We start from the raw sequence: 230,686 nt of genomic DNA, 5'->3' as shown, positions 1-230,686 counted from the left end.
TGCTCCGGGGTACATCCCGCCTGGCGCTGGAACATGGCGATAAACGCCGAGGCGGTGCTGTAGCCCAGGTCAAACGCCACATGTTGCACGCTGCGCTCGCTGTCGAGGGCCTCGATGGCGGCCAGGTAACGCAGGCGTTGGCGCCATTCGCCGAAGCTCATGCCCAGTTCCCGCACGAACTGACGCGCCAGGGTGCGCTCGCTCACGTGCACCTGCTCGGCCCAGTGCGCCAGGGGCCGGTTATCGCCAGGGTCGGCCTGCATGCCTTCCAGCACGCCGAGCAGCCCGGGGTGACGGGCGTAGGGCAGGAAGCACTCGTGGATCGGCGCCTGCTTGAGTTGGTCCACCAGCACCTGGGCCAGGCGGATGTCCGACTCGGTCTGCGGCATGTTCACATCGCGCTGGGCGAAGTCACTGAGGATGGCCTTGAGGATATCGCTGATGGCCAGGGTGCACGGCTGCCGGGGCAATTGCTCGCAGAGTTCCGGCGCCAGCCCCACCGAGTGGTAGACAATTGCCTCGGCATTGTAGGAGCTGTGTTCGGTATGCGGCGGCACCCACACGGCGTACTGCGGCGGAGACATGAAGCGGCTGCCGGCCACTTCCATGCGCATCACGCCACTGGCGGAGTAATCCAGCGAACCCCAGAAATGCTGGTGCGGCGTGCACTCGGTGTCGGGGGCGAAATCCGAATAGCGAAAATACACCGGGCTCGGCAGTTGGGGGAAATCCTGGAGGCGTACGTTGTGCTTGGCCATGTTGTCTGGATACAGCAGTGGGTTGTCTGGATCGCAGTATAGGCTTCGATCCAGACAATGGATAATCCTGCCTCATCTACACACCGGGTTCCTTTCGATGCAATACGCTTATCCCTTGCTGGCCATTTTTATCTGGGCCGGCAACACCGTCGTCAACAAACTGGCCGTGGGCTCGATCTTCCCGGCGGAGATTGGCTTCTATCGCTGGCTGCTGGCGGCACTGCTGTTTACGCCATTCATGCTCAAGCCGGTGATTGCCCACTGGGCGCAGATCCGCCCGAACCTGGGCAAAGTGTTCATCCTCGGCGTGCTGGGCATGGCGGTGTACCAGAGCCTGGCCTACTACGCCGCGTCGCTCACCACGGCGACCAACATGGGCATCATCCTGTCACTGATGCCATTGATGGCGCTGGCGGCGGCCATCATCAGCCTCGGCCAGCGCCTGACCTACGGCGCGCTGACCGGTGCGGTGCTGTCATTCGCCGGCGTGGTGGTGGTTGTGTCCGCCGGCAGCCTCGGCGCACTGCTGCAACACGGGGTCAACCTGGGTGACGGCATGATGCTGGTCGCCACCCTGGCCTATGCGGTCTACAGCACCCTGCTGAAGAAATGGCAACTGCGCCTGCCGCCGCTGGTGCTGCTGTATCTGCAGGTGCTGGTGGCGGTGGTGGTGCTGTTTCCGCTGTTCCTGTTCTCGGCGAAGGCCGGCCTGGGCTGGGCCAATATTCCGCTGGTGTTGTATGCGTGCCTGCTGGCGTCGATGCTGGCACCGCTGGCCTGGATGCATTCGGTGAAGACCCTGGGGCCGAGCCGCACCACGTTGTTTTTCAACTTGCTGCCGTTGATCACCGCGCTGATCGCCGCCGTGGTGTTGAAAGAAGAACTGGCGCCGTACCACCTGGTGGGCGGCCTGCTGACCTTGGGCGGGGTGATCTTGTCGGAGCGCTGGACCACGCCGGTGCGCTAAACACCGGCCGCCTTCAAGCGCCGTGCATGCTCGACAAACAGCCGGATCGGCTCCGCACCCTTGCCCACCAGGCCCAGGGACTGGTTGACGATATCGAAGTGATCCAGCGCGTAGTCATCGCCGATCACCAACCCCAGGTGTGAGCTGTAGCGCCCGACCATGCCATCACACTGGCCCTTCTCCCGTACGAAGCTGCGGGCGAACAAACGGCAACTGCGGTTCGTGCCGTCGAACAGGTTACGGCCACGGTCGGTGATGCCCGGCTGCAAGGTGCCGGACCATGAGTAATAGCGCACGCCGTTGACCTCTTCGGCGCCCTGCCCGCCCCAGGTCTGCGGCAATCCCTGCGGGTATTGCTGGTTGAACAACGCCACGCCGGCACTGGTCAGGGAGTGATGGGACGCCTGCAAGTCCGTCTTGAAGCGCGGTCCGCGATAGCCGGTTTCGAGCACGCCCATCACCCAGGCGGCCAGGTGAAACAGCGCGCTCATGATCCGGCCCTTCACGCCGTCAGCGGGGTAATGCAGGTGGATATGATCCGCCAGCTCCGAGCCATGATTGGGGCCTGCCACGGAGGTCACCGAGGCGACCCACTCGGGGCGCTTGGCCGCCGCATACCGCGCGGTGAGCGAGCCTTGGCTGTGGCCGATCAGGTTGACCTTGTCGGCACCGGTTTCGCGGCGAATGCGCTCGATCTGCACCAGCAGTTGCTCGCCACGCACCTCGCTGGAGTCCAGCGGCGCCACTTGCACGGGAAATACCTGCGCCCCGCCCGCCCGCAATGCCGGGACGATGCCGTACCAGTACGGGAACCAGCCCAAACGCACGAAGCCGAGCATGCCGGGTACCAACACCAGGGGGTAGCGCGTGGCCAACGACTGCGGCATGAACCGGGCATCCTCTCAATCCGATCCATCCAGCCTAGCCCAGCCTCAAGTCGGGCTTATGACGCTATCGGTAAATCCAATAAAACTTTTTGCTTTCTCCAGGACTCACAACTTGGAGCGATCACGCCGACAGAGCGTGGCGCAAAACCGGATTAGCCCCAGGAGATTGAGATGACCGAAGCAAATTTGACTGACGTTGCGACCCTGCGCAGCCGCGCCCGCCAGAACGTCGAAAACGGTGCCGTGACCGAGGGCTATGACGCCGACCGCGAAGAAATCATCCGCCTGCTCAACGCGTCGCTGGCCACCGAACTGGTCTGCGTGTTGCGCTACAAGCGTCATTACTTCATGGCCAGCGGCATCAAGGCCGCCGTCGCCGCGCAAGAGTTCCTCGAACACGCCACCCAGGAAGCTGAACACGCCGACAAACTCGCCGAACGCATCGTGCAGTTGGGCGGCGAGCCGGAGTTCAACCCGGACCTGCTGTCGAAGAACTCCCACGCGCAATACGTGGCCGGCAAGGACCTCAAGGAGATGGTCTACGAAGACCTGGTCGCCGAGCGGATCGCCGTGGACAGCTACCGCGAAATCATCCAGTACATCGGTGATAAAGACCCGACCACGCGCCGCCTGTTCGAAGAGATCCTGGCGCAGGAAGAAGAGCATGCGGACGACATGGCGGATATTCTAGAAAGCCTGTAACCCCATGTGGGAGGGGGCTTGCCCCCGATAGCGGTGGATCAGTCAATTGAGATGTCGACTGGTCTACCGCCATCGGGGGCAAGCCCCCTCCCACATTTGCAGTTAGCCTTTCACGGTTTTCGGCGCCTTGCCTTCCTTCATCTGCTGCAGCAACGGCGCGCACTCATTCGGTTCACCGCCACTCGGCGCGACCAATGCCAGCAACCCGGCAGCCGGTCCGGCGATCACCCCCAGCGCCACCATGCCTGCACCACGCAATGCCAGCGGAATGGCTTTCACCCCGGCATTGGGCTTGATGAACGGCCCGTTGACGTACAGCGGTGAACGCAGCGAGAACAGGCGGAAGCCTTTCGATTCCGGGGTGATGGTGAGATCAAGCTGCTCCGTGGCCATATTCGCCGTGCCATCGATATAGATGATCGCGTTCTCGGTATCGAACACAAACAGGCGAGTGGTCGCCAGGCCGGTCTTGATACCGAAGTTCGCCGCCGCACAGTTGATCTTCACTTCCTTATCGCCGAACAGGCGACCCACCACGTAGTTGCCCACGTTGAGCCCGGCGATTTCCATCAGGCCACGGCTGATCGCGCCGTCGTTGATGAGCATCTTCAGGTCACCGTTGGAGGTGCCCAGCAATGCCGCCACCGAGTTGCCGCGCCCGGAAATATCGGCATCGCCATTGAGTTCACCGAAGCTGGTCTTCATCGGTTCGAAAGTCGGGAACAGTTGCTTGAGCTTGAAGTTGCGCGCGGTGAGTTTGGCGCGGCCTTCCATCGGCGTGGTACGGCCATTCAGGCGAATCTGCGCATCCAGCTTGCCGCCGGCCACGCCGAAACGCAGGGGTTCGAGGCTCAGTTCGCCGTCATTGAGCACCAGGTGGGTGTAGAGGTCGGTGAACGGCAGATCGGCACTGTGCACGATGCGTTTGCCGGTGAATTCCACATCGGCATCCATCACGCGCCAGCGCTCGGTGCGGAACTCCTCCACCGGCAGCACCTTGGTCGCGGGCTGCTTGCTGTCACCGCCACGGGCTTTTTGCTGGGCGTTGGAGTCGGCGCCGATCAGGGGCGCGAGGTCGGTCATCAGCAGTTGGTTGGACACCAGCGTGCCACTGAGTTTGGGCCGTGGTTGGCTAGCGACGTAGGCGAGGCTGCCGTGGATGTCGCTGTTGCCGATCTTGCCGTTGAAATTTTCATAGCTGAACGAGGCGCCGGTTGGCTCGTGCAGCTTGGCGATCAGGTGGCCATCGGTGGAATAAGCCGGCGAATCCGGCAGGGTCACGCCGGTCAGCGGATACAGGTTGCCCAGGCTGGAGCCGGCGAGTTTCAGGCGCAGGTCGAGCGCGCCCAGATTCAGTGGGTCCGTGAGGGTGCCGGCCAGGGCGATGCTGGTGTCGGCAATCTTGACTTGGGCTTGCAGAGGGAACGGCTTGGCCGCGTCCTGCAAGGCCAGCAGGCCGCCGATCTTGCCGCTGCCGTCGAGTTTCTGGCCGTGGTACTGGCCTTTGACCTTGAGGCCGAACGCGTAATCCTGTGGCGCGGAGCCTTTTTCCAGCGCCTTCTTGGCATCGGCGTCGCCTACGATTTCGCCGAAGGGAATGGGTTTGCCCAGCGGATCGATGATCACATCCAGTTGCGTCTTGAGGGTCTGGTCGTCGAGGGTCACGTGGCCTTTGTCGAAGCCGATGGCACCGATGTCCACCACCCAGTTGGAGGGCTCGGCGTTGGGGTCCTTGGGGTCGAACGTGAAGGTCCAGTTGGCGCGACCGTCGGCCAGGCGCTGCAATTGCGCGCCGGGCTCGGTGAGGTCGATGCGCGGGATCACCACGCGCTGCACCAGCAGCGCCAGGGGTGAAATGCGCAGTTCCACCTTTTTGAGCGTGACCATCTGCGGGTTTTTCGACCAGTCGGGGTTGCCCAGGGTCAGGTCTTCGGCAATCACATGGGGCCACGGCACCCAGGCACGCCAGCCGCCTTCATCGGGCTCACGCGCCCACACCACCGCCAGGTTGCCATTGATGGCAAAGGGTCGATGCAACTCTTCGGAGACCTTGGCATTGAGGGGCGGTTTGATGCGGTTCCAGTCAAAGAACACCAGGACCAATACCACGATGGCGATTAACAGCACGAAGCTGGCGCAGCTCCAAGCGGCGATTTTACGCGTGCGCGTCATTGCACAGGACTCCTGAATACGACTGGCTGGGTGACAGCCTTTAAGGACAGCTTATAGGACTACGACTGGCAAACCGTCGCGGGGTTTAACCCAATCCTCGATTTGCCAGGAAAAACCTCATTTTCTGACCACTTCGACAGATTTACCCTACGGCACCGCACCATTGTTACCCACTCGCGTGTCGAAAATACCCACACCGGTGCAAAACCGCGTGCTTGAGAGGCCCGTTCTAGAGCCTCCGCCTAGAACAATCAATTCTGTTGATTATTACCATTGTGTTTATGAACTTTTATATCGACTTATCGAGAGTAGCATTAGCCCTGTACCCACTTTATCGCCCTCCCAAGGAGCAACCCATCATGAAACGCCAAGTACTCGCTACCGTCCTGTTATCCATCCTGGCCTCCAGTGCCTTTGCCCTGCCAGCTGCCGAACAGGCCACTCCACAAGTCAAAGCTGACGCTGCACATTTCAGCCAGACCGTCGCTCGCAGCGGTTCGCAAGAAGAAGAAAACCGTGACTACGCCAAAGGCGCTGTGGCTGAAAATGGTTCGGAACACGCCAACAAACGCGCTTACACCGAAGGCCTGACCGAAAACGGTCGCAACCGCCTGGAACAGAAAGGTCTGGTTGAAGGTGGCGCTGATCGCCTGCTGGAACGCAACGCTGTCGCCGAAGGTGGCCGTGATCGTCTGGAACAGAAAGGCCTGGTTGAAGGTGGCGCTGAACAAGCCAACGTGCGTGCCTACACCCAAGGTATTGCCGAAGGCGGCGCTGACCGTCTGCAAGAACTGCATCAAGCACAGAGCTAACCCCGTGGTGGCCCAGAAAAAAGCCCGATCAGCCGATCGGGCTTTTGACTTTTTGTAGAGACTGTCACGCAAGTACTACCCGCCAAGTTCGACGCCAGCGAAGCTGTTTTGCTAGAGTGCGTCGCTGTACTTGCCGACAAAGCCCGCCTGCCAATGCTGCCCCGCGCCGAACAGAAGCAACAGACCCGCCTCGCCTTGATGGACGCAGCCCGCCATCTGATGGAGTGTGGCCGTGGGTTTGGCAGCCTGAGCCTGAGGGAAGTGGCGAAGACAGCCGGCATCGTGCCTACCGGTTTCTACCGCCATTTTGCCGATATGGACCAGCTTGGGCTCGTCCTCGTCAGCGAAGTGGGCCAGACCTTCCGCGCCACGATCCGTCTGGTGCGCCACAACGAATTCGTGATGGGCGGCATTATCGATGCCTCCGTGCGGATCTTTCTGGATGTGGTCTCGGCCAACCGTTCGCAATTCCTGTTCCTGGCCCGTGAGCAATACGGTGGCTGCCTCGCGGTGCGCCAAGCGATCGGCGCCTTGCGCGAAGACATCACCCGCGACCTGGCGGCCGACCTGACCCTGATGCCCAAGCTGCAGCACCTGGATGCCGAAGGTTTGCACGTGATGGCTGACCTGATCGTTAAAAGTGTGTTCGCCACCCTGCCCGACATCATCGACCCGCCGGCCCAGGCCCTGCCTGACCACCTCACGCCTCAGGCGAAAATCACCCAGCAACTGCGCTTCATCTTTATCGGTTTGAAGCACTGGCAAGGCCTGGGCAGCACCGAGTAACGCCATCATCCCGCCGAGTGGAAGCGCTTGGCCGTGGTGTAGTTCTTGTTCCAGTAGCTGTTGCTCAACGAATCGATGCGGATGCTCTTGCCGGTACGCGGCGAATGAATAAATTTGCCCTCGCCGATGTAAAGACCCACATGGCTGACCTGGCCGCGCCCATTCCCCTTGAAAAACACCGCATCGCCGGGCTTGAGCGCGTTGCGTTTGATGGTCGGGGCCGTGGAGCGGTGCATCGCGACCGTCGTGCGGGGTATCTGGATATTGGCTTGGGTCTTGAACAGATACACCAGGAAACTGCTGCAATCGAAGCCCTGATCCGCCGAGGTGCCACCCCATTTGTAGGGCGTTCCCAGCAGTTGGTGGGCACGGTCGATCACATCATTGATGGATGCCTCTTTCAGTGAAACGGAGAAAGAGGCAGGGTGTTGCAAGTTGGCGGAGGCCGGAGAAAGCACAAACGTCAGGCTGACAATGAATAGATAACAAAGTGACTTGAACATGATGAACGTCGCTGTGGATAAAACACGACGCACAGGCTAAAGATCTCGCAGGTAACCTGATGAACGCCGATTCCTCAGACCATGTAGGGAAAATCCGAAAACGCCCACCCCGCGTGCAACAGGCAATCTCTTGCACCAACTTGGCGCATACACGCAATGTCTTCACGCCCTATTTAGTGGCGCCACCCCGCATACCTACAGGCATTTCCTACGCCTCGACGAGGTTGGCAAGCCCCTTGCTCTAGCTGTTTCATCGCTCATAGCTGGAAGCTGCCTGATGCTGGTGATCCACCGCCGAATCGCCCCCCAAGCCCTCTGGGCCGCCGAGTTGCTGCTGAATTTCGAAGCCCGCAGCAAAAGCCGCCTGCGCTGTTTCAGTGCCGACGGTGAAGACGTCGGCCTTTTCCTGGAGCGCGGCCAGCCACCGCTGCACGATGGTGAATTTCTGCAGGCTGAAGACGGACGCGTCGTACGCGTGTGCGCCCGGCCTGAACAACTCTTACACGTGACCTGCAGCAGTGCATTCGAACTGACCCGTGCGGCCTATCACCTGGGCAATCGCCACGTGGCGTTGCAAGTAGGTGACGGCTGGTTGCGCCTGCTCGACGACTACGTGCTCAAGGCCATGCTCGAACAGTTGGGTGCACAGACGGAAACCATCGAAGCGCCGTTTCAGCCGGAGCATGGTGCCTATGGCGGCGGCCATCATCATTCGCGCCATGGTGATGAAGACTTCAACTACCCACCCAAGCTGCACCAGTTCGGCGTGCGTCTATGAACCCAGCCTGGGCGCTGCTGCGTCTGGCCAGTCCGCAATTGCCGATTGGCGGCTACAGCTATTCACAAGGCCTGGAAATGGCCGTCGAGAACGGCCGCGTCAACGATGCGGCCACTGCGCGCCGCTGGATCAGCGACCAGTTGCTGCTCAACCTCGCGCGTTTCGAGGCACCGTTGCTGCTCGCCCATTGCCAGGCCGCCCTGGAGGCAGATTGGTCGCGACTGGCGCAGTTGGGTGAAGAACACCGCGCCAGCCGTGAAACCCGCGAGCTGTATCAGGAAAGCCGGCAGATGGGCTACTCCCTGCAACAACTGCTCAATGGCCTGCCCGAGTTGGACGACGCGGCCCGCACCTTTCTTCAACAGTGCACCGAACCTCACCTCGCCCTGGGCTGGGCCCTGGCCGCCCGCGCCTGGAATATCAGCCCCGCCGACGCCCTCGCCGCGTGGCTGTGGAGCTGGCTGGAAAACCAATTGGCGGTGCTCATGAAAACCCTGCCGCTCGGCCAGCAAGCCGCCCAACGCCTGACCAGCGAACTGCTGCCGCTGTTGCAACACGCCCAGCAGGACGCCAGCCGCATCGACCCTGATCAACTCGGCAGCGCCGCCTTTGGCCTGTCCCTGGCGTGCATGGCCCACGAGCGCCAATACAGCCGCCTGTTCCGTTCCTAGGAGACAACACACATGAACGCACAACCTCTACGCGTCGGCATCGGCGGCCCGGTGGGCTCCGGCAAGACCGCCCTGACCCTGGCCTTGTGCCTGGCGCTGCGCGATCGCTACAACCTAGCGGTGGTCACCAACGACATCTACACCCGCGAAGACGCCGACTTCCTGGTGCGCAACCAGGCCCTGGCGCCGGAACGCATCATCGGCGTGGAAACCGGCGGCTGCCCGCATACGGCGATCCGCGAAGACGCCTCGATCAACCTGGAGGCCGTGGACCAGCTCAACCGCCGCTTCCCCGGCCTGGACCTGATCCTGGTGGAATCCGGCGGCGACAACCTGTCGGCGACCTTCAGCCCGGAACTGTCGGACCTGACCATCTACGTGATCGATGTGTCCGCCGGCGACAAGCTGCCGCGCAAGGGCGGCCCGGGCATCTGCAAGTCCGACCTGCTGGTGATCAACAAGATCGACCTGGCCCCACTGGTCGGCGCCTCGCTGGAGCTGATGAACAGCGACACCACCCGCATGCGCAACGGTAAACCCTTTGTGTTCAGCAACCAGAAAACCGGCGTCGGCCTGGATGACATCGTCGCCTTCATCGAACGCCAAGGCCTGCTGACCGCCGCCTGATCAACCCATAAGGAACCTGTCCATGAACCTCAAGAAACTGCTGACCGCCGCCGCCCTGCTGCTGGCCCCTGCCCTGGCCTTCGCCCACCCGGGCCACGGCGACAACGGCCTGGTGGCCGGCATCAGCCATCCCCTGAGCGGTATCGATCACTTGTTGGCCATGGTCGCCGTCGGCTTGTGGGCCGCCCAACAAAAAGGCGCCGCGCGCTGGGCACTGCCGTGCACCTTCGTGGGCACCATGCTGATCGGCGGCGTGCTGGGGTTTGAAGGCCTGGCGTTGCCGGCGCTGGAAAGCGGGATTGCCGCGTCGGTGCTGGCCCTGGGCCTGGCAGTCGCGCTGGCGGTGCGTCCGCCGTTGTTCGTGGCGGTCGGCGCGACAGCCTTGTTCGCACTGTTCCATGGCGTGGCCCATGGTTTGGAGCTGCCGGACATGTCCAGCCCGTGGGCGTACGCGGCAGGTTTTGTTGCTGCGACCGCAGTGCTGCATGCTGCCGGTTACGCGGTGGTGCGCTTCCTGCCGGCGGCGGCGGCGCCGTTGGTGCGGGTTGCGGGGGCGGCTTCGGCGGCGACCGGGGTCTGGTTGTTGGCAGGCTGATTTGCGGCGTATTTGACGGCCTCATCGGGGGCAAGCCCCCTCCCACCTTGTGGGAGGGGGCTTGCCCCCGATAGCGCTAGACCAGACACCACAGAACCCAAGCCTGCTACCATGCGCGCCTACACCCCTGCCGTGACGACGCCAGCCAATGCCCAGCGCTTCCCAACCCTCCTTGAACACCGTGCTCACGCACTTCCACAGCCTGATCGTGCCGCTCTGGCAAGGCCCCGGCTGGAATGCCGACCTGGCATTGCCCTACGAGGCGCTGGACGCCGACCACCGGCCATTACCCCCGCAACGCTACCGCGCCATGGCCTGCGCCCGGCAGTTGTACCTGTTCGCCAGCCTGATCGGCGGACCCGATGCGGCCTTTGCCGAAGAACGTGCGGCGGCGTTGTTCCGCTCGCTGCAACGGCACTTCCACGACGCCGAACATGGCGGCTGGTTCTACAGCATCGACCCCGCCGGCCGACCGCTGGACAAGCGCAAAGACCTGTACACCCACGCGTTCATCATCTTCGCCTGCGCCCATTACTGGGCCAAGGTGCGTGAGCCGCTGGTGGAATCGGTGCTCAATGCCGCCCTGGCAGTGGTCGCCGAACGGTTTTCCACAGGCGACGGCCTGTACGAAGCGGTGCTGGAACGCAACTGGTCATCCGTCAAGTCCGGCCCCCTGCAAAACCCGCTGATGCACCTCGCCGAAGGCTTCCTCGCCACGCTGGCCGTGCGCGAAGACGCCATCACGCAGGACGCCCTGCTGGACCTGGCCCACGCCATGCAGCAACGCTTCATCGACCGACAGCACGGCGTGATGATGGAAAAACCGCTGGGTGCTGTGGATAACTGGTTCGAGCCAGGGCACCAGTTCGAGTGGTTCTTCTTGCTGGAGTCGTCCGAAGTACTGCGCGGTACGCCGTTGCATGCCTCCCTGACACGGGCCTTCGCCTACGCCGAACTCAAGGGTGTGGATAACGAGAGTGGCGCCGTCAGCGGCATGTTGGCGCTGGATGGCACAGTGCGTGACAGCACCCAGCGCATCTGGGCCCAGGCCGAGTACCTGCGGGCACTGACCTTGCGGCCCGACAGCGAAGCGCGGTTACAGCGCCAGTTGCTGGCGCTGCAACAGCACTTTTTGCATGCCAAAGGCTGGCATGAATGCCTGGATGCCAAGGGCGCGGTGAGCCGACGGGATATGCCGTCGACCACGCCGTATCACTTGGCGACCTGTTACCAGGGCCTTATGCAATCCACTTGCGATCTCCGGTAAAGCTGATCGTCAACCAGCGCGCCGCATCCGGCGTGCCGAGCCCTGTGGATATCTCTTCGCGCAACCCATCCAGGGTCGCGACGTTGTCCACCGGGTAATCCGCCGGCAACACCACATGAATCTCGATAAACCGTGCGCGCCCGTGCTTTTGCACGTAGGACACGTAGTCGTCGAAACCATGTTTGGCCTGTGCCGCGTCCATGACCTCGCGCACCTTGTCGTCCAGGTGGTCCGGCGCAATCCCCAGCACCTCACGCAACGCCGGGCGCAAAATCTTGAACGCCGGCGCCAGCATGCTCAGGGCCAGCAGGATCAGGATCAACGGGTCGACATACACCGCCCATTCGCCATAGCCCTGGGACTTGAGCAGCAGGGCCGCCAGAAAGCTGATCAGCAGGCCCACCGAGAGCATCGCGTCCACCAGCCAACTGATGTTGTCGAACTGGATCAGCGATGATCTCAGCGTGCGATTGCGGTAGCGCACGTAGAAGAAATAGCCGAACTCGACGACGGTAAACACCGCCGCATAGATGATCACCAGCCCCAACTCGATCTCGCGCCCGCCATTGATAATGCCGAACACGCCGTTGAGGAACGCGTAGATGGCGATCAACAACAGGAAGCTGCCTTCGATCAGCAGCACCATGGGCTCCAGGTGCCAGTAGCCAAACTGGAAGCGCTCGTTGCTTTTCTTGGCGATCAGCTTGGCCGTGATCAGCATCAGCACCTTGATGGCGGTGGCGATCAGCGAGAAAAAGCCGTCGAACAGAATGGACTGGGCGCCGGATACCACACCCGTGACAATCCCGGCGATCGCCACGGCGAACATCAGGATGGTCGATTGTTTGAGCAGTGCCTGCTCACCTCGGTTACTCACATTTCCTCCCGTCAAAAACCTTGAATCCGCAGAGTGCGGAGGGGTTTTCAGGAGGTGAGTGTACCTTATGGCCTGTTTTGGCCGATCTGACGCCATCGGGGGCAAGCCCCCTCCCACATTCGACCGCATTCACATGCTGAACTCGGTCAAGTGTGGGAGGGGGCTTGCCCCCGATGGCAGCGAAGCGGTTTAAAGCCTTACTTGGCCCCACGCTCAATCGCAAACCCAGCCCAGGTCTGGCTCACGGGCATCAGCTCCAAGCGGTTGATGTTCACATGTGCCGGTGTGTTCATCACCCAGAAGATGGTATCTGCAATGTCCTGCGGCTGGATCGGCTCGGCCCCCGCATAAGTCGCGTCATACCGCGCCTGGTCACCGCCAAAACGCACCAGCGAGAACTCGCTCTCGCACAGGCCCGGCTCGATGTTGGTGACGCGCACGCCGGTGCCCTGCAGGTCGCAACGCAGGTTCAGCGAGAATTGCTTCACGAACGCCTTGGAGCCGCCGTACACATGGCTGCCCGGGTACGGGTAGCTGCCGGCGATGGAGCCGAGGTTGATGATGCCGGCGCCACGGCCATGGGCGATCAGGCGCGGCAGCAGCAGGCTGGTGGTGGTGAGCAGGCCCTTGATGTTGGTGTCGACCATAGTTTCCCAATCGTCGAGATTGCACTTGGGTGCAGGGTCGGTACCCACCGCCAGGCCGGCGTTGTTGATCAGCCCGCGCAATGTGGCGAACGAGGGCGGCAGGTTGGCGATGGCGTCTTCCATGCCCTTGCGGTCACGCACGTCTACGACCAGGCCATGCACTTCGGTCTGCTTGGAAAGCTCTTCGACCAATGCATTCAGGCGGTCGGCGCGACGACCGGTGAGCACCAGTTTCCAGCCGGCTTCGGCAAAACGACGGGCGCAGGCTTCGCCAAAACCTGAGGTTGCGCCAGTAATAAACAGCGTGTCGGACATGGTGTTCTCCTTGCGGGCATCGGGAAAAAAACAGCCAGCAGAATGCCCGTACGCCGCGATGTCGGCAACTACTGGGCACACAAGTTGACACATGCCTGATCACTTTTTAACCACTTAAAGCAAAGCCTTATAGACCGTGGCTTACAGCCATATGCGCGCAGGTTATCCACAACTGCGCCCACAGTCTTTGGGGGCAAGTGCAAAATGCCTCAGGCCTCTATACACAAGGGTTGCAGGCGGTTTTAGAAAGTTTTTGCTTGACCTTGGCCGGTGCGTATGTAGGCCCTTCTACGAACGGCAAACCAGAACGATGGCTCCAGGCCAGTCATTCCGGCCTCTGCGGCGGTCTTTCCAGAGTTTAGTCACAGACTTATCCACAGGCTGCCGGGACATATTCCAGTCATATACCTGTGTCTTTAAACAGGTTGACAACGGGCTCGGGCGGTACCCAAAAACCCGCTGATCAAAAAACAATCACCGCGCTACAGGCCGCGTGTTTGTTGGCTTTCAGCCAGCTACTCCCACGTTACCCACAGCCGGTTCCACAGCGGATGGGGACAAGTCAAAACTGTGACAAAACAGGGATTTGCGGCGGCTATATGTCGCGCTTTGGAGGGGGGCTGGATTTGTTTTCCACAATTTGGCGGCAACCCTATTCACACCACAAAAATACATGTGGATCGGCTTAATGTGGGAGGGGGCAAGCCTCCTCCCACAGGGGGACCGCGTCGTTATTTAGATCAGTGCCCGCCGAGGTAGGCGTTGCGCACTTCCTCGTTGACCAGCAGCTCCTTGCCAGTGCCGGTCAGGCGGATCTCGCCGTTGACCATCACGTATGCGCGGTCCGACAAGCGCAGCGCGTGGTTGGCGTTCTGCTCCACCAGAAAGATGGTCATCCCGGTGGCCGCCAGCTCGCGCAGGGTCGAGAAGATCTGCTTCACCACAATCGGCGCCAGGCCCAGGCTCGGCTCGTCCAGCAGCAACAACTTCGGACGACTCATCAGTGCCCGCGCAATGGCGAGCATCTGCTGCTCACCACCGGACATGGTCATGGCACGCTGCGTACGCCGTTCCTTGAGCCGTGGGAACAGCTCGAACATGCGCTGCATGTCCTCCTGAGCGTACTTGTCGCCAATCGGGATGGTGCCCATCAGCAGGTTTTCCTCGACGGTCATGTCAGGGAACACCCGCCGCCCTTCCGGCGACTGCGCAATGCCGTTGGAGGCGATGTAGTGGGACGACTTGTGGGTAATGTCGACGCCGTTGTAGAGGATCTGCCCCGACTCGGCCCGTGGCTGGCCGAAGATCGACATCAGCAGCGTGGACTTGCCCGCGCCGTTGGAGCCGATCAGGCTGACGGTTTCACCTTCGTTGATGTGCAGCGAGACTTTCTTCAGGGCCTGGATCGGGCCGTAATACACATCCAGGTCCTTCATTTCGAGGATAGGTGCGCTCATACCAGCTCCTCTTCGTCAGCGCCCAGGTAGGCGGCAATCACTTTCGGGTCGTTGCGAATCGCGTCCGGCCCGCCCTCGGCGATCACGTTGCCGTGGTCGAGCACCACGATGTGGTCGGAAATACTCATCACCATCCCCATGTCGTGTTCGATCAGCACCACCGTGAGGTCGTGTTCGTCGCGCAACAGGCGAATCATCGCGCTGAGGGCTTCGGTTTCCTGGGGGTTGAGGCCCGCAGCGGGTTCATCCAGGCAGATGATCTGCGGCCGGGTGCACATGGCGCGGGCGATTTCCAGGCGGCGCTGCTGGCCGTAGGAGAGTTCACCGGCCAGGCGGTTGGCGCAGTCCACCAGGTCCACCACTTCCAGCCAGTAGAAGGCGTGGTCGAGGGCGTCGCTTTCAGCCTTGCGGTAGCCCTTGGTGTTGAGGATGCCCGCCAGCATGTTGCGGTTGACCCACATGTGCTGGGCCACCAGCAGGTTTTCCAGTACCGACATTTCCTTGAACAGGCGGATGTTCTGGAACGTCCGGGCCAGACCGGCACGGTTGACCAGATGGGTGCCGCCGAACATCTTGTAGTACATACGGCTGAAGAAGCTTTTCGGTGACACGAAGTCGGTCGGCTGGAAGCGCTCGCCGAGCAACTGGATCACGTTGGTCTGCTTGCCGCGGATGTTCAGTTCGATCTTGCCGCCGCTGGCTTTGTAGAAGCCGGTGAGGCAGTTGAACACCGTGGTCTTGCCGGCGCCGTTGGGGCCGATCAGGGCGAAGATCGAGTTGCGTTCGACCTTGAGGCTCACATCGCTTAAGGCCTTGATGCCACCGAAGTGCATCATCAGGTGTTCCACGGAGAGGACGACTTCCTTGCTCATGGCGCTACCCCCTTGCGTGGTGTCACACCGGTACGGCTGATGCGGATCAGACCTCGCGGTCGCCAGATCATCATCACCACCATCAACACGCCAAACAGCAGCACGCGGTATTCGGAGAAGCTGCGCAGCAACTCAGGTGCGACGGTCAGCACAAACGCCGCAATAACCACGCCCACCGTCGAGCCCATGCCGCCCAACACCACGATGGCCAGGATCAGCGCCGACTCGAAGAAGGTGAACGACGAGGGGTTGACGAAGCCCTGGTAACTGGCAAAGAACACCCCGGCCAGACCGGCCGTCGATGCACCGATAGTGAACGCCGAGAGCTTGACCAGCACATGGTTCAGGCCCATGGAACGGCAGGCAATTTCATCTTCGCGCAGGGCTTCCCAGGCGCGGCCGACCGGCATGCGGGTCAGGCGATGCTTGATATACAGCACGGCCAGCACCACCAGGAACAGCACGATGTAGATGAACAGGAATTTGATGTTGGGGTTGTAGTCGATGCCGAAGAACTCATGGAACGGAACCCCGCCATCCTTCGCCCGTTTGCCGAACTCCAGGCCGAGGAAGGTCGGCGAAGGCACCGGCATGCCATTCGGCCCACCGGTAAACGACAGCCAGTTATTGAGCACCAACCGGATGATCTCACCAAAGCCCAGGGTCACGATGGCAAGGTAGTCACCGTGCATTCGCAACACCGGGAACCCGAGTATGCACCCCGCCAGCGCCGCCGCGATGGCCGCCAATGGCAGCACGGTCCAGAAGCCCAGGCCCAGGTATTGATAACCCAGTGCCAGGCCGTAGGCGCCGATGGCGTAGAACGCCACGTAACCCAGGTCGAGCAAGCCGGCCAGACCTACCACGATGTTGAGGCCCAGGCCGAGCAACACGTAGATCAGGCCGAGGATCACTACGGTGAGCAGGTACTTGTTGGCGAAGATCGGGAACACGATGGCGATCACGATCAGTGCCGGGATGATCCAGCGCAGCCGCGACTTGTAGTCCGGCGCCAGCACATGCACGCCGGAGCCGCTGCTCTCGAAGCCCTGCAAAATCTTCAGGCCCTTGGGGGTTTGCAGGAACAGGCTCATGGCAAAGCGGCCGACCATCACGATGGCCACCAGCAGGCCGACGCGGGCCGGTTCCAGGTTGAAGCTGTAGCCGTCGAGTACCACGCCGACGATCGGACCGAACACGATCAGCGAAATCAGCCCGGCAAGGATCGTATCGACCACACTTTTCTTGATATCGATTGATTTGGCAGCAGACATGTTTACACCTTCGCCACGAGTGGGCGACCAAGCAGGCCCTGGGGACGGAAAATCAGAATCACCACCAGCAGGGAGAAACTGAACACGTCTTTGTAGTCAGAGTTGATCAACCCCGAGAACAGCGACTCGGAGATACCGAGGATGATCCCGCCCAACATCGCCCCAGGCAGGGAGCCGATGCCGCCGAGTACCGCCGCGGTGAACGCCTTGATGCCGATGATGAAGCCGGCATAGAAGTCGAAGGTGCCGTAGTTGAGGGTGATGAGCACGCCGGCCAATGCCGCCATGGCGGCGCCGATGACGAACACATAGGAGATCACCCGGTCGGTGTTGATGCCGAGGATCGAGGCCATCTTGCGGTCTTGCTGGGTGGCGCGGCACATGCGGCCGAGCTTGGTGTACTTGATCACGTAGGTGAGCAACCCCATGCCGGCGAACGCCGCCACGAGGATGAAGACCTTGGTGTAGGTGAGCTGGACGAACCCTGTGCCGAAATCGACGCGCCAGGCGCCTGCCAGCAGGGTGGGAATGCCTTGTTGCTTCGCGCCCTGGGCGATCTGCGCGTAGTTCTGCAGGATCAGGGAGATACCGATGGCGCTGATCAGCGGTGCCAGTCGGGTGGAGTTGCGCAACGGTTTGTAGGCGACACGCTCGATGACCCAACCGTACACGCCGGTGACGACCACGGTGAAGATCAAGGTGCCGAGAATGAGCAGCGGGAAGGATTCGATGCCGAAGTAAGCCAGCAGTGCCAGACTGATCGCCGCGAGGTAAGCGGAAATCATATAAACCTCGCCGTGGGCGAAGTTGATCATGCCAATGATGCCATAGACCATTGTGTAGCCGATGGCGATCAGGCCATAGACCGACCCGAGGGTCAGGCCGTTGACCAGTTGCTGCAGGAAAATACCATCCATAACGCAATCTCACGCGGTGAGCACCTGCACACCGGGAGGTGTGCGGCGCTTCTGGAGGAAAAAACAGATTTCAATAACAACACCACTCCCCCTGTGGGAGGGGGCTTGCCCCCGATTGCGGTGCGTCAGTCATGCATGCGTTGGCTGACACTGCGCTATCGAGGGCAAGCCCCCTCCCACATTGGAACGGCGGCGCTCAGTCTTACTTCTGCTTTTCCAACTGATGGTATTTGCCGTCTTTATCCCACTGGTAAACCACGTAGTCGGAGATTTTCAGGTCGCCCTTGGAATCCCAGGCTTTCTCGCCCATGACGGTTTTCACCGGGTGAGCCTTGAGCCACTTGGCAGCGTCTTCGCCCTTGTTGGACTTGGCGCCGTTGAAGCCGGCGGCCAGGGCCTGGAGCGACGCGTAGGCGTACAGGGTATAGCCTTCAGGCTCGGTGCCGTTCTTGCGGAACTCTTCCACCACCGCCTTGCTGTCCGGCAGCAGGCGCGGGTCGGCGCCGAAGGTCATGTACACGCCGTCGACATATTGCTTACCGCCAGCGGTGGCAACCAGTTCGTCGGTGACCACGCCGTCATCGGACATGAACTTCACGTCTTTCAGACCCGCTTCACGGATCTGGCGAACCAGTGGGCCGGCTTCCGGGTGCAGGCCGCCGAAGTACACGACGTCGGCACCGGTGGAGCGGATCTTGGTGACCAGGGCGCTGAAGTCTTTCTCGCCACGGGTCAGGCCTTCTTCCAGCACCGGCTTGACGCCGCGCTTGGTCAACTGGGCAGCGGTGGCGTCGGCCAGGCCTTTGCCGTAGGTGTCCTTGTCGTTGATGACCGCGACTTTCTTGCCCTTGAGCACATCGACGATGTAGTCGCCGGCCACGATGCCTTGCTGGTCGTCACGCCCGCACATCCGGAACATGGCGCCCAGGCCGCGTTCGGTCACCTGTGGGTTGGTGGAGCCTGGGGTGATTGCGATGATGCCGGCTTCGTCATACACCTCGGACGCCGGGATGGTGTTGGAGGAGCAGAAGTGCCCCACCACGCCGATCACTTTGTCCTGGTCCGCCAGGCGGTTGGCCACGGCTACAGCCTGCTTGGGTTCGCAGGCGTCGTCGCCGGCCACCAGCACGATTTTCTCGCCGTTGATGCCACCGGCCTTGTTGATCACATCGGCTGCCGCCTGGGCACCTTTCATGTACTGCTCACCGAAAGCCGCGTTGGCACCCGTCATAGGGCCCGCCACGCCAATCTTCACATCAGCTTGAACAAACGTAGAAACACCCAGTGCCGCTGCAACGGCGAGGGCCAGAAAACCTTTCTTGTAAAACGTCTGGGACATGAGTGGTGCTCCGATATTTTTGATTTTTGGCACGACAACTTGCGTTCAAACTTTTCACTGAAAGCCCAGAGCAAAGCGCGTGCCATTAGGTTTTTATTCTTCAAAAAGACACGGTGTCATTGTTATTGCAGGCGTTTCGGCTCCGTTCGCCAGTACGTGCAACCCTCTAGCGTCCAGAGGTGCAACCAATGGATCGAAAAAGTACAACCTCGGCAGGTCGCACCTGCAACCAAACCTATAAACGACAGTTCCTACAGCTGTAACAGCCGGCGTAACGGAACTGCACATTTACAGTGCGCGACTGCTACGACTTGCACCAATACAGATTAGTAGCCTGCTAAGAAAATGCAGGCTTTTGAGCGGTATTTCGCTGATCAGATCACGATCCTCAGGCATTGGCCGGCGTGATACAGCGAGAAACCCGCCTCATAAAGACAGCTGCGTAACCCGACTGCCGACAACGGTTGCATCGGCGCAAAGGGAATCGGCAAGGCCTGGGGATTCTGGTGACACAAATAGTCGGCAAACGCCTTGCCGACCACACTGCCAGTGGTCACGCCACGGCCGTTATAGCCCGTTACGGCCACAATGCCCGGGGCGGGCTCGAACAGGCGCATCAAATGGTCCGGGGTAAAGGCGATGCAGCCGGTCCAGGTGTATTCCCACTGCACCGATTTGAGGTGCGGGAAGTAATGCTGCTGCACCCGATCGGCCCACGCTTTGAGGAACCAGGTGGGTTTCTGGTTGCCGTTGCCCAGGCTGCCGAGCAACAGGCGGCCGTCGGCGTCGCGGCGGATGCTGCTCAAGACCTGGCGTGTATCCCAGGAGCCCTGGCCGCCGGGCAAAATCTGTTCGGCGGCGGCGTCCGTCAGCGGGGCCGATGCGACCTGGTAGTAATAACCGGGGAAAAAATTGCGCCGCAGTTCAGTCCACTCACCTTCTGTGTAGGCGTTGGAGGCGATGACCACCTGTGCAGCCTGCACTGAGCCCTGGGCGGTCTGCACCGACCACTGCGCACCTTGGCGCTCAAGTTGAGTGACCGGCGAATGATCGAACAACTGCCCGCCCAGCCCGGCGGCAGCACTGGCCAGGCCACTGGTGTAGGCCATCGGGTTCAGAGTGCCGGCACGCCGGTCCAGCAAGGCGGCGGCGATTTTTTTAGTACCCGTGGCCTGCTCGCAGGCCTGGCCGGTGAGCAGTTCCACCGGTGCGCCACGGCGCTTCCACTGTTCTTCACGACTGCGCAGGTCCGCCTCGCCACGGGCGTTGTGCGCCATGTGCAAGGTGCCCTCACGGCGCAATTGGCAATCGATGTTGTATTTGTCGATCAGGCTGAACACCAGCGAGGGTGCCGCGCCCAGCATGCGGTTGAGCTGGCTGCCCACCGCCTCGCCGAAACCGGCTTCGATCTCGTCCGGCGGGATCCACAACCCGGCGTTGACCAGCCCCACGTTGCGCCCCGAACCGCCATGGCCAGTGCGATGCGCCTCCAGCACGGCCACGCTTTTACCCTGTTCCAGCAAATGAATGGCCGCCGACAGACCGGTGATCCCGGCGCCGATCACACACACGTCCACCTTGACCTCGCCGTTGAGCCCAGCGCGATCCGGACGGCTGGGGGTGAGGTGTTCCCATAAACATGTTTCGCGTAATGGCATTGCCAGACTCCGTGATGAAACCTAACAAACAGCTCGGTCAAATGTGGGCGGGGGCTTTCCCCCGATGGCGATGTGTCAGCCAACAGATGTACAGCTGATCCACCGCTATCGGGGGCAAGCCCCCTCCCACATTTTGATCTCATTCCAGCCAGCAGAATCAGTCGAATGTAATGCCTTGTGCCAATGGCAGCTCAAGCGAGTAATTGACAGTATTGGTCTGCCGACGCATGTACCCGCGCCACGCATCCGAACCCGACTCACGCCCGCCACCGGTCTCTTTCTCCCCACCGAACGCGCCGCCGATTTCCGCGCCGCTCGGGCCGATGTTGACGTTGGCGATACCGCAGTCGCTGCCCACCGCCGACATGAACTGCTCGGCTTCACGCACGTCGGTGGTGAAGATGCACGACGACAAACCTTGGGGCACGGCGTTGTTCAGGCGCAGGGCCTCGGCGAAGTCGGTGTAGCCGACCACGTAGAGAATCGGCGCGAAGGTCTCGGTGCACACCACATCGCTTTGCTCGGGCATTTCCACAATCGCCGGCGACACGTAGTAGGCATTCGGGAATGTGTCTTCCAGTTGGCGCTTGCCGCCGAACACCTTGCCGCCTTCGCTCAGGGCCTGCTCTAGCGCGTCCTGCATGTTGTCGAAGCCGTGCTTGTCGATCAGCGGGCCGATCAGGTTGCCTTCCAGCGGGTGGCCGATGCGCACCTTGGAATAGGCCGCCTTGAGGCGGGTGACGATTTCTTCCTTGACCGATTCATGGGCGATCAGCCGACGCAAGGTGGTGCAGCGCTGACCGGCAGTGCCAACGGCGCTGAACAGGATGGCGCGCACGGCCATGTCCAGGTCGGCGCTTGGGCCGAGGATCATCGCGTTGTTGCCGCCCAGCTCCAGGATGCTGCGGGCGAACCGTGCGGCGACTTTCGGCGCCACTTCGCGGCCCATGCGGGTGCTGCCGGTGGCGCTGATCAGGGCGACGCGCGGGTCGTCCACCAGCGCGGCACCGGCGTCGCGGCCGCCGATGATCACCTGGCTCAGGTACTCCGGGGCGCCGTCGAATTTTTTCAGTACACGCTCGAACAGCGCCTGGCACGCCAGGGCGGTGAGCGGGGTCTTTTCCGACGGTTTCCAGATCACCGCGTTGCCGCATACCAGCGCCAGGGCGGTGTTCCACGCCCACACCGCCACCGGGAAGTTGAAGGCACTGATCACGCCGACCACGCCCAGCGGGTGCCAGGTTTCACGCATATGGTGGCCCGGGCGCTCGGAGGCGATGGTCAAGCCGTACAATTGGCGCGACAGGCCGACGGCGAAGTCGCAGATGTCGATCATTTCCTGCACTTCGCCCAGGCCTTCCTGGGTGATCTTGCCGGCTTCCCAGGACACCAGCTCGCCCAGGTCGGTCTTGTATTCACGCAACACATCGCCAAATTGGCGCACCAGTTCGCCACGGCGCGGCGCGGGCACTTTGCGCCAGGCTTCGAATGCATGCTCGGCGCGACTGACCTGTTGCTCCACCTCGGCGGCGCCTTCCCAGTGCACACTGCCGATACGGCTGCCATCGATCGGCGAATGCACAGGTTGTTTACCCGACTGGTACAACGCCGGGTTTACCCCGAGACGATCAAGCAATGCGGCAACCATGGGTCACTCCTTCAATTTCAAACAGAAAATTCGCACCGTCACACACACGGCGATCCAGGCCTTATTTGTAGCTGGCCCAAGACTTGCCAACAAACGACGATTAGGCGAGATATCATTCCGTTTATTCATGCAAAGCATAAAAAGAGGCACGCCGTGCTGAACAAAAGACATTTGCCCTCGATCACCGCCTTACAGTGCTTCGAAGCCGCCACCCGCCACCTGAGCTTTACCCGCGCCGCCGAGGAGCTGAATCTCACCCAGAGCGCCGTGAGCAAACAGGTGGCGCAGTTGGAAGAATTGCTGCAACACCTGCTGTTTCGCCGGGTGCGCCGCCGTTTGCAGATGACTCCGGCAGGCGACCTGTACCTGGTGGAAGTGCGCAAGATCCTCACCCAGGTGGAGATGTCCACCCACTACCTGCGTTCCTACGGCGGCGAGACCGAAGTACTGCGCGTGTCCACGCCCTACACCTTCGGCGCGCGCTGGCTGGTGCCGCGCCTCAAGGGCTGGCGGCTGCGTCACCCGCAGATCCACCTGGACCTGTGCAACGAGCAGGAGCCGGACGAGCTGCTGCAAGGCAAGGCCGACATGGCCTTCTATTTCGGCCAGGGTTCACGCCCTGGCACCGAGAGCCTGAAGCTGTTCAGCGAAGAACTGGTGCCGGTGTGCGCACCGGAAAGCCTGCCGGCGCGGCCCTTCACCGACCCCACGCAACTCAGCGACCTGGTGCTGCTGCAAAACGCCTCGCGCCCCCAGGGCTGGCATGACTGGTTCGCCAGCCAGGGTTACCAGACCGAACACAGCTACCACGGGCCACGTTTCGATACCTTCTATATGTGCATTCGGGCGGCGCAGGTGGGCTGCGGCGTAGCCTTGCTGCCGCGCTTCCTGGTGGCAGAGGAACTGGCCGAGGGCAAACTGGTGATCCCCTGGCAACATGCGATGCCGAGCCAGGACGCCTATTACCTGGCCTACCCGGAGCATTCGGCGGAGGTGCCCAAAGTGCGTGATTTTGTGAAGTGGATGATGGAGCAGCTAGATGCCGACTGAAAAAACACTGGCAAACCGACCCACGTCTATGCGCCACTAGTCCCCTTTCTTAATTGTGCGTAAAGGTCGGCGCCCATCGCCGTCCCGTCTGGAGATTCCCGTTATGAGCGAGAGTGTGTTTGCCGATCGCATCGTGCAGAACTTGCTCGACACCGACTTCTACAAGCTGACCATGATGCAGGCGGTGCTGCACAACTACCCCAATGTGGAAGTTGAATGGGAGTTCCGTTGCCGTAACAGCGAAGACCTGCGCCCGTACCTGGCGGAGATCCGCTATCAGATCGAGCGCCTCGCCGAATTGAGCCTGAGCCCCGATCAACTGGGCTTCCTGGAGCGTATCAGCTTCATGAAGCCGGACTTTTTGCGTTTCCTTGGGCTGTTCCGCTTCAACCTGCGCTACGTGCAGACCGGCATCGAGAACGGCGAGCTGTTCATCCGCCTGCGCGGGCCGTGGCTGCATGTGATTCTGTTTGAAGTGCCGATGCTGGCCATCGTCAGCGAAGTGCGTAATCGCTATCGCTACCAGACGGTGATCCTCGAACAGGCCCGCGAACAGCTGTACCGCAAGTTCGACTGGCTGACCGCCAACGCCAGCAGCGACGAGCTGTCCGAGCTGCAAGTGGCCGACTTCGGCACGCGCCGGCGCTTCTCGTACCGCGTGCAGGAAGAAGTGGTCAGCGTGCTCAAGCATGACTTCCCCGGGCGCTTTGTCGGCACCAGCAACGTACACCTGGCCCGCGAGTTCGACATGAAGCCGCTGGGCACCATGGCCCACGAATGGATCATGGCCCACCAGCAACTCGGCCCACGCCTGATCGACAGCCAGATCGCCGCGCTGGACTGCTGGGTCCGCGAATACCGTGGCCTGCTGGGCATTGCGCTGACCGACTGCATCACCACCGACGCGTTCCTCGGCGACTTCGACTTGTACTTCGCCAAGCTGTTCGACGGCCTGCGCCATGACTCCGGTGACCCGGTGCAGTGGGCGGAAAAAGCCATCGCCCACTACCACAAGCTCGGCATCGAACCGATGAGCAAAACCCTGGTGTTCTCCGACAGCCTCTCGCTGCCCAAGGCCCTGGAAATATTCCGCGCGCTGCGTGGTCGGATCAATGTGAGCTTTGGCATCGGCACCAACCTGACCTGTGACATTCCGGGTGTCGAGCCGATGAGCATCGTACTTAAAATGACGGCCTGCAATGGCCAGCCCGTCGCAAAGATCTCCGATGAAGCGGGCAAGACCCACTGCACCGACCCGAATTTCGTCGCCTATTTGCGTCACGTTTTCAAAGTACCTGCCCTACCAAGCAAGGAGTGAATCATGCAAGCCGTACAGCGTGAGATTGCGCAGCAGCTCAAGGTCCAAGCGCCGTTCAACGACCAGGCCGCCCTTGAGGCCGAGGTTGCCCGCCGCGTGGCGTTTATCCAGGATTGCCTGCGCAAGTCCGGGCTCAAGGCGCTGGTGCTGGGCATCAGCGGTGGCGTCGACTCCCTGACCGCCGGCCTCTTGGCCCAACGTGCAATGAAGGAACTGCGTGAAAGCACGGGTGATGAGGCTTACCGCTTTATCGCCGTGCGCCTGCCTTACGAAACCCAGTTCGACGAAATCGACGCCACGGCCTCGGTGGACTTTATCGAGCCGGACGAGCGCCACACCGTGAACATTGGCCCGGCGGTCAAAGCCCTGGCCAGTGAGGTCGCGGCATTTGAAGGCAAGGCGGCGGTGTCCCGCGATTTCGTGCTGGGCAATACCAAGGCGCGCATGCGCATGGTGGCGCAGTACACCATCGCCGGCGCAGCCGGTGGCCTGGTGATCGGCACCGACCATGCGGCGGAAGCGGTGATGGGCTTTTTCACCAAGTTCGGTGACGGCGCGTGCGACCTGGCACCGTTGAGCGGGCTGGTGAAGAACCAGGTGCGTGCGATTGCGCGGCACTTTGGGGCGCCGGAGTCGCTGGTGGAAAAAGTGCCTACTGCGGACCTGGAAGACCTGTCGCCGGGCAAGCCGGACGAAGCGTCACATGGCGTGACCTACGCGGAGATCGATGCGTTCCTGCACGGCGAGCCGGTACGTGAGGAAGCGTTCAGGATTATCTGCGAGACGTATCGCAAGACGGAGCACAAGCGGGTCATGCCATTTGCGCCGTGAGGTAGGACGCCATCGGGGGCAAGCCCCCTCCCACACTTTGATTTGTGAACACATCCAAATGTGGGAGGGGCGGTGCGACGATTCGACTTGCCCCCGATGAACGATGATGCGGTGTTACTTGACGGTCACAGTGCCTTTCATCATCGAGATGTGGCCTGGGAACGAGCAGAAGAACGCGTAGTCAGTCCCGGCGGCCAGCTTCGACACGTCGAAGGTCACCGAGTCTTTCTCGCCGGCACCGATGATTTTGGTGTGGGCGATGATGCGGGTGTCGCCGTCTTTCAGGTAGTTCTTGTCGATACCGGCGGCCATGCCGTCAGTGGCAACCGGCTGCATGTCGGCGGCGCTGGTCAGCACCCAGTTATGGCCCATGACGTTTTTCGGCAGGTTGCCAGAGTGCGTCAGCTCGACGGTGAATGTCTTGCAGCTCTTGTCGATTTCGATGGCTTTGGTGTTGAAGGACATTTGGTCGGTGGAGTCGACAGTGACCTTGCACTCTGCAGCAAGCAACTGGCCGCTCGCCAGAGTCAGCAGGGAAACAGCAACGAGTTTGGCAAACATGTGAATCTCCAAGGCAGGGTTTAAAAAACGCGTAATGCGACAAGGGTGCCTGAAGCAGGCAGAAATTCTTATGACCTGAATCAACAGATTGTATACAACTTTAGGCTATCAGACTTATCGACACAATCAACCAGCCAAAGTGCCGCACGCTGATTATGATCGGCCCATCACCCACTGGAGTCCGAGCCATGCACCTCAATCAACTGTTCAACGGCCTGCTGGCCGCCTACGCCTGCGGTAAGTGAAGGCCAAGCGCGGTGCTAAGCTGCTACCATGGCAGCCCAAGGCAGCTGCGCGCCGCCACCCTCACCTTCGACCCTAGAGGATCGCCCATGGCCAAACCTAATTACTCCTTCGCCAAACGTCAGAGAGACTTGGCCAAGGAACAGAAGAAAGAGGAAAAACTGCAACGCAAGAAAGCCGCTGCAGACGAAGAGGCCGGCGCACTGAACCCGGATGCAGATGCTGAAGTAACGAGCGACGAGAGCGAAACACCAAAAGATCCGGCTGAATAATTTCCTTTGTGCTGAGCCGGCTGCTCCGGCTCGGCACAATCAACCATCATTCCAGCGGCATCACCGTCACCCGCACCTCCGGGTCATGGCTCCCTCCCCCCAGAATCACCCCCCGCAACGGCGACACATCGGAAAAGTCCCGGCCCCAGGCCAGGGTGATGTGCTCCAGTGCCGGCTGCACATTGTTCGTCGGATCAAAGTCCACCCAGCCTGAAACCGGGCAATACACCGAGACCCACGCATGGGACGCATCGGCGCCGATCAGCCGTGGCTGGCCGGGCGGTGGCTGGGTCAGCAGATAGCCGCTGATATAGCGCGCTGCCAGGCCGCGGGAGCGCAGGCAGGCGAGCATCAGGTGGGCGAAGTCCTGGCACACGCCGCGACGGCGCTCCAGCACTTCCACCAGCGGCGTGGCGACCTGGGTGGCTTCGGCATCGAAGGTGAATTCGCTGAAGATTTTTTCCATCAACGCCTGCACGCCCAGCAGCAAAGGCGCGCCAGGCGGGAAACAGCTTTCGGAGAACTGGACGAAGGTTTTCTTCAGGTGCACGTAGGGCGATTCGAAACGATAGCGGCAGGCTTCGATCAACTCGCCTGGCATCGGCTGGCTGCTGTAAGTCAGGCGGTCGCGGGTCTGGTCCCAGGCCGGCGATTGCTGGAAATCCAGCACCGGCCGCGCCAGCACTTCCACGGTCAGCCCGGCATTGACCAGCAGTTCGTCATGGGGCCGCTCGAATGCCAGGCGGGTGATCGGGTTGCCGAACACGTCCAGCTCATCGCGGCGCGACGACGGCTGCGGGCTGATATCCAGTTGCTGCGAGCTGCAGCGCTGCCAGGCGCACGGCCGTGGCCACAGGTGCGCCAGCTGCTGGGCCAGTGACACCGGGCTGTCGTAGTGGTAATGGGTATCGTGGAAAATCTGGTAGCGCGCACTCATCACACTGACACCGTTTGCTGGCTGACATCATCCACATGGGCAAAATGGCGCAAGGCCAGGCGATCCGACACTTGCCCACTCTCATCGGCCACCGCTTGCAGCAGGTCGGCCAGGCCGTCCAGCGCGGCACGCACGCTGGATTCGCCGAACAGCGGGTTCTCCAGGCAGCCCAGGTCGAAGCGCGCCAGGCGCTCCACCAACGGGCCAAGGCCGGTTTCACGCGGCACGCCAAAGTCATCGTTGAGACGGCGCAGGGTGCGGCTCACCAGTTTGAGCTGGAACAGCACCGCATGGGGGTTCTGTTCATCCAGCAGCAACAAATCAAGCACCGGGATCAACTGCGGCACCGCCAGGTAGCGCGAGCGATAGGTGATGCTGCTGTTGCCCAATTCCAACAACCACTCCAACCCGGCCTGATCGAACACGGCCACACCGCGCAGGAATGCCGCCAGGCTGCTGCTGAGGAATTGCAGGCGCTCGATGCGCCGGCCCATCATCAGGAAGCGCCAGCCTTCGTCGCGGGTCATGTCGTCCAGGGCGAACCCGGACAGCGCCGCCAGGGACATTACCAGGCGGTTGAGAAAGTCCAGCAACTCGCCAAAATCCGGTGACTCGCTTTCCAGCTCCAGGGCTTCACGTTGCAGCTCCACCAGGGCCTGCCAGTTCTCCCGGGACAGCTTGCCGCGCACCTGGGACGCCGCCCACTGCAAGCGTTGCAGGTTGGCGCGCAGGCTTGAGGGCCAGTCGTCACCGAGCAACGCCGCCAGCAGGCGTTCCGGCAACTCGCCCTCTTCCGGCAGCAAACGCAGGTTCTCGCCCAGCTCGACGGCAGCCTGCAAGGCCAGCGGATCGTCACCGTCCACATAACGCGCCAGCACGATGCGCAGCCAGCGCGCACTGTCATCACAGCGCTCGCAATAACGACCGAACCAGAACAGGTTTTCCACCACACGGGACGGCAGGTAAGGATCGCGGCGCACCAGGTCATGGGCGCCGATTGCGCGCTGTGCACGCCAATGTTCACCACCGGAAGCGCGCTCGCCGAGCACCCAGGTGTCTTTACTGGCACCACCGCGTTGCATCGACACCACTTCGGCATCGGCTTCGGCGGCCACTCGTGTCAGGCCGCCGGGCAACACGCGATAGCCCTCATCGCTGGCCACGGCGTACACCCGCATGCCGATGGCACGGTGTTGCAGGTGGTCATCGACGGTGTGCCACACCGGCGCCTGGGACAGCTGCGCCAGCTCCTGGGCGACGTACGCGTAGGGCCGCGCACGCATGCGCTCGGCCAGGGCCTGGCGCTGTGCGTCGTCCAGGTCGCGGCCAAATACCGGGGTGAAACTCTGCGACGGAAACGCAGGCTTGATCAGCAGCTCCGGCAGTTTCTCCAGCGCCTCGGCCAGTACCGGCGCTTCACCGCACCACCAGGTGGCGATGGACGGCAGGATCAGTGCTTCGCCAAACAGGAACTCGTTGATCTTCGGCAGGAAGCCCAGCAAGCCGGGGGATTCCAGCACACCGCTGCCCAGGGCATTGGCCACCAGCACGTTGCCTTGCCGTACCGCATCGAGCAGGCCGGGCACACCGAGGGCCGAGTCGGTGCGCAGTTCCAGCGGGTCGCAGAAGTCATCATCCAGGCGGCGCATGATCGCGTGCACCCGGCGCAGCCCACTGAGGGTTTTCAGGAACACCGTGCTGTCACGCACGGTGAGGTCGCCACCTTCCACCAGCGGGTAGCCGAGTTGGCGGGCGAGGTAGAGGTGCTCGAAATAGCTTTCGTTGAACCGGCCCGGGGTGAGCAGCACGATCAGCGGCGGCTGGTCGTCACCCGGCGCCTGGCGGGCCAGGGTTTCCTGCAAAGTGCGGAAGAAACCGGTGAGGTGCTGCACCTGCAAGTCGCGGTACAGATCCGGAAAGGCACGGGACACGATGGTGCGGTTTTCCAACGCGTAACCGGCGCCAGACGGCGCCTGGGTCCGGTCGGCGGTGACCCACCAGCGGCCATCTGGCGTGCGCGCAAGGTCCACGGCGTACAGGTGCAAAAAGGCACCGTCCGGCGGCTGGATACCCTGGCACGGCCACAGGAAATTGTTATGCCCGAACACCAACTCGGCCGGCAGCAAGCCTTCCTTGATCAGGCGTTGCGGACCGTACAGGTCGGCAAGCACGGCATTGAGCAAGCGTGCACGCTGGGCGATACCGGCGGACAGGTGCTGCCATTCATCGGCGGCCAGCACATGGGGCAGCAGGTCCAATTCCCAGGGGCGGTCGGCGCCCTTGGGGTCGGCGTAGACATTGTAGGTCACGCCGTTTTCCTGGATCTGCCGGGTCAGCAGCGCCTGGCGCTGGGCCAGTTGTGCGGGCGTGCTGCGTTGCAGGTGGTCGAGCAGGCGCTGCCAATGGGCACGCACTGCGCCGCTGTCGTCCAGCAGTTCGTGATAAGTGCCCGCGGTCAGCGGGTAACGGTCGAGCAAGTCGGACATGGAACGCTCGGCAGGGGCAAGGGGGCTCAGATTAACTCAAATTCACTGCAATCTACTGTGGGAGGGGGCTTGCCCCCGATGGCGGACTGTCAGGCAACAGATGGACAGCAGACACACCGCAATCGGGGGCAAGCCCCCTCCCACATTTAAACAGTGTTCAGTCATTTTTATTGGGGTGGCGCCGCATATCCAGGGTCATCGGTAATTCATCGTTGACGGTTACCGTCGGTACGGGAAGCTTGCCGGGGCTATGCCCAAGCCTGAAAAACCGCGCCATCCGCCGGCTCTCCGCCTCATTGGCATTTACCGGCAAGCTGTCGTAATTGCGTCCACCCGGATGGGCCACATGGTACTGGCAGCCGCCCAGCGAACGCTGCATCCAGGTATCCAGCAGATCGAACACCAACGGCGCATGCACCGGGATGGTTGGTTGCAGGCAGTTGGCCGGTTGCCAGGCGCGGTAACGCACACCGGCGACAAACTCACCAACGCGTCCGGTGGCTTGCAGCGGCACCGGGATGCCGTTGCAGGTCAGCAGGTAGCGTTGCGGTGGCAGCCCGGTCAGTTTGACTTGCAGGCGTTCCAGCGACGAATCCACATAGCGCACCGTACCGCCCACCGCGCCCTCCTCGCCCAGCACATGCCAGGGCTCCAGGGCCTGGCGCAGTTCCAGTTCGATACCGCTGACGGCGTAATCGCCCACCTTGGGAAAACGGAATTCCAGGTGCGCGGCAAACCACTCGGCGCGCAGCGGGTAGCCGGCGGCGTTGAGCTCGACGATCACGTCAGCGAAGTCCTGCTCGATGAAGTGCGGCAGCAGGAAACGGTCGTGCAACTCGGTGCCCCAGCGCGCCAGCTTCGGCGGTGCGTAGGGCTCGCGCCAAAAGCGCGCGACCAAGGCGCGCAACAGCAGTTGCTGGGTCAGGCTCATGCGTGCATGGGGCGGCATCTCGAATGCACGCAGTTCCAGCAGGCCCAGGCGGCCGGTAGCGCCGTCCGGTGAGTAGAGTTTGTCGATGCAGAATTCGGCGCGGTGGGTGTTGCCGGTCACGTCGATCAGCAGGTTGCGCAGCAGGCGGTCGACCATCCAGGGCGGGCATTCTTCGCCGGGAGCAGGCATTTGTGCGAAGGCGATTTCCAGCTCGTACAGTGCATCGTTGCGCGCCTCGTCGACCCGTGGCGCCTGGGAGGTCGGGCCGATGAACAAGCCGGAAAACAAGTAGGACAACGACGGGTGGTTGTGCCAGTAGCTGATCAGGCTGCGCAGTAGATCTGGGCGACGCAGGAACGGCGAGTCCTTGGGCGTGGCGCCACCGAGCACGAAATGGTTACCGCCACCGGTGCCGGTGTGGCGCCCGTCGATCATGAATTTCTCGGTGGTCAGGCGGGTTTGCCGCGCCTCTTCGTAGAGGAACTCGGTGCGCTCCACCAACTCGTCCCAGGAGGCGGATGGCTGCACGTTGACCTCGATCACACCCGGGTCCGGCGTGACGCGAAAGTTGCTCAGGCGCGAATCGGCCGGTGGCTCGTAGCCTTCGAGCAAGACCGGGCAGTGCAGTTCTTCGGCGGTGGCTTCGATGGCCGCCACCAGTTCCAGATAGTCCTCGACGCGCTCCAGCGGCGGCATGAACAGATAGAGCCGCCCTTCCCGCGCTTCGGCGCACAGTGCGGTGCGGGTCAGCCAGTCGGCGGACTCGTCCACCTTGGGCACGCGCTCATCACTCGGCGCAGGTTCGCCATGGCTTTGCAGTTGGGCGGTGGACGGCAGCTCGGGCTGATCCTGGTTAGGGTCCGTCGGGTGCACAAACGGATACTCGGCCGCCGTCACCCACGGCTGCGAGGCCAACGGCAGGCGATAGCCCAGGGGAGAATCTCCCGGCACCAAACGGCAGTGGTTATCGCGCAGGTACCAGCGGCCACTCTGCCAACGATCATTGGCAGGCGTACGCGCCAGCGGCAGTACTTGCCCGATGATTTTATCCAGGCCCTGGGCAAACACCTTGCGCAGGCGTTCGCGCTCCAGCTCATCGCCCAGGCGCGGGTCCTGGGCAGTGACGTTCTGCGGCAGCGCGCCTTCGCGCCACAGGTAGTAGAAATTGTCTTCGAAGGCCGGGAACACAAAGCGTGCCGGCAGCTTAAGGCGCTCGGCGACGCTGGCCAGGAAACGCCCGGCCATCACGCCGTCCGCACCGTAATCCTCTCGCTCATCGGCGATCAACGCGCTGTTGTGCCAGATCGGCACGCCGTCACGGCGCCAGTAGCAGTTGAGCGACCAGCGCGGCAGCTGTTCGCCGGGGTACCACTTGCCCTGGCCGAAGTGCACCAGCCCTTTGGGCGCGTAGTGCTTGCGCATGCGCTGGAACAGCTCGGCGGACAGGCGGCGTTTGTCCGGGCCGAGGGCGGCGGTGTTCCATTCGGCGCCGTCGGGATCGTCGATGGAGACAAAGGTCGGCTCGCCGCCCATGGTCAGGCGGACATCGTCCTTGAGCAGGTCGCCATCGATCTGCCGTCCCAGTGCCTGGATCGCCAGCCACTGTTCCTCGGTGTAGGGCTTGGTGACCCGTGGGGCCTCCCAAATCCTCTCTACAGACATTTCGTGGGTGAATTCACACTCGCAGGGTTCCACCAGCCCACTGATCGGCGCGGCAGACGAGGGATCGGGACTACAGGCCAACGGGATATGCCCTTCACCGGCGAACAACCCAGAGGTGGCATCCAGGCCGATCCAACCGGCACCGGGCAAATACACTTCGCACCAGGCGTGCAGGTCGGTGAAGTCCACTTCGGTGCCGGACGGGCCGTCGAGGGCTTTGACGTCGGCGGTCAACTGGATCAGATAGCCAGACACAAACCGCGCCGCCAAGCCCAGGTTGCGCAGTAATTGCACCAGCAGCCAGGCCGAATCACGGCAGGAGCCGGAGGCGTTTTCCAGGGTGAATTCCGGCGTCTGCACGCCCGGTTCCATACGGATCAGGTAGCCGATATCGGCCGCCAGGCGCTGGTTGAGGCCCACCAGGAAATCCACGGCCGGCAATGGAGTACGGTCGATGCCCGCAAGGTAGGCCGCAAACTTCGGCGTCAGCGGCAGGGTTTCCAGGTACGGCGCCAGCTCGCGCTGTTCATCGGCGGCATAGCTGAAGGGGATTTTTTCGGCGTAGGGCTCAAGGAAAAAGTCGAACGGGTTGAACACCGCCATCTCGGCGACCAGGTCGACCTCGATGCGCAGCTCATCGGTCTTCTCCGGGAACACCAACCGCGCCAGGTAATTGCCCTGGGGGTCTTGCTGCCAATTGATGAAGTGCTGCTCGGGCAGCACTTTCAGTGCGTAGGACAGAATCCGCGTGCGGCTATGGGCGGCCGGACGCAACCGTACGATCTGCGGGCCGAGTTCGACAGCGCGGTCGTAGCGGTAATGCGTAACGTGGTGCAACGCGACATGAATCGACACGGCGGCCTCCTGCGAGCCAGGGCATGGACACAAAGCGCGCAAGACTTATGCCAGAGCGGCGGTCATTGCGCTTTATCGTGGGACCCGGTGCAGTACAGCACCAAAACGGCGCCAACGGCGATGCTCTGGTGCAAGTGACGCACATATTTGTGGCGCGGGTGTGAAGGTGGGTGGGGAATCTACCCAATCAGCCGGTTTTGCGCTTGGCGATCACGGCTTGGCGCAGGTGGCGGATCTCAAGCAGCTTCTGACGCATCTCTCGTTGAACCTTGCTGTTAAGTGTCAATAATCCGAGCAATGGGAATAACAGCGCCAACCCATAAAGAATTTTGTGAGGCTGGAATTGAATCATCGGAACTACAAACAGTAGACAGGCGACGTAGATGCCGACCATCACCCACACCCAGGAGGGGCGGCCCCGCAAAATCATAAAGTTGCTATGGACCGTCAACAGAATGAGCAGCGCCCCGGCAGACATGATCTTGAGCCCCACTTGAGCAAGGGGCACATCACGAAAATAGGTGACAAAGGCCAGCGCCACAGCCAACGCCAACGAAAAGTAAGCAGCGAATACACCGCCAAGAAACGTCAGAAAGTAATGCCTGAAAAAGTCGCGTAGCGTCATTAACTCGTTCATTCGTTTATTTCCTCGTACAACCCTATCGCGATGGTATTGACGTTTCCGGAGTACGCACTCCCGCCAAATCCTATGGTTGCGCCGAGGACGTCTTTGATCTGGGTAGTGGTGCTGTGCTTGAGCTGCGTAGGGGTGAAACGCTTGGTGAGTTCGCCCGACGCCTGCCTCAACTTGAGCATCTTCGCGGTCAAGCTGGGATGGTTGATGCTGAGCAGCTCTTTCGTCAGCTTGGCTCTTTCCTGGCGATTCAAACCGCGAAGCACGTCACGCAGGCTCTTGCCCGTCGATGCTTTGGCAGCCCTGACCAGCTTGACCGTCGTCAGGGCCGAACCGCCTACGCCGGCCAGTGATACGGCGTCCAACACAACGGATGCATTCTGGTACCAGCCCTCACTGTCGAGCCAATCGTTTACCTCCGGTTTGGCGACCTCCAGCGCTGTTCGAGCAATGCCGTTGAAACACTGGAGCGAACTTGCACCGGCAGCCGCATATCCCACCACAACGATGACGGAACTGGCGCCGGCACTGAAAGGCACCAGAATGGTTCCACTGGCGATCGCAGCCCAGCTGATGACAGCCCCCAGGCAGGAGATTCCGGTATTGACGGCTTCGCCAATCAGTCGGGACTCTCGAGGATTGCTCACGACATGTTGAGCAAACTGCGTCGGCGCAATGTACTTCTGTGCTTCACGCAAAATGATGCGCTTAGGCTTGATGCTGCAGATGGGCTTGAATTCGCGCAGGGTGATGACGTTGAAATCGGCGTCGATGTATACGACGCCTGCGCCAACGATACCTGGATCGGAGTCAATGGCCGCGAACAGGCGTGGCAGGTTGATCTGGCTTTCGATGCGTTGGCGCGCCATGAACTGCGAGCGGTTGGAGTCCATGCCGATGGAGGCCAGGGGGTTAGCCATGAGTGTTCTTCCTTGAGAATGATGGTGACCAGGCGGGCCCCATCGCGGGCAAGCCCCCTCCCACATTTGGAATGCGGTCGAATGTGGGAGGGGGCTTGCCCGCGATAGCGATTTAATGGGCGCCACCTTAGCAAACAGGTTACCCAACAGCTAGAAAGCAAAACGCCAGCACGAGGCTGGCGTCTGGCATGTTCAGGCTGTGATCAACGTGGCACGACCGGCTTGCGCGCAGGCTTGCCGCCCTTGCCCTTGGCCGCATCGGCGCGTTCCTTGGCGGCCTGCTTGTTGCGCGCCTGGGCCGCGGCCTTGGCTTGTTCGCGCTTGTCCCACGGGTTGCTGCCGTCACTGCCACGCGGCGGCAGGCCGGTGTGCTGGGTGAGGATCCTGGTGGTGGTTTCCTTGGCGACCTTGTGGCTGCCGGCCGGCGTCGAGTTCTTGCGACGGGCGCTCTGGTAGCTGTCGGTGCTCGGCTGGTGCAGCGGGATCAGTTGGTCCTTGCCCGGCCCGATCAGGTCGGCGCGGCCCATGCGGGTCAGTGCCTCACGCAGCATCGGCCAGCCTTTCGGGTCGTGGTAGCGCAGGAACGCCTTGTGCAGGCGGCGCTGCTCTTCGCTCTTGACGATGGTCACCGCGTCGCTCTTGTAGGTCACCTTGCGCAGCGGGTTCTTGCCCGAGTGGTACATGGCCGTGGCGGTGGCCATCGGCGACGGGTAGAACGCCTGCACCTGGTCGGCGCGGAAGCCGTTGCCCTTGAGCCACAGCGCCAGGTTCATCATGTCTTCATCGGTGGTGCCGGGGTGGGCGGCGATGAAGTAAGGAATCAGGTACTGCTCCTTGCCCGCTTCCTTGGTGTACTTCTCGAACATGCGCTTGAACTTGTCATAGCTGCCAATGCCCGGCTTCATCATCTGGTTGAGCGGACCTTCCTCGGTGTGTTCCGGGGCGATCTTGAGGTAGCCGCCGACGTGGTGGGTGACCAGCTCTTTCACGTATTCCGGCGACTCGACGGCCAGGTCATAACGCAGGCCGGAGGCGATCAGGATCTTCTTCACACCCGGCAACGCACGGGCGCTGCGGTACAGCTGGATCAACGACGAGTGGTCAGTGTTCAGGTTCGGGCAGATACCGGGGAACACGCACGACGGCTTGCGGCACGCGGATTCGATCTCCGGGCTCTTGCAGGCGATGCGGTACATGTTGGCCGTTGGGCCGCCGAGGTCGGAGATCACGCCGGTAAAGCCGGGGACCTTGTCGCGGATCTCTTCGATCTCGCGAATGATCGACTCTTCGGAACGGTTCTGGATGATGCGGCCTTCGTGCTCGGTGATCGAGCAGAAGGTGCAGCCGCCGAAGCAGCCACGCATGATGTTCACCGAGAAGCGGATCATGTCGTAGGCCGGGATTTTTTCCTTGCCATACACCGGATGCGGAACACGGGCGTAAGGCATGCCGAACACGTAGTCCATTTCTTCGGTGGTCATGGGAATGGGTGGCGGGTTGAACCACACGTCCACTTCGCCATGCTTCTGCACCAGGGCGCGGGCGTTGCCTGGGTTGGTTTCCAGGTGCAACACGCGGTTGGCGTGGGCGTAGAGCACGGCGTCGCCACGGACTTTCTCCACCGATGGCAGGCGGATCACGGTCTTGTCGCGGGTCATTTTCGGGCTGGCCAGGATCTGCACGACCTTGGCTTCTTCCGGGTCTTCAACCGGGCCTTTTTCCTGCTCGATGGCACAGGCCTGGGTGTCCTGGGTGTTCACGTACGGGTTGATGATCTTGTCGATCTTGCCCGGACGGTCGATACGCGTGGAGTCCACTTCGTACCAGCCGGCCGGCGTGTCACGACGGATGAACGCGGTGCCGCGCACATCGGTGATGTCTTCGATCTTGTGGCCCCACGACAGGCGCTGGGCAACCTCGACGATGGCGCGTTCGGCGTTGCCGTACAGCAGGATATCGGCGGTGGCGTCGATCAGGATCGAGTTGCGCACCCGGTCCTGCCAGTAGTCGTAGTGGGCGATGCGACGCAGGGAGGCTTCGATGCCGCCGAGTACGATCGGCACGTTCTTGTAGGCTTCCTTGCAGCGCTGGCTGTACACCAGGCTGGCGCGGTCCGGGCGTTTGCCGGCCATGCCGCCTGGGGTGTAGGCGTCGTCGGAGCGGATTTTCTTGTCGGCGGTGTAGCGGTTGATCATGGAGTCCATGTTGCCGGCCGCGACGCCGAAGAACAGGTTCGGCTCGCCGAGCTTCATGAAGTCGTCTTTGGATTGCCAGTTCGGCTGCGCAATGATCCCGACGCGGAAGCCCTGGGACTCCAGCAGCCGGCCGATGATCGCCATGCCGAACGACGGATGGTCAACGTAGGCATCACCGGTGACGATGATGATGTCGCAGGAATCCCAGCCAAGCTGATCCATCTCCTCCCTGCTCATCGGCAGGAATGGCGCTGGACCGAAACATTCGGCCCAGTACTTGGGATAGTCAAATAACGGCTTGGCTGTTTGCATGACGGTGACCGGTGTTGAGATGGAAAATCGCGGGCGCGGAATATAGCACAAATTTTGACCAATTCCGACGGCAATGGTCGGCTTTTGCCGCACCGGCATTTCAACCCAAGCCGCTACAGGGTTTCGCCTATCGTCGCGCACTACCCCGTTAGCCATTGCGGGCAATCTTCGTGGGTAACCTGAGGCAAACCAACCCGCCCTAGGACATGCCATGAGCGCCCTGACGCCAAAACCTGTCACGCCCCCCGCACTCCCGGCCCACACTGAATTCATTCGGAAAAAGCTGCCCTCCTGGCTCACCCGGGCCAACAAGATGCGGCGCGATGACTTGCGCCGCAGCCTGATCGACAGCAACCAGGCCCGGCATGACCTCAAGGCGCTGCTCAGCCAGCTCAAAAGCCCTTCGGAGTACGCCCGGCCGTATTTCGAACTTGCGCTCCACAACACCTTCTTCGGCCTGCTCGACAGTGAGCGTGGGGTTGTGTTGCGCGAATGGAAAAACCATCACCTGCTGGGCCTGATCAAGACCCACGCCAGGACCACCCAACAACCCCTGTTGGAAGCCGCACTGCAGAACTTTGAAGCGGATGAAGCCGAGGATGGCGGGATGGAAGCCGGATCGGCCATTTACAACGTGTATGGCGCCGCGATAACCCGGCAGCCCATCTCACCGATCATGTTCGCCGGTTTCTGTCGCAGCCTCGACCTGGGGAAGCATTACCTCCAACACCTTGAGACGCTGCTTGCGCCCAAGGACACACCCCAGGCAGCCGTGCAGGTACGCCAGCTTTTTTCCCGAAGTGAACAGACTCGGTTCGAAACCGGCTCGCATATCGCTCATTTGAGGGGCTGGATTGATCAAAGACTGTACAGCACTCTACTGGCCCTGGCCCGCAATGGCGGCCATCCCGACCTGCAATGCAACCACCTGACCCTGGGCGGCGTGGTGCTGCCGAGCGTGCTGGTCATCCACGATACGCAAGTGGATCGACAGCAACTGCTCTATATACCCGACGATCCCGTCGGCTCGTTCGGCAAGCATGAGTCAATGGAGTCCCTGGAACACTCGCTGGTACAACGCCTGGCCCAGCCCGCCTACTTCGGTTTTTTCCAGCGACTGGTACCGCTTCGACACCAGGGCACGCTGCTCACGGTGCTGCCCGCCAGGACCGTCGCGCCACGCATCGACTCTCCCGCCAGGGTGATTGCGGCCCGCCTTGAAGCCAAAGTCAGCCGTACCCTGATCCAGGGCGACGCGTTCCAGGCGGTCGCCATACAACGTATCCAACAGATCCGCGACGACGCCCGCACCCTGGCGGTGCCAACGGCAGATGCCGACGCCCTGAGCCGGCAGAAACGCCTGCATTACTTTGCCGAGACCGGTAAGTCGCTACTGTTCTTCGCGGCGTCATTCATTCCCATCGTGGGCGAAGTGCTGCTGGTGGTAACAGCCGCACAGCTGGTCGACAGCCTTTACAACGGGTTTGCCGCCTGGAGCCGAGGGGACAGCGACCAGGCCCTGAATGACATGATGGACGTGGTGGACACCGTCGCCCAGGGCGTCGCTACCGCAGGCGCGGTGAAAGCCGGAGGGTTCGGCGCGCGGTTGATCGCGGTCAAGGTGCAGGAACAGGGCATGCGCCTGTGGAACCCGGACATGGTGCCGTACCGCCAACTCAAGACACTGCCAGCGCAGGTGCCGGTCGACGCCCAGGGGCTGCAGCACTACGAGGGGCAGCATTACGTGTCTCTCGATGACCACCTGCACGCCCTGGCCCGCGACCCGCGCACCTCGCAATGGCGCCTGCAACACCCCAGCGACCCGCGCGCCTATCAGCCGCAGATGCTCAGCAATGACGTCGGCGGGTGGCGCCAGGAACACGAAACCGCCCGCGATTGGGACGACTTCAAACTGATCAAGCGGCTGGGCCCCGATGCGTCGAACATCAAGACATCGGCGGTGGAGCCGATCCTGCGGGTCAGTGGTGCCGACGCCAGCCTGCTGCGCCAGGCGCATCAGGAAGTCGTACGCCCGCCGCCGGGCCTGCGCGACACAGTCAGGCGCTTCAACCTGGCGCAGGAAATCGAAGACTTCAACTTCGCCCGTGCCGAAGGCAGCGAAGTGAGTCGACACTCTCCACTTATCCAGTTTCACCTGCTGGTATCCTTGCCAAAATGGCCGACGAACCGCGTGCTGAAGGTGGTCGATGAACAGCAACGGGTCCTGTTCAGCCACGGCAACCAGGGGCTGGAAATCACAGTCCCTGAAGCACGCTTTCGCAAAGGCGAGTTGCTGGACTGCCTGGAAGAACAACTGACCCAAGCGCAGTTCAATGAACTGCCCGCCAGACGGGTCGGACGCTCCAGCAACGTCGAAAACCTCGCATTCACCCTGGCGGCCGAGGCCCATGAGCACGCAGACCGCGTGTTTACCTGGCTCAACGACCGCGCCGAACAACCCGCGTCTGCGCTGGAGCAGACGATCCGTGACATCCTGCCCGGCCTATCGAAATATCATCTGGAAGAGGCGACCTGCGGGCTGAGCTTCGCAGATCAGCAGCGATTACAGCTGGAACGCTCCCTCACCGCGCAACAGCATTGGGAATTCGGCCAATACCTGAACCAATCCAGCGTCCATCGTGCCTACGAAAGCCTCTACCTGAAGACAACCCGCAGCCCCGACTACCCTGTGCTGGTGCTGACAGCACTGGAGTCTTTGCCCGGCTGGCCAACATCCAGTCGACTGGAGATCCGCGAGCAAACGCTCACCGGCCCCTTGCTCTATAGCAACGGAGCCGGCGAAAACGACACCGGGCACTTGCTGGTGCATGAACGAGAGCAGTTCACTTGCCATACCGCTCAAGGCCAAGCGCTGGGCGCACCAGCCGACCTGCTCACGGCTATCGATCAAAGCCTTTCAGACCGCGAGCGCAGTCACGTGCTGCGCCAGTCGGGAGTTGCGGACCTGCCCAGCGCCTTGCGCAAGGCCAGCCTCGAACTGCTGGCCAAACCCGCGCCGCCCAGACGTGCGCCAACACCGTGGGCAGACTCCCCTGCTGTACCGGGGCTGCCTTTCGACCCGCTTTTCGCCAGCCCGACGCCCCCCGAAGGGCTGACCTTGCGCGCAGACGGCGTCTACCAAGCCCCGCCCCTGCCGGATGGCAGCTACCGCTATTACGTGCTGGAGTCCGGCAACTACTATCTGGTCAAAGCCGACGCGCTGGGGTGGCGTTTGCTTGACGCCCGCAGCCGCTTCAGGGCCTACCAACCGTATATCGGCAAGAACGCAGAGGGCGGCTGGCAGATTGATCCGCAGAAGGATGCACTACTGGGCGGGATGCCGACACCCCCCAGGAGGCGCTCCGGCTCCACGTCCAGCGAGCTGTTCGAATCGGCCGACTCGAACGTCGACTATGAGTCAGCGCTGGAAAGTCTACCGTCGCCCCTCCCCAACCCACCTCATCCATACGGGCCCAGCGAGCTGCGCAGTATGCGCTCCCACGCCTCGTACCAGTTCAGTCAGAATTACCGAGGCCTCTACGACCGCGCCAACAATGGCCGCTATCCCCTACGCGATGTGGACGGCCAACCGATGCGCATCAAAGCCATGCAAAGCCAGGGCAAATCCCCAACGAGCGGTGCGCTGTTCGACAAGCAGCCGGTACTGCCGTACATCCAGTGGGAAGGTTATGAAAAGGTTGCGCAGTTGTATGACGAAAAAATCGAAGTGGTGCCCTTTACTCAAGCCCAGTGCCGCTTCGCCGAAGAGTCGGTATTGATAGGACAGTCGTGCGTGGTGAGCACGAAAGACTTGACGAAGGGGGAAGTGCTGGGAGTATACGGCGGCGGTTTACTGCCCCATCACATCGCCGGGTTTCGCCGGGACCCGTACCTGATCGACGTGCGCCCCTATCAGATCCCACACGAGACGACCGCGAGCCCCATCAACCGCGAAGTCGTGCTCTCAGGCGATAACGTGCTGTCGCGCATGAACACTATCTTTGACTACGAAGCCGGTTACCCGGTGCGCCAGGCAAGCGGTGGCTACAACGTCGAAGCAGTGTATTTCAATGTGGAGACCCAGAAAGGCGAGCAACCTCGGGAATCACTGAGGCTAACAGCATTCTTTACCCGTGAGGATATTTGCGCCGGCACCGAGCTGCGCTGGAACTACCAGTACAACGAACCGACCATCCGCGCGTTGTTCGGCCCGCTCCCCGAGACGCGCCCTTGAGCCTGGGTTTTACTCGTCGTCGTCGAAGTTATAACTGCCCGGCGCGAGGTTCTCGAAGCGTGTGTACTTACCGATGAACGCCAGGCGGATAAAGCCGATCGGGCCGTTCCGCTGCTTGCCGATGATGATCTCGGCAATGCCCTTGTGCTCGGTCTCGGGGTGGTACACCTCGTCGCGATACACGAACATGATCACGTCGGCGTCCTGCTCGATCGCGCCGGATTCGCGCAAGTCGGAGTTCACCGGGCGCTTGTTGGGGCGTTGTTCCAGGGAACGGTTGAGCTGGGACAGCGCCACCACCGGGCAGTTGAATTCCTTGGCCAGAGCTTTCAAGGACCGGGAGATTTCGGAAATCTCGTTGGTCCGGCTGTCGCCGCTGGAACCGGGGATCTGCATCAACTGCAGGTAGTCGATCATGATCAGGGCGATGTCGCCGTGTTCACGCACCAGGCGGCGGGTACGGGCGCGCATCTCGGATGGGCTGATGCCCGCAGTGTCATCGATGAACAGCTTGCGGTCGTTGAGCAGGTTGACCGCCGAGGTCAGGCGCGGCCAATCGTCGTCTTCCAGTTGGCCGGAACGCACCTTGGTCTGGTCGATACGCCCGAGCGACGAGAGCATCCGCATGATCAGCGATTCGCCGGGCATCTCCAGGGAGTACACCAGCACGGTCTTGTCGCTGCGCAACACGGCGTTTTCCACCAGGTTCATCGCGAAGGTGGTCTTACCCATCGACGGACGACCGGCGACGATGATCAAGTCGGACGGCTGCAGGCCGCTGGTCTTCTCGTCGAGGTCGGCATAACCGGTGGAAATACCAGTGATGGCGGCGTCGGTGTTGAACAGGGTGTCGATGCGGTCGATGGCCTTGGTCAACAGCTCGTTGACGCCCACCGGGCCACCGGTTTTCGGGCGGGCCTCGGCGATCTGGAAGATCTGGCGCTCGGCTTCGTCGAGGATCTCTTCGGCGGTGCGCCCTTCGGGGTTGAAGGCGCTGTCGGCGATCTCGGTGCTGATGCCGATCAGTTGGCGCAACGTGGCGCGCTGGCGAACGATCTGGGCATAGGCCTTGATGTTGGCGACGGACGGCGTGTTTTTTGCCAGTTCGCCCAGGTAGCCCAGGCCGCCGACTTGTGAGGTCTGGCCTTCCTTGTCCAATTGCTCGGCCAGGGTCACCACGTCGATCGGCGAGTTCTGGTCGGCCAGCTTGGCAATGGCACGGAAGATCAGGCGGTGGTCATGGCGATAGAAATCACCGTCCGAGACTTGATCCAGCACGCGCTCCCAGGCGTTGTTGTCCAGCATCAAACCACCGAGCACGGCCTGTTCGGCCTCGATGGAATGCGGCGGCACCTTCAGGGCAGCGGTTTGCAGATCGTATTGCTCAGGAGCTGAAATATCGTTCATGGCCACTTGGAATTTGGGGGTGTGTAGAAAAACAAAAGGCACGACCTGTAAACAGGATCGTGCCCGATGTTAACCGCCTGGCACGCGAGGTGCCAGTCAGTTAGGTGCGGCTTAAGCTGCTACCACGACAACGCGTACGGTGGCTTCAACTTCGGCGTGCAGGTGCACGGCTACGTCGAATTCGCCTACGTTGCGGATGGTGCCGTTCGGCAGACGAACTTCGCTCTTCTGCACTTCAACGCCGGAGGCGGTCAGTGCATCAGCGATGTCGTGGGTGCCGATCGAACCGAACAGCTTGCCTTCGTCACCGGCGGTGGCAGTGATAGTCACTTCCAGCTCAGCCAGTTGGGCAGCGCGAGTTTCGGCCGAAGCTTTTTTGTCTGCTGCGGCTTTTTCCAGCTCGGCACGACGCTCTTCAAACGCAGCCAGGTTGGCAGCGGTTGCAGCGGTGGCTTTGCCGTATGGCAGCAGGTAGTTACGACCGTAGCCGGCCTTAACGTTCACTTTGTCGCCCAGGTTGCCCAGGTTGGCGACTTTTTCCAGAAGGATCAGTTGCATGTGAAAATCCTCTAACTTTTAACCTTCACCGTTCGCGTTATCGGCGTCTTTCGGCGCCAGACGACCGCGAAAATCAATCAGGCCGTCGACAATGGCCAAAACCACGAGTAACGGATAGATCAGCTGCATGAACAGCACCATTGTTACGTACATCCCCACCAGCCAGAACTTGGCCAGGCGCTTCTGCGCGACCAGCCCGTGAATCAGGGCCAGTCCGGCGAACACCAGCGGTACGCTGCAAAACAGCACCAGCAAGGTGGCTTGTGAACCGAAGTACGGTCCGACCACCATGAGTGCCAGCAGCAACATCGCCGGGCCCACGGGGATTCTGATACTGCGAAACTCGCGACCAAAACCACCCGGGTTGTACAACAACGCCTGCCAATAACGCCCAAGCATCAGGCTCAGCACGCTGACGATCTGCATCATTACCGCCATCAGGCCGATCAGGGCCGGTGCAATCAGTGTCGCAAGACGCGCTCGCTCATCTACCGAAAGCTGCTGGTAGAGTTCCCCGAGGGCCATCGGCAGGATCTTGACGATCTCTTGCGACAGCGCCTCGATCTGCGGGCGGAAAGCCGCGTCGATCAACACCGAAAACACCAACCCCACTGCCACGCTGACCAGCAGCGTGCGGGCCCAGGACTCACTTGCGCGCAAAACCAACGCAAGGCTCGACGACCCCAGCAGCACCAGAAGTACCTTGGGTTCGCCCAGTTGCAGCCACCAGATCAAGGCGGCCAGCACTCCCAGGGCCAGGACGCCAAGGGCATCCTGCAAACCGCGCCGCAGCAGCACAAGGCAACCTGCGGCAGCACCCAACCAATACAACAACGGCAATGCTGCACATCCAGCCACTACCAGAGTGGCCTGCACGCGACCGCGCATGATGAACTCAGCTAAGGCGCGCATGCATTCAATCCCTTACTACTTGTCGACTGCCCGGTCTCAGCGGCCGTGGCTGTCGGTGTAGGCCAGCAGGGCCAGGAAGCGGGCGCGCTTGATAGCGGTGGCCAGCTGACGCTGATAACGTGCTTTGGTACCGGTGATACGGCTTGGAACGATTTTGCCGGTCTCGGATACGTAGGCTTTCAGAGTGTTGAGATCTTTGTAATCGATCTCTTTCACGTCTTCAGCGGTGAAGCGGCAGAATTTACGACGACGGAAGAAACGTGCCATTTGATAGGCTCCTTAAAAGGTCCGTGGATTACTCGTCAGCGTTATCGCTGTTGTCGCTGTCATCACTATCAACGCTATCAGCGCCTTCGTGCTCAGGACGGTCGCGACGCTCACGGCGCTCACTGCGGTTTTCTTCAGCCTTGAGCATCTCGGATTGGCCGGTAACGGCTTCTTCGCGACGGATGACCAGGTTACGGATCACTGCATCGTTGTAGCGGAAGTTGTCTTCCAGCTCGGCCAGGGCCTTGCCAGTGCACTCAACGTTCAGCATCACGTAGTGAGCCTTGTGAACATTGTTGATTGCGTAGGCCAGTTGACGACGGCCCCAATCTTCCAGACGGTGGATTTTGCCGCCGTCTTCTTCGATCAGCTTGGTGTAACGCTCAACCATGCCGCCGACTTGCTCGCTTTGATCCGGGTGGACCAAAAAGATGATTTCGTAATGACGCATGAATGCTCCTTACGGGTTGTAGCCTGCCGCTCAAAAACGGTCAGACAAGGAGTGAATGACACTTATGGATCTTGCCGCAGGGAGGCACATCGGTGCCCGCCAGGAAGGCAAGGGGCGCAATTGTAGAGAAGGGGGAGGATGCGCGCAAGGTGATTGGTGATTATTTGAACAATCTTCCAAGCACCCCAAAACGACTGTGGGAGGGGGCTTGCCCCCGATTACGGAGGATCAGCCACATCATCTGCAACTGACACACCGCTATCGGGGGCAAGCCCCCTCCCACATTTTGATTACTTCTTCGGTTTGGCCTTGGCCTTCGCGCCACGCTGGCGCTGGGCTTCGAACAGGCAGACGCCGGTAGCCACCGACACGTTGAGGCTGCTGACGCTACCGGCCATCGGCAGGTGCACCAGGTAATCGCAATGCTCACGGGTCAGGCGACGCATGCCTTTACCTTCGGCGCCCATGATCAGGATGGTCGGGCCGGTGAGGTCCTGGTCATAAATGCTGACCTCGGCCTCCCCCGCCGTACCCACGACCCACAGGCCACGCTGCTGGAGTTTCTCCAGGGTGCGTGCCAGGTTGGTCACGGCCACCAGCGGAATCACTTCCGCCGCGCCACACGCGACTTTACGCACCACCGGCGTCAGGGTCGCCGACTTGTCTTTGGGCACAATCACCGCCAGCGCGCCGGCAGCATCCGCCGAACGCAGGCAGGCGCCGAGGTTGTGCGGGTCGGTCACGCCGTCGAGCACCAGCAGCAACGGTGCACCTTCGGTACGGTCGAGCAGCTCGTCGAGCATCGCCTCGCCCCAGACCTGGCTCGGGCTGACATCCGCCACCACGCCCTGGTGAACGCCCTCTACCCACACGTCCATTTCACGACGCTCGGCCTGGCCGATGGCAACCTTGTTTTGCGTGGCCAGTTCAACCAGCGCTTGTACGCGCGGCTCGCTGCGGCCTTCCGCCAGCCAGACTTGCTTGACGCGCTTGGGGTGGTGACGCAGCAGTGCTTCCACGGCGTGGACGCCGTAGATTTTTTCCAGACTCATGACTTGGCCTTAGGTTTGCGCGAGCCGCCGCTTTTCGCGGGAGCCGAACCCGCTTTTGGCGGGCCTTTACGGTGTTTACTGGGCTTGCTCGACGGCTTTTCCGCCCCGTGGGACTTTCCCCCAGACGCCGCTTTACCACCGCTTTTGGCTTCGTTGAGCAACTGCTGCTTCAACTCACGACTCTTGCGCAGTTCGGCGTTTTTCGCCGCTGCGTCGCTTGGGCGGTAGGCTTCGGGGGCCTTTTCCTTGGTCGATGAGCGGCGACCGGCCTTGGCAGGCGCTGGCTCTGCAGCCACCTTAGCTGGAGCACCCTTGCCTTTGCTGGCGGGAGCCGTGGTTTCACTGCCACGTTTTTTACGGCTGCCCGGCGCTTCTGCGGGCTTGTCGGGCATGCCGAAGTCGATCTTGCGCTCGTCGAGATCGACGCGCATGACCTGCACTTCCACGGTATCGCCCAGACGGAAGCTGCGACCGCTACGCTCGCCCGCCAGGCGGTGGTGCACAGGGTCAAAGTGGTAGTAGTCGCCCGGCAAGGCGGTGACGTGCACCAGGCCCTCGACGTAGATATCGGTCAGCTCCACAAACAGACCAAAGCCGGTCACGGCCGTGATCACACCCGGGAACGATTCGCCTACGCGATCCTTCATGAACTCGCACTTGAGCCAGTTCACTACGTCGCGGGTAGCTTCGTCGGCGCGGCGCTCGCTCATGGAGCACTGCTCGCCCAGCTGTTCCAGGGCCGCTTCGTCGTACGGATAGATCCGTGCCTTCGGAATAGTCATGGCACCGGCGCGCTTGACGTGCGGAGTGTTCTGTTTGGAGTGGATCACGCTGCGGATGGCGCGGTGCGTGAGCAGGTCCGGGTAACGACGGATCGGCGAGGTGAAGTGGGTGTACGCCTCGTAATTCAGGCCGAAGTGGCCCTGGTTGTCGGCGCTGTACACCGCCTGGCTCAGGGAGCGCAGCATCACGGTCTGGATCACGTGGTAATCCGGACGATCCTTGATGCTGGCCAGCAGAGCCTGATAATCCTTCGGCGTCGGGCCGTCCTTGCCTTTGTGCAGGGACAGGCCGAGTTCACCGAGGAACGCGCGCAGTTTTTCCAGGCGCTCCGGCGGCGGGCCGTCGTGCACGCGGTACAACGCAGGGATCTCGTGCTTCTTCAGGAATTCAGCGGTGGCCACGTTGGCCGCCAGCATGCATTCCTCGATCAGCTTGTGCGCATCGTTACGGGTGGTCGGGGTGATCGCGGCGATCTTGCGCTCGGAACCGAAGACAATCCGGGTTTCCTGGGTTTCAAAATCGATCGCGCCACGGGTATGACGTGCGCCCAGCAATACCTTGTACAGCGCATAGAGCTGCTTGAGGTGCGGCACGACATGGCCGTACTCGCCGCGCAAGGCTTTGGCTTCGCTGGTTTTCGGCTGCTCCAGGATGGTGCTGACCTTGTTGTAGGTCAGGCGCGCCTGGGAGTGGATCACCGCTTCATAGAACTGGTAGTCCGTCATTTCGCCGGTTTTCGAGATAGTCATCTCGCACACCATGGCCAAACGGTCGACTTTCGGGTTCAGCGAGCACAGGCCGTTGGACAACTCCTCGGGCAGCATCGGAATCACGCGTTCGGGGAAGTACACCGAGTTGCCACGCACCTGCGCCTCGGCATCCAGGGCCGAACCGATCTTCACATAGCTGGAGACGTCGGCAATCGCCACGTACAGCTTCCAGCCGCCGGAGAACAGGCGCAGCTTGCCTGGCTTGGCCTCGCAGTAGACCGCATCGTCGAAGTCGCGGGCGTCTTCGCCGTCGATAGTGACGAACGGCAGATCGCGCAGGTCGATGCGCTTCTCTTTGTCCTTCTCTTCGACTTCCGGCTTGAGCTTGCGCGCTTCTTTCACGACAGCTTCGGGCCAGACGTGAGGAATGTCATAGGTGCGCAGCGCGACATCGATTTCCATGCCCGGCGCCATGTAGTTGCCGACCACTTCAATCACGTCGCCCTGCGGCTGGAAGCGCGGCGTCGGCCAGTGGGTGATCTTCACCTCGACGAACTGGCCGATCTTGGCGTTGGCGTTGCGGCCCGGGGTGATCAGCACTTCCTGCTGCACCTTGGGGTTGTCCGGCACGACAAAACCGATGCCGCCTTCTTCGAAGTAGCGACCAACGATGGTCTCGTGACCACGGGACACCACTTCGACGATCACGCCTTCGCGGCGACCGCGACGGTCGAGACCGGAAACGCGCGCCAGGGCACGGTCGCCATCGAACACCAGGCGCATTTGCGCCGGGCTCATGAACAGATCGTCGCTGCCGTCGTCCGGGATCAGAAAGCCGAAGCCGTCACGGTGACCGGCGATGCGACCGAGGATCAGGTCGAGCTTGTCCACAGGCGCGTAAGTGCCACGGCGGGTGTAGATCAGTTGTGCGTCGCGCTCCATGGCGCGCAGGCGGCGGCGCAGGGCTTCGAGTTGGTCTTCGGTGGTCAGACCGAATTCTTCGACCAACTGCTCGCGGCTAGCAGGCGAACCCCGATCGGCGAGATGCGCCAGGATCAGTTCGCGGCTAGGAATAGGGTTTTCATATTTTTCCGCTTCACGAGCGGCCTCGGGATCGAGGGACTGCCAATCGGCCATTAGAGAGTTTTCACCTTGTCTATATACGGGTTAGTTTGGCATACGCGTATTGAAACGGGAAATTTCAGACGTCAACAAGCCTTTTAAAGCCCTTTGCAGCCCGCAACGGGCACCTTGCACGACCACTGGCGAAATTTTCCAGGCTTTTTTCGTGGCGGGGGTTTACAGCTTAAAATCCCCTCCGTATAGTGCGCGCCATCGACGACGGCAACGTTGTTTGATAATGCCCAGGTGGTGAAATTGGTAGACACGCCAGCTTCAGGTGCTGGTGACCTTACGGTCGTGGAAGTTCGAGTCTTCTCCTGGGCACCAAATTCAGATCAAACCCGCGAAAGCGGGTTTTTTCGTTTCAAGGCTTTGATTTTTAACGGAAAACTTGATTTATTTTTTTGAATCAGGGGTTTACAGATCAAAAAGCCCTCCGTATAGTTCGCTCCATCAACAGCGCAAGCGTTGTTGATAATGCCCAGGTGGTGAAATTGGTAGACACGCCAGCTTCAGGTGCTGGTGATCGCAAGGTCGTGGAAGTTCGAGTCTTCTCCTGGGCACCAAATTCAGATCAAACCCGCAAAAGCGGGTTTTTTCGTTTCCGGGGTTTGAAAACTTCCCTGTCGATTTCCACCTGCATCCGCACCTGAGAAACTTTATCGTTTATCCTTGCAATGATTTGTTGCACACAAGCGAGGAAAACTTCGGATGACCATCCGCGATACCCGTCTCAAGACATCCCTTCTGCGTGGCCTGACCCTCACTCTGCTCGGCCTGACCTTGCTCTCCCCCACCGCCTACTCCGCCGACAAGGTCTCCCTGACCCTGTACAACGGCCAGCACAAAGAAGTCGGCGACGAGCTCGCCAAGGCCTTCGAAGCCAAGACCGGCATCCACGTCAACGTGCGCAAAGGCAGCAGCAACCAGCTGGCCAGCCAGGTCGTCGAAGAAGGCGACCGCTCCCCTGCCGACGTGATCTACACCGAAGAATCGCCGCCGCTGAACAAACTCGGCGAGCAAGGCCTGCTGGCCAAGATCGACGCCAGCACCCTCGACGTATTGCCCAAGGATTATGTTGGCGCCCATGGCGACTGGATGGGCGTAACCGCACGCACCCGTGTCGTGGCGTTCAACCCGAAACTGATCGCCGAAAAAGACCTACCCAAATCGGTACTCGACTTTGCCGGCCCCGAGTGGCAAGGCAAGGTCGGCTTCGTGCCGACCAGCGGCGCGTTCCAGGAACAGGCTGTGGCGATCATCAAGCTGCACGGTCGTGAAGCCGCCGAAGAATGGCTGACCGGCCTGCGCGCCTTCGGCAAGGTGTACAGCAACAACATGGTTGCGCTGAAAGCCGTCGAAAACGGCGAAGTGGCCACCGTTCTGGTGAACAACTACTACTGGTTCGCCCTGAAGAAAGAAAAGACCAATCTGGATTCCCAACTGCACTACTTCACCAATGGCGACTCCGGTGGCCTGATCACCGTGTCTTCCGCCGCCGCGCTGAAATCCAGCAAGCACCCCAAGGAAGCCCAGCAATTGTTGGCATTCATGGCCAGTGAAGAAGGCCAGCGCGTGATCACCAATACCTCGGCCGAATACCCGCTGCGCAAGGGTATGGAATCCAATCGCGGTCTCAAGCCTTTCAGCGAACTGCAACCGCCGAAAGTCACCCCGGCCGACCTGGGCAACGCCGAAGAAGCCCTGGACCTGGAACGTGACGTTGGCTTGAACTGATGAACCCATCGCTACCCGCCCTGCGCACAGGGTTCAGCCCGCGGCGCAAGCGCCCGTCGATCTGGCTGTTGCTACCGGTGCTATTTCTGGTTGGCTTGAGCCTACTGCCGCTGGCGTACGTCGGCACCAAGGCCTGGCAAGCGGGCTGGGCGGAGGCGGTGCATCTGCTGTGGCGACCGTATGTGTTTGGGTTACTGCGCAACACCCTGGCGCTGATGGTCGGGGTAACGGTAGCGTGCGGCGTGATCGGCCTGTCCCTGGCTTGGTTGCTGGAGCGCAGCAACCTGCCGGGGCGGCGCATCTGGGGTGTGATCCTGTGCCTGCCGTTTGCGGTGCCGGCGTTTGTCAGCAGCTTTACCTGGGTGTCGTTGAGCGCCAGTTTCGAAGGGCTCGGCGGGGCGATCCTGGTGATGAGCCTGTCGAAGTACCCGCTGGTGTTCTTGCCGGTGGCGGCAACGCTGCGCAATCTTGATCCCGCACTGGAAGAGTCGGCCCGTACCCTGGGACTGAACCGCTGGGGCATCTTCTTTCGCGTGACTTTGCCGTTGTTGTGGCCCTCGCTGCTGGCTGGAGCATTGCTGATCGCGCTGCACATGCTGGTGGAGTTCGGTGCGCTGTCAATCATTGGGTTGCAGACCTTCACCACCGCGATCTACCAACAGTTCGAGCTGGAATTCAGCAATGCGAATGCCGCGATGCTCTCGGCGGTGCTGCTGGTGATGTGCCTGACGCTGCTATGGCTGGAGCTGCGCGTGCGCGGCAAGGGCCGGCACGTGCGCATTGGCCAGGGCGCAGCGCGACATGCGGAGCAGGTTCGATTGGGTAAGTGGGCGCCACTGAGCCAGGTGTATTGCCTGGCGCTGGCGATCATCGGCAGCGGCATTCCCCTGGGGATGCTCGGTTATTGGCTGGCAGTAGGTTCGTCGGCTGCATTTCCGCTGGCCGAGATCAGTGAGGCGTTGCTGTCCTCCCTGGCGCTGTCGCTCGGCGGCGCCGCGCTTTGCCTGGTGCTGGCGGTGCCGGTCGGACTGCTGGTGGTGCGCTACAAAGGCCAACTGGCGATCTGGGCCGAGCGCCTGCCTTACTTGCTGCACGCCTTGCCCGGCCTGGTGATCGCACTGAGTCTGGTGTATTTCGCCCTGCATTACGTGCCAGCGCTGTACCAGACCTCGGCGTTGTTGCTGATTGCTTATGCGCTTTTGTTTTTGCCGCTGGCCCAGGCACCGATTCGTACGGCGCTGAACAAGGCGGCGCCGCAATTGGAAGAGGCGGCACGGACTCTAGGCGCGTCGTCGTTCAGCGCGTTTTGCCGGGTGACCTTGCCGATTATCTTCCCGGCATTGGGTGCTGCGTTTGCGCTGGTATTCCTGGATGCGATGAAGGAATTGACGGCTACCTTGCTGCTGAGCCCGACCGGGTTGAATACCCTGGCCACAGCCGTTTGGGCGCATACCTCGAACGTGGAGTTCGCGGCGGCGGCGCCTTATGCGGCGCTGTTGATTCTGGTATCCGGGTTGCCGGTGTATTTGCTCACGACGCGGATGTATCTGAGCCGTTGAGACCGCCATCGGGGGCAAGCCCCCTCCCACAGTTGACCGAGTTCCAGCTATGGAATGCTGACAAATGTGGGAGGGGGCTTGCCCCCGATGAGGCCGGTACAGGCAAAACTACGCCCTGAACTGCCCCAGGCTCGCCTTCAACTGCGCCGCCAACCCATCCAGCACCTTGCCACTGGCGGTAGTCTCCACCACCGCCTGAGCAGCACGCTCGGCCTGGGCATGGATCACCTCGACCCGGCCGCGCACCGCATGGGCGCCCTGGGCCTGGTGCTCGGCTGCACGCGTCGCCAAACCAATCGCGGCATGCACCTGCTCCACCGAGGCCTGCACCGTCTGCTGCAAACGCACGCTGTCACGCAGCACCAACAAGCCTTCGTTGGCCTGGCGCCCAGCCTTGCCGATGGTTTCCACCGCCTCCCGCGCGCCTTGCTGCAACGCCACGATATGCGCCTGGATATCGCCGGTGGAGCTTTGGGTCTTGCTCGCCAGTGCGCGCACCTCATCCGCCACCACCGCGAAGCCGCGCCCGGTTTCACCCGCACGTGCCGCCTCAATCGCCGCGTTGAGTGCCAGCAGGTTGGTTTGCTCGGCAATACCGTGAATCACGGTCAGCACCACCTCGATCTGCTCGCTTTGCTGGGCCAGGCGCTCGATGACCGTGGAACCGGCCTGGACTTGCCCCGCCAGCGCCTCGATCAAACTGCCGACTTCAGCCGAGGTGCGCGAGTTCTCGTCCGTGGCCTGACGGATATCCACCACCTGCTGCAACGCCGCCTGCATCGCATGACTTTCGGCCTGCGCCTCATCGGCCATTTGCGACAGTGCGCGCAAGCTCTCGGCCACTTCATCGCGCTGCAAGCCGGCGGCCGCATCGGCACCTGCGTTGCGCAGGGTCATGGCACCAATTTCCACACCGGTACGCTGGGCCACATCCCCCGCCTCACGCACGATGGGCTGCAACTTATCCACAAAGCGATTGACCGCCGAAGCCATGTCGCCGATTTCATCTTTGCTGCTGATCTGCACGCGCTTGGTGAGATCACCCTCGCCCGCCGCCAAATCGTCCATGGCCGCGATCAGCAGCTTCAAGCGGTTGACCACACGGCGACCCAGCACCACAGCGATCAACAGCAATACGCCAAGACCGACCAGCGCGAGCCCCATGCCGATACGCCAGCGCAGGGTGCCAGCAGCGTCCTGAACGGCGCTCGTGGTATTGGCCGTCATCTGGGTGGCCGTGGCTTGCGCAGATTGCAAGCGGGCGCCCATGGCGGCAGCGCTGTCGGCCGCCGCGCCCTTGAGGCTATCGCCGACCAGTTGATCCCCGCTGGCGATCAGCGCCGCAAAACGTTTATCGAGCGCTTGCAGGTCAGCCTCAACCGCAGCCGTCGAAACCCCCATGCGCACCTTGCCGATCTCTACGCCATTGGGGCTGATGGACGCCTCCACGTAGAACACCGAAGGATCATCTTTGGCCGCATCCAACACTTTATCCAGGGCACGATCACCCTTGCCCTTGTCCAACAACGCCTGGTTGATCGGGTTTTCACGGTTCAGGTAGCGCGTCAGGTGCTCGCCCGCCGCGTCGTCATAGACCACGAACAGCACGTTGGGATTGCGCTGGGCGCGCCGGGCGAACTCCGACAGCGTCGGCACGTCGCTGTCCCACATGGCGCGGGGCGCCACCGAGGCCAGCAGTTGCGCCATGTCATTGGCAGAGTCTTTCAGGTCTTTTTCCAGGGTCGCACGCAGTTGCTTCTGCTCTTCCTGCAGGCGGGTCGAGAGCCCTGCGGTTAGACGCTGACGGGTGCTCGTAGACAAGCTATCGAGACTGGACGTGACTTCCTTGCCAGCCTGGGCCAATTCGCCGGACAGCTTCTGGCTGTCGACACCCAGGCGATTGCCCAGATCTGCCTCCAGTGCAGTGACCGTGCTTCGCGTCAGGGCGACCGCCACCAGCACTTGCACCAAAAGAGCGATACCTAGGGTAACGAACACTGGCCGCAACAGACGGCTTTGTAACAATGAGAGAACGGCAGACATCGGGAATCCCTCCACCACGGGTGCCATTAATTTGATAGCACCGCGAAAGAAAGAACCAAAGCAAGGGTCGTGCCGCCCAGGCGACAGAAACGACAAAGGGCTCCCGAAGGAGCCCTTTGCTTTTTACATCAACAGCTTATTAAGCGAACGGATGACGCAGAACAATGGTTTCGTTGCGGTCCGGACCTGTCGAAATAATGTCAATCGGCGCACCGATCAGCTCTTCGACACGTTTGATGTAGGCACGGGCGTTAACCGGCAGCTCTTCCAGGGTCTTGGCGCCCACGGTCGATTCGGTCCAGCCCGGCACTTCTTCGTACACAGGCTGCAGGCCCACGTAGCTGTCGGCGTCGGTCGGAGCAACGTCCTTGCCTTCGGCATCTTTATAGCCGATGCAGATGTTGATGGTTTCCAGACCGTCGAGGACGTCCAGCTTGGTCAGGCAGATGCCCGAGATGCTGTTCACATCGATAGCGCGACGCAGGATAACGGCGTCGAACCAGCCACAACGACGAGCACGGCCGGTGGTCGCGCCGAATTCGTGACCTTGCTTGGCCAGGTGAGCGCCGACGTCGTCGAACAGCTCAGTCGGGAACGGGCCCGAACCTACGCGAGTGGTGTAAGCCTTGGTGATGCCCAGGATGTAGTCCAGGAACATCGGGCCAACGCCGGAACCGGTCGCAACGCCACCTGCGGTGGTGTTGGAGCTGGTCACGTACGGGTAGGTACCGTGGTCGATGTCCAGCAGGGAGCCTTGGGCGCCTTCGAACATGATGTCTTTGCCAGCGCGACGCAGGTCGTGCAGCTCGGCGGTTACGTCGAGCATGAGTGGCTTGAGCAGCTCTGCGTATTCCTTGCACTCGGCCAGGGTTTTCTCGAACTCGATGGCTGGCTCTTTGTAGTAACCGACCAGCATGAAGTTGTGGTAATCCACCAGTTCACGCAGCTTGTCTTCAAAGCGCGGCATGTTGAGCAGGTCGCCCACACGCAGGCCACGACGTGCAACCTTGTCTTCGTACGCCGGGCCGATGCCGCGACCGGTAGTACCGATCTTCAGCTCGCCACGGGCCTTTTCACGGGCCTGGTCCAGCGCAACGTGGAAGGACAGGATCAGCGGGCAAGACGGGCTGATACGCAGGCGCTCGCGCACGGGTACGCCTTTTTCTTCCAGCTTGGTGATCTCACGCAGCAGGGCGTCCGGTGCAACCACTACGCCGTTGCCGATCAGGCACTGCACGCCTTCGCGCAGTACGCCCGACGGGATCAGGTGCAAAACGGTTTTTTCGCCATCGATGACCAGGGTGTGGCCAGCGTTGTGGCCACCTTGGTAGCGCACTACGGCGGCAGCATGTTCGGTCAGCAGATCAACGATCTTGCCTTTGCCCTCATCACCCCATTGGGTGCCCAGGACTACGACATTCTTACCCATAACACTTGTCCTCATTCGCGCAAACTTGGTGCCGGCGATGGCCGGCAGGAAAACTCAAGAAGCCAGTGGCGATACTTGCCAAAGCCCGTTCTGCAGAATCAATTGCCGGTCGCAGTCCGCTTCACGGGCGGCGGCCAATGGCTGGCCAGGCAGGGCCTGGACAACACGCTGACCCTCACTGCGCAACTGGCAAACCTGCTGCCAGAGTGCTGCGTCCGTACTGTCGGGCATCCAGATGCCACCAGACGGCAGCTCGACCTCAGCACGCCCCAGGGTCACCAGGGTTTTCAAATCGGTGGAAAAACCGGTGGCCGGACGCGCACGACCGAAGTCGGCGCCGATATCGTCATAACGACCGCCTTGGGCGATGGCCTGGCCAACACCCGGTACAAACACCGCGAACACCACGCCGGTGTGGTAGTGGTAACCGCGCAACTCACCCAGATCAAAGTACAGCGGCAGCTCCGGGAAGCGCGCCGACAACTGCTCGGCAATTGCCAGCACGTCATCCAGTGCCGCCAGTACCGGCGCCGGCGCATTGGCCAGGCGCTCACGGGCTGCCACCAGCACTTCACGGCCGCCGCACAGGTTGACCAGTGCACGCAGCATGTCAGCCAGATCGGCAGGCACGCCAGCCGTGAGGGCGATCACTTCATCAATGGCCTTGCGTTGCAGGGCATCGAACAGCTGTTGTTCCACTTCACCGGACAAACCAGCCGCACGGGCCAGGCCACGGTAAATACCGACATGACCCAGGTCCATGTGGACATCCGGCACGTCGGCCAGTTGCAGCATGGCCAGCATCAAGCTGATCACTTCAACGTCGCTGCTCGGGCTGGCATCGCCATACAGCTCGGCGCCCAACTGGATCGGGCTACGGGAAGACGACAAGGCACGCGGCTGTGCGTGCAGCACGCTGCCGGCGTAGCACAGGCGGCTCGGGCCTTCGCGGCGCAGGGTGTGCGCATCGATGCGCGCCACTTGCGGCGTGATATCGGCGCGGAAACCCATCTGACGGCCCGACTGCGGGTCGATGACCTTGAAGGTGCGCAGATCCAGGTCCTGGCCCGCGCCGGTCAGCAGGGATTCCAGGTACTCGATATGGGGGGTCACGACAAACTCGTAACCCCAGCTCTGGAACAGATCCAACACCTGGCGACGCGCTATTTCGATGCGCGCAGCTTCCGGTGGCAGTACTTCTTCGATGCCATCTGGCAGCAGCCAGCGGTCTACCGTTGCCATTACGCCATTCCCCTTTGATCCGGGCGGCCAGCCCTCGGCCGAGCCTTGAGTGAAGCAGAAAATGCGCGCCGCCTGCATAAACCACGCGCAAGAGCGACGTGACGAACGGCCTGCAATCGGCCTCGTCGGGCACTTTCCTCGAAAAACCTGTCACGCCTGCCGAATCAAACATGCAGACGCAAAAAAGCCGGGAATTTCCCGGCTGCCGCATCATACACCCGTTTTCTGAAAGGATCACCCCGCCAGGCGTTTTAGCCGCCCGACGGAGTGCTTCCTACACAGTGACGAGCTGATTACTTGGCTTTTTCCAGGTAGCGGAAGAAATCGCTACTTGGGTCCAGCACCATGACGTCGGTTTTGTTCGCAAAGCTTTCACGGTAGGCACGCAGGCTACGGTAGAACGCGTAGAACTCCTGGTCCTGGCCATAAGCCTTGGCGTAGATCGCCGCAGCTTGAGCGTCGCCATCACCACGGGCCTCTTCAGACTCGCGATAGGCTTCGGCCAACAGTACACGACGCTGACGGTCAGCATCCGCACGGATACCTTCAGCCAGTTCGTTACCCTTGGCGCGGTGCTCACGGGCTTCACGCTCACGCTCGGTGCTCATGCGCTCGAACACGCTGCGGTTCACTTCCTTCGGCAGGTCGATGGCCTTGACCCGAACATCGACCACTTCGATACCCAGCTCTTTTTCAGCCATCGTATTCAGCGAACGCGTGATGTCAGCCATCAGCGCGTCACGCTCACCGGAAACCACCTCGTGCAGGGTGCGCTTACCAAACTGGTCACGCAGGCCCGATTCCAGACGGCGCGACAAACGCTCATCGGCAATCTGCTTGAGGCCGGAGGTCGCGGTGTAGAAGCGCTCGGCATCCTTGACGCGCCACTTGGCGTAGGCGTCAACCATCACGGCTTTCTTTTCCAGGGTCAGGAAGCGCTGTGTCGGTGCATCCAGGGTCATCAGGCGGGCGTCGAACTTGCGCACCTGGTTGACGTAGGGGACTTTCACATGCAGGCCCGGCTGGACATCCGCCTGGACCACGCGACCGAATTGCAGCAGCACCGCACGCTCGGTCTGAGCCACGATGTAGAAGCAGTTCCAGGCAGCGATGACCACGACGACGCCCACAATCAGGGCGGTCAGCGATTTATTGCTCATCAACGACTCTCCCTGGTACGTGTTTGCTGTTGCAGCAAGTCAGCGGCCGCACGGGCGCTCGCTTCGTTGGCAGCGGCATTGGAACCGGTGGACGGTGCGCTGGTGCTGCTACGACCACCTTCGATCATCTTGTCCAGCGGCAGGTACAGCAGGTTGTTCTGCCCACCCTTGCTGCCGGTCACGAGAACCTTGCTGGTGTTGCTGAAGACTTCCTGCATGGTGTCCAGGTACAGACGCTCACGCGTGACTTCCGGCGCCTTGCGGTATTCGGCAACCAGCTTGGTAAAGCGATCCGCCTCACCCTTGGCGCGGGAGACCACTTCGTCGCGGTAACCGTTGGCATCCTCGAGGATGCGCTGGGCCTGACCACGGGCTTCCGGCACGACGCCGTTGGCGTAGGTTTCAGCCTGGTTGCGCGAACGCTGCTCGTCTTCACGGGCACGAATCACGTCATCGAAGGCTTCCTGTACTTCGCGCGGTGCGGCTGCGCTCTGTACGTTGACCTGGGTGACGGTAATACCGGTGCGATAGGTATCGAGGAACCGTTGCAGGCGTTCCTTGATCTCGCTGGCCATCAATTCACGACCTTCGGTCAGCACCTGGTCCATCGCGGTCGAACCGACGACGTGGCGCAGGGCACTTTCGGTGGCGTGTTGCAGGCTGATTTCCGGCTGATCGACGTTCAGCACGAAGTCCTGCAGGTTGCTGATCTTGTACTGCACGGTCAGCGGCACTTCGACGATGTTCTCGTCTTCGGTCAGCATCTGGCCCTGCTTGGTGTAGGCACGCTCACGCGTGACGTTCTCCATGTACTTCTTGTCGATCGGCGGGAAGTAGATGTTCAGGCCCGGGCCAACAGTTTCGTAGTACTTGCCGAAGCGCAGCACCACGGCCTGCTCCTGCTCGTCCACTACGTAAACGGCGCTGTACAGCCAAACGGCCGCCAGCACGACAAGACCCAGGCCCAGCAGGCCATAGCCACCGCCCTTGCTTGTGCGACCGCCGTCGTCACCACCACGTTTTTTCCCACCACCGAACAACCCATTCAGGCTTTCCTGCAGCTTTCGGAAGGCCTCGTCGAGATCTGGTGGCCCCTTGCGGTCGCCATTATTGCGGCGTTTACCACCCCAAGGATCCTGATTATTCGAGTTGCCACCCGGCTCATTCCAAGCCATAGCGCTCTCCATCTGATAAAGCAAAGACGCACCCACGGCGCGCCGACCAATGCTACAGAATGCCTGCCACTGCGGCACAACCGCTTTAGGAGGCTTTTATTGCAAAGTGTGTTGTTCGATGAACTCTGTCGGTACCACGCCTTCACGGCTGACCAGCCGATTCAGCTCCGAGCGCGGCAATCGAACGGCCAGCAAGCTGACACCCTCTTCGTCGTGTTCTTCTTTCTGTACCGCGCCCAACTCGAAAAACTGTGCACGCAGTCGAGCAAAACGCTGGGGCAAGCGCAAGGTGCCAACGAACAAATCGCTGCCGAGCAACTCGGCAATCGCTTGTTCAAGCAACTCGAGACCACTGCCATCACGCGCCGACAGCCAGACCCGCTGGGGCTTGCCGTTCTCATCGCGCTGGATTTGTGGCTCAACGCCTTCAAGCAAATCGAGTTTGTTATAGACCTCGAGGATCGGCAAGTCCTGGGCGCCAATCTCGCCCAGCACCAGCATCACCTGTTCAATCTGCAACATACGATCCGGTTCGGCCGCATCGATCACGTGCAGGAGCAAGTCGGAATTGCTCGACTCTTCGAGCGTAGACCGAAATGCCTCGACCAGCTTGTGCGGCAAGTGACGAATGAAACCCACGGTATCGGCCAGGACAATCGGCCCCAGGTCGTCAAGGTCCAGACGGCGCAGGGTCGGGTCGAGGGTGGCGAACAGTTGGTCGGCCGCGTACACGTCCGATTTCGTCACGTTGTTGAACAGTGTGGATTTGCCGGCGTTGGTATAACCCACCAGGGACACGGTTGGGATATCCGCGCGGGAACGACCCCGCCGCGATTGCTCGCGTTGACTGCGCACTTTCTCGAGGCGGCCCTTGATCTGGCGCAGGCGAACCCGCAGCAGGCGCCGGTCGGTTTCGAGCTGGGTTTCACCCGGGCCACGCATACCGATACCGCCACCCTGGCGCTCAAGGTGAGTCCAGCCGCGGACCAGCCGGGTGCTCATGTGGTCAAGCTGGGCCAGTTCGACCTGGAGCTTGCCTTCATGGGTACGTGCGCGCTGGGCGAAAATATCGAGAATCAGACCGGTACGGTCGATCACGCGACACTCGAAGACACGTTCGAGGTTACGTTCCTGACTGGGCGTGAGGATGTGATTGAAGATCACCAGATCGGCTTCTTCGGCGTGGACCAGGTCGCGCAGTTCCTCGACCTTGCCGCTGCCAATCAGGAATTTGGCGGTTGGCCGATGACGCGGCACGTTAAAAAACGCAACGGTCTCGGCGCCGGCCGAATTTGCCAACTCCTGAAACTCCTGCGGATCTTCGCGCGCCTCAGGGTCCTGTCCATCCAAGTGAACGAGGATCACTCGCTCACCACCACCGTGGCGCTCAAAGAACAAAGGAGACTCCTATCAGGCGTTACCTGCCTCAACGTCACCCTGTTCATCACCCGTTGCGCTAGGCAGACGGATTGGACGAACTGGAACGACTGTCGAGATAGCGTGCTTGTAGACCATCTGGCTGACGGTGTTTTTCAGCAGGATCACGAACTGGTCGAACGACTCGATCGTGCCTTGCAGCTTGATACCGTTGACCAGGTAGATGGAAACCCCCACTTTCTCTTTACGTAAAGTATTCAAGTAAGGGTCTTGTAGCGAATGCCCTTTTGACATGTGCCGCACTCCTTTAAGGATCAATAATAAAAAATCGGAAAATAGATAGCTTATGGCCGTCACACCCCCAAGGATAGACGGCAATTGCAAGGACTCAGCTCAATATGGAGACCGTTCCCAAGTATTTCAAGGCGCGTGACAGATTGTCGCTGTCCAGGCTGTCCAGCCAGTGCAAATCGCTCCAGCTGCGCAACCAGGTGAACTGGCGTTTCGCCAATTGGCGCGTGGCAATGATGCCGCGTTCCTGCATTTCGGCTGACGTCAGCTTGCCATCCAGATGATCCCAGACTTGGCGGTAGCCTACAGCACGTATCGAAGGTAACCCTGGATGCAGGTCACCTCTGGAACGCAGAGCTACGACCTCGTCCACAAACCCCTGTTCCAACATAATTGTGAATCTTTGTGCAATTCGTTCATGCAGCACCTGGCGATTTGCCGGAGCGATGGCCAGATTCGCCACAGTATAGGGCAATTGTGACTGTCCCGAAGCGCCTGCGTCAGCACTTTGCGCACTTTGTTTCAGGCGGTGTTCAGTCATGGTCTGCCCACTCACACGCCAGACTTCCAGGGCACGGGTGAGGCGCTGGGGGTCATTGGGGTGAATGCGTGCGGCGGATACCGGGTCGACCGCCGCCAACTGGTCGTGCAGGGCTTGCCAGCCAAGGCGTGCAGCCTCTTCCTCAAGCTCGGCGCGCACCTGGGCGTCGGCCGGCGGCATGTCCGCCAGGCCTTCCTGCAACGCCTTGTAGTAGAGCATCGTACCGCCCACCAGCAGCGGAATATTACCCCGCGCGGTGATGTCGGCCATGGCGGCGAGTGCATCGGTGCGGAAATCTGCAGCCGAATAGCTCTCGGACGGGTCGATGATGTCGATCAGCCGGTGTGGATGCTGGGCCAGCAGCTCTTTCGAAGGCTTGGCGGTGCCGATGTCCATGTCCCGGTAAACCAGGGCAGAGTCGACACTGATCAGCTCGCACGGCAGCACCTTGGTCAGTTCGATGGCCAGGTCGGTCTTGCCGGCGGCCGTGGGGCCCATCAGGAAGATCGCGGGGGGCAAGGCACTCATCAACGGCCGCGCAGGAACAGTTTGTCCAGATCGTCCAGGCCCATCTGGGTCCAGGTCGGTCGGCCATGGTTGCATTGCCCGCTGCGCTCGGTGTTTTCCATGTCGCGCAGCAAGCCGTTCATTTCCGGCAGGGCCAGGCGGCGGTTGGCACGGATGGCGCCGTGACAGGCCATGGTGCCGAGCAGCTCGTTGATGTGCGCCTGGATGCGGTCACTGGTGCCGTACTCCATCAGGTCTGCCAGCACGTCTGCCACCAGCCGGTTGGCCTCAGCCTGCTTGAGCAGCGCGGGAATCTGGCGGATGGCCAGGGTTTCCGGGCCCAGGCGTTGCAATTCAAAGCCCAGCTTCTGGAACACGCTGTGATGCTCTTCGGCGCAATCGGCCTCACGCTGGCTGACTGCCAGGGATTCCGGTACCAGCAGCGGCTGCCCGCTGAGGCCTTCGCTGGCCATCGCGATCTTGAGGCGCTCGTACATGATCCGCTCGTGGGCGGCGTGCATGTCCACCAGCACCAGGCCGTGGGCGTTCTCCGCCAGGATGTAGATACCCTTGAGCTGCGCCAACGCATAACCCAGCGGCGGAATATCACCACCGCCCTCCGGTAAGGCGACCGGTGCACCCGGCTCAGCCCCCGGCAGCGGCGCAAAAAACTCGCGATACGCGGCCTGGGCCTCGGCCACCGGCACCGCCGATTGCGGGCGCGGGGTGTATTGGTACTGATAACCCGAGCCGGAGCCGGCATTCGGCGCGGTATACGAAGGTTGCGACTGCGGCGATTGCAGCAGGTTCGCCGCCAGGCTCATTTCGCCCTGAGGGCCGAACTCACCGGCCTCCGGGCCACTCGGGCGGACCACTGCCGTCACAATGGGCGCGGACAACTGATCATCCGGGCGCACATCCCCCAGGGTGCGGTGCAAGGTGCCATAGAGGAAGTCATGCACCATGCGACCATCACGAAAGCGCACTTCGTGCTTGGTGGGGTGCACGTTGACGTCCACCACCGATGGGTCGACCTCAAAGAACAGCACGAACGTCGGGTGACGCCCGTTGAACAGCACGTCGCGGTAAGCCTGGCGCACCGCGTGGGCCACCAGCTTGTCGCGTACCGCACGGCCGTTCACGAAGAAATACTGCAAGTCCGCCTGGCTACGGGAGAACGTCGGCAACCCGACCCAGCCCCACAACCGCAAGCCATTGCGCTCGATTTCAATCGGCAGCGCCTGCTCCAGGAAGCCCGCACCACAAATCGCCGACACCCGGCGCGCACGCGCGGCGTCATCATTGGCTTCATGCAGGCTGAGGATGGTCTTGCCGTTATGGCGCAGGTGGAACGCTACATCGAAGCGGGCCAGGGCCAGGCGCTTGATGACTTCCTGCAGGTGATCGAATTCGGTTTTTTCGGCCTTGAGGAATTTGCGTCGCGCCGGGGTGTTGAAGAACAGGTCGCGCACTTCCACCGAGGTGCCGACCGGGTGTGCCGCCGGCTGGACCCGAGGCGCCATGTCACGACCTTCGGTTTCCACTTGCCAGGCTTGTTCGGCGCTGCGGGTGCGGGAGGTCAGGGTCAGACGGGCCACGGAACTGATGGAGGCCAGCGCCTCACCACGAAAGCCCAGGCTCATCACCCGCTCAAGGTCTTCCAGGTCGCGAATCTTGCTGGTGGCGTGACGCGCCAGGGCCAGCGGCAGGTCATCGGCGGAAATGCCGCTGCCATCGTCACGCACGCGCAACAACTTGACGCCGCCCTGCTCCACATCGACATCAATGCGCTTGGCGCCGGAGTCGATGCTGTTTTCCAGCAGCTCCTTGATCACCGACGCCGGGCGCTCGACCACCTCGCCGGCGGCAATCTGGTTGGCAAGGCGCGGGCTCAGCAGCTCAATGCGCGATCCGCTGTCGAGGAGTGATTCACTCATTATTGTGCCGCCAATTCAGTGCCGGGGATGGTCAACACCTGGCCGACTTTCAATTCATCGGTTTTCAGGTTGTTGGCGCTGCGCAAGGTCGCGGCCGACACCTGGAACCGCACCGCCAGCATGGCCAGGGTGTCGCCTGGCTGCACACGATGGTCACGCGGACCTTGGGCGATTTTCCCCGAGTCACGCAGCCAGGCGATGTAGGTGCCCGGCGGCGGGTTCTGCTGGAAGAACTGGCGGATACCGGCGCTGATCGAACGCGCCAGCGCCTGCTGGTGACTGGCGCTTGCCAGTTTCGAGGCCTCGTTGGAGTTGGAGATAAACCCGGTTTCCACCAGGATCGAGGGGATATCCGGCGATTTCAGCACCATGAACCCGGCCTGTTCCACACGCTGCTTGTGCAGCGAGGTGACCCGGCCGATGTTGCTCAGCACCTTCTGGCCCACGTTCAGGCTGGAGGTCAGCGACGCAGTCATCGACAGGTCGAGCAGCACGCCGGCGAGCATTTTGTCCTTGTCATCGAGGGACACGTTGCCGGCGCCGCCGATCAGGTCGGAACGGTTTTCGCTGTCGGCCAGCCAGCGCGCGGTCTCGGACGTAGCGCCGCGATCCGACAGGGCAAACACCGAAGCGCCAAAGGCAGCGGCCGAAGGCGCGGCGTCGGCGTGGATCGACACAAACAGGTCGGCGCCTTTCTTGCGGGCGATTTCGGTACGGCCGCGCAGCGGAATGAAGTAGTCGCCGGTACGGGTCAGCTCGGCACGGTAGCCTTTCATGCCATTGACCTGGCGCTGCAGCTCGCGGGCGATGGCAAGTACCACGTCTTTTTCATGCTGGCCGCGCGAGCCGGAAGCCCCCGGGTCTTCGCCGCCGTGACCGGCATCGATCACAACAATAATGTCGCGTTTGCCGGCCGGGGCCGGTGGCGGCGGTGGCAGCTTGACCTGCGGTTGCGACGGGTTGACCGGCACCGCCGGCACCGTTGCCACGCTCGGGGTGGGCGCAGGCGGCGGCGCGGCATCGGCGGCGTTGTCGAACAGGTCGACCACCAGCCGGTTGCCATACTGGGCGTTGGGCGCCAGGGAGAAGCTTTTCGGGGTCACGACCTTTTTCAGGTCGATGACCACGCGCAAATCGGTCGGCGTGCGTTGGGCCGAGCGCATGGCGGTAATCGGGGTATTGGTGGTGGAGACTTTCAACGGCGCGGCCAGGGTCGCGCCGTTGATATCGATCACCAGGCGATCAGGCGACGTCAGGGTAAAGACGCTGTGCTGGACCGGGCCAGACAGGTCGAACACCAGGCGCGTGTTATCCGGCGCTCGCCACAGGCGAACACTCTTCACCTGTGAAGCAGCCAGAGCATTGACAGTCATTGCCGCAAGCAACACCCCCACGACAGCAACCAACGCGCGAAAGCGCATACCTAACCCCACCAATTATTTGAATTCCAATGCCAAAGCCGCGCACCACGACTGGCCGCGCACGCTCTGGGGCAACAACTTCAACTGACGTCCATGCTCATGCGGCGTAATGGTAATGGTCAGGTCAGGCTTTGGCAAAAAGCCTGTGCCTTTATCTGGCCACTCGATCAGGCACAGCGCATCTTCGTCGAAGTAATCCCGGATCCCCATGTATTCCAGTTCTTCGGGATCGACCAGGCGATAGAGGTCGAAATGGAACGCTCGCACGTCGCCGATTTCGTAGGGTTCTACCAGGGTGAACGTCGGGCTTTTTACCGCCCCCGTGTGGCCCAGCCCGCGAATGATCCCCCGCGACAGCGTGGTCTTGCCCGCCCCCAGGTCGCCTTCGAGAAAGATCAGCCCCGCTCCCGCCGTGACCTGGGCGATGCGCTGACCGAAGGCAACCATGGCCTCTTCATCGGCCAGGAAAAGAATTACTTCAGACACGGTGACTGCTCCTCCAGCAATTGACGAATGGCAGGGATCAGGTCACTGGCGGCCAACCCGCGACCGAACGTCCCCTGGCGATCTCCCGCCGTCGCGTGCAGCCACACAGCCAGGCAGCTTGCCTCATAGGCGGGCATGCCTTGGGCCAGCAGTGCACCCACCAGGCCGGCCAACACGTCGCCCAGCCCTGCCGTGGCCATCGCCGGGTGGCCTTGGTCACAGCGTGAAACGCGCCCGTCCGGGCTGGCAATCAAACTGCCTGCGCCCTTGAGAATAGCCACTGCGTTGAATTTCTGGCTCAACGCGCGCGCTACCTTAAGACGATCGGCCTGAACCTCGGCTGTCGATATGCCCAACAAGCGCGCCGCCTCCCCCGGATGCGGGGTGATCACGCAATCAGCCGGCAGAGTGACACTGCCGGTGGCGAGCTGATTCAACGCGTCGGCATCCCACACCTGCGGCAGGGTGGCGTTGGCGGCGACGGAAAGCAGGCTTTTGCCCCAGGACGCATCACCGAGTCCAGGTCCGATCACGATGACTGAGATCTTTTCCAGCGGGCCCATCAATTGATTGGCCGAGCTCACCCCAACGGTCATGACTTCCGGCAGGCGCGCCAGGGCCGCGGGCACATGTTCCAGGCGCGTCGCCAGGGACACCATGCCCGCGCCGCTGCGCAGGGCGCTTTCGGCACTCAACAGCGCGGCGCCGCCAAAGCCGCGGTCACCGCCGATGACCAACAGGTGGCCGAACTGGCCTTTATGGGCGTCCGGGGAACGCGCAGCGAGTTGCGGCAAATGGCCGTGCAACAGCGGTTGTACGTCGGTTATTGCGTGTTTTGTCTGCGGCATGCGTCTTCAAGCTCCGATGTCTGGCAGAATTATACCTATCTAACCTGCGGTTTCCCTTGTCTCATGCCTGCCATCACCACCGATCTGCCTGCCCTCGCCCAATCGATCAAAGACTGGGGCCGCGAGCTGGGCTTTCAGCAAGTCGGCATAAGCGGCCTGGACCTGGCCGAGCATGAACAGCACCTGCAACGCTGGCTCGACGCGGGCTATCACGGCGAGATGGACTACATGGGCGCCCATGGCAGCAAACGCTCACATCCGGAGGAGTTGGTGCCCGGCACCTTGCGCGTGGTCTCGCTGCGCATGGACTACCTGCCCGGCGACACACAAATGGCGCAACTGCTGGCCAAGCCGGAAAAAGCCTATATCTCGCGTTACGCCCTGGGCCGCGACTACCACAAGCTGATCCGCAAGCGCGTGCAGCAACTGGCTGACCGTATCCAGGCGCAGATCGGCCCCTTCGGCTTCCGTGCCTTCGTCGACAGCGCACCGGTGCTGGAAAAAGCCATCGCCGAAAAAGCCGGGCTGGGCTGGATCGGCAAGAACACCCTGGTGCTCAATCGCAAGGCGGGCAGCTACTTCTTCCTGAGCGAGCTGTTTGTCGACCTGCCGCTGCCGGTGGACGAACCTCATAGCACCGAACATTGCGGGCGCTGCACCGCCTGCCTGGACATCTGCCCCACCAATGCCTTTGTAGGCCCCTATGTGCTGGATGCCCGGCGCTGCATTTCCTACCTGACCATCGAGCTCAAGAACGCGATCCCCGAAGACCTGCGCCCGTTGATCGGCAACCGCGTGTTCGGTTGCGATGACTGTCAGATCGTTTGCCCATGGAATCGTTTCGCCCGCGCCACCACCGAAAGCGATTTCAAGCCACGCCACAACCTGGATAACGCCGAACTGGCCGAGTTGTTTATGTGGGACGAGGATAAATTCCTCAGCAGCACCGAAGGTTCACCCCTGCGCCGCGCCGGCTATGAGCGTTGGTTGCGCAACCTGGCGGTAGGCCTGGGCAACGCGCCGTCGAGCATTCCCGTGCTGGAAGCCTTGAAGGCGCGGCGGGAGTATCCCTCGGAGCTGGTGCGCGAACATGTGGAATGGGCACTGAACCAGCACGCGACGCGCTAGTGCACGTCGTCGTTGTAGACGAACTTGGGCATTTCCCAGTGGAAACGGATCGCCAGCAAGCGCAGTAGAAAGCCGCTGAACAGCGTCAGCAGGATCGATTGCTCACTGGGCAGCTCAAGATAAAGGCACAGCATGTAGAACCAGGCGGCCAGGAACGACACGCTGGCGTACAGCTCACGGCGGAAGATCAGCGGGATGTCGTTGCAGAAGATATCCCGCAGGATGCCACCGAAAACGCCGGTGATTACGCCGCTGACCGACGCCACCAGCATGCCATGGCCCATTTCCAGGGCAGTCATGCTGCCGATCAGGGTGAAGGCCACCAGGCCCAGGGCGTCCAATGCCAGGAACAACGAACGCAGGCGGCGCATCAGCGGCGCGATAAAGATCGTCACCAGCGCGGCGACGGAGGTCAGCACCAGGTATTCCGGGTGCTTGACCCAGGTCAGCGGGTAATGCCCCAGCAGCACATCGCGCACCGACCCGCCACCCAGCGCCGTCACGCAGGCGATCAGCACCACACCAAACCAGTCCATACCTCGCCGCCCGGCGGACAGCGCGCCGGTCATGGCTTCGGCAGTGATGGCGATGAGGTAGAGCATCAGCAGCATGAGGGCGATCCTTGCAAAACTGTGGCGAGCCGGCTCACCATTGAGGGAGTTCAGGCCTTGATGAAATGCTTGCGGTAATGCTGCAGCTCGGCAATCGACTCGCGGATATCATCCAGCGCCAGGTGCGTGCTGCCTTTATGGAAGCTGTCCTTCACTTCCGGCGCCCAGCGGGCAGCCAGTTCTTTCAAGGTGGATACGTCGAGATTACGGTAATGGAAGTAGCTTTCCAGCGCTTTCATATGCGTATAGAGGAAGCGGCGATCCTGGCAGATGCTGTTGCCGCAGATCGGCGACTTGCCCTTGGGCACCCACTTTTCCAGGAAGGCGATGGTTTCGGCTTCGGCTTCGGCCATGCTGACGCGGCTGTCACGCACGCGCTGGGTCAGGCCGGAGTTGCCGTGGGTGCGGGTGTTCCACTCGTCCATGGTGCCGAGCACGGCGTCGCTGTGGTGGATGGCGATCACCGGACCTTCGGCCAAGGTGTTGAGGTTGCTGTCGGTGACAATGGTGGCCATCTCGATGATGACGTCGGTGTCAGGGTTCAGGCCGGTCATTTCCAGATCGATCCAAATCAGGTTCTGTGGGTTTTGCATGGTTTGATTCTCTTGGCACCTTGGCGTAGCTGCGCAGTTTAGCAGGCGGGGCCGTGCTAGACTCGCGACCGTTTTACCCAACCTTTGCATTATCGACACGGAACACCAATGGCCAAACGCCAGCTCAACCGTCGCCAAAACTGGCGCATCGAAAAGATTCAGGGTGAACGCGCCGCGCGCGCCGCCAAACGTGAATCCTCCGCCGTGGAAGCGCTCGAGGGCGGCGACCTCGGCCCTGAACAAACAGGCCTGGTGATCGCGCACTTCGGCGTGCAGGTCGAAGTCGAGGCGCTCGAAGGCGAACTCGCAGGCCAGGTGTTCCGCTGCCACTTGCGCGCCAACCTGCCGGCGCTGGTCACAGGCGACAAGGTTGTGTGGCGTGCCGGCAACCAGGGCATCGGCGTGATCGTCGCCCAACTGCCGCGCACCACCGAACTGCGCCGCCCGGATAGCCGGGGCCAGCTCAAGCCGGTAGCCGCCAACGTCGACATGATCGTGATCGTGTTTGCGCCACTGCCCGAGCCCCATGCCAACCTGATCGACCGCTACCTGGTGGCGGCCGAGCATGCCGGCATCCGCCCGCTGTTGCTGCTGAACAAATTCGACCTGATCGACGAGCAGAATGCCCCGGCGCTCAACGCGTTACTGGCGGTGTACCGCACCCTCGGCTACCCCGTGCTGGAGGTTTCGGCGCATCACGGTAATGGCATGGAACAGCTGCAACAGCAGTTGGACGGACGCATCAGCGTGTTCGTGGGCCAGTCCGGCGTAGGTAAATCTTCGCTGGTCAACAGCCTGCTGCCGGAAGTCGACACCCGCGTAGGCCCACTGTCGGAACTGTCCGGCCAGGGCACCCACACCACCACCACCGCACGGTTGTTCCACTTCCCCGGCGGCGGCGAGTTGATCGACTCCCCCGGCATCCGCGAATTCGGCCTCGGCCACGTCAGCCGCTGCGATGTCGAAGCGGGCTTTATCGAATTCAACGACCTGATCGGCACCTGCCGCTTCCGCGACTGCAAACACGACCGCGAACCGGGCTGTGCGTTGCTCAAGGCCCTGGAAGATGGGCGCGTGCAGCAACAGCGGATGAACAGCTATCGGTCGATTATTGCGAGCTTGCCCGAAAGCAGTTATTGAGCCGCACAGACAACATTGTGGCGAGCGGGCTTGTCCCGCGTTGGGCTGCGCAGCAGCCCCGAAGCCTGATGACGCGGTTTACCTGGAAGAAATGCGGCGTTTGGATCAGGGCCGCTTCGCAGCCCAACGCGGGACAAGCCCGCTCACCACAAAAAGACCTTAGTTGCTTAAGAACCCGTCTTAGGCACCGTAGGATCCTTCACCCCACCGTCATCAAACAGGTTCAGCTTCTGACGCAGCTCATGCGCCGGCAACGGCTCCTGTCCTGGCGGAATCGCGTTCGGATCGGCCGGTACTTCACCCGGCGCGCCGGCCCCCGGAGTAGGTTGCGCCGCTGGGGGCTGGTCACCTTCGATCGCACGTTGGGCCTTTTTGGTCAGCACCACGATATCGATACGGCGGTTGATGGGGTTGAACGGGTCCTTGGGGTCAAACAGCTGCGACGATGCAAACCCTACCACGCGCGCCACTTGCGGGTCCGGGTAGCTGCCAGCCACCAGCGCACGGCGTGCAGCGTTGGCGCGGTTGGCCGAAAGCTCCCAGTTACCGAAGTCACCCTGGCCTGCGTAAGGCTTGGCGTCGGTGTGGCCACTGATGCTGATCTTGTTCGGCACCGCCTTGATGGTGTCGGCCATGGCCAGCAGGATGTCTTCAAAGTACGGCTTCAAGCGCGCACTGCCGGAGTCGAACATCGGGCGGTTGGCTGCGTCGGTGATCTGGATGCGCAAGCCGTCCGGGGTGATCTCGAATGAAATCTGATCCTTGAACTTCAACAGTTGCGGGTTTTCCTCAACCTTGGTCTGCAGTTCTTGCAGCAACAGTTCAAGACGCTCCTGCTCGACCTGTTCGGCCATAGACTCGACAGTATCGCGCTCGATCGGGATTTTTTCCTGAGGCGCTTCGGTCTTGACCTCCGGGTTGATGGTGCGCTCAGGCGCCAACTGCGGCGAGCCGCCCAGGTCGATCACGAAGGGCGTGCCGCTTTCCGAGAAACCAATCGGGTCCTTGAAGTAGCCGGCAATGGCGATCTTCTGTTCCGGCGTGGCGGTGGACATCAGCCACAGCACCAGGAAGAACGCCATCATCGCCGTCGCAAAGTCGGCGAAGGCGATTTTCCAGGCGCCACCATGGTGCCCCGCAGCGAAGCGCTTGACGCGCTTGATGATTATCGGCTGGTTGTTTTCCATGGCTTAGCGACCGCGAACCGCTTGTTCCAGCTCGGCGAAGCTTGGGCGATGCTTGGGGTACAGCACTTTGCGGCCGAACTCCACCGCCAGCGACGGCGGCATGCCGGAAGCGGAAGCAACCAGGCTGGCCTTGATCGACTCGTACAGGTTCACTTCTTCCTTGGCGTCATGGGCCAGGGAAGTCGCCAGCGGGCCGAAGAAGCCATAGGCCGCCAGAATACCGAAGAAGGTACCGACCAGCGCCGCACCCACGTGCATGCCGATAGCGGCCTGGTCGCCCTCACCCAGGGATGCCATGGTCACCACGATACCGAGTACCGCCGCGACGATACCGAAACCCGGCATACCATCAGCGATGCCGGTCACCGCGTGGGAGGGGTGCTCCAGCTCTTCCTTGAGGCTGAACAACTCCATGTCGAACAGGCCTTCCAGCTCGTGGGGGGCCATGTTGCCGGAGGACATGATGCGCAGGTAGTCACAGATGTAGGCGGTCATGCGCTCATCTTTGAGCACGGCCGGGTACTTGGCGAAAATCGGGCTGGCGGCGGCGTCTTCGATGTCGGCCTCGATGGCCATCATGCCTTCGCGGCGGCTCTTGTTGAGGATCTCGTAGACCAGGCCCAACACCTCCAGGTAGAAGGTATGGGTGAAGCGCGAACCGAACATGCCCAGCGACTTCTTGATCACGTGCATGGTCATGTAGCCGGGGTTCGCCTGCAGGAATGCACCCAGTGCCGCACCGCCGATGATCATCACCTCGAAAGGCTGGATCAGCGCAGCGATTTTACCGTGGGACAGGACGTACCCGCCGAGCACGCTTGCGAAGACGACGATGATGCCGATAATTTTAGCCATAGGAGATGAGTACTTGCGCCGTCGGGTTCATGGACATATTGGGTGTAGCAGAAAACTCTTGTTCTACTTATCGGCAAAACTGCGCCAGACTATAGCCCGTTAAGGCGAAAAGCCAGTTCGGCCCGCTCCGGGCGTGTAGACCGCAAGTGATGATCGCGCCCCAATCATGGCTAATGAAACGACAGTCCCAACTGCAAAACCCAACTCTCTCGCCGCTTGGATCAAGCGCCTGGACGATGTGCTGCTGCCCGTTCCCCAGGCCAGCCACGACCGCGTGTGCAAAGGCATCCGTGATAACCGCAGTTCGTTGCGGGATATTGCCGAGCTGATGCAAAACAGCCCGGCCCTGGTGCTCAGCGTGATGCGCGAGGCCAACAGCCACACCCATGGCAGCCTGGCGGAACCGGCGGAAAACCTCGAGGTGGCGCTCAATCGCCTGGGCCTCAAGCGCGCCGAAGAATTGCTGGCGCGCCTGCCCTCGGTGCCCGCACACGAGATCCCCGTGGCATTGCGCCAACTGTTGCTGGTCAGCCAGCACGCGTCGCAGCAGGCCAACGGTTTGTTCGGCAGTCGCCTGGCGCGGCTGTGGCAGGACATCCACTGGGGCAGCCTGTTGTTCCTGTCGCCACTGTGGCCGATGGCGGTGGCCTACCCCAAGCTTCTGGAGGAGTGGGAGCTGCGGGTTATCCACAAGGGCCAGTCAGCCCGCGCGGTCGAGCAGGAACTGTTCGGCATACGCCTGCTCGACCTGTGCGTCGGCCTGACCGAAGCCTGGCACCTGCCGATCTGGGTGTCCCAGGGCTATAAGTTGCTGATGAGCGAGCAGCGCCTGCTGGTCAAGGCCCTGCATATCGCCCGTGAGGACGACCCACTGCGCCATCAGCAATTGCTCGACGCCGAACCCAACCTGCGGCGCTGGCTGAACCAGCCGGCCAATACCGTGTTGCTGGCCAACGGCCTGGCGATGTCGGCCCAGGAATCCTGGACCTGCCCGCACACCGAACGCTGGCAGTTGCTCACAGCGCTGTACCTGCAACAACCGTTGGGCGAGGTGCAGCAACTGGTCCACCAGCAAGCCGTCACCAGTGCCCGTACCACCCTGATGCCCGACCTCTGGCACCCGGCGCTGTCGCTGATCTGGCCGTGGCATGTGGCGAAGATTCATCGCGGCCTGCTGCCGGCGCCACCGCCCACCGCCGAGGCCCTGGCCGTGTGGCGCAAGCGCTGCACTGAACTCTTGGTGGAACCGAGCCGCTTTGCCAACGCGATGCACCTGACCACGTGCGCCAAAGAGGCCTTGGTCGCCAGTGGCATGCAGCGGGTCATGCTGCTGATGGCCGATCGCGCCTTGAGTACCTTGCGCGTGCACCAGGTCGATGGCCTGCCCAAGGACGCCGCCAACCTGAGCCTGGACGTGGTCAACAGCACCCTGCTGCAACGTCTGCTGGAAAAGTCCGCCCAGGTGCGTCTCAACCCCGAGAACCATGCCCAGTTCTCAGCCTTGCTGCCGCCGATCCTGCGCCGCCTGTTCACCGGCGAACATCTGCTGCTGCGCTCCCTGAGTTGCAATGGCAAGGTGGTGATGCTGATGGTGGCCGACCAGGGTGGCGGGCCGTTCTCGGAAACCACCGTGCAGGCCTTCGGCAAAACCGCCCAATGCATCGAAAAAGCCCTGCACTGCTTTACCAACCGCAGCGCCTGATGCTTGCGCTACAATCGCCGTCTTTTATCGCCAACATTTGTGCCCAGGAGACCTCACATGCCTGACTTCTCTGGCTTGCCGCTGGTGATCGAGTCCAGCGACCTGCAAGGCCGCCTCGGTGCCGAGCACCTGATTCTGGTGGACCTCACCAGCGCCGCCCGCTACGCCGAAGGGCATATCCCCGGCGCGCATTTCGTTGACCCCAAACGCACCCAACTGGGCCAGCCGCCGGCACCCGGCCTGCTGCCCACCAAGGCCGACCTGGAAAAACTGTTCGGCGAACTGGGCCATACCCCGGATGCGACCTACGTGGTCTACGACGACGAAGGCGGCGGCTGGGCCGGGCGCTTTATCTGGATGCTCGACGTGATCGGCCACCAGAAATACCACTACCTGGATGGCGGCCTGCTGGCCTGGCTGGAAGAACAACGCCCGGTCTCCACCGACGTGCCCGCACCTGTCGGTGGCCCGGTCAGTCTCACGCTGCATGATGGCCCCACCGCTACCCGTGAATACCTGCAAAGCCGCCTGGGTGCTGCCGACCTGGGCATCTGGGATGCACGTGGCCCGCTGGAGTACTCCGGCGAGAAGGTCCTCGCCGCCAAAGGCGGACACATTCCCGGCGCGGTGAACTTCGAATGGACGGCCGGCATGGACAAGGCGCGCAACCTGCGCATCCGCCGTGACATGCCACAGATCCTCGAAGACCTCGGGCTGACCCGCGACAAAGAAATCATCACCCACTGCCAGACTCACCACCGCTCTGGCTTCACCTACCTGGTGGCCAAGGCGCTCGGTTATCCGCGAGTCAAAGGTTATGCCGGTTCCTGGGGCGAATGGGGCAACCACCCCGACACCCCCGTCGAGATTTAAGGTTTAAGGACAGTTATGAAAAAGCAGTTGTTTATCCTCAGCCAGTACTTGCTGCCGCACCACTTGCTGTCGCGCCTGGCTGGCTGCATTGCCGAGTGCCGCGTGCGTTGGTTCAAGAACGCCTTCACCAGCTGGTTTGCCAAGCGCTATCAAGTGGACATGTCCCAGGCCCTGGTAGAAGACGTCACCGCTTACGAGCACTTCAACGCCTTCTTCACCCGTGCCCTGAAAGACGGCGCCCGCCCGCTGGATCAAACCGCAGGCGCGGTGCTGAGCCCAGCCGATGGTGCGGTCAGCCAGTTGGGTCCGATCGAACATGGCCGCGTGTTCCAGGCCAAAGGCCACAGCTTCAGCGTGCTGGAACTGCTGGGTGGCGATGCAGCCGTAGCGGCGCCGTTCATGGGCGGTGATTTCGCCACCATCTACCTCTCGCCGAAGGACTACCACCGCGTGCACATGCCGCTGGCCGGTACGCTGCGCGAGATGGTCTACATTCCTGGACGCATCTTTTCGGTCAACCAGACCACCGCTGAAAACGTACCCGAGTTGTTTGCACGTAACGAGCGCGCTGCCTGCATCTTCGACACCGAACGCGGCCCGATGGCCGTGGTATTGGTGGGCGCGATGATTGTGGCGTCGATTGAAACCGTGTGGGCCGGGCTGGTGACACCGCCGAAGCGTGAGCTGAAAACCTTCCGCTACGACGAAGCTGCACGTGCGCCGATCCACCTGGAAAAAGGTGCCGAGTTGGGTCGCTTCAAGCTGGGCTCGACGGCGATTGTGCTGTTCGGGCCGGATCAGGTGAAGTGGGCAGAAGAACTGGCGGCGGGTACGCCGGTGCAGATGGGCCAAGGCATCGCACTGCCGAAAGCCTGATTTGAATTCAGTGAAGGTCAAATGTGGGAGGGGGCTTGCCCCCGATAGCGGCAGTCCAGTCAGAGATTTGTTGACTGATCCACCGCAATCGGGGGCAAGCCCCCTCCCACATTTTTGAACTGCGTTTCTTCAGTTACAGCTGCCCATCGCGGTCGCGGAAACCCAACAGGTACAACACCCCGTCCAGCCCCAATGTCGAAATCGCCTGCTTGGCCGACTGCTTCACCAACGGTTTGGCCCGGAACGCCACGCCCAACCCCGCGATTGCCAACATCGGCAAGTCATTCGCACCGTCGCCGACCGCAATAGTCTGCTCCAGACGCAACCCTTCCTTGTGGGCCAATTCCTTCAGCAGATCGGCTTTGCGCTGGGCGTCGACAATCGGCTCCACCGCCACACCGGTCACCTTGCCATCCACCACTTCCAGCTCATTGGCGAACACATAGTCGATGCCTAATTTAGCCTGCAATTGCTTGGCGAAATAGGTGAAGCCGCCCGACAGGATGGCGGTCTTGTAACCGAGGCGCTTGAGCTCGGCGAACAGGGTCTCTGCACCTTCGGTCAGGCGCAGGGAAGCGCCGATGGCGTCCAGCACGCTCACGTCCAGGCCCTTGAGCAGCGCCAGGCGCTCCTTGAAGCTGGCGCGGAAGTCGAGTTCACCGGCCATGGCGCGCTCGGTGATTTCCGAGACCTGCTCGCCAACACCCGCAGCCTTGGCCAGCTCGTCGATGACCTCAGCCTCGATCAGCGTCGAGTCCATGTCGAACACTGCCAGGCGGCGGTTGCGGCGGAACAGTGAGTCTTCCTGGAAGGCGATATCGACGTTCAGCTCCTGGGCCACGCTGAGGAACTCGGCACGCAGGGCCTGCGGGTCGGCCGGTTCGCCGCGCACGGAGAACTCGATGCAGCCCTTGCCCTTGTCGGCCGGCGTGTCCAATGGCATACGACCCGACAAACGGTCGATATGGTCGATATTCAGGCCATATTGCGCGGTAATGGAGCTGACACGCTGCAGTTGCTCGGCGGTGACCTTGCGGGTCAGCAGCGTGACGATGTGGCGTTTTTTGCCCTGGCCGGCCACCCATTGCTGGTAATCGGCTTCGGACACCGGGGTGAAACGCACCTGTTGGTCCAGCTTGTACGCCGTAAACAGGATGTCCTTGAGCACCGAAGACGCCTGCTCGGTGCTCGGGATTTCGACCAGGATGCCGAACGACAAGGTGTCGTGGATCACCGCCTGGCCGATGTCGAGAATGTTCACACCACCCTGGGCCAGAACGCCGGTAATGGCTGCGGTCAGACCCGGGCGGTCTTCCCCAGTGATGTTAATCAGGACAATTTCGCGCAAGGCGCACCCCCAGGCTGGAAAAAAACCGCATTCTACCCACTTTCAGTGACCATCGGGCACAGCCAGCGCTTTGCCGGTCATGGGGCTGTCGCTATACTGCGCGTCAACTTCACGGACCAAGAGCCGAGCGCAAGTGAACCGGCCCACGCCAGTAAAAACCGATAACTTCTTCCTGCTGATCTTCCGGGCACTGCGCCACCGCCGTGTACCGATCGCATTACGCATCGCCAGCCATAACGTGATCCTGGTCGCCCTGGCCCTGGTGATCTATGCCTGCGTGATGGGATTGCAGTTCAAACAGGCCATGCACGAACAAGCCGACGCCCTGGGCGAGAGCCTGACCACACAGACCGCCACCTCGGCGACTGAGTTGCTGGTGTCCAACGACATCCTCAGCCTCAACGTGCTGCTCAACAACCTGACCAAGAACCCGCTGGTGGCCCACGCCGCCATCTACAGCGTGGACAACCGGATCATGGCCGAAGCCGGGCAACGCCCGAAAAACGGCCTGCTGGGTGAGGCCGAAGGCCTGTATTCGAGCAATATCACCTTTCAGGATGTGAAGGCCGGCCAACTGCGCATCAGCCTCGACATGCAGCAATTCCAGCAGCCGATGACCATCAGCCTGCAAAGCATGGGCATTCTCAGCGCGATCCTGCTGGCATTGGCCCTGGCCCTGAGCCTGCGCCTGGGACGGCATATCTCTACGCCCTTGATGCAACTGCGCATCTGGCTGCGGGACATCGACGAACATACCCCGGCCACTGATCGCCAGGACGAAATAGGCGACCTCGCTCGCCAACTTCACGCCAGCTTCGCCCCGGAACCGGTGGTGCGCGAGATTGAGCCAGAACCTGAGTTCGACGATGAGCCTGAGTTTGAAGTGGGAGACGCGCCGGTAGCGGGCCTAAAACCTGCCACCCGCCAGGCGTTCAAAGCTGAAGAAGACGAGCTGGACGACGAAGACCCGTTCGCCGACCTGCGCGACACCTCGGCCAGCGCGCCGGCCGTCGCCGCCAAACCGGCTCCGGTAAAGAGTGCGGAACCGCAGTACAGCGCCGTTCTGGCGGTGCAACTGGGTGCGCAGGATCAACTGCGTCGCCTGCCACGCGCACGCCTGACCGAATTGCTGGAACGCTACCGTGACTGCCTCGACCAGGCCGCCTCGTTGTACCAGAGCGAACTGCACACTCTGAACGATGGCAGCACGCTGATGCTGTTCCACAGCGAAGACAGTGGTGAAGACTACCTGACCAACGCCATTTGCTGCGGCGAACTGCTGCGCGCCCTGGGTCATGAACTGCAGATCGAAGTGGCAGACAGCGGCATTACCCTGCAACTGCAGCTTGGCCTGACAGTGGGCGACGATCTGTTCGGCATAAGCCAGATCGACCTGTTGCTCACCGAGATCGCCCAGGATGCCCTGGCCTTGTCCCAACACAGCCGCAACCTGCTGCTGGTGGAGCGCAAGATCAGTGAAGACACGCTGATCCGCCAACGCGCACGTATCCGCCCGATTGCCAGCCCTGAGGGTGCCAGTTGTGTGGAGCGGTTGATGGAGCCCTATCCGTCGATGCTGGAGCGGCAGTTGGCGCGGATGCATGAGACCCGCACCAAATAAAACGGTAGGCCCCCTCCCACATTGGGTCCGCAGCCTGGCTCAAATTGCGCACAAACAAAAAGGCCCGCTTACTCAGCGGGCCTTTTGTTTGTGCGCGATTCAGATCAGAACCTGAACACTTCCATATCCGTACGGATCGGCGTCGCCATTGGCATCTTCGGCTTTTCCGGAGCGGCCGGCTTGGCCTGCGCCGGGGCGCTCTGCTTGCGCGGCGCTTCGGCAATCGGCGGCTGGTTGGCCAATGGCTTGAGCGCCACCGACAACTGCTGCGCCAAATGCTGCAACAGCACGCCCTGGGCCTGGACCTGGGACGCAGTGGAGCCGGTGTGCTGTTCCTGCAAATGCACGATGCGGTTATCGCGCACCTGGCCACGACGGTCGATCAAACGCCATTGTGCGTCGAGGATTGCCGGTTGCGACGCACCGGAGTCGAGCCGGGTAATGGTCAGCAACACCTGCACATCCGGGGTAAAACCGGTGGGTGCAGGCGCGAGGACCACACGCTGGCTGTCCAACTGACCCGCCACCTGGCGCAACATCAACTGGTTGATATCAGAGGACAAACTCCCCGCCCAACGACCATCGGTGGAACCTTGCAGGCTTCCATCGTTCTGACGTTGCAGGAGGGTTTCGCGTTGCAGGTAGTCGGCTACGACCACCGGGCCGAGCAAAACGGCCATGCCGGCGGTCTGTGCAGGTTGAGCCGGACTTCCGCTGTCCAGCTGGTACAGCGACACCGGTTGATGGGTGCTGCAACCCGCCAACCCCAAAAGGCCAGCGAGCATGAAAATAAAAGGAAGGCGTGGAGCAGTCATCATCCCATCCAGGTGGCTGCCACAAGGCAAACCACAATGTAATACTAAAAATAACCTAAACACGCTCGGCCACGCCGGCGCTGGAAAGGCCATATCATCCGTGAATATGCGCCATGACTCCAGCGCCAAAGCGTCGATCTACGCGTTAAATCGTAGATCGAGAGCTCTAAAACGCGTTAAACCGGCGCTTCTACCAGCAGGGCATCCACTCGCTGGAAGCCTCGAGGCAGTTTGTTGCCACGCCGACCACGTTCTCCCTTGTAATGCTCCAGGTCATCAGGACGCAGCGACAAGGTGCGCTTGCCGGCTTGAAGCACCAGGGTCGCGCCTTCCGGGATCACCGCGATGTCGGTCACGTACTCTTCGCGACTGGCCACCCGCTCGCCGGGAATACCGATGATCTTGTTGCCCTTACCTTTGCCCAGCTGCGGCAGGTCGCTGATCTTGAACACCAGCAAGCGCCCTTCGGTGGTCACCGACGCCAGCCAGTTGCTTTCACGATCATCCACCGGCCGCGGCAGGATCACCTTGGCGTTGTTGGGCAAGCTCAGCAAAGCCTTGCCCGCCTTGTTCTTGGCCTGCAGGTCTTCACCCTTGACCACGAACCCATAACCCGCGTCGGACGCGATCACGTATAGCGCATCATCGTCCGGCAGCAGCACACATTCGAAATTCGCCCCAGGTGGCGGCGTCAGGCGCCCGGTCAACGGCTCGCCCTGCCCCCGTGCGGATGGCAAGGTGTGAGCCGGCACCGAATAACTGCGCCCGGTGGAGTCGATAAACACCGCAAACTGGTTGGAACGCCCGGCCGCAGCGGTCTTGAACCCGTCGCCGGCCTTGTACGACAAACCGGTGGCGTCAATATCATGCCCCTTGGCGGATCGAACCCAACCCTTTTCCGACAGAACGACCGTAATTTTCTCGTTTGGCAGCAGCTCGGTTTCTGTCAGGGCTTTCGCCTCGGCACGCTGCACAATTGGCGAACGACGGTCGTCGCCGTAGGTTTCGGCGTCTTTGATCAGCTCGCTGCGCACCAGCTTTTTCAGCTTGGCTTCGCTGCCCAGCAGAGCTTGCAGCTTGGCTTGCTCCTTGAGCAGCGCGTCCTGTTCGTCGCGCAGTTTCATTTCTTCCAGTCGCGCCAATTGACGCAAGCGGGTGTCGAGGATGTAGTCCGCCTGGATCTCGCTCAGCTCAAACCGCGCGATCAGCTCGGCTTTCGGGTGCTCGGCGGTACGGATGATGTGGATCACTTCATCCAGATTGAGGTAGGCGATCAGCAAGCCGTCCAACAGGTGCAGGCGGCGCTCGACCTTATCGAGGCGGAATTGCAGGCGGCGACGCACGGTCTGCACCCGGAACTCCAGCCACTCCACCAGCAGGTTGCGCAGGTTCTTCAACTGCGGCTTGCCGTCCAGGCCGATGATGTTGACGTTGACCCGATAGCTGGACTCCAGGTCCGTGCTGGCAAACAGATGCTGCATCAACACTTCGTGGTCGACCCGGCTGTTGGTCGGGATGATCACGATGCGGCAGGGGTTTTCGTGGTCGGATTCGTCACGCAGGTCGGCAACCTGCGGCAGTTTCGACGGTTTGGCCTGCATCAGCGCGGCGATCTGCTCCAGCACCTTGGCGCCGGACACCTGGTGCGGCAGCGCAGTGACGATAATGTCGCCATCCTCGATGTGGTACACGGCGCGCATGCGTACCGAGCCCTTGCCGGTTTCGTACATTTTCAGCAGGTCGGCGCGCGGTGTGATGATTTCCGCTTCGGTCGGATAGTCCGGGCCCTGGATATGCTCGCAGAGCTGCTCCACCGTGGCTTTGGGCTCATCCAGCAAACGTACGCAGGCCGTGGCGACCTCACGCAGGTTGTGCGGCGGTACGTCAGTGGCCATGCCCACCGCAATACCGGTGGTGCCATTGAGCAGGATATTCGGCAAACGTGCCGGCAACACCAGCGGTTCGTCGAGGGTTCCGTCGAAATTCGGCCCCCAGTCGGCGGTGCCCTGCCCCAGTTCGCTCAGCAAGACTTCAGAGTAACGCGAGAGGCGCGCTTCGGTGTATCGCATGGCTGCGAAGGACTTGGGATCATCTGGCGCACCCCAGTTACCCTGGCCGTCCACCAGTGTGTAGCGATAGCTGAACGGTTGGGCCATCAGCACCATGGCTTCGTAGCACGCCGAGTCGCCGTGGGGGTGGAACTTACCGAGTACGTCACCGACGGTACGCGCCGATTTCTTGTGCTTGGAATCGGCGTCCAGGCCCAACTCACTCATGGCATAGATGATGCGCCGTTGTACGGGCTTCAGGCCATCGCCGATATGCGGCAAGGCACGGTCCATGATCACGTACATGGAGTAGTTGAGGTAGGCATTTTCGGTGAAGTCAGCCAGCGACCGGCGTTCTACGCCGTCTAAGCTGTCTGCGAGGATGTCACTCATGCGGGCCTCATCATGCTTGGGTATGGCGCAGCGGAAATGCCACGGCGCCGGGTCAATTCAAAAAAATATCGGCTCATGGCTTGGCGCTCCAGCCACCGGCAGGGGCGGCAAAACGATAGACCATGGGGCGTTTTTCACCATCGGCACGCGGGCCGAAATTGTTGTCGATGCCCAGCCAGGCACCGTCGGCATCCACCACCAGAGCTTCCGCCAGGCCATAAGGCTGGGGGTAACGCCGCTCAGGCGTCAGGGTCTCGTCGGCAAACGACCAGCACAGCTCAACCTTGGCCGTAATCGCGTCACGCCGGCAAATCTGGAACGCATTGCGTTCCAGGGTAAACAGCTTGCCGTTGAACAGCGCCAGATCGGCAAAATCCTTGGACACCGCCTTGGCGTTCGGGAACTGGGCTGGTTGCACTTCCTGGCCGGCTTCGCTCAGCAAGACGCAGGGGCCGTCACAGTCCCACAGGCTTTGCGGACGCTTGATGGAAATCAGGCCACGCCGTTCACGCTCAGCCGCCAGCCAGATCTGGTTGCCTTCGGGGTTGATCGCCAGGCCTTCAAACAATGCATTGAAGTGCAGCAACATACCGCTGGCCCGCGCTTCACGCACCATGCTGGGTGCGATCTTCAACCACTCAGGCGCGCCCGTCACCGGCACTTGCAGCACCGCCGCATGGGCTTCGCTGACAATGTAGCGGTTACCGGCGGCATCGCAGGTGATCCCTTCAAAATCCAGGTCGCCACCGCGAATGAAAGACGCGGCCTTGGTACGTGAACGCAACCCCCACGGCAAGCCGGACTCGGGCACCGGTGGCACGTCGATCTTTACCGTTTCAGCCTTCCAGGTCGGTGCGCTGATGTCCAGGCGGTAGATCTGGTCGTCATCACGGTCGGAAACCGTCCACAACTCGTTGCCGCACAACGCCAGGCCCGACAGGTTGCCGCCACGCATGCCATCCACCGGGTGTTCAGACACCAGTTTGAGCTCGACCGCAGGCGCGGCAGCCACCTGGGTGGCCGCCAAACTGCTCAATATCAGGATCGCCAGGGCGAAACCTGTGCGCATCAGCCCAGAACCTCGGCCAGGTTGCCTTTGGATTCCAGCCAGGACTTGCGGTCCGGCGCGCGTTTCTTCGCCAGCAGCATGTCCATCATTTCCGAGGTGGCTGCGAAGTCGTCCAAGGTCAGCTGCACCAGGCGCCGGGTGTTCGGGTCCATGGTGGTTTCGCGCAGTTGCGGCGGGTTCATTTCACCCAGGCCTTTGAATCGCGTGACCTGCGGTTTGCCGCGTTTTTTCTCGGCTACCAGGCGGTCGAGAATGCCATCGCGCTCGGCTTCGTCCAGGGCGTAGAAAATCTCCTTGCCCAGGTCGATCCGGTACAGCGGCGGCATGGCGACGTAGACGTGGCCAGCATCCACCAGCGGGCGGAAGTGCTGCACGAACAACGCGCAGAGCAGCGTGGCAATGTGCAAACCATCGGAGTCGGCGTCGGCGAGGATGCAGATCTTGCCGTAGCGCAACTGGCTCATGTCCGCTGCGCCCGGGTCTACACCAATGGCCACGGCGATGTTGTGCACTTCCTGGCTGGCAAGGACTTCGCTGCCATCGACTTCCCAGGTGTTGAGGATCTTGCCGCGCAACGGCAGGATCGCCTGGAATTCCTTGTCCCGCGCTTGCTTGGCGGAACCGCCGGCGGAGTCACCTTCCACCAGGAACAGCTCGGAGCGCATCGGGTCCTGTCCGGCGCAATCGGCCAGTTTGCCAGGCAACGCCGGGCCTTGGGTGATGCGCTTGCGCTCGACTTTCTTGCTGGCCTTCAAGCGACGGCCGGCGTTGTTGATTGCCAGTTCGGCCAGGGCCAGGCCCAGTTCAGGGTGCTCGTTGAGCCACAGGCTGAATGCATCCTTGACCACACCGGAGACAAACGCCGCCGCTTCACGGGAGGACAGGCGCTCTTTGGTCTGGCCGGAGAATTGCGGCTCTTGCATCTTCATCGACAGCACGAACGCAATGCGCTCCCACACGTCTTCCGGCGCCAGCTTAACGCCGCGTGGCAGCAGGCTGCGGTATTCGCAGAATTCGCGCATGGCATCGAGCAGGCCCTGACGCAAACCGTTGACGTGGGTGCCGCCCTGAGCCGTGGGGATCAGGTTGACGTAGCTTTCCTGCACGCTGTCGCCACCCTCAGGCAACCACAGCAGCGCCCAGTCCACGGCTTCTTTATTACCGGCCAGGCTGCCGCAGAACGGCTCGTTGGGTAGGCGTTCGAAGTCGCTGACGGAGTCTTCCAGGTACGAACGCAGGCCGTCTTCGTAATGCCACTCGACCTTCTCGCCGGTGCCTTTGTCTTCAAAAGTCACCAGCAGGCCAGGGCACAGTACGGCCTTGGCCTTGAGCACATGCTTGAGGCGGCTGATGGAGAATTTCGGCGAATCGAAGTATTTCGGGTCCGGCGCGAAGTACACGCTGGTGCCGGTGTTGCGCTTGCCAACGGTGCCGATCACTTCCAGGTCGGTGGCTTTGTAGCCATCGGCGAAGGTCATCTGGTACTCGTTGCCGTCACGCTTGACCTTGACCCGCACCAGCGTGGACAAGGCGTTGACCACGGAAATACCCACACCGTGCAGACCACCGGAGAACTGGTAGTTCTTGTTGGAGAACTTGCCACCCGCATGGAGCTTGGTGAGGATCAGCTCGACGCCCGACACGCCCTCTTCCGGGTGGATGTCCACCGGCATGCCGCGACCATCGTCGGACACTTCCAGGGAGTGGTCAGCGTGAAGAATGACGTGCACCGACTTGGCGTGCCCGGCCAAGGCTTCGTCGACGCTGTTGTCGATGACTTCCTGGGCAAGGTGGTTCGGCCGACTGGTGTCGGTGTACATGCCGGGGCGTTTGCGCACCGGGTCGAGGCCCGAGAGGACTTCGATGGCGTCGGCGTTATAAGAGCTAGCGCTGGGAGTGGCCATGGGGTCTCGTCGTGAGTCGTTCGATTAAAAAATGACCTGCGACTTTACAGTGCAGCAAAGTCGAAGGATTGATACTGATCTGCGCCAATGCCGGCAAAGCTCAACATTGCCGGTAATTGCCGGGCGAACCCCTGGTAACCATGGTCGCCGCCGGCCTGGATGCGCAAGGCACAGGCTCGGTAATACTGCTGGGCGAGGCGATAGTCCAGGGTTTCATCCCCGGTCTGCAACCACACCTGATACCGCGCGGCGTCCTGGGGCGCCGGTACTTCCAGCTCGGCCAGGGCCGTCACGTGGTCGTGGGTGAGTTCCCAGGTTTCATCGGTGTAGAGGTTCTTCTGGGTGCCCAGGTAACCGTCGAACATCCGATGGGGACTGACCGCCGGGTTCACCAGCAATGCCTTGAGGCCATGGCGTTCGGCAAGATGGGTTGCATAGTAGCCGCCGAGTGAGCTGCCGACCAGCAGTGGCCGACCCAGTTCGGCAATCGCGGCTTCCAGTTGAGGAATCGCCTGACGGGGATGGTGGTGCAGGGCCGGTACACGCAGTTGATCAGCCAGGCCGATGGCGCCCATCACGGTGATCAACTGAGTGGCCTTGTTGGACGCGGGCGCACTGTTGAAACCGTGGATATACAGGATCGAAGCGGACATGCCGGGCTCTCCATGACTCAGCCAAAGAGGCGCAGTTTACAGGGATCGGGGCCGTGTGTGATGACCTCAGCCCTCAATACACCGAAGATCCAATGTGGGAGGGGGCTTGCCCCCGATAGCGGAGTGTCAGGCACGGTTAGATGTGACTGATCCACCGCCATCGGGGGCAAGCCCCCTCCCACAGTTAATAGCCGTTGCTGCCGTAGTCCACGGTAAATTCGAAGCCCTGGACCCGCTCTACGCCAGTTTCCAACCGTCCGTCGGCATGCAGGCGCAGCCAGCGGTAGCCCGGTGCTTGCTCACTGACCTTGAAATCCTCGCTGCCCGGCGCGAACTGGATGCAGGTGGACGGCGACGCCAGCAGGCGCACGCCGTTGCGCTCGCGGTCGATTTCCTGGTGCACATGCCCCCACAGTACCGCCCTTACCTGCGGGAAACGGTCGAGCACGGCAAACAGGGCCTCTGGGTTGCGCAGGCCAATGGGTTCCATCCAGGCGCAACCGATGGACACCGGATGATGGTGGAAGCACACCAGGTGGTGACGGTTTGGCGCCTCGCTCAGGGCCTGGGCGAGCAGTTGCAATTGGCTGTCCTGCAAGTAACCGGGCACCGAACCGGGTACGGCGGAGTCCAGCAGGGTGATGCGCCACTGGCCGACATCGACCACCGGCTCCAGCAAATCGCTGTGCACCGCGGCGTGGGCCATGATCTGCGGCTCGTCGTGATTGCCGGGAATCCAGCGCGTCGGGGCGCCGATGGGCGCCGTCATATCGCGAAACTGCTGATACGACTCCAATGTGCCGTCCTGGGAAAGATCCCCGGTGGCCAACACCAGATCAATGCGTGGCTGCTGCGCACGCACCAACTCGATCACCCTTTGCAGGCTGTCACGGGTGTTCATGCCCAACAGCGTGCCATCGGCCTCGGCAAACAGGTGGCTGTCGGACAGTTGCACCAGCAAGGCCGGTGCATCGGGGCTCACGGTGGATACGCTCGGCAAGGCGCTCTCCCAAGGCAATCGCAGGAATGGACGTTTGGCGTGATTATGCTGGGGCAGGACACAAAGAGGAAACCCAGGAAGCGGACGCAGTTCACATCTACCGCACGGCTTCGAACTCATGGCCCAGGGCCAGGCAGTGGCTCAACCATTCACCGAGGAACACATTCAGCTGTGCTTTCTCATCGGGCTGGTGCATGAACACGTTGGGGTAAGGATAGATGCTGCGAAAGCGCCGCGCATGTTCGGCGCTGATCACTTCGGCCATGCGCGCGTCGTGGTACACCTGGACTTCCAACTGCGGCACCGGCAGCCAAGGCAGGCTGTGTTCCTGGCGCACGCGCAGGGTGGTGGTGTAGGGGCAATTGACGATCACTTCCAGGGCCAGCACGCCGAGCATCTGGTCGCCGTGGGTCACGCCAATGCGCCGTGCCTCGGGGGCATGGCGCATGTCGGGCAGCAGGCGCATCAGCCGCGCATAGTTGGCCTCGCAGGCGGCTTGCAGCCCGATCAGGTCGACTCGATAACGTTCCCGTGCCTTTACTGCCATAACCCCCTCACTTCCGCGCGATTAAGCGCAAGCCATTGCAGGGCGATAATGCTGGCTGCGTTGGAAATTTTGCCGTCGCGTACCGCTTGCAGGGCATCTTCGAAGGCCCACACGGTGACGCGGATATCTTCAGCTTCTTCTTCCAATCCATGGACGCCGCCTGCGCCCGAGCTGTCGCAACGGCCCAGGTACAAGTGGACAAATTCGGTACTGCCGCCGGGCGACGGGAAATACTTGGTGATCGGCCACAGCGCGGAGAATGTCAGCCCAGCTTCCTCCTCGGCTTCGCGGTGTGCAACCTCCTCCGGCTCTTCATCCTTGTCGATCAGGCCGGCGACCATCTCCACCAGCCACGGGTTGTCGGTACGCCCCATGGCGCCGACGCGGAACTGCTCGATCAGCACCACTTCATCGCGCTGCGGGTCGTAGGGCAGCACGCACACGGCATCATGACGAACAAAAACTTCGCGGTTGATCACCCGGCTCATGCCGCCATCGAACTTCTCATGGCGCAGTTGTACGCGATCAAGCTTGTAGAAGCCCTGGTAGGCATTGTCGCGCTGAACAATCTCGATTGTGCTCGGCGTCGATTTTGCTGAATCCGTCATGTCCCTTCCTCGTTGAGCCTGCGCAATTGGCGCCATCCTAACGCGCTCATGCCTCTGGATGCAGCCCCTTTCCAGTTGCCGGGATAGACGGCGGGCGTCAAACACACTCTAATCAGCTTAGTGGCGAACTGACTGCCGTGCTGGCAGTCGAAGCTGCACAAATTTCGCTCTTATCGATAGACGAAGGACTTACATGTCGCTTTTAAAAATCGCCTCCGTGGCCTGTATCGCATTGACCCTCGGCGCGTGCCAGAGCCTGTTCCAGCCAAGCTACAAAGCTCCGCTGGAAGCCACCCGCGACGCCACCGAGCAAAGCAAGCCGGGCTGCGCCAGCGCCGATTGCCCGCTGGTGAATATCGACACCGTGCACTTTGCCAAGGACCCCAAGCTGGACGCATTGATTGAACAGCGCCTGCTGGAAATGACCCAAAGCGATCCCCTGCCGACCAGCCTGGAGACCTATCGCGAGCAATTCCTCAAAACCGCCGCCCCCCGCAACAGCATGTATTTGCAGGCCAAGGTACGTGAACAGCATGACGGCTTGGTGATCATCGAATTGTCCAGCTACCTGGACCAGGGCGCCACCCACGGCGAGCCGGGCCGCGCATTCATCAACTATTCGCGCCAGCGGCAAAAGGCCCTGACCCTGACCGACATGCTGCTGCCCGGCAAGGAAGACGCGTTCTGGAAAGCCGCCCAGGTGGCCCACAACAGCTGGCTGATCAGCACCCGCCTGAGCCTGGAGCCGGAGTATGTGAAGACCTACCCCTTCCAGAAAACCCCGAACGTGGCGCTGACCTATGGTGGCGTGATCCTCAAGTACCCTACCAAAACCATCGCGCCGTACGCCCTGGGCCACGTCGAATTGCAGATTCCCTACTCACGCCTGGACGGCATCATCCAGCCTGAGCTGGTGCCTGCACGCCGCTGAAGGCTTTAGCCAGAATTAACTGCAACAGCCCTGCCAGCACCAGCGCCGGCAGGGTCGCGCCGATGTCCGGATACAGATTGGCCAACAGGTGATACGTCACGACGCCACCCAACCACGCCAGCAGTGCCGGCCAACGCAGGTTGGCGACAGTACCCTGACCACGGCGCCGCAGCATGAAGTGATCCACCAGCACCACGCCGAACAGCGGCGCGAATACCGAGCCGATCAGCAACAGGAAGTTCTGGTATTGGGCCAACGGTGCAAAGCAGGCGATGAGCGTGCAGATCACACCGATGGCCAGCGCCAGGTGCTCGACCTTCAAGCGCAACAGCATGCCGCTGGAAACCGCCGCCGAGTGAATATCGGCAAAGGCGTTTTCCGACTCATCCAGCAGGATCAGCAGCAGCGGAATCCCCAGGCCAGCCCCGGCCAACGCCAGCAACAGCGCATTCACCTCGCCGCTCGGCGCAAACGCCAGGGTGTAGGCCACGCCCAGGCTCATCAGCCAGAAATTACCGATAAAGAACCCCAGCGCCGTGCCGCCGAACACGCTTTGGGCGCGCTTGCCGAAGCGCGAGTAATCGGCGATCAGCGGCAGCCATGACAGCGGCATGGCAATCGCGATATCAAAGCCCACCGCGAACGGCATCGAACCGTCACCGGCCTTGGCCCAGAGTACGGCGAGGTCGGCTTTTGCGAACAGGTTCCAGGTCAGCCACAGGCAGGCGGCGAGCAGCAGCCAAATGCCCCATTTGCGCAGGACCTGGCGCACAAACGTCAGCGGGCCACTGACGGCCAGCAAGGTCGCCAGGCCACCAAAGAACAGCGTCCACAATAATGGACTGGCCAACAGGCTGCCGTCGCTGAACGCCCGCGCGCCCAACAGGCTGGCGGCGTCGCGCATCACGATGATTTCAAACGAGCCCCAGCCGATCAGTTGCAGCAGGTTGAGCAGCGCCGGCAGGCTGGCGCCCCTGGCACCCAGGCTCAGCTTGAGCGCGGCCATGGCGGACAGGCCGGTGTCGCTGCCGATCACGCCGACAGCGGCCAGCAGCAGGACGCCGACCAGGGTGCCGAGGAAAATCGCCAGCAACGAACCGGACAAGCCCAGGCCCGGCGCCAGCAACGCGCCGGTCTGCAGGACCATCAGGCCGATGCCGAGGGAGAACCACAGGGAGAACAGGTCGCGGGCGCCGAAGACTCTTTTGTCGCTCGGCACTGCGATATCGGGGGAGTAAGTACTCGGTTGAATGCTCAAGGGTGTTATCTCTGAGGGGCATTTGTTGTTTGCTGGATCGCTATCGGGGGCAAGCCCCCTCCCACAGTTTGAGTCATGTGGGAGGGGGCTTGCCCCCGATAAGGCCGGTACAGACGTCTTGAATCAGACCTTCTTGTAGAGCTGGCTGCCTTCCTGCTTGAACCGCTCCGCCTGCTCGGCCAGGCCCTTGGCCACGTCCACATCCACCGCTTCAATGCGCTGGTTGGCTGCGTACTCACGCACTTCCTGGGTGATCTTCATCGAGCAGAACTTCGGCCCGCACATCGAGCAGAAGTGCGCGACCTTGGCCGAATCCTTCGGCAGGGTTTCGTCGTGATAGGAACGCGCGGTGTCCGGGTCCAGGCCAAGGTTGAACTGGTCTTCCCAGCGGAACTCGAAACGCGCCTTGCTCAAGGCGTTATCGCGGATCTGCGCGCCCGGATGGCCTTTGGCGAGGTCCGCCGCGTGGGCGGCGATCTTGTAGGTGATGATCCCGGTCTTCACGTCATCCTTGTTCGGCAGGCCCAGGTGCTCCTTGGGCGTGACATAGCAGAGCATGGCGCAACCGAACCAGCCGATCATCGCCGCGCCGATGCCGGAGGTGATGTGGTCGTAACCTGGCGCGATGTCGGTGGTCAGCGGGCCGAGAGTGTAGAACGGCGCCTCGTCGCAGCACTCGAGCTGCTTGTCCATGTTCTCCTTGATCAACTGCATCGGCACGTGGCCAGGGCCTTCGATCATGGTTTGCACGTCGTGCTTCCAGGCGGTCTTGGTCAGTTCGCCGAGGGTTTCCAGCTCGCCGAATTGCGCGGCGTCGTTCGCGTCGGCAATCGAACCCGGGCGCAGGCCATCGCCAAGGGAGAAGCTGACGTCGTAGGCCTTCATGATTTCGCAGATTTCGTCGAAATGCGTGTAGGTGAAGTTCTCTTTGTGGTGCGCCAGGCACCACTTGGCCATGATCGAGCCGCCACGGGACACGATGCCGGTAACGCGCTTGGCGGTCAGCGGCACATAGCGCAGCAATACACCGGCGTGGATGGTGAAGTAGTCGACGCCCTGCTCGGCCTGTTCGATCAGGGTGTCGCGGAACAGCTCCCAGGTCAGGTCTTCGGCGGCGCCGCCGACTTTTTCCAGGGCCTGGTAGATCGGCACGGTGCCAATCGGCACCGGCGAGTTGCGGATGATCCACTCACGGGTTTCATGGATGTGCTTGCCGGTGGACAGGTCCATCACCGTGTCCGAACCCCAGCGAATGCCCCAGGTCAGTTTGGCCACTTCTTCTTCGATGGACGAACCCAGGGCGCTGTTGCCGATGTTGCCGTTGATCTTCACCAGGAAGTTACGGCCGATGATCATCGGTTCCAGTTCGGTGTGGTTGATGTTGGCCGGGATGATGGCGCGGCCGCGGGCGATTTCTTCGCGCACGAATTCCGGGGTGATGATCTTCGGCACGCTGGCGCCAAAGCTGTGGCCGGCGTGCTGCTGGTCGAGCAGGCCACTGGCGCGGGCTTCTTCGAGCTTCATGTTCTCGCGGATGGCGACGTATTCCATCTCGGCGGTGATGATGCCTTTGCGCGCGTAGTGCATCTGCGTGACGTTGGCGCCGGCCTTGGCACGACGCGGGTTCTTCACGTGGGCGAAGCGCAACGCGGTCAGCTCGGCATCACTGAGGCGCTGTTGGCCAAAGTGCGAGCTGAGGCCCGGCAGGCGCTCGGTGTCGCCACGCACTTCTATCCACGGCGAGCGCACATCGCCCAGGCCTTTGCGCACGTCGATGATCACGTTGGGGTCGGTGTAGGGGCCGGAGGTGTCATACACGGTGACCGGCGCGTTGATTTCACCGCCGAAATCGGTGGGGGTGACGTCCAGGCTGATTTGTCGCATCGGTACACGAATGTCCGGGCGGGTGCCTTCCACGTAGATCTTCTGCGAGCGGGTAAACGGCTGCACGGAGCCGGAGTCGACCTTGGCCGATTCACTCAAATGCACGGTGTTTTTTAATGTTGTAGTCATCACGGGCTCTCCAACTTATCCAGGCGGTGGATTTTTGTCGGAGCGAACCTGTGACGGACGGACGCACTGGAACCAGTGCTGTGCTTGGCGCACGAGGGCTGTTCGATTGTCGAACAACATCCCGGACGAAGCACAAGAGGACTCGCCGGGTGACGAGAAATCTTGTTCCCTACGCAGGCGCTAACCTGATCAGGTTCAACGGGATCCGGTATTTACCGATCTCAGCCTTCCAACAAGGCACCCCGACAAGAACGCGGCCAGTCTAGACCATGCCGTGGGCAAATTGCCAATGGCGGTGCATTCAGCGTGATGAATGGCGTGATTGCGGGATTGTTGCGCCGAGTCAGCACCACTACACTCGGTTGCCGCCACAATGCTTGACGCCAGGAATGGCCGGCCTTAGCCTTGGGCGCTAAATTATCACCGTAATATTCAAACTAGGGATCGCCTCATGCTGCGCAAACTTTCACTGGCTCTTGCCGTGTCTTGTGCGACCAACGGAATGGTCTGGGCAGCTGAAGCGCCCTTGTCCGCCAAAACCGACTTGGTCAGCGTCTACCAGGAAGCGGTGGACAACAACGCCGACCTGGCCGCCGCCCGTGCCCAGTACGGCGCGCAAAAGGAAGTGGTGCCCCAGGCCCGTGCCGGCTTGCTGCCGAACCTGACCGGCGGTGCCGATATCAACAACTTGCGCACCCAGATCGACACCCCGGCCGCCACCGCCAACCGCGATGCGCACTCCTGGCGCGCCACCCTTAGCCAGCCGCTGTTCCGCGCCGACCGCTGGTTCCAGCTGCAAGCCGCCGAGGCCACCAATGAGCAGGCCGCGTTGCAACTGTCGGCGACCGAACAGAACCTGATCCTGCAGAGCGCCGAAAACTATTTCGCCGTGCTGCGCGCCCAGGACAACCTGGCCTCGACCAAGGCCGAAGAAAATGCGTTCAAGCGCCAACTGGACCAGTCCAACGAGCGCTTTGACGTGGGCCTGTCGGACAAGACCGACGTGCTGCAATCCCAGGCCAGCTACGACACCGCCCGCGCCAACCGCATCCTGGCCCAACGCCAGGTCGAGGACGCGTTCGAAGCGCTGATCACCCTGACCAACCGCCAGTACAACTCAATCCAGGGCATCGTCCACACGCTGCCGGTGTTGCCGCCGCTGCCGAACGACGCCAAGGCCTGGGTCGAAACCGCCGGCCGCCAGAACCTGAACCTGCTGGCCAGCAACTATGCGGTCACGGCCGCCGAGGAAACCCTCAAGCAGCGCAAGGCCGGCCACGCGCCGACCCTGGACGCCGTGGCGCAATATGAAAAAGGCGACAACGACGCCCTCGGTTTCAGCAACCCGAATGCCTTCGGCACGCCGTACCGTGGAGATGTCGAGCAGCGCACCATCGGCCTGCGCCTGAGCATCCCGATCTACAGCGGCGGGCTGACCAGCTCGCAGGTGCGTGAGTCCTACTCGCGTCTGGGCCAGACCGAGCAGCAGCGCGAAGGCCTGCGCCGCCAGGTGGTGGAAAACACCCGCAACCTGCACCGCGCGGTGAACACCGACGTGGAGCAGGTACAGGCGCGCCGCCAGTCGATCATCTCCAACCAGAGCGCGGTGGAAGCCACGGAAATCGGCTATCAGGTGGGGACGCGCAATATCGTCGATGTGCTCGACTCCCAGCGCCAGCTCTATGCGTCGGTACGCAACTACAACAACAGCCGCTATGACTACATCCTCGACAACCTGCGCTTGAAGCAGGCCGCGGGCACCTTGAACCCAGGCGATCTGCAAGACCTGGCGCGCTACCTCAAGGCCGACTACAACCCGGACCGCGACTTCCTGCCGCCGGACCTGGCCAAGGCTGCGGCCGAACAACTCAAGGCCCGCCCCGCCAACTGAATCCACTGCAACCCCATGTGGGAGGGGGCTTGCCCCCGATAGCAGAGTGTCAGGCACCGTATAGGTGACTGATATACCGCCATCGGGGGCAAGCCCCCTCCCACATTGAGTCAGGTGATGATTCAGTCAGCCAGCAGTCGACCTAAACCATCCAGTAAACGCTTCAACGCGCCCTGGTTGGCCTGCATCACCTTGAGCCCCGCCTGCGCCATCTTGCGCGCATCCTGCGGCAGTTCGAACAACTGGCGCACGGCTTCGGCCAACCCTTCTGCGTCATCCACCGCGCGCAACGCCCCGGCTTCACGCATCATCGCGGTGATTTCGAGGAAGTTGAACACATGTGGTCCCATGATCACCGGCAAGGCCAGCGCCGCCGGTTCCAGTGGGTTGTGCCCACCGGTCGCCACCAGGCTGCCGCCTACGAAAGCGCTGTCAGCCAACGCATAGAGAAACAGCAACTCGCCCATGGTGTCGCCGAGCAATACTGATGTGTTCGCGGTGACGGGTTCCCCACTGGAGCGACGCACCGTGACAAAGCCTTGCTGTGCGCACAGCTCGAACATCGGGCCGAAGCGCTCCTGATGGCGCGGCACCAGAATCAGCAGCGCGTTAGGGTAGCTGTCGAGCAGTTGGCGATGGGCCGCCAGCACCACCTCATCTTCACCCTCATGGGTACTCGCGGCGATCCACACCGGGCGCTCGCTGGCGCCCCATTGCTCCCGCAACGCGGCGGCGCGCACCGGCAACTGGGGTTCGATGGTCAGGTCGAACTTGATCGAGCCGGTGACTTCGACGGTTTCCGGCCGAGCCCCCAAATCCAGGAAGCGCTGCGCTTCGGCTTGCGTCTGCACAGCAAACAGGCTCATTTCGGCCAACATCGGCGCTGTCAATTTGGCAAAGCGCGCATAGCCCTTGGCCGAACGCGCCGACAGACGCGCATTGGCCAATGCCACCGGAATCCCGCGCTGGGCGCAGGCGTGGATATGATTGGGCCACAGCTCGGTTTCCATGATCACCGCGAGCTTGGGCTGTACGCGATCCAGGAAACGCTCGGCCGCGCACGGCAAGTCATACGGCAAGTAGCAGTGCTGGATTCGCGGTTCATTGGCGAACAACGCCTGGATGCGCTCGGACCCGGTCGGCGTCATGCAGGTGACGGTGATCGGCAGCGTCGGATAACGCTCCAGCAACCCGCGCACCATGGGCGCAGCGGCAATGCTTTCGCCCACCGACACGGCGTGCACCCAGATCCCGCCCGGCCGCATCACCGGCAAGCCATAGGAGAAGCGCTCGCCGACGCGCTTGGCATAGGCCGGCGCCTTGCGCGCGCGCAGCCACAGACGTAAAGCCACCAAGGGCAGCGCCAGGTAAAACAGACAGCTGTAGAGAGTTCTATTCATGGCGGCGGAGTTTATCGGCTTTTTCAGTCGATCGCCTGCAAGCACTCGGCAAATCGTTTGGCCAGGAAGCGCGCCGCCGGCCCCAGATGCTCGTCGCGCCGCCAGACCAACTCGACCACCAGCGCCGGCGGCGTCCATTCGCTGTCCAGTTCGACCATCTGTTGCTGGTAGGTCGGGTACTGCACGATATGCCGGGGCAGCCAGGCCCAGCCCAGGCCACTCATCAGCCATTCGGCCAACACGTAGAAACTGTCGGCGCGCCACACCAGCGGGCTGGCGGCTTCGCTGCCGGGGTAGACACTGGTCTGGGTCGACATCAGCAACTGGCGGAACTGCGCCAGGTGCTGGCACGTTACATAGGTTTGCTTGGCCAGCGGGTGATTCACACCGCACACCGTGACCATCTCCACGCTGCCGACCACGCGCCGCTCCAGGGCTTCAGGGATCTGGTCGTGATAGAACAGCAGGCCCAGGTCAGCCTTGCGCTCCACCAGCTTGCGCGCCACATCACCCTGGGCCGCGCTGGACAACTGTACCTCCAACAACGGGTACTGCCCGGCCAGTGCCTCAAGACTATCGAGCACTGGCTGGAACAGCATGGCTTCATCCTGGGCCAGGCGCAGGCAGGCCTCTTCACCACGGGTCAATGACAGTGCCCGGCCATTGAGCCGCTCGCACTGGCGCAGCACTTCGCGCGCTTCCTCCAGCAGCACGCTGCCGGCTGCGGTCAGCCGAGGCTGGCGGCCGCTGCTACGCTCGAACAGGCTGACGCCCAGGTCCGCCTCCAGCATGGCAATCCCATTGCTGACCGCCGACTGAGCCTTGCGCTGCTGGCGCGCCACCGCTGAAAACGAACGCTGTTCGGCGACGCTGACAAACAGGCGCATCTGTTCCAGATCCCACTGCACGCTCATGACCTAACCCATCTCTGATTCGGATAGGTAATGACTTTACCCCATCTGACAAGACTCTAGAATGCCAGCCTTAACTGATCGCTTTACCCGAGGACTGACCCATGAATGCCGCCTACTACTACCTGGCCATCGCCATCTGCTCGGAAGTGATTGCCACGGTTTCCATGAAAGCCATCAAGGGCTGGAGCACGCCCATCCCACTGCTGCTGGTAATCGTCGGCTACGGCGTGGCGTTCTGGATGCTGACGCTGGTGGTGCGCTCCGTACCGGTGGGCGTGGCCTACGCGGTGTGGGCTGGAATGGGCATTGTGATGGTCAGTATCGCGGCGTTGTTTATCTACGGGCAGAAGCTGGATGTTCCGGCGATGCTGGGGATGGGCCTGATTGTGCTGGGCGTGGTGGTGATCCAGCTGTTCTCGAAAACCGCCGGGCACTGACCACTCCTCAACAGCCTGTATACTGCGCCTCTTGTCTTGAACACTGAGGTCGCCCATGCCATCCGTTATTTCCACCGACGTTCTGATTGTCGGCGCCGGGGTTGCCGGCCTCTGGCTGAATGCGCGCCTGCGCCGCCAGGGGTTTTCCACGGTGGTGGTGGAAAACGCCACCTTGGGTGGCGGGCAAAGCGTGAAGTCCCAGGGGATCATTCACGGCGGCGCGAAATACGCCCTGCATGGCGCCATCACCGGCGCGTCCGAAGCCATTGCCGATATGCCGCGCCGCTGGCGCGAAGCACTGGCGGGTAACGGCGAGCTGGACCTGTCCGGCGTGCGCCTGTTGTCTGAGGCGCATTACCTGTGGTCCCCCGGCACGCTTGCCGGCAACCTCACCAGTTTTTTCGCCAGCAAGGCCGTGCGCGGCCGTGTCGACCAAGTCAAGGGCGACGATTTGCCGCCGGCGCTGCAAGACCGCCGCTTCAAGGGCAAGGTCTATCGCCTGGCCGAGCTGGTCATCGACGTGCCAAGCCTGATTGAGCGCCTGGCCCAACTGGCCGGTGATGGCTTGCTCGCCGGCCAGCACATCGAACCGTTGCTGGAGGGCGACGCTTTGGTGGGCTTGAAGGTGGACGGTCGCGAGATCCGCGCCCAGCGCATCGTGTTGAGTGCCGGCGCCGGTACGGCTGATCTGCTGACCGCGCTGGGCATCAGCCAGCCAGCCATGCAAAAACGTCCATTGCACATGATCATCGCCAAAGGCCCCGGCCTCAAACCGCTGTATGCCCACTGCCTGGGCGGCGGCACCAAGCCGCGCATCACTGTCACCACTCACCCGGCCGCCGATGGCAATTGGGTGTGGTACATGGGCGGCGATATTGCCGAGGCCGATGGCGTGGCGCGCACGCCGCAGGAACAGATCGCCACGGCGCAAAAAGAGCTGGCGCAGTTACTGCCGTGGATCGACATGAGCCAGACCCAATGGGCGACCCTGCGCGTCGACCGTGCCGAGCCCCTGCAATCGGGCCTGACCCGCCCCGACAATGCCTTCATCGCCGAACAAGGCCGCCTGCTGGTGGGCTGGCCGACCAAGTTGGCGTTGGCACCGGACTTCGCCGATCGGGTGATCAACAGCCTGGAACGTGACGGCATCCGCCCAAGCGTCGACGAGCCGCTGCCCGAGCTGCCAAAACCCGCCATCGGCGTGCCTGCCTGGGAGCAACTGTTGCCATGAGCCTGCCTACCCTGCACGACCTTCATCGCCCCCTGGGCAGCACTGGCCTGATGGTCTCGCCACTGGGCCTGGGCACCGTCAAGCTGGGCCGCGACCAAGGGGTGAAATACCCCAGCGGCTTCCAGATCCCCGGCGACGACGAAGCGCGCATGCTGTTGCGCCAGGCCCGCGAACTGGGCATCAACCTGATCGACACCGCGCCGGCCTACGGCATGAGCGAAGAACGCCTGGGGCCGCTGCTGCGCGGCCAGCGCAAAGATTGGGTGATCGTCAGTAAAGTCGGCGAAGAGTTCGAGAATGGCGCGTCCAGCCACGACTTCAGCGCGGCCCACACCCGGATGTCGATCGAGCGCAGCCTGAAACGACTTGAAACCGATTTTATCGACCTGGTGCTGGTGCATTCCGACGGTAACGACCTGCATATTCTCAATGACTGCGAGGTCTACCAGACCCTGGCGGCGCTGAAACAGGAAGGCAAGATCCGTGGTTTCGGCTTTTCCGGCAAGACCGTCGAGGGTGGCGTGAAGGCTCTGGAACAGGGCGATTGCGCGATGGTCACCTACAATTTGAACGAACAGGCCGAGAAAGCCGTCATTGAATATGCGGCGGCCCACGGCAAGGGCATCCTGGTGAAAAAGGCCTTGGCCAGCGGCCACGTTTGCCTGGAGCCTGGAATGGATCCAATTCGCGCCAGTTTCATGTTGTTGTTTGCGCAAACAGGCGTTGCCAGTGCTATTGTCGGGACCATTAATCCGCTGCACCTGGCCCATAACGTGGCGACCGCTGCCCAGGTCATTCGTCAACTCTGATGCCGCCGACGCGGCCGACCCCGTCGCAAGAAGGAGCCGACATGCCGCGAACGCTCATAAGAAAAAACCCCAGCAACTTCAAGACACTGCCGCTACACGTCGAAGCCACCCCCGAAGGCCTGAGCTACCAGAGCGTCGGCATGCCGCTCAACTTTGCCCAGACCCTGCAACGGCGCAAGCCGGTGGAGGCGGCAGACCCCGAACGTTTCGCCCTGGAGCTGGCCAACCTTGGCGTGTCGGTGCGCCTGACCCTGCATTGGCAAAACAAGGATTACTGGGTGCTGGTGCGCCAGCGCCGCCAGGACCGTGGCGACGTGGTACTCAAGCTGATCTCCGGCTACGTGCCCGCCCATGAGCTGAACCTGCCGCTGCACACCGCCATCCAGGAAATTGCCGAAGAGTGCCTGCTGGAAACGCCGGAAGGCTGGCTGGGCGGGCGCTTCAACGACACCTGGCTGCCGGCGCCCTATTCCTCCGCGCTGCATTACCGCGAAGCCCTGCCCTTTCGCCTCAGCCCGCTGTCCGGCGCGGCTCGCCCGGTGCGCTGCGCCACCACCCAGTTGATCGAACGCCCGCGCGCCTATGTGCACCTGCCCACCGCCTCGTTGCAATTGATCTATGACCTGCGCCTGGAAGTGCCCAAGGAAGCCAAATCCCTGAGCCTGTTCCATGTCGACGAGCGCCTTGAAGGCGACCAACTGGTCGCCCGCCTGGACCGTCAACGCCCGGACCTGTACCTGATGCCATTGAAAGACGGCCAGCCCCTGGCCGAGCTCTACACCGTCAAGAAAGACCAGCTGTACCCGGCGAGCACGCGGGGTTTGTACCTGGCGGAAAGCTTCGCCCAGCAGGAAGGCTGGTTGGTGCGTGAGGAGCGGATTCGCTGGAAGGACTGGCTGCGCCAGCAAGGCCTGGCTGAGCCTGAGAAAGAGTCGAAATTGAAGCGCCTGGCCCAAAGGGTGCTGCGCAAGATCGTGCCGAAGAAAAAAACCAAGGCCTGAATCAGGCTACACATCGCGTCAGCCTTTGAGCAAGCGTTCCAATCCCACCTTCAATGGGGTGGGTTCGGGCAGGGTAAAACTCGCCAGTAACCGCTGGTTGTTCGCCCGCGAATGCCGGATATCCCCGGAGCGCGGCGGCCCGTAAGTCACTTCGGGCAGTTTGCCGACGATGTCTTCCAAGGCTTGCAGCACATCCTTGAGCGTCGTGGTGCGGTTCCAGCCGACATTGATTGCACCCAAGGGAGCCTCGGGCGCTTCAATCGCCCGCACCAACAAGTCCACCAGGTCGCCCACGTACATGAAGTCGCGGGTTTGCTCACCATCGCCAAACACGGCAATCGGTACGCCCTGCTGCACCCGCTCGCTGAAGATGCTGATCACACCGGAATACGGCGATGACGGATCCTGGCGTGGCCCGAAGATATTGAAGAAACGGAAGATCACCGGCTCCAGGCCATGCTGGCGACGATAGAAATCGAAGTAGTGCTCGCCGGCCAACTTGTCGGACGCATAGGGCGTCAACGGCGCCTTGGTGGTGGCTTCGTCAATGGAAGCGCCTTCGCCATTGTTGCCGTATACCGCAGCGCTGGAGGCATACACCACGCGCTTGATGCCGGCCTTGCGCACGGCTTCGCAGACATTCAAGGTGCCGATGAAGTTGCTCTGGTGCGTGCTGACCGGATCATCCACCGACGCCTGTACCGAGGCCACCGCCGCCAGATGCACCACCGCGGCTGCGCCGACAGCGGCACGGGCGACTACCTCGGCATCGGCCACATCGCCTTCCAGCAGTTCGACGCGCGGATTGTCCAACGGCAGGTTAGTGCGCTTGCCGGTGGAGAGGTTATCCAGCACCCGCACACCGTAGCCTTTGGCGAGCAGCGCATCGACCAGGTGCGAGCCGATAAAGCCCGCACCGCCGGTGACAAGAACCTGCTTACTCATTGTTGCGGATCTTCTCGACAATGGCGGTGGTCGAGCTGTTCTCGACCAGGCCCAGCACTTTGACCTTGCCACCGTAGGCGCTGACGATATCTGCCCCGACCACTTGGTCGACGGAATAATCGCCGCCCTTGACCAGCACATCCGGCTTGACCTGGGCCAGCAGGTTTTCCGGGGTTGCTTCAGGGAAGCTGATCACCCAGTCCACAGCGCCCAGACCGGCCAACACGGCCATGCGCCGGTCGACGCTGTTGATCGGACGGCCAGGGCCTTTCAGGCGGCTGACCGAGGCGTCATCGTTGACCGCGACGATCAGGCGATCGCCTTGGGCACGGGCCTGTTCCAGGTAGGTCACGTGACCGGCGTGCAGGATGTCGAAGCAGCCGTTGGTGAACACAATGCTTTCGTTGTGAGCGCGAGCATCGTCAATCGCCAGCAGCAATTGCTCAATGCTCAGCACACCCCGCTCCGAGCCTTCGGAGCGCTGGATCGCACGGCGCAACTCAGGCGCGCTGATGGCAGCGGTACCCAGCTTGCCCACTACGATGCCCGCCGCCAGGTTGGCCAGGGCCACAGCGTGGGGCAGTTCTTCACCGGCGGCAATCGAGGCGGCCAGGGTGGAAATCACGGTGTCGCCGGCGCCGGTGACGTCGAACACCTCACGGGCACGTGCCGGCAAGTGCATCGCCGGGTGGCCGGGGCGCAGCAGGGTCATGCCGTGCTCGCCACGGGTCACCAGCAAGGCGCCGAGGTCGAGGTCGGCCATCAGTGCCGCGCCCTTGGTCACCAGGTCGTGCTCATCGGCGCAACCGCCGACGATGGCTTCGAACTCGCTGAGATTCGGCGTGATCAGGCTGGCTCCGCGATAAATCGAGAAGTCCTTGCCCTTGGGATCGGCCAATACCGGGATGCCCCGGGCCTTGGCGGCCTGGATCAGTTCCTGGTGATTCTTCAAGGCGCCTTTGCCGTAGTCGGACAACACCAGCACCTTTATGCCTTCGAGCAACTGATCGACCTGGCCGCTAAGGGCCAGGGCGTCGGTGGCGAAGGGTTCTTCGAAATCGATACGCAGCAATTGCTGGTGACGGCTCATCACCCGCAGCTTGACGATGGTCGGCTGGTGGGCAATGCGCTGGAACAACGCACGCACGCCAGCACCGCGCAGGCTGTTGGCCAGGCTGTCGGCGGCTTCGTCGTCGCCGGTCACGCCGACCAGCGAGGCCGGGGCGCCGAGGGCGGCAATATTGAGGGCAACGTTGGCAGCGCCACCTGGACGGTCTTCGATTTGCTCGACCTTGACGACCGGCACCGGCGCCTCAGGGGAAATCCGTGAGGTACCACCATGCCAGTAACGGTCGAGCATGACATCGCCGACCACCAAGACAGGGGCTTGATCGAATCGCGGCATGGACAACTTCATGGAGCAACCCACATACAAAATGAACAGGGGCGCGATATTAGCACAGGGTTGCGGGAGGTTTGCGGGAGGGTTTTGCAAGGAGCCGGCTTGCCGGCTCCTACCGGGAGGTTCAGGTAATGTCTGCGGAAATCGGCGCATCCAGGCCCATGGCATGCAGGCGGGCGTAATAGCCGTTCTGTGCCAGCAGCTCACTGTGCGTGCCACGCTCGACAATTCGACCGTCGTCCATCACCAGGATCAGGTCGGCCTTCTCGATGGTGGACAAACGGTGCGCGATCACCAGGGTGGTGCGACCTTGCATGACCTTGTCCAGCGCCGCCTGGATGTGGCGCTCGGATTCGGTGTCGAGGGCCGACGTGGCCTCGTCGAGAATCAGCAGCGGTGCATTCTTCAGGAGGGCACGGGCAATCGCCAGGCGCTGGCGTTGGCCACCGGACAGCAACACGCCGTTTTCGCCAACCTGGGTGTCGAAGCCCTTGGGCAACTGATCGATGAAGTCCTTGGCATTGGCGTCCGCCGCGGCCGCTTCCACGTCCGCCCGCGGCGCACCCGCCAGGTCGCCGTAGGCGATGTTGTTGGTCACGGTGTCGCTGAACAAGGTCACATGCTGGGTCACCTGGGCAATGTGTTTCCTCAGGTTGAGCAGCTTGTAGTCTTCGATCTCGACACCATCCAGCAGGATTTCGCCGCTTGCGTGGTGGTAGAAGCGCGGGATCAGGCTGGCCAGGGTCGACTTCCCGCTGCCCGAGCGCCCGACCAGGGCGATCATCTGCCCAGGCTCGGCGGTGAAGCTGATGTCCTTGAGCACATGGCGCTCGGTGCCTGGGTAGGTAAAGTTCAGGTTGCGTACGTCGAGACGGCCGCTGACCTTGTCGCGCTCGATGGTGCCGTTGTCGACTTCGACCTCTTCATCCAACTGTTCAAAAATGCTTTCGGCACCCGCCACGCCCTTCTGGATCGTCGAGCTGACTTCCGAGAGCTGGCGAATCGGCTTGGGCAGCAGGCCGGCCAGGGTGATATAGGCCACCATGTCACCGGCCGATGCGTCACCGCGAAGATAAAGGACCAGGAACATCAGCACCGCCATCGCGGTGTAAATCACCAGTTGCAGCGCCGGTGTATAGATCGCCCCGGTGCGGGTCATGCGCAGTTGCTTGTCGGTGTTGCTCTGGCTGGCCTTGAGGAAGCGTTTTTCCTCGTAGACCTCACCCCCGAAGCTGCGCACCACGCGGTAGCCCTGGATGGTTTCGGAGGCCACGTGGGTCACGTCGCCCATCGCCACCTGGATCTTCTTGCTCTGCTTGCGGAATTTCTTGCTGGCCGTGCTCACCATCACTGCGATCAACGGCAGGATGGCAATCATCACCAGCGTCAGGCGCCAGTTCATGTAAAGCAGCGAGGCGAACAGGAAGATCACTGTCATGCCTTCACGAATCACCACTTTGATCGCATCGGTCGCCGCCCCCGTGACCATGGTCACGTTGAAGGTGATGCGAGAAATCAGGTGCCCGGAGTTGTGGTTGTCGAAGTAGCGGTTGGGCAGCGTCAGCAAGTTGTTGAACAACTGCACGCGCAGGTCATGGACCAGGCCCAGGGAAACCTTGGCCAGCAGGTAGTTGCCCAGGAACGAACCCAGGCCCTGCCAGGCCGCGATGAGGATGATCAGCAGCGGCACGGCTTGCAGCAGTTGCAGGTCCCGAAGGAACGGCACGGTAGGGAATAGCACGGCTTCAGGGTTGGAAAGGCCGTCGACGAAGTACTTGAGGATGTACCCCAGCATGGGCTGGGTCGACGCGAAAATCAGAAATCCGACGATACTCAGCGCGAACAAGCCGGCGTAGGGCTTAACGTAACTGAGCAGGCGGAAGTATATTTTCAAGCTCGAAGGGCTTGCGCTCGGACTGGAGTCGGTCATATCACGCGGCGTTTTGAAAAAGGAGGCTGACTTTAGCACAGCTTCTCTGTTGTACTTGCACCCTGCATGACCCTCAAACCGGTTGGCCTCAACCGGCGACATTATATAGCCACTACTTTAAGATGGTCGGCTTCTCAACACGGAATGGCTTTCCTGTATGCACTCCAAGCGGCTGATCTATGGCTCAAATCGCGTTTTCGACTTTCTGGTTCTGTGGATTTTACCCATTGGCTTGTTGTTGCTGCTGAGCTCACTGTTCTTCGTATCCAACCGAAACGTGCTGCATCGAATTGTCTACATCCTGTTCAGCGTACCGACGCTGTTCATGTTGTGCATGCGCCCCCGGGAGCTGAAAGCGTTACTGCGCGAGCCCCTGGCGCTCGCCTTCCTGGTCTTCTCCGCCTGGGCCCTGACCAGCCTGCTGTGGAGCCCCGAGCCCACCGCCGACACCGACCTGTTCAAGCGCCCGCTCAATACCTTCATGCTGTTTGGTGGCTGCGGGCTGTTGCTGCATTACCGCAACGATCTGTTCAAGCCGATCTTCTTCAGTGCGGCGGTAATCGCACTGGTGGTGAGCCTGTGCAACCTGGTGGCGTTCGTCAAAGGCTTCGAACCGGGCATGCGCATGATCGGTGGGCGTGGCGCTCTCGACAATCCGCTGCTCAGCTCTCATCTATTCGGTTTCTTCTGCGTCTACTGGCTGTATGTCTGCATGACCACCCAGCGCCTGAAAGTCCTGTGGTTCAGCGCCCCGGCTCTGGCAGTCATGCTCGCGGCGGTTCTGGCCACGGGCTCGCGCACACCGCTGGTAGCCCTGACACTCACCATCCTGTGGATGACCTTCGTCAGCCGCAACCGCCGCTCGGCTTTGCTGATAGCAGGCCTGGTTCTGGGGGCCATTGGACTGCTCCTGCTATACCCGGAATCCATTACCGAACGAGGCAGCTCATTTCGCCTTGAACTGTGGGGCATGTCACTGCAACGCATCGCAGAACACCCATGGATCGGCCACAGCTACGACTCCGAGCTGTACCTGACCCTGTCCGACGGCTATCAGCTGCGCGAGCCGCACAGTTTTGCCCTGGGCGTGCTGTATTACGTCGGCATCATCGGCTTTATCCCGTGGATCTTCATGATCGGCTGGGGGCTGTACAAGGGCCTGAAAGAACGCGCCCAGCCACTCTTCATCCTGGCTTCGTCGCTGCTGACCTATGGCATCGGCGCCGGGCTGACCGAAGGGGGTGGCATCCTGTCACGCCCGAAAGAGCACTGGTTCGTGCTGTGGATCCCGTTGGCGATCATTGCCGGCCTGAGCATCGCCCAGCGCCGTCACAGCCTGTTGCGCATGCCGGTACAAGCGCTCAAGCCCGCAGCTTTCGACCAGTTGTGCAGCAATGCCCATGTGATCGAAGCCGACGGGCTGGGTCCGAAAGTCCTGCGCCTGGCCGACGGCCGCTTCCTGAAGATCTTCCGTGCGCGCCGCTGGTACACCTCGGGCAGCTTCAACCCCTACTCCGAGCGGTTTGCCAGCAACGCCGAGCAATTGCGCACCCTGGGCATCCCTACGCCGCAGATTCTAGGCCTCTATAGCCTGCGCGACGCCAGCACCGCCGTCAGCTACGCGCCACTGCCCGGCCTGACCCTGCGCCAGGCCCTGCAAGGCCTGGACAACAGCCTGCGTGAGTCGCTGATCGAACGTTTCGGTCAGTTCATGGCCAAGTTGCATGAGCGCGGTGTGTACTTCCGTTCGCTGCACCTGGGTAACGTGCTGTTGATGGATGACGGTGAGTTTGCCCTGATCGATATTGCCGACCTGCGCATCTTCCCGTCGCCGCTGCGCAACGCGTTGCGCCAGCGCAACCTGCGCCATATGCAGCGCTACCCACAGGACCGCGCCTGGTTGTTCGAGACACACTTCGAACAGCTGGCCAAAGGTTATGCGTCCGTTGCCAGCCAAGGCGCCACGGCGAAGATCCGCGAGCAAGTGCAGGCATTGGCCAGCCCCGCCACCTGATAAAAAAGGCGACTATCACTGCTGATAGTCGCCTTTTTCATACCTCCCCCGCCTCACTTCCTGAGGGGTGCCAGATACAACCGCACCAAGCCACGCAAGGTCTTGCGCCCCCAGAACTTCAGCGGGATCTGCTTGAGGATCTCCCGCGCCAGTGGCCGGTCCCGATCAGCCGTCTTCAGGAACATCGAGTTGAGGAAGTTGTAGCGCACCGCGTCATAGGCCGGGTGCTCGCTGAAATGGGCATAGGTCTTGAGAATGTTCTGGATCATGTAGCGATGGTTCTTGTAGGTGTTGCTTGCGTGCTGCCGATACTGCGCCATCACCACGCCGAGCGCGTCAATGGTGTAGCCCGCGGCGGTGATCTTCAATTGGATCAGCAGGTCTTCCAGAGGGATCAGTGGGTCGAAGCCGCCGACTTCTTCCAGCACTTCGCGGCGAATCAACATGGTCGGCGCCGGCGGGAAGGGCTTGCGGTCCATGAACATGTCGTCGAAATCCAGGCTGCGAAACGGTACGTCGCGGCGCTGCTTTTTCTCCGGGTGCAGGTTGCCGTCACCATCGATCAACTCGATATTGCCAGCGCACATGCCCACCTTCGGTTTACCTTCCATGTAGGCCACCTGGGTGGCGATACGGTCTGGCAGCATGATGTCATCGGAGCCGAAGGGTGCGATCAGGCTACCCTTGGCGCGGGCGATGGCACCGTTGAGCGTGGCGGTCAGGCCCTGGTTCTGCTGCACCTGGAAATCAAAGCCGTGCTCGGCCTGCAGGCGCTGGATGCGCTCGACACTGTCATCCTTGGAACCGTCGTCCACCACCAGCAGCTCGATGTTCGGGTACGTCTGGCCGAGCACGCTGAGGATGCTCTCCTCGATGTACCGGCCGTGGTTGTAGGACGCGATGATCACCGAGACCAGGGGTTGTTGCGCTGTCATGCTCTACCTACTTCTTTCAAACCGGTTTCGATGAGGTTCAGGTACTTTTGCTGGAACTCGGCCAGGGCGTGGTTCTCTTCCAGATAACGGAATACCTGTTCACCCTTGGCGCGCAATTGCTCGTCGCTCATGGCCAGATAAGTGTCCAGGGCCGCTGTCAGTTGCTCGACATTGCCAGGCTCGTGGGACAAACCACCCGCCCCTTCCACCAGCGGCAGCATGGCCGGCCCGTTGGAAGCAATCACCGGCAGGCGTCCACTCATGCCTTCGAGCAACGCCAGGCCCAGGCCCTCCAGCAAGGAAGGCATGGTCCAGATATCGAAAGCGCGTACATATTTGAGGCCATCCTCGCGAAAGCCCAGCAAGTGCGCACGGCCAGTGAGGCCAAGGCGCTCGATATCCGCGCGCAAGTCGGCTTCGGCACGGCCGGAACCGATGATGCCGACCTGGACATTGGGGTATTTGTCCTTGAGACGGGCAAACGCCTGCAGCAGGTGCGTATGGCCCTTGATCGGCACCAAGCGCCCCAGCGCGCCGATGATCCGTGCGTCGAGCGGCAGCCCGAGCGCCTGGCGAGCCTGCTCGCGTGGCAACTGCAAGGCTTCGGCCTGGGGAATATCGATGGCATTGGTGACGAAGGTGGTGTTATCGCGGGTAAAGCCGCAGTTGAGGCCGATCAGGTAATCCCTGACTGCCGCCGATACCCCGACAAAGCGCCAGGCCGGGCTGACCAGGCGGCGCGTCTGGCGCCGGCGATAGGCGCGTTCGTACTCGCCGAAACCGTGGGAAATACCGATGCACAACGGAATCTTCAACCAGCGATTGAGCGACAGCATCATGTTCACCGACTTGAAGCGGTTACAGATGACTACATCGAATTTCTGCTCACGGCAGTACTTGTAGATTTCCCACATGGCGCCCAAGCGAATGCCTTTGAGGGCCTTCTCGGGAAACTCGAAATACTTGGAATGATCCGCCACGCTCAACGGCTGGCCCGGCTGCGGCCGACCGCTCAGGAAGGCTGACGTCACCTCGAACCGCTCCGTCGGCAGCGCCTTGACGATCTGCTCGCCGAGATCGGCGAAGTCATTCAGTTTGACGTTGTAGTCAGGCTGCAACTGCAAAACCTTGAAACGAGGCTTCATATCACTCCATGAGGCAATCGGGCTGCTACACGCGGGCAGCCCGACGAAAAAAGTCAATTTCAGTCCTGCTTCAGCACCCAAAGCAGCTCGTGACGGCGCACAGCCTTGCGGAAAAATTCGTTCTCGCCGTAAGGCGATGGACCACGGCCGGCCAGCCATTGCTGCAACAGGCGACGCACCCGGCGCTTGAACGGTGCACGGGGCTGCAGATCATGCATCATGCCCAGCGCCATGGCCTTGTCCTGCTGCTGGCTCAGGCTGAGCACCCGGCAATAGGGCTCAAGTACCTGGGCGGCATCGAACTGCGGCGGCAAAGCGATGCCAGCGCCTGAATCACCCATGGGCCAACGGTCGTTATCGTGCAGATGGTTGGCATAGCCAAGCAACATGGTCGGCTGCCACTCAAGCCCCTGCAATGCCTGCACCACCGCGGTGTGGGCGCAGATATGGTCAGGGTGAGGGTCGAGCACTGGCGTCGGCAACACAATCACCTCGGGACGCGCCTTGAGCAACACTGCACGCAGGTCGGCAATCAGGTTGTTCCAGGTCGGCGCACCGTCCACATCCCCCGGCAACGCCAAGGCATTGAACTGGCGGAACAGCCGCGTATCGTCCAACTGCGCTTCGCGCGATGCCTGGGGTTGATCGGGGGCATCACGCATGGCCGGCAGTTGCAGGCAGAAATACCCCAACTGCACGCAGTGCGCCTCGGGCACGCCGGCCCAGCGCGGCACGGCAATGCTGTCCCAGGCACGCAAGCGCCCTTTGATCCGCGCCGCTTCAGCCTTGGGCAAACCCATTTGCTGATAGTGCTCGGCCTCGATCTCACCCGCGGTCAGGGTCACGATCCAGCTTTCATCCGCCTGGCTGTAAAGGCCGAAGGCGGCCAGTTCGGCATCGTCGGCATGGGGGGCGATCACCATCACACGCTGACGGGCTACGTCAGGCTGGCGAAACACCCACAAGACCGGCTGTCCGATCACGCGGCAAAAACGACCGCGCAGGCGCAGTTCACCGCCGACCAATGCCGCCGCCGAACCGGTGAGGTTGAGGTAACGTTTGCCGGCCACCCCACGTTCGAACGCCTGGCGATCGTCCAGAAATTCAACTGCAGGATCAAACAAACGCCCCCATAGGTTGCTTTTGAGCTGCACTTCGACGATCAGCGTTTCATCGCCAGCCAGCTCGAGCGGCGTCTCTGCCAGCAACCTGCCGCCTTCCAGACGCAGCCCGACCTGTTGGCCACTCGACGCAAAACGGTATTGGTAGTCGTCCTTGGGCGAATAAAACAGGTGGTCGGCAAACCAGGCTTCATGGGCCACCCACAGCACAACCGCGAGGATCAGTGGTAACCACCAGGCCACCAGCACACCGGCCGCGATCAACAGCAGCAGCCCGATCAGCAGGGCAATGCGTTTATTGCGCCGGTGGCGCTTGAGCAGTTGCTGTTTGCGGCTCATACGCTGAACACCGGCACCGGGTTGCACCAGCGCTCCTTGTACTCGCGGTCGGCACGCCCGAAGGAAAAGCGCAGCGGTTTATCCACGGCCCGCGCCTGTTCCCAGGCGCTTTGGGTGTTGAGGAAGCTCAGCACACTGCCGGGGCTGAATGCCCGGGTTTCAGGGTCGACACCGCCATTGACGTACTCGATGCTGATCCACTCCGGCGCCTCGACGCGGTACACAAGCTGTACGGCAATCGGAGCATCGTTGAGAAACAGCACCGAGCCGATCAGGAACTCTTTGAGCAGCGCCAGCACCTCGGCCAGGCGCTCGGCGCCTGTGGCGGGAAAGCCCCAGCGGCGCTGGAACAGATCGCAGTAGATCGCCGCCAGCTCCACACTGGAAAACTCGCTCACCGCCCGCACCACGCCGCCCGCCTCTTCCAGCAGACGCAATTCGCGGCGCTGGTTGTAGCGAAACTTCTTCGACAGGTCTTCGGGGGTACGCGCCATGGCCAATTGCTCGGCCTGGGACTTGAGGGTGCTGATGCGGCCCTCGTTCAGCGCTGACAGGTAGCGCCCGCGATGGCGCACCGGCAACTGCGCATCGGCAGTGATCGGCAGGATGATCTCGGCATTGCCCAGGTCAAACAGGCCTTTCTTGCCGCTGCGCTTGAGTACGTCCTTGGACAAGGCCAGGTCGCGCCCCCAGGTGGCAATCGCCCCTCGGAGTTCACCGTCCTGTTCCCAGCCCAGGTAACGCACCGGAATCTGCGCCAGGCCCGCCAAGCGCTCGACAAACTGCGGATGGGTCGCAACGCTGCCGCCAAACCGCTGCCAGGCCTGGGCGTAAACCTCGGCCTCGACAGGCGTCCAGCCACGCTCACGCCACGCCTGGAAGCGGTTCAGCATTTAGACCACGGCGTCATAAGGGTCCACGCCGTCCTTGACGACCAGGATGTCTTCCATGATCAGGTACTGCAGGTCGGAGCCGAAGAACATGTTCAGTGCGTCGGTCGGCGAGCAGATCATCGCTTCGCCGCGACGGTTGAGCGAGGTGTTCAGGGACACGCCGTTGCCGGTCAGCACTTCGAGTTCTTTCATCATGTCGTAGTAGCGCGGGTTGTACTCACGCTTGAGCACCTGGGCGCGGGAGGTGCCATCTTCATGGACCACCTCCGGCACGCGGGTCTTCCACTCTTCGGCCACTTCAAAAGTGAAGGTCATAAACGGTGCCGGGTGGTCGACCTTGATCATCTGCGGCGCAACGGTGTCGAGCATCGACGGGCAGAAAGGCCTCCAGCGCTCGCGGAACTTGATCTGGTGGTTGATGCGATCCGCCACGCCGGTGGCGCTTGGGCAACCGATGATCGAACGACCGCCCAACGCGCGCGGGCCAAACTCCATGCGCCCCTGGAACCAGGCCACCGGGTTGCCGTCGACCATGATCTTGGCGATGCGCTGGGGCATGTTCTCGATCTTGCGCCAGTTCGGCTTGCTCTCGTGCTTGGCGCACGCGGCAATCACGTCTTCGTTGCTGTAGGACGGGCCGAGGTAGACGTGCTCCATCTTCTCCACCGGCACACCCCGGGCGTGGGACACGTAGGCCGCCGCACCCACGGCAGTACCGGCATCGCCGGACGCCGGCTGCACGAACAGCTCTTTCACGTCGTCACGCGCAATGATTTTCTGGTTCAGCTTGACGTTCAGCGCGCAACCGCCGGCGAAAGCCAGCTTGCCGGTGTCCTTGAGGATGTCGCCCAGGTAGTGGTCGATCATCTGCAGGGCCAGCTTCTCGAACAGCGCCTGCATGCTGGCGGCGTAATGGATGTACGGCTCGTCGGCGATATCGCCTTCGCGCTTGGGCCCCAGCCACTCGATCAGTTTTGGCGAGAAGTAGAAACCCTTGCCCTTCTCTTTATAACGACGCAGGCCGATGACGTTGGCGTAGTCGGTGTTGATCACCAACTCGCCGTTCTCAAAGGAGGCCAGGCGCGAGAAATCGTACTTGCTGGCATCGCCATACGGCGCCATGCCCATGACCTTGAACTCACCGTCGAGCATCTCGAAACCGAGGAACTCGGTGATCGCGCCGTATAGGCCGCCGAGGGAGTCCGGATCGTAGAATTCCTTGATCTTGTGGATCTTGCCGTTCTCGCCGTAGCCGAAGAACGTGGTGGCGTACTCACCTTTACCGTCGATACCGAGGATCGCGGTTTTCTCCTGGAAGCCGGAGCAGTGGTAGGCGCTGGAAGCGTGGGCCAGGTGGTGTTCAACCGGTTCGATCTTGATTTTCTTCGGATCGAAGCCCAGTTGCTCCAGGCACCAGACGATCTTGTTGCGGTAGCGCTTGTAGCGACGGTTGCCCATCAGGATCGCATCGAGGGCGCGGTCCGGGGCGTACCAGTAACGCTTGGCGTAGTGCCAGCGCGCCTCGCCGAACAGGCTGATCGGGGCGAACGGGATCGCGACCACGTCAACGTCGGAAGGCTTGATGCCGGCCTGCTCCAGGCAGAACTTCGCCGACTCGTAGGGCATGCGGTTCTTTGCATGTTTGTCACGTACGAAGCGTTCTTCTTCGGCGGCCGCGATCAGCTTGCCGTCGATATACAAGGCTGCGGAAGGATCATGGCTAAGGGCGCCGGACAGGCCAAGAATCGTCAATGCCACAGGGGTCTAGCCTCTTTTAGTCTGCATGCAGGCGGGTTGCGCCTGAAAAAAGTGTGCCTCCCGCCTGGGCGGGAAACAGCTAAAGGGCGGGATTATAGCGTAAAAGCGGCGGGAAGCTGTTAGCGGCGAGCGTCAAGAGGGATCAGCGGAAGATCTCGATGCTGCCGTCCCGGCTTTGACGGTAAACAGTGTAGGGCAGCACCAGGGTGTCCAGCACGCCGGAGGCGACAAACTCCACCGCGACAATGGGTAGCATGCTGCCGCCATGGTCGATCAGGCTGTTGTCCTTCAGGCTCTTGTCGGGCGCCGGTTCGCCATTGAGCGTGCAGAACCCATAGATCACCCCGCTGTAGATGCGCGGCACGTTTTCGCAGTGACTGCGCGAGTCCTTGAGGTTCTGGCTGGTGACCGCGTCTGGCCGCAAGACGGTATTGATGGTTCCGCAGCCCGTCAACACAAGCGGCAGCACACTGCACAAGACTTTCGACCCCATCCTCATGACCCTCTCCTTATGGCCCATCTGCCATTGTTATTGCCAAGGCTGACCACGCTAACATCGCAAGGGCAGGTGACCCAAAGCAGCAACATTGATTTGCAGCGTAGGACGATTCCCAAATGATAAAAATCGCCCGAGCCACTAAACTCGCGCCCCTTTGCGCGTCTACCGCCTATGCGCGCCATGGATTCCCGCTGACCGATGAAAAACCTCGCCCGCTTCACCTTGCTGCTGCCTGGCCTGTTCGCCCTGAGCGATGCCGCTCGGGCTGAAGACGCCCCGCTGGTCCTCGACCCCAGCGTGGTCACCGGCTCACGCAGCGCCAGCCCGACCTTCGCCCTGCCGTACTCGGTGGACGGCATCAGCCGCGAACAGATCAGCGATGGCCAATTGGGCATCAACGCCTCCGAGGCCCTGTCCCGCGTGCCCGGCCTGGTGGTACAGAACCGCCAGAACTATGCCCAGGACCTGCAGATTTCCTCCCGTGGCTTCGGCGCCCGCTCGGCGTTCGGTGTGCGCGGCATCAAGCTGATTGCCGACGGCATTCCCGCCAGCACCCCGGACGGCCAGGGCCAGGCGGCCACGTTCAACCTCGACACTGCCGAACGCATCGAAGTGCTGCGCGGCCCTGCCGCGACCCTGTATGGCAGCAATGCCGGCGGTGTGATCCAGATGTTCTCCCGAGACGGCGAAGGCCCGCCGCGTATCGGCGCCGAAACCCTGGTGGGCAGCGACGGCCTGAACAAAAACCACCTGAGCGCCGAAGGCGCAGCGAATGGCGCAGGTTTTGTGCTCGACGCTTCGCGCTTGGACACCAACGGCTACCGCGACCACAGCAGCGCACGCCGCGACCAGACCTTCGCCAAGCTCAACGTCCAACCGGATGACGACAGCAAACTGGCGCTGATCTACAGCAGCCTGGAACAGAACGGCACCCAGGACCCGCTGGGGCAGACGTGGGCGGCGTACAAGGCCGACCCACGCTCGGTGAGCGCCAACGCGCTGACGTACAACACGCGTAAAAGCATTGATCATCAGCAATTGGGCATGAATTACGAGCGGTATTTTGGCGATGCGACGCTGCAGGTCAATGGGTATACGGGGCGGCGGAGTGTGATTCAGTATTTGTCGATTCCAAGAGGCACACCCGCCAACGAGCGTGGCGGCGGCGTGGTGCAATTCGACCGCAAGTTCTATGGCGGCAGCGTGCGTTGGATGCAGCCTATTGAAAGCGCACCGGGCGAGCTAATGATCATCTCCGGCCTGGATTTCGATCAAAGCGAAGACAGTCGCCACGGCTACCAGAACTACAGCGGCAACACCCTCGGCGTGAAAGGCCAACTGCGCCGCGATGAAATCGACACCGCCCGCAGCCTCGATCCCTATATCCAGGCCAACTGGGCCCTCGACCGCTGGACCCTGCAAGCCGGCGTCCGACACAGCACTATGCAGTTGGACGTTGACGACCAGTTCCTCAGCAATGGCGATTCCAGCGGCAACAAAACCTATCAGAAAAATACGCCGTCAATGAGCGTGATGTATGCGTTCACGCCTGAACTGCATGGTTATGTGAGCGCGGGCAAAGGCTTCGAAACACCGACCCAGGCCGAATTAGCCTATGCGCCGGGCAATGTGGAGGGCTTCAACTTCGGCTTGAAACCGTCAGAGAGCACCCAGTACGAAGTGGGATTAAAGGCCCAAGTGAAAAACACCAGGATCAATGCGGCCGTATTCCAGATAACTACAGAAGATGAGTTAGTGGTCGCTCAATCCAAAGACGGCCGCACCAGTTACCAAAACGCCGGCCGCACCCTGCGCCGCGGCTTCGAACTGGGCATCGAAAGCCAGCTCAGCGAGCACTGGAGCGCCAACCTCGCCTACACCCGCCTGCAAGCCACCTACGACAGTGACTTCGTCAGCGGCAACACCGCCGTCGACAAGGGCAACTACCTGCCGGGAGTCCCTCAAACCACGCTGTTCGCAGAACTGAGCTGGAAACCAAGGGACTGGGTCAGCACCGCCCTCGAAGGGATGTACCGCAGCCAGGTCTACGTCGAAGACACCAACAGCCAACACGCCGCCCCGGCCTACAGCGTATTCAACTGGCGCGCCCGCTTTGAGCAGAAAGTCGAACACTGGACTTTCCACCAGACCCTGCGCCTGGACAACCTGCTCGACCGCCAGTACGTCGGCTCGGTGATCGTCGGCGACGGCAATAACCGCTACTACGAAGCGGCGCCTGGACGTTCGTGGTATGCAGGCGCCGGGGCGGAGTATCAGTTCTGATCAGTTGATGTCTCGAGGCAACCGCTGATCAATCAATTGGTACAACGCACTGCTTTCGGGCCAGTTACGCATGAACCGCGCCCGGTCCTTGGCATACGCCGGGGCGAAGCTTGCCTCGGAGCCGTGCTGACACATGGCGTCCAGGTCGATCAGCGACCAGCGGTCGTTGTCCCAAAACAGGTTGTGCCCCTTGAAATCGCCATGGCTGATGCGTTCGCGGATCAGTTCGGCGAACAGGTGATCCAGCGCCAACAGTTCGTTTTCCGGCGCGTCACCATTTTCAACGTAAGGTGCGAAGCGCTCGATGATGTCCGGGCCGGGCAGGTATTCGGTGATCAGGTAAGCGCGACTGCGCAACCAGAAGAAGCGTTTTTCCAGCACCGCCAGCGGCTTGGGCGTGGCGATGCCGAGGAACGCCAGGCGGTTGCCTTCGCGCCAGGAGTGCCAGGCACGGCTCGGACGCCAGAAGCGTTTGAGCCAGTGGGCGAAGCCCTTGATGTTGTAGCGTTTGATCACCAACGGCCGACCGGCCACCTCGACCTTCGCCACGCTGGCGGCGCCGCCGGTCTTGTACAAATGGCCCTGGTCCAGCAGCGCATCGGCCTGTTCCAGTACCGGCAGCATGGCCGGTTCCTCTTCCCGCCGGATCGCACGCAAGGCAAAGGCGCCGCGCACCACGCTGAACAGCGTGCATTCACGGCCGACCTTGCTCAGGAAGTCCTTGAGGCGCCAGGCACTGACCTTGCGCACCTGTTTCTCCAGGGCTTCCAGCGGCAGGGCGTGCTCGCCGTTGCCCAGCAGGTAGTACACCAGCAGCTCTTCGGTAAACGGCTCGAGATTTTTCGGCAACTGGGCGAAAAACACCCCGAGGTTTTCCAGCACGCGGTTGCGCGACAGCGGTTTGCCCGCCTCTTCGACGCGGATCCCGGCACCATCGATCAGGTACAGCTTGCCGTCCTGGCGCAGCAGGTTGTCCAGGTGCAGGTCTTCCTGCCACAGCCCCTTGGTGTGCATCTGAGCGATCGCACCCAGCGCTTCGGCCAGCACGGCGGTTTGTTCGTCAGCCAGCGGTGGCAAGCCTTCGACGGACTGCCAGGCATCGGCCAGGCTTTCAGCACCCTCGATGAATTCGAACAGCAACCAGCCGCCCTCGCCTTCCTGCAAGCCATCGGCCAGCAGCAACGGCGTGGTCAGGCATTGCTCGGCGAGCAGCCGCACGCCGCTGAGTTCACGCTGAAAGTGCCGCGCCGCCTTGCTGCCCACCAGCAACTTGGCCAGTACCGGACGACCACGCCAGACCGCCGCCCCCACATAACGCTCACCCGGCAGCACACGCAACAGACTCAGCAGTTGCAACTGGCCTGGGCCCGCCGCATCCGCCAGCTCGATGGTCAGTGGCAGGTCGGGGGTGCGGCCAGCGGTTTTCAGCTCGGACAGGCGCATCAACGGTTTTCCTTGTGACTACGGCGCGCGGTCAGTTTCTGCAGCCAGGTGGCGACCAGCGCGCTGTCCTTCGGTTGATCCAGATAGGCAGCCAACAGTTGGCGCACCTGTTCGTCCGACCACTGCGGTGCACGTCGCAACAACGGCTCCAGGTCCTTGACCCGATCACGCCAGCCGAACAACAGCGGACGGGTTTTCTCCAGGTCGATCAACTGCGCGGTATAGCCGTCGCCGGTGGCCTGCATAAAAATATGTTTGGGATAAAAACAGCCATGCACCTGGCCGACGCTGTGCAACCGACGAGCAAGCTCACCGCAGGCCCGCAGGATCGCGCGGTGCTGGGCATCGCTCAGTTGGGGCCACTGCTCCAGCAGCGAATCCAAGTCATTCCAGCCGTCCAGGGCACGTGTCAGCAGCATCGCGCGATGCTCGCCGCCCACCTTGCGCTCGCCGTAGAACGCCGCCTGCAAGGCAGGGATGCCGAGCTTGCGGTAACGACTGATATTGCGGAACTCGCGGGAGAAACTCGGCTCGCCAAAGGGACGGTGCAGGCTGCGCGTCAGGTAGTTGCTCTGACGCTTGAGGTAATAACCGTGGCCGTCGAGCTCCAGGCGAAAGACGCTGCTCCAGCCACCGCGACTGGTATTGGGTTCATCCACTGCATCCAGTTGCTTGGCCCACAGGGCATCGAACGTCGCCAAGCCGTTGCGCTCCAGCAGCGCCCGGTCTTCAGCCGCCAGGAAATCACTCATTCGCGTCCCTCGAAAAACTTCACCACATGGCGAATACGCTGTTTGTCCGCTGCACTCAGGTGCCGGCGCTGACGGTATTGCATGTAGAAACGCAGGCGCTGGGTGGCGGACAGGTGATACTTGGCCACCTTGTCCAGGCAGGCCAGGTCTTTGGTGATGCGGTACTTGAGCCAGAACCCGCGCCAGAAATCGCCGTTGGGGCAGTCGATCAGGTACAGGGTCTGGTGGTCATCGATCAACAGGTTGCGCCACTTCAAGTCGTTATGGGTAAAGCGATGATCGTGCATGGTGCGCGTGTATTCGGCGAGCTGACGGCTCACCGCGTTGACCCACTTGGGATCGTGCAGGCGCGCATCGTTGCGCTCGGCCAATACCGAGAGGTCTTCGGTCTTCGGCAGTTCGCGGGTGATCATCGCCCCACGATCATAGGCCAGGCCCTTGCGCTCCAGCCCCCAGGCAACCACATCGGCGGTGGGAATGCCCCATTTGGCAAAACGCTTGAGGTTCTGCCATTCGGACTTGACCCGCGGCTTGCCCAGGTAGCGCCGCAGCCCTTTGCCGGCACCGATGTAGCGCTTGACGTAATAGTTGACCCCGCCACGCTCCACGCGGATCACTTCCGACAGCGGGTCGCGGGTCAGCCGTTCGCCTTGCAGGGCGAAGACCGCTTCGAGGCTGCCAAAATCATCCGCCAGGCTGGCGTAAGCAGGTTCCAGGTTCCAACCCGCCATCAGATCGCATCCCCATAACGCAGCTTGCGCGCATACAGCTTGTCGGCCTTGCGCTGCATCAAGCTCAGGGACGCTGATTGCTCGGCGAGGATCTGGCGCAGCGGCTGGCGGAAGTAGCCCTTGAGGAAACGCAGTTTGTCGCGACGGGTGAGTCCGATATCCAGCGCCGAGTAGTACAGCGCGGACAGGTCCTTGTCGCGCCAGCGCAACGGCAAGTGCGCGCGCAATTGGGCACGGTGCAGGTCGATCACCGACAGCTTGATGTTGTTCGCATCGATGGGCTTGGCAGTGTCCAGCAGGAAATGGCACAGGTAGCAGTCGCGGTGGTTCACACCCCCCCGGTGCATATCGCCGACCATGCGCGCCAGTTCGGCCGTGAGGGCATGACGCAACGCGGGTGCCGGCGGTTCGGCGACCCAGTTGATCGTGACGTCTTCGAGGCTGAGGGTCGGCGCCAGCTCTTCGGTGATGATGAACGAGTGCTGGTCCGCCGGGTTGCTGCCCTTTTCGCCGAACGCCACACCGGTCATGGTCGGCACGCCGAGCTCCTGCAGGCGATGAATCGCCGCCCACTCAAGGCCCGCCCCGAGTACCGGCAGCTTGGCGGTGATCAGGTTCTTGAGGATTTCACCCCAGCCGATGCCACGGTGGATCTTCACGAAATACGGACGGCCATCCACCTCGGTACGCAGGGTGCGACGCGCCGCCAGTTCACGGAATACTTCACCTTGCAGTTTCTCGACTTCGGCAAAGGCATCGAGCCCGGCCCATAAAGTCTTGAACGGTTCGGCAAGAATCAACTTCATCGTTTTGGCTCCGCCAGAATCACATCCGCAGCGTGCTGCGGCATGCTGTAAAGGTCGGCCGTCTCAGCGAAGGCCAAGCCATTGCGGCTCCAGGCCGCGCGCTGTGCCGTGTCGGTGAGCATATTCGCCAGGTATTGATTGAGTTGCGTCTGTTCAAACGGCTCATCCAGTACCAGGCCACTGTCGGCCTCGGCGATGTAGTGGGCATACCCACACACGGCCGAGACCAGTACCGGCAGCCCGGCCACCAAGGCTTCGAGCAAGACGGTGCCGGTATTTTCGTTGTACGCCGGGTGGATCAACAGGTCGGCGCCCAGCAGGAAACGCGGGATATCACTGCGCCCCTTGAGAAACTGCACATTATCGCCCAGGCCCAAGGTAGCGCTTTGCAGTTGGAATACCTTGGGGTCGTCCTGGCCGATTACAAACAGGCGCGTGCGTTTTTTCAGTTCAGACGGCAACGCGGCCACGGCCTTGAGGCTGCGGTCGACGCCCTTGGTCTTGAAGCCCGAACCGATCTGCACCAACAGCAGCTCGTCGTCGCCGAGGTTGAATTCCTTGCGGAAACCTTCGCGGATTTCGGCGGCATTCGGCGGCGCGCGACGGTCCTGGGCAATGCCCGGCGGCAGCAGGTGGAAGCGTTCCACCGGGGTGTCGTAATGCTTGATGAACAGTGGTTGCTGCACTTCGGAAATCATCAGGACTTCGGTCTTGGCGTCCTTGGCGAACACCGCGCGCTCGTACTCGGCAAAATGCTTGTAGCGGCCAAAGTAGCGGTACAGCGAGTGCCGCAGGTTTTGCGCCTTGTCTTCAAAGCAACCGTCGGCGGCGTAGTACACGTCCAGGTTGGGCATTTTGTTGAAGCCGATCAGGCGGTCCACCGGGCGCTTGGCCAGGTCGGCGGCCATCCAGGCGCTGAGTTTTTCGTTGCGCCGATGGTTGAAGAACGCCTTGACCGGCGCCACCAGCACTTCGAAGCCGGGCGGGATGTCGCCTTCCCAGATCAGCGTGTACACACGAATCTGATGGCCGCGCTGCTGGCACTCCAGGGCGATGCGCATGAAGTCGCGCTGCAGGCCACCGAAGGGGAAATATTTGTACAGCACAAAAGCCAGTTGCATCAGTGCAGCTCCTCAGCCAGTAACAACGTGCTCAGTCGGCTTGCCACACGCTCAGGGTTCAGGCGCGTGAAGCACAGGGGCGACTCGCGCTTGAGGTCGAACCGACGCAGGTCGTCGGCCGTCGGTTGATAGGTACATTGCTTTTGCAGGCACGGCGCGCAGGGGAAGTCGCTGGCCAGATGAATCTGGCCCTTGCCGTAGGCGCCGGTGAGGCCGGGGTTGGTCGGGCCGAACAGGGAGATGGTCGGCACGTCCAACGCAGCAGCCAGGTGCCCGAGGCCAGTGTCCACCGCCACACAGGCACGGGCGCCGGCCAATACACGGGCCACACCGGCCAGGTTCAGCTTGGGCAGCACCTCGGCGTTTTGCAGGCCCTGGGCCAGGCGTTCGGCACGGGCTTTTTCAGCGGCGTTACCCCAGGGCAATTTCACGTCGACGCCCAGGCGGCCCATGCGCTCGGCCAGCTCGCGCCAGTAGGCTTCGGGCCAGTGCTTGGTGTCCCAGGTGGTGCCGTGCAGCAGCAGCACAAAGGGCTTTTTCGGCGGCAAGCCCAGGAGTTTTTCCGTGCTCAGGCCGTAGTCGCCCAGGCCTTTGGGCAGGTCATATCCGAGCGCCACGGCGAACAACTGGCGCAGACGCTCCACCGCGTGCTGCCCACGTGCTACGGCGAGGCGTCGGGAATAGAAACGTGCGGCCATCGGCTCGCGCGCGGAATTTTTGTCGAAGCCGGCGATGGGCGCACGCACGTAGCGGGTCAGCCAGGCGCTTTTCAGCAGGCCCTGAGCATCGATCACCAGATCGTATTTGGTCGACTGCACTTGCTGCTTGAACCGCCGCCACTCGCCACTCTTGATGGTTTGCCAGAAATTTTTGCGCCAGCGGCGGATCGCCACCGGGATCACCTTGTCGACCGCCGGGTGCCAGGTGGGAATCTCGGCGAAGCCTTCTTCCACTACCCAGTCGAATTGAATGCCGGGGATCGCCCGCGCCGCGTCGGTCAATGCCGGCAAGGCGTGGATCACGTCGCCCAGGGATGAGGTCTTGATTACCAGTACGCGCAAACTATCGGACCTCGACCGCAGAGCCCTGCAACCGCTGCAAGGCTTCGTTCACCGGCTGCGGCAGCAATTGGCGCATACAGTTGTAGTGGCCGAAGCGGCAGGTACGGTCAAAACACGGGCTGCACTCCAGGCCCAGGCGCACCACTTCGACCTGATCGGCCAGCGGCGGCGTGAAGCCCGGCGAGGTGGAGCCGTACACCGCCACCAACGGGCGGTTCAGCGCAGCCGCCACGTGCATGAGGCCGGAGTCGTTGGACACCACCGAATCGGCACAGGACAGCAGGTCGATGGCCTCGGCCAGGGACGTGTCGCCACTGAGGTTCACTGCCTCTTCGCGCAGGCCGGGAATCAGGCGCTGGCGAATGTCTTCACCCACCGGATGGTCCTTCTTCGAACCGAACAGCCACACCTGCCAGCCTTCACGGATCTTCGCCTCGGCCACCTTCGCGTAGTGCTCCGACGGCCAGCGCTTGGATTCGCCGAATTCGGCGCCGGGGCACAAGGCCAATACCGGGCGGTCCAGGGTCAGGCCGAACTTGGCCAGGGCCGCGTCGCGGCTCGCCGGGTCGATCTGCAGGCTCGGGCGCGGATACGGCTTGGGCAACTCGGCACCCGGCTCGTAGGCCAGGGCCATGAACCGTTCGATCATCAGCGGGTAGCGGGCTTTGTCGAGTGTGCGCACGTCGTTGAGCAGCACGTAGCGGAACTCGCCACGCCAGCCGGTGCGCTTGGGGATGCCGGCAAAATACGGCACCAGCGCCGACTTGAGCGAGTTGGGCAGCAGGATCGCCTGGTCGTACTCACCCGCCAGGGATTTACCGATGCGACGGCGGGTCGCCAGTTCCAGGGCGCCGTGGCCGAGCGGGAAGCTCAAGGCCTTGCGCACCTCGGGCATGCGCTCAAGGATCGGGCGACTCCACTCGGGGGCGAGCACGTCGATCTGGCAGTCCGGGTAACGCACGCGCAGGCACTGGAACAGTGTCTGCGCCATTACCATGTCACCGACCCAACTGGGCCCAACGATCAGAATATTCATGTAGTTTCCACAAACGATGCGGGGAGGCTTATGCCTCCCCGCCGTAATAGTGTTTCAGCTCAACTCCAGCGCCTGCCAGATTCGCATCACCTGGCGCCGTTCGTCGGCGAACTGATCCCCGGCCACCGTACCGGCCTCGTTCTGCAAGGCCTGGCGGTGCGCGGCGGATCGGTAGGCCTTATACACCTCGCGCAGCAGATGGGCATCGGCGGCGGGCATCAAGCCCACCTGCTCCAGGCCTTCCAGAATGCGGATATTGTCGGTGTAGCGCAGCAACGATGGATGCTGCGCAGACCACGCCAGAGCCGCGTATTGCACCATAAATTCAATATCGACGATACCTCCGGCGTCCTGCTTGAGGTCGAACAGCGCCGTGGCTTCGAAGGCATTGGCGCCGGTGCCGGCCGCCGTGCCCTTGGTGCCCAGGTTGTCACGCATCTTGGCGCGCATCTCGCTGACCTCCTGGCGCAGCTTCGCCAGGTCCCGTTCCTGTCCCAATACGTTCGCCCGTACCTGCTCGAACGCCTGGCCCACATCCTGGCTGCCCACCAGCACCCGCGCCCGGATCAGGGCCTGATGCTCCCAGGTCCAGGCTTCATTTTGTTGATAGCGCTCAAACGCGCCCAATGAACTCACCAGCAAACCGGATGCGCCGGAAGGTCGCAGGCGCATGTCCACTTCATACAGTTGGCCCGAGTTGGTCTGGGTGGTCAGCAAATGAATGATGCGCTGGCCCAGGCGCGTGAAGAACTGCGCACCGTCGATGGGCTTGGCGCCATCGGTCTCGGCCTGGGGGTCACCGTCGTGGATAAACACCAGGTCCAGGTCCGAACCATGCCCCAGTTCGATGCCGCCGACTTTCCCATAACCGACAATGATGAAGCCAGGATCGCACAGGGTGCCGTCCAGGCGCTGCGGCGAGCCGTGTCGCGCCACGGTCTGGCGCCAGGCCAGGGCCAGCACTTGTTCGAGGATGGCTTCGGCGAGCCAGGTCAGGTAGTCGCTGACCTTCATCAGCGGCAGGCTGCCGGCGATTTCCGAGGCGGCCACGCGCAGGCGGTGGGCCAGCTTGAAGTGCCGCAAGGCTTCCATCTGTTGTTCAAGGTCGTCTTCCGGGATGCGCGTCAGGCGCTCGCGCAACTCGGCGGCCAGCTCCGGCGCCAACGGCGGCTTGAACAGGCGGCCTTCGTTGAGCAATTCATCGAGCAACAGCGGGAAGCGCGTGATCTGCTCGGCGATCCACGGGCTGGCGGCGCACAGGGTCAGCAGGCGGCGCAGGGCATCGGGGTTTTCCGTGAGCAGCACCAGGTAGGCGGAACGTCGGGCGACGGCTTCCACCAGCGGCAACACGCGCTCCAGCACCAGGTCCGGGTTGGCGTGTTCGACCGCTTGGGCAAGCAGACGCGGTATAAACGCATCCAACCGCTCGCGCCCCAAGCGCTGCATGGCGCGCAGTTGCGGGCTGTTGCGCAGGCCGGCCAACGCCTTGAGGGCCTTGGCCGCGTCGGTAAACCCACCTTCGGCCAACTGACGGCAGGCCGCCTCTTCATCTTGGGACTCTTCCCACAGCGGCAACCACTCACCGCCCACGACCAACTCGCTTTCTTCGCCCTCTTCTTCGTCCGGATCGGCAATCACTTGGCGGAAGTGCCAGTCCACCCGGCCACGCCAGTACATCAGGCGCTCGTGGAACACAGCCCAGTCGGCAAAACCCAACATAAAGGCAATGCGCGCCTGGTCTTCGGGGCTGTCCGGGAGCATTTGTGTCTGGCGGTCGGCAATCGCCTGGATCGCGTGTTCGGTGTAACGCAGGAATTCGTAGCCATTGCGCAACTCGGCAATCACCGCCGGTGGCAGATAGCCCTGGCCTTCCAGAGTGCCGAGCACCTTGAGCAACGGGCGCTGTTGCAGGCTCAGGTCGCGCCCACCGTGAATCAATTGGAATGCCTGGGCGATGAACTCCACTTCGCGGATACCGCCCGAGCCCAGCTTGATGTTGTCGGCCATGCCTTTGCGCCGCACTTCCTGCTGGATCAACTGCTTCATGGTGCGCAGCGCTTCGATGGCGGAGAAGTCCAGGTAGCGGCGATAGACGAACGGCCGCAGCATGTCGAGCAATTGCGCACCGGCCGCCTGGTCGCCGGCGACAACCCGCGCCTTGATCATGGCGTAGCGTTCCCAGTCGCGGCCCTGGTCCTGGTAATACTGCTCCAGCGCGTTGAAGCTCAGAACCAGCGCACCGGCTGAACCGTAGGGGCGCAGGCGCATGTCGACGCGGAACACGAAGCCGTCGACGGTCATCGGGTCGAGGGCCTTGATCAATTTTTGACCAAGCCGGATAAAGAACTCCTGGTTATCCAGGGCGCGCTTCACACCCACCGTCTCGCCGCCTTCCGGGTAGGCGAAGATCAAGTCAATGTCCGACGACAGGTTCAACTCCACCGCACCGAGCTTGCCCATGCCGAGAATGACCATGTGCTGCGGCTCGCCGCTGCGTCGGCCGGTGGGCGTGCCGAACTGTACGCAGTGGCGTTGGTACAGCCACTGGTAGGCCTGGTCGATGCAGGCGTCGGCCATGTCGGAGAGGTCGCGGCAGGTTTGCACCAGGTCGGCCTGACGGGTCAGGTCGCGCCAGATGATGCGCACTTGCTGGCGTGTGCGCTGGCGACGCAAGACACGGCCCAGTTCATCTTCTGTTTCGGCTTGTTGCACGGCGCCAGCAATCTGCCCACACAGCTCGCCAGGCGCAAAACCTCGATCCAGTTCGCCCCAGGCGGCCAGTTCAAGCAACATCAAAGGGTCACGAACACTCTGTTCAATGACGAAATCACTGGCGGCGCACACGCGGGCGAAGTCGGCCCACCGTTGCGGCGTCCACGCAGAAAGTCCATGATCATCGTCCAGCGCGGCCACTGCGTCACGAAATGACTGCTCGGCCCGCTGGGCTTTTGGCAAGAGAATGGCCGGGAGTTGGGCCAGTGTTGGAAGGCTCATGGTCTATCCTTGATCGGCGTGTAATTGGCTACGTGTTGTGAACGCAAGAACCACGCTCTATGAAGGACTGTCGAACAAAGGTTAGAAATAGCTGAAATTAATTTCATTTTGGCAGCCAACATCAAACTTTCACCTTTTCTTGTTCGCAAAAGATCAACAATAACGATTATGCTCACCAGCCAGACCGAGCCATACGCTCAGTCTTGTGTAGTTTTACTACTCGTATATACATTCGAAAGGCTGAAATGGCCGACGATTTGTAGTAAAACTACAGGACGCCGAAGCAACCTTCGGCCATCCAAGAATTTATGTCGTCTGCCCACAAGGCCAGTCGCAAACTTCAGGCAACCGATTCTGGTAGCCTTTCCGCCCTGGAGCAAGCCATGCAAGACCTCGATCCCGTCGAAACCCAGGAATGGCTGGACGCCCTGGAATCGGTTCTCGACAAAGAAGGCGAAGACCGTGCTCACTACCTGATGACCCGTATGGGCGAACTCGCGACCCGCAGCGGCTCGCAACTGCCTTACGCCATCACGACGCCATACCGCAACACCATCCCCGTTACCCACGAAGCACGCATGCCTGGCGACCTGTTCATGGAACGCCGCATTCGCTCGCTGGTACGTTGGAACGCCATGGCGATGGTAATGCGCACGAACTTGAAAGATTCGGACCTGGGCGGTCACATCTCCAGCTTCGCTTCCAGTGCAACCCTGTATGACATCGGCTTCAACTACTTCTTCCAGGCCCCGACCGACGAACACGGCGGCGACCTGATCTACTTCCAGGGCCACACCTCGCCAGGCGTCTACGCCCGTGCGTTCATGGAAGGCCGCATCACCGAAGAACACATGAACAACTTCCGCCAGGAAGTGGACGGTAACGGCCTGTCGTCGTACCCGCACCCTTGGCTGATGCCTGATTTCTGGCAGTTCCCGACCGTTTCCATGGGGCTGGGTCCAATTCAAGCGATCTACCAGGCACGCTTCATGAAGTACCTGGAAGCCCGTGGCTTCATCCCTGAAGGCAAGCAGAAGGTCTGGTGCTTCCTGGGCGACGGCGAGTGCGACGAGCCGGAATCCCTGGGCGCCATCTCCCTGGCCGGCCGCGAGAAGCTGGACAACCTGATCTTCGTCATCAACTGCAACCTGCAGCGCCTCGACGGCCCGGTTCGCGGCAACGGCAAGATCATCCAGGAACTTGAAGGCGTATTCCGCGGCGCCCAGTGGAACGTGACCAAAGTCATCTGGGGCCGTTTCTGGGACCCACTGCTGGCCAAGGACGTCGACGGTATCCTGCAGCGTCGCATGGACGAAGTCATCGACGGCGAGTACCAGAACTACAAGGCCAAAGACGGCGCGTTCGTCCGCGAACACTTCTTCAACACGCCTGAACTCAAGGCGATGGTTGCCGACCTGTCCGACGACGAGATCTGGAAACTCAACCGTGGCGGCCACGACCCGTACAAGGTCTACGCGGCGTACCACGAAGCGGTGAACCACAAGGAACAACCGACCGTCATCCTGGCCAAGACCATCAAGGGTTATGGCACCGGTGCCGGCGAAGCGAAGAACACTGCGCACAACACCAAGAAAGTCGATGTCGACAGCCTGAAGTTGTTCCGTGACCGCTTCGACATCCCGGTCAAGGACGAAGAGCTGGAAAACCTGCCGTTCTTCAAGCCGGAGCCAAACAGCGCCGAAGCCCGTTACCTGGCCGAACGCCGCGCCGCGCTGGGTGGTTTCGTGCCACAACGCCGTGCGCAGAGCTTCAGCGTACCGACGCCGGACCTCAGTACCCTCAAGGCCATCCTTGACGGTTCGGGCGACCGTGAAATCTCCACCACCATGGCCTTCGTGCGCATCCTGGCGCAGCTGGTCAAGGACAAGGAAATCGGCCCGCGCATCGTCCCGATCATCCCGGACGAAGCCCGTACCTTCGGTATGGAAGGCATGTTCCGTCAGTTGGGCATCTACTCCTCCGTCGGCCAGCTCTACGAGCCAGTCGATAAAGACCAGGTGATGTTCTACAAGGAAGACAAGAAGGGCCAGATCCTCGAAGAAGGCATCAACGAAGCGGGCGCCATGAGCTCCTTCATCGCTGCCGGTACTTCGTACTCCAGCCACAACCAGCCGATGCTGCCGTTCTACATCTTCTACTCGATGTTCGGCTTCCAGCGTATCGGCGACCTGGCTTGGGCAGCAGGCGACAGCCGTACCCGTGGCTTCCTGATCGGCGGCACCGCCGGCCGTACCACGCTGAACGGCGAAGGCCTGCAACACGAAGACGGTCACAGCCATATCCTGGCTGCCACCATCCCGAACTGCCGCACCTTTGATCCAACCTACGGCTACGAGCTGGCGGTGATCATCCAGGACGGCATGAAGAAGATGACTGAAGAGCAGCAGGACGTTTTCTACTACATCACCGTGATGAACGAGTCCTACCAGCAGCCAGCCATGCCGGCCGGTGTCGAGGAAGGCATCATCAAGGGCATGTACCTGCTCGAAGAAGACACCAAGGAAGCGGCGCACCACGTCCAGCTGATGGGCTCCGGCACCATCCTGCGCGAAGTGCGTGAAGCGGCTAAGATCCTGCGTGACGAGTTCAACGTCGGCGCCGATGTGTGGAGCGTGACCAGCTTCAACGAACTGCGTCGCGATGGCCTGGCCGTAGAGCGTCACAACCGCCTGCACCCTGGCCAGAAGCCACAGCGCACCTTCGTTGAAGAGTGCCTGACCGGCCGTAAAGGCCCGGTGATCGCTTCGACCGACTACATGAAACTGTTTGCTGAACAAATTCGCCAGTGGGTCCCGTCCAAGGAATTCAAAGTCCTGGGCACCGACGGTTTCGGCCGCAGTGACAGCCGCAAGAAGCTGCGTCACTTCTTCGAAGTTGACCGTCACTTCGTGGTGTTGGCAGCCCTGGAAGCCTTGGCTGACCGTGGTGAGATCGAACCGAAGGTGGTGGCTGACGCTATCGTCAAGTTCGGGATCAACCCGGAAAAACGCAACCCACTGGACTGCTGAGGAGATTTTTTGTGAGCGAACTCATTCGCGTACCTGACATCGGCAGCGGTGAAGGTGAAGTAATCGAGCTGTTTGTGAAGGTCGGCGACACCGTCGAAGCCGACCAGAGCATCCTGACCCTGGAGTCGGACAAGGCGAGCATGGAAATCCCTGCTCCCAAGGCCGGCGTGGTCAAGAGCCTGAAAGTGAAGCTGGGCGACCGCCTGAAAGAAGGCGACGAACTGCTGGAGCTGGAAATCGAAGGTGCCGCTGATGCGGCCCCTGCGGCGGCTCCTGCTGCCGCTGCTGCACCAGCGCCTGCTGCTGAAAAACCTGCTGCCGAGGCCGCTCCGGCCCCGGCAGCTGCACCTGCCGCCGCCAGCGTCCAGGACATTCATGTCCCGGACATCGGCTCGTCGGGCAAGGCCAAGATCATCGAGCTGCTGGTCAAGGTCGGCGACACCGTCGAAGCCGACCAGTCGCTGATCACCCTGGAGTCCGACAAGGCCTCCATGGAAATCCCTTCGCCGGCTGCCGGCGTGGTGGAAAGCATCGCGGTCAAGCTGGAAGACGAAGTCGGCACCGGTGACTTCATCCTCAAGCTGAAAGTACAAGGCGCTGCGCCGGCCGCCACGCCAGCACCGGCTGCTGCTCCGGCCGCCAAGGCTGAAGCGGCTCCGGCTGCTGCACCTGCACCTGCTGCAAAAGCCGAGGCTGCTCCAGCCCCTGCTGCTGCCGCACCTGCGCCAAGCGGTGCCAAGGTTCACGCCGGCCCTGCCGTGCGTCAGCTGGCCCGTGAGTTCGGCGTTGAGCTGAATGCTGTGTCGGCCACCGGCCCGCACGGCCGCGTGCTGAAGGAAGACGTGCAGGTCTACGTCAAGGCCATGATGCAGAAAGCCAAGGAAGCGCCAGCTGCTGGCGGCGCTACCGGTGGTTCGGGCATTCCGCCGATCCGCACCGTCGACTTCAGCCGCTTCGGCGAAGTCGAAGAAGTGCCGATGACCCGCCTGATGCAAATCGGCGCGGCCGGCCTTCACGCCAGCTGGCTGAACATCCCGCACGTGACACAGTTCGACCAGGCCGACATCACCGACCTGGAAGCTTTCCGCGTTGCGCAGAAAGCCGTGGCCGAGAAAGCCGGCGTGAAACTGACCGTGCTGCCGCTGCTGCTCAAGGCCTGTGCCTACTTGCTCAAGGAGCTGCCGGACTTCAACAGTTCGCTGGCGCCAAGCGGCAAGGCGATCATTCGCAAGAAGTACGTGCACATCGGCTTTGCGGTCGACACCCCGGATGGCCTGCTGGTACCGGTCATCAAGAACGTCGACCAGAAGAGCCTGCTGCAGCTCGCTGCCGAAGCCGCCGCACTGGCTGCCAAGGCCCGCGACAAGAAGCTCACCCCGGACGACATGCAGGGTGCATGCTTCACCATCTCCAGCCTCGGGCACATTGGCGGCACTGGCTTCACGCCAATCGTCAACGCGCCGGAAGTGGCGATCCTGGGTGTGTCCAAGGCGACTATCCAGCCGGTTTGGGACGGTAAAGCGTTCCAGCCGAAGCTGATGCTGCCGCTGTCGCTGTCCTACGATCACCGTGTGATCAACGGCGCCGCCGCTGCGCGCTTCACCCAGCGCCTGGGCCAAGTGCTGAACGATATCCGCACTATCCTGCTGTAAGCCGCCACGGCCTCCTCTTCACAGAGGAGGCCTGGCTGCATCGATTTTCGAGCGCCACGCTCGTACCTCAACCCCGCCACTTGGCGGGGCTTTTTTTGCCGGTTTTCAGGCAAGAAGCTGGACGCGCAAAACAGGTTTGTACACCTTCCATCACCTCGATTGCAGAAATCCCTTCTACAGCCGATAACCCCCTTATAGCACTTAGCCTTCATCCTCTCTTGTCAGCCCGCGCCGCATGATGCAACCTTGCCGCAGGCAACAGAAAAGAGGGCGCGAGCCCGGCGCAGTGCGCGTAATTTCAAGTGAGTTTCCCCCATGAAAAGCCAGCCCGATGTCGCCCGTATGGCGGCCGAGGTAGTGACGCAGTTACCGGTGCCTTCGCGCCTCGGTATGCTGCGTTTCGAGCGGCTGAATGAGGCAAGCTGGGCCCTCCTTTACCTCGACCCTAACTGCGAGCGCCAATTCGGCCTGCCGGCTGTCGAGCTGTGCGCGCTGATCGGCACCCCATACGCCAGCCTGATGGAGCCCCAGGCGCGCTATCAACTGCACGACACCATCCAGCAGCAACTGACCCAGAGCCCGCATTACCTGGTGCGCTATACCCTGCACACCAGCGACGGCCCGCTGAGTCTGCTGGAAATGGGTGAGGCCTATAAACAACACAATCGCCACTTGCTGCGCGGCTACCTGATGGTGGTTGACGGCCTGTTCAGTGAGATCCCCACTGCCGCACCCACGGCAGACCTGGAAAACCAGAACAGCCGCCTGCAGATCGCCCTGGAACTCAACCAGCGCGCCCAGCAGGAACAGTTGCAGCATCTGGAGCGGGTGCGCGCCCAGCAGGAACTGATCCTGCTGCTGGCCCGCCAGCGCTACACCACCCACAATTCATTGCAGGAAGCCGCCGAGCTGATCACCCGCAGCGCCTGCGATATCTACCAAATCGACTGCGCCAGCATCTGGAACCTTGAAGGCCAGCGCCTGGTGCCGATCTCCGCCTATCACCGCGCGGACGGGCAGCACCACTTGCCCGAGCCCATCGACGCCAGCTGTTTCCCGGACTACCTGGAAGCCTTGCACTCCAGCCGGGCCATTGACGCCACCAACGCACTGCGCGACCCACGCACCCGGGAAATGGCCGACAGCCTGCGCGACAAAGACATCCACGCCATGCTCGACGCCAGCATCCGTGTCGATGGTCATGTGGTGGGCGTGCTGTGCCTGGAGCAAAGCGGCAGCACCCGCGCCTGGCAAGCCGATGAAATTGCCTTTGCCGGCGAACTGGCCGACCAGTTCGCCCAGGTGATCAACAACCACAACCGCCGCACCGCCACCAGCGCCCTGCACCTGTTCCAGCGTGCCGTGGAACAAAGCGCCAATGCCTTTCTGCTGGTCAACTGCGACGGCGTGGTGGAGTACGTCAACCCAAGCTTTACCGCGATCACCCAGTACAGCGCCGAAGAGGTCCACGGCCACCGCCTGGCCCAATTGCCAGCGCTGGAGAACCTCAGCGAATTGCTCTTCGACGCACCCTCGAGCCTGGCCAAGAGCAACAGCTGGCAGGGTGAATTCAAAAGCCGGCGCAAGAACCTGGAGCCCTATTGGGGCCAGTTGTCGATTTCCAAGGTGTACGGCGACAACCGCGAGTTGACGCACTACATCGGCATCTACGAAGACATCACCCAGACCAAGCTGGCCCAGCAGCGCATCGAGCGCCTGGCCTACACCGACAACCTGACCAACCTGGGCAACCGTCCGGCGTTCATCCGCAACCTCGATGAACGCTTTGCCCGTGACAGCGACAGCCCGATCAGCCTGCTGCTGGTGGACATCGACAACTTCAAGCGCATCAACGACAGCCTCGGCCACCAGACCGGCGACAAGCTGCTGATCAGCCTGGCTCGCCGCCTACGCAACAGCCTGAGCACCGGCGGCAGCCTGGCGCGCTTTGCCAGTAACGAGTTTGCGGTGTTGCTCGACGACACCGACCTGGAAAGCGGCCAACTGGTGGCCAGCCAATTGCTGGCGACCCTCGACAAGCCGATGTTCGTCGACAACCAATTGATCAGTGTCACCGGCTCCGTCGGTCTGGCCTGCGCGCCACTGCATGGCCGCGACCCGCAGACCCTGATGCGCAACGCCGGCCTGGCCCTGCACAAGGCCAAGGCCAATGGCAAACACCAGGTGCAGATCTTTACCGAAGCACTGAATGCCGAGGCCAGCTACAAGCTGTTCGTGGAGAACAACCTGCGCCGCGCCCTCACCCAGAACGAACTGGACGTGTTCTACCAGCCCAAGCTGTGCCTGCGCAGTGGCCGTCTGCTCGGCATGGAAGCGCTATTGCGCTGGAACCATCCGGAAAAGGGCATGATCCGCCCCGACCAATTCATCAGCGTGGCTGAAGAAACCGGCCTGATCATCCCCATCGGCAAATGGATCGCACGCCAGGCCTGCCGCATGAGCCGACAGTTGACCGCCGCTGGCATGGGTAACTTGCAGGTGGCGATCAACCTGTCGCCCAAGCAGTTTTCCGACCCGGACCTGGTGGCCTCGATTGCCACGATCCTCAAGGAAGAACAACTGCCGGCCAACCTGCTGGAGCTGGAGCTGACCGAAGGCCTGCTGCTGGAAGCCACCGAAGACACGCGCCTGCAGCTAGATCAATTGAAGAGCTTCGGCCTGACCCTGGCCATGGACGACTTCGGCACCGGCTACTCGTCGTTGAGTTACCTGAAAAAATTCCCCATCGATATCATCAAGATCGACCGCAGCTTCATCCACGAAATCCCGGACAACCAGGACGACATGGAAATCACCTCCGCAGTGATCGCCATGGCCCACAACCTCAAGCTCAAGGTGGTGGCCGAGGGCATCGAGACCGCCGAGCAACTGGCGTTCCTGCGCCGGCACCGTTGCGATGTGGGCCAAGGCTACCTGTTCGACCGGCCGATCCCCGGCGCCGAGCTGCTGGCGATGCTCAAACGCTACCCGCGCGGGCCAATCGCCTGACAGCGCTGTAACACTCGGGCACACTGGAGGTCTCAATCTTTATTGCTAACTCAACCTGACGAGAGGACTGATCATGGTCTTGCGCTCGGAAATTCTGGTGAACAAAAACGTGCTGCCTACTCAAGAACAAGCTCTGCCTGGCCGTGAAACCCCGATGGCATTGCCGGAGACGCACTTCGTCAATGGCAACCCGCTGCTGGGCCCGTTCCTCGATGATGTCGGCTTTGCAATCTTCGGCCTGGGTTGCTTCTGGGGTGCCGAACGCCGGTTCTGGCAGCGCGATGGCGTGGTCAGCACCGTGGTCGGTTACGCCGGCGGCTACACGCCGAATCCAACCTATGAAGAAGTCTGCTCGGGCCTGACCGGCCACAGCGAAGTGGTGCTGGTGGTGTATGACCAGGCCAAAGTGAAATACGAAGATTTGTTGAAAATGTTCTGGGAACTGCACAACCCGACCCAGGGCATGCGCCAGGGCAATGACATCGGCAGCCAGTACCGTTCGGTGATCTATGCGACCACCCCGGAACAACTGGCGGCGGCGCAGGCCAGTGCCGAGGCGTATCAGGGAGAACTGACCAAGGCGGGGTTGGGTGCGATCACCACGGAAATCGCAGAAGCACCGACGGTGTACTTCGCCGAGGCGTATCACCAGCAGTACCTGGCGAAGAATCCGCAGGGCTATTGCGGGATCGGCGGCACCGGCGTGACCTGCCCGATCTGAAGCCGACACGGGTCAAAATGTGGGAGGGGGCTTGCCCCCGATGGCAGTGTGTCAGTCAGTACATCTGTAACTGACAGATCGCTATCGGGGGCAAGCCCCCTCCCACATTGTTTTTATATATGCCTGTAGATCCGGTTATTCAGCGATCAGCCAATCCATCTGCCACCCACCCTGGGTCTGCCCAAGCTTCTTGGACAGCCACGGCAGCAGCTCACGCAGTTCCTCTTCCAGCCCCCATGGCGGGTTGGCGATGGCCAGGCCCGAGCCGGTCAGGGTGTTGGGGGTGTCAAGCGGATGCACCAGCAACTCCACCCGCAGCAACTTCGGCGCACCGGTGCCAGCCAGGTCCTGGTAGAAGCGGCGCAACAGGCGCTGGTCCTTCACCGGGTACCAGATCGCCGCGACGGTCTGGCGCATGCGGCCCACGGCTTCCTTGAGGGAGGCGGCGCAGCGTTGCATCTCGTCGAGCTTTTCGAACGGCGGGTCGATCAGCATCAGCGCGCGTTTTTCCGGCACCGGCAACAGCGCGCGCGGTACGTGCCAGCCATCGCCCAGGTGCACTTTGACGCGGCGGTCACCCTTCATGTTGTCCTTGAGCAACACACCGTCTTCCGGGTGTTTCTCATTGAGCAGCACGCGGTCCTGAGAGCGCGTCAGGCGCCGCGCCAGTTCCGGCGAACCGGGGTAATAGCGCAACTCGCCATCCGGGTTCATCTCATGCAGCACGCGCATGTAATCGGCGGTCAACGGTGGCAGTTCGCTTTCGCCCCACAGGCGAGCGATGCCTTCCAGGTACTCACCGGTGCGGTTGGCCTGGTCGCCCTGCAGGTCGTACAGACCGATCCCGGCATGGGTGTCGAGGTAGGCGAACGGCTGCTCCTTGCGCGACATCAGGGCGATGAGGCGGGTCAAGGTCAGGTGTTTGAAGACATCGGCATGGTTGCCGGCGTGAAAGGCGTGACGATAATTCATGGTTGCTCCTGCGCAGGGGGCGAAGTTTACCTTTTACGCGAGCGTTGGTGCAGAGCAACGTGCCGGGCGGTGCTTATATCGAAAAGACAGGTATCCACCTGAAAAAAGTCTAAATATCAGCCATGACTCGGACTTATTGTGGCGATCCACACTCCAGGGAGGTCCATCACCATCATGAAAGACGCCACCATTGCACTGCACCACGGCTTCACCTCAGACCCGACCACCAAGGCCGTGGCCGTGCCGATCTACCAGAATGTCGCCTTCGAATTCGACAACGCCCAGCACGGTGCCGACCTGTTCAACCTGGACGTGCCCGGCAATATCTACACGCGGATCATGAACCCCACCAATGACGTGCTGGAGCAGCGCATCGCCGCGCTCGAAGGCGGTATCGCAGGCCTGGCGGTGTCCGCCGGCAGCGCGGCGATCCACTATGCGATCCAGACGCTTACCCGCGCCGGAGACAATATCGTCACCACCCCGCAGCTTTACGGCGGCACCTACACCTTGTTTGCACACTTGCTGCCCAGTTTCGGCGTCGATGTACGCTTTGCCCGGGATGACTCCGCCGAAGCCATCGCCGAGCTGATCGACGACGACACCAAGCTGGTGTACTGCGAAAGCATCGGCAACCCGGCGGGCAACATCGTAGACCTGCAGGCCCTGGCCAAGGTCGCCCACGCTAGCGGCGTACCGCTGGTGGTGGACAACACCGTGGCCACGCCAATCCTGTGCAAACCCATCATGTTCGGCGCCGATATCGTGGTGCACTCGGTGACCAAGTACATCGGCGGCCACGGCAACTCCCTGGGCGGCGTGATCGTCGACAGCGGCAACTTCCCCTGGACCGACTACCCGCAGAAATTCCCCGGGCTCAACAACCCCGAGCCCGCCTATCACGGCGTGGTCTACACCGAAAAATTCGGCCCCGCCGCCTTCATCGCCCGCGCCCGCACCGTGCCACTGCGCAACACCGGCGCGGCATTGGCCCCGATGAACGCCTTCCTGCTGCTGCAAGGCCTGGAAACCCTGGCCCTGCGGATGGAACGCCACACTGAAAACGCCTTGAAAGTCGCGCAGTTCCTGCAAGGCCATTCCGAGGTAGAGTGGGTCAGTTACGCAGGCCTGCCGGGCCACCCGCACCACGAATTGGCGCAGAAGTACCTGCAAGGCAAACCCTCAGCGATCCTGTCCTTTGGCTTGAAAGGCGGCTATGAGGCCGGCGTGCGCTTCTATGACGCACTGCACATCTTCAAGCGCCTGGTGAACATCGGCGATGCCAAATCCCTGGCCTGCCACCCCGCCTCCACTACCCATCGGCAGATGAACGAACTGGAACAAGCCAAGGCCGGTGTGAAGCCGGAGATGATTCGCCTGTCGGTGGGCATCGAGGCCATTGAAGACCTGCTCGAAGATCTGCAGCAGGCGCTGGGTTCAACTCAGCTCTGAGGCCAGGTAATCAGCCAGCGCTTCATGGCTGATATCCGACCGACGCGCAAAGTAGGCGACCTTGTGCTCCAAGGTCGTCGGCGCAAAAGCTGTGTAGAGGTCGGGGCGCTGCTCTTCGAGCCATTGCAACAGGTTACCGATCAGGGTTTGCGGCGATTGCTCCGCCAAGTGCTCCAGCAAAGGTGCCGGCACCCGCCACCATGGGCTGGCTTTGGCGGCAGTGACTGGGCCAGATGCCCCCGACAGTGGTTGGCCATTGATCAGGTAGCGCTGGAATACCGGCAATATTTCTTCACCCTGCTGTTGAAGGATCGGCAGAAACTGCGCCCCATCCCAAAAGCGCAAGAACACCTCCTGCCCATCGGCCAGGTACACCTTGGTCAGGCTTTGCAAGTGTGCGACCACCACGTCCAACGAGCTGGACGATACGGCCAGCCAACCCCAATCCGTAGCGTCAGTGGCGGCGGCCCATTCCAGGAACGCGCTCCCTGGATCGACGACGCCCACATAGGGCATCACCTCCTCCCAGGTCGCATAGGCCGTACCGGCCCAAACGGGATGCAAAGGCGCTCCGCTGGCCAGCGTTCGCCACGCATTCAAGGGCTCGGCGTCGCTGGCAGCGCCGAGTACTGCGAAGATCTTTTCACCAGCAAGTAAGGGTTGAAGCATCGACTTAGAGTCCTTCTAGATGGAAGTCAGGTGAGGTCGCACTGGCCGCTCCTGCAACGCTCGCACTCTTGGCAAAACGGTGCGCTGCGTTTCAGGCTGGCAACCTGCACGCGAGAAAGCGGAGCGGGGATCACTGCCAACAGTTTTGCCTTCACTCCCGGCATCAACGGCGCGGCTACAGCAGCGGGCCCACCGCCAGGCTGGATCGGTACGCTGCTGAAAATGCCGCCGGCAGACAGGGTGATCGACTGCCCACCCGCCTGAATCGTGACGGTCGCGCCCGCATCGATGACGATGCTTTGTCCTGCGCTTATCTGGATGGTCTGCCCGGCCCGCACCTGCTGCGAACCGCCCACCACCAGATGGTCGTCCTGCTTGAGCTCGGTCAGGCGGCTGCCATGGTTTATCCGCTGCTCTTCGCCCTGTACTTCATGGTGCGATTCGCCGTCCACCGTCACCCGATGGTCATGCAGCACATGCTGCGTCCAGTCCCGCTGGGCGCGCAGGTAGATTTCCTCGGCGCCCTTTCGATCCTCGATGCGCAGCTCGTTATAGCCACCACCCCCGGGGCTGCTCTGGCTGCGCAAGATGCTGCGGGTTTTGTCCGCTGGCAAATCGAGGGGCACCTGTGTTGCCGCATTGGGCAGGCAACCCATCACCAGCGGCATATCCGGGTCGCCATTGACGAAGCCCACCAGGACTTCCATGCCGACCCGCGGGATCAGTACCGAACCATAACGATCATGGGCCCAACCGCTGGCAACCCTCAGCCAGCAACTGGACTGATCGTTGCGTTCACCGGCGCGGTCCCAGGCGAATTGCACCTTGACCCGGCCGTATTCGTCGCAATGGATTTCACTGTCGGCGGGGCCCGTCACCACTGCGTTCTGGTAACCCGACATGGGCGGCCGCGCCATCATGAGCGGTGTTCGAAACAGCACGTCCCAAGGCGTTACGACAAATTCATTGCGGTAGCCTTGAGAGGATTCATCGCCATACCCTTCAGGGGTAGATTCCTCAAACACCTGAGGTTGCCGCCCAACATGTTGCAACTGGGTGACCAGCCATAAGTCATTCCACTCCTGACGAGGGTGCCCAGCCATCTTCAGGAACTGTCCGGTGACCAACGCCGGTTGGTCGCTATGGCCGCTGGCCTGGCGGTAATCGCTGCGATGACGTTCCAACACGCGTTGCGCCAGGTACTTGCCACGCTCACGATCCACGAAGTGCCCTGGGTAACGCTGGTCGTTCAGCGTGGGTTGCTGCTGGCTGGAGACTGCGCTTTCCAACGTCAGGTTGGGCTTTTTGAAGTCGTAGTCCCGCAGGTTCACATCACTGGTGCGGGTCTTCAGCCGCAGCATAAAGCGCTTGATCGCAGGCCCATCGGCAACCATCCCGGAGCCGGGTGAATACGGCGTGGTGTGCTCCGGCCGCGCAAACACGCTCTGATCGTCGCCAAACACCAACAGGTGGCGCTCGGAGCTGTGCTGGAAGTGATAATGAATGCCCCATTCGGCACACAAGCGCTGAATGAATTCCAGGTCGGTTTCGCCGAACTGAACACAATATTCACACTCGGGGTACTTGCCGCTCAGATGAAACGCGAAGGCATCAGCCTTGATGGCCTGGGCTTCCAATACCTGCGCAATGATCTGGGGCACTGTTTTTTTCTGGAAGATCCGCTGATGAGTGCTGTGCTCCAAATAAGCCAGCTGCGGCACCAGGGTGATCTGATAGCGCGTAAGGCGCCTGCCCGAATCGCCTTGGGCCACCCGATACACCAGGCCATGAATGCCATGGCCGTTAGCATCAAACCCCAGGAACGCCTGACGGTGCATCAAGCTCTCAAGGTCGAGGTCGGGTTGCTCGCTGACCAACTCCAGGTCAAAGCGAAAAGGCAGGCTGATGAACTCACTCCCCATGAATCCATGGACCTTGAATTCACTGGGCGCCCCATCGAGGGACAGGGTAAAGGCACTTTGATTGGCAGGAGCGAACATCCGGTGTTTCTCTGCGAGGGGTAAGGTGGCCGATTCTGCATCACGGCTGCCGTCATCCGAACACGCGCCGGACAAATCAGTAAAACCCTACAAAAACGCGTACGAATCCTCTCTGGGTCTGCGTAAAGCACACGCAAAAAAAGGCCCGCTATCCGTAGGAAGCGGGCCTTTCTTTCAACTCATCAGGCGCTTAACGCCCGGCGAATTACTTGTTGAGGTTGTAGTCTTTTTCCGCCGCATCAAAGCGCTCGACCATACCGGCAGTCGGTGCGCCCAGCTTGCTCACGAAGTAGATCGCGAGGCTGGCGAAGATGAAGCCTGGGATGATTTCGTACAGGCCCAACAGCTCGAAGTGTTTCCACACGATCACGGTGATCGCGCCAACCAGGATACCGGCCAGTGCGCCGTTACGGGTCATGCCTTTCCAGATCACCGAGATCAGCACCACAGGACCGAACGCAGCGCCGAAACCGGCCCAGGCGTAGCTCACCAGGCCCAGTACGCGGTTGTTCGGGTTGGCGGCCAGGCCGATAGCGACCAGTGCCACCAGCAACACCATGGCACGACCGACCCACACCAGCTCAACCTGGGAGGCGGTCTTGCGCAGGAAGGTTTTGTAGAAGTCTTCGGTCAGGGCGCTGGAGCACACCAGCAACTGGCAGCTCAGGGTACTCATCACGGCGGCCAGGATAGCCGACAGCAGCACACCGGCAATCCATGGGTTGAACAGCAGCTTGGCCAGCTCGATGAATACACGTTCGTGGTTTTCGGTCACGGGACCGGCCACTTCCGGGTGTGCCGAGAAGTAGGCGATACCGAAGAAACCCACCGCCACGGTGCCGCCCAGGCACAGGATCATCCAGGTCATGGAGATACGACGCGCCTTGGCAATCGACTTCACCGAGTCCGCCGCCATGAAACGCGCCAGGATATGCGGCTGGCCGAAGTAACCCAGGCCCCAGCCCATCAGCGAGATGATGCCGATGAAGCTGGTGTTCTTCAGCATGTTGAAGTTGTCAGGGTTCTTGGCTTCGATCGCCAGGAAGGTAGTGTCGACGCCACCGGTGGCCAGCAGCACGATGATCGGCGTGAGGATCAGCGCGAAAATCATCAGGGTGGCTTGTACGGTGTCGGTCCAGCTCACGGCCAGGAAACCACCGACGAAGGTGTAGGCAATGGTCGCCGCAGCACCGGCCCACAGGGCGGTCTCGTAGGACATGCCGAAGGTGCTTTCGAACAGACGGGCGCCGGCGACGATGCCGGAAGCGCAGTAAATGGTGAAGAACACCAGGATCACCACGGCGGAGATGATCCGCAGCAGGCCGCTTTTATCTTCGAAACGGCTGGAGAAGTAATCCGGCAGGGTCAGGGCGTCACCGTTGTGCTCGGTCTGGACCCGCAGGCGACCGGCGACGAACAGCCAGTTGAGGTAGGCGCCGACGATCAGGCCGATGGCGATCCAGCTTTCCGACAGGCCGGACATGTAGATCGCGCCCGGCAGGCCCATCAGCAACCAGCCGCTCATGTCGGAAGCGCCAGCCGACAAGGCAGTCACCACGCTACCGAGGCTGCGACCGCCCAGGATGTAATCGGAAAGGTTGTTGGTGGAGCGATAGGCCATGAAGCCGATCAGCACCATTGCTGCGATGTAGATCACGAACGTGATCAGGGTTGGATTACTAACGCTCATAAGAGTGACGCCCTGGCTTTGTTTTTATGTAGCGGCGGTCTGTCAGACGACCACCCACTGGAAGTAGGTAGACGTAGCTGCGTGCCGCGCATTTATGACTGACGTTTCCCCAGGAAAGCCGCCAGCCGATGAACCGAACCTCAGAGGTGGTTGCACCTTGGGCGCGAATGCTATTCAACAAAGCAAATAAGGTGCAACCAGTTTCGCGAGAATAAGTTGCACCTTGATGTGAAATGCGCAAAACACCCGGTTTTTGCTCCTTTTCGGAGCAAGAACAGCCGATCTCAGAAGCAAATGCACCAAGGCGAAGCGGATTCCGTCGAAGGCCGAATTTTTTCCCGACCACGATCGAAAAAATCATGAAGAAAATGGGTTGCACCCGGTTGCACCTCTGCATGCGCAAAGCTAATCTTGCCGCCAGCTGATGCCACTCGGTAGTGGCACCCATGAGGATAAGAAAATGGCTACGACCACCCTTGGGGTCAAACTTGACGACCCAACCCGCGAGCGCCTCAAGGCCGCCGCGACCTCCATTGATCGCACGCCGCACTGGCTGATCAAGCAGGCAATTTTCAATTACCTGGAGAAGCTGGAGGGTGGTGCAACCCTGACCGAACTCAATGGTTTGAGCAGCAAGGACGCTGACGACGCTGGCGAGGTCCAGACCGACCACGCCCACCAGTGCTTCCTTGAATTCGCCGAAAGCATCCTGCCGCAATCCGTGCTGCGCGCGTCGATCACTGCTGCTTACCGTCGCCCCGAGCCGGAAGTGGTGCCGATGCTGATCGAACAGGCCCGCCTGCCGGCGCCAATGGCCGAAGCCACCAACAAGCTGGCCGCCTCGATTGCCGAAAAACTGCGTAACCAGAAGAGTGCCGGCGGCCGTGCCGGGATTGTTCAGGGCCTGCTGCAAGAGTTTTCCCTGTCGTCCCAGGAAGGCGTGGCGCTGATGTGCCTGGCCGAAGCGCTGCTGCGCATCCCGGACAAGGGCACCCGCGACGCGCTGATCCGCGACAAGATCAGCACCGGCAACTGGCAGCCGCACCTGGGCAACAGCCCGTCGCTGTTCGTCAATGCTGCGACCTGGGGCCTGCTGCTGACCGGCAAACTGGTCGCCACCCACAATGAAGCGGGCCTGACCTCGTCCCTGAGCCGCATCATCGGCAAGAGCGGCGAGCCGATGATCCGCAAGGGCGTCGACATGGCCATGCGCCTGATGGGCGAGCAGTTCGTCACCGGCGAAACCATCGCCGAAGCCCTGGCCAACGCGAGCAAGTTCGAAGCCAAGGGCTTCCGCTATTCCTACGACATGCTCGGTGAAGCCGCACTCACGGAACACGATGCGCAGAAGTACCTGGCCTCGTACGAACAAGCCATTCACTCCATCGGCAAAGCCTCCCACGGCCGTGGGATTTATGAAGGCCCGGGCATTTCCATCAAGCTGTCGGCGCTGCACCCGCGCTACAGCCGTGCGCAGTATGAGCGCGTGATGGACGAGCTGTACCCGCGCCTGCTGTCCCTGACCCTGCTGGCCAAGCAATACGACATCGGTTTGAACATCGACGCCGAAGAAGCCGACCGCCTGGAGCTGTCCCTGGACCTGCTCGAGCGCCTGTGCTTCGAGCCACAACTGACCGGCTGGAACGGCATCGGCTTCGTGATCCAGGCCTACCAGAAGCGTTGCCCGTATGTGATCGACTACGTCATCGACCTGGCCCGCCGCAGCCGCCACCGCCTGATGATCCGCCTGGTAAAAGGCGCGTACTGGGACAGCGAAATCAAGCGCGCCCAGGTCGAAGGCCTGGAAGGCTACCCGGTGTACACCCGCAAGGTGTACACCGACGTTTCCTACATTGCCTGCGCACGCAAACTGCTGTCGGTGCCGGAAGTCATCTACCCGCAGTTCGCCACGCACAACGCCCACACACTGTCGGCCATCTACCATATCGCCGGTCAGAACTATTACCCCGGCCAGTACGAGTTCCAGTGCCTGCACGGCATGGGTGAACCGCTGTACGAGCAGGTGGTGGGCAAGGTTGCCGATGGCAAGCTGAACCGCCCGTGCCGTGTGTATGCACCGGTCGGCACCCATGAAACGCTGCTGGCCTACCTGGTCCGTCGCCTGCTGGAAAACGGCGCGAACACCTCGTTCGTCAACCGCATCGCCGACCAATCCATCTCGATCCAGGAGCTGGTGGCCGATCCAGTGGCCAGCATCGAGCAAATGGCCACGCTGGAAGGCGGCTTCGGCCTGCCGCACCCGCGTATTCCATTGCCGCGCGACCTGTACGGCAGCGACCGCGCCAACTCGGCCGGTATCGACCTGGCCAACGAACATCGCCTGGCATCGCTGTCCTGCGCGCTGCTGGCCACCGCTCACAACAACTGGAAAGCCGCGCCAATGCTCGGTTGCACCTCCAGCGAGCAAGCGGCGGCGCCGGTGCTGAACCCGTCCGACCTGCGTGATGTAGTCGGTCATGTGCAAGAAGCCACTGTCGAAGACGTCGACAACGCGATCCAGTGCGCCATCAGTGCCGGTCCGATCTGGCAGGCCACCCCGCCCGCCGAGCGCGCCGCCATCCTGGAGCGCGCCGCCGACCTGATGGAAGGCGAGATCCAGCCACTGATGGGCCTGCTGGCCCGCGAGGCCGGCAAGACCTTCGCCAACGCCATCGCCGAAGTGCGTGAAGCCGTGGACTTCCTGCGCTACTACGCGGTGCAGGCACGCAACGACTTCACCAATGACGCCCACCGTCCACTGGGCCCGGTGGTCTGCATCAGCCCGTGGAACTTCCCGTTGGCGATTTTCAGCGGTCAGGTCGCCGCCGCGCTCGCCGCTGGTAACCCGGTGCTGGCCAAGCCCGCCGAGCAAACCCCGCTGGTCGCTGCACAAGCTGTGCGCATCTTGCTGGAAGCCGGCATTCCGCAAGGCGTGCTGCAACTGCTGCCAGGCCAGGGTGAAACCGTCGGTGCCCGCCTGGTGGGTGATGATCGCGTCAAAGGCGTGATGTTCACCGGCTCCACCGAAGTGGCGCGCCTGCTGCAACGCAACGTCGCCGGACGCCTGGATGCCCAGGGCCGTCCGATCCCGCTGATCGCCGAAACCGGCGGCCAGAACGCGATGATCGTCGACTCCTCGGCACTGACCGAACAAGTCGTGATCGACGTGGTTTCGTCGGCCTTCGACAGCGCCGGCCAGCGTTGCTCGGCCCTGCGTGTACTGTGCCTGCAGGAAGATTCGGCAGACCGCGTGATCGAAATGCTCAAGGGGGCCATGGCGGAATGCCGCCTGGGCAACCCGGAGCGTCTGTCGGTGGATATCGGCCCGGTGATCGACGCCGAAGCCAAGGCCGGCATCGAGAAACACATCCAGGCCATGCGCGACAAAGGCCGCAATGTGTACCAAGTGGCGATTGCCGATGGTGAAGAGATCAAGCGCGGCACCTTCGTGATGCCAACCCTGATCGAGCTGGAAAGCTTCGACGAACTGCAACGCGAGATCTTTGGTCCGGTGCTGCACGTGGTGCGCTACAAGCGCAAAGAGATCGACCAGCTCATCGGCCAGATCAACGCTTCCGGCTATGGCCTGACCCTGGGCGTGCACACCCGCATCGACGAGACCATCGCCAAGGTGATCGACAACGTCCATGCCGGTAACGTCTATGTGAACCGCAACATCGTCGGCGCCGTGGTTGGCGTGCAACCGTTCGGCGGCGAAGGCCTGTCGGGCACTGGCCCGAAAGCCGGCGGCCCGCTGTACCTGTACCGCCTGCTGTCGACCCGTCCTACGGATGCCATCGAGCAATCCTTCGTACGCGGCGACGCACTGGCCGCACCGGATGTTCGTTTGCGCGATGCCATGAGCCAACCGCTGACCGCCCTCAAAACCTGGGCCGACAGCAATCAGTCCAGCGACCTGAGCGCCTTGTGCCGCCAGTTCGCCGCGCAATCGCAAAGCGGTATCACCCGCCAACTGGCCGGCCCGACCGGCGAGCGCAACAGCTACGCCATCCTGCCCCGCGAGCACGTACTGTGCCTGGCGGACGTGGAAGCTGATCTGTTGACGCAACTGGCGGCAGTGCTGGCCGTAGGTGGTTCGGCGGTATGGCCGGAAACCGACCAGACCAAGGCCTTGTTCCCACGCCTGCCGAAGGAGATTCAGGCGAAGATCAAGCGCGTGGCTGACTGGACCAAGGACGAAGTGGTATTCGACGCAGTTCTGCACCACGGCGATTCCGACCAGTTGCGTGCGGTGTGCCAGCAAGTGGCGCAGCGTGGTGGCGCGATTGTCGGGGTGCATGGTTTGTCGCAGGGCGAGACGGCGATTGCGCTGGAGCGGTTGGTGATCGAACGGGCGTTGAGTGTTAACACTGCTGCGGCGGGCGGTAACGCCAGCCTGATGACCATCGGCTAACTGCCTGACGAAATGCGGTAAAAAATGTGGGAGGGGGCTTGCTCCCGATAGCGGCGGATCGGCCAATGCACTTGGTGACTGACACATCGCCACCGGGGGCAAGCCCCCTCCCACATTTGCCTGTGCATCACCCAAATCAATCTTGCTATCCAGCCTCTATTCGCGCACTTAGACTCAGGCAAACTCCTCCATAGGTAATCCGCCATGTCCGAGACGCTGCTCAGTTCCCGTAATCTGGCTTTCGAGCTGTATGAAGTCCTCGATGCCGAGGGCCTGACCCAGCGCGAGCGGTTTGCCGAGCACAATCGCGAAACCTTCGATGCGGCCATCAGCACCGCCCGCAGCATTGCGGAAAAATACTTCGCCCCCCACAACCGCAAGAACGACGAGAACGAACCGCGCTACGAAGACGGCAATGCCATCCTGATTCCGGAGGTCAAACCGGCGGTGGATGCGTTCCTCGAAGCGGGCTTCCTCAACGCCGCACGCAGTTTCGACGCCGGTGGCATGCAACTGCCCACACTGCTTTCACAAGCCTGTTTCGCGCACTTCCAATCGGCGAACGCGGCGTCCACCTCCTACCCGTTCCTGACCATGGGTGCCGCCAACCTGATCGAAAGCTTTGGCACCGACGATCAGAAGCAACGCTTTTTGCAACCGATGATCGATGGCCGTTTCTTCGGCACCATGGCACTCACCGAACCCCACGCCGGCTCATCGCTGTCGGATATTCGTACCCGCGCAGAGCCAGCGGCTGACGGTACCTATCGACTCAAGGGCAACAAAATCTTCATCTCCGGCGGCGACCACCCGCTGTCAGAAAACATCGTGCACATGGTGCTGGCCAAGCTGCCGGACGCGCCCGCGGGAGTGAAGGGCATTTCGCTGTTTATCGTGCCCAAGTTCCTGGTCAACGACGATGGCAGCCTGGGCGAGCGCAACGATGTGTTGCTTGCCGGGCTGTTCCACAAGATGGGCTGGCGCGGTACCACCTCCACGGCGTTGAATTTCGGCGATAACGGCAACTGTGTCGGCTATCTGGTGGGCAAACCGCACCAGGGATTGAGTTGCATGTTCCAGATGATGAACGAGGCGCGTATTGGCGTCGGCATGGGGGCGGTGATGCTCGGTTACGCCGGTTACCTCTATTCCCTGGAGTACGCCCGCGAGCGCCCTCAAGGTCGCCTGCCGGACAGCAAGGATCCCACGACTGCACCGGTCTCGATCATCCAGCACGCCGACATCAAGCGCATGCTGCTGACGCAAAAGTCCTACGTGGAAGGCGCCTTCGACCTGGGCCTCTACGCCGCACGCCTGTTCGACGACACCACCACCCTGGAAACCGAAGACGCGCGCAAACAGGCCCACGAACTGCTGGACCTGCTGACCCCCATCGTCAAATCCTGGCCGTCGGAGTTCTGCCTCAAGGCCAACGAACTGGCGATCCAGATTCTCGGCGGCCACGGCTACACCCGTGAATACCCGGTGGAGCAGTACTACCGCGATAACCGCCTGAACCCGATCCATGAAGGCACCCATGGCATTCAGTCCCTGGATTTGCTCGGACGCAAGCTGGCACAGAATGGCGGCGCGGGCTTGAAGCAACTCATCCGGCTGATCGCCGAAACCGGCGCCCGTGCGCAGCAATACCCAAGCCTCACTGCGCTAAGGGAACCGTTGGAGCAGTTGGTAAACCGCCTGCAAAGCGTGACCATCGGCCTGCTGACGGATCTCGCCCAGGGCAAGGTCAACAGCAGCCTGGCGAATTCGGCGCTGTACTTGAAGGTGTTCGGGCATACGGTGATTGGCTGGCGCTGGCTGGAACAGGCCATTCGTGCCGAAGAAGGCTTGGCCAAGGGCAACGCGGCCGATGTGGCCTTCTATAAAGGCAAGCTCCAGGCCGCCCGGTACTTCCTGACCTGGGAAGTACCGGGCTGCCATCATGAACTGGCGATTCTGGAGGCACGCGATGATACGTGCCTCGGGATGCAGGATGAGTGGTTCTAAGGCGTTCCGATCGCCTTGGAAATCACATCGACCGTGGCGCTGACTTGCTCTTGGTAACGGTCGAGTTCCTGCTGGTGAGCCTGCTGCATTTCGATCTGCTCGGCGCACAGGTTCAGAGCCGCCAGCACCAGTAATTTGTCACCGATCAGGGTCGGGTACTTTTTCTTGGTGGTGGCCAGGGAAGCCTTGAGCAGGGTCACGGCGTGCATCAGGGTTTTATCTTCCCCAGGCGGGGCCTTGATCGAGTAATCCTCTCCGAGAATCGAAACGACCTTTATCCCTTCACTCATGCGCTGACAGGCCCTGCACTCACACGCTCAACCAGCGCCTGGATACGCGCGGCAGTGGCACCGTGCTTCTCTTCCTGTTCCATCAGGCTCAGTTGCAGGCTGTCGTTATCATCCTTGGCGCGGGCCAGTTCGGCCTTGAGGGATTCGTTGCTGCCCAGCAGGTCCTGATTCTGCTGTACGAGGTCACTGACCAGTTGTTCCAATTGGCTGAGGGATGCTTCTAACATTTTGATTTCTCGGGCTTTTTCAAAGGGCGGTGACGATAAAGAAAATTCACCTCGGATGCCAGGGTTATCCCCGGCGCGCAGCCCGATTTTTAAGGGCCGGGCCGCACTTTCGAGCCTTAGTGACTGCATTTACCCGATCTGGTTCCTGAATCGAGCAAACCCCTCGTCAGGTGCGACAAAAACGCACAGCGCCCTTTAGACTTTAGTCGTACGACCGATAGAGAGGGACACTCCGTTTCATGGCCGCATGGATCGCGCTCTCCCCCAGGATTCCCGCATGTCGCTTCGTAATATGAATATCGCTCCGAGGGCCTTCCTCGGCTTCGCGTTTATTGGTGCGCTGATGTTGTTTCTCGGTGTGTTCGCGCTGAACCAGATGAGCAAGATCCGCGGCGCCACCGAAGACATCACCCTGTCCAGCGTGCCTAGCATTCGCGCCCTGGATGAGTTCACCCAACTGACCCTGCGGCTGCGGGTGCTGTCGTACCGCCTGCTGACCAACCGCGAGCCGGACGTGCAGCAAAAGACCCTGGAAGCCTTCGAACTGCGCAACCAGCAGATCCGCACCGCCCAGGGCATCTACGAAAAACTCATCGAAAGCCCTGAAGAACGCTCGACCTACGACGAATACGTTCGCCTGCTCGGCCAGTACCACCAGATTGAAGAGCGCATGAAGAGCCTGTCGCGGGCCAACCAGGTGGAAGAATTGCGCAGCCTGCTCAACACCGAACTGCTGAGCAACTCCGAACAGGTCAACGCCGTGCTCACGCGCCTGCTGGACCTCAACAACAAGATGGCCCTGGAGACCAATAAGGAAGCCGAGGACCAATACGACATGGCCTTCAACTTGGTGGTAAGCCTGTTGGCGGTCGCCACCCTGCTGACCCTGTTGTTCGCCTGGCTGCTGACCCGCAGCATCACCCTACCCATTTCCCAGGCGTTGGAAGCCGCGGAAGAAGTGGCCGAAGGCAACCTGACCCGCCCGATCAAGGTCGACGGCAACGACGAAGCCGGGCGCCTGCTGGCGGCCATGGCCAAGATGCAGGACAAACTGCGTGACACACTGCAACGCATCGCCGGCTCCGCCACCCAGTTGGCCTCGGCCGCCGAAGAGTTGAACGCGGTCACCGACGAAAGCGCCCGTGGCCTGACCCAGCAAAACAACGAAATCGAACAAGCCGCCACGGCGGTGAATGAGATGACCAGCGCCGTCGAAGAAGTGGCCCGCAATGCGGTGAGCACCTCCGAAGCGTCGCGCAACGCCACCACTTCCGCCGGTGATGGCCGTGACCTGGTACAGGAAACCGTCAGCGCCATCGAACGCATGAGCGGTGACGTGCAAGCCACCGCGACCCTGATTGGCGACCTGGCCAATGAGTCCCGCGATATCGGCAAGGTGCTCGACGTGATCCGTGGCCTGGCTGACCAGACCAACCTGCTGGCGCTGAACGCGGCGATTGAAGCGGCGCGCGCCGGTGAGGCCGGTCGCGGTTTTGCTGTAGTGGCCGATGAAGTGCGGGCATTGGCCCATCGCACCCAACAGTCGACCAGCGAAATCGAGCGGATGATCGGCAGTATCCAGGCCGGCACCGAGCACGCGGTGGATTCGATGCGCAACAGCACCGAACGCGCCGAATCGACGCTGAACATCGCCAAAGGTGCCGGGATGTCGCTGGATACCATCAACACCGCGATTGTGGAGATCAACGAGCGCAACCTGGTGATCGCCAGCGCGGCGGAAGAGCAGGCGCAAGTGGCGCGAGAAGTGGACCGCAACCTGGTGAACATCCGCGATTTGTCGGTGCAGTCGGCCACCGGCGCCAGCCAGACCAGTGCGGCGAGCAGCGAGCTGTCGCGCCTGGCGGTGGACTTGAACGGCATGGTCGGCCGCTTCCGCCTCTAACTGACACACCTGATTCAAATAATGTGGGAGGAGGCTTGCCCCCGGTTGCGATGGTTCAGCTACAGATAAGTTGGCTGACAGGCCGCCATCGGGGGCAAGCCCCCTGCCACATTTAGATCTACGCCTGTCTTTAAAAGCTTTTTGACAGCGCAGCAATTCAACAGGTTAGAATCGCTGGCACGCAGACTGCATGGTCAGTTTGCGCCCCGTCTTGTTTGCCCATGGAGTACTGCCTTTGAATGCGACGACCATCAACAGCCTGTTCCTGATCGGCGCGTTGCTGGTAAGTGCGAGCATTCTGGTGAGTTCTCTTTCGTCCCGCCTGGGGATCCCGATCCTGGTGATCATCCTGGCCGTGGGCATGGTCGCCGGCGTCGATGGCGGCGGCATCATCTTCGATAACTACCCAACCGCCTACCTGGTGGGCAACCTCGCCTTGGCCGTAATCCTGCTCGATGGCGGTTTGCGCACACGGGTGGCGAGTTTCCGCGTGGCACTCTGGCCGGCGTTGTCGCTGGCCACGGTGGGGGTGTTGATTACCACCGGCCTCACCGGCATGGCGGCGGCCTGGCTGTTTGATCTCAATATCATCCAAGGCCTGCTGATTGGCGCGATTGTCGGCTCCACGGACGCCGCAGCGGTGTTCTCGCTGCTCGGCGGCAAAGGCCTGAACGAACGGGTCACCGCCAGCCTGGAAATCGAATCTGGCAGCAACGACCCGATGGCAGTGTTCCTCACCGTCACCCTGATCGACATGCTCGCCAGCGGCCAGACCGGCCTGCACTGGAGCCTGCTGACCCACCTGGTGCGCGAATTCGGCATCGGTGGCATCGTCGGCCTGGGCGGCGGCTGGTTGATGCTGCAAATGGTCAACCGCATCAATCTGGCCACCGGCCTGTATCCGATCCTGGTGATCGCCGGCGGCCTGTTCGTATTTGCCGTGACCAACGCCCTGCACGGCAGCGGATTCCTCGCCGTGTACCTGTGCGGCCTGGTGATCGGCAACCGCCCGGTGCGCAGCCGTCATGGCATTTTGCATATGCTCGATGGCATGGCCTGGCTGGCGCAGATCGGCATGTTCCTGGTGCTGGGCCTGCTGGTCACGCCTCATGACTTGTTGCCGATTGCCCTGCCGGCCCTGGGCCTGGCGCTGTGGATGATCCTGTTTGCGCGGCCGCTGTCGGTGATGGTCGGCCTGCTGCCCTTCAAGGCGTTCCATGGTCGCGAAAAAGCCTTTATCGCCTGGGTGGGTTTGCGCGGTGCGGTACCGATCATTCTGGCGGTGTTCCCGCTGATGGCCGGCCTGCCCCATGCGCAGCTGTATTTCAACCTGGCGTTCTTTATCGTACTGGTGTCGCTGCTGGTGCAGGGCACGAGCCTGCCGTGGGTGGCCAAGCTGCTCAAGGTCACCGTCCCGCCGGACCCGGCGCCGATTTCCCGTGCAGCCCTGGAAGTGCACGTCACCAGCGAGTGGGAGCTGTTCGTATACCGCCTGGGCGCGGAAAAATGGTGCATCGGCGCCGCCCTGCGCGAGCTGAAAATGCCCGAAGGCACGCGGATTGCCGCGCTGTTCCGTGGCCAGCAACTGCTCCATCCGTCGGGTAGTACCGTGCTGGAAGTCGGCGATTTACTCTGCGTGATCGGCCACGAACACAACCTGCCGGCCCTAGGCAAACTGTTCAGCCAGGCGCCGCAACGCGGTCTGGATTTGCGCTTCTTCGGCGACTTCGTGCTGGAAGGCGACGCCCAATTGGGCGCAGTGTCGGCCCTGTACGGCCTGAAGCTGGAGGGTATCGACCCGGACATGCCGCTGAGCAGCTTCATCACCCAGAAAGTCGGGGGCGCGCCCATCGTCGGCGACCAGGTGGAGTGGAACAACACCATCTGGACCGTCGCGGTCATGGACGGGAACAAGATCGGCAAAGTGGGCGTCAGATTCCCCGAAGGAAGTCGCCCGGGCCCCGGACTCTTCCTCTAAACTGCGGGGCGACGACGCCCCCGATTCTTCACCTTGCACGACCGGTCTCTATGCCAACCTTGCGCACTCTTCTCGCCACTGCCCTGCTGAGCCTGACCCTGTGTGTCAGCGTCGTCCACGCCGCCGACCCGCCCAGCGCCGAGTCTATCCAGCAAACCCTGGACAAGCTGCCCGACCGCAAGCTGCCCGACGCCGACATGAAGGCGTTGCAGACCATCCTGCAGCAGACCCTGACATACCTGGGCAACAAGCAGGATTACGAGCAGCGCCTGGTCGACCTCAAGCGCCAACTGGAAGACGCCCCGCGCGAGACCGCCGACAACCAGCGCGAACTGGCCCGGCTCAAGGCCACCAAAGTCATCCCGGTCGCCCAGCGCTACGCCAGCCTGCCGGTGCCGCAGCTTGAGCAATTGCTGGTGCAGCGCAGCACCCAGCAAGGCGACCTGCAAAAGGAACTGGCGGACGCCAACAGCCTGTCCATCGCCGCCCAGACCCGTCCTGAGCGCGCCCAGACCGAAATCAGCAACAGCCAGACGCGCATCCTGCAGATCAATTCGACGCTCAAGGCCGGCAAAGACAACGGCAAGACCCTCAGCGCCGACCAGCGTAACCAGCTCAACGCTGAACTCGCGGCGCTCAATGCGCTGATCCCCCTGCGCCGCCAGGAACTGGCCGGCAACAGCCAACTGCAAGACCTGGGCAACAGCCAGCACGATCTGGTGATGGAAAAGACCGCGCGCCTGGAACAAGAGATCCAGGACCTGCAAACCCTGATCAACCAGAAACGCCTGGCCCAGTCCCAGCAGACCGTGACCCAGCAGTCCATCGAAGCGCAAAAGGCCGGTGGCAGCAGCCTGCTGGCCACGGAAAGCGCGGCGAACCTGAAGCTGTCCGACTACCTGCTCAAAAGTACCGACCGCCTCAACGACCTGACCCAGAAGAACTTGCAGACCAAGCAGCAACTGGACACCGTGACCCAGAGCGACTCGGCCCTGGACGAGCAGATCAACGTGCTCAAGGGCAGCCTGCTGCTGTCGAAGATCCTCTACAAGCAAAAGCAGGCCCTGCCGCGCCTCACCGTGGACCGCGACCTGGCGGACGACATCGCCAACATTCGCCTGTACCAGTTCGAGGTCAACCAACAGCGCGAGCTGATCAGCTCGCCCAGCGCCTATGTGGATAACCTGCTGGCCAACCAGGCGCCGGAAGACGTCACCCCGCAACTGCGCCGCACCCTGCTGGAACTGGCGATCACCCGCAGCGACCTGCTGGAGCGCCTGAGCCGTGAACTGAGCGCGCTGCTCAACGAATCCATCACCCTGCAACTGAACCAGAAACAACTGCTCAGCACCGCCACCACCCTGCGAGCCACGCTGGATGAGCAGATGTTCTGGATTCCCAGCAACAAGCCGCTGGATACCGAATGGCTGGAAACCGTTCCCGCGCACCTGAGCAAGCAAGTTGCCACCCTGCCCTGGGCCTCCAGCGTCAGCGAGCTGTATGACGGCCTGACCCAGCGCCCGTTGCTGTTCCTGCCGTTGCTGCTGTTGATCGGCGCGTTGCTGTGGCGGCGTAAAAATCTGTATCAACGCTTGAGCAAGGTGCACCTGGACATCGGCCACTTCAAGCGCGACAGCCAGTGGCACACGCCCCAGGCCATCCTGATCAACATCCTGCTGGCAATGCCGGTGTCCCTCGGCCTGGCGCTGTGCGGCTACGCGCTGCAAATCGACGCCCGTGGGCAAAACGCCAACCTCGGTTCGGCCCTGCTGCAGATCGCCCAGGCCTGGCTGGTGTTCTACACCGCCTATCGCATCCTGGCGCCGGGTGGCGTGGCTGAACTGCACTTCCGCTGGGAAAAACCCCAGGTCGAATTCCTGCAAGGCTGGGTGCGCAAACTCGGGCTGGTGGTACTGGCCCTGGTGGCCGTGGTGGCAATTGCCGAGCACCAACCGGCGGCGTTGGCTGACGATGTGTTGGGCATCGGCGTGGTGCTGACCTGCTACGCGCTGATGGCCTGGCTGCTGGGCCGCCTGCTGTTGCACAGCCCGACCCATGAAAAAGCCTCGCTGTTCCGCAAAGCCGTGGGCCTGCTGTTCACTGCGTTGCCCATCGCGCTGTTCATCGCTGTGTGCTTCGGCTACTACTACACCGCACTCAAGCTCAGCGACCGACTGATCAACACCCTGTACCTGCTGATGTTCTGGCTGGTGATCGAAGCCACCTTCGTCCGTGGCCTGGGCGTCGCCGCCCGGCGCCTGGCCTATGCGCGCGCCCTGGCCAAACGCCAGGCCGCCAAGGAAGCCGGTGACGGCGAAGCGGTGATCGAAGAACCGACCCTGGACATCGAGCAGGTCAACGAGCAATCCATGCGCCTGATTCGCCTGGCCTTGCTCGGCGGCTTTATCGCCGCGCTGTATTGGGTGTGGTCGGACCTGATCTCGGTATTTTCCTACCTGGATAACGTCACGCTGTACGAATACACCAGCGGCACCGGGGCCAATATCAGCATGGTGCCCATCAGCATCGGCGACTTGCTCGGCGCGCTGATCATCATCGGCATTACCTTCGCGCTCGCGCGCAACTTGCCGGGTTTGCTCGAAGTATTGGTGCTGTCCAAACTGGACCTGGCCCAGGGCAGCGCCTACGCGACCACCACGCTGCTGTCCTATGTAATTGCCGGCGTCGGTTTCGTCTCCACCCTGTCGACCCTCGGCGTGAGCTGGGACAAGTTGCAATGGCTGGTGGCGGCGCTGTCGGTGGGCTTGGGCTTTGGTATGCAGGAGATCTTCGCCAACTTCATCTCCGGCATCATGATCCTGTTCGAACGCCCGGTGCGCATCGGCGACACCATCACCATCGGCAACCTGTCGGGCACGGTGAGCAAGATCCGCATCCGCGCCACCACGATCACCGACTTTGACCGCAAGGACATCATTGTCCCGAACAAGACCTTCATTACCGGGCAACTGATCAACTGGTCGCTGACCGACACCATCACCCGTGTCACGTTGAAACTGGGCGTGGACTACGGCTCCGACCTGGATCGCGTGAAGGAATTGCTGCTCAAGGCCGCCCGCGACAACCCACGGGTGCTCAAGGAGCCGGAACCCCATGTGTACTTCCTCAACTTCGGCGAAAGCACCCTCGACCATGAACTGCGCATGCACGTGCGCGACCTGGGCGACCGCAACCCGGTGATCGACGAAGTGAACCGCTTTATCAATCGCGAGTTCAAGAAAGAGCACATCAACATCTCGTTCCGCCAGATGGAGGTCTATCTCAAGAACCTCCACGGCCAGGAATACAAACTGGTGGAAGTCGACACCCCGGCCAAGCCCGCCAACGACGGCGGCGTGCAGGAACCACCGCCGAGCAAACTCGACTAACCGCGCTATCCCCAGCAGAATGCTCGGACATTCTGCTGGAGATGGCCGGTGAAAGCCCTCGACGAACTGACCTTCGACAATCGCTTCGCACGCCTGGGCGATGCGTTCTCAACTCACGTATTGCCCGAGCCCCTCGACGTACCGCGCCTGGTCGTGGCGAGCGAGGCCGCCATGGCCCTGCTCGACCTGGACCCCGCCGTTGCCGAAACACCGGTGTTCGCCGAACTGTTCGGAGGGCACAAACTGTGGGCCGAGGCAGAGCCGCGGGCGATGGTCTATTCCGGGCATCAGTTCGGCGGTTACACCCCGCAACTGGGCGATGGCCGTGGGTTGCTGCTGGGCGAGGTGTACAACCAGGCAGGTGAGCATTGGGACCTGCACCTCAAGGGCGCCGGCATGACGCCTTACTCACGCATGGGTGATGGCCGCGCGGTGTTGCGCTCGTCGATCCGCGAGTTTCTGGCGTCCGAAGCACTGCACGCGCTGGGCATCCCCAGCAGCCGCGCGCTGTGCGTGATCGGTTCCGACACCCCGGTGTGGCGCGAAAAACAGGAACGCGGCGCGATGGTGTTGCGCATGGCGCCCAGCCATATCCGCTTCGGGCATTTCGAGTATTTCTACTACACCAAGAAGCCCGAGCAGCAGGCGCAACTGGCCGAACACGTATTGAACCTGCACTACCCCGAGTGCCGCGAACAGCCCGAGCCGTACCTGGCGATGTTCCGCCAAATCGTCGAGCGCAACGCCGAGCTGATCGCCAAATGGCAGGCCTACGGTTTTTGCCATGGGGTGATGAACACCGACAACATGTCGATCCTGGGCATCACCTTCGACTTCGGGCCGTTTGCGTTCCTGGACGACTTTGACGCGCACTTCATCTGCAACCACTCGGACCACGAAGGGCGCTATTCCTTCAGTAATCAGGTGCCGATCGGGCAGTGGAACTTGAGTGCACTGGCCCAGGCGCTGACACCGTTTATCAGCGTCGATGCGTTGAAGGAAGCACTGGGGCTGTATCTGCCGCTGTACCAGGCGAACTACCTGGACCTGATGCGCCGCCGCCTGGGGCTGACCACCGCCGAAGACGATGACCAGCAGCTGGTCGAGCGGTTGTTGAAGCTGATGCAGAACAGCGGCGTGGATTACACGCTGTTCTTCCGCCGCCTGGGGGATGAGTCGGCGGCGTTGGCCGTGGCACGGTTGCGCGATGACTTTGTCGACCTGGCCGGGTTTGATGCCTGGGCCGAGCAGTACAAGGCGCGCGTTGAGCGGGATGGGGAATACAGCGAAGAACAGCGCCGAGCGCGGATGCATGCGGTGAACCCGCTGTATATCTTGCGCAACTACCTGGCGCAGAACGCCATCGTTGCCGCCGAATCTGGGGATTACAGCGAGGTGCGACGGCTGCATGAAGTGCTTTCCAGGCCGTTTGAGGAGCAGGCGGGGATGGAGCAATACGCACAGCGGCCGCCGGATTGGGGGAAGCATTTGGAGATTAGTTGTTCTTCCTAAGATCGTAAGAACGATGCCCTCCATTGTGGCGAGCGGGCTTGCCCCGCGTTGGGGCGCGAAGCGGCCCTGATTAGTCACCCGAAATCGCACAACCATCTTGGGGGCTGCTACGCAGCCCAACGCGGGGCAAGCCCGCTCGCCACAATGATGCTGCTGTCTTGATAAATACCGGCCCTGGCTCCAAGTAGGATCCATCGACCACATTCTAGGAGCCCTCAATGTCCGAACCCCTCGTCATCCCCTGCCCTCACTGCAACGGCCTCAACCGCATCCCCGGTGAACGCCTGGGTGATGCGCCAAAGTGCGGGCGCTGCAAGCAGCCGGTTTTGTTGAACAAGCCGTTTGAGCTGAAACAAGGCGACTACGCCAGCCAGATCAAAGGCGACCTGCCGTTGCTGGTGGATGTATGGGCCGACTGGTGTGGGCCGTGTAAGTCGTTTGCGCCGGTGTTCGAGCAGGCGGCCGGGCAGTTGGAGGGCAAGTGCCGCTTGGCCAAGCTGGACAGCGAGGCCAATCAGCAGTTGGCGGCGCAGTTGGGGATTCGCTCGATCCCCAGTTTGATTCTGTTCAAGAACGGCCGCGAAGTGGCGCGCCAGAGTGGGGCGTTTGCGTTGCCGCAGTTGATGAGCTGGTTACGTAGCCAAGGCATCTAACCTAAATTTCAAAAGCGTCGCCGGCCAATGTGGGAGGGGGCTTGCCCCCGATAGCGGTGTATCAGTCACATAGGTGTCGACCGGCTCTCCGTCATCGGGGGCAAGCCTCCTCCCACATTGAATCTTCGTTACGCGTTTTCCAGCAGGTTATGCAACTCTACAAACTGCTGCGTCAGCTTGTGCCGTGGGTCCAGGTGGATCAGCGGCTTGCTCTCCTGGTGCGACTCGCGCATGCGCACGGAACTGGCCAGGTACACCGGCAATACCGGCAAGCCTTCTGCAATCAGCTCATCCAGCATCTGCTGCGGCAGGCTCGCCCGGGCCTGGAACTGGTTGACCACGATGCCTTCCACTTCCAACCCTTCGTTGTGGTCTTCCTTCAGCTCTTCGATTTCAGCCAGCAGGCCATACAACGCCTGGCGCGAGAAGCTGTCGCAATCGAAGGGGATCAACACGCGATCAGCGGCAATCAGCGCCGAAACCGCATAAAAATTCAGTGCTGGAGGCGTATCCAGGTAAATCCGGTCGTAATCTTCGCTCAGCTCATCCAGCAGCTTTCGCAGCTTGTTGATCTTGTGCTTGGCTTCGAGCTTGGGCTGCAGGTCCGCCAGTTCTGCGGTTGCGGTGATCACGTGCAGGTTGTCGAAGGGCGTCTCGTAGATATCCACCCGGTTTTTCTTCGAAAACGGCCCGGAAGACAGGGTTTGCTTGAAGAATTCGGCAATGCCCATGGGTATATCGTCGCCGGTCAACCCAGTGAGGTATTGGGTTGAGTTGGCTTGCGCATCGAGGTCCACCAACAGGGTTCGATAACCTTCGCTGGCGCTGACTGCCGCCAGGTTGCAGGCGATGCTGGACTTGCCAACGCCGCCTTTTTGATTGAACACCACACGCCGCATGGAAAAACCTCCGTGTATCAATGAATGTCCGAGTGTAGAGGGCAAAAGCGCCTGTTAGCTACCTCGTTCATCCATGCACTGCTGCATCACCATGCCATTGGCGCGATGACTGTCATACACAGCCCACAGATTAAAAAGAACGGTCCGACAATCCAGCCAGCCCCTGGGTAAAGGACAATCTGTAAATTCTTTCCACTATTTTGTAATCGACCGTGCACAAATCTTTACCAAAGTTTGCTAGAACCCCACGGCACCGGGATAATGCGCGCCATTCGGCTATTGTTCCCTGTCCCGGTATTCGGGGCCAACAGCCGCACATGGAAGCCCGCAGGGGCGGGATAACTTCTCAGTGATCACTTTCAACATCGCCCAATGGCGCGCCTGGGCCCCCGGGCTCGATAGCGTGGACGACTGGCGCGCCTGGTGTCAGGCGCCGGCGTTGCTGCCCGCAAGTGATGCAGCCCCTGACGTCTCGTTCCTGCCGGCCATGCAGCGCCGCCGCCTGAGCAGGCTGGCACGCATGGCGTTCAGCGTGGGTTGGCCGTTGGCCGAAGGCCTGCAGGACCTGCCGCTGGTGTTTATTTCCCGGCATGGCGAGACCCCGCGCACCCTCGACATCCTCAGCGACCTGGCCAGCGAGCAGCCGCTGTCGCCGACCCAGTTCAGCCTGTCGGTGCACAACGCGGTAATTGGCCTTTGGTCGATCCTGCGCAATGAAACCAGCGAAATGACCGCCCTCGCCGCCGCCGGCGATGGCCTGGAGCACGGCATGCTCGAAGCCGCCGCGCTGCTCAACGAGGGCGCGCCAGCGGTTTTACTGGTGATTACCGAGGAGCAGCCGCCCGAAGCCTATGCCAGCTGGATCGTTGACGTACCCTTCCCCTACGCCCTCGGTCTGCTGCTGACGCCGGGCGACGAGTGGCAGTTGGAACTGAACAGCGGCACTGTCCAACACACTCAAACCCAGTGGCCCCACGCCCTGAACCTGCTGCGCACCCTGCTCGCTGAACAGGTCGCCTGCCAACATGCCTGGAAGAACCGCGTATGGAACTGGCAACGCAAGCCCTGAATGACAAACCACGAGACGCCTATTACTGGCGCCTGTTCGCCACCGCCGCCAGCTTTGCGCTATTCGGCTTCGGCGGGCTGTGCCTGCGTTTGCTGGTGTTTCCGTTGCTCAGTTGCCTGCCAGGCAGCGCTGCAAGACACCGCAGCCGCGCGCGCCACACGATCAGTTGGCTGTTCTGGTTCTTTATCCGCCTGATGCAACGCGCCGGCGTGCTGACCTACAGCGTCGAAGGCGCCGACAAGCTCGGCCGCCCTGGCCAGATGATCATCGCCAACCACCCGTCGCTGATCGACGTGGTGTTCCTGATCGGCCTGGTGCGCCAGGCCAACTGCGTAGTCAAGCAGAGCCTGTGGCAGAACCCGTTCACCCGTGGCCCGGTGCGCGACGCCGGTTATATCAGCAACGACGGCAGTGCCGAGATGCTCGATGCTGCCGCAGACGCCCTGCGCAGCGGCCAGACCCTGATCATCTTTCCCGAGGGCACCCGCACCACACCCGGCGCCGCGCCTGCCTTTCATCGCGGCGGTGCCGCCATTGCACTGCGGGGTGCGACAATCATCACCCCCGTGGTGATCAAGGTCAGCCCGACCACGCTGACCAAGGCCGAACCCTGGTATCGCATCCCGAAATGCCGCGTGCACTTCAGTTTGCGGGTGGGTGCCGATATAGAACCACAGGCGTTCGCAACACTGGGGCCAGCGCCCCAGGCCTCACGCAAGCTCAACGATTACCTGCATCACTATTTTATTAAGGAGCTCGCCGAAGATGAGCGACCAACACCGCCTTGAGCACGACATAAAGGCGCTGATCATCGAGGCCCTGGGCCTGGAAGACATCAGCGTCGACGACATCGGCAGCGAGCAGACCCTGTTCGGCGAAGGCCTCGGCCTGGATTCGGTAGACGCCCTGGAACTGGGCCTGGCGATCCAGAAAAAGTACGGCATCAAGATCGATGCCGATGCCAAGGACACCCGCAATCACTTCACCAACGTGGCCAGCCTTGCGGCGTTCGTCACGGCCAGACAGGCAGCTTGAGACCGGACCATGCAAACTCGTGACGATATTTTCAACACCCTGCGCGATGCCTTGGTGGAACTGTTTGAACTGCCGCCGGAACGCGTCACCCTCGACGCCAACCTGTACCAGGACCTGGAAATCGACAGCATCGACGCCGTCGACTTGATCGACCATATCAAGCGCCAGACCGGCAAGAAGATCGCCGCCGAGGAATTCAAGGCTGTGCGCACCGTGAACGACGTGGTTGAGGCGGTGTACCGTCTGGTCACGCCTGCCGCATGAGCCGGCTGATCGGCCTTGGCCTGTTGCTGGCGGGGCTGCTGTACCCCTTCGCGGTGTATTACGGCACCGAACACTTCGCACCGTGGCAGTTCGGCCTGTTGCTGGGTGGCCTGTGGCTGCTGCGCGCGCTGACCGGTGCACGACGCCCTGGCAGCCGCTGGATGGCGCTGGCGGTGATTGTGTTCTGCCTGTTGCTGGCCTGGTTCGACAACCCGCACTTGCTGCGCTGGTACCCGAGCCTGGTCAGTGGGTTCATGTTGGCGTTGTTCGGCCTGAGCCTCAAATATGGCCCGCCGATGGTCGAGCGCCTGGCGCGCATGACCGACCCGGTGTTGCCGCCCCACGCCATCGTGTATACCCGCCAGGTCACCGTGGTGTGGAGTGTATTTTTTCTGTGTAATGGCCTGCTCGCCGCCGCCCTCACCCTGTGGGCGCCGCTGAGCTGGTGGACGTTGTACAACGGCCTGATCGCCTACGGGCTGATGGGGCTGTTGTTTGCCGTGGAATGGTTGGTACGACAAAGGGTTCGAGGCCGCGTATGAATGGGTTGAAACTTGAGCATCTGTTGCTTGAGCCGCTGAAACAGCGTCCGGTCACCACCGAACCTGCCATGAATCACGCCCAGCTGTGGGCAGACTCCCTGAGCCTGGCCGCAGGCCTGCAAGCGCGTGGTATCCAGCGCCTGGCCGTGTACCTGGAAGACGCGGGCCTGCTGGCGATTGCCCTGCTGGGTGCCTGGCGGGCCGGGGTCAGCGTACTGCTGCCCGCCGACCTGCAACCTCAGACCCGCCAACGCTGGGATGAGGTCGTCGATGCCTGGCTGACCGAAGCGGTTGACCTTGAGTCGCTGTATGCGGCGCCACTGAGCGCTGCCGCACTTGACCTGGACACTTGCCACCTGAGCCTGTGCACCTCCGGCTCCAGCGGCGAACCCAAGCGCATCGACAAGACCCTGCGCCAACTGGCCAACGAGGTCGAGGCCCTGGAAACCCTGTGGGGCCAGGACCTCAAGGACGCCTGCATCATCGGCAGCGTCGCCACCCAACACATCTACGGTTTGCTGTTCCGCGTACTCTGGCCGCTGTGCGCCGGCCGTACCTTTGTGCGCAGGCAACTGGCATTCCCTGAAGACATGCAGCGCGCCAGCCGCGAGCACGCGCACTTTGCCTGGGTTGCCAGCCCGGCACTGCTCAAGCGCATGGGCGATAACCTCGACTGGCCGGCGCTGAGCCAGGTGTCGCGGGTGTTTTCGTCCGGCGGCGCATTGCCGGTGGACGCCGCCGGCAGCCTGTACGACCGCTTGCAGCAGTGGCCGACCGAGATTCTCGGCAGCTCGGAAACCGGCGGCATCGCCTGGCGCCAAGGCGCACAGCCTTGGCAGCCGTTTGCGGACGTGCAACTGAGCCAGGATGCCGACGGCGCCCTGCGCATTGCATCGCCATACCTGCCTGAGGGGCATGTCGAACAAACCGCCGACGCCGCACGCATCCATGCCGATGGCCGTTTCGAGCTGCTTGGCCGCCTGGATCGCATCGTCAAGCTGGAAGAAAAACGCATCTCCCTGCCCATGCTGGAACACGCGCTGATGGCCCACCCGTGGGTCGCCGAAACCCGTCTGGGCGTAGTCCAGGAAAATCGCGCTTCACTCGGTGCGCTGGTGGTGTTGAGCGCTGAAGGCCTGCATGCGTTGCGCAATCAAGGCCGCCGAACCGTCACCCAAACCTTGCGCCAACACCTCAGCCAGCACTGCGAAGCCCTGGCGCTGCCGCGTCGTTGGCGGCTACTGAGACAGCTACCGCTGAACAGCCAGGGCAAACTGCCTCAGGCCGACATCGAGGCACTGCTGCTGGCACCCCGGCCCAAGGCACCGGAAGTCTTGGAGCGCGTCGAAGCCAACGGCGAATGGACCGTGCAACTGAGCGTCCCGCCGGACCTGGCGTACTTCAGCGGCCACTTCCCGGTCACGCCGGTGCTGCCGGGCGTGGTGCAGGTCGAGTGGGCGTTCAACCTGGGCCAGCAACTGCTCGATTTGCCAGCGAGTTTTGCGGGTATGGAAGTGCTCAAGTTTCAGCAACTGGTGCGCCCAGGCGATGCGATCGAACTGCACCTGCGCTTTGATGCGCAGCGCGGCAAGTTGTATTTCGCCTATCGCAATGGTGTTGCGGCCTGCTCCAGCGGCCGGATCCAGTTGGAAGCCGACCATGCATAGGCTCTTGTGGCGAGCGGGCTTGCCCCGCGTTGGGCTGCGAAGCAGCCCCAGTAAGGTAACCGAGTTGTATCAGACAGAACTCCAGCATAGGTTTTGGGGCTGCTTCGCAGCCCAACGCGGGGCAAGCCCGCTCGCCACAGGTTGTTTATCAGCCAGCTGGGTGAGCCATGCATAACCCCTGCGCCCTGATCCCGGTTTACAACCACGAAGCCGCCGTGCCGGCCGTGGTGCGCAGCCTGCTGGACAGCGGCCTGCCCTGCCTGTTGGTGGACGACGGCAGCAGCCCGGCGTGCGCGGCGGTACTGGCGCAATTGGCGACCCTGGAAAACGTCACCCTGCTGACCCTGCCCAACAACCAGGGCAAAGGCGGCGCAGTGATGGCCGGCTTCCGCGAAGCCGCACGCCTGGGTTTCAGCCATGCCCTGCAAGTCGACGCCGACGGCCAGCACGACCTGCGCGAAGTCGAGACCTTTATCGACACCTCGCGCCGGCACCCCGATGCAATCATCTGCGGCTACCCGGAATACGACGACAGCGTGCCCAAGGGCCGTTTGTATGCGCGCTACCTGACCCACGTGTGGGTGTGGATCAACACCCTGTCGTTGCAGATCCGCGACTCGATGTGCGGCTTTCGCGTGTACCCGCTGGCACCGGTGCTGGCGCTGATGAACTCGGCCTACATCGGCACGCGCATGGACTTCGACTCCGACATCCTGGTGCGCCTGGCCTGGCGCAACCAGCCGATGCGCTGGCTGCCGACCCAGGTGCATTACCCGGCCGATGGACTGTCGCACTTCCGCCTGTTCCGCGACAACGTACGCATCTCGGCCATGCACACCCGGTTGTTCTTCGGCATGCTGATCCGCGCACCGATGATCCTGTGGCGACGGTGGCAGGCATGAGCGACAGCAGCAAACACTGGGCCGACCGCGAGGAACGCGGCAGCTATTGGCTGATGAAACTCACCGCCTTCGCCGCCAAGGTCCTTGGTCGTCGACTGCTGAGCCCGGTGCTGTACGGCATCGTCCTGTACTTCTTCCTGTTCGGCCGGACCGCGCGCCAGAGCGCCTGGCAGTACCAGCAGCGCCTGGCCGACTGGAGCGGGCGTGACGAACTGCGCCCCAGCCACTGGAAAGTCTTCGGCCAGTTCATGGCCTTTGCCGACGCCTTGCTCGACAAGCTCGACGTGTGGAACGGCAAGCTGCGTCTGGAGCAGATCGAAATCAACGACCCGGCGCAATTGCGCGGGCAACTGCGCAGTGAGCGCGGGCAGATGCTGGTGGGCGCGCACCTGGGCAACCTCGAAGTGTGCCGCGCGCTGGCCGAGATCGGTGAACAGGTCACCATGAACGTGCTGGTGCACACCAAGCACGCCGAACAATTCAACCGCCTGTTGGGCGAGGCCGGGGCGACGCACTTGCGCCTGATCCAGGTCAGCGAGCTGGACCCGGCCACCATGCTGCTGCTCAGCCAGCGCCTGGACGATGGCGAGTGGCTGGCAATCGCCGGCGACCGCGTGCCGCTGCATGGCGGGCGCACGGTACGCGTGGATTTCCTCGGCCACGACGCCGCCTTCCCCCAAGGCCCGTGGCTGCTGGCCGGCCTGCTCAAATGCCCGGTGAACCTGTTGATGTGCCTCAAGCACGGCAGCCGCTATCGCCTGAGCATCGAGCCGTTTACGCCGCTGATCGAATGGAAACGCACCACCCGCGAGCAGGTCATAGCCCTGTGGACCGCGCGCTACGCCGCACGCCTGGGCCAGTTCTGCCTGGAAGCGCCCCAACAATGGTTCAACTTTTACCCTTTCTGGAAGACCGATGACCACGCATCTTGAGCCGGTAACCTTTGGCGAACGCCCTTTGCGCATCGAAGACGTGCTGGCCCTGGCCAACCGTCAGGCGCCTACGCAGTTGCAGGATGACGCCGCCTATCGCCAGCGCATCGCCAAGGGCGCGCAGTTCCTCGACTCGCTGCTGGACAAGGAAGGCGTGATCTACGGCGTGACCACCGGCTACGGCGATTCGTGCGTGGTGGCCGTGCCCTTGCAGCACGTCGAGGCGCTGCCGCGTCATCTGTATACCTTCCACGGTTGCGGCCTGGGCAAGCTGCTCGACGCCCAGGCCACCCGAGCGGTGCTGGCCGCACGTTTGCAGTCGCTGTGCCACGGCGTGTCCGGTGTGCGCGTGGAGTTGCTGGAGCGCCTGCACGCGTTCCTCGAACACGACGTGCTGCCGCTGATCCCGGAAGAAGGCTCGGTCGGCGCCAGCGGCGACCTGACGCCGCTGTCCTACGTGGCCGCAACCCTGTCCGGTGAACGCGAAGTGATGTTCCGTGGCGAGCGCCGCCAGGCCGCCGACGTGCACCGCGAACTGGGCTGGGACCCGCTGGTGCTGCGCCCCAAGGAAGCCCTGGCGCTGATGAACGGCACCGCCGTGATGAGCGGCCTGGCGTGCCTGGCCTTTGCCCGCGCCGACTATCTGCTGCAACTGGCCACGCGCATCACCGCGCTGAACGTAGTGGCGCTGCAAGGCAACCCGGAACACTTCGACGAGCGCCTGTTCGCCGCCAAGCCGCACCCGGGGCAGATGCAAGTCGCCGCCTGGCTGCGCAAGGACCTGGCCATCGATGCGCCCACCGCGCCGCTGCATCGCCTGCAAGACCGCTACTCGCTGCGTTGCGCACCCCACGTCCTCGGTGTGCTGGCCGACAGCCTGAACTGGCTGCGCTCGTTCATCGAGATCGAGCTGAACAGCGCCAACGACAACCCGATCATCGACGCCGAAGAAGAACGCGTGCTGCACGGCGGGCACTTCTACGGCGGGCACATTGCCTTCGCCATGGACAGCCTCAAGACCCTGGTGGCCAACGTCGCTGACCTGCTCGACCGCCAGCTCGCGCTGCTGGTGGACGTGCGTTACAACCACGGCCTGCCGAGCAACCTGTCCGGCGCGCCGGCTGATCGCGCCATGATCAACCACGGCTTCAAGGCGGTGCAGATCGGCACCAGCGCCTGGACCGCCGAAGCCCTGAAAAACACCATGCCCGCCAGCGTGTTCTCGCGCTCCACCGAGTGCCACAACCAGGACAAGGTCAGCATGGGCACCATCGCCGCCCGCGATGCGATCCGCGTGCTGGAGCTGACCGAACAAGTCGCCGCCGCAACCCTGCTCGCCGCAAACCAGGGCGTGTGGCTGCGGGCCCAGGCCGAGGATGCACGGCCGCTGCCACCCGCCTTGGCGGCGATGCATGAAGAGCTGGCCAAGGACTTCCCACCGGTCATCGAAGACCGCGCCCTGGAAGGCGAACTGCGCCTGTGCCTGCAACGCATCGCCGAACAACATTGGAGGCTGCATGCGTAGCCAGGGCGTATTGCATTGCGACACTGAAATCCTCGTGCCGTTTTTTGACGTCGACACCATGAACGTCGTGTGGCACGGGCATTACGTGAAGTACCTGGAAGTGGCGCGTTGCGCGTTGCTGGACAAGCTCGGCCACAACTACACGGCGATGCTCGAATCGGGCTACGCCTGGCCGGTGATCGACCTGCAACTGCGCTACGTGCGCGGCGCCGTGTTCGGCCAGACCATCAACGTACGCGCCAGCCTGGTGGAGTGGGAGAACCGCTTGAAGGTCAATTACCTGATCACCGATTTGGCCAGCGGCGAGCGTTTGACCCGCGCCAGCACCGTGCAGGTGGCAGTTGAGATTGCCAGCCGCGAGATGCAGTTGGCCTCCCCCAAAGTCTTCACCGACGCCGTCGAAAGGGCCCTGAAATGAAATCCCATGTGGGAGGGGGCTTGCCCCCGATGGACTTCAACGATAACGCGATCCGCCGGACACTACGCAGCGCCCTCAGGCTCATCGCGGGCAAGCCCGCTCCCACATTTTTGATCGGGTTGTTCCTGAGTTTCAGTGCCCACGCTTTCGATTTGCAGCAACTCAGCGACCAACTGGCCAAACCCTCGGTGATCCACGGCAACTTTACCCAGGAAAAACACCTGCGCGCCCTGCCCCAGCCATTGGTCAGCAAAGGCACCTTCGTGCTCGCCAAGGACCATGGCCTGCTGTGGCTGCTGAAAACCCCACTACAACAGGACTACCGCATCAGCGCCCAGGGCATTGCCCGTCGCGATGCCAATGGCTGGCAACTGCTGCCGAACAAGAGCGCCGGTGCCGAGCAAAATCGGCTGTTCCTCGCCGTACTGCAGGGCGACAGCAGTGGTTTGCAGCGAGACTTCGAACTGCAATTGAAAGGCGAAGCCAACGACTGGAAGCTGACGTTGATCCCACGCTCGCTGCTGTTAAAACAAGTCTTCACCCAGATCAATATCGACGGTGGCGAGTTGGTGCAAAAAATCGAGCTGCTGGAAACCCAGGGCGACAGCACCGTGCTGCGCATGCAGGACAGCACCGCAGCCCAGCCCTTGAGCGACGCGGAGCAACACGACTTTGCCCAGTGAGCGCCTGCTGCCGCGCCTGTTCCTGATCCTGCTGGCGGCCGTGCTGGCCCTGGCCGGCTGGCAATGGCGTCACGGCGCGCCGCTGTCGGCCAACCTGATGGAACTGGTGCCGGGCAACACCCCGGATGCACTGGAACAGCAAGCCGAACAACGCATGCAAGAACCGCTGAACCGCGAAATGCTGGTGCTGGTGGGGCATGCCGACCGCCAGCAAGCCGTCGCCGTGGCGCAACAGTTGGGCGAGCGCTGGCAGGCCAGCGGGCTGTTTGAGAAGGTGCAATGGAACCTGCAAGCCGACTTGCCGGCGCTGCGCGAGCAATTGCTGCGCGGCCGCCTGGCGATGCTGTCGGCCAAGGACCGCGAGCAACTGATCGAGCATCCCGATGCGTTTGTCCAGCAACGCGTACAGGCGCTGTTCGACCCTTTCACCGGGTTCAGCCTGGTGCCGAGCCAGGAAGACTGGCTGGGCCTGACCGGACGCATCCAGAACAGCCAGCCGCAACACGGTTCGGTGCAGTTGGATATCGGCAGCGGTGCGCTGATCGCCGATGCCGACGGCAAAAGCTGGGTGCTGCTGCGGGCACGCACCACCGGCAATGCCTTCGACATGAAACTGCCGCTGCAAGTGGCGGAGCTGCTCCAGGCCAGCCGCGCGCAAGCCGGTCAGCAAGGCGCGCAGTTGCTCGCCGCCAGCGGTTTGTTGTACGCCGCCAATGGTCAGCAGCAGGCCACGCGGGAGATCACCTGGGTCGGTGGCGGCGCGACCGTCGGCATCCTGTTGTTGCTGCTGCTCGCCTTCCGCCGCTGGCGCGTGCTGCTGGCCTTTGTGCCGGTGCTGGTGGGCATGCTGTTTGGCGCGGTGGCCTGTGTAGCGCTGTTCGGCCATATGCATGTGATGACCTTGGTGCTGGGCTCCAGCCTGATCGGCGTGGCGGTGGATTACCCGCTGCATTACCTGTCGAAAAGCTGGAGCATGAGCCCCTGGCGCAGTTGGCCGGCGTTGCGCATCACCTTGCCGGGCTTGAGCCTGAGCCTGGCCACCAGTTGCATCGGCTACCTGGCGCTGGCCTGGACGCCGTTCCCGGCGCTGACCCAGATTGCGGTCTTCTCCGCGGCGGGTCTGGTCGGTGCGTACCTGTCCGCCGTGTGCCTGCTGCCAGCGCTGCTCAAGGGCGTCGAACTGCGCCCGGCGCAATGGCCGCTGCGCGTCGCGCAATGCCTGTGGCTGGTGCGCGAGTCGTTGCTCAAGCGCGTGCCGAGCCCGGCATTGCTGGCGCTGGTGCTGCTGTTTTGCGTCGGTGGCCTGTGGCACTTGAACAGCAAGAACGATATCCGCCAGTGGATCGGCGCACCGCCACAATTGCTGCAAGAAGCCCAGGCCGTGGCGCGCATCACCGGTTTCCAGCCTACCAGCCAGTTCTTCCTGGTGCGTGCAGATAACCAGCAGCAACTGTTGGAGCGTCAACGCGCACTGGGCCAACGCCTTGATCAGTTGGTGAACATGGACAAGCTCCAGGGCTATCTGGCGCTCAATCAGTTGGTCAGCCTGCCCGCCGAACAGCAACAAGTGCGCGATGCGCTGAACGCACTGCCGCAACACTGGCAACCACTGCTGGACCTCGGCGTACCCGCCAGTGCCCTGCAAGCCGAAGTCACCCAGTTGCAAGCACTGCCTACACAAGACATCGACGCCGCGCTGAAAGGCCCGCTGGCCGAACCTTGGCGCACGCTGTGGCTCGGGCCGGCGGACGGCGGCGTGGCGGCGATGGTCAGCCTGCAAGGCTTGAACAACCCCGCGCTGCTGCGTGTGCAAGCGCTGGATCTGCCCGGCGTGCAGTTAGTCGACCGCCTGGGCGACTTGAACCGAGTGTTTGCCGACACCCAGATCAGCGCCGCGGAATTGAAGTTGATGTCCTGCGTATTGATCGTGCTGCTGCTGATCCTGCCGTTCGGCTTCGGCGGTGCCTTGCGTATCGTCGCCCTGCCGTTGCTGGCGGCGCTGTGCAGCCTGGCCAGCCTCGGCTGGCTGGGCCAGCCGCTGACGCTGTTCAGCCTGTTCGGCCTGCTGCTGGTCACGGCCATCAGCGTCGACTACGCGATCCTGATGCGCGAGCAAATCGGCGGTCCTGCGGTCAGTCTCTTGGGGACCTTGTTGGCAGCGTTGACGACCTGGTTGTCGTTTGGCCTGCTGGCGGTGTCCAGTACACCAGCGGTGAGCAATTTCGGCTTATCAGTCAGCCTGGGCCTGGCCTTCAGCTTTATGCTGGCGCCCTGGGCCGGGCGACAGAAGCACGCCTTATGAATGTGATTATCGCCAATGTGGCAAGGAGCCCTCGTGCCCACAGTTGAAATGGAACGTCGCCAGGTGGTGGTGATCGGTGCCGGTCCATCCGGGGCCATCGCCGCCGCGCTGTTAAAGCGCAAAGGGCATGATGTATTGATCATCGAGCGCCAGCATTTCCCACGGTTCTCGATTGGCGAGAGCCTGCTGTCGCACTGCATCGACTTTATCGAAGAAGCCGGCATGCTCGACGCCGTGCAGGCGGCGGGCTTCCAGGTGAAGACCGGCGCCGCATTTGCGTGGGGCGAGCGCTACAGCGCGTTTGATTTCGGCGACACCTTCAGCAACGGCAAACCTACCACCTTCCAGGTGCAGCGCGGCGAGTTCGACAAGTTGCTGGCCGATCAGGCCGCCAAGCAAGGCGTGGATATCCGCTACGGCGAAACCATCGTCGGCGTGGACTTCAAGGGCGAGTCGCGCTACCTGCATGTACGCCGCGAGAACGGCAGCGAGTACCACCTCAAGGCTAAGTTTGTGCTCGATGCCAGCGGCTACGGCCGGGTATTGCCGCGCCTGCTGGAGCTGGATCTGCCGTCGGACTTTCCGGTGCGCCAGGCGGTGTTCACCCACATCGAAGATCGCATCGAACACCCGGGCTTCGACCGCACCAAGATCCTGGTGACCACACACCCGACCCAGCGTGATATCTGGTTCTGGACCATCCCGTTCAGCAACGGCCGCTGCTCGGTGGGCGTGGTCGCCGCCAAGCCGCATTTTGACGGTCGCGATGCTGACCTCGACGCCTGCCTGTGCGGCTTTATCGATGAAACGCCGAGCCTGTCCGGCGTGCTGCAAAACGCCGTCTGGGATACGCCGGCGCGGACCATCGGCGGCTATGCGGCCAACGTCAAAGCCCTGCACGGTCCGGGCTTCGCTTTGCTGGGTAACGCAGCGGAATTCCTCGACCCGGTGTTCTCTTCGGGTGTGACCATCGCCATGCGTTCGGCGAGCATGGCAGCCGGCGTGCTGCATCGTCAGCTCAACGGCGAAACCGTCGACTGGCAGACCGAATTTGCCGAACCGTTGAAGCGCGGTGTCGATACCTTCCGTTGCTACGTCGAAGGCTGGTACGCCGGGACGTTCCAGGATGTGATCTTCCATCCGGGCAGCTCGCCGGAGATTCGCCGGATGATCGCGTCGATCCTCGCCGGCTATGCGTGGGATGAGCGCAACCCGTTTGTGAGTGAGCCCAAGCGACGCTTGCGGATGTTGTCGGAAATTTGTGCAGGGGATGCCGCGTGAGCAGTCAGTATTTGAGTAAGAACTACGTCGAGGAAACCCGGTTCGGCTTCTGGTTCCTGCGCAGCCACACCTGGCAGCACCATGTGTTGCGCGTAGCGATCAATGACCTGCGCGGCCTGTTCACCGAGCCGCTGCCCCAGGCACCGGTGCTGCTGGACGCCGGTTGCGGCCAGGGCAAATCCTTCAAGCTGTTGCAGCAGGTATTCGCCCCTGCGCGCCTGATCGGCCTGGATGCGGACCCGCACAGCCTGGAACTGAGCCGTGAAGAAGCGGCGCGCCAAGGCTTGGCCATCGAGCTGATCGGCAGTGACTGCGCCACCCTGCAGGTGCCGGACGACAGCGTGGACATCCTGTTCTGCCACCAGACCTTCCATCACCTGGTTGAGCAGCATCGCGCACTCAAGGAGTTCTACCGCGTGCTCAAGCCGGGCGGTTACTTGCTGTTTGCCGAGTCCACCGAAGCCTATATCGATACCTGGGTGATCCGCTGGCTGTTCCGCCACCCGATGCATGTGCAGAAAAGCGCCGAAGAATACCTGGAGATGCTCCGCGAACAAGGCTTTGAGTTTGGCCCGCAAAACGTTTCGTACCCATACCTGTGGTGGAGCCGCGCCAGTGACTTCGGCCTGCTGGAACGCTGGGGGCTGCGCAAGGCACCGCCGGTGGGCCAGCGCGAAGAAACGTTGGTCAACTGCGTGGCACGCAAGCCTTTGGCGAGTACCGCGTCATGATGCGCTGGCTGTTGATCGGTTGCCTGTTGCTGCTGGGGGCCTGCGCCAGCCAGGCGCCGTTGCCCGCGAAAATCCCGGCCCTGGCCTTGCCGCTGCAACTGCATGTGCAACGCCTGGCCGACGGCCAGAGCCAGGACTGGCTGCTGGTGATCCAGCGCGAAGGCAGCGGCATTCGCTGGTCGATGATGGACCCGCTGGGCATCCCCCAGGCCCGGCAAAAGTTGATCGATGGCGAGTGGCAGGCCGATGGCTTGCTGCCGCCCAATCCCCAGGCACGCGAGCTGTTCGCCGCGCTGTTGTTTGCACTGACCTCGGCGGATGACGTGCGTGCGCTGTACCCCAGCGCGCAGGCGATGGATTTGACGCGTACGCTGCCGGGCCATTGGCAGATCGTGTACCAGTCGTCCGAGGTGTTCAGCGTGAACATGACCGGCCAGCCCTTGAGCTACCGCATCACGCCGCTAGGAACGGCACGATGAGCGCCTACCTCAACGCACTCGGCGTGATCTGCGCCCTCGGCCGTGGCCAGGCCGAGGTCAGCCGCCGCCTGTTTGCCGGTGACTGCTCCGGCATGCGCGCCGAAAGCGGCTGGGTCCCGGAACGTGTGCTGCCGGTGGCCGGTGTGCACGGCGAGCTGGCAACCATACCCACCGAGTTGGGCCAGCAGAGCAGCCGCAATAACCAGTTGCTGCTGGAGGCAGCGTTGCAGATCGAGGGCGAGATCCGCCAGGCGATCCGCATCTACGGCGCATCGCGGGTCGGCATCGTGCTCGGCACCAGCACCTCGGGTATTGATGAAGCCAGTCGCGGTATTGCCCATTACCTGCGCGAACACCAGTTCCCTGGCGACTACGACTACCAGCAGCAGGAACTCAGCGCCCCGGCGAATTTCCTCGCCGACTGGCTTCAACTGAGCGGCCCGGCCTATGTGATCTCCACCGCCTGCACCTCCAGCGCCCGCGCACTGATGAGCGCCCAGCGCCTGCTGGACCTGGGCATGTGCGACGCGGTGATCTGCGGCGGCGTCGACAGCCTGTGCAAGCTCACGCTCAACGGATTCAGTGCCTTGGAAGCGGTGTCGAACCAGCGTTGCAATCCGTTTTCGGTGAACCGCAACGGCATCAACATTGGCGAAGCAGCGGTGCTGTTCCTGATGAGCAAGGCGCCCGCACCCATCGCCCTGCTGGGCAGCGGCGCCAGTTGCGATGCACACCATATCTCCGCGCCCGAACCCACCGGCAAAGGTGCGTTGCAGGCGATGCGCAAGGCCCTGACCAGCGCGAAATTGCAGCCCGAGCAGATCGGCTACCTGAACCTGCACGGCACCGCCACCCAGCATAACGATGCGATGGAAAGCCTGGCCGTCGCCAGCCTGTTCCCCCACGGCGTGCCTTGCTCATCGACCAAACCCATGAGCGGGCATACCCTGGGTGCTGCCGGTGCGCTGGAAGCGGCGTTCTGCTGGTTGAGCCTGGTCCACCACCGGGTGCCACCGCATGTCTGGGACGGCCAGGCCGACCCGGCACTGCCCGCCTTGCACTGGGCGCAAGCCACAGAGGCCCTGGAAAAACGCTGCCTGATGAGCAACTCGTTTGCCTTCGGCGGTAACAATGTCAGCCTGATTATTGGAGAGGCCCCATGATCGATTGGCCACTCGCCGAACTGCTGCCCCATGCGGGCGACATGATCCTGATCGACCAGGTGCTGTCGTTCGATGAAGAGCAGATCCACACTCGCGCCACGGTCAAGCCAGGCGGCCTGTTCAATCGCGCTGACGGCAGCCTGCCGGCCTGGGTCGGCATCGAATTGATGGCGCAGAGCGTCGCCGCCTACGCCGGTTGCCACGCGCGCCAGAAAGGCGAAGCGGTGGCACTGGGCTTCCTGCTTGGCACGCGCAAGTTCGAGTGCAACGTGGAGCACTTTCCGGCAGGCGCCGAGCTGAGCATCCACGGCCTGCGTTCACTGGAAGACGACAATGGGATGGGTGTGTTCGAATGCCACCTGACCGCTGACGGTATCCAGGCGAGCGCCCGCTTGAATGTATTTCGACCGCCCCAGGCGGCCAATTATTTAGATGAATCGAAGGACGTAACGCCATGACTGAATCCGTACTGGTCACCGGCTCCAGCCGTGGCATCGGCCGCGCCATTGCACTGCGCCTGGCCCAGGCCGGCCATGACCTCGTGCTGCACTGTCGCAGCGGTCGTGCCGAGGCCGATGCGGTGCAGGCCGAGGTTGAAGCCCTGGGCCGCAAGGCGCGGGTGCTGCAGTTCGACGTGGCGGATCGTGCGCTGTGCAAGCAAATTCTGGAGGCCGATGTGGAGCAACACGGCGCCTATTACGGCGTGGTGCTCAATGCCGGCCTGACCCGTGACGGCGCGTTCCCGGCCCTGTCGGAAGATGACTGGGACGTGGTGATGCGCACCAACCTAGACGGTTTCTACAACGTGCTGCACCCGGTGATGATGCCGATGATTCGTCGTCGCGCGGCTGGGCGTATCGTGTGCATCACGTCGGTTTCCGGTTTGATCGGTAACCGTGGCCAGGTCAACTACAGCGCGTCCAAAGCCGGTCTGATTGGCGCGGCCAAGGCCCTGGCCATCGAGCTGGGCAAGCGCAAGATCACCGTCAACTGCGTCGCTCCCGGCTTGATCGACACGGCGATGCTGGATGAAAACGTGCCGGTGGAAGAGCTGATGAAAATGATCCCGGCGCAGCGCATGGGTACGCCGGAAGAGGTGGCTGGTGCGGTGAACTTCCTGATGTCGGCCGAAGCCGGCTATATCACGCGCCAGGTCCTGGCCGTGAATGGAGGTTTGTGCTGATGAAGCGCGTCGTCGTCACCGGCATGGCCGGCATGACCTCCCTGGGCAGCGATTGGGCAACCATTTCGGCCAACTTCCGCGCCAACCGCAGCGGCATCCGGCGCATGGACGAGTGGGACCGCTTTACGGAACTGAACACGCGCCTGGCCGGGCCGATCGACGACTTCGTCGTGCCCGCCCATTGGACGCGCAAACAATTGCGCAGCATGGGCCGGGTTTCGCGCCTGGCGGTGTGGGCAGCGGAACAGGCGTTGCAGGACGCCGGTTTGCTCGGCGATGAATCCATCAAGGACGGGCGCATGGGCGTGGCCTGCGGCTCGTCTACCGGCAGCACCGACGAGATCAAGGCGTTCGGCAACATGCTGCTGAACTCGGTGGCCGAGGGGCTGAATGCCAACTCCTACGTGCGCATGATGCCGCACACTACGGCGGCGAATATCAGCATCTTCTTTGGCCTGACCGGGCGACTCATTCCCACTTCCAGCGCCTGCACCAGCGGCAGCCAGGGCATCGGCTATGCCTACGAGGCAATCAAGTTCGGCCGCCTGCCGTTGATGCTCGCCGGCGGCGCCGAAGAGCTGTGCCCCACCGAAGCCATGGTGTTCGACGCGCTCTACGCCACCAGCCTGAAAAACGACGCCCCGCAAACCAGCCCACGCCCCTATGACAGCGGCCGCGATGGCCTGGTGATAGGCGAAGGCGGCGGCATGCTGGTACTCGAGGAACTCGAACATGCCCTGGCGCGCGGTGCGCATATCCATGCCGAGATCGTCGGCTTCGGCAGCAACGCCGACGGCCAGCACACCACCCGCCCGGAGCAGAAAACCATGCGCCGCGCCATGGAGCTGGCCCTGGAAGATGCCGGGCTTGAGCCGTCCGCGATCGGCTACGTGAACGGGCATGGCACTGCCACGGACCAAGGCGACATCGCTGAAACCCTGGCCACCAGCAGCCTGTTCGGCAGCCGCATGCCCATCAGTTCGCAGAAGAGTTTCCTCGGCCATACCCTCGGCGCGTGTGGCGCGCTGGAGTCGTGGTTCAGCATCGAGATGATGAACCGCGACCAGTACGTGCACACCTTCAACCTGGATTCGGTAGACCCGCAATGCGGCGAGCTGGATTACCTGCAGGGTGAGTTCCGCGAGATGCACCACGACTATGTGATGAACAACAACTTTGCCTTTGGCGGCGTCAACACCTCGCTGATTTTCCGCCGCTGGTCCTGACTTTTTAATCGATTGGAGAAAACGGAATGTCTTCCTTGCTACGCGTCACCTTGATCACCCTGGCCCTGCTGGTCACCGCCGGTTGCACCAGCAAGCCGATCCTCAACACCCAGCACGACCTGCCGGCCAACGCCCAGGTCAGCGAAGAAAAAATGAAAATGGTGATCGTCAACGCCCTGCAAAAGCGCGAATGGACGGTACAACGCCTGAGCCCGCAACTGGTGCAGGCCGAGATCAATGTGCGTAACCAGTACTACGCCGCCATCGACATCCGCTACACCCGCAACAGCTACGCCATCACCTACCGCGATAGCCGCGAACTGGGCTACAAGGATGGCAAGATCCATCGCAACTACAACCGCTGGGTGAGCATGCTGGATCGCGACATCATGGCGGGGTTGCGCAACAACGGCGCGGACGGGACCGGGGCAGCGGCGCAGCTGTTTGAGCAGACGGGCAGCTCCAAACAGAATTAAGGCCGGCGCTGCTCCAGAAACGACAAAGGGCGCCATTCGGCGCCCTCTTCACAAACAGGTTGGCTTGTCATCGCCGCTTCCTGCCTGGCTCTGCGATGGCTGGTTGCCCAGGATCCTCAGAGTCTCACAAGCCCCTTTCGGGAACTTGGGGCAGTATGCCTGAAAACAGCCTTCCGACAACCCGTGGCAAAGTGCCGATTTGACGACTAACGCAGTACCTGTGGCGAGCGGGCTGTTGTGGTGAGCGAGCTTGCTCGCGCTGGGCTGCGTAGCGGCCCCAAAGATCTTGGGAGCGCTTCGCACTCCAGCGCGGGACAAGCCCGCTCACCACAAAAAGCTCGCTCGCCACAACAACTTGCTTGCCGGAGGTTATTGGGCAGCCTTGCGCGTCAACAACTCCACAAACGCCTTCGCCATCGGTGTCTGCACACCTCTGCGCTGTACCAGCCACACCGCCGTCATCGCTTCCTGGTCCAACAGCGTGCGATACACCACCCCATCGATCCGTATGCGCTGGTACGACGCCGGCAGCACCGATACCCCCAGCCCCGCCGCAACCAGGCCGATGATGGTCATCGCCTCACCCGCCTCCTGGGCGAAGTGCGGGCTGAAACCCGCGTCACGGCACAGGTTCAGCAACTGCGCATAGAGACCACTGCCATAGGTGCGCGGGAAAAACACAAACGGTTCGTCCGCCAGTTGCGCCAGGTGCAAACCACGTTCACTGCCGTGCACCAACGGATGCCCCGCGTTCAACACCGCCACCAAGGGTTCGCGCATCAACTCGACCACGCTCAAGGAATCCGGCAACGGCAGCGGCCGCATCAGGCCCACCTGGATTGACTCATCCATCAGCGACTCAGCCACTTCGGTGCTGCTCATTTCCTGAAGATTGAGGTGCACCGCCGGGAACGCCTGGCGAAACGCAAAGATCGCCTGGGGAATGCTGGAGTTGAAGGGTGCCGATGAAGTGAAACCAATCTTCAACTCCCCCAGTTCGCCCAACTGCGCCCGACGCGCCACATCCGCCGCCTTGTCGACCTGCGCCAGTACCAACCGCGCCTCTTGCAAGAACAGCCGCCCGGCCTCGCTCAGCTCGACCCGACGATTGGTCCGCTCAAACAAGCGTGCCCCGACCTCTTGCTCCAGCGCCTGGATCTGCTGGCTCAACGGCGGCTGCGAGATGCCCAGCACCTGCGCGGCCCGGCCGAAATGCAGTTCTTCGGCGACGGCGATGAAGTACCGCAAGTGACGCAATTCCATGCAAACCTCATTAGGTCGTTAAAGCTATCAAACAGGTCGAACAATATATTGGAAAGAATCATTAGCGAGCTATATTCTTTTTTGCATTGCCGGTCCCGGCAGGCTCTTCCTCCCCGAGGTCCCCGTGAAAGCTGCTGTCGCTCCACTCGCTCAAGACGTACCGCCCACTGCCTTGGATGAGGTGGTGGCCCAGCTCAATGACGCGTACATCGAAAAAGGCACGCCGATGTTCATGCGCACGGTGCTGGCACTGTTCTCCGGCGGTTTCGCCACCTTTGCGCTGCTGTATTGCGTGCAGCCGATGATGCCGGCGCTGTCCCTCGAATTTTCCATCAATGCGGCGCAAAGCAGCCTGATCCTGTCGGTGGCCACGGCGATGCTGGCGTTCGGCTTGCTGATCACCGGGCCGATCTCCGACCGGCTGGGGCGCAAGCCGGTGATGGTCTCCGCGCTGTTCTGCGCCGCGCTGGCCACCATCGCCAGCGGCCTGATGCCAACCTGGGAAGGCATCCTTCTGATGCGCGCGCTGGTGGGCCTGTCACTGAGCGGCCTGGCCGCCGTGGCCATGACCTACCTGAGCGAAGAGATCCACCCGCAGCACATCGGCCTGGCCATGGGCCTGTACATCGGCGGCAACGCCATCGGCGGCATGAGCGGGCGCCTGATCATCGGCGTGTTGATCGACTTCGTCAGTTGGCACACCGCAATGCTGATCATCGGTGCCCTGGCGCTGATCGCCGCCACGGTATTCTGGAAAATCCTCCCCGAATCGCGCAACTTCCGCGCCACCAGCCTCAAGCCGCGCAGCCTGGTGGACGGCTTTGTCATGCACTTCAAGGACGCCGGCCTGCCCTGGCTGTTCCTCGAAGCCTTCCTGTTGATGGGTGCGTTCGTGACGATGTTCAACTACATCGGCTATCGCCTGCTGGGCGATCCGTATGACCTCAGCCAGGCCGTGGTCGGCCTGCTGTCGCTGGTGTACCTCTCGGGCATCTACAGCTCGGCGAAAATCGGCTCCCTCGCCGACCGCCTCGGCCGCCGTCGCGTGCTGTGGGGCACCATCGTGCTGATGCTCGCCGGCATGGCCCTGACCCTGTTCAGCCCGCTGTGGCTGGTGGTGCCGGGCATGCTGATCTTCACCTTCGGCTTCTTCGGCGCCCATTCGGTGGCCAGCAGCTGGATCGGCCGTCGCGCGGTCAAGGCCAAGGGGCAGGCGTCATCGCTGTATCTGTTCTGCTACTACGTGGGGTCGAGTGTTGCCGGAACGGCAGGCGGGTTCTTCTGGCACTTCGCCGGGTGGAACGGGATCGGCGCGTTTATCGTGGCGTTGTTGATTGGCGCGTTGCTGGTGGCGTTGAAGTTGGCGAAGTTGCCGCCGTTGGGGCAAGCGAAGGCCTGAGTTTCTCTGGCTTTGATGTGGGAGGGGGCAAGCCCCCTCCCACATTTGTTTTGCGTGTTATTCGTGATACTGCGCTGACAACTCATGCACCGCGCGCAGGAATGCGCCAGCGTGCTCCGGGTTCACTTCCGGAGTAATCCCATGACCGAGGTTGAACACATGCCCGGTGCCTTTGCCGTAGCTGGCCAGTATGCGGCCGACTTCGGTGCGGATCGCTTCCGGCTTGGCGTACAGCACGGTCGGGTCCATGTTGCCTTGCAGCGCGACCTGGCCACCAACGCGACGGCGAGCTTCGCCAATGTCGCAGGTCCAGTCCAGGCCCAGGGCGTCAGCACCGGCGTCGGCAATGCTTTCCAGCCACAGGCCGCCACCTTTAGTGAACAGGATCACCGGTACCTTGCGCCCTTCGTGTTCGCGGATCAGGCCGCTGACGATCTTGCGCATGTAGGCCAGGGAGAACTCCTGGTACGCCGCCGCCGAGAGGTTGCCACCCCAGGTGTCGAAGATCTGCACCGCCTGGGCGCCGGCCATGATCTGGCCGTTGAGGTAGGACGTGACCGACTGCGCCAGCTTGTCCAGCAGCAAGTGCATGGCTTGCGGGTTGTCGTAGAGCATAGCCTTGGTCTTGCGGAAGTCTTTCGACGAGCCGCCTTCGACCATGTAGGTGGCCAGGGTCCAGGGGCTGCCGGAGAAGCCGATCAGCGGCACACGGCCATTAAGCTCGCGGCGGATGGTGCTAACGGCGTCCATCACATAACCGAGGTCTTTGTGTGGGTCTGGAATCGGCAGGGCTTCGATATCGGCCAGGGTGCTGACGACTTTCTTGAAACGCGGGCCTTCGCCGGTTTCGAAGTACAGGCCCTGCCCCATGGCATCAGGAATGGTGAGGATGTCGGAAAAAAGGATGGCCGCGTCCAGTTGTGGGTAGCGGTCCAGCGGCTGCATGGTGACTTCGCAGGCGAACTCCGGGTTCATGCACAGGCTCATGAAATCGCCGGCGTTGGCGCGACTGGCGCGGTATTCCGGCAGGTAGCGACCGGCCTGGCGCATCATCCACACAGGGGTGACGTCCACGGGTTGCTTGAGCAGGGCACGAAGGAAACGGTCGTTCTTGAGGGCAGTCATGTCGGCATCCGCAAAAAAAGTGCGGGCATTTTCTCAGAGCCAGACGCAAAAGGCACGGTATGAGCCGTGCCTTTTGTCTATCGGGTCAATTTGTCGCGGGCTTGAAAGCGCTGCAAAAATAAATGTGGGAGGGGCGGTGCGTCGAGTCGTCGCACCGCCCCTCCCACATTTTTGACCGCATTTCAGCTTGAACGAGATTAGACGTTCAGGTAATCCAGGATCCCTTCGGCGGCATTACGCCCTTCGAAGATCGCCGTCACCACCAGGTCAGAACCGCGCACCATATCGCCACCTGCGAAGATTTTCGGGTTGCTGGTCTGGTGCTTGTACTGGCCTTGTTCCGGAGCCACGACACGGCCCTGGCTGTCGGTCTGGATCTGGAACTGCTCGAACCACGGCGCCGGGCTTGGGCGGAAGCCGAAGGCGATGACCACGGCGTCGGCCGGGATGATCTCTTCGGAACCCGGGATCGGTTCGGGGCTGCGACGGCCACGGGCGTCCGGTTCGCCGAGACGGGTCTCGACCACCTTCACACCTTCCACGCGGTCTTCACCGACAATGGCGATCGGCTGGCGGTTGTAGAGGAATTTCACGCCTTCTTCCTTGGCGTTCTTCACCTCCTTGCGCGAGCCGGGCATGTTGGCTTCGTCACGACGATAGGCACAGGTCACCGACTTGGCGCCCTGGCGGATCGAGGTGCGGTTGCAGTCCATCGCGGTGTCACCACCGCCGAGCACCACGACCTTCTTGCCTTTCATGTCGACGAAGTCTTCCGGCGACTTTTCAAAACCCAGGTTGCGGTTGACGTTGGCGATCAGGAAGTCGAGCGCGTCGTACACGCCCGGCAGGTCCTCACCGGCAAAACCGCCCTTCATGTAGGTGTAGGTGCCCATGCCCATGAATACCGCATCGTATTCTTCGAGCAGTTGCTCCATGGTGATGTCTTTGCCGATTTCGGTATTGAGGCGGAACTCGATACCCATGCCGGTGAACACTTCACGACGGTTGCTCAGGACGGTTTTTTCCAGCTTGAACTCGGGGATGCCGAAGGTCAGCAGGCCGCCGATTTCCGGGTTCTTGTCGAACACCACCGGGGTCACGCCGCCACGCACCAATACGTCGGCACAGCCAAGGCCGGCAGGGCCGGCACCGATGATCGCGACGCGCTTGCCGGTCGGCTTGACCTTGGACATGTCCGGGCGCCAGCCCATGGCGAACGCGGTGTCGGTGATGTACTTCTCCACCGAACCGATGGTCACCGCGCCGAAGCCGTCATTGAGGGTGCACGCACCCTCGCACAGACGGTCCTGCGGGCACACCCGGCCGCAGACTTCCGGCAGGGTGTTGGTCTGGTGCGACAGCTCGGCGGCGGCGAGGATGTTGCCCTCGGCCACCAACTTGAGCCAGTTGGGAATGAAGTTGTGCACCGGGCACTTCCATTCGCAATACGGGTTACCACACCCCAGGCAACGGTGGGCCTGGTCGGCCGAGTGCTGGGGTTTGAAGGGTTCGTAGATTTCCACGAACTCTTTCTTGCGTTGACGCAACAGTTTCTTCTTCGGATCTTTGCGCCCGACATCGATGAACTGGAAGTCGTTATTCAGACGTTCAGCCATGTTAAAACCTCATCAAACTCTTCAGGCGCATATCACTGCGGGTTGGCACGGATGCTGGAAAGCAACGATTTCAGGTTGGCAGCCTTGGGCTTGACCAGCCAGAAACGACGCAGGTAATCATCGAGGTTTTCAGCGAGGTTACGGCCCCATTCGCTGCCGGTCTCCTCGACGTACTCGTCCAGCACGTGCTGCAAGTGGTTCCGGTAGGACTCCATGGCTTCGCCGCTGATCCGCTGGATCTCGACCAACTCGTGGTTGACCTTGTCGACGAAGGTGTTGTCCTGGTCAAGCACGTAGGCGAAACCGCCGGTCATGCCCGAGCCGAAGTTGTAACCGGTCTTGCCCAGTACCGCGACAAAGCCCCCGGTCATGTACTCGCAGCAGTGATCACCAGTGCCTTCTACCACGGTGTGGGCACCGGAGTTACGCACGGCGAAACGCTCACCGGCGGTACCGGCGGCGAACAGCTTGCCACCGGTGGCGCCGTACAAGCAGGTGTTGCCGATGATGGCACTGTCCTGAGTCTTGTAGACGCTGCCTTTAGGCGGAACGATCACCAGCTTGCCGCCGGTCATGCCCTTGCCCACGTAGTCGTTGGCGTCGCCTTCCAGGTACATGTGCAGCCCGCCGGCGTTCCACACGCCAAAGCTCTGGCCCGCAGTGCCTTTGAAGCGGAAAGTGATCGGCGCTTTCGCCATGCCCTGGTTGCCGTGCTTGCGCGCGATTTCGCCGGAGATGCGGGCGCCAATCGAACGGTCGCAGTTGCAGATATCCAGGGCGAATTCGCCACCGCTGGCATCGTTGATCGAGGAAGAAGCCATTTCGACCATCTTCTCGGCCAGCAGGCCTTTGTCGAACGGTGGGTTGCGGTCCACCTGGCAGAATTGTGGCTTGTCCGCCGGGATGTGGTCGCTGCCCAACAGCGGCGTCAGGTCCAAGTGGTTCTGCTTGGCGGTCTGGCCTTCAAGGATGTCCAGCAGGTCGGTACGACCGATCAGCTCTTCGAGGGAGCGCACACCCAGCTTGGCCAACCACTCACGGGTTTCTTCGGCGACGTAGGTGAAGAAGTTCACCACCATGTCGACGGTACCGATGTAGTGATCCTTGCGCAGCTTCTCGTTCTGGGTCGCGACGCCGGTGGCGCAGTTGTTCAGGTGGCAGATGCGCAGGTATTTGCAGCCAAGGGCGATCATCGGCGCAGTACCGAAGCCGAAGCTTTCGGCACCGAGGATCGCGGCCTTGATCACGTCGAGGCCGGTTTTCAGGCCGCCGTCGGTCTGTACCCGAACCTTGCCGCGCAAGTCGTTGCCGCGCAGGGTCTGGTGGGTTTCGGCCAGGCCGAGTTCCCACGGTGCACCGGCGTACTTGATCGAGGTCAGCGGCGAAGCGCCGGTGCCGCCGTCGTAGCCGGAGATGGTGATCAGGTCGGCATAGGCCTTGGCCACGCCAGCGGCAATGGTGCCTACGCCGGCTTCTGCCACCAGTTTCACCGAGACCAGGGCCTGCGGGTTGACTTGTTTCAGGTCGAAAATCAGCTGCGACAAGTCTTCGATCGAGTAGATGTCGTGGTGCGGTGGAGGCGAGATCAGCGTCACACCCGGCACTGCATAACGCAGCTTGGCGATCAGACCGTTGACCTTGCCGCCTGGCAGCTGGCCGCCTTCACCGGGCTTGGCGCCCTGGGCCACCTTGATCTGCAGCACTTCGGCGTTGACCAGGTATTCCGGGGTCACGCCGAAACGGCCAGTCGCGACCTGCTTGATTTTCGAGCTCTTGATGGTGCCGTAGCGCGCCGGGTCTTCACCGCCTTCGCCGGAGTTGGAACGCGCACCCAGGCGGTTCATGGCTTCGGCCAGGGCTTCGTGAGCCTCAGGCGACAAGGCGCCCAGGGAGATACCGGCGGAGTCGAAGCGCTTGAGGATCGATTCCAGCGGCTCGACTTCGCTGATGTCCATCGGCGTGTCCAGGGTCTTCACCTTGAACAGGTCGCGGATCATCGACACCGGGCGGTTGTCCACCAGCGCGGTGTATTCCTTGAACTTGGCGTAGTCGCCCTGCTGCACGGCGGCTTGCAGGGTGTTGACTACGTCCGGGTTGTACGCGTGGTATTCGCCACCGTGCACGAACTTGAGCAGGCCGCCTTGCTGGATCGGCTTGCGCGCACTCCAGGCTTCGGCTGCCAGGGCTTTCTGTTCGGCTTCGATGTCGACAAAACGCGCACCCTTGATACGGCTTGGCACGCCACGGAAACTCAGCTCGCAGACTTCTTCGGACAGGCCGATGGCTTCGAACAGCTGGGCGCCACGGTACGAGGTGACAGTGGAGATGCCCATCTTCGACAGGATCTTCAGCAGGCCCTTGGTGATGCCCTTGCGGTAGTTCTTGAACACCTCATAGAGGTCGCCCAGCACTTCACCGGTACGGATCAGGTCACCCAGCACTTCGTACGCGAGGAACGGGTACACCGCCGAGGCGCCGAAGCCGATCAGTACCGCAAAGTGATGCGGGTCGCGAGCGGTGGCGGTTTCCACGAGGATGTTGGAGTCGCAGCGCAGGCCTTTCTCGGTCAGGCGGTGGTGCACCGCGCCGGTGGCCAGGGAGGCGTGGATCGGCAGCTTGCCTGGGGCAATGTGACGGTCAGTCAGCACAATCTGGGTACGACCGGCACGCACGGCTTCTTCAGCCTGGTCGGCGACGTTGCGCACCGCGGCTTCAAGGCCGAGGCTCTCGTCGTAGTTCAGGTCGATGATCTGACGGTCGAAGCCCGGGCGCTCCAGGGTCATCAGCGAGCGCCACTTGGCCGGGGAAACGACCGGCGAGCTGAGGATCACGCGGGAAGCGTGCTCAGGCGATTCCTGGAAGATGTTGCGCTCGGCACCGAGGCAGACTTCCAGGGACATCACGATGGCTTCGCGCAGCGGATCGATCGGTGGGTTGGTCACCTGGGCGAATTGCTGGCGGAAATAGTCGTACGGCGTGCGCACGCGCTGGGACAGCACCGCCATTGGCGTGTCATCGCCCATGGAACCGACCGCCTCGTAGCCTTGCTCGCCGAGCGGACGCAGCACCTGGTCGCGCTCTTCGAACGTGACCTGGTACATCTTCATGTACTGCTTGAGCTGGTCGACGTCATAAAAAGCCGAGCCGTGGTCGTTGTCTTCCATGGTCGCCTGGATGCGCAGGGCGTTCTTGCGCAGCCATTGCTTGTACGGGTGACGCGACTTCAAGCGGTCGTCGATGGCGTCGGTGTCGAGGATCTGCCCGGTCTCGGTGTCCACGGCCAGGATCTGGCCAGGGCCTACGCGGCCTTTGGCGATCACGTCTTCCGGCTTGTAGTTCCACACGCCGATTTCCGACGCGAGGGTGATAAAGCCGTTGGTGGTGGTGACCCAACGCGCCGGGCGCAGACCGTTACGGTCGAGCAGGCACACCGCGTAGCGGCCGTCGGTCATGACCACGCCAGCCGGGCCGTCCCACGGCTCCATGTGCATCGAGTTGTACTCGTAGAATGCACGCAGGTCCGGGTCCATGGTCTCGACGTTCTGCCACGCTGGCGGAATGATCATGCGCACGCCACGGAACAGGTCGATGCCGCCGGTGACCATCAGTTCGAGCATGTTGTCCATGCTGGAGGAGTCGGAACCCACGCGGTTGACCAGCGGGCCGAGCTCTTCAAGGTCCATCAGGTCATTGGCGAACTTGGTGCGACGGGCCACGGCCCAGTTGCGGTTGCCGGTGATGGTGTTGATCTCGCCATTGTGGGCGAGGAAGCGGAATGGCTGGGCCAGCGGCCATTTCGGCAGGGTGTTGGTGGAGAAGCGCTGGTGGAACACGCAGATTGCGGTTTGCAGGCGCTCATCGCTCAGGTCTGGATAGAAGGCGGTCAAGTCCGCCGGCATCATCAGGCCTTTATAAATGATGGTCTTGTGGGAAAAGCTGCAGATGTAGTGGTCGGCGTCGGCGGCATTGGCCACGGACGAGCGACGACGCGACGTGAACAGCTTGATCGCCATGTCCTGGTCGCTCAGGCCTTCGCCTGCGATGAACACTTGTTCGATCTGCGGCAGGCGCTCATTGGCCAGGCGGCCGAGCACGCTGGTGTCGATCGGCACTTTGCGCCAGCCGACAAGTTGCAGGCCGGCGGCCAGGATCTCGCGGTTCATGTTCTCGCGAGCGGCTTCGGCCTTGACCGGGTCCTGGTTGAAAAACACCATGCCCACGGCGTACTGCTTGGGCAGGTCGACAGCAAATTGCTCTTTTGCGACAGCGCGCAGGAACTGGTCGGGCTTTTGAATCAGCAAGCCGCAACCGTCACCGGTCTTGCCGTCGGCGTTGATCCCACCGCGGTGGGTCATGCAGGTCAGGGCCTCGATGGCCGTTTGCAAAAGGGTATGACTGGGCTCGCCCTGCATGTGGGCTATCAGGCCGAAACCGCAGTTATCCTTGAATTCATCGGGTTGGTACAGACCTGCTTTCATAGACACTTTCTCACCAGGCTGCCTCTTATACCGAGGCAAATTTCTTTTCAATTCAACCGGTTACCTTCCACGCCGAACGTACGCCGGCTTAGCGGGGGCAAAAGGGAGGTCATTGTACACACCGACACAGACGCTCACAAATTTAGCGACGAAATGTCGCAAATCTATGTCGCATTTATGAAAGGTTTAAAGCGATATGCTGTGCTAGTCAAAACTTTTTTAATTCTGACCGCTACGACTCAAAAGCCACTGTGACGCAGACACCACAAAGCGCGCGGCCTTCAGGGCTGCACGCTGTTGTAGTTTTTTTGAGGTGCCGGGAGGGCGGCCTGGGTAAGGCCGCCTGATCTTCAGCGAGTTGTTGCGAGTTCTTGTTGAACGCTGGCAACAGTGCGAGGCCAAGGTTTACCAGCCTGAACCTTCGCTGGCAAGGCCTTGATGGCAGAATCAGCCGCTGCACGGCTGGAAAAACTGCCATAGGTGATCACGTAGAGAGGCTTGCCGTTGAGCACTTTCTTGAAATAACGGTACTCGCCGCCCTGCTCTTTCACGAACGCCTGGGCGTTGGCTTCAGAGCTGGTGCCGAGGATCTGCACCACGAAGTTACCGGAAGGCTGGCTGCCGTACCAACCGCTACCCGCAGCACCGGCCTTGGCAACGGTGGCAGCTGGTTTTTCAGCGGGCTTGGCGGCCGGGGCTGGCGCTGGCTTGGCGGCTGGCGCAGGCGCGACCGGCTTGGTCACGGGCGCTGGCTTGGCGGTTGCAACAGTCGGTGCCGGCGTTGGTTTTGCCGCTGGCTGACCGGCTGGCACGCCAGCAGGTGGTGCTGTGGTTGTGACGGTCGGCGGTGTGGCGCTGGAACCTTCCACCGGCACGCCGTCGTCGCCTTCGGAAATGCCACCGGCTTCTTCGGCGAGCGGGCCACGCATGACAGGCTGGCCGACCATCGGCAGGTTGGTCGGCTGGCCGGAATTGGCGAACTCAACATTTGGCGTGGGTTTGCCCAGTGGCAATTGCGCCTGCTCGGTTGGCGCACCGGCGGTGGTCGGCGCCTTGCTGCGACCCGGAATCAACCAGGCGGCGGCAACAGCGACCACAACAACGGCGGAAATAGCCAATACGTGTTTCTTAGGCATAGTGAACCCCATCTTTGGACGCTTGACCGCAGAGCGGCTGGCAATCATGGCTTCGATCATGGCATCGCGGGCAACCTGGTTGATGGTGCCAGGCCAGCCGTCGGAGCTTTCGTGAATATCAGAGATCTGTTGAGCGGAGAAAAGTTCGATGCCCGCCCCCGCGCCTTCCAGGCGTTGAGCCAGGTATTCGCGGGTTTCTTCCTCTTCGTACGGCTGCAACTCGATGACGTGGAACAGCTCTTGTTCGCCGCTGATCTGCTCAAGGTCGGCGATCAACGACGACTCGCCGAACAGGAACACGTGCGGGCGACCTTCCGGCGTACCCGCCGCCAGCGCCAGCAGCGCTTCAAGCGCGGATTCGTCAAGCTGCTCGGCGTCATCCACCAGCAGGTAGACTTCCTGGCCGGTCAGGCCCAGTTGCACGACCTGCTTGAGAATCGCGTTCGGCTCGGCTGTAGCCACATCCAGGGCCTGCGCAACCTGGCGCAATACGCCAGCCGCATCACCGGCACCACGGGCCGACACCACCACGCTCTGTACCGATTGCTTGTTGGTGCTGGCCACCAGGGCCTGGCGCAACAGCGTCTTGCCGCTGCCCAACGGCCCCGTCACCACCAGCAGCAGTTGGCTGTAGCGCGCGAGGTGGTGCAGCTGGCCGAGCACAGGCTTGCGCTGGGCCGGGAAAAATTTGAAACCAGGCACCCGTGGAGCAAAGGGGTCGTGGCTTAACTGGTAATGGCCGAGGAACGCCTCGTCGGCATGCAAACTAGTCATCGGGATCTTATTAACCTTTAAGCTGGGCCAGGGCGCGGTAATCCGCTCCCAGCGTGGCCTGTAAAATCTCTTTCGGATAATCGTCGGTCACCACCGCTTCGCCCATGTGGCGCAGCAGCACCAGTCGCAGTCGACCGTCGATCACTTTCTTGTCTATCGCCATATGTTCGAGGAAGTCCGCCTCGGTCATTTCCTCAGGCGGAATGACTGGCAAACCGGCGCGCTGGAATAGGCGAATGCCCCGGTCACGCTCCTGGGCACTGATCCAGCCCAGGCGCTGCGACATCTCCAATGCCATCACAGTACCAGCCGCCACGGCTTCCCCATGCAACCACACACCATAGCCCATGTGCGTTTCGATCGCATGGCCGAAGGTGTGGCCCAGGTTCAAGGTGGCCCGTACGCCGGACTCCCGTTCGTCGGCATTCACCACCAGCGCCTTGGCGGCGCAGGAGCGGGAAATGGCTTCGGTGAGTGCCGCCTGGTCCAGATTGCGCAGGGCGTCGACGTGCTCTTCCAGCCACGTCAGGAACGGCTCGTCGCAGATCAGCCCGTACTTGATGACTTCTGCCAGGCCCGCCGACAGCTCGCGCGGCGGCAGGGTGTTGAGGGTGGCGGTATCAATCAGCACGGCTTGGGGCTGGTAGAACGCGCCGACCATGTTCTTGCCCAGTGGGTGGTTGATGCCGGTCTTGCCGCCCACCGACGAATCGACTTGAGACAGCAGGGTGGTCGGCACCTGGATAAAGTCCACGCCACGCTGGTAGCAGGCCGCTGCAAAGCCGGCCATGTCGCCGATCACACCGCCGCCCAGGGCGATCACGGTGGTGCGGCGGTCATGGCGTGCAGTCAGCAGGCCATCAAAGATCAGTTGCAGGGTTTCCCAGTTCTTGTGGGCCTCGCCGTCGGGCAGGATCACAGAAATAACGGAGTACGCCGCGAGGCTGCGGCTCAGACGCTCAAGATACAGCGGCGCGACCGTTTCATTGGAGATGATCGCCACTTGCCGCCCGGCAATATGCGGTGCGAGCAACTCGGGCTGGTCCAGCAGACCTTCGCCAATATGGATCGGGTAGCTGCGCTCGCCTAGATCGACCTTAAGTGTCTGCATGTGTCCCCGCGTTGAAGATGTATTGACGACCGGCAACGTCAAACGCTGACGTCGCCTGATGGCTCTACGCCACACCTTGGGAGGTGTTGGCGCGCCGCCGAGAATAGCGCATTTCGGGCCTGGCTTTAACGGGGTGGCAGCCGTTGCAGGCGCTCAAGAATGTCGAGGACCACCATCCGAGGTGGCCGCTCATCGGTTTCTACCACCAGATCGGCGATTTCCCGATACAGCGGATCACGCAATGCGAGCAGGTCCCGCAAGGTCTTCGCCGGGTCGGCAGTGCGCAGCAACGGGCGATTGCGATCGCGGGCAGTGCGGCCCACCTGCTGCTCGACCGATGCATGCAGATAGACCACCCGACCACCGGCATGCAGCGCCCGACGGTTTTCATCGCGCATCACTGCGCCGCCGCCAGTGGCCAATACCACACCATCGCAGCCGCACAGCTCGGCGATCATCGCCTGCTCGCGGTCACGAAAGCCCAGTTCGCCTTCCTTATCGAAGATCCATGGGATATTGGCGCCCGTGCGCAATTCAATTTCCTTGTCGGAATCTTTGAACGGCAGGCGCAGCTCTTTGGCCAGCAAACGGCCGATGGTGCTTTTTCCAGCCCCCATCGGTCCTACAAGAATCAAATTTCGCACAGAATCAACGACTCACAGCAATCGCCTGGTTATTCATAATACGCGGAGTCAGGAATACCAGCAGCTCGGATTTTTTCTCCGCCAGCACATCGCGCCGGAAAAGGCGGCCAAGATACGGCACATCGCCCAAAAATGGCACTTTATCTACCACTTTGCTTTGGGTAGTGGAGAAAACCCCGCCAATGACGATGGTCTCGCCATCCTTGACCAGCACCTTGGCGTTAACCTCGTTTTTCTTGATCGGCGGCACATCGTTGAGTTTGTTCAGGTAGTCGGGCTCATCCTTGGTGACTTTCACCTCCATGATCACGCGGTCGTCAGGGGTGATTTGCGGGGTGACCTCCAGCGACAGCGAGGCTTCCTTGAACGACACCGAGGTCGCGCCGCTGGAGCTGGATTCCTGGTAGGGAATCTCGGTGCCCTTGAGGATGCGTGCGGTTTCCTTGTCGGAAGTGACCACCTTGGGTTGCGAGACGATTTCGCCGTTGCCGGTTTTCTCCATGGCGGTGAGCTCCAGGTCCAGCAGCAGGTTGTCGGTGATAAAGGCGATGCCCAGGCCCGATGAGCCGGTGAGTGACCCCAAGTCCACAAAAGGTGAACTGGGTGGGTTTTCCGCAGGCTCCGCGCCATCCGCCAGAGGCTTCGGAATACCGCCGGCGCCCCAGTTGCCGCGAGTGAGCCGCCCACCCCAGCGAGCGCCCAGGCTTTTGTCGTAATCGACATTGGCCTCGACAATCCGCGCCTCGATCATCACCTGGCGCACCGGCACATCCAACTGCGCCACGATCCTGCGCAGCTCCTCCAGCCGCTCGCCAGTCTGATAGGCGATGATGTTGTTGGTGCGATCATCCACCGCCACCGAGCCACGCTCGTCGGTGACGCCCTCAAGGCCCGTGACTGACTGAAACAACTTGGCCAGGTCCGCCGCCTTGGCGTAATTGACCTGCAACAGCTCCCGACGCAACGGCGCCAGTTCAGCCATTTGCTTGCGCGATTCCAGGGTCAGCAGCTCACGCGCCGCCAACTCCTCGGCCGGCGCGACCAGCAATACACCGGCCTTTACCCGCTTATCCAGGCCCTTGGCTTGCAGCACCAGGTCCAACGCCTGATCCCAGGGCACATCCTTGAGGCGCAGGGTAATCGAGCCCTGCACATCGTCGCTGGCTACCAGATTGAGGCCCGCTACATCGGCAATCTGTTGCAGCGCGGTGCGCAACTCGATGCTCTGGAAGTTAAGGTTCAGCTTATCGCCGGTGTAGGCGCCCGACGTGGCATTGCCAGGCGGTGGCAACTGGATCAGGTCTAGACGATTGGGCACAGCAATAGCCATCGGCGCCGTGAACGCTATCCATAGCGCTACACCGAAGGACGAGAAAATCCTTTTCATTGATTCGATTCCGTTATGAGTTGACGTTTAACACCAGGGTTCGCGGGCGCTCCAGCCATGCCCCCTGACCATCGGGAAACAGCTCGACCAGCTCTATGTAACGCTCATCGATGGCCGTGACCCGGCCATGGTCCGGCCCCAGGTAGTCACCGACCGCCAGGCGATGCACCGTGGAGGCCGCACGCAGCAAGGCGAAGACCTGCGACCCGCGGGACAGCGTGCCGACCATTTCGAACTGGTCCAACGCAAGGCTTTCCAGGGCTGCGCGTGGCCGGGCGAGGTCTGGCGCACGCGCGGGCCGCCCAGGCAGGTGATCGACCTGAACGGCAAGCCGTTGAAAAGGGTCGCGCAGCCCGGAAGCCGCGTAGACAAAGAGTTGCCCCTGGCGGGCCTGACCACCTCCCCCGCCGCCCGGCTGCCAATAGGTCTTGACCAGCACATCAAGGCGTAGCAGCTTGCCATCCCGTCGCAGGACAACATCATGCACCGTCGCAATTCGCGCCAGACCACCCAAGCTACTCAGGAACGTCGCCAGGTCGTGGTAAGCCCCTGCCACGCCGACCTGTACCGGCTGCTCGTGATAGTACGGCTGAGACTGTTCGTCCGATGGCGTGACACTCTCGACCACCAGACCATTGGCCACTGCCAAGTGCGCGATGTCTTCCAGCAAGCCGGGCATTTCGGATTTCCCCGGCAACGCCCGGAAAAGCTCATCCGCTTTCGCCTGCATTAATTGGAACTGCTGCACGCGCGCCTCAAGGGTGGCAGCCAGGGCCGTCTTTTCAGCGACTTGCTGTTGCAGGGCTACTTCCCGCACCTCAACCTGATGCAACCGTTGCCGCGACGGGCTCAGGCACACAAGGTCACCCACCACAAATATCAGGCTCGCCAGCGCACAGCCCAACAGGGCCTTGCCAGGTAGGGGCCATTTTGCAGCGTTGTGAGTGAGTGCAGAAAGATTGAGCCTCAACGGGCTCAAGGTTGCGCCTCGGCGGGCTCGCCCTGTCGCACCATCAACTGGAATTCATTGTTGCCGCGCGCACCTTCGGTGCGCACCTGTTGCAACCGCGTGGAATGGGCGCCTTTTGCGGCCTCCAGGCGACGCATCAGTTGGGCGATATCCTGGCTGGATTCGGCACTGCCGCTGATACTCACCGTATCGCCCTTCGCCACCACTTCATGCAGATGCACACCATCGGGTACTGCGCGCGCCAACTGATCCAACAATTGCGCGCCGGACGAGCGGGAGTCGTGCAGGTCCTGCACAACCTTCATGCGCTGTGCCAACTGCTGGCTTTGCTCCTGCAGGTCGTCGATGGTCCTGATGCGCGAATCGAGGCCGGTGATTTGCTTGCCCAGATGGTCATTACGGGTCACTTGCCGGTCAATGGCCTGGTCGATCACCTGGTCCGCCAGCCACACAGCCGCAAGCGCCGCGCAGGCGAACGCCAGCAAACACGCCAGCAGGTACTTGCGTCGCCGCTCCGCCAGCGCCTGGCGCCAAGGCAAAAGGTTGATTCGTGTCTTCAAGCGAAACTCCTCAGGGCCAACCCGCAAGCAATTCCCATCCCCTGGGCGTCCACGGCCCATTGTGCACCATCGACTCGATGGCTCGGCGTGAAGCTGGCGAAATCCTGACTGCAAGCGCGCGCCAATGCAAACGCTTCGACATCGATCACCCTCGGCACCAGCCCGGCCAGCGCCAGAACCGCCTCCCGTGCCTCGACATGTTCCTTCAGGCACGCCGCCAGCAGCACCTCGACACGACCTGGGTCCAGGGCGGTAGGCCCGCGCACTTGAAAGTCGATGGCCACGTCATCCAATGGATAAGGAATGTACTGGTCTGCCTCCATCTGGATCATCCAGGCCATCTCATCGTCAGTCAGCCCCGCCTCCATCTCGATCATGCGCGTGATCACCGAAGGTCCGGACACCGCAGCGGCAGCGCCACGGACCGACGTCGCCAACCGTGACAATGCACTGCGCAAGGTGCGTCCCACGCCTTCGAGATCCAGGAATGTGCCGTCGACCACCGAGCGTATCGGCAATGCCTGGGTGACGTAGCCGCGAATGTTGTAACCAGAGGTTGAACGGCCCAGCTCCACCAGCCGGATTGCCGTGTCATTGATGTCGACGCCCAGCAAGGTGTCGAGTTTTCCCGTGAAAAATCCTTTTCCCATAAAACTCCCTAAAGCTTTGCCTGTCATACCGCCTGATTGCCGCCGGGCGTCATGCATTCGGTCGACTTGTTGAGCAGGTGCGAATGACGCCCCAAGTCGAAAAATGCTTTAATGCCCAGCGTTTTTTGCCGCTTTATTATCTGCAGCTCGGGTCGATCCATCGTTTGCCATGCCAGCCCCGACGCCTAACCCATTCTTTTCTCTGGAAATCCAAAAGCCTTGATTCGTCTGCTGAAGTTTTTCGGGTACTCCATTGTCGCCATCGTTTGCGGGCTGCTGCTCGTGCTCAGCGGGGCCTACCTCTACCTTAGTCCGGGTTTGCCCTCCGTAGAGGCCCTCAGAAGTATCCAGTTGCAGATTCCTTTACGGGTCTACAGCAGCGATGAAAAACTGATCGCGGAGTTCGGCGAAATGCGCCGCACACCGATCCGTTTTGCCGATATTCCACCCAATTTCATCAGCGCCCTGCTCTCGGCCGAAGACGATAATTTTGCCAACCACTATGGTGTCGACCCCAGCAGCCTGGTGCGTGCGGCCACACAACTAGTAAAAAGCGGACACATTCAATCGGGCGGCAGCACCATCACCATGCAGGTGGCGAAGAACTTCTTCCTCACCAGCGAGCGCAGCTTTTCGCGCAAGGCCACCGAGATCCTCCTGGCGTTGCAGATCGAACGCCAGTTGACCAAGGATGAGATCCTTGAGCTGTACGTGAACAAGATCTACCTGGGCAACCGCGCCTACGGGATCGAGGCGGCCTCGCAGGTCTACTATGGCAAGTCCATCCGTGACGCCAGCCTGGCGCAGATGGCCATGATCGCCGGCCTGCCCAAGGCGCCATCACGCTTCAACCCGCTGGCCAACCCGGCGCGCAGCAAAGAGCGCCGCGACTGGATCCTGGGACGCATGTACAAGCTGGGCAAGATCGACCAGGCCGCTTACGAAAGCGCCATCGCCGAGCCGTTGAACGCCAGCTACCACGTACCAACCCCGGAAGTGAACGCCCCTTACATCGCCGAAATGGCCCGCGCCGAGATGGTCGGCCGCTATGGCAGCGAGGCGTATACCGAAGGTTTCCGCGTGACTACCACCGTGCCGAGCGACTTGCAGGACATCGCCAATAATTCGGTGCATTCCGGCCTGATCACCTACGACCAGCGTCACGGCTACCGCGGCCCCGAATCACGCCTGCCGGGCAAGACCCTGAGTGCCTGGACCACCGAACTGGGCAAACAACGTGCGATCAGCGGCCTGGAGCCGGCCATCGTCACCCAGGTCAAGAAAGATGGCGTACAGGTCCTGACCCGCACCGGCGAAGCCCATGTGGCGTGGGACAGCATGAAATGGGCGCGCCCGTTCCTGAACACCAACAGCATGGGCCCGATGCCCAAGCAGCCGTCGGACGTAGCGCAGGTAGGTGACTTAATCCGCGTGCAACGTCAGAAGGACGACAGCCTCAAGTTCAGCCAGGTGCCGTTGGCCCAGGGCGCACTGGTGTCGCTGGACCCACAGAACGGCGCAATCCGCGCCCTGGTCGGTGGTTTCGCGTTCGAGCAGAGCAACTACAACCGCGCCACCCAAGCCAAGCGCCAACCGGGCTCGAGCTTCAAGCCGTTCATCTACAGTGCCGCGCTGGACAACGGCTACACCGCCGCCAGCCTGGTCAACGATGCGCCGATCGTGTTTGTCGACGAGTACCTGGACAAGGTCTGGCGCCCGAAGAACGACACCAACACCTTCCTTGGCCCGATCCGCATCCGCGAAGCGCTGTACAAGTCGCGTAACCTGGTGTCGATCCGCTTGCTGCAGGCAATGGGCGTGGGCAAGACCATCGATTACATGACGCGCTTCGGTTTCGCCAAGTCAGACCTGCCGCCCAACCTCTCCCTGGCCCTGGGCACTGCGACCCTCACACCGATGGAAATCGCCACCGGCTGGAGCACCTTTGCCAACGGCGGGTACAAGATCACGCCGTACCTGATCGACAAGATCGAAAGCCGCAACGGCGACACCCTGTTCACCGCCAACCCGCCACGCGTGCCAGGCGACGTGGTCAACGGCGTGGCCGCCACCGATGGGCTGGCAGCGCCGAGCAATGGCGGTATCACCATCGAGCCGACCCCAGGCACCACGCCAGCCGCCAACGGTACCCCGGCGGAGCCACAGGCGCCGGCAGTTGCCGAGCGTATTGTCGACGGCCGTACCACTTATATTCTCAACAGCATCCTGGAAGATGTGATCAAGAAGGGTACCGGCCGCCGCGCTCTGGCGCTGAACCGGCCGGACATCGCCGGCAAGACCGGTACCACCAACGAATCCAAGGATGCCTGGTTCTCCGGCTACAACGCCGACTACGTGACCACCGTGTGGACCGGCTATGACCAGCCGGAAAGCCTGGGCCGCCGCGAGTTCGGTGGCACCGTCGCGCTGCCGATCTGGATGAGCTACATGGGCGCAGCCTTGAAGGACAAGCCGCCGCACACCCAGCCGGAGCCGGAAGGCATCCTCAGCCTGCGCATCGACCCGATCAGTGGCCGTGCAGCGTCGCCAAGCACGCCGAACGCGTACTTCGAACTGTTCAAGAGCGAAGACACGCCGCCGTCGGTCAACGAACTGGGCAATGGCGTTGCACCGGGTAGCCCGCTGCCGGCAGATGAAGCGGCGCCGATCGATCTGTTCTAGTGAGATTTATGGCCTGAAACAGATTCAATGTGGGAGCGGGCTTGCCCGCGATTGCGGTGTGTCAGGCGCCACATGAGCTGATTGATCCATCGCTATCGCGGGCAAGCCCGCTCCCACACTTGGGTCTCCACAAGGCCCAAGTGAATCGCCACAAAAAAGCCCCGACTCGCGAGAGCCGGGGCTTTTTGTTGGTGTGCTACAACGGCTTAGCCGTTGAACACATCATCCACGCTTTGCAGCGGGTAGTGCTTCGGATACGGCAGGGTGGCCACGCCGGTCTCGATGGCGGCTTTGGCCACGGCATCGGAGATCAGGGTGATCAGGCGCTTGTCCATTGGTTTCGGGATGATGTACTCACGACCGAATTCCAGCTTGGCGCCACCGTAGGCGTCGCACACGTCCTGAGGCACCGGCAGCTTGGCCAGTTCACGCAGGGCATTGGCGGCAGCCACTTTCATCTCTTCGTTGATGCGCTTGGCGCGAACGTCCAGGGCACCACGGAAGATGAACGGGAAGCCCAGTACGTTGTTGACCTGGTTCGGGTAGTCCGAACGACCGGTGGCCATGATCACGTCGTTGCGGGTGGCGTGCGCCAGTTCCGGCGAGATCTCCGGGTCCGGGTTGGAGCAGGCGAACACGATCGGGTTGGCCGCCATGGATTTGAGGCCTTCGGCGCTCAGCAGGTTCGGGCCGGAGAGGCCGACGAACACGTCTGCACCGTCGAGGGCGTCAGCCAGGGTGCGCTTGTCGGTGGCGTGGGCAAACATCGCCTTGTACTGGTTCAGGTCGGTACGCTCGGACTGGACCACGCCCTTGCTGTCGACCATGAAGATGTTTTCCAGCTTGGCGCCCATGCTCACCAGCAACTTCATGCAGGAGATGGCCGCAGCGCCGGCGCCCAGGCAGACGATCTGTGCGTCAGCCAGGGTCTTGCCAGCGATTTCCAGGGCGTTGATCATGCCGGCGGCGGTTACGATCGCGGTGCCGTGCTGGTCATCGTGGAATACCGGAATGTCGCACTGTTCGATCAGGGCCTTTTCGATCTCGAAGCACTCAGGTGCCTTGATGTCTTCCAGGTTGATGCCACCGAAAGTGATGGAAATGCGCTTGACCGTGTCGATGAACGCCTGCGGGCTTTCGGAGTCGACTTCGATGTCGAAAACGTCGATGCCGGCAAAGCGCTTGAACAGCACGCCTTTACCTTCCATGACTGGCTTGGAAGCCAATGGGCCGAGGTTACCCAGGCCGAGAATCGCGGTGCCATCGGAAATCACTGCAACCAGGTTGCCTTTGCCGGTGTACTTGTACGCCAGTTCGGGGTCGCGGGCGATTTCACGTACGGGCTCGGCAACACCAGGGCTGTAGGCCAGCGACAGGTCGCGGGCGGTGGCAGTGGCCTTGGTGAGCTCTACACTCAGCTTTCCTGGACGAGGATGGGCATGATATTCGAGAGCGGCAGTTTTCAAATCAGACATATCGGCATTCCGCTTTTACTGTTGGTCGACGGACCGCCGAGGATACGCGTGTCGCAAAGTCCCTACAAGACTGGGTAGTCACAGGTGTCAAGGCCCCAAAGCGCCGTACTTTGGTCTAAGGCCACGGGATACAAGGGCTTAACTGTTCACAATCGAATAAAAAAATGTCTACAATTTTTTATTAATCAGTCGATTTGAGCATGCTGAGGTCGGTCAGTGGCAGCAACCAACGTGCCTGACCGTTTTTCCGGCCACCCCGTTTGGATCGATCCTGCACCCAGCCACGGGCTTCGATTGTCCTGCCTTGCAGACCACTGAGCAATGCGGAGTCGAAGTGGCGAGTGAGTTCGGGTGCAATGCGTAATACCAGTGAGCCCTGCAATTCGATCCAGATTCCGCCGCGATTGCGTTCGATCTTGCTCACTCGGCCGCTGACCAAGGCGAAGCCGGACTGCTTGAGTTGTGCCACGCTTAGCACGGGTGATTTGCGCCACAGGCCCAATCGCGCCTGACGGGCGCTGTTTTCAGCAGCCTGCTGACAGGTGACCAGATCGACGTTGGGCGCGACGCCCACTTGGAACCCCAGCCCCTCGGCCAGCAGTTGCGCCTCAAGGTTCTCGCCATCAGCGCCGTAAAGGTGGGCCAAGGTACGGCCGTAACGGTCTTTGCTCTCGCGCCCCAATACCAAGCCAACCCGGCCGCCACTGGCCTCAACCAACGCCTGCAAACGCTGGCGGGCCGCAACGGCATAGGGCTCGTCGGAGCGGCCTTTCTTGCCGGTTTCAGGCGCATTGAGGCCGATCATCCGCAGACTGCGGCCATCCTTCAGGCGCACGGTGTCGCCATCCACCACACGCTGCACATCCACCCGGGCCAGGGCGGCCGGTGCGGGGCAAAACACGTCGGCCTGTGCGACTGAAGGCCAAATCCCAGGCACAAAAAAGGCGCCCACAAGGGACGCCTTTTTCAACAGCTGGCAAAAGCCCATAAGGCTTTTGAGCCTTACTCTGCTGGAGTAGCAGCAGGCTTCTTGCCGAAAGCACCAAAGCGATCTGCGAAGCGCTGTACACGGCCGCCGGTGTCCAGAGTTTTCTGCTTACCGGTGTAGAACGGGTGGCACTCGTTGCATACGTCAGTACCCAGTGGCTTGCACAGGTTCGAACGGGTTTCGAACTTGTTGCCGCAGCTGCAGGTGACTTCGATGGTTTCGTACGCTGGATGGATATCGGCTTTCATGGCACTTCCTCGGGCTAGCGTGCCGCCACTCGACACTATTGTCGAATACCGCACGTAATTAGGCCGCGGATTCTACCAGACCTTTTCAATCGCGCAAGCCGCACATCCGGCTGAAAACCTCCTTTCATCAGAAAACCGTGGCATACCCAAGCCCTCCCCTGTCTGCTAGGCTCCCGCCCCTGCGCCACCGCCTGCCTTTATATGAGACTCCCCGCGTGCCCGACGCCATTCTGCGCCTAGCCCTGCCCTCGCCCCTGCGCCGCCTGTTCGATTACCGGGCGCCGGCCGGCGTACTGCGGGCGCAGTTGCAACCGGGCATGCGTGTGCGCGTGCCGTTCGGGCGCCGAGAGATGATCGGCATTCTGGTTGAAGTCACCGATCACAGCGAAGTACCGGCCGAGAAGCTCAAGCCCGCGCTGGCCATCCTCGACGCCACCCCACCACTGCCGCCCGCGCTGTTCAAGCTGTGCCTGTGGACCGCCCAGTATTACCAGCACAGCCTGGGCGACACCTTGAGCTGGGCGTTGCCGGTGCTGCTGCGCCAGGGCGAACTGGCCGAAGCGCGCCAGGAACGCTTCTGGTCGATGGTGCCCGGCGCGCGCCTCGACGACCCGCGTATCGCCCGCGCGCCGCGCCAGCGCGAGGCCCTGGCCACGCTGGCGCAGCATCCCCATGGCGTGGCGCATCAGCTGCTGAGCAAGCTGATGCTGAGCAAAGACAGCCTCGACCTGCTGCTCGCCAAAGGCCTGGTGCAGGTGGAAATTCGCAAGCACGCCCCCGACGCCCGCCACGAACACTGGCTGGCCCAGCCGGAATTGCCGCTGAACCCCGAGCAACGCGCCGCCTACGAGGCGATTCGCGCAGGCTTCGACAGCTTCCACGCGTTCCTGCTGGCCGGCGTCACGGGCAGCGGCAAGACCGAAGTCTATTTGCAGTTGATCCGCGAGACCCTGCAAGCCGGCAAACAGGCGCTGGTGCTGATCCCCGAGATCAACCTCGGCCCGCAGACCCTGGCGCGCTTCGAGCAGCGTTTCAATGCGCGCATCGCCCTGGTGCACTCGGCGGTCAACGACCGCGAGCGCCTGGAGTCATGGCTGGCGGCGCGGGACGGCGAGGCCGACATTATTATCGGCACCCGTTCGGCGCTGTTCACCCCGATGAAAAACCCCGGGCTGATCATCATCGACGAGGAACACGACGGCTCTTATAAACAGCAGGAAGGCCTGCGCTACCACGCCCGCGACCTGGCGCTGGTGCGCGCGCGCCAGGAAGACATCCCGATTGTGCTGGGCTCGGCCACGCCGTCCCTGGAAAGCCTGCACAACGCCTACACCGGTCGTTACGGCCTCCTACGCCTCAACGAGCGGGCGGGCGGTGCCAAGCAACCACGTTTCCTGCGCCTGGACGTCAAAAGCCGCCCGCTGGACAGCGGCATTTCCGGGCCGATGCAACAAGCCATCGGCCAGACCCTCGCCGCCGGTCAACAGGTGCTGGTGTTCCTCAATCGCCGGGGTTTTGCGCCGACCCTGCTGTGCCATGACTGCGGCTGGATGTCCGAGTGCGAACGCTGCGACGCACGCATGACTGTGCACCAGCGCCACGGCGAACTGCGCTGCCACCACTGCGGCCATGTGGAGCGGGTGCCACGCCATTGCCCGCAGTGCGGCAAAGTCGACCTGCGACCGGTAGGCGCAGGCACCGAGCGCGCCGAAGAGCGCCTGGGCATCCTGTTCCCGGATTACCCGGTGCTGCGGGTGGACCGCGACAGCACGTCGCGCAAAGACGCGATGAACCAGCTGTTCGCCACCATCCAGAAAGGCCAGCCGTGCATCCTCATCGGCACGCAGATGCTTGCCAAGGGACATCACTTTCCACGGGTGACCCTGGTGTCGATCCTCGATGCGGACGGCGGGCTGTTCTCCGGGGATTTCCGCGCCAGCGAGCGCATGGCGCAGTTGATCGTACAGGTCGCGGGCCGTGCGGGCCGTGCCGAGGAGCCTGGCCGGGTGATTATCCAGACGCACCTGGCCGACCATCCGCTGCTGATCCAACTGACCGAGCAAGGCTACTTCGCCTTCGCCGAACAGGCCCTGAGCGAACGTCGCGCCGCCGGCCTGCCGCCGTTTTCCCACCTTGCATTACTGCGCGCCGAGGCGCACAAACCAGGGCAGGCCGAGAGCTTCCTGGATGAAGCGTGCAGCGCCGCCGAACGTTTGCTGGGCGAACTGGGTCTGAGCGGCATCGAACTGCTCGGCCCGGTGCCTGCACCCATGGAGCGCCGTGCCGGGCGCTATCGCGCTCAGCTACTTTTGCAGGCAACCTCCCGTGCGCCGCTGCACCGCCTATTAAGTAGCTGGTTGCTTGCCCTGGAGCAAATGCCCAGCGGCCGGCAAGTGCGATGGTCGTTGGACGTAGACCCGGTAGATTTGTATTAACCCTGGCCACAGGTCCCGCGAAGGTTGGCAAGCCCGCCCTCGCCACGGATAATGCCCAGTTTTTCCACCTGCGCATCGCGCGCCGCCGCTTGCGGTCGAAAGAGAACACCATGAAAGACACCATTCGCCAGCTGATCCAACAAGCCCTCACCCAACTCGTCAACGAAGGTGTGTTGCCTGAAGGCCTGTCGCCGGCGATCCAGGTGGAAAACACCCGCGACAAGACCCACGGTGACTTCGCCAGCAACATTGCGATGATGCTGTCCAAGCCGGCCGGCATGAAACCGCGCGACCTGGCGGAAAAAATCATCGCCGCGCTGCCTGCCGACGAAAGCGTCACCAAGGCCGAAATCGCCGGCCCCGGTTTTATCAACTTCTTCCAGAATACCCAGGCCCTTGCTTCGCGCCTGGATGCAGCCCTGGCCGACGCCAGGATCGGCGTGCGCAAGGCCGGCCCACTGCAGCGCGTGGTCATCGACCTGTCGGCACCGAACCTGGCCAAAGAGATGCACGTGGGCCACCTGCGCTCCACTATCATCGGCGACGGCGTGGCACGGGTGCTAGAGTTCCTCGGCGACACCGTGGTCCGCCAGAACCACGTGGGCGACTGGGGCACCCAGTTCGGCATGCTGATGGCTTACCTGCAAGAGAACCCGATCACCAGCAACGAGCTGTCGGACCTGGAAAACTTCTACCGCGCCGCCAAGAAGCGCTTCGACGAATCCGAAGAGTTCGCCGACCGCGCCCGTGGCCTGGTGGTCAAGCTGCAAGCCGGCGATCAGGAATGCCTGGCGCTGTGGAACCGCTTCCGTGAGATCTCGCTGTCGCACTGCCAGGAAATCTACGAGCTGCTCAACGTCAAGCTGACCATGGCCGACGTGATGGGCGAAAGCGCCTACAACGACGACCTGATCAACGTGGTCAACGACCTCAAGGCCAAAGGCCTGCTGGTGGAAAGCAACGGCGCGCAGTGCGTGTTCCTCGAAGAGTTCAAGACCGCCGATGGCGAGCCGCTGCCGGTGATCATCGTCAAGGCCGATGGCGGCTACCTGTATGCCACCACCGACCTGGCGGCCGTGCGCTACCGCAGTGGCGTGCTCAAGGCGGACCGTGCGCTGTATTTCGTCGACCAGCGCCAGGCCCTGCACTTCCAACAAGTCTTCGAAGTGGCGCGTCGAGCAGGTTTTGTCACCCACCCGATGCACATGGAGCACATGGGCTTCGGCACCATGAACGGCGCCGATGGCCGTCCGTTCAAGACCCGTGACGGCGGCACCGTGAAGCTGATCGACCTGCTGACCGAAGCCCAGGAACGTGCCTACAACCTGGTGAAGGAAAAGAACCCGGAGTTGGCCGAGGCCGACCTGCGCAACATCGCCCGCGTGGTGGGTATTGGCGCGGTGAAATATGCCGACCTGTCCAAGCACCGCACCAGCGACTACAGCTTCAACTTCGAGCTGATGCTCAATTTCGAAGGCAACACCGCACCGTACCTGCTGTACGCCTACACCCGTGTGGCCGGCGTGTTCCGCAAGCTGGGCAAGGACTTCAGCGAAGTTGAAGGGCACATCGTGCTGGACGCCCCGCACGAGCAGGAACTGGCTGCCAAGCTGGCGCAATTCGGCGAAGTGCTGAACAGCGTCGGTGAGAAAGGTACGCCGCACATCCTGTGCACCTACCTGTATGAAGTCGCCGGCCTGTTCTCCAGCTTCTATGAGAACTGCCCGATCCTGACCGCCGACGACGAAGCCCAGAAGCAAAGCCGCCTGCGCCTCGCCGCCCTGGCCGGACGGACCCTCAAGCAAGGCCTGGAACTGTTGGGCCTGGAAACACTGGAGCGTATGTAAGTTGGCTGCCAAGAAAAAACCAGCACCCAAGCGCGGCGCCAGCCGCTACCAGGCCCCGGCGAAGAAGCCGATCCCGGGCTGGTTGTGGATGGCGATCGGCCTCACCGTCGGCGCGTTTATCGTGTTCCTGATGAAACTGGATCCGGGCAAGGGCGATGACGTCAAACGGGTCAAGCAGGAGCAGCAGAAGGCTACGAAAATGGCCGAAGCCAACAAGACTGCGCCGAGCCCGACCGCTCCGGTGAAGCCGAAGTACGACTTCTACACACTGTTGCCCGAATCGGAAGTGATCGTGCCGCCGGACGCCGTGCCGGAGAAAACCCTGCCGACGCCGCAAGTGCCGACCACCCCGGTCACCCCGGCGGAAGCCGCGAAGATCGACACGGCGCGTGCCCAGGCCGCATTGGCCGGGATCACCCCGCCGCCGGCACCGCCGGTGGCCGAGACCAAGGCCGCGCCAGTGACCAAGTTCTTCCTGCAAGCGGGCTCGTTCCCCAAACAGGCGGATGCGGACCGCGTGCGGGCGCAGATCATTCTGCTGGGCCAGTCGGTGACGGTGGAGTCTGGCACGGTGAAGGATGCGACCTGGTATCGCGTACTGGTGGGTCCGTTCAGCAACCGTGAACAACTGACTGTAGCGCAGAAGCAACTGGCTGGTGCGGGCTTTAGCAACCTGTTGTTACAACAACGCCAGAGCCGCTGATTCAAGCTCAACACCGATCAGAATGTGGGAGGGGGCTTGCCCCCGATAGCAGTAGATCAGTCAACATTTTCGGTGACTGACACACTGCCATCGGGGGCAAGCCCCCTCCCACATTTGGTTTTGCAGCTTTCTGGAGTGGGTGTCAGACCCGTGACCACCACTCGTCCGCCATACCCCCCTACGGTTGAAATCCCCCCCGCCACCCCCATATGAGTTTCCATCAGGGCATTTTCGCCCCGCTGCGTGGAGACTCTCCCCTTGACCACCATCGTTTCAGTACGTCGCCACGGCAAAGTCGTCATGGGCGGCGACGGCCAGGTTTCCCTGGGTAATACCGTGATGAAAGGCAACGCCAAGAAAGTGCGTCGCCTGTACCACGGCCAGGTTCTCGCGGGCTTTGCCGGCGCTACCGCCGACGCCTTCACCCTGTTCGAACGTTTCGAAGGCCAGTTGGAAAAACACCAGGGCCACCTCGTGCGCGCCGCAGTCGAACTCGCCAAAGAATGGCGCACCGACCGCTCCCTCAGCCGCCTGGAAGCCATGCTGGCCGTCGCCAACAAAGACGCGTCCCTGATCATCACCGGCAACGGCGATGTGGTTGAGCCCGAACATGGCCTGATCGCCATGGGTTCCGGCGGTGGCTACGCCCAGGCGGCAGCCAGCGCACTGTTGAAGAAAACCGACCTGTCGGCCCGCGAAATCGTCGAGACTGCCCTGGGCATCGCCGGCGATATCTGCGTGTTCACCAACCACAACTTCACCATTGAGGAGCAGGACCTCGCCGAGTAAGCCGTAGGCTTATTCCCGCTTGAGGCCGCCAAACATTATGTCCATGACTCCCCGCGAAATCGTCCATGAACTCAACCGCCATATCATCGGCCAGGACGATGCCAAGCGCGCCGTAGCCATCGCGCTGCGTAACCGCTGGCGCCGGATGCAACTGCCCGAAGAACTGCGCGTTGAAGTAACGCCAAAGAACATCCTGATGATCGGCCCGACCGGCGTCGGCAAAACCGAGATCGCCCGTCGCCTGGCCAAGCTGGCCAACGCGCCGTTCATCAAGGTAGAAGCCACCAAGTTCACCGAAGTAGGCTATGTGGGCCGTGATGTCGAGTCGATCATTCGTGACCTGGCCGACGCAGCCCTGAAAATGCTGCGCGAACAGGAAATGACCAAGGTCAGCCATCGCGCCGAAGACGCCGCCGAAGAACGCATCCTCGACGCCTTGCTGCCACCGGCACGCATGGGCTTCAACGAAGACGCCGCACCGGCCTCGGACTCCAACACCCGCCAGCTGTTCCGCAAGCGCCTGCGTGAAGGCCAGCTGGACGACAAGGAAATCGAGATCGAAGTCGCTGAAGTGTCCGGCGTCGACATCTCAGCTCCGCCTGGCATGGAAGAAATGACCAGCCAATTGCAGAACCTGTTCGCCAACATGGGCAAGGGAAAGAAGAAAAGCCGCAAGCTCAAGGTGAAGGAAGCGCTGAAACTGGTGCGCGACGAAGAAGCCGGGCGCCTGGTGAATGAGGAAGAACTCAAGGCCAAGGCCCTGGAGGCGGTCGAGCAGCACGGCATCGTGTTTATCGACGAGATCGACAAGGTGGCCAAGCGCGGTAACTCCGGCGGCGTCGATGTGTCCCGTGAAGGCGTACAGCGCGACCTGCTGCCGCTGATCGAAGGTTGCACCGTGAACACCAAGCTGGGCATGGTCAAGACCGACCACATCCTGTTTATCGCCTCCGGTGCGTTCCACCTGAGCAAGCCAAGCGACCTGGTGCCGGAGCTGCAAGGCCGCCTGCCGATTCGCGTGGAGCTCAAGGCGCTGACCCCGGGCGACTTCGAACGTATCCTCAGCGAACCGCACGCGTCCCTCACCGAGCAGTACCGTGAACTGCTGAAAACCGAAGGTCTGGGCATCGAGTTCCAGCCAGACGGCATCAAGCGCCTGGCGGAGATCGCGTGGCAGGTCAACGAGAAGACCGAGAATATCGGTGCGCGTCGCCTGCACACCTTGCTGGAGCGGCTGCTGGAGGAAGTGTCCTTCAGTGCTGGCGACCTGGCTGGGGCGCAGAATGGCGACGTGATCAAGATTGACGCTGAATACGTCAACAGCCACTTGGGCGAATTGGCGCAGAACGAAGACTTGTCGCGCTACATTCTGTAAGCCTCACTCAGAACTGCTTTGCTTTATTGTGGGAGGGGGCTTGCCCCCGATAGCGGTGTATCAGTACCAGATGGGCTGACTGACACACTGCTATCGGGGGCAAGCCCCCTCCCACATTTTGATGTCGGTTCGTTCAGGATGATCATCAATGACCAAATTTCCTACTGCAGTAAACCTGCACAAAACCTCCAACACCCTCAGCCTCACTTACGGGCCCGACGAGGTGTACCAGCTTCCTGCCGAACTGCTGCGCACCCACTCGCCTTCCGCCGAGGTCCAGGGCCACGGTAAGCCGATCCTGCAATTCGGCAAGCTCCACGTGAAGTTGGTCAAGATCGAACCGGCCGGCCAGTACGCACTGAAACTGACCTTCGACGATGGGCATGACAGCGGACTGTTCACCTGGGACTACCTCTACCAGTTGGCCGTGCGTCAGGACGCACTGTGGGCCGACTATCTTGCCGAACTCAAAGCCGCCGGCAAAACCCGCGACCCGAGCCAGTCGGTCGTACGGCTGATGCTCTAGCTCAGGCCTCTTGCTCTTTAGAGCGCATTTTCTAATTTCATCTGCTTGAATGCCCTGTCGCGTGGCCAACGATTGGCCCGCTTGCGAAAAAAATTAAACTCGGGTAACCAATGGAACTGGCAAGTTCCCTGCATTTGACGATGCGGTATCAACGGTCACCCGAGTCGCAGTACCAGGCTTGAGTTGTGTATCGAAACTGGGTGCGCAGCGGTCCCCGGTACTCGTCTTTCGGACAATGGAGCGTCGTAGATGAGTAACAAGAACAACGATGACTTGAAACGCCAGGCCTCGGAAAACACTCTGGGGCTCAACCCGATCATCGCGTTACGTAAAAAGGATTTACTCGCTTCGGCGAAGATGGTGCTGACCCAAGCCATCAAGCAACCGTTGCACAGCGTCAAGCACGTCGCCCATTTTGGCGTCGAACTGAAGAATGTGATGTTTGGCAAATCCGCGCTGGTGCCGGAAAGCGATGACCGTCGTTTCACCGACCCGGCCTGGAGCCAGAACCCGCTCTACAAGCGCTACCTGCAAACCTACCTGGCGTGGCGCAAGGAACTGCACGACTGGATCGGCGACAGCAACCTGTCGGAACAGGACATCAGCCGCGGCCACTTCGTGATCAACCTGATGACCGAAGCCATGGCGCCTACCAACAGCGCGGCCAACCCGGCGGCGGTCAAGCGTTTCTTTGAAACCGGCGGCAAGAGCCTGCTCGACGGCCTGTCCCACCTGGCCAAGGACATGGTGCACAACGGCGGCATGCCCAGCCAGGTCAACATGGGTGCCTTTGAAGTAGGCAAGACCCTGGGCACCACCGAAGGCGCGGTGGTGTTTCGCAATGACGTGCTGGAGTTGATCCAGTACAAGCCGATCACCGAACAGGTGCACGAACGCCCGCTGCTGGTGGTGCCGCCGCAGATCAACAAATTCTATGTATTCGACCTGAGCCCGGAGAAGAGCCTGGCGCGCTTTTGCCTGCGCAATGGCCAGCAGACGTTCATTGTCAGCTGGCGCAACCCGACCAAGGCCCAGCGCGAATGGGGCCTGTCGACCTATATCGAAGCGCTGAAAGAAGCCGTCGATGTGGTCACCGCGATCACCGGCAGCAAAGACGTGAATATGCTCGGCGCCTGCTCCGGCGGCATCACCTGCACCGCCCTCTTGGGCCATTACGCGGCGCTGGGGGAGAAGAAGGTCAACGCCCTGACCCTGCTGGTGAGCGTGCTGGACACCACGCTGGACACCCAAGTGGCGCTGTTCGTCGACGAGCAGACCCTGGAGGCGGCCAAGCGCCATTCCTACCAGGCCGGCGTGCTCGAAGGCCGCGATATGGCCAAGGTTTTCGCCTGGATGCGCCCCAACGACCTGATCTGGAACTACTGGGTGAACAACTACCTGCTGGGCAACGAGCCGCCGGTGTTCGACATCCTGTTCTGGAACAATGACACCACGCGCTTGCCGGCAGCGTTCCATGGCGACCTGATCGAGCTGTTCAAAAACAACCCATTGGTACGCGCCAACGCCCTGGAAGTGTGCGGCACGCCCATCGACCTCAAGCAGGTCACCGCCGATATCTATTCACTGGCCGGCACCAACGACCACATCACGCCGTGGCAATCCTGCTACAAGTCGGCGCAGCTGTTTGGTGGCAAGGTCGAGTTCGTGCTGTCCAGCAGCGGGCATATCCAGAGCATCCTCAACCCGCCGGGCAACCCCAAGGCGCGCTACCAGACCAGCGATGGCCTGGCGGGCAAGCCGCTTGAGTGGCAGGAGAATGCGACCAAGCATACGGATTCGTGGTGGCTGCATTGGCAGGCATGGCAGGCGGAGCGAGCGGGTAAGTTGAAGAAAGCGCCGACGAGTTTGGGGAATAAAACCTATGCCGCAGCAGAGGCGGCGCCAGGCACCTACGTACACGAACGCTAAATTGAAATGCATTCAAATGTGGGAGGGGGCTTGCCCCCGATGGCTGACTGTCCGTTGATACAACTGTAACTGACACACCGCTATCGGGGGCAAGCCCCCTCCCACATTGACCGCATTCCGGCTGTAACACTTCACAGGGTTTGAGCATGCCGCAACCGTTCATCTTCCGTACCATCGACCTGGATGGCCAGACCATCCGCACGGCGGTACGCCCCGGCAAGCCTCACTTGACGCCGTTGCTGATCTTCAATGGCATCGGCGCCAACCTTGAGCTGGTGTTTCCGTTCGTCCAGGCACTGGACCCGGACCTGGAAGTGATCGCCTTCGACGTGCCCGGCGTCGGCGGTTCGTCGACGCCCAATCGGCCGTACCGCTTTCCCGGTTTGGCCAAACTCACCGCGCGTATGCTCGATTACCTGGACTATGGCCAGGTGAATGCGGTGGGCGTGTCCTGGGGCGGCGCGCTGGCGCAGCAGTTTGCCTATGACTACCCGGAGCGGTGCAAGAAGTTGATCCTCGCAGCCACGGCGGCGGGTGCGGTGATGGTGCCGGGCAAGCCGAAGGTACTGTGGCTGATGGCCAGCCCGCGCCGCTACATCCAGCCGTCCCACGTGGTGCGCATCGCGCCGATGATCTACGGCGGTTCGTTCCGCCGCGATTCGAAACTGGCCGCCGAACACGCCAGCAAAGTGCGTTCGGCCGGCAAGCTCGGCTACTACTGGCAACTGTTCGCCGGGTTGGGCTGGACCAGCATCCACTGGCTGCACAAGATCCGCCAGCCCACCCTGGTGCTGGCGGGGGACGATGACCCGCTGATCCCGCTGATCAACATGCGCATGCTCGCCTGGCGCATTCCCAATGCACAGTTGCACATCATCGATGACGGCCACCTGTTCCTGATCACCCGGGCCGAAGCCGTGGCGCCGATCATCATGAAGTTTCTTGAAGAGGAGCGCATGCGCGCGGTGATTCATCCGCGACCGGCCGTGTAAGGACCACACTGCCGCGCAACTTGCCAGGAACCGACTATGGTTCTGAATTGGCGTGCCCGTTTGATGGCTTGACGAAGGAGTGTTGGCTCATGCGAGAAAGACCCGTGACGAACCCGGCGCCCACACCCGCCGCGTTCATCAACGCGCAAAATGCGATCACCGGCCTGCGCGGCCGGGATTTGCTGTCGACGCTGCGCAGCGTGGCTGCCCATGGCTTGCGCAACCCGGTGCATACCGTTCGGCATGCCTGGGCGCTGAGCGGGCAACTGGGGCGCGTGCTGCTCGGTGAAACCGTGCACGAACCCAACCCCAACGACAGCCGCTTCAACGACCCCACCTGGAAGCTAAATCCCCTGTACCGGCGCAGCCTGCAGGCCTATTTGAGCTGGCAGAAGCAGACACGCCACTGGATCGATGACAGCACCCTCAGCGCCGATGACCGAGCCCGTGCGCACTTTGCCTTCTCGTTGCTCAACGATGCGGTCTCGCCGTCCAACACCTTGCTCAACCCGTTGGCGATCAAGGAGCTGCTCAACTCCGGCGGCAACAGCGTGGTGCGCGGGGTGAGCAACCTGTTCGAGGACCTGCTGCACAACAATGGCCTGCCGCGCCAAGTCAGCAAGCACGCCTTCGAAGTGGGCAAGACGGTCGCCACCACCCCTGGCTCAGTGGTGTTTCGCAATGAGCTGCTGGAGCTGATCCAGTACAAGCCCATGAGCGAAAAACAGTATGCCAAGCCGCTGCTGGTGGTGCCGCCGCAGATCAACAAGTACTACATCTTCGACCTGAGCCCGGCCAACAGCTTTGTGCAGTACGCCCTGAAAAACGGCCTGCAGACCTTCATGGTCAGCTGGCGCAACCCGGATGTGCGGCATCGCGAATGGGGCCTCTCCACCTATGTCGCCGCGCTGGAGGAAGCGCTTAACGTCTGCCGCGCGATCACTGGCGCCCGCGAGGTCAACCTGATGGGCGCCTGCGCCGGCGGCCTGACCATCGCCGCGCTGCAAGGCCACCTGCAAGCCAAGCGCCAGCTGCGCCGCATCTCCAGCGCGAGCTACCTGGTGAGCCTGCTGGACAGCCAGATCGACAGCCCCGCCACCCTGTTCGCCGACGAGCAGACCCTGGAAGCCGCCAAGCGCCGCTCCTACCAGCAAGGCGTGCTCGACGGCCGTGACATGGCCAAGGTGTTCGCCTGGATGCGCCCCAATGACCTGATCTGGAACTACTGGATCAACAATTACCTGCTGGGCAAGGAACCGCCGGCCTTCGATATCCTGTACTGGAACAATGACAACACGCGCCTGCCCGCCGCCCTGCATGGCGACCTGCTGGACTTCTTCAAGCACAACCCGCTGAGCCATCCCGGCGGCCTGGAAGTCTGTGGCACGCCCATCGATTTGCAGAAGGTCACAGTGGACAGTTTCAGCGTGGCCGGCATCAACGACCACATCACGCCGTGGGATGCGGTGTACCGCTCCACCCAATTGCTGGGCGGTGAGCGGCGCTTCGTGCTGTCCAACAGCGGGCATATCCAGAGCATTCTCAACCCGCCGGGCAACCCCAAGGCCAACTACGTCGAGAACCTCAAGCTGAGCAGCGACCCACGTGCCTGGTACTACGACGCCGACCATGTCGAAGGCAGCTGGTGGCCGCGGTGGCTGGAGTGGATCCAGCAGCGTTCCGGCGTGCAAAGCGAAACCCTCACCGCCCTGGGCAACCAGAATTACCCACCGATGGAAGCGGCACCGGGCACTTACGTGCGCGTACGCTGAGCTCAACGATCACATTAAGAAGACTGGATGAAGACCCGCGACCGTATCCTTGAATGTGCCCTGCAATTGTTCAACCAGAAGGGCGAACCCAACGTGTCGACCATGGAGGTGGCCAATGAAATGGGGATCAGCCCCGGCAACCTCTACTACCATTTCCATGGCAAGGAGCCCTTGGTGCTCGGGCTGTTCGAGCGCTTCCAGAATGAACTGACGCCCTTGCTCGACCCACCGGCAGACGCGCAACTGGAACCACAGGATTACTGGCTGTTCCTGCACCTGATCGTCGAGCGCATGGCGCATTACCGGTTCCTGTTCCAGGACCTGTCAAACCTGGCGGGACGCCTGCCGAAATTGGCCAAGGGCATCCGCAACCTGCTCACGGCGCTAAAGCGCACCCTGGCGTCCCTGCTCGCGCGATTGAAGGCCGCCGGCCAGTTGGCCAGCGACACCCAGGCACTGGGGCAATTGGTGGAACAGATCACCATGACCTTGCTGTTCTCCCTGGATTACCAGCGCATTCTCGACCGGGAGGGCGAAGTGCGAGTGGCGGTCTACCAGGTCATGATGCTGGTCGCGCCGCACTTGTTGTCGCCGGCGCGACAGGCTATTGAACAATTAGCGCTAAGTTACCTGGATAACGCGAATTAACTTTCGAACGCAAGAAAACTTTCTTACAGCCTTTTCACTATTCAAGTACGTCAAACTGCTGAGTAAACTTGAAAAGTTCACTGTCGGTCTTGATACCCAACTTCCGATAGGCTGATTGCTTCTGCGTGCTGATCGTACTCGCGCTGCGCGAAAACTTTGCCGCAATTGAACTCACTGACATCCCATCGAGGAAACAGCGCAATACTTCTTGCTCCTTGGGTGTGAGGCTGGTGTTCAGCCGTAATGAACTTGATGGGTCCATTTTCGATTTCATGTTGCCCATCTCAGAAACAGGCTGCATGCCCTGGATGGCCGACAGCATACAAGGCTGCAAGTAGATACGGCCTTGGGCGACCGTTCGGATAGCCGTGATTAACTCCGTCAGTTTCTGGGTCTTGCCCAAAACTCCCCAACTGCCCGCCTTCAACGCCAATGAAACGGTCGCCGGGGTGTAGTGCGAGGATACGACAATCGGCCTGCATTGCCTGAAGCGTCGGCTCAACGTCTGGATCAAGCCAAGGCCGTCCAGGTCGGAAGGGCCGAGGATGAAGTCCATCACCACCACATCCGCAGGCCTCAGCGCCAAAGCCTCCAGCAACTCCTTGCCCGTGCCGAAAGAGCCGATCACCGCAAGGTCTGCCTCATTGCCCAACCCCAGTTCGATCCCCTGTCGAACCATCTCATGATCATCAAGCAACATGATGGTGTGCATATTGGATGTAGAAGTAGGCATCAAGAAACCCGCTCAAGTGATTACCGCTCATTACGAACATTCTCTCTTTAGTTCGAGCACGGTATATCCCAGCCACACGCAGGTATCAACACGCAACAATAATAAGTCCTTTTCTTTCAGCTGCGTCTTACATCCACCTCTTACAAAAAAAGTAAATACAACTACTTTGAATCAGCCAGGAGATTTTCGAATAATCACGAGGCAAATCTAGAGACTTCTCTATAGGCAACATACTCTTTCCACGACACATTATGTGCTCCGCCACTTGGATAAAACCCGGTGCAGCGATCGCTGCCTGTGGCGGATCAAAAAGATAATTCACGAAGTGGGAATACTATGAAATTCAACACGCTCTCTACCCTCGCGGCCGCTATTGCCCTGGCCGCTGCTGCATCGCAAACCGCACACGCTGCCAATGACGGCACCATCAATTTCACTGGGTTAGTGAACGATGTGACCTGCACGGTTGAAGGTTCGGCACCGGGCACCGGGGCAGTGGTCAAGGACGTCAACCTGGGTGGCGTTTCGGCAGCACGCCTGGCCAGGCCGGGTGATCGCGCCAACCTGACCGGTTTCACCATTCGCATTGGTGCGCCAGGTGAAGGCAGTTGCACCAACGGTCGCACCGCCATGGTTGCGTTCGACCCTACCAGCCCCGCCATTGACGTGGCGACCGGCCGCTTGAACATCGATGGCTACGATGACCCGGACGACACCGCCAACGCCAAGAACGTCCAGGTTGAAGTGACCAACCGCGATGGCACGCCAATCCACGTGTACACCGAGAAATCGGAAGGCGTGGTGATCGCCGACAACCAGGCAGTGATTCCACTGGCCGCGCAAATGTACGCCACCGCTCCCGCCACAGAGGGCACGGTCAAGACTCGCGTTGGCTTCATGGTCGTGTACGCCGATTAAGGGACCAATGGGCCTGCGCCAGCAGGCCTCGCATGAAACGGGCCTGCCGCAGTCAGGCAGGTCCATCCCCCCGATTCGAAGAGTTGCGACACTATGAAAAAAATGGCTCGCCTTGCGCTTGCCACCTGTGCCGTTGGGTTGCTGTCGCTCAAAGCGATGCCGGCCCATGCAGGGGTGATTATCTATGGGACCCGCGTGATCTTCCCGGCCGAACATCAAGAGGTCGTCGTGCGGCTGGAGAATAGAGGGGACCGACCCGCACTGGTGCAAGCCTGGCTGGATACGGGTGACATCCGCTCAACACCCGCGACGGCGCAAACACCGTTTACGTTGTCACCACCGATCTTTCGCATTGAGCCTCATCAACAGCAGGCATTGCGCTTGCGCTACTCCGGCGAGCCCGCCCCCACCGACCGGGAAAGCCTGTACTGGCTGAACGTGTTGGAGGTGCCACCGGTGACAGCGGGCGCCGAGCAGAACAATCAGATCGAGTTGGCGTTTCGGACCCGCTTGCGTGTGTTCCTGCGCCCTCAATCGTTGCCCTACCCGGTGGCCAGCGCCCCTTCGAAACTGCAATGGCAGCTGGTACCTCACAATAACGGCTACGCACTGCAAGCGACCAACCCGACGCCTTACCATATTTCGCTGACATCGGTTGACCTGCTGAGCCAAGGCAAACGGTTCAGCAAAGCCGCGAACCAGGACCCCAATGACGGTCTGTTGATGCCGTCCGGCGATGTGAAACTGTTTGCGCTGCCGCAGTTGCGCGATCGCCCCAGCGGCACGCCCAAAGTCGAATTCACCAGCGTCAGCGACTTCGGCGCCCGCGTTCGCCACTCGGCGAGCCTTAGCCCTTCAGCCGTGAGATGAGCACCGCCATGAACGTAATGTCTCTCACACACCTGCCCAGGTTCATCGCAGTCGCCTTCGCGCTGTTCGGCACTGCCGTCGCACACGCGAGTGTTGTCATCGGCAACACCCGCATTGTCTACCCGCAGAACGACAAAGAAGTCACGGTTCGGCTTGAAAGCAAGAATCAGGCGCCGGTGCTGATCCAGGCCTGGCTGGACAATGGCGACGAGTACTCGACGCCGGATCTGGCGGGCGTACCCTTCGTGACCACACCGCCGATCTTCCGCATGGAGCCCGGCAAACAGCAGGTCGTGCGCCTGGCGTATACGGGGGAAGCCCTGCCGTCGAAACAGGAAAGCCTGTTCTGGTTCAACGTGCTGGAGGTGCCTTCCCAGGCGCAAGGTTCCCCGCAGAATAATCAGTTGCAGCTGGCTTTTCGCTCGCGGATCAAGCTGTTTTTCCGTCCGCCGAATTTGCCTTATAGCGTGGAGGAGGCGCCAGGCAAACTGCAGTGGCGGCGCGAATCCACCGAGCAGGGCCAGGTCCTCGAAGTCTATAACCCCACCCCGTATCACGTGACGTTCGACCAGGTCGATGTGCTGGAGTCACAGCAACGCCATGCCCGCAAGGCAGTGGCGTCCGGCACGGACAACATGGTGGTGCCGGGAGGACGCAACCGCTTCGAGCTGCCCAGCCTCAAGTCACCGCCGAACCCCTCGCAAACCGTGGAGTTCCAGACGCTCGACGACTTTGGGGTAGCCATCCCTCACCGCGCCAAGCTCGCCAAATGACGGCCTGAATACGCCAGCGGCGACATCCGTCCAGCCGCTGGCAACGCTATCCACTTCGTTACACACGTTCGGTTGATGCCTCTTTTTTGGGCAGGGGTTCCCTTTGCCCGAATTCGGACAGTCCTTATTTTTGAGAATGGTAAACATGAGTTCCAACACGCCTGCCAGCGTAAGCGCCGGATCCCTGTCACGTCGTCAATCGATGCTCATGGCGCGCTGCCTGTTGCTGCTCAGTAGCGCCAATGCCATGGCCGCCTACGGTGCCGAGAATGTCGAGTTCAACCCCGCCTTCTTTCCGGATCGGGCGGTCGACCAGCAGGTCGATATTTCAAAATTCAGCCGCGGCAACATCGTGCTGCCCGGTACTTACCGCACCGATGTCTACCTCAACGGCCAGTGGATCGGGCGTGAAACCCTGGTCTTCGTCGCCGTTGAAGGCCAGGACTCCGCGCAGATGTGCCTTGAGCGCGACGCGCTTGTCCGCTTTGGCATCGACCTGGACGCGCCGAAGAATCAACCCGCCGAAGCCGGCCAGCCGTCGGCGCCGGAGTTTTCCCGTTGCGATGACATCGCCACCTACCTGCCCGGCAGCAGCAGCCAGTTCGACTCGGGCGAGAACCGCCTGGAACTGCAGGTGCCGCAGATCTATCTGCTGCGCCAGGCAAGGGGTTATGTCGACCCCAAGCACTGGGACAGCGGCATCGATGCCGCCTTTGTGCGCTACAACGTCAACTCCTTCGCGACACAGACCAATGGCCGCACCATCGATTCCCACTACCTGGGCTTGAACACCGGCCTCAACCTGGGTGAATGGCACTGGCGACACAACGGCAGTTTCAGCCGCAACGATAGCAGTGCCGGCTATCAAAGCAGCAGCACCTACGTGCAGCGCGAACTGGCCCCGCTGCGCTCTCAATTGGTGGCGGGTGAGATCTTTACCTCGGGCGAGCTGTTTGACAGCGTACGCTTACGGGGCGCCAGCCTGTTCAGTGACGACCGGATGCTGCCTGACTCTATGACTGGCTTCGCACCGGTCGTACGTGGCATCGCCGAAACCAACGCGCGGGTCACCGTGCGCCAGCGCGGTGTGCTGCTCGATGAAGTGTCCGTGGCTCCCGGCCCGTTTGTGCTCAACGACCTGTTTGCCACGGGCTATGGCGGTGACCTGACCGTCACGATTACCGAGGCCGATGGCCGCAAGCGTGAGTTCATTGTTCCCTTTGCCGCCAACGCCAACCTGTTGCGCGCCGGCTACAGCCGCTACTCATTGAGTGTCGGCAAGCTGGATGAAATCGGGCTGCGCTACCCGCCGACCTTGATGCAAGCCACTTACCAGCACGGCCTCAGCAACCTGCTGACCGGCTACACCGGCGTGGTGATGGGCGAAGACTATCAATCGCAGTTGCTGGGGGCGGCTTTCAACACGCCTTTCGGCGCGCTGTCACTTGACCTGACCAACTCTTCCGCGAAGCTTCCAGGCCACGACTCCCGTGACGGGCGAAGCGTGCAGTTGCGCTATAGCAAGAACTTTACCGACACCGGCACCCACTTTGCCCTCGGCGCCTACCGCTACTCCACGGAGGGCTTCTTGAGCGTGGCCGACGCCGCACGGGTGCGCGACCTCGCCATCGACGACCGCAGCCTGGACAACCTTTCACGCCTGCGCGACCGGATGGACATCAGCCTCAACCAGAGCCTGGGCAACGGCTCGGTGTACCTGACCGGTTCCTCACAGAACTACTGGAACCGCAGAAGCGGCAACCTGACCTTCACCACGGGCTACACCGGCAGCTGGAACGGCCTGCACTACACCCTCAGCGCCCAGCGCACCAAAGACTTGCTGAGTGACCGCGTCGACAAGCAAATCGAGCTGAGCCTGAGCTTCCCGCTGGGCAGCAGCCCTCGCTCGCCAACCCTGACCACCACGGCGTATCGCGGCAATCGAAGCAGCGGCGAGCGCGCCAACCTCGGTGGCAGCCTGGGCGACCGCAACGAATTCACCTACGGCGTGGGTGGCAGCCATACCCAGGGCGGTGGCAGTTCCGCCAGTGCCGACATCAAGTACCAAGCCAGTCAGGGCGTGCTGTCCGCCAGTTATGGGCAAAGCAACACCTACCGTACAGCGTCCCTCGGCATGACCGGCGGTGTGGTCGCCCACGCAGGCGGCGTGACCTTCGCCCCGGAACTGGGCGACACCATTGGCCTGGTCCAGGCCCCCGATGCACAGGGCGCACGCATCAACGGCAACCACAGCGCCCAGGTCGGTACGAGCGGTTACGCCGTGGTGCCCCACCTCACGCCATACCGCCAGAACGTCGTCGAACTGGACCCCAAGGACCTGTCCGTCGATGTCGAGCTCAAGACGGCCGCGCAGAACGTCGCGCCTCGTGCAGGTTCGGTGGTGAAGCTGCAGTTCGAGACCGTCAGCGGCCAGGCGATCCTGATTACCGCACGGCGTGAGGATGGCAGCCTGCTGCCGTTCGGTTCGGATGTGTTCGATGAAAGCGGCGCCAGCGTCGGCGTGGTCGGCCAGGGCGGCAAAGCCTTTGTGCGGGTTGCACATGATCAAGGGGCGTTGAACGTCAGGTGGGGCCCTAATGCCAATGCCACCTGCCAACTGAACTACCGCCTGGACAAGGAGCCTGGGGCCGAGGGTGGCAAGCGCCTGCGCCAACTGGACGCTGGCACCTGCCGGGCCGGTACAGGCGGTTGATCGAGGGTGAGGGGCGCGTCGCTCCTCGCCCTTAAACACCCTTTCTCATGACGGGACTGAAGATGAAACACTCCATCACATTCATTTCGATACTGCTGGCCCTGGGCATGCCGATTGCCGCCCACGCGGCGTGTGATCGGTACCCCAACATGCAACACAGCGTGACCTTCCCCAACACCATCTCCGTCCCGGAAAACCTTGGCGTAGGCCAACTGATCACCAGCCAGACGTTCGCAGGGCCGTATCCGACGTTCTATATGTGGTGCCCCACCGCGACACCGACGTTTCTCACCGGGCGATTTACGTCAGCCCAATCGGCGCCGGGCGGGCTGATTTATCACACCAACGTTCCCGGTATCGGCATGCGCGTCATGGTCACGCTGACTTCCGGTGCGCCCTACTCCGCGAAACTCAAGACGGAAAGCCTCGTATCGGCGCCTGGGCGAATCCTCTGGGGGGCGACAAGGTTGGTGGCGGAGTTCTACAAGTTGGGCCCGGTCACCACCGGCACCCTGCCCAGCGGCGAGATCCAGCACAACAATTGGGATGGCGGCAAGGGCCATTACCGGATGGTGCTGAACAACTCCATCCGCTTTGTGAACCCGGCCTCCACCTGCGACCTGGCTGCAGGCGACGTCAACCGCACTATCCCTTTGCCGACCGTGCGAGTGAGCGCGTTCGACAATGCCGATAGCGCAGGCGCGAGCAATTTCGAGCTGACGGCCACGTGCAGCAACGCGTCCAGCGTCACGTTCCGCTTTACGGGCGCTCCTGCCCCCGGGAACGCCTCGCTCTTCAGCAACACCGGCACCGCCGGCGGTGTGGCCCTGTGGCTGTACTCGCGCACCAGTGGCGCGAACCAGACCATCAGTAACAACGGTACGCGTACGGTCGCCGTTTCCGGCAATCGTGCGGTCTTGCCGCTGGGCGCGGCTTATCACAAAAACGGCACGGTTCGCCAAGGCACGCTCGCCACTACCACCACCGTCAACATCACTTACAACTGAGCACGCAGGCAGGCCGCCACCGCCTCCGAGTAGAGCGGGCCTCTCTGTCATGGGGAAACCGAGGAAAATGAAACCAACAATAAAACTTGTTTCGCTAATGCTGTGGATCGGGATGCCAATCGCCGCCCAAGCAAGTTGCCCCAAGTATCAGAACGACACACTAACCCTCAATCTGCCGGCGACTATCCCTGTACCTGACAGCCTGCCCGTCAACGGTGTGATCATTCGCCAGGCATTCAATGGTGCGGCTCCCGGCTGGAACACGTTCTGCGTACTGGCAACCCAGTGGATCAACGGGCGCTACCCCAATAATCATAACCAGGGCCTGCACCCAACCGAAGTTCCAGGCGTTGGCGTGGCCGTCAGGATGACAACAAATAGCGGACTCAACGCAATTTTTACGCTTCATAACACACCCCGGGTCAATATTACCGGACCGGTCTCAAGCTTCACCTCGGCAGAAGCGACCTTCTACAAGATCGGTCCCGTCACCAGCGGGACAGTGCCCCCAGGTTCCTTCTTCGAACAGAAATGGCTTAAATCCTCAAACACGTTCCGCTTGCAACTGGGCAGCGCCGTACGTTTCGTCAGGCCGGCCGCCACCTGCGACCTGGCGACAGGCGACGTCAACCGCACCATCCCACTGCCTACCGTGCGGGTGAGCGCGTTCAACAACGCTAACAGCGCAGGTGCGAGCAACTTCGAGCTGTCGGCCACTTGCAGCAATGCATCCAGCGTCACCTTCCGCTTTACCGGAACTCCCGCCCCCGGGAACACCTCGCTCTTCAGCAATACCGGCACTGCTGGCGGTATCGCCCTGTGGCTGTACTCGCGCACCAGTGGGGCCAACCAGACCATCAGCAACAACGCCACACGCACGGTCGCCGTCTCGGGCAATCGTGCGGTCTTGCCGCTGGGCGCGGCCTACTACAAAAACGGCACGGTTCGCCAAGGCACGCTCGCCAGCACCACCACCGTCAACATCACCTACAACTGACCCCCAAAGGACCACCTGATGAAGATCCAAACCCTGCCTCTCCTGCTGGCAATCACTGCAAGCCTGGCCACCCATGCGGTGCAGGCCGCGACCACCGGAACACTGAGATTCACCGGCCAGGTCAATGCCGGTACGTGCAACCTGGCGGCTGGCGATGTGAGCCGCAGCATCGTATTGCCGACCATCAAGATTTCAGACTTTGACAACATCACCTACACCGGCGAACGGCAGTTTGACGTTACCGCCGACTGCGAGTCCGATATCCGCAACGTGCACTTCCTGTTCACAGGCACCCCTTCGGGTGGAAACGCCGGGTTGTTTGCCAACACGGGCACATCCAAGGGCACGGGCTTATGGCTCGTGCATCGCACGCCTTCCGCGGTGACCATCCCGGCCAACGGAACCCCCGCCCAACGTACCCGTACGGTGCCAACCAGCAACCGGAAAGCCGTGCTGCCACTGTCGGGCTACTACGCTGTCAGCCACACCGCTGCGGATGTCACTCAAGGGACGCTGGTCACCAACGTGACCGTGTCGATCACCTACAACTGACGCTCTGAGACTCAGGCAAAAAAATGCCCGACCTTCGCAGGCCGGGCATTTTTGTGTGCCCCGGAAAATCAGGACTGACTGGATGGCGTCGGTGTTGCCGGCGTTGCAGTCGGGGTAGCAGGTGCTGGCGTTGGCGCGGACACCGAGTTGGCTGTCGAAGCGACTGGCGCTGTTGCAGGCTTGGCGGCGGCGGGTTTCTTCGCGGCCGCTGGCTTCTTGGCGGCGGCGGGTTTTGCCGCAGGCTTGGCAGCGGGTTTCGCCGCAGGTTTTGCAACTGCTGGCTTGGCGGCTGGTTTCGCGGCTGCCGGCTTGGCAGCAGGCTTGGCGGCTGCGGTTTTAGCGGCTGGTTTGGCAGCCGGTTTTGCCGCGGCTTTGGCCGCTGGTTTTGCAGCAGGTTTAGCGGCCGGCTTGGCAGCAGCCTTGGCGGCCACTGGTTTAGCGGCCGGTTTTGCGGCTGCGGTCTTGGCGGCTGGCTTGGCAGCAGCTTTAGCCGCAGGTTTTGCCGCAGGCTTGGCGGCGGCTTTTACCAGAGGCTTGGCCGCAGGTTTCGCAGCGGGTTTGGCCGCAGCAGTTTTAGCCGCCGGCTTGGCAGCCGGTTTTGCAGCGGCCGCTTTCACGGGAGCCACTTTAGCGCCGGTGAGTTTTTCAATTTGCTTGGTCAGGGTATCGACCTTGCTGTGCAGCGTTTTCAGTTCAGCCTTGCTCGGCACGCCCAGTCGCGAAACAGCACTGGCGAGACGCTTGTCGAAAGTCTGTTCCAACTTCTCCCAAGTGTCAGCAATGCTGGATTTGGCGGAGCCGGCAGTTGCCTTGGCCGCTTCAACTTTTTTTCCAACCGTGGTTTTGGTCAACTTCTCGGCTTTCTCGCCGTCCTTGACCAAAGTCTCGAAGTATTTACCGCCGTCAGTGCTAACCTTCGAGTACACGCCTAAACCAGCAAGCCAGATCTTACGGGAATATTTTTCAACTTCCCCGACCCACGAGCTGCCTTCTTTCTGAGTAGTCTTTTTAACAGCCATCCCGATGTCTCCTTAGTGTTTACGCGCGACACGTTCTAGCAATGTCGTCAGCTCTTCGAGCTTAGCAGAGAGTGTCTCAACGTCATGTTTAGACGCAATGCCGATTCGATTCAAGGCACTGGCAACGCGAGTATCAAAAGCTTTTTCAACTTTATCCAGCTGAACTTCTACCAGACCTTTGACCGTGGAGACATTACTCTTTACTTGGTCAATCTGACTGTTGGCGGCTTCAAGTTGTTCAACTGCAACTTTTTTGCCTTTGCTTTCAACATGTTGACCGGTTTTAACCAGCTCTTTGAAGTACTCGCCGCCCTCGCTTCCGACTTTGGCGTAAGCACCCAGACCGGCCAACCAAATCTTGCGGGCGTAGGACTTAACCTCGCTCAGGGTGGTGGTCTGGGCGTCGATTTTTTTCTTCAGGATAACTTTGGCCATGGTGCACCTCACGCAGAATAGGGGGGAGGAACGGCCCACAGGAGTTGAGGGCTTGGGCACAAAGTAGGCGGGAAAATTAGAATCGGCACCCTAAGAACAATGGGATCACGCCAACGCCTTGTCCAACGCCTTTTCGATTTCAGACTTGATGGTGCCACTCATGGCTGACATCAACAGACCCAGCTCCACATCAATACGCAGCGAATCTTCGGCCACTACCACTGTGCCTTTAACCCCCGAACGCTTGAGGTTCAAGGTATCGCCGGACCACGACGGCTCCAGGCCGTATTGCTCCTTGAGTTTGTGCGCCAACTTGTCGGCCTTTGCCCGCGCGCCCTCTTTACCCAGGGAATGTGCACGCTCAACAGTTATACGGGCCATTGCAATGACTCCTCTTTATAGGGACTTGGATACCTTCGATGCGGCAAAAGGTCTCGCTGACCGCCCATCTTACCTTCAGCCTTGCCAAGACAAAGCAGGCCTTGGGGATTATCATGTCCCGCATTCTCTTTTGGTGACAGCGATATGACTGATCAGCGCAAAGGCAGCGATGCCGAACCCACCACTCACTTCGGCTTCAAGAACGTCCCGGAAAGCCAAAAGGCGGAAAAAGTCGCCGAGGTGTTCCACTCCGTCGCGGCCAAGTACGACCTGATGAACGACGTGCTGTCAGGCGGCATGCACCGCCTGTGGAAGCGCTTCACCATCGAGTTGTCGGGCGTGCGCACCGGCAACCGCGTGCTGGACATCGCCGGCGGCACAGGCGATTTGGCAGCCAAGTTCTCCAAGCTCGTTGGCCCAACCGGCCAGGTCGTGCTGGCCGACATCAATGGTTCGATGCTCAAGGTCGGTCGTGATCGCCTGCTGGACAAAGGCGTGGCCGGCAATATCGAGTTCGTCCAGGCGGATGCCGAGAAGCTGCCGTTCCCGGACAACCATTTCGATTGCGTGACCATCGCCTTTGGCCTGCGTAACGTCACCCACAAGGAAGACGCGATCCGCTCCATGCTGCGCGTGCTCAAGCCGGGTGGCCGCCTGTTGGTGCTGGAGTTCTCCAAGCCGACCAACGCGCTGATGTCCAAGGTCTACGACACCTACTCGTTTGCCTTCATGCCGTTGATGGGCAAGCTGATCACCAATGACGCCGAGAGCTATCGCTACCTGGCCGAATCGATCCGCATGCACCCCGACCAGGAAACCCTGAAGTCGATGATGGTAGAGGCCGGTTTCGACCGCGTGACCTACCACAACATGACGTCGGGCATCGTCGCCCTGCACCGCGGTATCAAGCCCTGATGCTGATCAAAGGTCTTCTCGCCAGCGCAGAACACGGCCTCAACCGTGTACTGCGCCTGGACAGCACCGCCCTGGCGCGGCTTGCGCACCTCAACGGCAAAGTGATTGCCGTCGATTGCCGCAGCCCCACCTTGCAGCTGTTTATCCTGCCCAGCGAAGAAGGCCTGATGCTCGCGACCCAATGGGCCGCCGAATCCGACTGCACCCTGCGTGCGCCGGCATCGAGCCTGTTGCACTTGGCCCTGAGCCGCAACAAGACCGCCATCCTGCACAGCGCCGAAGTGGAGTTGGAAGGCGACAGTTCGGTGCTGATGGACCTCGCCGCCGTGCTGCAGGACCTGGAACTGGACTGGGAATACGAACTGTCGCGCTGGATCGGCCCCGTCGCCACCCAGTTGATCAGCGGGCACCTGCGCAGCCGTTCGCGCTGGTACCAGCAAGGGTTCGCCAGCCTCAACCAGAACCTCGCCGAATACCTGAGCGAAGAATCGCGCACCCTGGTCGGGGAGCGGGAAGCGCAAGCGCGCTTTCGTGAACTCGACAAGGCCAAAATCGACCTGGAACGCCTTGAGGCGCGCTTCGAGCGCCTGAGCCGTTCCCTTGATCCAAGCGATAACGCATGAAGCTGCTCGCCGTCCGCCGTTTGTTTCGTATCCAGCGCGTCGTAATCCGCTACCGCCTCGATGACCTGCTGTTCGCCCTGCCCCTGCCGTGGTTCCTGCTCGCCGTGCGCTATGTGCTGCCATGGCGCTGGTTCCCGCGCAAACAGCTGGAACTCAGCAGAGGCGCACGCCTGCGCCTGGCCTTGCAGGACCTGGGGCCGATCTTCATCAAGTTCGGGCAGATCCTCTCGACGCGCCGCGACCTGCTGCCCGAAGACATCGCCGACGAGCTGATGCTGCTGCAGGACCGCGTGCCACCGTTCGACTCTCAGCAATCGATGAAGCTCATCGAAGAGCAACTGGGCAAGAAGATCAGCGACGTGTTCAGCCGCTTCGACGTCGACCCGCTGGCCTCGGCCTCGGTCGCCCAGGTGCACGCCGCGCAGCTCAAGACCGGCGAAGAAGTGGTGGTGAAGGTGATCCGCCCCGGCCTCAAGCCGATCATCGGCCAGGACCTGGCGTGGCTGTTCATCCTCGCCCGCGCTGCCGAACGCTTCAGCGCCGATGCACGCCTGCTGCACCCGGTGGACGTGGTCGCCGACTACGAAAAAACCATCTACGACGAACTCGACCTGCTGCGCGAGGCGGCCAACGCCAGCCAGCTCAAGCGCAACTTCGAAGGCTCGCCGCTGCTGTACGTGCCGCAAGTGTATTGGGACTGGTGCCGCCCCAAAGTGCTGGTGATGGAGCGCATCTACGGCGTGCAGGTCACCGACCTCGCGACCCTGGCCGACCAGCGCACCGACATGAAGATGCTCGCCGAGCGCGGCGTGGAGATCTTTTTCACCCAGGTGTTCCGCGACAGTTTCTTCCACGCCGACATGCACCCGGGCAACATCTTCGTCAGCACCGTCAACCCGTGGAGCCCGCAGTACATCGCGATAGACTGCGGCATCGTCGGCAGCCTCACCCCGGAAGACCAGGATTACCTGGCGCGCAACCTGTTCGCCTTCTTCAAGCGCGACTACCGCCGCGTGGCGCAATTGCACATCGACTCAGGTTGGGTTCCGGCGGAAACCAAGCTCAACGAGTTCGAAGCGGCGATCCGCACGGTGTGCGAGCCGATCTTCGAAAAACCGTTAAAAGATATTTCCTTCGGACAGGTGCTGATGCGCCTGTTCCAGACCGCGCGGCGCTTCAATATGGAAGTGCAGCCGCAGCTGGTACTGCTGCAAAAAACCCTGCTGAACATCGAAGGCCTGGGCCGCCAGCTGTACCCGGACCTCGACCTGTGGAACACCGCGCAACCGTTCCTCGAACGCTGGATGCGCGAGCGGATGAGCCCGAAAACCGTGCTGGGCAACCTGCACAGCCAGATGGAACAACTGCCGCACCTGGCCAACATGACCCGCGACCTGCTGGAGCGCATGTCCCAGCCCCACGCCAAGGACCCGGCGCCGCCGTGGCACAAGCGCAAGGACGACTGGTTCCTGCGCCTGCTGGGCGCCGCACACCTGGTCGGCGGCGTGATGCTGACCATCGGTGGCCCGCTGAACCCACTGGGCCACTGGCCGGCCGGCATCATGGTCGCCGTGGGTGTTTATCTGATCGTGCGTCGGTAGCCAATCCGGTTATACACTGTCGCAAATTGCCGGAGCCGAACATGAAAGACTGGCTGGACGAGATCAAGTGGGACAGTGACGGCCTGGTGCCGGCCATTGCCCAGGACTACAAGACCGGGCGCGTGCTGATGATGGCCTGGATGAACCGCGATGCCCTGAGCCTCACCGCCACTGAGCAGCGCGCCATCTACTGGTCACGCTCGCGTGGCAAACTGTGGCGCAAGGGCGAAGAGTCCGGGCACGTGCAGACCCTGCACGAGATGCGCATCGACTGCGACGCCGACGTGGTGATCCTGATGGTCGAGCAGATCGGCGATATCGCCTGCCACACCGGCCGTCACAGCTGCTTCTATCGCGTGTTCGAGAACGGCGAATGGAAAGTCGTGGAACCGGTGCTCAAAGACCCGCACGCCATCTACTCGGCAGGACACTAGACATGAGCGATACCCTGAACCGTGTGGCCCAGGTGCTGGAAGACCGCAAAGGCGCGGACGCCGACAGCTCCTACGTCGCCAGCCTGTACCACAAGGGCCTGAACAAGATTCTGGAAAAACTCGGCGAAGAGTCCATCGAGACCATCATCGCCGCCAAGGATGCGCAGCTCAGCGGCGATTACAGCGATGTCATCTACGAGACCGCCGACCTGTGGTTCCATAGCCTGGTCATGCTCGCCCAACTGGGGCAGCACCCACAGGCTGTGCTGGATGAACTGGACCGTCGCTTCGGCTTGTCCGGGCACGCCGAGAAGGCCTCGCGCCCGTCCGCCTGAATAACCAAGACTAGAGGATACGCAGCATGGGCATTTTTGACTGGAAACACTGGATCGTCATTCTGGTGGTGGTGGTACTGGTATTCGGCACCAAGAAACTCAAGAACCTGGGCACCGATGTGGGCGAGTCGATCAAGGGCTTCCGTAAAGCCATGAACGACGACGAAAAGCCGGCCGACCCTGCCGTCAACCCCGTGCCTCCGGCGCAGCCTGTGCACCCGCAGGCCACCCAGCCGATCACCGAGCGTCGCACCTTCGACGTGCAGGCTGAGAAAGTCGAAGAGCCGACCCGCAAAGACTCGTGAGCACTGACTAATGTTTGGTATCAGCTTCTCTGAACTGCTGCTCGTCGGCCTCGTGGCCCTGCTGGTATTGGGGCCGGAACGCCTGCCCGGTGCCGCGCGCACGGCCGGCCTGTGGATCGGGCGCCTGAAACGCAGTTTCAACGCAATCAAACAGGAAGTTGAACGGGAAATCGGCGCCGACGAGATTCGCCGGCAACTGCACAACGAGCACATCCTCTCGTTGGAGCAGGAAGCCCGCAAGATTCTGGCGCCCGTGCAGGAGCCTGCCAAACCGGTGGAGCCTGCGGCTGAAAACAGCATCGCGCCGACCGTTGAAGCCGCCCCCGTCGCACCGACCGCCCCAACCGAGCCTGCGCCGACGCCTGCCGCGTCGCCCGCGCCCCATGACCCTACATTGCCGCCGCGAGCCCCATGAGCGCTGATAAACCGGAAAACGACCAGCATATGCCGCTGGTCTCGCACCTCACCGAGCTGCGTACCCGCCTGCTGCGCTGCGTAGCGGCCATCTTCATCATCTTTGCCGGGCTGTTCGCCTTTACCCAGCAGATCTACACTTTCGTCTCCACGCCGCTGCGCCAGTACCTGCCGGCCGGCGCGACGATGATCGCCACCGACGTGTCGTCGCCGTTCCTCACGCCGCTGAAGCTGACCATGATGGTTTCGCTGTTCCTGGCGATCCCGGTAATCCTGCACCAGATCTGGGGCTTCATCGCGCCGGGCCTGTACAAGCACGAGAAACGCATCGCGGTGCCGTTGCTGGTGTCGAGCATCCTGCTGTTCTACACCGGCATGGCGTTCGCCTACTTCCTGGTGTTCCCGCTGATCTTCAAGTTCTTCGCCGCCGCCACCCCGGCCGGTGTGGAAATGATGACCGACATCACCAGCTACCTCGACTTCGTGATGACGCTGTTCTTCGCCTTTGGCGTGGCCTTCGAAATCCCGGTGGCCGTGGTGCTGCTGGTATGGATCGGCGTGGTCAACGTGGCGTACCTGAAGAAGATCCGCCCGTACGTGATCATCGGCTGCTTCGTGGTCGGCATGATCCTCACGCCGCCGGACATCTTCTCCCAGACCCTGCTGGCCGTGCCGATGTGGATGCTGTTCGAGATCGGCATCCTGTTTAGCAGCCTGATCAGCAAGCGCGGCGAACACCCGGATGACCAGCGCGACGACGACCAGCCGCCAGCGACCCAGCCGTGAACCTGCTGCTGCTGGAGGAGGCCGATTTCATCGCGGCCGACCGCGTAGTGTTGCGTGATCGGCGCCTGGTGCACATGCAGGAAGTCCACCGCGCCGCCGTAGGCGACAGCCTGCGCGTCGGCCGCATGGGTGGCTTGATGGGCAATGCCCAACTGTTGCGCCTGGAGGCCAGTGAAGCCGAGTTGCATGTGAGCTTCGACCAACCGCCGCCGGCCAAACTGCCGCTGACCCTGCTGCTGGCCCTGCCGCGCCCGAAGATGCTGCGCCGGGTGCTGCAGACCGTGGCGGCCATGGGCGTGCCCAAGGTGGTGCTGGTCAACAGTTACCGGGTGGAAAAGAGCTTCTGGCAAACGCCGTTCCTGGAACCCGAGGCGATTCGCGAGCAACTGATCCTCGGCCTGGAACAGGCGCGGGATACGGTACTGCCCGAGATCATTATCGAGAAGCGCTTCAAGCCGTTTGTCGAGGACCGCCTGCCGGCGATGACTGAAGGCACCCTGGGCCTGGTCGGTCATCCTGGCGACTACCCAGCCTGCCCCCGCGGGCTGGATGAGCCGGTGACCCTGGCCATCGGCCCGGAAGGTGGCTGGATTCCCTACGAAGTGGACCTGCTGGCCAAGGCCGGTTTGCAGCCGGTGCAACTGGGCGCCCGCATCCTGCGCGTCGAAACCGCCGTCACCGCCCTGCTGGCCCGACTCTTCTAACTTCCCTAAGCAACCCGGTGGGAGGGGGCTTGCCCCCGATAGCGGTGTGTCATCCAGCTTATCCATTGCTGAACCACTGCAATCGGGGGCAAGCCCCCTCCCACATGGGTACAGCTTCGCTACAGAATTGCGCGTGCTGGCCGATATCCTCTGGATAAGTCCAAGCCTTGTTCCAGGGGAGTTCGCAGCATGTATCGTTGGTTAGCCGAAAAGCTGGGGAATGTCAGCGTCAAAACCAAACTTGGCGTGGGCTTCGGCCTGGTATTGCTGCTCACGTTGATGATCACCTTCACCGGTTGGACCGGCTTGGGGGATGTCACCAGTCGCGGTGACAAGCTGGGCTATATCTCCAGCCTCAACGGACTGACCAAGGACTTGCGCCTGGCGCGCCTGGACTTCGAAATGCGTCGCGGCGAACAAGGCACGGACGCGGTCAACGGCCTGATCGCCAAACTGGACAGCGGCCTCAAGACCGCCGCCGACCTGATCGAGCAACCCGACGACAAGGCCTTGGTGGAACAGCAACAGGACGCCTTGAACCAATACAAAAAAGCCTTCGGCGCCATGGTCCAGGCCGGGCTCAAGCGTGAAGGCGCGCGCAGCAAGCTGGGCGACACCGCCGACAACGCCGTGGCCAAGGTCAATGAGGTGGAAAAGTCCCTGCTGCAAGGTGACAGCGTCACGCAGTTCAACAGCGTGGTCGACCTGAGCAAACTGATCCAGCAGGCACGCTTCCAGGTACGCGGCTACACCTACAGTGCCAAGGTCGAGGCGGAGCAGCCGGCCCTCGACGCGATTGATAACGCCGTGAAGAAAATCACCGCGCTGGAGGGCCAATTGCCTGCGCAGTACCAGGCCAACCTGCAGGAGGCCAGCACTTCACTGCAAGCCTACCGCGCGGCCGTCAGCCAGTACCGTGACTCCCAGACGGCCGCCGCCGACGCGCTGAAAATCATGAGCGCCCAAGGCGAGACCCTGCAGAACCACAGCGAAAAACTCACCACCTCGCAAACCGTGGTACGCGATGCCGACGCCGCGCGGGCCAAACAACTGTTGCTGCTGGCGACCGTGCTGGCGCTGATCTTCGGTCTGGTGGCCGCCTGGGCCATCACCCGCCAGATCATCATTCCGCTGAACCAGACGCTGCAGGTGGCAGAACGCGTAGCCTCCGGCGACCTGAGCCACAACCTCACTTCCTTGCGCCAGGATGAACTGGGCCAGTTGCAACGCGCCATGCAAAGCATGACCGTCGGCTTGCGTGAGCTGATCGGCGGGATCAGCGACGGCGTCACCCAGATCGCCAGCGCCGCCGAGCAGCTGTCGGCCGTGACCGAACAAACCAGCGCCGGCGTCAACAGCCAGAAGGTCGAGACCGACCAGGTCGCCACCGCCATGAACGAGATGGCGGCTACCGTGCAGGAAGTGGCGCGTAACGCCGAGGAAGCCTCTGAGGCCGCCGTGGCCGCCGATCAGCAGGCCCGCGAGGGTGACAAGGTGGTGGGCGAAGCCATCGCCCAGATCGAACGCCTGGCCACCGAGGTGGGCAATTCCACCGTCGCCATGGGTGACCTGAAGCGCGAAAGCGACAAGATCGGCAGTGTGCTTGATGTGATCAAGTCCGTAGCGCAACAAACCAACCTGCTGGCCCTCAACGCCGCGATTGAGGCCGCACGTGCCGGGGAAGCCGGACGAGGTTTCGCCGTGGTGGCGGATGAGGTGCGCAGCCTGGCCCAGCGCACGCAGAAGTCCACTGAAGAGATCGAAGAACTGATCGTCGGCCTGCAAAGCGGCACCCAGCAGGTCGCGACCATCATGGACAACAGCCGTGACCTCACCGACAGCAGCGTCGAGTTGACCCGTCGCGCCGGCAGCGCGTTGGCGAGCATCACGCGCACGGTCTCGACCATCCAGGCGATGAACTCGCAGATTGCCACTGCCGCAGAACAGCAAAGTGCGGTGGCTGAGGAGATCAACCGCAGCGTATTGAACGTGCGCGATGTGTCGGAACAAACCTCTTCGGCCAGTGAAGAAACCGCCGCCTCCAGTGCCGAGCTCGCACGCCTGGGCATTTACCTGCAGACACTGGTGGGGCGCTTCCGCATCTAATCAGCACCTTGTGAAATTTCCTACGCAGTTATCAGCCCAGCAATACTCCGAATCGAATTAGCGTTTCTTTTGTCGCGAAACGCTTTTTCAGATTTGGAGGTTCATCATGCTTCCTCTACTGACCCGTTGGCTGGTCAATGCCAGCGTCCGCCTCAAGCTCGCCCTGGGGTTTGGCCAGGTGCTCATGCTCAGCTTCGCCATCGCCGTGGCCGGCTGGCAAGCCCTGAATGCGGTGTTGTTCCGCTCAGGCAACCTGACTGCCTTGAGCCAACTGTCGGTTGTTGCTGAAGCCATGCGTGCGGACCGTATCGTGTACCGGACCCTGGCGGACACGGCCAGCCTGGACAAAATGAAGAGGCAAGTCGTTCAGATCGATGAGCACCTCCGCTTCCTGTCAACCCATCTGAAAGACCCAGCCGACTTGCAGCGCGTCCAGGAAGCGGAACGCCTGTCGGCCAGCTTCAAGGCGGCGCTGGTGGAGCTGCCGCCGTTGATCCAGGCGCGCGAGAACTTGCGCTCCCCCCTCCACGCCACAGCACTCCAGGCCAGCGACACGCTCGCACAACTCGCCAGCGAACTGCCTGACCAGCAGGACCAGCAGGCACTCGATGCCATCGAGAACCTGCGCCAGGCTATGGAGCAAGCCGAGGACCGCGCCCGAAGCCCCGCCTGGGCGGAGGAGTCGCTGCAAGCCTATGCCGAAGCCGTCGGCCAGGCCCTCGATGCCCTGGACATTGCCCAAGCGGCCGTGACAGACCTGCCGATCGATTCAACCTTGCTTAAAACCGACCTGGCGAACTATCGCGCGCAGTTGATCAAGCTCAAGGACGCTCAGCTCACCACCGAAACTGCGCAGGGGCGGTTTGAAACGCAGCTCAACCAGTTGCTTGAACAAAGCGAAGCGGTGAGCAATGGCCAGATTCTCAAGCGCGGCAAGGAAGCCGACAACACCCGGACACTGCTCATCAGCGTCACGGTGGCTGCCCTGCTGCTCGGTGCCCTTGCAGCCTGGTGGATCGCTCGCCAGATCGCCGTGCCGCTACGCCAGGTGCTGGTGTCTGCCAACCGCATCTCCCAGGGCGATCTCAGCCATGACATCCAAGTGGAACGCCGCGATGAGTTGGGGCAATTGCTGCGAACTATCAGTGAC

Annotated in this window: 191 protein-coding genes, 2 tRNA genes and 1 riboswitch (2 of these 194 cut by a window edge); of the genes, 94 read left to right on the top strand and 99 right to left on the bottom strand. The window is 61.8% G+C overall.

Features of this window, described 5'->3' with window-relative positions:
* A protein-coding gene (locus M2497_RS03765; protein ID WP_058423540.1) for a helix-turn-helix transcriptional regulator crosses the window boundary here: on the bottom strand, nucleotides 1-758 show its 5' portion. Its footprint begins 31 nt before the window's first position; only the first 758 of its 789 coding nucleotides appear in the window; its start codon is at nucleotides 756-758; its stop codon lies off the left edge, out of view.
* Between the two features lie 97 nt (nucleotides 759-855).
* Between M2497_RS03765 and M2497_RS03760 the strand changes: the two genes are divergently transcribed.
* Nucleotides 856-1,725, top strand: coding sequence for a DMT family transporter (locus M2497_RS03760; protein WP_071491640.1), 870 nt, complete (start codon nucleotides 856-858; stop codon nucleotides 1,723-1,725).
* Here M2497_RS03760 and M2497_RS03755 read toward each other — a convergent pair.
* The gene (locus M2497_RS03755; RefSeq protein WP_248485886.1) at nucleotides 1,722-2,612 is read right to left on the bottom strand and encodes a triacylglycerol lipase; all 891 of its coding nucleotides are present in this window, start codon (nucleotides 2,610-2,612) and stop codon (nucleotides 1,722-1,724) included. The two genes, M2497_RS03760 and M2497_RS03755, sit on opposite strands and share 4 nt — an antisense overlap.
* A gap of 171 nt (nucleotides 2,613-2,783) precedes the next feature.
* Here M2497_RS03755 and M2497_RS03750 point away from each other — a divergent pair, with 171 nt between their 5' ends.
* Complete coding sequence (locus tag M2497_RS03750) at nucleotides 2,784-3,314, top strand: ferritin-like domain-containing protein (RefSeq protein ID WP_010213553.1); 531 nt, start codon at nucleotides 2,784-2,786, stop codon at nucleotides 3,312-3,314.
* 102 nt (nucleotides 3,315-3,416) lie between these two features.
* Here M2497_RS03750 and M2497_RS03745 read toward each other — a convergent pair whose 3' ends face one another.
* Nucleotides 3,417-5,486 carry an AsmA family protein gene (locus M2497_RS03745; RefSeq protein ID WP_248485885.1) on the bottom strand — a complete coding sequence of 690 codons (2,070 nt, stop codon included), beginning with the start codon at nucleotides 5,484-5,486 and terminating at the stop codon, nucleotides 3,417-3,419.
* Between the two features lie 359 nt (nucleotides 5,487-5,845).
* On the opposite strand from M2497_RS03745, the gene M2497_RS03740 reads away from it, so the two are divergent.
* Together M2497_RS03740 and M2497_RS03735 are read left to right on the top strand one after the other, a co-directional pair.
* A complete protein-coding gene (locus M2497_RS03740; RefSeq protein ID WP_248485884.1) occupies nucleotides 5,846-6,298 on the top strand; it encodes a hypothetical protein in 453 nt (150 codons plus the stop codon).
* Nucleotides 6,299-6,451: 153 nt separating this feature from the next.
* Nucleotides 6,452-7,084 carry a TetR family transcriptional regulator gene (locus M2497_RS03735; protein WP_058423535.1) on the top strand — a complete coding sequence of 211 codons (633 nt, stop codon included), beginning with the start codon at nucleotides 6,452-6,454 and terminating at the stop codon, nucleotides 7,082-7,084.
* 5 nt (nucleotides 7,085-7,089) lie between these two features.
* Here M2497_RS03735 and M2497_RS03730 read toward each other — a convergent pair whose 3' ends face one another.
* The gene (locus tag M2497_RS03730; RefSeq protein WP_248485883.1) at nucleotides 7,090-7,587 is read right to left on the bottom strand and encodes a C40 family peptidase; all 498 of its coding nucleotides are present in this window, start codon (nucleotides 7,585-7,587) and stop codon (nucleotides 7,090-7,092) included.
* Nucleotides 7,588-7,864: 277 nt separating this feature from the next.
* On the opposite strand from M2497_RS03730, the gene ureE reads away from it, so the two are divergent.
* From ureE to M2497_RS03705, 5 genes are all read left to right on the top strand, one after another.
* On the top strand, nucleotides 7,865-8,365 hold the full coding sequence (gene ureE / locus M2497_RS03725; protein ID WP_034105644.1) for an urease accessory protein UreE: 501 nt from the start codon (nucleotides 7,865-7,867) through the stop codon (nucleotides 8,363-8,365).
* On the top strand, nucleotides 8,362-9,036 hold the full coding sequence (locus tag M2497_RS03720) for an urease accessory protein UreF (protein WP_248485882.1): 675 nt from the start codon (nucleotides 8,362-8,364) through the stop codon (nucleotides 9,034-9,036). Before ureE ends, M2497_RS03720 begins: the two co-directional genes overlap by 4 nt.
* 12 nt (nucleotides 9,037-9,048) lie before the next feature.
* Nucleotides 9,049-9,663 (top strand): urease accessory protein UreG, encoded by a 615-nt coding sequence (ureG, locus tag M2497_RS03715; protein WP_071491647.1) that lies wholly within the window; start codon nucleotides 9,049-9,051, stop codon nucleotides 9,661-9,663.
* 22 nt (nucleotides 9,664-9,685) lie between these two features.
* Entirely contained in the window at nucleotides 9,686-10,258 is a 573-nt protein-coding gene (locus M2497_RS03710; protein WP_248485881.1) for a HupE/UreJ family protein, read from the top strand.
* Nucleotides 10,259-10,406: 148 nt separating this feature from the next.
* On the top strand, nucleotides 10,407-11,525 hold the full coding sequence (locus M2497_RS03705; RefSeq protein ID WP_248485880.1) for an AGE family epimerase/isomerase: 1,119 nt from the start codon (nucleotides 10,407-10,409) through the stop codon (nucleotides 11,523-11,525).
* Here the strand turns inward: M2497_RS03705 and M2497_RS03700 are convergent.
* The 9 genes from M2497_RS03700 to M2497_RS03660 form a co-directional block, all read right to left on the bottom strand.
* Entirely contained in the window at nucleotides 11,497-12,402 is a 906-nt protein-coding gene (locus M2497_RS03700; RefSeq protein ID WP_248485879.1) for a cation diffusion facilitator family transporter, read from the bottom strand. The two genes, M2497_RS03705 and M2497_RS03700, sit on opposite strands and share 29 nt — an antisense overlap.
* Before the next feature lie 197 nt (nucleotides 12,403-12,599).
* Nucleotides 12,600-13,364, bottom strand: coding sequence for an SDR family oxidoreductase (locus M2497_RS03695; RefSeq protein ID WP_058423435.1), 765 nt, complete (start codon nucleotides 13,362-13,364; stop codon nucleotides 12,600-12,602).
* 740 nt (nucleotides 13,365-14,104) lie between these two features.
* Nucleotides 14,105-14,821: an ABC transporter ATP-binding protein gene (locus M2497_RS03690; RefSeq protein ID WP_058423436.1), complete on the bottom strand. Its 717-nt coding sequence runs from the start codon at nucleotides 14,819-14,821 to the stop codon at nucleotides 14,105-14,107.
* On the bottom strand, nucleotides 14,818-15,693 hold the full coding sequence (locus tag M2497_RS03685) for an ATP-binding cassette domain-containing protein (protein WP_071497226.1): 876 nt from the start codon (nucleotides 15,691-15,693) through the stop codon (nucleotides 14,818-14,820). The genes M2497_RS03690 and M2497_RS03685 overlap by 4 nt, the downstream gene beginning before the upstream one ends.
* The gene (livM, locus tag M2497_RS03680) at nucleotides 15,690-16,967 is read right to left on the bottom strand and encodes a high-affinity branched-chain amino acid ABC transporter permease LivM (RefSeq protein WP_058423438.1); all 1,278 of its coding nucleotides are present in this window, start codon (nucleotides 16,965-16,967) and stop codon (nucleotides 15,690-15,692) included. The genes M2497_RS03685 and livM overlap by 4 nt, the downstream gene beginning before the upstream one ends.
* Before the next feature lie 2 nt (nucleotides 16,968-16,969).
* Nucleotides 16,970-17,884, bottom strand: coding sequence for a branched-chain amino acid ABC transporter permease LivH (locus tag M2497_RS03675; protein WP_248485878.1), 915 nt, complete (start codon nucleotides 17,882-17,884; stop codon nucleotides 16,970-16,972).
* Nucleotides 17,885-18,086: 202 nt separating this feature from the next.
* The gene (locus M2497_RS03670; protein WP_248485877.1) at nucleotides 18,087-19,223 is read right to left on the bottom strand and encodes a branched-chain amino acid ABC transporter substrate-binding protein; all 1,137 of its coding nucleotides are present in this window, start codon (nucleotides 19,221-19,223) and stop codon (nucleotides 18,087-18,089) included.
* A 374-nt stretch (nucleotides 19,224-19,597) separates the two neighbouring features.
* The gene (locus M2497_RS03665) at nucleotides 19,598-20,881 is read right to left on the bottom strand and encodes an FAD-binding oxidoreductase (RefSeq protein ID WP_248485876.1); all 1,284 of its coding nucleotides are present in this window, start codon (nucleotides 20,879-20,881) and stop codon (nucleotides 19,598-19,600) included.
* Between the two features lie 157 nt (nucleotides 20,882-21,038).
* On the bottom strand, nucleotides 21,039-22,529 hold the full coding sequence (locus tag M2497_RS03660) for an aldehyde dehydrogenase family protein (RefSeq protein WP_248485875.1): 1,491 nt from the start codon (nucleotides 22,527-22,529) through the stop codon (nucleotides 21,039-21,041).
* Between the two features lie 153 nt (nucleotides 22,530-22,682).
* Here M2497_RS03660 and M2497_RS03655 point away from each other — a divergent pair, with 153 nt between their 5' ends.
* The 3 genes from M2497_RS03655 to nadE all read left to right on the top strand — a co-directional run bounded on the left by M2497_RS03655 (nucleotide 22,683) and on the right by nadE (nucleotide 25,728).
* Nucleotides 22,683-23,579, top strand: coding sequence for a LysR family transcriptional regulator (locus M2497_RS03655; RefSeq protein ID WP_248485874.1), 897 nt, complete (start codon nucleotides 22,683-22,685; stop codon nucleotides 23,577-23,579).
* A 103-nt stretch (nucleotides 23,580-23,682) separates the two neighbouring features.
* Nucleotides 23,683-24,897 (top strand): nicotinate phosphoribosyltransferase, encoded by a 1,215-nt coding sequence (gene pncB / locus M2497_RS03650; RefSeq protein ID WP_058423444.1) that lies wholly within the window; start codon nucleotides 23,683-23,685, stop codon nucleotides 24,895-24,897.
* A 3-nt stretch (nucleotides 24,898-24,900) separates the two neighbouring features.
* On the top strand, nucleotides 24,901-25,728 hold the full coding sequence (gene nadE / locus M2497_RS03645) for an ammonia-dependent NAD(+) synthetase (protein ID WP_248485873.1): 828 nt from the start codon (nucleotides 24,901-24,903) through the stop codon (nucleotides 25,726-25,728).
* A 114-nt stretch (nucleotides 25,729-25,842) separates the two neighbouring features.
* On the opposite strand, the gene azu is transcribed toward nadE, so the two are convergent.
* Entirely contained in the window at nucleotides 25,843-26,289 is a 447-nt protein-coding gene (gene azu, locus M2497_RS03640; RefSeq protein ID WP_071491658.1) for an azurin, read from the bottom strand.
* A gap of 332 nt (nucleotides 26,290-26,621) precedes the next feature.
* On the opposite strand from azu, the gene M2497_RS03635 reads away from it, so the two are divergent.
* Complete coding sequence (locus M2497_RS03635) at nucleotides 26,622-26,804, top strand: hypothetical protein (protein WP_071491659.1); 183 nt, start codon at nucleotides 26,622-26,624, stop codon at nucleotides 26,802-26,804.
* A gap of 46 nt (nucleotides 26,805-26,850) precedes the next feature.
* Here M2497_RS03635 and M2497_RS03630 read toward each other — a convergent pair whose 3' ends face one another.
* The 6 genes from M2497_RS03630 to M2497_RS03605 all read right to left on the bottom strand — a co-directional run bounded on the left by M2497_RS03630 (nucleotide 26,851) and on the right by M2497_RS03605 (nucleotide 37,736).
* Nucleotides 26,851-27,741, bottom strand: coding sequence for a transglutaminase family protein (locus M2497_RS03630; RefSeq protein WP_248485872.1), 891 nt, complete (start codon nucleotides 27,739-27,741; stop codon nucleotides 26,851-26,853).
* The gene (locus M2497_RS03625) at nucleotides 27,741-30,227 is read right to left on the bottom strand and encodes a circularly permuted type 2 ATP-grasp protein (RefSeq protein ID WP_248485871.1); all 2,487 of its coding nucleotides are present in this window, start codon (nucleotides 30,225-30,227) and stop codon (nucleotides 27,741-27,743) included. Before M2497_RS03625 ends, M2497_RS03630 begins: the two co-directional genes overlap by 1 nt.
* 157 nt (nucleotides 30,228-30,384) lie before the next feature.
* Nucleotides 30,385-33,675, bottom strand: coding sequence for a transglutaminase family protein (locus M2497_RS03620; RefSeq protein WP_248485870.1), 3,291 nt, complete (start codon nucleotides 33,673-33,675; stop codon nucleotides 30,385-30,387).
* Between the two features lie 187 nt (nucleotides 33,676-33,862).
* Complete coding sequence (locus M2497_RS03615) at nucleotides 33,863-34,312, bottom strand: hypothetical protein (RefSeq protein WP_248485869.1); 450 nt, start codon at nucleotides 34,310-34,312, stop codon at nucleotides 33,863-33,865.
* Nucleotides 34,309-35,229 carry an NAD synthetase gene (locus M2497_RS03610; protein WP_248485868.1) on the bottom strand — a complete coding sequence of 307 codons (921 nt, stop codon included), beginning with the start codon at nucleotides 35,227-35,229 and terminating at the stop codon, nucleotides 34,309-34,311. Before M2497_RS03610 ends, M2497_RS03615 begins: the two co-directional genes overlap by 4 nt.
* A gap of 203 nt (nucleotides 35,230-35,432) precedes the next feature.
* A complete protein-coding gene (locus tag M2497_RS03605; RefSeq protein WP_248485867.1) occupies nucleotides 35,433-37,736 on the bottom strand; it encodes a YgiQ family radical SAM protein in 2,304 nt (767 codons plus the stop codon).
* 211 nt (nucleotides 37,737-37,947) lie between these two features.
* On the opposite strand from M2497_RS03605, the gene M2497_RS03600 reads away from it, so the two are divergent.
* Nucleotides 37,948-41,970, top strand: a complete 4,023-nt coding sequence (locus M2497_RS03600; RefSeq protein ID WP_248485866.1) for a DUF6543 domain-containing protein — start codon at nucleotides 37,948-37,950, stop codon at nucleotides 41,968-41,970.
* 9 nt (nucleotides 41,971-41,979) lie between these two features.
* On the opposite strand, the gene dnaB is transcribed toward M2497_RS03600, so the two are convergent.
* From dnaB to rnr, 7 genes are all read right to left on the bottom strand, one after another.
* Nucleotides 41,980-43,377: a replicative DNA helicase gene (gene dnaB / locus M2497_RS03595; protein WP_016976916.1), complete on the bottom strand. Its 1,398-nt coding sequence runs from the start codon at nucleotides 43,375-43,377 to the stop codon at nucleotides 41,980-41,982.
* A gap of 111 nt (nucleotides 43,378-43,488) precedes the next feature.
* Complete coding sequence (rplI, locus tag M2497_RS03590) at nucleotides 43,489-43,935, bottom strand: 50S ribosomal protein L9 (RefSeq protein WP_003171376.1); 447 nt, start codon at nucleotides 43,933-43,935, stop codon at nucleotides 43,489-43,491.
* A gap of 18 nt (nucleotides 43,936-43,953) precedes the next feature.
* Nucleotides 43,954-44,847, bottom strand: a complete 894-nt coding sequence (locus tag M2497_RS03585; RefSeq protein ID WP_071497212.1) for a hypothetical protein — start codon at nucleotides 44,845-44,847, stop codon at nucleotides 43,954-43,956.
* Nucleotides 44,848-44,883: 36 nt separating this feature from the next.
* The gene (rpsR, locus tag M2497_RS03580) at nucleotides 44,884-45,114 is read right to left on the bottom strand and encodes a 30S ribosomal protein S18 (RefSeq protein ID WP_002551829.1); all 231 of its coding nucleotides are present in this window, start codon (nucleotides 45,112-45,114) and stop codon (nucleotides 44,884-44,886) included.
* A 28-nt stretch (nucleotides 45,115-45,142) separates the two neighbouring features.
* Entirely contained in the window at nucleotides 45,143-45,565 is a 423-nt protein-coding gene (gene rpsF / locus M2497_RS03575; RefSeq protein ID WP_010563335.1) for a 30S ribosomal protein S6, read from the bottom strand.
* Between the two features lie 290 nt (nucleotides 45,566-45,855).
* Nucleotides 45,856-46,617 (bottom strand): 23S rRNA (guanosine(2251)-2'-O)-methyltransferase RlmB, encoded by a 762-nt coding sequence (rlmB, locus tag M2497_RS03570; protein ID WP_003188074.1) that lies wholly within the window; start codon nucleotides 46,615-46,617, stop codon nucleotides 45,856-45,858.
* Complete coding sequence (gene rnr, locus M2497_RS03565) at nucleotides 46,614-49,247, bottom strand: ribonuclease R (protein WP_248485865.1); 2,634 nt, start codon at nucleotides 49,245-49,247, stop codon at nucleotides 46,614-46,616. Before rnr ends, rlmB begins: the two co-directional genes overlap by 4 nt.
* A 225-nt stretch (nucleotides 49,248-49,472) precedes the next feature.
* On the opposite strand from rnr, the gene M2497_RS03560 reads away from it, so the two are divergent.
* The 4 genes from M2497_RS03560 (at nucleotide 49,473) to M2497_RS03545 (ending at nucleotide 52,528) form a co-directional block, all read left to right on the top strand.
* Nucleotides 49,473-49,559 (top strand) — tRNA-Leu (locus tag M2497_RS03560).
* 152 nt (nucleotides 49,560-49,711) lie between these two features.
* A tRNA-Leu gene (locus tag M2497_RS03555) sits at nucleotides 49,712-49,798 on the top strand.
* A gap of 145 nt (nucleotides 49,799-49,943) precedes the next feature.
* Entirely contained in the window at nucleotides 49,944-50,969 is a 1,026-nt protein-coding gene (locus M2497_RS03550) for an iron ABC transporter substrate-binding protein (protein ID WP_248485864.1), read from the top strand.
* Nucleotides 50,969-52,528: an iron ABC transporter permease gene (locus tag M2497_RS03545; protein ID WP_248485863.1), complete on the top strand. Its 1,560-nt coding sequence runs from the start codon at nucleotides 50,969-50,971 to the stop codon at nucleotides 52,526-52,528. The genes M2497_RS03550 and M2497_RS03545 overlap by 1 nt, the downstream gene beginning before the upstream one ends.
* Before the next feature lie 108 nt (nucleotides 52,529-52,636).
* Here M2497_RS03545 and M2497_RS03540 read toward each other — a convergent pair whose 3' ends face one another.
* The 12 genes from M2497_RS03540 to M2497_RS03485 all read right to left on the bottom strand — a co-directional run bounded on the left by M2497_RS03540 (nucleotide 52,637) and on the right by M2497_RS03485 (nucleotide 66,985).
* On the bottom strand, nucleotides 52,637-54,571 hold the full coding sequence (locus M2497_RS03540; RefSeq protein WP_248485862.1) for a methyl-accepting chemotaxis protein: 1,935 nt from the start codon (nucleotides 54,569-54,571) through the stop codon (nucleotides 52,637-52,639).
* Nucleotides 54,572-54,710: 139 nt separating this feature from the next.
* On the bottom strand, nucleotides 54,711-56,000 hold the full coding sequence (locus M2497_RS03535; RefSeq protein WP_248485861.1) for an adenylosuccinate synthase: 1,290 nt from the start codon (nucleotides 55,998-56,000) through the stop codon (nucleotides 54,711-54,713).
* Nucleotides 56,001-56,054: 54 nt separating this feature from the next.
* Nucleotides 56,055-57,242, bottom strand: coding sequence for an ATP phosphoribosyltransferase regulatory subunit (locus tag M2497_RS03530; protein ID WP_248485860.1), 1,188 nt, complete (start codon nucleotides 57,240-57,242; stop codon nucleotides 56,055-56,057).
* A gap of 293 nt (nucleotides 57,243-57,535) precedes the next feature.
* The gene (hflC, locus tag M2497_RS03525; RefSeq protein ID WP_025857365.1) at nucleotides 57,536-58,402 is read right to left on the bottom strand and encodes a protease modulator HflC; all 867 of its coding nucleotides are present in this window, start codon (nucleotides 58,400-58,402) and stop codon (nucleotides 57,536-57,538) included.
* Nucleotides 58,402-59,577, bottom strand: coding sequence for an FtsH protease activity modulator HflK (gene hflK, locus M2497_RS03520; RefSeq protein WP_028615515.1), 1,176 nt, complete (start codon nucleotides 59,575-59,577; stop codon nucleotides 58,402-58,404). The genes hflC and hflK overlap by 1 nt, the downstream gene beginning before the upstream one ends.
* Before the next feature lie 96 nt (nucleotides 59,578-59,673).
* The gene (hflX, locus tag M2497_RS03515) at nucleotides 59,674-60,975 is read right to left on the bottom strand and encodes a ribosome rescue GTPase HflX (protein ID WP_071491677.1); all 1,302 of its coding nucleotides are present in this window, start codon (nucleotides 60,973-60,975) and stop codon (nucleotides 59,674-59,676) included.
* A 12-nt stretch (nucleotides 60,976-60,987) separates the two neighbouring features.
* The gene (gene hfq, locus M2497_RS03510; protein ID WP_248485859.1) at nucleotides 60,988-61,248 is read right to left on the bottom strand and encodes an RNA chaperone Hfq; all 261 of its coding nucleotides are present in this window, start codon (nucleotides 61,246-61,248) and stop codon (nucleotides 60,988-60,990) included.
* Nucleotides 61,249-61,342: 94 nt separating this feature from the next.
* Nucleotides 61,343-62,314: a tRNA (adenosine(37)-N6)-dimethylallyltransferase MiaA gene (miaA, locus tag M2497_RS03505; RefSeq protein ID WP_248485858.1), complete on the bottom strand. Its 972-nt coding sequence runs from the start codon at nucleotides 62,312-62,314 to the stop codon at nucleotides 61,343-61,345.
* The gene (gene mutL, locus M2497_RS03500; protein ID WP_248485857.1) at nucleotides 62,314-64,230 is read right to left on the bottom strand and encodes a DNA mismatch repair endonuclease MutL; all 1,917 of its coding nucleotides are present in this window, start codon (nucleotides 64,228-64,230) and stop codon (nucleotides 62,314-62,316) included. Before mutL ends, miaA begins: the two co-directional genes overlap by 1 nt.
* Entirely contained in the window at nucleotides 64,230-65,651 is a 1,422-nt protein-coding gene (locus M2497_RS03495; RefSeq protein ID WP_248485856.1) for an N-acetylmuramoyl-L-alanine amidase, read from the bottom strand. The genes mutL and M2497_RS03495 overlap by 1 nt, the downstream gene beginning before the upstream one ends.
* A 15-nt stretch (nucleotides 65,652-65,666) precedes the next feature.
* Entirely contained in the window at nucleotides 65,667-66,137 is a 471-nt protein-coding gene (tsaE, locus tag M2497_RS03490) for a tRNA (adenosine(37)-N6)-threonylcarbamoyltransferase complex ATPase subunit type 1 TsaE (protein WP_071497202.1), read from the bottom strand.
* Nucleotides 66,125-66,985, bottom strand: coding sequence for an NAD(P)H-hydrate dehydratase (locus tag M2497_RS03485; protein WP_248485855.1), 861 nt, complete (start codon nucleotides 66,983-66,985; stop codon nucleotides 66,125-66,127). The genes tsaE and M2497_RS03485 overlap by 13 nt, the downstream gene beginning before the upstream one ends.
* A gap of 63 nt (nucleotides 66,986-67,048) precedes the next feature.
* Here M2497_RS03485 and queG point away from each other — a divergent pair, with 63 nt between their 5' ends.
* Nucleotides 67,049-68,113: a tRNA epoxyqueuosine(34) reductase QueG gene (queG, locus tag M2497_RS03480; RefSeq protein WP_248485854.1), complete on the top strand. Its 1,065-nt coding sequence runs from the start codon at nucleotides 67,049-67,051 to the stop codon at nucleotides 68,111-68,113.
* Here the strand turns inward: queG and M2497_RS03475 are convergent.
* Complete coding sequence (locus tag M2497_RS03475; protein ID WP_248485853.1) at nucleotides 68,110-68,724, bottom strand: trimeric intracellular cation channel family protein; 615 nt, start codon at nucleotides 68,722-68,724, stop codon at nucleotides 68,110-68,112. The genes queG and M2497_RS03475 overlap by 4 nt on opposite strands.
* A gap of 50 nt (nucleotides 68,725-68,774) precedes the next feature.
* Entirely contained in the window at nucleotides 68,775-69,317 is a 543-nt protein-coding gene (orn, locus tag M2497_RS03470; RefSeq protein ID WP_248485852.1) for an oligoribonuclease, read from the bottom strand.
* Between the two features lie 108 nt (nucleotides 69,318-69,425).
* Between orn and rsgA the strand changes: the two genes are divergently transcribed.
* Nucleotides 69,426-70,457: a small ribosomal subunit biogenesis GTPase RsgA gene (rsgA, locus tag M2497_RS03465; RefSeq protein WP_248485851.1), complete on the top strand. Its 1,032-nt coding sequence runs from the start codon at nucleotides 69,426-69,428 to the stop codon at nucleotides 70,455-70,457.
* A 167-nt stretch (nucleotides 70,458-70,624) separates the two neighbouring features.
* On the opposite strand, the gene motB is transcribed toward rsgA, so the two are convergent.
* Together motB and motA are read right to left on the bottom strand one after the other, a co-directional pair.
* On the bottom strand, nucleotides 70,625-71,644 hold the full coding sequence (gene motB, locus M2497_RS03460) for a flagellar motor protein MotB (protein ID WP_248485850.1): 1,020 nt from the start codon (nucleotides 71,642-71,644) through the stop codon (nucleotides 70,625-70,627).
* 3 nt (nucleotides 71,645-71,647) lie between these two features.
* The gene (motA, locus tag M2497_RS03455; protein ID WP_058423471.1) at nucleotides 71,648-72,499 is read right to left on the bottom strand and encodes a flagellar motor stator protein MotA; all 852 of its coding nucleotides are present in this window, start codon (nucleotides 72,497-72,499) and stop codon (nucleotides 71,648-71,650) included.
* A gap of 166 nt (nucleotides 72,500-72,665) precedes the next feature.
* On the opposite strand from motA, the gene M2497_RS03450 reads away from it, so the two are divergent.
* From M2497_RS03450 to asd, 3 genes are read left to right on the top strand one after another with little or no spacing between them, the layout of a single operon-like run.
* Complete coding sequence (locus tag M2497_RS03450; RefSeq protein WP_248485849.1) at nucleotides 72,666-74,201, top strand: HDOD domain-containing protein; 1,536 nt, start codon at nucleotides 72,666-72,668, stop codon at nucleotides 74,199-74,201.
* A 57-nt stretch (nucleotides 74,202-74,258) separates the two neighbouring features.
* Nucleotides 74,259-75,074: a rhodanese-like domain-containing protein gene (gene rhdA, locus M2497_RS03445; protein WP_248485848.1), complete on the top strand. Its 816-nt coding sequence runs from the start codon at nucleotides 74,259-74,261 to the stop codon at nucleotides 75,072-75,074.
* 15 nt (nucleotides 75,075-75,089) lie between these two features.
* Nucleotides 75,090-75,950 carry an archaetidylserine decarboxylase gene (gene asd, locus M2497_RS03440; RefSeq protein ID WP_248485847.1) on the top strand — a complete coding sequence of 287 codons (861 nt, stop codon included), beginning with the start codon at nucleotides 75,090-75,092 and terminating at the stop codon, nucleotides 75,948-75,950.
* Nucleotides 75,951-76,083: 133 nt separating this feature from the next.
* Here asd and serB read toward each other — a convergent pair whose 3' ends face one another.
* Nucleotides 76,084-77,298 carry a phosphoserine phosphatase SerB gene (gene serB, locus M2497_RS03435; RefSeq protein WP_248485846.1) on the bottom strand — a complete coding sequence of 405 codons (1,215 nt, stop codon included), beginning with the start codon at nucleotides 77,296-77,298 and terminating at the stop codon, nucleotides 76,084-76,086.
* A gap of 133 nt (nucleotides 77,299-77,431) precedes the next feature.
* Between serB and M2497_RS03430 the strand changes: the two genes are divergently transcribed.
* Nucleotides 77,432-78,919, top strand: coding sequence for an AhpA/YtjB family protein (locus tag M2497_RS03430; RefSeq protein WP_248485845.1), 1,488 nt, complete (start codon nucleotides 77,432-77,434; stop codon nucleotides 78,917-78,919).
* Nucleotides 78,920-79,023: 104 nt separating this feature from the next.
* Here the strand turns inward: M2497_RS03430 and M2497_RS03425 are convergent, their stop codons facing one another.
* From M2497_RS03425 to M2497_RS03390, 8 genes are all read right to left on the bottom strand, one after another.
* Nucleotides 79,024-79,734 carry an ABC-type transport auxiliary lipoprotein family protein gene (locus M2497_RS03425; protein ID WP_248485844.1) on the bottom strand — a complete coding sequence of 237 codons (711 nt, stop codon included), beginning with the start codon at nucleotides 79,732-79,734 and terminating at the stop codon, nucleotides 79,024-79,026.
* 176 nt (nucleotides 79,735-79,910) lie between these two features.
* A complete protein-coding gene (gene parC / locus M2497_RS03420) occupies nucleotides 79,911-82,175 on the bottom strand; it encodes a DNA topoisomerase IV subunit A (RefSeq protein ID WP_058423478.1) in 2,265 nt (754 codons plus the stop codon).
* A gap of 73 nt (nucleotides 82,176-82,248) precedes the next feature.
* A complete protein-coding gene (locus M2497_RS03415) occupies nucleotides 82,249-83,244 on the bottom strand; it encodes an esterase-like activity of phytase family protein (protein ID WP_248485843.1) in 996 nt (331 codons plus the stop codon).
* Nucleotides 83,244-85,148, bottom strand: coding sequence for a DNA topoisomerase IV subunit B (gene parE / locus M2497_RS03410; protein WP_248485842.1), 1,905 nt, complete (start codon nucleotides 85,146-85,148; stop codon nucleotides 83,244-83,246). The genes M2497_RS03415 and parE overlap by 1 nt, the downstream gene beginning before the upstream one ends.
* Before the next feature lie 44 nt (nucleotides 85,149-85,192).
* Complete coding sequence (locus M2497_RS03405; RefSeq protein WP_248485841.1) at nucleotides 85,193-85,801, bottom strand: YqiA/YcfP family alpha/beta fold hydrolase; 609 nt, start codon at nucleotides 85,799-85,801, stop codon at nucleotides 85,193-85,195.
* 184 nt (nucleotides 85,802-85,985) lie between these two features.
* Nucleotides 85,986-86,801: a 3',5'-cyclic-AMP phosphodiesterase gene (gene cpdA, locus M2497_RS03400; protein ID WP_248485840.1), complete on the bottom strand. Its 816-nt coding sequence runs from the start codon at nucleotides 86,799-86,801 to the stop codon at nucleotides 85,986-85,988.
* Between the two features lie 97 nt (nucleotides 86,802-86,898).
* A complete protein-coding gene (locus M2497_RS03395) occupies nucleotides 86,899-87,348 on the bottom strand; it encodes a DUF1249 domain-containing protein (RefSeq protein WP_012721893.1) in 450 nt (149 codons plus the stop codon).
* Entirely contained in the window at nucleotides 87,339-87,956 is a 618-nt protein-coding gene (locus M2497_RS03390; protein WP_248485839.1) for an NUDIX domain-containing protein, read from the bottom strand. Before M2497_RS03390 ends, M2497_RS03395 begins: the two co-directional genes overlap by 10 nt.
* Before the next feature lie 193 nt (nucleotides 87,957-88,149).
* On the opposite strand from M2497_RS03390, the gene M2497_RS03385 reads away from it, so the two are divergent.
* Nucleotides 88,150-88,887, top strand: a complete 738-nt coding sequence (locus tag M2497_RS03385; RefSeq protein WP_058423484.1) for an RsiV family protein — start codon at nucleotides 88,150-88,152, stop codon at nucleotides 88,885-88,887.
* Here M2497_RS03385 and cytX read toward each other — a convergent pair.
* Both cytX and thiC read right to left on the bottom strand, forming a co-directional pair.
* Nucleotides 88,853-90,145 (bottom strand): putative hydroxymethylpyrimidine transporter CytX, encoded by a 1,293-nt coding sequence (cytX, locus tag M2497_RS03380; RefSeq protein ID WP_248485838.1) that lies wholly within the window; start codon nucleotides 90,143-90,145, stop codon nucleotides 88,853-88,855. The genes M2497_RS03385 and cytX overlap by 35 nt on opposite strands.
* A 123-nt stretch (nucleotides 90,146-90,268) precedes the next feature.
* Nucleotides 90,269-92,158 carry a phosphomethylpyrimidine synthase ThiC gene (gene thiC, locus M2497_RS03375; RefSeq protein ID WP_071497184.1) on the bottom strand — a complete coding sequence of 630 codons (1,890 nt, stop codon included), beginning with the start codon at nucleotides 92,156-92,158 and terminating at the stop codon, nucleotides 90,269-90,271.
* A 149-nt stretch (nucleotides 92,159-92,307) separates the two neighbouring features.
* A riboswitch (TPP riboswitch) is annotated at nucleotides 92,308-92,413 on the bottom strand.
* A 196-nt stretch (nucleotides 92,414-92,609) separates the two neighbouring features.
* On the opposite strand from thiC, the gene M2497_RS03370 reads away from it, so the two are divergent.
* Nucleotides 92,610-94,049 carry a TolC family outer membrane protein gene (locus M2497_RS03370; RefSeq protein WP_248485837.1) on the top strand — a complete coding sequence of 480 codons (1,440 nt, stop codon included), beginning with the start codon at nucleotides 92,610-92,612 and terminating at the stop codon, nucleotides 94,047-94,049.
* Nucleotides 94,050-94,171: 122 nt separating this feature from the next.
* On the opposite strand, the gene waaA is transcribed toward M2497_RS03370, so the two are convergent.
* Nucleotides 94,172-95,449: a lipid IV(A) 3-deoxy-D-manno-octulosonic acid transferase gene (waaA, locus tag M2497_RS03365; RefSeq protein WP_248485836.1), complete on the bottom strand. Its 1,278-nt coding sequence runs from the start codon at nucleotides 95,447-95,449 to the stop codon at nucleotides 94,172-94,174.
* Nucleotides 95,450-95,472: 23 nt separating this feature from the next.
* Nucleotides 95,473-96,363, bottom strand: coding sequence for a LysR family transcriptional regulator (locus M2497_RS03360; protein ID WP_248485835.1), 891 nt, complete (start codon nucleotides 96,361-96,363; stop codon nucleotides 95,473-95,475).
* A gap of 101 nt (nucleotides 96,364-96,464) precedes the next feature.
* Here M2497_RS03360 and M2497_RS03355 point away from each other — a divergent pair, with 101 nt between their 5' ends.
* Genes M2497_RS03355 through M2497_RS03340 form a run of 4 tightly spaced genes read left to right on the top strand, consistent with a single transcriptional unit; the run spans nucleotide 96,465 to nucleotide 99,841 of the window.
* Nucleotides 96,465-96,800, top strand: a complete 336-nt coding sequence (locus M2497_RS03355) for a multidrug efflux SMR transporter (protein WP_248485834.1) — start codon at nucleotides 96,465-96,467, stop codon at nucleotides 96,798-96,800.
* A 55-nt stretch (nucleotides 96,801-96,855) separates the two neighbouring features.
* Nucleotides 96,856-98,031, top strand: coding sequence for an FAD-dependent oxidoreductase (locus M2497_RS03350; protein ID WP_248485833.1), 1,176 nt, complete (start codon nucleotides 96,856-96,858; stop codon nucleotides 98,029-98,031).
* A complete protein-coding gene (locus M2497_RS03345) occupies nucleotides 98,028-98,840 on the top strand; it encodes an aldo/keto reductase (RefSeq protein WP_248485832.1) in 813 nt (270 codons plus the stop codon). The genes M2497_RS03350 and M2497_RS03345 overlap by 4 nt, the downstream gene beginning before the upstream one ends.
* 41 nt (nucleotides 98,841-98,881) lie before the next feature.
* A complete protein-coding gene (locus M2497_RS03340; protein WP_248485831.1) occupies nucleotides 98,882-99,841 on the top strand; it encodes a metal ABC transporter ATPase in 960 nt (319 codons plus the stop codon).
* Nucleotides 99,842-99,859: 18 nt separating this feature from the next.
* Here the strand turns inward: M2497_RS03340 and M2497_RS03335 are convergent, their stop codons facing one another.
* From M2497_RS03335 to msbA, 3 genes are all read right to left on the bottom strand, one after another.
* On the bottom strand, nucleotides 99,860-100,786 hold the full coding sequence (locus M2497_RS03335) for an NAD-dependent epimerase/dehydratase family protein (RefSeq protein ID WP_248485830.1): 927 nt from the start codon (nucleotides 100,784-100,786) through the stop codon (nucleotides 99,860-99,862).
* Nucleotides 100,779-102,203, bottom strand: coding sequence for a bifunctional D-glycero-beta-D-manno-heptose-7-phosphate kinase/D-glycero-beta-D-manno-heptose 1-phosphate adenylyltransferase HldE (gene hldE, locus M2497_RS03330; RefSeq protein WP_248485829.1), 1,425 nt, complete (start codon nucleotides 102,201-102,203; stop codon nucleotides 100,779-100,781). Before hldE ends, M2497_RS03335 begins: the two co-directional genes overlap by 8 nt.
* A gap of 109 nt (nucleotides 102,204-102,312) precedes the next feature.
* Nucleotides 102,313-104,118 (bottom strand): lipid A export permease/ATP-binding protein MsbA, encoded by a 1,806-nt coding sequence (gene msbA / locus M2497_RS03325; RefSeq protein WP_058423495.1) that lies wholly within the window; start codon nucleotides 104,116-104,118, stop codon nucleotides 102,313-102,315.
* Between the two features lie 157 nt (nucleotides 104,119-104,275).
* Here msbA and M2497_RS03320 point away from each other — a divergent pair, with 157 nt between their 5' ends.
* Nucleotides 104,276-106,132 (top strand): bifunctional O-antigen ligase/aminoglycoside phosphotransferase family protein, encoded by a 1,857-nt coding sequence (locus M2497_RS03320; protein ID WP_248485828.1) that lies wholly within the window; start codon nucleotides 104,276-104,278, stop codon nucleotides 106,130-106,132.
* A 53-nt stretch (nucleotides 106,133-106,185) separates the two neighbouring features.
* Here M2497_RS03320 and M2497_RS03315 read toward each other — a convergent pair whose 3' ends face one another.
* The 6 genes from M2497_RS03315 to M2497_RS03290 form a co-directional block, all read right to left on the bottom strand.
* Entirely contained in the window at nucleotides 106,186-107,067 is an 882-nt protein-coding gene (locus M2497_RS03315) for a glycosyltransferase (protein WP_092246568.1), read from the bottom strand.
* Nucleotides 107,064-108,212, bottom strand: coding sequence for a glycosyltransferase (locus tag M2497_RS03310; protein ID WP_248485827.1), 1,149 nt, complete (start codon nucleotides 108,210-108,212; stop codon nucleotides 107,064-107,066). Before M2497_RS03310 ends, M2497_RS03315 begins: the two co-directional genes overlap by 4 nt.
* Nucleotides 108,213-108,271: 59 nt before the next feature.
* Entirely contained in the window at nucleotides 108,272-109,672 is a 1,401-nt protein-coding gene (locus M2497_RS03305; RefSeq protein ID WP_248485826.1) for a PIG-L family deacetylase, read from the bottom strand.
* The gene (locus tag M2497_RS03300; protein WP_248485825.1) at nucleotides 109,669-110,565 is read right to left on the bottom strand and encodes an antimicrobial resistance protein Mig-14; all 897 of its coding nucleotides are present in this window, start codon (nucleotides 110,563-110,565) and stop codon (nucleotides 109,669-109,671) included. The genes M2497_RS03305 and M2497_RS03300 overlap by 4 nt, the downstream gene beginning before the upstream one ends.
* On the bottom strand, nucleotides 110,566-112,323 hold the full coding sequence (locus M2497_RS03295; protein WP_034095562.1) for a carbamoyltransferase: 1,758 nt from the start codon (nucleotides 112,321-112,323) through the stop codon (nucleotides 110,566-110,568). It abuts the gene before it with no gap.
* A 142-nt stretch (nucleotides 112,324-112,465) separates the two neighbouring features.
* The gene (locus M2497_RS03290) at nucleotides 112,466-112,822 is read right to left on the bottom strand and encodes a YceK/YidQ family lipoprotein (RefSeq protein WP_248485824.1); all 357 of its coding nucleotides are present in this window, start codon (nucleotides 112,820-112,822) and stop codon (nucleotides 112,466-112,468) included.
* Nucleotides 112,823-113,020: 198 nt separating this feature from the next.
* Here M2497_RS03290 and M2497_RS03285 point away from each other — a divergent pair, with 198 nt between their 5' ends.
* Nucleotides 113,021-115,105 carry a TonB-dependent receptor gene (locus M2497_RS03285; RefSeq protein WP_248485823.1) on the top strand — a complete coding sequence of 695 codons (2,085 nt, stop codon included), beginning with the start codon at nucleotides 113,021-113,023 and terminating at the stop codon, nucleotides 115,103-115,105.
* On the opposite strand, the gene M2497_RS03280 is transcribed toward M2497_RS03285, so the two are convergent.
* Genes M2497_RS03280 through glnE form a run of 8 tightly spaced genes read right to left on the bottom strand, consistent with a single transcriptional unit; the run spans nucleotide 115,106 to nucleotide 125,049 of the window.
* Nucleotides 115,106-116,548, bottom strand: a complete 1,443-nt coding sequence (locus M2497_RS03280) for a lipopolysaccharide kinase InaA family protein (protein WP_248485822.1) — start codon at nucleotides 116,546-116,548, stop codon at nucleotides 115,106-115,108. It lies immediately after the preceding gene.
* The gene (locus tag M2497_RS03275) at nucleotides 116,548-117,300 is read right to left on the bottom strand and encodes a lipopolysaccharide kinase InaA family protein (protein ID WP_248485821.1); all 753 of its coding nucleotides are present in this window, start codon (nucleotides 117,298-117,300) and stop codon (nucleotides 116,548-116,550) included. Before M2497_RS03275 ends, M2497_RS03280 begins: the two co-directional genes overlap by 1 nt.
* Nucleotides 117,297-118,031 carry a lipopolysaccharide kinase InaA family protein gene (locus tag M2497_RS03270; protein WP_248485820.1) on the bottom strand — a complete coding sequence of 245 codons (735 nt, stop codon included), beginning with the start codon at nucleotides 118,029-118,031 and terminating at the stop codon, nucleotides 117,297-117,299. Before M2497_RS03270 ends, M2497_RS03275 begins: the two co-directional genes overlap by 4 nt.
* Nucleotides 118,031-118,837 carry a lipopolysaccharide core heptose(I) kinase RfaP gene (rfaP, locus tag M2497_RS03265; protein WP_248485819.1) on the bottom strand — a complete coding sequence of 269 codons (807 nt, stop codon included), beginning with the start codon at nucleotides 118,835-118,837 and terminating at the stop codon, nucleotides 118,031-118,033. Before rfaP ends, M2497_RS03270 begins: the two co-directional genes overlap by 1 nt.
* On the bottom strand, nucleotides 118,834-119,958 hold the full coding sequence (locus tag M2497_RS03260) for a glycosyltransferase family 4 protein (protein WP_248485818.1): 1,125 nt from the start codon (nucleotides 119,956-119,958) through the stop codon (nucleotides 118,834-118,836). The genes rfaP and M2497_RS03260 overlap by 4 nt, the downstream gene beginning before the upstream one ends.
* Nucleotides 119,958-121,019: a lipopolysaccharide heptosyltransferase I gene (gene waaC / locus M2497_RS03255; RefSeq protein WP_248485817.1), complete on the bottom strand. Its 1,062-nt coding sequence runs from the start codon at nucleotides 121,017-121,019 to the stop codon at nucleotides 119,958-119,960. Before waaC ends, M2497_RS03260 begins: the two co-directional genes overlap by 1 nt.
* Before the next feature lies 1 nt (nucleotide 121,020).
* The gene (gene waaF / locus M2497_RS03250) at nucleotides 121,021-122,055 is read right to left on the bottom strand and encodes a lipopolysaccharide heptosyltransferase II (RefSeq protein ID WP_248485816.1); all 1,035 of its coding nucleotides are present in this window, start codon (nucleotides 122,053-122,055) and stop codon (nucleotides 121,021-121,023) included.
* A gap of 54 nt (nucleotides 122,056-122,109) precedes the next feature.
* Entirely contained in the window at nucleotides 122,110-125,049 is a 2,940-nt protein-coding gene (gene glnE / locus M2497_RS03245; RefSeq protein WP_248485815.1) for a bifunctional [glutamate--ammonia ligase]-adenylyl-L-tyrosine phosphorylase/[glutamate--ammonia-ligase] adenylyltransferase, read from the bottom strand.
* Between the two features lie 383 nt (nucleotides 125,050-125,432).
* Here glnE and aceE point away from each other — a divergent pair, with 383 nt between their 5' ends.
* The 4 genes from aceE to msrA all read left to right on the top strand — a co-directional run bounded on the left by aceE (nucleotide 125,433) and on the right by msrA (nucleotide 133,460).
* Complete coding sequence (aceE, locus tag M2497_RS03240) at nucleotides 125,433-128,078, top strand: pyruvate dehydrogenase (acetyl-transferring), homodimeric type (protein ID WP_248485814.1); 2,646 nt, start codon at nucleotides 125,433-125,435, stop codon at nucleotides 128,076-128,078.
* Nucleotides 128,079-128,089: 11 nt separating this feature from the next.
* Nucleotides 128,090-129,730 (top strand): dihydrolipoyllysine-residue acetyltransferase, encoded by a 1,641-nt coding sequence (aceF, locus tag M2497_RS03235; RefSeq protein ID WP_248485813.1) that lies wholly within the window; start codon nucleotides 128,090-128,092, stop codon nucleotides 129,728-129,730.
* Nucleotides 129,731-130,045: 315 nt separating this feature from the next.
* Complete coding sequence (locus tag M2497_RS03230) at nucleotides 130,046-132,739, top strand: GGDEF and EAL domain-containing protein (protein WP_248485812.1); 2,694 nt, start codon at nucleotides 130,046-130,048, stop codon at nucleotides 132,737-132,739.
* A 73-nt stretch (nucleotides 132,740-132,812) separates the two neighbouring features.
* Nucleotides 132,813-133,460, top strand: a complete 648-nt coding sequence (gene msrA, locus M2497_RS03225) for a peptide-methionine (S)-S-oxide reductase MsrA (protein WP_248485811.1) — start codon at nucleotides 132,813-132,815, stop codon at nucleotides 133,458-133,460.
* A gap of 135 nt (nucleotides 133,461-133,595) precedes the next feature.
* Here msrA and rlmJ read toward each other — a convergent pair whose 3' ends face one another.
* Nucleotides 133,596-134,432: a 23S rRNA (adenine(2030)-N(6))-methyltransferase RlmJ gene (gene rlmJ, locus M2497_RS03220; protein WP_248485810.1), complete on the bottom strand. Its 837-nt coding sequence runs from the start codon at nucleotides 134,430-134,432 to the stop codon at nucleotides 133,596-133,598.
* A gap of 174 nt (nucleotides 134,433-134,606) precedes the next feature.
* Here rlmJ and M2497_RS03215 point away from each other — a divergent pair, with 174 nt between their 5' ends.
* Nucleotides 134,607-135,884: an aminotransferase class V-fold PLP-dependent enzyme gene (locus M2497_RS03215; protein ID WP_248485809.1), complete on the top strand. Its 1,278-nt coding sequence runs from the start codon at nucleotides 134,607-134,609 to the stop codon at nucleotides 135,882-135,884.
* Here the strand turns inward: M2497_RS03215 and M2497_RS03210 are convergent.
* The 4 genes from M2497_RS03210 to M2497_RS03195 all read right to left on the bottom strand — a co-directional run bounded on the left by M2497_RS03210 (nucleotide 135,870) and on the right by M2497_RS03195 (nucleotide 140,622).
* Nucleotides 135,870-136,553, bottom strand: a complete 684-nt coding sequence (locus M2497_RS03210) for a DUF4123 domain-containing protein (RefSeq protein ID WP_248485808.1) — start codon at nucleotides 136,551-136,553, stop codon at nucleotides 135,870-135,872. The two genes, M2497_RS03215 and M2497_RS03210, sit on opposite strands and share 15 nt — an antisense overlap.
* A 26-nt stretch (nucleotides 136,554-136,579) precedes the next feature.
* The gene (locus M2497_RS03205; RefSeq protein ID WP_248485807.1) at nucleotides 136,580-138,553 is read right to left on the bottom strand and encodes a type VI secretion system tip protein VgrG; all 1,974 of its coding nucleotides are present in this window, start codon (nucleotides 138,551-138,553) and stop codon (nucleotides 136,580-136,582) included.
* Nucleotides 138,554-138,758: 205 nt separating this feature from the next.
* Entirely contained in the window at nucleotides 138,759-140,243 is a 1,485-nt protein-coding gene (gene putP, locus M2497_RS03200; RefSeq protein ID WP_058423520.1) for a sodium/proline symporter PutP, read from the bottom strand.
* Nucleotides 140,233-140,622, bottom strand: coding sequence for a hypothetical protein (locus tag M2497_RS03195; protein ID WP_248485806.1), 390 nt, complete (start codon nucleotides 140,620-140,622; stop codon nucleotides 140,233-140,235). The genes putP and M2497_RS03195 overlap by 11 nt, the downstream gene beginning before the upstream one ends.
* Before the next feature lie 81 nt (nucleotides 140,623-140,703).
* Here M2497_RS03195 and putA point away from each other — a divergent pair, with 81 nt between their 5' ends.
* Both putA and M2497_RS03185 read left to right on the top strand, forming a co-directional pair.
* A complete protein-coding gene (putA, locus tag M2497_RS03190) occupies nucleotides 140,704-144,657 on the top strand; it encodes a trifunctional transcriptional regulator/proline dehydrogenase/L-glutamate gamma-semialdehyde dehydrogenase (RefSeq protein WP_248485805.1) in 3,954 nt (1,317 codons plus the stop codon).
* 204 nt (nucleotides 144,658-144,861) lie between these two features.
* A complete protein-coding gene (locus M2497_RS03185) occupies nucleotides 144,862-146,664 on the top strand; it encodes an acyl-CoA dehydrogenase (protein WP_248485804.1) in 1,803 nt (600 codons plus the stop codon).
* On the opposite strand, the gene M2497_RS03180 is transcribed toward M2497_RS03185, so the two are convergent.
* Nucleotides 146,661-146,954, bottom strand: coding sequence for a cell division protein ZapA (locus M2497_RS03180; RefSeq protein WP_071492333.1), 294 nt, complete (start codon nucleotides 146,952-146,954; stop codon nucleotides 146,661-146,663). The genes M2497_RS03185 and M2497_RS03180 overlap by 4 nt on opposite strands.
* Nucleotides 146,951-147,181, bottom strand: a complete 231-nt coding sequence (locus tag M2497_RS03175; protein WP_248485803.1) for a hypothetical protein — start codon at nucleotides 147,179-147,181, stop codon at nucleotides 146,951-146,953. Before M2497_RS03175 ends, M2497_RS03180 begins: the two co-directional genes overlap by 4 nt.
* A gap of 277 nt (nucleotides 147,182-147,458) precedes the next feature.
* Here M2497_RS03175 and M2497_RS03170 point away from each other — a divergent pair, with 277 nt between their 5' ends.
* The 5 genes from M2497_RS03170 to trxC all read left to right on the top strand — a co-directional run bounded on the left by M2497_RS03170 (nucleotide 147,459) and on the right by trxC (nucleotide 156,616).
* Nucleotides 147,459-149,084 carry a methyl-accepting chemotaxis protein gene (locus M2497_RS03170; protein ID WP_248485802.1) on the top strand — a complete coding sequence of 542 codons (1,626 nt, stop codon included), beginning with the start codon at nucleotides 147,459-147,461 and terminating at the stop codon, nucleotides 149,082-149,084.
* Between the two features lie 235 nt (nucleotides 149,085-149,319).
* Nucleotides 149,320-151,062 (top strand): potassium/proton antiporter, encoded by a 1,743-nt coding sequence (locus M2497_RS03165; RefSeq protein WP_058423526.1) that lies wholly within the window; start codon nucleotides 149,320-149,322, stop codon nucleotides 151,060-151,062.
* A gap of 50 nt (nucleotides 151,063-151,112) precedes the next feature.
* Nucleotides 151,113-154,451 carry a mechanosensitive channel MscK gene (gene mscK, locus M2497_RS03160; protein WP_248485801.1) on the top strand — a complete coding sequence of 1,113 codons (3,339 nt, stop codon included), beginning with the start codon at nucleotides 151,113-151,115 and terminating at the stop codon, nucleotides 154,449-154,451.
* 48 nt (nucleotides 154,452-154,499) lie between these two features.
* Complete coding sequence (gene selO / locus M2497_RS03155) at nucleotides 154,500-155,963, top strand: protein adenylyltransferase SelO (protein WP_248485800.1); 1,464 nt, start codon at nucleotides 154,500-154,502, stop codon at nucleotides 155,961-155,963.
* 218 nt (nucleotides 155,964-156,181) lie between these two features.
* The gene (gene trxC / locus M2497_RS03150) at nucleotides 156,182-156,616 is read left to right on the top strand and encodes a thioredoxin TrxC (protein WP_248485799.1); all 435 of its coding nucleotides are present in this window, start codon (nucleotides 156,182-156,184) and stop codon (nucleotides 156,614-156,616) included.
* Between the two features lie 128 nt (nucleotides 156,617-156,744).
* Here trxC and M2497_RS03145 read toward each other — a convergent pair whose 3' ends face one another.
* Nucleotides 156,745-157,515: a ParA family protein gene (locus M2497_RS03145; RefSeq protein ID WP_248485798.1), complete on the bottom strand. Its 771-nt coding sequence runs from the start codon at nucleotides 157,513-157,515 to the stop codon at nucleotides 156,745-156,747.
* Nucleotides 157,516-157,864: 349 nt separating this feature from the next.
* Between M2497_RS03145 and M2497_RS03140 the strand changes: the two genes are divergently transcribed.
* The 20 genes from M2497_RS03140 (at nucleotide 157,865) to M2497_RS03045 (ending at nucleotide 175,393) form a co-directional block, all read left to right on the top strand.
* Nucleotides 157,865-158,584 carry a beta-ketoacyl synthase chain length factor gene (locus tag M2497_RS03140; protein ID WP_248485797.1) on the top strand — a complete coding sequence of 240 codons (720 nt, stop codon included), beginning with the start codon at nucleotides 157,865-157,867 and terminating at the stop codon, nucleotides 158,582-158,584.
* The gene (locus M2497_RS03135) at nucleotides 158,560-159,372 is read left to right on the top strand and encodes a lysophospholipid acyltransferase family protein (RefSeq protein ID WP_248485796.1); all 813 of its coding nucleotides are present in this window, start codon (nucleotides 158,560-158,562) and stop codon (nucleotides 159,370-159,372) included. Before M2497_RS03140 ends, M2497_RS03135 begins: the two co-directional genes overlap by 25 nt.
* Nucleotides 159,350-159,619 carry a phosphopantetheine-binding protein gene (locus tag M2497_RS03130; RefSeq protein ID WP_058423641.1) on the top strand — a complete coding sequence of 90 codons (270 nt, stop codon included), beginning with the start codon at nucleotides 159,350-159,352 and terminating at the stop codon, nucleotides 159,617-159,619. The genes M2497_RS03135 and M2497_RS03130 overlap by 23 nt, the downstream gene beginning before the upstream one ends.
* 9 nt (nucleotides 159,620-159,628) lie before the next feature.
* A complete protein-coding gene (locus M2497_RS03125; protein ID WP_016979215.1) occupies nucleotides 159,629-159,883 on the top strand; it encodes an acyl carrier protein in 255 nt (84 codons plus the stop codon).
* Nucleotides 159,880-160,425, top strand: a complete 546-nt coding sequence (locus tag M2497_RS03120; RefSeq protein WP_248485795.1) for a hypothetical protein — start codon at nucleotides 159,880-159,882, stop codon at nucleotides 160,423-160,425. Before M2497_RS03125 ends, M2497_RS03120 begins: the two co-directional genes overlap by 4 nt.
* Nucleotides 160,422-162,092 carry an acyl-CoA synthetase family protein gene (locus M2497_RS03115; RefSeq protein WP_248485794.1) on the top strand — a complete coding sequence of 557 codons (1,671 nt, stop codon included), beginning with the start codon at nucleotides 160,422-160,424 and terminating at the stop codon, nucleotides 162,090-162,092. Before M2497_RS03120 ends, M2497_RS03115 begins: the two co-directional genes overlap by 4 nt.
* Before the next feature lie 167 nt (nucleotides 162,093-162,259).
* Nucleotides 162,260-162,994, top strand: coding sequence for a glycosyltransferase family 2 protein (locus tag M2497_RS03110; protein WP_248485793.1), 735 nt, complete (start codon nucleotides 162,260-162,262; stop codon nucleotides 162,992-162,994).
* Nucleotides 162,991-163,926 (top strand): glycosyl transferase, encoded by a 936-nt coding sequence (locus tag M2497_RS03105; RefSeq protein ID WP_248485792.1) that lies wholly within the window; start codon nucleotides 162,991-162,993, stop codon nucleotides 163,924-163,926. Before M2497_RS03110 ends, M2497_RS03105 begins: the two co-directional genes overlap by 4 nt.
* On the top strand, nucleotides 163,910-165,451 hold the full coding sequence (locus tag M2497_RS03100; protein ID WP_248485791.1) for an aromatic amino acid ammonia-lyase: 1,542 nt from the start codon (nucleotides 163,910-163,912) through the stop codon (nucleotides 165,449-165,451). The genes M2497_RS03105 and M2497_RS03100 overlap by 17 nt, the downstream gene beginning before the upstream one ends.
* Nucleotides 165,444-165,869 carry an acyl-CoA thioesterase gene (locus M2497_RS03095; RefSeq protein ID WP_058423647.1) on the top strand — a complete coding sequence of 142 codons (426 nt, stop codon included), beginning with the start codon at nucleotides 165,444-165,446 and terminating at the stop codon, nucleotides 165,867-165,869. Before M2497_RS03100 ends, M2497_RS03095 begins: the two co-directional genes overlap by 8 nt.
* Before the next feature lie 29 nt (nucleotides 165,870-165,898).
* A complete protein-coding gene (locus tag M2497_RS03090; RefSeq protein WP_248485790.1) occupies nucleotides 165,899-166,552 on the top strand; it encodes an outer membrane lipoprotein carrier protein LolA in 654 nt (217 codons plus the stop codon).
* Nucleotides 166,542-168,854 (top strand): MMPL family transporter, encoded by a 2,313-nt coding sequence (locus M2497_RS03085; protein WP_248485789.1) that lies wholly within the window; start codon nucleotides 166,542-166,544, stop codon nucleotides 168,852-168,854. The genes M2497_RS03090 and M2497_RS03085 overlap by 11 nt, the downstream gene beginning before the upstream one ends.
* Before the next feature lie 33 nt (nucleotides 168,855-168,887).
* Nucleotides 168,888-170,135 (top strand): NAD(P)/FAD-dependent oxidoreductase, encoded by a 1,248-nt coding sequence (locus M2497_RS03080; RefSeq protein WP_248485788.1) that lies wholly within the window; start codon nucleotides 168,888-168,890, stop codon nucleotides 170,133-170,135.
* On the top strand, nucleotides 170,132-170,866 hold the full coding sequence (locus tag M2497_RS03075; RefSeq protein WP_248485787.1) for a class I SAM-dependent methyltransferase: 735 nt from the start codon (nucleotides 170,132-170,134) through the stop codon (nucleotides 170,864-170,866). The genes M2497_RS03080 and M2497_RS03075 overlap by 4 nt, the downstream gene beginning before the upstream one ends.
* A complete protein-coding gene (locus M2497_RS03070; RefSeq protein ID WP_248485786.1) occupies nucleotides 170,863-171,345 on the top strand; it encodes a hypothetical protein in 483 nt (160 codons plus the stop codon). The genes M2497_RS03075 and M2497_RS03070 overlap by 4 nt, the downstream gene beginning before the upstream one ends.
* Nucleotides 171,342-172,508: a beta-ketoacyl-[acyl-carrier-protein] synthase family protein gene (locus tag M2497_RS03065; RefSeq protein ID WP_248485785.1), complete on the top strand. Its 1,167-nt coding sequence runs from the start codon at nucleotides 171,342-171,344 to the stop codon at nucleotides 172,506-172,508. The genes M2497_RS03070 and M2497_RS03065 overlap by 4 nt, the downstream gene beginning before the upstream one ends.
* Entirely contained in the window at nucleotides 172,505-172,966 is a 462-nt protein-coding gene (locus M2497_RS03060; protein WP_248485784.1) for a hotdog family protein, read from the top strand. Before M2497_RS03065 ends, M2497_RS03060 begins: the two co-directional genes overlap by 4 nt.
* Nucleotides 172,963-173,691 (top strand): 3-oxoacyl-ACP reductase FabG, encoded by a 729-nt coding sequence (gene fabG / locus M2497_RS03055; RefSeq protein ID WP_071497120.1) that lies wholly within the window; start codon nucleotides 172,963-172,965, stop codon nucleotides 173,689-173,691. Before M2497_RS03060 ends, fabG begins: the two co-directional genes overlap by 4 nt.
* A complete protein-coding gene (locus M2497_RS03050; RefSeq protein WP_058423656.1) occupies nucleotides 173,691-174,917 on the top strand; it encodes a beta-ketoacyl-ACP synthase in 1,227 nt (408 codons plus the stop codon). Before fabG ends, M2497_RS03050 begins: the two co-directional genes overlap by 1 nt.
* A gap of 26 nt (nucleotides 174,918-174,943) precedes the next feature.
* Nucleotides 174,944-175,393 carry a hypothetical protein gene (locus M2497_RS03045; protein WP_248485783.1) on the top strand — a complete coding sequence of 150 codons (450 nt, stop codon included), beginning with the start codon at nucleotides 174,944-174,946 and terminating at the stop codon, nucleotides 175,391-175,393.
* Nucleotides 175,394-175,762: 369 nt separating this feature from the next.
* On the opposite strand, the gene M2497_RS03040 is transcribed toward M2497_RS03045, so the two are convergent.
* Nucleotides 175,763-176,656 (bottom strand): LysR family transcriptional regulator, encoded by an 894-nt coding sequence (locus M2497_RS03040; protein ID WP_248485782.1) that lies wholly within the window; start codon nucleotides 176,654-176,656, stop codon nucleotides 175,763-175,765.
* A gap of 124 nt (nucleotides 176,657-176,780) precedes the next feature.
* Here M2497_RS03040 and M2497_RS03035 point away from each other — a divergent pair, with 124 nt between their 5' ends.
* Nucleotides 176,781-178,055 carry an MFS transporter gene (locus M2497_RS03035; RefSeq protein ID WP_248485781.1) on the top strand — a complete coding sequence of 425 codons (1,275 nt, stop codon included), beginning with the start codon at nucleotides 176,781-176,783 and terminating at the stop codon, nucleotides 178,053-178,055.
* Nucleotides 178,056-178,112: 57 nt separating this feature from the next.
* On the opposite strand, the gene hemE is transcribed toward M2497_RS03035, so the two are convergent.
* From hemE to pilM, 10 genes are all read right to left on the bottom strand, one after another.
* The gene (gene hemE, locus M2497_RS03030; protein ID WP_012721820.1) at nucleotides 178,113-179,180 is read right to left on the bottom strand and encodes a uroporphyrinogen decarboxylase; all 1,068 of its coding nucleotides are present in this window, start codon (nucleotides 179,178-179,180) and stop codon (nucleotides 178,113-178,115) included.
* Nucleotides 179,181-179,377: 197 nt separating this feature from the next.
* Nucleotides 179,378-180,796 carry an FAD-dependent oxidoreductase gene (locus M2497_RS03025; protein ID WP_058423660.1) on the bottom strand — a complete coding sequence of 473 codons (1,419 nt, stop codon included), beginning with the start codon at nucleotides 180,794-180,796 and terminating at the stop codon, nucleotides 179,378-179,380.
* A 32-nt stretch (nucleotides 180,797-180,828) separates the two neighbouring features.
* A complete protein-coding gene (gltB, locus tag M2497_RS03020; RefSeq protein WP_078046510.1) occupies nucleotides 180,829-185,274 on the bottom strand; it encodes a glutamate synthase large subunit in 4,446 nt (1,481 codons plus the stop codon).
* Between the two features lie 350 nt (nucleotides 185,275-185,624).
* A complete protein-coding gene (locus tag M2497_RS03015) occupies nucleotides 185,625-187,184 on the bottom strand; it encodes an AAA family ATPase (protein ID WP_248485780.1) in 1,560 nt (519 codons plus the stop codon).
* Nucleotides 187,185-187,194: 10 nt separating this feature from the next.
* Nucleotides 187,195-188,295, bottom strand: coding sequence for a 3-dehydroquinate synthase (aroB, locus tag M2497_RS03010; protein ID WP_021492321.1), 1,101 nt, complete (start codon nucleotides 188,293-188,295; stop codon nucleotides 187,195-187,197).
* Nucleotides 188,296-188,420: 125 nt separating this feature from the next.
* A complete protein-coding gene (gene aroK, locus M2497_RS03005; protein WP_003187914.1) occupies nucleotides 188,421-188,939 on the bottom strand; it encodes a shikimate kinase AroK in 519 nt (172 codons plus the stop codon).
* A 4-nt stretch (nucleotides 188,940-188,943) separates the two neighbouring features.
* A complete protein-coding gene (locus tag M2497_RS03000) occupies nucleotides 188,944-190,269 on the bottom strand; it encodes a type IV pilus secretin PilQ family protein (RefSeq protein WP_248488166.1) in 1,326 nt (441 codons plus the stop codon).
* Nucleotides 190,270-190,339: 70 nt separating this feature from the next.
* Entirely contained in the window at nucleotides 190,340-191,305 is a 966-nt protein-coding gene (locus M2497_RS02995; RefSeq protein WP_248485779.1) for a pilus assembly protein PilP, read from the bottom strand.
* On the bottom strand, nucleotides 191,302-191,856 hold the full coding sequence (locus M2497_RS02990) for a PilN domain-containing protein (RefSeq protein WP_248485778.1): 555 nt from the start codon (nucleotides 191,854-191,856) through the stop codon (nucleotides 191,302-191,304). Before M2497_RS02990 ends, M2497_RS02995 begins: the two co-directional genes overlap by 4 nt.
* Nucleotides 191,853-192,506 (bottom strand): type IV pilus assembly protein PilM, encoded by a 654-nt coding sequence (pilM, locus tag M2497_RS02985; RefSeq protein WP_248485777.1) that lies wholly within the window; start codon nucleotides 192,504-192,506, stop codon nucleotides 191,853-191,855. Before pilM ends, M2497_RS02990 begins: the two co-directional genes overlap by 4 nt.
* 219 nt (nucleotides 192,507-192,725) lie before the next feature.
* Between pilM and M2497_RS02980 the strand changes: the two genes are divergently transcribed.
* Nucleotides 192,726-195,188 (top strand): penicillin-binding protein 1A, encoded by a 2,463-nt coding sequence (locus M2497_RS02980; protein WP_071497104.1) that lies wholly within the window; start codon nucleotides 192,726-192,728, stop codon nucleotides 195,186-195,188.
* A gap of 206 nt (nucleotides 195,189-195,394) precedes the next feature.
* Here M2497_RS02980 and M2497_RS02975 read toward each other — a convergent pair whose 3' ends face one another.
* The 3 genes from M2497_RS02975 to rpmE form a co-directional block, all read right to left on the bottom strand.
* Nucleotides 195,395-196,663 (bottom strand): malic enzyme-like NAD(P)-binding protein, encoded by a 1,269-nt coding sequence (locus M2497_RS02975; RefSeq protein WP_058423669.1) that lies wholly within the window; start codon nucleotides 196,661-196,663, stop codon nucleotides 195,395-195,397.
* Between the two features lie 181 nt (nucleotides 196,664-196,844).
* The gene (locus M2497_RS02970; RefSeq protein ID WP_248485776.1) at nucleotides 196,845-197,651 is read right to left on the bottom strand and encodes a thermonuclease family protein; all 807 of its coding nucleotides are present in this window, start codon (nucleotides 197,649-197,651) and stop codon (nucleotides 196,845-196,847) included.
* 14 nt (nucleotides 197,652-197,665) lie between these two features.
* Complete coding sequence (gene rpmE / locus M2497_RS02965) at nucleotides 197,666-197,899, bottom strand: 50S ribosomal protein L31 (protein WP_005784030.1); 234 nt, start codon at nucleotides 197,897-197,899, stop codon at nucleotides 197,666-197,668.
* A gap of 215 nt (nucleotides 197,900-198,114) precedes the next feature.
* On the opposite strand from rpmE, the gene M2497_RS02960 reads away from it, so the two are divergent.
* From M2497_RS02960 to M2497_RS02915, 10 genes are all read left to right on the top strand, one after another.
* Nucleotides 198,115-200,334 (top strand): primosomal protein N', encoded by a 2,220-nt coding sequence (locus M2497_RS02960; RefSeq protein WP_248485775.1) that lies wholly within the window; start codon nucleotides 198,115-198,117, stop codon nucleotides 200,332-200,334.
* Nucleotides 200,335-200,444: 110 nt separating this feature from the next.
* Nucleotides 200,445-202,181 (top strand): arginine--tRNA ligase, encoded by a 1,737-nt coding sequence (gene argS, locus M2497_RS02955; protein ID WP_248485774.1) that lies wholly within the window; start codon nucleotides 200,445-200,447, stop codon nucleotides 202,179-202,181.
* Between the two features lies 1 nt (nucleotide 202,182).
* Complete coding sequence (locus M2497_RS02950; RefSeq protein ID WP_025858692.1) at nucleotides 202,183-202,884, top strand: SPOR domain-containing protein; 702 nt, start codon at nucleotides 202,183-202,185, stop codon at nucleotides 202,882-202,884.
* Between the two features lie 258 nt (nucleotides 202,885-203,142).
* Nucleotides 203,143-203,673, top strand: coding sequence for an ATP-dependent protease subunit HslV (gene hslV / locus M2497_RS02945; RefSeq protein ID WP_010563201.1), 531 nt, complete (start codon nucleotides 203,143-203,145; stop codon nucleotides 203,671-203,673).
* Nucleotides 203,674-203,710: 37 nt separating this feature from the next.
* Nucleotides 203,711-205,048, top strand: a complete 1,338-nt coding sequence (hslU, locus tag M2497_RS02940; protein ID WP_248485773.1) for an ATP-dependent protease ATPase subunit HslU — start codon at nucleotides 203,711-203,713, stop codon at nucleotides 205,046-205,048.
* A gap of 148 nt (nucleotides 205,049-205,196) precedes the next feature.
* A complete protein-coding gene (locus M2497_RS02935; RefSeq protein WP_248485772.1) occupies nucleotides 205,197-205,574 on the top strand; it encodes a DUF971 domain-containing protein in 378 nt (125 codons plus the stop codon).
* Between the two features lie 249 nt (nucleotides 205,575-205,823).
* Nucleotides 205,824-207,503, top strand: a complete 1,680-nt coding sequence (gene phaC, locus M2497_RS02930; RefSeq protein ID WP_071492375.1) for a class II poly(R)-hydroxyalkanoic acid synthase — start codon at nucleotides 205,824-205,826, stop codon at nucleotides 207,501-207,503.
* Nucleotides 207,504-207,649: 146 nt separating this feature from the next.
* Nucleotides 207,650-208,495, top strand: a complete 846-nt coding sequence (phaZ, locus tag M2497_RS02925) for a poly(3-hydroxyalkanoate) depolymerase (protein ID WP_016979176.1) — start codon at nucleotides 207,650-207,652, stop codon at nucleotides 208,493-208,495.
* An 89-nt stretch (nucleotides 208,496-208,584) separates the two neighbouring features.
* On the top strand, nucleotides 208,585-210,267 hold the full coding sequence (gene phaC / locus M2497_RS02920) for a class II poly(R)-hydroxyalkanoic acid synthase (protein ID WP_248485771.1): 1,683 nt from the start codon (nucleotides 208,585-208,587) through the stop codon (nucleotides 210,265-210,267).
* Between the two features lie 27 nt (nucleotides 210,268-210,294).
* Nucleotides 210,295-210,915: a TetR/AcrR family transcriptional regulator gene (locus tag M2497_RS02915; RefSeq protein WP_248485770.1), complete on the top strand. Its 621-nt coding sequence runs from the start codon at nucleotides 210,295-210,297 to the stop codon at nucleotides 210,913-210,915.
* Between the two features lie 37 nt (nucleotides 210,916-210,952).
* Here M2497_RS02915 and M2497_RS02910 read toward each other — a convergent pair whose 3' ends face one another.
* Entirely contained in the window at nucleotides 210,953-211,648 is a 696-nt protein-coding gene (locus tag M2497_RS02910) for a response regulator transcription factor (protein WP_248485769.1), read from the bottom strand.
* A 336-nt stretch (nucleotides 211,649-211,984) separates the two neighbouring features.
* Here M2497_RS02910 and M2497_RS02905 point away from each other — a divergent pair, with 336 nt between their 5' ends.
* The 7 genes from M2497_RS02905 (at nucleotide 211,985) to M2497_RS02875 (ending at nucleotide 219,478) form a co-directional block, all read left to right on the top strand.
* A complete protein-coding gene (locus M2497_RS02905) occupies nucleotides 211,985-212,566 on the top strand; it encodes a fimbrial protein (RefSeq protein WP_248485768.1) in 582 nt (193 codons plus the stop codon).
* Between the two features lie 93 nt (nucleotides 212,567-212,659).
* Complete coding sequence (locus M2497_RS02900; RefSeq protein WP_248485767.1) at nucleotides 212,660-213,436, top strand: fimbria/pilus periplasmic chaperone; 777 nt, start codon at nucleotides 212,660-212,662, stop codon at nucleotides 213,434-213,436.
* An 8-nt stretch (nucleotides 213,437-213,444) separates the two neighbouring features.
* Entirely contained in the window at nucleotides 213,445-214,209 is a 765-nt protein-coding gene (locus M2497_RS02895; RefSeq protein ID WP_248485766.1) for a molecular chaperone, read from the top strand.
* A gap of 208 nt (nucleotides 214,210-214,417) precedes the next feature.
* Nucleotides 214,418-216,922: a fimbria/pilus outer membrane usher protein gene (locus tag M2497_RS02890; RefSeq protein WP_248488165.1), complete on the top strand. Its 2,505-nt coding sequence runs from the start codon at nucleotides 214,418-214,420 to the stop codon at nucleotides 216,920-216,922.
* 62 nt (nucleotides 216,923-216,984) lie between these two features.
* Nucleotides 216,985-217,929: a fimbrial protein gene (locus M2497_RS02885; RefSeq protein WP_248485765.1), complete on the top strand. Its 945-nt coding sequence runs from the start codon at nucleotides 216,985-216,987 to the stop codon at nucleotides 217,927-217,929.
* A 67-nt stretch (nucleotides 217,930-217,996) separates the two neighbouring features.
* Nucleotides 217,997-218,926: a fimbrial protein gene (locus M2497_RS02880; protein WP_248485764.1), complete on the top strand. Its 930-nt coding sequence runs from the start codon at nucleotides 217,997-217,999 to the stop codon at nucleotides 218,924-218,926.
* A gap of 18 nt (nucleotides 218,927-218,944) precedes the next feature.
* Nucleotides 218,945-219,478, top strand: a complete 534-nt coding sequence (locus M2497_RS02875; RefSeq protein ID WP_248485763.1) for a fimbrial protein — start codon at nucleotides 218,945-218,947, stop codon at nucleotides 219,476-219,478.
* Nucleotides 219,479-219,546: 68 nt separating this feature from the next.
* Here M2497_RS02875 and M2497_RS02870 read toward each other — a convergent pair whose 3' ends face one another.
* The 3 genes from M2497_RS02870 to M2497_RS02860 all read right to left on the bottom strand — a co-directional run bounded on the left by M2497_RS02870 (nucleotide 219,547) and on the right by M2497_RS02860 (nucleotide 221,313).
* Nucleotides 219,547-220,497 (bottom strand): phasin family protein, encoded by a 951-nt coding sequence (locus tag M2497_RS02870; protein ID WP_248485762.1) that lies wholly within the window; start codon nucleotides 220,495-220,497, stop codon nucleotides 219,547-219,549.
* 12 nt (nucleotides 220,498-220,509) lie between these two features.
* Entirely contained in the window at nucleotides 220,510-220,932 is a 423-nt protein-coding gene (locus tag M2497_RS02865) for a phasin family protein (protein WP_248485761.1), read from the bottom strand.
* A gap of 105 nt (nucleotides 220,933-221,037) precedes the next feature.
* Complete coding sequence (locus M2497_RS02860) at nucleotides 221,038-221,313, bottom strand: polyhydroxyalkanoic acid system family protein (RefSeq protein ID WP_078046488.1); 276 nt, start codon at nucleotides 221,311-221,313, stop codon at nucleotides 221,038-221,040.
* Between the two features lie 144 nt (nucleotides 221,314-221,457).
* On the opposite strand from M2497_RS02860, the gene ubiE reads away from it, so the two are divergent.
* From ubiE to M2497_RS02805, 11 genes are all read left to right on the top strand, one after another.
* A complete protein-coding gene (gene ubiE / locus M2497_RS02855) occupies nucleotides 221,458-222,228 on the top strand; it encodes a bifunctional demethylmenaquinone methyltransferase/2-methoxy-6-polyprenyl-1,4-benzoquinol methylase UbiE (RefSeq protein WP_003171186.1) in 771 nt (256 codons plus the stop codon).
* Complete coding sequence (locus M2497_RS02850) at nucleotides 222,228-222,851, top strand: SCP2 domain-containing protein (protein WP_248485760.1); 624 nt, start codon at nucleotides 222,228-222,230, stop codon at nucleotides 222,849-222,851. Before ubiE ends, M2497_RS02850 begins: the two co-directional genes overlap by 1 nt.
* The gene (gene ubiB / locus M2497_RS02845; RefSeq protein ID WP_248485759.1) at nucleotides 222,848-224,452 is read left to right on the top strand and encodes a ubiquinone biosynthesis regulatory protein kinase UbiB; all 1,605 of its coding nucleotides are present in this window, start codon (nucleotides 222,848-222,850) and stop codon (nucleotides 224,450-224,452) included. Before M2497_RS02850 ends, ubiB begins: the two co-directional genes overlap by 4 nt.
* Before the next feature lie 41 nt (nucleotides 224,453-224,493).
* Nucleotides 224,494-224,886, top strand: a complete 393-nt coding sequence (gene hisI, locus M2497_RS02840) for a phosphoribosyl-AMP cyclohydrolase (RefSeq protein ID WP_248485758.1) — start codon at nucleotides 224,494-224,496, stop codon at nucleotides 224,884-224,886.
* Between the two features lie 2 nt (nucleotides 224,887-224,888).
* The gene (locus M2497_RS02835; protein ID WP_058423691.1) at nucleotides 224,889-225,221 is read left to right on the top strand and encodes a phosphoribosyl-ATP diphosphatase; all 333 of its coding nucleotides are present in this window, start codon (nucleotides 224,889-224,891) and stop codon (nucleotides 225,219-225,221) included.
* A gap of 26 nt (nucleotides 225,222-225,247) precedes the next feature.
* Nucleotides 225,248-225,526 (top strand): twin-arginine translocase TatA/TatE family subunit, encoded by a 279-nt coding sequence (locus M2497_RS02830; RefSeq protein WP_016979166.1) that lies wholly within the window; start codon nucleotides 225,248-225,250, stop codon nucleotides 225,524-225,526.
* 10 nt (nucleotides 225,527-225,536) lie between these two features.
* Entirely contained in the window at nucleotides 225,537-225,941 is a 405-nt protein-coding gene (tatB, locus tag M2497_RS02825) for a Sec-independent protein translocase protein TatB (RefSeq protein ID WP_248485757.1), read from the top strand.
* Nucleotides 225,938-226,726 carry a twin-arginine translocase subunit TatC gene (tatC, locus tag M2497_RS02820; protein WP_058423693.1) on the top strand — a complete coding sequence of 263 codons (789 nt, stop codon included), beginning with the start codon at nucleotides 225,938-225,940 and terminating at the stop codon, nucleotides 226,724-226,726. The genes tatB and tatC overlap by 4 nt, the downstream gene beginning before the upstream one ends.
* Complete coding sequence (locus M2497_RS02815) at nucleotides 226,723-227,430, top strand: 16S rRNA (uracil(1498)-N(3))-methyltransferase (RefSeq protein WP_248485756.1); 708 nt, start codon at nucleotides 226,723-226,725, stop codon at nucleotides 227,428-227,430. Before tatC ends, M2497_RS02815 begins: the two co-directional genes overlap by 4 nt.
* Nucleotides 227,431-227,619: 189 nt before the next feature.
* Nucleotides 227,620-229,536, top strand: coding sequence for a methyl-accepting chemotaxis protein (locus M2497_RS02810; protein WP_248485755.1), 1,917 nt, complete (start codon nucleotides 227,620-227,622; stop codon nucleotides 229,534-229,536).
* Nucleotides 229,537-229,642: 106 nt separating this feature from the next.
* Nucleotides 229,643-230,686 carry the 5' portion of a methyl-accepting chemotaxis protein gene (locus M2497_RS02805; RefSeq protein WP_248485754.1) on the top strand. It continues 864 nt past the right edge of the window, so only the first 1,044 of its 1,908 coding nucleotides appear in the window; it begins with the start codon at nucleotides 229,643-229,645; the stop codon falls past the right edge of the window.

The organism is Pseudomonas sp. CYM-20-01 (genome assembly GCF_023169845.1).
GTDB classification, from domain to species: Bacteria; Pseudomonadota; Gammaproteobacteria; order Pseudomonadales; family Pseudomonadaceae; genus Aquipseudomonas; species Aquipseudomonas azotoformans.
Note: the sequence above shows the minus strand (reverse complement) of the source record. Positions and strands in the feature narration are given on the sequence as shown.

Coding starts and splice junctions, on each gene's coding strand:
- M2497_RS03750 (WP_010213553.1), top strand. CDS start 2,784: ATGACCGAAGCAAATTTGACTGACGTTGCGACCCTGCGCAGCCGCGCC.
- M2497_RS03095 (WP_058423647.1), top strand. CDS start 165,444: ATGCGTAGCCAGGGCGTATTGCATTGCGACACTGAAATCCTCGTGCCG.
- M2497_RS03390 (WP_248485839.1), bottom strand. CDS start 87,956: ATGACGGATTCAGCAAAATCGACGCCGAGCACAATCGAGATTGTTCAG.
- M2497_RS02935 (WP_248485772.1), top strand. CDS start 205,197: ATGACCAAATTTCCTACTGCAGTAAACCTGCACAAAACCTCCAACACC.
- M2497_RS03695 (WP_058423435.1), bottom strand. CDS start 13,364: ATGTCCGACACGCTGTTTATTACTGGCGCAACCTCAGGTTTTGGCGAA.
- M2497_RS03405 (WP_248485841.1), bottom strand. CDS start 85,801: ATGTCCGCTTCGATCCTGTATATCCACGGTTTCAACAGTGCGCCCGCG.
- hemE (WP_012721820.1), bottom strand. CDS start 179,180: ATGACTGCCCTCAAGAACGACCGTTTCCTTCGTGCCCTGCTCAAGCAA.
- M2497_RS03710 (WP_248485881.1), top strand. CDS start 9,686: ATGAACCTCAAGAAACTGCTGACCGCCGCCGCCCTGCTGCTGGCCCCT.
- M2497_RS03285 (WP_248485823.1), top strand. CDS start 113,021: ATGAAAAACCTCGCCCGCTTCACCTTGCTGCTGCCTGGCCTGTTCGCC.
- M2497_RS03585 (WP_071497212.1), bottom strand. CDS start 44,847: ATGCGCGCCTTAGCTGAGTTCATCATGCGCGGTCGCGTGCAGGCCACT.
- hisI (WP_248485758.1), top strand. CDS start 224,494: ATGAAAGACTGGCTGGACGAGATCAAGTGGGACAGTGACGGCCTGGTG.
- M2497_RS03050 (WP_058423656.1), top strand. CDS start 173,691: ATGAAGCGCGTCGTCGTCACCGGCATGGCCGGCATGACCTCCCTGGGC.
- M2497_RS03630 (WP_248485872.1), bottom strand. CDS start 27,741: ATGAGTGCGCGCTACCAGATTTTCCACGATACCCATTACCACTACGAC.
- gltB (WP_078046510.1), bottom strand. CDS start 185,274: ATGAAAGCAGGTCTGTACCAACCCGATGAATTCAAGGATAACTGCGGT.
- fabG (WP_071497120.1), top strand. CDS start 172,963: ATGACTGAATCCGTACTGGTCACCGGCTCCAGCCGTGGCATCGGCCGC.
- parC (WP_058423478.1), bottom strand. CDS start 82,175: ATGAGTGACATCCTCGCAGACAGCTTAGACGGCGTAGAACGCCGGTCG.
- M2497_RS03230 (WP_248485812.1), top strand. CDS start 130,046: ATGAAAAGCCAGCCCGATGTCGCCCGTATGGCGGCCGAGGTAGTGACG.
- M2497_RS03705 (WP_248485880.1), top strand. CDS start 10,407: ATGCCCAGCGCTTCCCAACCCTCCTTGAACACCGTGCTCACGCACTTC.
- hldE (WP_248485829.1), bottom strand. CDS start 102,203: ATGAAGTTGTCCATGCCGCGATTCGATCAAGCCCCTGTCTTGGTGGTC.
- M2497_RS03675 (WP_248485878.1), bottom strand. CDS start 17,884: ATGGATGGTATTTTCCTGCAGCAACTGGTCAACGGCCTGACCCTCGGG.
- M2497_RS03100 (WP_248485791.1), top strand. CDS start 163,910: ATGACCACGCATCTTGAGCCGGTAACCTTTGGCGAACGCCCTTTGCGC.
- M2497_RS03740 (WP_248485884.1), top strand. CDS start 5,846: ATGAAACGCCAAGTACTCGCTACCGTCCTGTTATCCATCCTGGCCTCC.
- phaZ (WP_016979176.1), top strand. CDS start 207,650: ATGCCGCAACCGTTCATCTTCCGTACCATCGACCTGGATGGCCAGACC.
- rlmB (WP_003188074.1), bottom strand. CDS start 46,617: ATGAGTCTGGAAAAAATCTACGGCGTCCACGCCGTGGAAGCACTGCTG.
- M2497_RS02850 (WP_248485760.1), top strand. CDS start 222,228: ATGCTGATCAAAGGTCTTCTCGCCAGCGCAGAACACGGCCTCAACCGT.
- M2497_RS03360 (WP_248485835.1), bottom strand. CDS start 96,363: ATGAGCGTGCAGTGGGATCTGGAACAGATGCGCCTGTTTGTCAGCGTC.
- M2497_RS03495 (WP_248485856.1), bottom strand. CDS start 65,651: ATGCGCTTTCGCGCGTTGGTTGCTGTCGTGGGGGTGTTGCTTGCGGCA.
- rpmE (WP_005784030.1), bottom strand. CDS start 197,899: ATGAAAGCCGATATCCATCCAGCGTACGAAACCATCGAAGTCACCTGC.
- thiC (WP_071497184.1), bottom strand. CDS start 92,158: ATGACTACAACATTAAAAAACACCGTGCATTTGAGTGAATCGGCCAAG.
- ubiE (WP_003171186.1), top strand. CDS start 221,458: ATGACTGATCAGCGCAAAGGCAGCGATGCCGAACCCACCACTCACTTC.
- rsgA (WP_248485851.1), top strand. CDS start 69,426: ATGGCCAAACGCCAGCTCAACCGTCGCCAAAACTGGCGCATCGAAAAG.
- pncB (WP_058423444.1), top strand. CDS start 23,683: ATGAGCGAGAGTGTGTTTGCCGATCGCATCGTGCAGAACTTGCTCGAC.
- M2497_RS02915 (WP_248485770.1), top strand. CDS start 210,295: ATGAAGACCCGCGACCGTATCCTTGAATGTGCCCTGCAATTGTTCAAC.
- M2497_RS03280 (WP_248485822.1), bottom strand. CDS start 116,548: ATGCGCCTGTCCGAGCTGAAAACCGCTGGCCGCACCCCCGACCTGCCA.
- M2497_RS03605 (WP_248485867.1), bottom strand. CDS start 37,736: ATGCAAACAGCCAAGCCGTTATTTGACTATCCCAAGTACTGGGCCGAA.
- M2497_RS03735 (WP_058423535.1), top strand. CDS start 6,452: ATGCTGCCCCGCGCCGAACAGAAGCAACAGACCCGCCTCGCCTTGATG.
- msrA (WP_248485811.1), top strand. CDS start 132,813: ATGGTCTTGCGCTCGGAAATTCTGGTGAACAAAAACGTGCTGCCTACT.
- M2497_RS03720 (WP_248485882.1), top strand. CDS start 8,362: ATGAACCCAGCCTGGGCGCTGCTGCGTCTGGCCAGTCCGCAATTGCCG.
- rlmJ (WP_248485810.1), bottom strand. CDS start 134,432: ATGAATTATCGTCACGCCTTTCACGCCGGCAACCATGCCGATGTCTTC.
- miaA (WP_248485858.1), bottom strand. CDS start 62,314: ATGAGTGCCTTGCCCCCCGCGATCTTCCTGATGGGCCCCACGGCCGCC.
- M2497_RS03090 (WP_248485790.1), top strand. CDS start 165,899: ATGGACTTCAACGATAACGCGATCCGCCGGACACTACGCAGCGCCCTC.
- rhdA (WP_248485848.1), top strand. CDS start 74,259: ATGCCTGACTTCTCTGGCTTGCCGCTGGTGATCGAGTCCAGCGACCTG.
- M2497_RS03000 (WP_248488166.1), bottom strand. CDS start 190,269: ATGGCTATTGCTGTGCCCAATCGTCTAGACCTGATCCAGTTGCCACCG.
- M2497_RS02890 (WP_248488165.1), top strand. CDS start 214,418: ATGGCGCGCTGCCTGTTGCTGCTCAGTAGCGCCAATGCCATGGCCGCC.
- M2497_RS03040 (WP_248485782.1), bottom strand. CDS start 176,656: ATGGAATTGCGTCACTTGCGGTACTTCATCGCCGTCGCCGAAGAACTG.
- M2497_RS02970 (WP_248485776.1), bottom strand. CDS start 197,651: ATGGGCTTTTGCCAGCTGTTGAAAAAGGCGTCCCTTGTGGGCGCCTTT.
- M2497_RS03745 (WP_248485885.1), bottom strand. CDS start 5,486: ATGACGCGCACGCGTAAAATCGCCGCTTGGAGCTGCGCCAGCTTCGTG.
- putP (WP_058423520.1), bottom strand. CDS start 140,243: ATGAGCGTTAGTAATCCAACCCTGATCACGTTCGTGATCTACATCGCA.
- M2497_RS02880 (WP_248485764.1), top strand. CDS start 217,997: ATGAAACCAACAATAAAACTTGTTTCGCTAATGCTGTGGATCGGGATG.
- M2497_RS02875 (WP_248485763.1), top strand. CDS start 218,945: ATGAAGATCCAAACCCTGCCTCTCCTGCTGGCAATCACTGCAAGCCTG.
- M2497_RS03535 (WP_248485861.1), bottom strand. CDS start 56,000: ATGGGTAAGAATGTCGTAGTCCTGGGCACCCAATGGGGTGATGAGGGC.
- hflK (WP_028615515.1), bottom strand. CDS start 59,577: ATGGCTTGGAATGAGCCGGGTGGCAACTCGAATAATCAGGATCCTTGG.
- M2497_RS03315 (WP_092246568.1), bottom strand. CDS start 107,067: ATGACAGCGCAACAACCCCTGGTCTCGGTGATCATCGCGTCCTACAAC.
- M2497_RS03205 (WP_248485807.1), bottom strand. CDS start 138,553: ATGTTCGCTCCTGCCAATCAAAGTGCCTTTACCCTGTCCCTCGATGGG.
- M2497_RS03670 (WP_248485877.1), bottom strand. CDS start 19,223: ATGTCCCAGACGTTTTACAAGAAAGGTTTTCTGGCCCTCGCCGTTGCA.
- queG (WP_248485854.1), top strand. CDS start 67,049: ATGCCTGCCATCACCACCGATCTGCCTGCCCTCGCCCAATCGATCAAA.
- M2497_RS03690 (WP_058423436.1), bottom strand. CDS start 14,821: ATGAGCGCACCTATCCTCGAAATGAAGGACCTGGATGTGTATTACGGC.
- M2497_RS03300 (WP_248485825.1), bottom strand. CDS start 110,565: ATGCTGAACCGCTTCCAGGCGTGGCGTGAGCGTGGCTGGACGCCTGTC.
- M2497_RS03370 (WP_248485837.1), top strand. CDS start 92,610: ATGCTGCGCAAACTTTCACTGGCTCTTGCCGTGTCTTGTGCGACCAAC.
- M2497_RS03290 (WP_248485824.1), bottom strand. CDS start 112,822: ATGAGGATGGGGTCGAAAGTCTTGTGCAGTGTGCTGCCGCTTGTGTTG.
- M2497_RS03105 (WP_248485792.1), top strand. CDS start 162,991: ATGAGCGACAGCAGCAAACACTGGGCCGACCGCGAGGAACGCGGCAGC.
- pilM (WP_248485777.1), bottom strand. CDS start 192,506: ATGGGAAAAGGATTTTTCACGGGAAAACTCGACACCTTGCTGGGCGTC.
- M2497_RS03305 (WP_248485826.1), bottom strand. CDS start 109,672: ATGAGCCGCAAACAGCAACTGCTCAAGCGCCACCGGCGCAATAAACGC.
- M2497_RS03145 (WP_248485798.1), bottom strand. CDS start 157,515: ATGCGGCGTGTGGTGTTCAATCAAAAAGGCGGCGTTGGCAAGTCCAGC.
- M2497_RS03045 (WP_248485783.1), top strand. CDS start 174,944: ATGTCTTCCTTGCTACGCGTCACCTTGATCACCCTGGCCCTGCTGGTC.
- azu (WP_071491658.1), bottom strand. CDS start 26,289: ATGTTTGCCAAACTCGTTGCTGTTTCCCTGCTGACTCTGGCGAGCGGC.
- M2497_RS02895 (WP_248485766.1), top strand. CDS start 213,445: ATGAACGTAATGTCTCTCACACACCTGCCCAGGTTCATCGCAGTCGCC.
- M2497_RS03015 (WP_248485780.1), bottom strand. CDS start 187,184: ATGACTAGTTTGCATGCCGACGAGGCGTTCCTCGGCCATTACCAGTTA.
- glnE (WP_248485815.1), bottom strand. CDS start 125,049: ATGAGCCTTCCAACACTGGCCCAACTCCCGGCCATTCTCTTGCCAAAA.
- M2497_RS03060 (WP_248485784.1), top strand. CDS start 172,505: ATGATCGATTGGCCACTCGCCGAACTGCTGCCCCATGCGGGCGACATG.
- M2497_RS03635 (WP_071491659.1), top strand. CDS start 26,622: ATGGCCAAACCTAATTACTCCTTCGCCAAACGTCAGAGAGACTTGGCC.
- M2497_RS03185 (WP_248485804.1), top strand. CDS start 144,862: ATGTCCGAGACGCTGCTCAGTTCCCGTAATCTGGCTTTCGAGCTGTAT.
- waaA (WP_248485836.1), bottom strand. CDS start 95,449: ATGAATAGAACTCTCTACAGCTGTCTGTTTTACCTGGCGCTGCCCTTG.
- M2497_RS02835 (WP_058423691.1), top strand. CDS start 224,889: ATGAGCGATACCCTGAACCGTGTGGCCCAGGTGCTGGAAGACCGCAAA.
- M2497_RS03275 (WP_248485821.1), bottom strand. CDS start 117,300: ATGAGTGATTTCCTGGCGGCTGAAGACCGGGCGCTGCTGGAGCGCAAC.
- M2497_RS02900 (WP_248485767.1), top strand. CDS start 212,660: ATGAAAAAAATGGCTCGCCTTGCGCTTGCCACCTGTGCCGTTGGGTTG.
- M2497_RS03270 (WP_248485820.1), bottom strand. CDS start 118,031: ATGGCGGGTTGGAACCTGGAACCTGCTTACGCCAGCCTGGCGGATGAT.
- tatC (WP_058423693.1), top strand. CDS start 225,938: ATGAGCGCTGATAAACCGGAAAACGACCAGCATATGCCGCTGGTCTCG.
- rnr (WP_248485865.1), bottom strand. CDS start 49,247: ATGGCCGATTGGCAGTCCCTCGATCCCGAGGCCGCTCGTGAAGCGGAA.
- ureG (WP_071491647.1), top strand. CDS start 9,049: ATGAACGCACAACCTCTACGCGTCGGCATCGGCGGCCCGGTGGGCTCC.
- hslU (WP_248485773.1), top strand. CDS start 203,711: ATGTCCATGACTCCCCGCGAAATCGTCCATGAACTCAACCGCCATATC.
- M2497_RS03215 (WP_248485809.1), top strand. CDS start 134,607: ATGAAAGACGCCACCATTGCACTGCACCACGGCTTCACCTCAGACCCG.
- M2497_RS03350 (WP_248485833.1), top strand. CDS start 96,856: ATGCCATCCGTTATTTCCACCGACGTTCTGATTGTCGGCGCCGGGGTT.
- asd (WP_248485847.1), top strand. CDS start 75,090: ATGAAAAAGCAGTTGTTTATCCTCAGCCAGTACTTGCTGCCGCACCAC.
- M2497_RS03170 (WP_248485802.1), top strand. CDS start 147,459: ATGTCGCTTCGTAATATGAATATCGCTCCGAGGGCCTTCCTCGGCTTC.
- M2497_RS03395 (WP_012721893.1), bottom strand. CDS start 87,348: ATGGCAGTAAAGGCACGGGAACGTTATCGAGTCGACCTGATCGGGCTG.
- msbA (WP_058423495.1), bottom strand. CDS start 104,118: ATGACCGACTCCAGTCCGAGCGCAAGCCCTTCGAGCTTGAAAATATAC.
- M2497_RS03310 (WP_248485827.1), bottom strand. CDS start 108,212: ATGAAGCCTCGTTTCAAGGTTTTGCAGTTGCAGCCTGACTACAACGTC.
- M2497_RS03175 (WP_248485803.1), bottom strand. CDS start 147,181: ATGTTAGAAGCATCCCTCAGCCAATTGGAACAACTGGTCAGTGACCTC.
- ureE (WP_034105644.1), top strand. CDS start 7,865: ATGCTGGTGATCCACCGCCGAATCGCCCCCCAAGCCCTCTGGGCCGCC.
- M2497_RS02870 (WP_248485762.1), bottom strand. CDS start 220,497: ATGGCTGTTAAAAAGACTACTCAGAAAGAAGGCAGCTCGTGGGTCGGG.
- hfq (WP_248485859.1), bottom strand. CDS start 61,248: ATGTCAAAAGGGCATTCGCTACAAGACCCTTACTTGAATACTTTACGT.
- rpsR (WP_002551829.1), bottom strand. CDS start 45,114: ATGGCACGTTTCTTCCGTCGTCGTAAATTCTGCCGCTTCACCGCTGAA.
- M2497_RS03120 (WP_248485795.1), top strand. CDS start 159,880: ATGAGCCGGCTGATCGGCCTTGGCCTGTTGCTGGCGGGGCTGCTGTAC.
- parE (WP_248485842.1), bottom strand. CDS start 85,148: ATGGCCACTCCCAGCGCTAGCTCTTATAACGCCGACGCCATCGAAGTC.
- M2497_RS03685 (WP_071497226.1), bottom strand. CDS start 15,693: ATGAGCAAGGAAGTCGTCCTCTCCGTGGAACACCTGATGATGCACTTC.
- M2497_RS03110 (WP_248485793.1), top strand. CDS start 162,260: ATGCATAACCCCTGCGCCCTGATCCCGGTTTACAACCACGAAGCCGCC.
- M2497_RS03025 (WP_058423660.1), bottom strand. CDS start 180,796: ATGGCTGAACGTCTGAATAACGACTTCCAGTTCATCGATGTCGGGCGC.
- M2497_RS03115 (WP_248485794.1), top strand. CDS start 160,422: ATGAATGGGTTGAAACTTGAGCATCTGTTGCTTGAGCCGCTGAAACAG.
- M2497_RS03660 (WP_248485875.1), bottom strand. CDS start 22,529: ATGGTTGCCGCATTGCTTGATCGTCTCGGGGTAAACCCGGCGTTGTAC.
- motA (WP_058423471.1), bottom strand. CDS start 72,499: ATGGCTAAAATTATCGGCATCATCGTCGTCTTCGCAAGCGTGCTCGGC.
- M2497_RS03625 (WP_248485871.1), bottom strand. CDS start 30,227: ATGTCCGACTTGCTCGACCGTTACCCGCTGACCGCGGGCACTTATCAC.
- M2497_RS03125 (WP_016979215.1), top strand. CDS start 159,629: ATGCAAACTCGTGACGATATTTTCAACACCCTGCGCGATGCCTTGGTG.
- M2497_RS03180 (WP_071492333.1), bottom strand. CDS start 146,954: ATGAGTGAAGGGATAAAGGTCGTTTCGATTCTCGGAGAGGATTACTCG.
- M2497_RS03260 (WP_248485818.1), bottom strand. CDS start 119,958: ATGCAACTGGCTTTTGTGCTGTACAAATATTTCCCCTTCGGTGGCCTG.
- M2497_RS03610 (WP_248485868.1), bottom strand. CDS start 35,229: ATGGCTAACCCCCTGGCCTCCATCGGCATGGACTCCAACCGCTCGCAG.
- ubiB (WP_248485759.1), top strand. CDS start 222,848: ATGAAGCTGCTCGCCGTCCGCCGTTTGTTTCGTATCCAGCGCGTCGTA.
- M2497_RS03665 (WP_248485876.1), bottom strand. CDS start 20,881: ATGCCATTACGCGAAACATGTTTATGGGAACACCTCACCCCCAGCCGT.
- M2497_RS03485 (WP_248485855.1), bottom strand. CDS start 66,985: ATGCCGCAGACAAAACACGCAATAACCGACGTACAACCGCTGTTGCAC.
- M2497_RS03615 (WP_248485869.1), bottom strand. CDS start 34,312: ATGAACGAGTTAATGACGCTACGCGACTTTTTCAGGCATTACTTTCTG.
- tatB (WP_248485757.1), top strand. CDS start 225,537: ATGTTTGGTATCAGCTTCTCTGAACTGCTGCTCGTCGGCCTCGTGGCC.
- M2497_RS02905 (WP_248485768.1), top strand. CDS start 211,985: ATGAAATTCAACACGCTCTCTACCCTCGCGGCCGCTATTGCCCTGGCC.
- M2497_RS03415 (WP_248485843.1), bottom strand. CDS start 83,244: ATGCGCACAGGTTTCGCCCTGGCGATCCTGATATTGAGCAGTTTGGCG.
- putA (WP_248485805.1), top strand. CDS start 140,704: ATGGCTACGACCACCCTTGGGGTCAAACTTGACGACCCAACCCGCGAG.
- argS (WP_248485774.1), top strand. CDS start 200,445: ATGAAAGACACCATTCGCCAGCTGATCCAACAAGCCCTCACCCAACTC.
- mscK (WP_248485801.1), top strand. CDS start 151,113: ATGCCAACCTTGCGCACTCTTCTCGCCACTGCCCTGCTGAGCCTGACC.
- M2497_RS02975 (WP_058423669.1), bottom strand. CDS start 196,663: ATGTCTGATTTGAAAACTGCCGCTCTCGAATATCATGCCCATCCTCGT.
- M2497_RS03530 (WP_248485860.1), bottom strand. CDS start 57,242: ATGGCAACGGTAGACCGCTGGCTGCTGCCAGATGGCATCGAAGAAGTA.
- orn (WP_248485852.1), bottom strand. CDS start 69,317: ATGCAAAACCCACAGAACCTGATTTGGATCGATCTGGAAATGACCGGC.
- M2497_RS03355 (WP_248485834.1), top strand. CDS start 96,465: ATGAATGCCGCCTACTACTACCTGGCCATCGCCATCTGCTCGGAAGTG.
- dnaB (WP_016976916.1), bottom strand. CDS start 43,377: ATGAACGATATTTCAGCTCCTGAGCAATACGATCTGCAAACCGCTGCC.
- phaC (WP_071492375.1), top strand. CDS start 205,824: ATGAGTAACAAGAACAACGATGACTTGAAACGCCAGGCCTCGGAAAAC.
- M2497_RS02860 (WP_078046488.1), bottom strand. CDS start 221,313: ATGGCCCGTATAACTGTTGAGCGTGCACATTCCCTGGGTAAAGAGGGC.
- aceE (WP_248485814.1), top strand. CDS start 125,433: ATGCAAGACCTCGATCCCGTCGAAACCCAGGAATGGCTGGACGCCCTG.
- M2497_RS03550 (WP_248485864.1), top strand. CDS start 49,944: ATGACCATCCGCGATACCCGTCTCAAGACATCCCTTCTGCGTGGCCTG.
- M2497_RS02885 (WP_248485765.1), top strand. CDS start 216,985: ATGAAACACTCCATCACATTCATTTCGATACTGCTGGCCCTGGGCATG.
- rplI (WP_003171376.1), bottom strand. CDS start 43,935: ATGCAACTGATCCTTCTGGAAAAAGTCGCCAACCTGGGCAACCTGGGC.
- M2497_RS03755 (WP_248485886.1), bottom strand. CDS start 2,612: ATGCCGCAGTCGTTGGCCACGCGCTACCCCCTGGTGTTGGTACCCGGC.
- M2497_RS03210 (WP_248485808.1), bottom strand. CDS start 136,553: ATGCTTCAACCCTTACTTGCTGGTGAAAAGATCTTCGCAGTACTCGGC.
- M2497_RS03135 (WP_248485796.1), top strand. CDS start 158,560: ATGGAACTGGCAACGCAAGCCCTGAATGACAAACCACGAGACGCCTAT.
- M2497_RS03475 (WP_248485853.1), bottom strand. CDS start 68,724: ATGCTGCTGATGCTCTACCTCATCGCCATCACTGCCGAAGCCATGACC.
- rpsF (WP_010563335.1), bottom strand. CDS start 45,565: ATGCGTCATTACGAAATCATCTTTTTGGTCCACCCGGATCAAAGCGAG.
- phaC (WP_248485771.1), top strand. CDS start 208,585: ATGCGAGAAAGACCCGTGACGAACCCGGCGCCCACACCCGCCGCGTTC.
- M2497_RS03545 (WP_248485863.1), top strand. CDS start 50,969: ATGAACCCATCGCTACCCGCCCTGCGCACAGGGTTCAGCCCGCGGCGC.
- M2497_RS03730 (WP_248485883.1), bottom strand. CDS start 7,587: ATGTTCAAGTCACTTTGTTATCTATTCATTGTCAGCCTGACGTTTGTG.
- livM (WP_058423438.1), bottom strand. CDS start 16,967: ATGTCTGCTGCCAAATCAATCGATATCAAGAAAAGTGTGGTCGATACG.
- M2497_RS03340 (WP_248485831.1), top strand. CDS start 98,882: ATGCCGCGAACGCTCATAAGAAAAAACCCCAGCAACTTCAAGACACTG.
- waaF (WP_248485816.1), bottom strand. CDS start 122,055: ATGAATATTCTGATCGTTGGGCCCAGTTGGGTCGGTGACATGGTAATG.
- motB (WP_248485850.1), bottom strand. CDS start 71,644: ATGGAAAACAACCAGCCGATAATCATCAAGCGCGTCAAGCGCTTCGCT.
- M2497_RS03760 (WP_071491640.1), top strand. CDS start 856: ATGCAATACGCTTATCCCTTGCTGGCCATTTTTATCTGGGCCGGCAAC.
- trxC (WP_248485799.1), top strand. CDS start 156,182: ATGTCCGAACCCCTCGTCATCCCCTGCCCTCACTGCAACGGCCTCAAC.
- M2497_RS03425 (WP_248485844.1), bottom strand. CDS start 79,734: ATGACTGCTCCACGCCTTCCTTTTATTTTCATGCTCGCTGGCCTTTTG.
- M2497_RS03540 (WP_248485862.1), bottom strand. CDS start 54,571: ATGTCTGCCGTTCTCTCATTGTTACAAAGCCGTCTGTTGCGGCCAGTG.
- M2497_RS03335 (WP_248485830.1), bottom strand. CDS start 100,786: ATGAGTAAGCAGGTTCTTGTCACCGGCGGTGCGGGCTTTATCGGCTCG.
- M2497_RS03320 (WP_248485828.1), top strand. CDS start 104,276: ATGCACTCCAAGCGGCTGATCTATGGCTCAAATCGCGTTTTCGACTTT.
- M2497_RS03385 (WP_058423484.1), top strand. CDS start 88,150: ATGTCGCTTTTAAAAATCGCCTCCGTGGCCTGTATCGCATTGACCCTC.
- M2497_RS03065 (WP_248485785.1), top strand. CDS start 171,342: ATGAGCGCCTACCTCAACGCACTCGGCGTGATCTGCGCCCTCGGCCGT.
- rfaP (WP_248485819.1), bottom strand. CDS start 118,837: ATGAAGTTGATTCTTGCCGAACCGTTCAAGACTTTATGGGCCGGGCTC.
- M2497_RS02830 (WP_016979166.1), top strand. CDS start 225,248: ATGGGCATTTTTGACTGGAAACACTGGATCGTCATTCTGGTGGTGGTG.
- nadE (WP_248485873.1), top strand. CDS start 24,901: ATGCAAGCCGTACAGCGTGAGATTGCGCAGCAGCTCAAGGTCCAAGCG.
- mutL (WP_248485857.1), bottom strand. CDS start 64,230: ATGAGTGAATCACTCCTCGACAGCGGATCGCGCATTGAGCTGCTGAGC.
- M2497_RS02810 (WP_248485755.1), top strand. CDS start 227,620: ATGTATCGTTGGTTAGCCGAAAAGCTGGGGAATGTCAGCGTCAAAACC.
- aroB (WP_021492321.1), bottom strand. CDS start 188,295: ATGCAGACACTTAAGGTCGATCTAGGCGAGCGCAGCTACCCGATCCAT.
- M2497_RS03070 (WP_248485786.1), top strand. CDS start 170,863: ATGATGCGCTGGCTGTTGATCGGTTGCCTGTTGCTGCTGGGGGCCTGC.
- hflC (WP_025857365.1), bottom strand. CDS start 58,402: ATGAGCAATAAATCGCTGACCGCCCTGATTGTGGGCGTCGTCGTGGTC.
- M2497_RS03450 (WP_248485849.1), top strand. CDS start 72,666: ATGGCTAATGAAACGACAGTCCCAACTGCAAAACCCAACTCTCTCGCC.
- M2497_RS03345 (WP_248485832.1), top strand. CDS start 98,028: ATGAGCCTGCCTACCCTGCACGACCTTCATCGCCCCCTGGGCAGCACT.
- M2497_RS02865 (WP_248485761.1), bottom strand. CDS start 220,932: ATGGCCAAAGTTATCCTGAAGAAAAAAATCGACGCCCAGACCACCACC.
- M2497_RS03130 (WP_058423641.1), top strand. CDS start 159,350: ATGAGCGACCAACACCGCCTTGAGCACGACATAAAGGCGCTGATCATC.
- M2497_RS03600 (WP_248485866.1), top strand. CDS start 37,948: ATGAGCGCCCTGACGCCAAAACCTGTCACGCCCCCCGCACTCCCGGCC.
- M2497_RS02910 (WP_248485769.1), bottom strand. CDS start 211,648: ATGCCTACTTCTACATCCAATATGCACACCATCATGTTGCTTGATGAT.